The organism is Bradyrhizobium sp. 6(2017) (assembly GCF_011058295.2).
GTDB lineage: Bacteria > Pseudomonadota > Alphaproteobacteria > Rhizobiales > Xanthobacteraceae > Bradyrhizobium > Bradyrhizobium septentrionale.
On sequence record NZ_CP049289.2, the window covers coordinates 3,306,881 to 3,537,566 of the forward strand.

Sequence of the window (230,686 nt, forward strand, 5' to 3'; positions counted from 1 at the left end):
TTCGGACCATCCGGGAATCACGACAGGAGTTCGAGACTAGAGGGGGGCACTTCAAAGATGGCGTCCGGCAACAGACTGAGTCCGATCCCGCATCCGCCGACGAAGCCGGTGGTCGGCAACATGCTGTCGCTGGATTCGACCGCGCCGGTGCAGCATCTGGTGAAGCTCTCCAAGGAGCTCGGGCCGATCTTCTGGCTCGACATGATGGGTTCGCCGATCGTGATCGTCTCTGGCCACGATCTGGTCGACGAGCTCTCCGACGAGAAGCGCTTCGACAAGGCGGTGCGCGGCTCGCTGCGCCGCGTGCGCGCGGTCGGCGGCGACGGGCTGTTCACCGCCGACACCAAGGAGCCGAACTGGAGCAAGGCGCACAACATCCTGATGCAGCCGTTCGGTAACCGCGCCATGCAGTCGTACCACCCCAGCATGGTCGATATCGCCGAGCAGCTGGTCAAGAAATGGGAGCGCCTCAACGCCGACGAGGAGATCGAGGTCGTCCACGACATGACGGCGCTGACCCTCGACACGATCGGGCTCTGCGGCTTCGACTACCGCTTCAATTCGTTCTACCGCCGCGACTACCACCCTTTCGTGGAATCGCTGGTGCGCTCGCTCGAGACCATCATGATGACCCGCGGCCTGCCGCTCGAGGGTCTGTGGATGCAGAAGCGGCGCAAGACGCTCACTGACGACGTCGGCTTCATGAACAAGATGGTCGACGAGATCATTGCCGAGCGGCGCGGCAATGCCGACGTGACCAGTGACAAGAAAGACATGCTGGCCGCGATGATGACCGGCGTCGACCGGGCAACTGGCGAGCAGCTCGACGACGTCAACATCCGCTACCAGATCAACACCTTCCTGATCGCCGGCCACGAGACCACCAGCGGCCTGTTGTCGTGCACGATCTATGCGCTGATGAAGCATCCCGAGGTGCTGAAGAAGGCCTATGAGGAGGTCGACCGCGTCCTCGGTCCCGACCTCGATGCGAGGCCGACCTATCAGCAGGTCACGCAGCTCACCTACATCACGCAATGCCTGAAGGAGGCGCTGCGGCTGTGGCCGCCGGCGCCGGCCTACGGCATCGCGCCCCTCAGCGACGAGACCATCGGCGGAAAGTACAAATTAAAGAAGAACACTTTCATCACCGTGCTGGTGATGGCGCTGCATCGCGACCCCTCGGTCTGGGGAGCGAAACCCGACGTGTTCGATCCGGAGAATTTCAGCCGCGAGGCGGAGGCCAAGCGTCCGATCAACGCCTGGAAGCCGTTCGGCAACGGCCAGCGCGCCTGCATCGGCCGCGGCTTTGCCATGCACGAGGCGGCGCTCGCAATCGGCATGATCCTGCAACGCTTCAAGCTGCTCGACGTGCATCGCTACCAAATGCATCTGAAGGAGACGCTGACGGTCAAGCCCGACGGCTTCAGGATCAAGGTACGGTCACGCGACGACAAGGATCGCGGCGCGTTCGCCGGCAGCACGGGCGCGGTTGCGGCTGCGCCGAAGACGCCGCGCGCGCCGACCACGCGCCCCGGCCACAACACGCCGATGCTGGTGCTCTACGGCTCCAACCTCGGCTCGGCCGAGGAGCTGGCGACCCGCATGGCGGATCTGTCCGAGATCAATGGTTTCGCAGTGCGTCTCGGGCCGCTGGATGATTATGTCGGCAAGCTGCCGGAGGAGGGCGGCGTCCTGATCATCTGCGCCTCTTACAATGGGGCGGCGCCCGACAATGCCACGCAATTCGTCAAATGGCTCGAAAGCGATCTGCCGAAGGACGCCTTCGCGAAGGTGCGCTATGCGGTGTTCGGCTGCGGCAACAGCGATTGGGCCGCAACCTACCAGTCGGTGCCGCGCTTCATCGACGAGCAATTGACCAGGCATGGCGCGCGCGCCGTCTATCCGCGCGGCGAGGGCGATGCGCGCAGCGATCTCGATGGCCAGTTCCAGAAATGGTTCCCGGAGGCGGCGAAGGTCGCGACCAAGGAATTCGGCATCGACTGGAATTTCACCCGCACCGCCGAGGACGAGCCGCTTTATGCGATCGAGCCGGTGGCGCAGGGCGCGGTCAACACCATCGTGACGCAGGGCGGCGCGGTGCCAATGAAGGTGCTTGCCAACAACGAGCTGCAGAACAAGGAGGGCGCCCATCCGTCGGAGCGCTCGACCCGGCACATCGAGGTCGAGCTGCCGGCCAATCTCAGATATCGCGTCGGCGATCATCTCAGCGTGGTGCCGCGCAACGACCCGACCCTGGTCGATTCCGTGGCGCGCCGGTTCGGCTTCCTGCCGGCCGACCAGATCCGCCTGCAGGTGTCGGAAGGCCGCCGCGCGCAACTGCCGGTCGGCAACGCGGTGTCGGTTGGGCGGCTGCTCACCGAGTTCGTCGAGCTGCAGCAGGTCGCGACCCGCAAGCAGATCCAGATCATGACGGAGCACACCCGCTGCCCGGTGACCAAGCCGAAGCTGATGGCCTATGTCGGTGACGATGAGGCCTCGGCCGGGCGCTACCGCACCGAGGTGCTGTCCAAGCGCAAATCGGTGTTCGACCTGGTCGAGGAATATCCGGCCTGCGAGCTGCCGTTCCATCTTTACCTTGAGATGCTGTCGCTGCTGGCGCCGCGCTACTACTCGATCTCGTCGTCTCCGGCCGGCGAGGCACAGCGCTGCAGCGTCACGGTGGGCGTGGTGGAAGCCCCCGCAAGCTCAGGCCGGGGCATCTACAAGGGCGTCTGCTCGAACTACCTGGCGCGCCGCCGCGCCGGCGACACCGTCCACGCCACCATCAAGGAAACCAAAGCCGGCTTCCGCCTGCCCGATGACAACGGCGTGCCGATCATCATGATCGGGCCGGGCACGGGCTTGGCCCCGTTCCGCGGCTTCCTGCAGGAGCGCGCCGCGCGCAAGTCGCATGGCGCGACGCTGGGCCCTGCGATGCTGTTCTTCGGCTGCCGCCATCCGGAGCAGGATTTCATCTATGGAGATGAGCTGAAGGCTTTTGCAGCCGACGGCGTCGGCGAACTCTACACCGCTTTCTCGCGTGCCGATGGGCCGAAGACCTATGTGCAGCATCTCGTCGCCGCGCAGAAGGATCGGGTCTGGGAGCTGATCGAGAAGGGCGCAATCGTCTATGTCTGCGGCGACGGCAGCAAGATGGAGCCCGACGTCAAGGCGACCCTGATGTCGATCTATCGCGAGCGCGCCGGCGCCGACGCCGATGCCGCTGCGCGCTGGATCGAGGAGATGGGCACCAGGAACCGTTACGTGCTGGACGTCTGGGCCGGCGGCTAGCCTCGGCGCCGGGGACGACGGTGATGCGGTTGAGGGTGGGTTTCTTCCCCATCGTCGTCCCGGCGAAAGCCGGGACCCATAACCACGGGGTTGAGTCGTTGAAGAGGGCTGTGGCCCCAGCGGTGCGCAACAATTACCTTCGGTGGTTATGGGTCCTGCTCCCGTGCGCAATTGCGCACTAGGCAGGGACGACACCGAGTTTGTTGCGCCACTCGTGAGTCACATTCTCTGGGCGCTAGCTTCGCCCGCCCTGACGCCCATGTTACAAGCCGCCGCATGATTCCATGGGAAAAGATCGATACCGCGCGCATTCCCGGCACCGAAGGCGAATTGCGTCTGATGCGGCGCGGCCGCGAATTCTCGATCATGCTCGGCACCAACGAGCTGATGAACAGCCGCCTGTCGGGCTCGGAAGCCGCACTGGCGACGCTTGCTGCGAAGAAGATCGAGAAGACCGCGAAGCCGCATTTTCTCATCGGCGGGCTCGGCATGGGCTTTACGCTGCGGGCGGCGCTCGCCGTGCTCGGACCCGAAGCGCAGATCATGGTGGCCGAACTGGTGCCAGCAGTCGTTGCCTGGGCGAGGGGCCCGATGGCGGAGATCTTCGGCGACAGCCTGAACGATCCGCGCGTCAGCATTCAGGAGGTTGACGTTGCCGATGTGATCGAGCGCCACCCGGGCACCTTCGATGCCATTCTCCTCGATGTCGATAACGGGCCCGAGGGCCTGACCCGCGAGGCCAATGACGCGCTGTATGGTGTCTCCGGACTCAAGGTCGCGCACACCGCGTTGCGGCGCGGCGGCGTGCTCGCGGTCTGGTCATCAGGGCCGAATGCCAAATTCCCGAAATCCCTGTCCCGGGCCGGGTTCGCCGTCAACGAGATCGCCGTGCGCGCCACCGGCCGAGGCCGCGGCGTACGCCACGTGATCTGGATCGCGGTCAAGCAATAGCAGGCGTCGCTATTGCGACGCAGCAAGGCTGCCGGGGCTCCCCGTTCGGTTCGATTGTATTGAAAATCAAGGGCTGTTGGGCTTCACTCGACGGCACCGAAGCCTCGAGCCCTTGGTCTGTCGGATGCAGGCGACGTCGAATTTTGGGGTGCAGGAGACGCACGGGATCCTGAACCGCTTCCAGGCCGAATTCCGCGGCTCGAGCGAGGGGCTCGGCTGGTCGTCCGCGTATGCCTCGGTCCAGCGTGAACGGCCGTTTGACGGGCACTTCCACGCGCTATCCGACAATCTGATGGTGCTGCATCGGGGCGGCCCCGTCGACATCACCTATGTGATGGACGGCAAGTCGGTCGCCCGACAGATTCCGCGCGGCGGCGTGTTCTTCCTGCCGGCGGGACATGCCTGCAACGTCGTCCTGCGTGAAGCGCTGGAATCCACCCACATCTATCTGCGGTCCGACCTGTTCGCGGGCCGGGACGGGGCCCCCAGCCTGATCGGCGGGCTCGCGCCGATGCTCGGTGATCAGGATGCCGTGCTGGAGCATCTCGCTGCGGCGATCGGCGACACCATCACCAGCAGCCTGCCGGCCTCGTCGCTGTTCGTCGATCCGATCGCGCAGGCGATCGCCAACCGCTTTGTTGCGATCAATTTCCACAAGCCGAGCGTGGAGGCCGGCAAGCATCCGAACCTGCTCAGCAACAGGCAGATGGCGCGGATCCGCGAATTCGTCGACACCAATCTCGAGACCGATATCCGGCTCGACCAGCTGGCGGAGCTTTGCGGCCGCAGCACCGAATATTTCGTGCGCCTGTTCAAGGCGACCAGCGGCATCTCGCCCTACCAATATGTGATCAATCTGCGCATCGAGCGCGCCAGGGCGTTGCTCGCCGACGAGACGCAGACCCTGGCCGACATCGCGCTGGCCTGCGGCTTCTCCCACCAGGAGCATTTTACGCGCATGTTCCGCCGCTTCACCGGCGTGACGCCGGGACGATACCGGCGCAGCCATTAGGGCGTGTACTCATAAATCTGGTACGCGCGTGCGCGGGATAGCGAGGTCCGAGGTGCCCTCAAAAGTAGACATCGACGATGCCTAAGTGAATGTCTGCAAAGGGCCAGAAGGACACGCAGTCCTGCGTTGATCCATGTCAAAGTATGAGCGGTTGCGACGTCTGATCTTTTCTACGTGCTGCGCATATTGCGTATCAATTGATGAGGGTCCCCATGCGAAAAAAATGCGATTTTCAAAAAACCGCGACCGATGGCATCCACGCGGGACGAGACCACACCGACCCGATGCTCAGCCGTCGTGCCGTAGCTCTGGGCGGGCTCGGGCTGGCCGCTGCGCTCATTCCCTTGCCGGGCCGGGCATGGGACGGCCCGCTGACGGACGTCGTCGAGGGGACCGAGGATTTCGTCGTCGCATCGGATGCCTACATCTTCGGCTATCCGCTCGTGACCATGGAGATGACGCGGCGGGTGATCACCAACGTCGCCAAGCCCGAGGGCACGCGCGGGCCGATGGGTACCCTTATCAAGCTGCGCGAATACCCCAACGCCAGCTTCCGCGACATTACCGCCCCGAATGCCGACACGCTCTACACGACGGCGTTCTTCGATGTCGGCGACGAACCTTGGGTGCTGAGCTCCCCCGACATGAAAGGCCGCTACTTCCTGCTGCCTTTCCTGAGCGGATGGACAGATGTGTTTCAGGTTCCCGGAACCCGGACCACAGGCACGCAAGCCCAGACCTTCTTGATCACGGGTCCCGGCTGGTCGGGCACGGTCCCGGCAGGCATGTCGCAGCTCAGGTCGCCCACCGCCATCGTATGGCTCCTTGGACGCATCTATTGCACCGGCACCTCGCAAGACTATGCCGAGGTGCACGCGTTGCAGGACCAGTTCAAGTTGCAGCCGCTGAGCACTTGGGGCAAGGACTACACCCCGCCGCCCGGCAAGGTCGATCCATCCATCGACATGAAGATGGCAGTGCGCGATCAAGTCAACCGTCTCTCGGCCACTGAGTATTTCACGCTGCTGGCCGATCTGCTGAAAAGAAATCCACCTGCACCGGCAGACGCACCCGCCCTGAAACGGTTCGAGCGGATCGGCCTCGTTGCGGGGCAGAGCTTCGACCCGAAGGCTCTCGACAGCCGTTGGGATAAGCGGCTGCCGCAGCTCTCGTACGATCGGATCATGCTACACTTCCTCAGCAGGGATGGCGAAATTACGCGGCAGAACGGCTGGTCATTCACCACAAAGGCGGGCGTTTATGGCACCAACTACCTCCAGCGAGCATTGATCGCCGCCCTCGGGCTTGGTTGCAACCGGCCGCAGGACGCCATCTATCCGACCTCCATGAAGCCTTCGCTGTTGGAGGATTACGACGGAAAATACAGGTACATCCTGCGCTTCGAAAAAGGGCAGATGCCGCCGGTGAAGGGTTTTTGGTCGCTGACTATGTATGATGAAGGCATGTTCTTCATCGCCAACCCGATCAACCGCTATTCGATGAGCATGAGGACCAACCCCAAATACGAGCCCGACGGTTCGCTCTTGATCTACATCCAGAACGAAAGCCCCGGCTCGGACAAGGAGGCCAACTGGCTTCCGGCTCCGAAGGGAAAGTTTCACCTGATGTTGCGCCTGTACTGGCCGGACGAGAACAATCCCTCGATCATCGATGGGTCATGGGTGATCCCGCCGGTGACCAAGGTAATCTAAGGCTTGGGCGCGCGAGGTGCCGTCTCCTTAGCGGAGGCGGCATCTCGTTGATGGCCCCATCTCCGGCGCATGTCGGTTGTGGGTCACAAGACGACATCCTTGCGGTCGGGCCGCCCTCCGCTCTACCTCTTGAAAGCGGACATCCCGGGTTTATGAGTACGCGCCCTAGCTCCCGGCGATGGCGACTGGGTCAGGCGCGGGCGCATAGCCGGCCCCGTTTCGACGGATGATTTTTCCGGTTTTGTGCAGATTTTCTCCGGTTTCGTGCAGGCCCGCCGCGGCTGCCCGCCGCTAGCATTCTCCCAACAAGACGAGATCGCCGGTTCGCCGGCCCGGGAGGAATGCCATGAGCGTCGCAATGCCCGATGCCGGAGTCGCATCCGCCGCACCCGTTGCGGCAGCCGGTGATGCCGGCCAGGGCGCCTTTGCCTATTGCTCGCAGCAATATCGCGTGGTGTTCGGCGCCGGCACCTCGGCGCGGCTTGGCGAGGAAACCGAGCGCCTTGGCATCAAGCGGGCGCTGGTGCTCACGACCCGCGAGCAGCAGGATCTCGGACGTCAGTTGGGTGCCGGCCTCGGCGATAGACTCGCCGGCCTGTTCGCCGGCGCGCGCATGCATACGCCGGTCGAGGTCACCAACGAAGCGCTTCGCATCGTGGAATCCCACGACATCGACGGGCTGGTCGCAATCGGCGGCGGTTCGACGGTCGGGCTCGGGAAGGCGCTGTCGCTGCGCACCGGGCTGCCGCACATCGCGATGCCGACCACCTATGCCGGCTCGGAGATGACGCCGATCCTGGGTGAGACCACCAACGGCATCAAGACCACACAGCATTCCCAGGATCTGGTGCCAGACGCCGTCATCTACGACGTGGATCTCACCGTCAGCCTGCCGCCGCACATCTCCGCCGCCAGCGGCCTGAACGCGATTGCCCACGCGGTTGAGGCGCTTTATGCGCCCGACGCCAATCCGCTGACCTCGCTGATGGCGGAGGAAGGCATCGCCGCGCTCGCCCGTGCGCTGCCGCGCATCATGACTGCGCCTGCCGATCCTGGCGCGCGGCGCGATGCGCTCTATGGCGCCTGGCTGTGCGGGGTCTGCCTCGGCGCGGTCGGCATGTCGCTGCATCACAAGCTCTGCCATGTGCTGGGCGGCATGTTCGACCTGCCGCACGCCGAAACCCATGCGATCGTGCTGCCGCACGCCGCCGCCTACAACGCAGCCGCCGCGCCGGAGGCGATGAGCCGCGTCGCGCGAGCGCTGCACAGCGCCAACGCACCGCAGGGCCTGTTTGATCTTGCCCGGCAGCTCGCGCTGCCGCGCGCGCTCTCCGACATCGGGATGCCCGAGGGCGGCATCGCTCGCGCCGCGGAGATGGCGGTGCGCAACCCCTATGCCAACCCCAGACCGGTCGATCGCGCCCCGATCGAGCAATTGATCGCGGCAGCCTGGCGCGGCGACGCGCCCGTGCAGCACTGACCTTCACCAGATCAAGGAAACACGATGGCCAATTTCAACGAGCATGATCTCACCGACGAGGTGCTTCGCAGCTTCGCCAACACGCCGAACAAGCGGCTGAAGTTCATCATCGAGGAGACGGTCAAGTCGCTGCACGATCTGGTGCGCCGCACCGAACTCACCTTCGAGGAATGGAATCAGGCAATCGAGTTCCTGACCCGCACCGGCCAGACCTGCACGCCGCTGCGCCAGGAGTTCATCCTGCTCTCCGACGTGCTCGGCGTCTCGATGCTGGTGGACGCCGTCAATCACCGCGAGCGCGAAGGCGCGACCGAGACCACGGTGCTTGGCCCGTTCTATGTCGGCGAGCACCGCGTCACGCCGCACGGCGCCAACATTTCGGAAGGCATCGACGGCGAGGTGATGTTCGTGCAGAGCCGCGTCACCGACCTCGCCGGCAAACCGCTCGCCGGTGCCGAGATCGACGTCTGGCACGCCGACGACGACGGCTTCTACGATTCGCAGAAGGCGGATTATGCGACCCACGGCCCATCGTTGCGCGCACGCTTCGTCACCGATGCCGATGGCCGCTTCTCGTTCCGCACCATCCTGCCGTGCAGCTATCCGATCCCGACCGATGGCCCGGTCGGCGATCTCATCACCGCCACACAGCGTCATCCGATGCGGCCCGCGCACGTCCACTTCCTGGTCAAGGCCGAAGGCTACGAGCCGCTGATCACCCACGTCTTCCTCGATGGCGACCAATATCTGCGCAGCGACGTGGTGTTCGGCGTCAAGGACGAGCTCATCGCGCGCGTCGAGCCCCGCAGCGAACCGGCGTTGCCGAATGGCGACCGCGTGTCCGCACCGTGGCACCTGATGACCTACGACTTCCAGATGAGGCCCGGCGTCGGGCTGGTGCCGAAGCCGATGATGGCCGCGGAATGACGATCGCAACCAACACGACGACCAGGGAGAGGATGATGACCAGCAAACCGATCGAGACCGACGTGCTTGTCGTCGGCAGCGGCCCGGCCGGCGCGACGGCGGCGGCGCTGCTCGGCATGTACGGCGTCAAGCACATCATGGTGACCAAATACGGCTGGCTCGCCGACACGCCGCGTGCTCACATCACCAACCAGCGTGCGATGGAGGTGCTGCGCGATCTCGGCCTCGAGGACAAGGCGGTCGCGCAGGCGGTGCCGCAGCATCTGATGGCCAACAACGTGTTCTGCGAGAGCCTCGCCGGCGAGGAGTTCGGCCGGCTCTACTCCTGGGGCAATCATCCCTCGCGCAAGGCGGATTACGATCTCGCCAGCCCGACCCGGATCTGCGACCTGCCGCAGAATTTCCTGGAGCCGATCCTGATCGAGGCCGCCGGCCAGCGCGGTACGTCGCTGTGCTTCAACACCGAGTTCGTCGACCTGGTGCAGGATGCCGACGGTGTCGCGGCAACGGTGAAGGATCGGCTATCCGGCGAGACCTACCAGATCCGCGCCAAATATCTGATCGGCGCCGATGGCGGCCGCAGCCGCGTCGCTGAGGTGATCGGGCTGCCGATGGAGGGCCAGATGGGACGCGCCGGCAGCATGAACATCATCGTGCAGGCGGATCTGAGCAAATACGTCGCGCACCGGCCGAGCGTGCTGTACTGGGTGCTGCAGCCCGGCGCCGAGATCGGCGGCATCGGCGCCGGCCTGATCCGCATGGTACGGCCGTGGAACGAATGGCTGATCATCTGGGGCTACGATATCGAGCAGGGCGAGCGCAGGCTCAGCAATGACGAGGCGATCTCGATCGTACGCAATCTCGTCGGCGACGAGACGCTCGAGGTCAAGGTGACCTCGACCTCGACCTGGACCGTGAACGAGATGTATGCGGGCCACTACGCGTCTGGCCGCGTGTTTTGCGTCGGCGATGCCGTGCACCGGCATCCGCCGACCAACGGCCTGGGCTCCAACACCTCGATCCAGGATGCATACAATCTCTGCTGGAAGCTCAAGCTGGTGCTGGAGGGCCACGCGGCGCCGTCGCTGCTCGAGACCTATTCGGTCGAGCGCCAGCCGGTCGGCAAGCAGATCGTGACCCGCGCCAACAAGAGCATCGGCGATTTCCCGCCGATCTTCGAGGCGGTGGGGCTCGTCGCCTCGACCGATCCGGCCGAAGCGCGCAAGGCGATCGCCGCGCGCAAGGCGCCGACCGCCGAGGGCAAGGCACGCCGCAAGAAGCTCTATGAGGCCATCGCCAACAAGAGCTACGAGTTCAACTGCCACGGCGTCGAGATGAACCAGCGCTACGGCTCGACCGCCGTGGTGTCCGATGGCACGCCGATGCCGGCCTTCACCCGCGATCACGAACTCTATTATCAGGCCACCACCTGGCCGGGCGCGCACTTGCCGCATGTCTGGGTCGAGCATCAGGGCCAGCGCAAGTCGACGCTCGATCTCACCGGCAGGGGCCGCTTCACGCTGCTCACCGGGATTGGCGGCGACGGCTGGAAGATGGCCGCTGCCGCGGTCGAGAAGGCCTACGGCCTGCCGGTCGATGTGGTGACCATCGGCCCGCAAGGCTGCGATGCGCTCGACATCTATGCGGACTGGTATCGCCAGAGCGAGGTCGACGAGGACGGCTGCGTGCTGGTGCGTCCCGACACGTACGTCGCCTGGCGCACCAGGGAGGCGGCGGCTGACGCCTCCGACGTGTTGCTCGACGTGTTTGGCCAGATCCTCGGCCGCAGCGCGAAGGCGCAGACGAAGTCCATCGCCGCCGCGTGATGCGGCGCGACGCCGGTAATTTCTCAGAACGGAATGAACGGCAGCCGGTGTGAAACCGGCTTGCCTCAAGGGAGGGGAAAATGACCAAGGACCATTTGAACGCCAAGGACCACTTGAACGCATTGTCTTTCGATCGCCGCCGCGTGCTGCAGGGCATCGCCGGTGGTTTCGCGGCCGCAGGTACGACGACATTGTTTGCGCCGGCCGTGCGGGCCGCCAACAAGCCGATCAAGATCGGCTATGTCTCGCCGAAGAGCGGTCCATTGGCTGCCTTTGCCGAAGCCGACGATTTCGTGCTGGGCGAGTTCAGAAAGTTCATCAAGGATGGCGTCAAGGTCGGATCGCAGACCTATTCGGTCGAGGTGGTGACCAAGGACAGCCAGTCGAATCCGAACCGCGCCTCCGAGGTCGCCAAGGAGCTGATCACTCGCGACAATGTCAGCCTGATCGTGGTCGGCGCCACGCCCGAGACCAACAATCCGGTGGCGACGCAGTGCGAGCTCGAGCAGGTGCCGTGCATCTCTTCCGTCGCGCCGTGGCAGACCAACTTCATCGGCCGGCAGGCCAATCCGGGCGATCCGAAGAGCTGGAAGCCGTTCGAATACACCTTCCACTATTTCTGGGGGCTCGAGGACGTCATCGGCGTCTTCACCAGCATGTGGAGCCAGGTCGCGACCAACAAATCGGTCGGTGCGCTGTTTCCGAACGATGCCGACGGCAACGCCTGGGGCGACACCACGATCGGCTTCCCGCCTGTGATGGCCAAGCAGGGTTTCAAGCTCACCGATCCCGGCCGCTTCCAGAATCTGACCGACGATTTCAGCTCGCAGATCGCGGCGTTCCGCGGTGCCGATGCCGAGATCATCACCGGCGTGATCATCCCGCCCGACTTCACCACATTCTGGAACCAGGCGCGGCAGAAGGGGCTGAAGCCGAAAGTCGTGTCGGTGGCCAAGGCGTTGCTGTTCCCGGCGTCAGTGCAGGCGCTGGGCAAGGGCGGCAACAATATCTCCACCGAAGTGTGGTGGACGCCGACGCATCCCTACAAGTCGAGCCTCAGCGGCGTCAGCGCAGCCGATCTCGCCAAAGGATATGAGCAGGCGTCCGGCAAGCAATGGACCCAGCCGATCGGCTTCGTGCATTCGCTGTTCGAGGTCGCGATCGATGCCATCAAGCGCTCTAGCGACCCGGCCGATGGGGCAGCACTGGCGAAAGCGATTGGCGCCACCAAGCTCGATACGATCGTGGGCCAGATCGCGTTCGGCTCCAGCGCGGTGCCGCCGTTCGCGGCGAAGAATATCGCCAAGACGCCGCTGGTCGGCGGCCAGTGGCGGCTCAATGGCGACAAGTACAACATGGTGATCACCGACAACAAGCTGGCGCCGCAGATTCCGCTCGGTGGCGACATGCAGGCGCTGAGCTAGCGGGCGCATTCCAGAGAGTTGTCTTTCCGGAGATGCGCGGCAACCCCGCGCATATCCTCGAAGCAAATTGATGTGGTGAGCGACCATGCTCGAACTCCATGCCATCTCGAAAAGGTTCGGCGCCATCGTCGTTGCCGACGCGATCGACCTGACGCTTGTGTCCGGCGAGGCGCTGGGTGTGATCGGGCCGAACGGCGCCGGCAAGTCGTCGCTGTTCAATCTGGTCACGGGGCTGCTGCGGCCCGATGCCGGCCGCATCGTCCTCGACGGCGTCGACATCACAGGTCTCTCTTCCGAGGCACGCTGCCGCGCGGGCATCGGGCGCTCATTCCAGATCCCGCAACCGTTCGACCATCTCTCGGTGTTCGAGAACCTTGCGGTCGCCGCGCTGTTTGGCGGCGGCCTGTCGGAGGCGGATGCGGTCCAGCATTGCGGCCGCATGCTCGATCTGACCGGCCTCGAGGCCAAGGCCAACCGGCTTGCCGGGAGCCTGCCGCTGCTCGATCGCAAGCGGCTCGAACTGGCGCGGGCGCTCGCTACCCGACCGCGCACGCTGCTGCTCGACGAGATCGCCGGCGGCCTCACCGATGCCGAATGCCATGAACTGGTCGAGACCATCCGCACCATCCACGCCGAAGGCGTCGCCATCATCTGGATCGAGCACGTGGTGCACGCGCTGCTCGCGGTGGTGCAGCGGCTGGTTGTCTTGAACTTCGGCAAGGTCGTCGCCCAGGGCGCACCAGTCGAGGTGATGCGCTCGCGCGAGGTTGAGACCATCTATATGGGCGTGCCGGCATGACCGCGCTGCTCAATGTCACTGCGCTCGATGCGTTCTACGGCGATTTCCAGGCGCTGTTCGGGATCGACTTCGAACTGCAAGAGGGCGAGGCGGTCGCGGTGATCGGCGCCAACGGCGCCGGCAAGTCGACCATGCTGAAGTCGCTGGCCGGGCTCGTGAAGAGCAGCCCCGATTCGATCCGCCTGAGTGGGCGGGCGATCGGCGATGCGTCCGCCGCCAGCATCGTGCGGCTCGGCCTCGCGCTGGTGCCGGAGGGCCGACAATTGTTTCCCTCGCTCAGCGTCGAGGAGAACCTGCTGATCGGCGCCTATGGCGGCGAACGCACCGCGCCGTGGGACCTCGCCGCGGTTTACCGCATGTTCCCGGTGCTGAAGGAGCGGCGGCGCGGCGCCGTGACGGCGCTGTCGGGCGGCCAGCAGCAGATGGTGGCGATCGGCCGTGCGCTGATGTCCAACCCGTCGGTCCTGCTCTGCGACGAGATCAGCCTCGGCCTCGCGCCGATCGTGGTGGAGGACATCTACCGCATGCTGCCGGAGATCCGCTCGGGCGGCACCGCGGTCGTGCTGGTCGAGCAGGACATCGCCCGCGCATTGCGGGCGGCGGATCGCTTCTACTGCCTGCAGGAGGGACGGGTGACACTGAGCGGACGGCCAAAGGATGTGGATCAGGACACGATCCGCGCGGCCTATTTCGGAACGTGAGGGAGCGATGAGCGGGTTCGACACCATCATCGAAGGCGTGCTGCTCGGCGGCGTCTATGCGCTGTTCGCGCTTGGCTTGTCGCTGATCTTCGGCATCATGCGCCTTGTCAATCTGGCGCATGGCGATCTGATCCTGCTTGCGGCCTATCTGGTGCTCAGCGCCACCACGGCGCTCGGTCTGCCGCTTGCGGCCGCATCCCTGCTGGTCGTCGTGGCGATGTTCGCGCTCGGCTTCGTGCTGCAGCGGCTGGTGCTGGAGCGGGTGCTCGGCGACGACATCCTGCCGCCGCTGCTCGTCACCTTCGGCCTGTCGATCGTGATCCAGAACGGGCTGCTGCTCGGCTACGGCGCCGACAGCCGCCGCCTGCAGGCAGGCGCCTTCGAATCCTCATCGGTGACGCTGGCCCCGGGCCTGAGCGTCGGACTGGCGCCGCTGACCGCGCTGGTGACGGCGATCGCCGCCGTCGCGCTGCTGCAGCTGATCTTCTATCGCACCTCGCTCGGCCGCGCCTTCCGCGCCACCGCCGACAATCCCGCGATCGCGCAATTGATGGGCGTCAATGAGCGCAATGTCTACGCCATCGCGGTGGGACTATCGCTTGCGGTGTCGGTGATCGCCGCGATCGTGTTCGGCATCCGCGCCAGCTTCGATCCGTCGATCGGCCCGGCGCGGCTGCTCTACGCGTTCGAGGCCGTGATCATCGGCGGCCTCGGCAGCCTGTGGGGAACGCTGGCCGGTGGCATCGTGCTCGGGCTCGCCCAGGCGATCGGAGCGCGGATCAATCCGGAATGGCAGATCCTGGCCGGCCATCTCGCCTTCCTTGCCGTGCTGATGGTGCGGCCGCGCGGTCTGTTCCCGGCGAGGCGGACATGAGTGTCGAAAGCATCCGTATCCCGGCAAGCCGGGAGGAGCGCCCGGCGGACGCGCCGGTGTGGCAGGTTCGGGTCGGCACGCGGCTGTCGCGCATTGCGGCTGTGGCCGGCATCGCGCTGGTCGTGGTGCTGGCCGCGCTGCCTGCGATCGCATCACGCAACCTGATCCAGGACCTGATCTTCGTCTTCACCATGCTGACCTTGGCGCAGCTCTGGAACGTGCTGGCCGGCTGGGGCGGGCTGGTGTCGGTCGGGCAGCAGGCGTTTGTCGGGCTCGGCGCCTATGCGCTGTTTGCCGGCATCGTGATGGCCGGACTCGATCCTGTCGCGGCGATCCCGCTGGCTGGTCTGTTCGCGGCGCTGGTCGCGGCGGTGCTCGGGCCGCTGCTGTTCCGGCTGGAAGGGCCATATTTCGCGATCGGCAGCTGGGTCGCCGCCGAAGCGCTGCGGCTGATCTGCGCGCAGTTCAAGTCGCTCGGCGGCGGCACCGGGATGTCGATCTCGCCCAACGAGCTGTCGCAGATGGTCGGGCTGAAGGCGGTGCAGGCGCTGCTCGGCCTGCGGCCGGCGGCAGCGCGCGACGTGCTGGTCTACTGGCTTGCGCTGCTAATCGCCGTGCTGGTGACGCTCGGCATCTACGCCTTCATGCGTTCGCGGCTTGGGCTCGCGCTGGCGGCAAGCCGCGACAATGCGGCGGCGGCGCGCAGCGTCGGCGTGCGCACCGCGCGGATCCGCCACGTGCTGTGGATCGCGGTTGCCTTCGCGACCGGCATGGTCGGCGCGCTGGTCTATCTGCAGAAGGCGCGGATATCGCCCGACGCCGCGTTCAGCGTCACCGACTGGACTGCCTATGTGATCTTCATCGTGGTGATCGGCGGCGTACGCACCATCGAGGGACCGATGGTCGGTGTGCTCCTGCTCTGGGGGCTCCTGACCTATCTCGCCCAGTACGGCAGCCTGTATCTGGTGGTGCTCGGCACGCTCGCCATCCTGATCATGCTGTTCATGCCGAGGGGCGTGTGGGGCGCAGCGGCGCGCCGCTGGCAGCTCCAGCTGTTCCCGACGCAGCGCTGGCTTGGCCGCGGCCGATAGGTCCGGTTGCGCGATCCACGTCGTCACACCGTCATCCTGAGAGAGTGTGAATGTATGACTCTCGATGACGCAACATACTCGATGTCGTCCCGGCGAAAGCCGGGACCCATAACCACCGAAAGTCATTGTTGCGCTACGCTACGGCCACACCCTTGTTCAACAACTCAACCCTGTGGTTATGGGCCCCGGCTTTCGCCGGGACGACGAGGGAGAAATTCGCTGCCTCCCCGAGCACCTAAGGATGACTGGACTAACAGCGACGCGTCGTTTTGGCTTTCGCCAGGACGACGCCGGAATCGTGTCTCGCTATCGCGCGCCTCAAAACATCGTGTTGTTGTTCGCCGGATTTTCCGGAACGGGCTGCACCACGTCCCAATGCTCGACGATCTTGCCGTCCTCGAGCTTGAAGATGTCGACAATCGCATTGCCGCGGGTGCCGGGCTCGCGCACGGCATGGACGTGCAGGATCACGTAGTCGCCATCGACGAACGAACGCTTGATCTCGCTGTGCGAGTTCGGAAACTTCTCGCGCAGGAAGCCGATGAACTTGCGGAAGCCCTCTGGGCCGTCGGCCGCGCCGGGATTGTGCTGCACATAGCGGTTGCCGACATAGGCGAGCGCCGCGCCGGCGTCCTTCTGGTTCAGCCCCTTCTCGTAGAAGGCCAGCACCGCCTTGCGGTTGGCTTCCTGCTGCGCTTCGCTGGTGGCGGCCATCGCGGCGGAGGACGCGAGCGCGAGGAGGAGAGCGGCGACCGCTGTCCGCGGCCGGAGGATGGCGTTCATCTGGTAACTCCCGAGGCTGATGGCGTGCGACCCGCACGCCGCACTGCGCTCTCTACAGCCTCTACGCGGCGCCCGGAAGAACGCACCCCTGGCTCACATGGTTACCAGAAGATACCGGAGCCCCGTTCCGATTGAATCGGAACGGGGTTCTCGATTCTGGTTTTGGACGCGTTTTCTTCACGCGAACCGGTATCCACTTCGCTCGAAGACGCTCCGGCCTCACGCCGCCTTGGCGGCCGCACCATGCGCGTGCCTGTCGATGGCATCGATGATCTGCGGCCACATCGGGATCGGCAGCGCATGGCCCATGCCCTCGACCATCACGAGCTTTGCGCCCGGGATCGAGACCGCAGTGTCCTTGCCGCCTTCGGGATGCACCAGCGGATCGACGGTGCCGTGGATCACCAGCGTCGGCGCCTTGACGCCGCGCAGCCGTTCCTTGCGGCTGCCGGAGGCGAGGATGGCGCGCAGCTGGCGGCCGACGCCTTCCGGATTGAGGCCGCGCTCAAAGGTGCGCCGCGCGCGCTCGGGGTCGAGCGCCTCATCCTCGGGGAACGAGCCGTTGCGCAGCACCTTCCAGGTCTGACCGAAGCGCGCGAAATACTCCTCCTTGCTCTTCGGTGGCGGCGCCATCAGCACCGCGGTCGCCTCGCGGGTCGGCCCAGGTATCTTCGGGTTGCCCGTAGTCGACATGATCGAGGTCAGCGAGCGCACGCGCTCGGGGAAGGTGATCGCAACCTCCTGCGCGATCATGCCGCCCATCGAGGCGCCGACCAGATGCGCGGTGCGGATGCCGAGTGCGTCCATCAAGCCGACGGTGTCCCGCGCCATGTCGATCAGCCGGTACGGCGCCGCGACCGGGATCTTCAGGAAGCGCAGCTTGAGCAGCTCGAGCGCGGACAGCCGCTTGCCGCCGCTCAGGCGGGAGGACTTGCCGATATCCCTGTTGTCGAATCGGATCACGCGAAAGCCGCGCGCGGCGAGCTGGCGGCAGAATTCGTCGTCCCAATGGATCATCTGGGCGCCGAGCCCCATGATCAGCAGCAGCGGCTCGGCATTCGCATCGCCAAAAATCTCGTAGCAGATGTCGATGCCATTGGCGCGGGCGAGCTGCGGCGGCTGATGGGCGAGCGTGGTCACGGGCATCCCCTGCTGGTATCGCGGTCAGGAACCTCTATGCCACGCTTTGATGCGGCGCAGAAGGGCCTCCCCACTGCGGGCGCGCCGTGCTGTTGACCGATCCACGGCAACAGTGTCGTATGGCGGAAACAAGTGGAAGCGCGGCAAGCGCTCGGATTTGGTGTGGAGGAGCGCCGCATGGCCGACAAGGGCAACGACCCTGCCGTGATCTGGCAGACGATGATGGGTGAGATGGAGAAGGGGTTCAACTCCTTCGGCAACCAGTTAATGGCATCGCCGGAATTCTCCAAGTTGATGAATCAGGCCGGCGGTGCCGCGGCGGGCGCGCAGCGGCAGCTCGGCGAGCTGATGGAGAAGTATCTTCTGGCGATGAACCTGCCGAGCCGCGCCCAGCTCGTCGGCATGGCCGAGCGCCTGCAGTCGATGGAGAACCAGCTCAACGAGATCAAGACGCTGCTGCAGCAGGTGCACCACAATTCGCTGGCGCCGGGGGATGGCTTCGGCGCAACGCCACGGCCGCCGCGCACCAAACGCCCGCCATCCGAGGGAGAGCCCAAATGAACGCTTCCACGGGTTTTGACGTCGCCTCGATCGCGGAGCGGGTGCAGTCCGAGGTGCAGCGTGCGATCCAGCGCAGCATCAAGGGCGTCGAGTACATCTCGAGCTCCGGTCCCGCGCTCGGCTCGACGCCGAAGGACGTGCTGTATTCGCGCGGCACGATGAATCTCTATCACTACCGGCCGATGGCGAGCGAAGTCTATCGCGTGCCGATCCTGATCGTGATGGCGACCACCAACCGCGGCTACATCCTCGATCTGGTGCCGGGCCAAAGCTTCGTCGAATTCATGCTCAAGCGCGGCTACGACGTCTACATGCTGGACTGGACCGCGCCGAAGCCGGAGGAGAAAACGCTGAGCATGGAGGACTACGTCCTCGATTTCATCCCGGAGTCGGTCCGCCGCGTGCAGCAGGACTCCGGCGAGCAGGACGTCTCGGTGATCGGCTATTGCTTCGGCGGCGTGCTGTCGCTGCTCTACGGCTCGATCTTCAACGACGGGCCGATGAAGAATCTGATCTGCTTCACCACGCCGATCGATTTCCGCGAGATGAAGCTGTTTCAGAATTTCTCCGACCGGCGATATTTCGACGTCGACAAGCTGGTCGACAGCGTTGGTAACGTGCCGGGCGACATGATCATGACGTCGTTCGACATGCTGCGGCCGGCGTCGCGCGTATTCAGCCAGGTGCAGTTGTGGGACAACATCTGGAACGACGAGTACGTCAAGGGTTACCGGATGATGGATCGCTGGGGCACGGACACCCTGCCGCTGGCCGGAGAATATTTTCGCCAGACCGTCAAGAACCTGATGTGGGACAACAAGCTCTACAACGACAGCATGACGGTCGGCGGCCGCGAGGCGAAGCTTGCCAACATCAAGGTGCCGATCCTGCACGCAGTCGCCGAGCACGATCACATCGTGCCGTATGACGCGGCAAAGCACCTCATCCCCAAGATCGGCTCCGAGGACAAGGAGGAGGTGATGCTGAAAGGCGGTCACGTCTCGCTGGTCGCCGGCGCCAATGCAATCAAGCGGCTGTGGCCGAAACTGGACTCCTGGTTGGGTAAGAGATCGACATGACCGAACAACGTTCCTATCCGCGCCACGTCAAGACCGAGGCCGGCGACATCGAGTTCCGCCTGATGGCGAGGGCCGACGAGGCCGCGGTGCTGGCCTTCGCGCAAAAGCTGCCGACGCACGATCTGCTGTTTCTGCCGCGCAACATCAGCCAGCCGAAGGTGCTGTCGGCCTGGGTCAACGAGATCGATCGCGGCGACATCACGAGCCTGCTCGCGATCAAGGGCGGCAAGGTGGTCGGCTGCGGCACGCTGGTGCGCGATCCGCACTCCTGGTCGCCGCATGTCGGAGAGATCCGCATGGTGGTGTCGCTCGACGTCCGCGGGCAGGGCGTCGGCCGGGCGCTGTCGCAGGAGACCTTCGCCATTGCGCTCGGCGCCGGCTTGGAGAAGTTCTCGGTACAGATGACAGTCGACCAGCGGGCGGCGATCGCGCTGTTCGAGAGCCTCGGCTTCAAGGCGGAGGCCCTGCTGCGCGACCATGTCCGCGATGTCGAGGGCAAGACCCACGACATCGTCGTGCTTGGGCACAATGTGGCGCAGGTTCGGGCCCAGATGGAGGCTTATGGGCTGCCCGGCGCAGTTGGGGGTGGTTAAATACCATCATCTGCCGGTTCCGCAGGCAGTTTGCCCGATATTCACGCTGCTCACGTGTTCGTGATATCGCGATGCAACATCTATGTTGCGACGCACCATGGAGTGTGTCATAACACTGTTGCCCCGGGCCAATCCGGACGGGGTGAGCCCATAGCTCAAACCTGAGGATGGAGAGACCCCAATGACCACCGAAACCAATTCCGTGCTGAACAGCGTAAAGGAAGCCTTCGCGCCCGTTACCGAGGCGTTCACCAAGCTCCAGAACCTGGAAGTTCCGGAAGCCGCCCGTGAGTTCGTGAAGAAGCAGGCCGAGGTCGCCAAGACCCGCGCCGCCGATGCGTATGCCGGCTCCGAGAAGGTGACCAACGTGATCGAGACCGCTGTTGCCGGTTCGGTGACCGAAGCCGCCAAGATCAGCCGCAACATCCAGCAGGCGCTCTACCAGGACGCCGAGGCGTTCTTCGCCGGCATCGACAAGCTCGCGTCGGCCAAGTCGCTGAGCGAAGCCGCCCAGATCCAGTCGGACCTGGTCCGTGCGCGTGGCGAACTGTTCGTCTCGCGGGCGAAGGCCACGTCAGAGTATCTCGGCAAGCTCGTCACCGACGGTGCGAAGACCGCGCAGGACAACTTCGCCAAGGTCTACAGCAAGACCGCCTGATTGCGATCTTCCGACAAACTGCTCTTTCGGAGGCCCGCCATTTTGCGGGCCTTCTTTTTGGGTGCACTCGCACACATCTCCTCATGGTGAGGAGGCGCCCTTGCGCCGTCTCGAACCATGAGGCCACATACGGGCCTCATCCCTCGAGACGCGCTCCTTAAGGATGAGGTCGTCGTTCAATCGAAGGTCCCGATGACCCTTCCCGTCGCCCTCATCGCAATGCCCGTCGACGCCGAGCGCGCGGCCGAGCTGCGGCGCGTGAAGTGGCTGGCGACCGGCGTGTTGGCGGCAACCTTCATCATTTTCATCGCGTCGAAGGCGCTGTTGTCGACTCATCCGGTGTTCGGCTTCATCGCGGCATTTGCCGAGGCCGCGACCATCGGCGGGCTCGCCGACTGGTATGCCGTCGTCGCGCTGTTCAAGCGGCCACTGGGGCTGCCGATCCCGCATACTGCGATCATCCAGAGCAATCAGGAGCGCATCGCCGAGAAGCTCGGCGAATTCATCGAGAACAATTTCCTTGAATCCGGTCCGGTCGAGGCCAAGCTGCGCGAGATCGACTTCGGTTCGTTCATCGCCGACTGGCTGCGCGACCGCAAGCGATCGGAGGATCTGGCCCGCTTCGTGCTGCGGATGCTGCCCGAAGCGTTTGCGGCGACCGAGAGCTCGGGCTTGATGCAGTTCATCAGCCGCCGCATCACGACGCAGGTGCTCTCGATCGATCTCGCGCCGCTTGCCGCCGGCGCACTGCGCGGCTTCGTGCAGGAAGGCAAGCATGCCGGCCTGCTCGACGACATCCTGCGCGTGCTGCACCAGACGCTGACGCAGCAGGAGACGATGGCTGTGATCCGCGACAAGGTCCGCGCCGAGATGCCGACGCTGCTGCGGCTTTATCGCGCCGACAAATTCGTGGTGAACCGCATCATCGCCTCGGCCACGAAATTCTTCGAGGAAGTGCGCAACGATCCGCAGCATCCGTTCAGGGGCGAGTTCGACCGCATGCTGCTGTCGTTCGTCGACCGGCTCGGCAGCGACAAGGCGTTCTCCGATCGCATCGAAGGTCTCAAGCGCGACCTGTTGGCGCGGCCGGAGCTCGCCAATCTCGGCCGCACGATCTGGGCCAACGTCAAGGATTTCATCGAGCGCAGCGCCTCGGGCGAGTCGCAGGTGCTGCAACATCTGCTGGCGAGAATGTTCGTCGAGGCCGGCGAGGCACTCGATGGCGACGCCGAACTGCGCGGCGAGATCAACCAGGGTCTAGTCGCGATCCTGCGCGCGGTCGTGGCCGAGCAGAAGAGCGGCGTCTCGACCTTCATCGCCGACCAGATGAAGAGCTGGGACATGGAGCAATTGCTGCAGCTGATCGAGGTCAATGTCGGCAAGGACCTGCAATACATCCGCTTCAACGGCTCGCTGATCGGCGGACTTGCCGGGCTCGCGCTTTACACCCTGGAATATGTGCTGCGGCTGCTGTGACCGATTGGGCACGGAGGTCACTTAAGTTGTGGCAAGTGTGACCAGGACCGCTTGCATGAAAGTGATCGGTTCCCTAGCTTTTCAAGGTTGATTGTTGCGTTGCGGAACGATTCCGCCGGGTTTGCGTCAATCCTGTTGACCAATTCCTGTTGATTCCATTGCCGGCCGCCGCGACGTCAGGGGCCGTGCCGAAGAGGAGTTGAAATGTCCGTTGCTGCGCAGTCGCTACGCCCGCCGTCCAGGACGCTGATGTTTCTGGAAGGCCGCGCCATTCATGAGCTCGGTGCCTTCCTTGGTGCCTTGCCGCTGTTGAGTCTCGCGCCACGCGGCGATGGGCATCCCGTGCTGGTGCTGCCGGGGCTGATTGCCTCCGACACGTCGACCCGGCCGCTGCGCTCCTTCCTCAGGAGCAAGGGCTACGCCGTCAGCGGCTGGCGCCAGGGCCGCAATCTCGGGCTTCGTTCCGGCGTGCAGGATGGGATGGTCGAGCTGCTGCAGGAGATGAATGAAACCAGCGGCCGCAAGGTCTCGGTGATCGGCTGGAGCCTCGGCGGCCTCTATGCGCGCCAGCTCGCCAAGATGATGCCTGAGCGCGTGCGCCAGGTGATCACGCTCGGCAGCCCGTTTGCCGCCGGTCCGAAGTCGACCAATGCCTGGCGCGTCTACGAGATGGCCAGCGGCCGCCGCGCCGAGCAAGAGGACCAGCGTTTCGGCGGCTCGCTCGCCAGCACGCCGCCGGTGCCGACCACCGCGGTCTTCAGCCGCACCGACGGCGTCTGCGCCTGGCAGGGCTGCCGTGAGCAGAGTTCGTCGATGACCGAAAGCATCGAGGTCGAGAGCAGTCACTGCGGCATGGGCCATCACCCGGCCGTGGTCTACGCGGTCGCCGATCGTCTCGCGCAGAAGGAAGGCGAGTGGGCGCCGTTCGATCGCAGCGGCTGGCGCAGCGTCGTCTATCCGGATCCGAATCGGTAAAGCTTCTTTCTTGCCTCGCCCCGCTTGCGGGGAGAGGCCGGAGCGCATCGCAGATGCGATCCGGGTGAGGGGAGCCTCCGCGCACTCACGTCTATCCAATTTGTTGAGGCAGCCCCTCACCCCAACCCTCTCCCCGCGAAGAGCGGGGAGAGGGAGAAGCTAGAGCGGTTGCATTGTCGTGAATCGACAAAACGCGCTATGCGTTGACGCATGCCGCAGCCGCTTGCCCGCATCGTCGACCAGTTGAAGCGCGAGCCGTCACGCACGGGCTCGATCATCATCACCGTGTTCGGCGATTCCATCGTGCCGCGCGGCGGCTCGGTGTGGCTCGGCACGCTGCTCGAATTCTTCAAGTCGCTCGACATCGACGGCAACGTGGTGCGCACCGCGATGTCGCGGCTCGCCGCCGACGGCTGGCTCGAGCGCAACAAGGTCGGCCGCAACAGCTTCTATCGGTTGAACGCCAGGGGACGGCAGACCTTCGACACCGCGACCAGGCACATCTACGATCCGCCGCCGTCGGACTGGACCGGCCGCTTCGAGCTGTTGTTGATCGGCAATGCCGAGGACCGCGACGCCGCGCGCGAGGCGCTGAAGAATGCCGGCTTCGGCAGCCCGCTGCCCGGCGTGTGGGTCGCGCCGTCGGGGGCTCCGATCCCCGATGAAGCGTCGCGCGCGATTCGTCTCGAAGTCTCCGCGGAAGACGACAGCGGGCGCCGGCTGCTTAGCGAGAGCTGGCCGCTCGATCGCACCGCGGACGCCTATCTGAAGTTCATGAAGACGTTCGAGCCGCTGCACGGCTGGATCATCAGAGGCGAGAGGCTGAGCGACGCCGACGCCTTCACCGCACGCATCCTTCTGATCCACCACTACCGGCGGGTCGTGCTGCGCGATCCGCTGCTGCCGTATCAGCTGTTGCCGAAGGACTGGCCGGGCAGGGCCGCGCGTAAACTCTGCGGCGAGATCTATCGCGGGCTGCTTTCGCCGTCGGAACAATGGCTTGACGACCATGCCACCAACGAGGCCGGGCCGCTGCCGAAGCCCAACGGGGCCGTGGCCCGCCGTTTCGAGGGCGTCTGAACATATTACAAAAACCTCTTGCATTTGGATATTTGTGTTATATATTCCTGCCCAACAACACACTGGGAGGTCGGCCATGTACACGCAGGCGCTCAACTCATCCGACGGCGACGATCGCGGCGTCGAGGATGTCGCCCGTGCCAGTCAGTTCCAGGCCCGCATCGATGCCGACGAGCGCATCGAGCCGAACGACTGGATGCCCGCGGCGTATCGCAAGACGCTGACCCGGCAGATTTCCCAGCACGCCCATTCCGAAATCGTCGGCATGCTTCCCGAAGGCAACTGGATCACCCGCGCGCCGTCGCTGCGCCGCAAGGCCGCGCTGCTGGCCAAGGTGCAGGATGAATGCGGCCACGGGCTCTATCTCTACGCCGCCGCCGAGACGCTCGGCACCTCGCGCGAGGAGCTTGTCGACGCGATGCTGTCGGGCAAGGCGAAATATTCCTCGATCTTCAATTATCCGACGCTGACCTGGGCCGACATCGGCACCGTCGGCTGGCTGGTTGATGGCGCGGCGATCATGAACCAGATTCCGCTGTGCCGCTGTTCCTACGGGCCCTATGCGCGCGCGATGATCCGCGTCTGCAAGGAAGAGTCGTTCCATCAGCGCCAGGGCTTCGAGATCATGGTGACGTTGTGCCGCGGCACCGCGGAGCAGAAGGCAATGGCGCAGAACGCGCTCGATCGCTGGTGGTGGCCGGTGCTGATGATGTTCGGTCCGCCGGACCAGGTGAGCCAGCACAGCGACACCTCGACCAAATGGAAGATCAAGCGCTTCTCCAACGACGAGCTGCGCCAGAAATTCATCGACGCCACCGTGCCGCAAGCCGAGTTCCTCGGGCTGACGATTCCAGATCCCGGCATGAAGCAGAACGACAACGGCAATTGGGAACACAGCCCGATCGACTGGGACGAGTTCAAGCAGGTGCTGGCAGGCAACGGTCCCTGCAACCGCGATCGCCTCGCCGCGCGCCGCAAGGCGCATGACGAAGGCGCCTGGGTGCGGGAGGCCGCGATGGCCTATGCCGAGAAGCGCAAGAGCCGCCAGCTCGCGCAAGCCGCCGAATAAGGGAGCGCCGCCATGGCCACGCCGAACGTACCGCTCTGGGAAGTCTTCATCCGCAGCCGCAACGGGCTTGCGCACAAGCACGTCGGTTCGCTGCACGCGGCCGACGCGACGCTCGCCCTGCAGGCCGCGCGCGACATCTACACCCGCCGCGGCGAGGGGCTGTCGATCTGGGTGGTGCCGTCGAATGCCATCACCGCGTCCGACCCGTCCGAGAAGGGCATGATGTTCGAGCCGGCGGAATCCAAGATCTACCGTCACCCGACCTTCTACGACGTTCCCGACGAAGTCGGGCATATGTGACTCTCATCCGTCATGGTGAGGAGGCGCGTAGCGCCGTCTCGAAATGACGCCCCGATCGCAATCGCGGCCATCCTTCGAGACGCCTGCTGCGCAGGCTCCTCAGGATGACGTCGAGCAAGTGGATGCAGGTGGAATAGAGAACATGGCAACCGCCAATATCGAAGTCTCCGAAACGCCGCTGGTGCTGTACGCGCTGCGCCGTGCCGACGATACGCTGATCCTTGGCCATCGTCTCTCCGAATGGTGCGGCCATGCGCCCGCGATGGAAGAGGACATGGCGCTCGCAAATATGGGCCTCGACCTGCTCGGCCAGGCCCGGGAGCTCTACACTTACGCCGCCAAGGTCGAAGGCCGGGGCAATGATGAGGACAAGTTCGCCTATCTGCGCGACGTCAGGCAGTATCGCAATCTCCTGCTGGTCGAGCAGCCGAATGGCGACTTTGCCCGCACCATGGTGCGGCAGTTCTTCTACGCGGCGTTTGCCGATCTCTACTGGCGCGCGATGATGGCGTCCGCCGATCCGACGTTTGCCGCGATTGCGGCGAAGTCGGAGAAGGAGAGCGCCTATCACCTGCGGCATTCGTCGGAATGGATCGTCCGTCTCGGCGACGGCACCGAGGAGAGCCATCGCCGTGCGCAGGACGCGATCGATGACCTCTGGGCCTATACCGGCGAGATGTTCGCGGTCGACGACGGCGAGCGCAGCCTGATCGATGCCGGCATCGCGATCGACCCTGCGGTGCTGCAGCCGCGCTGGCTGAAGACGGTCACCGGCATCGTCAACGAGGCGACGCTGGCGCTGCCATCCGGCAACTGGATGCAGCAGGGCGGCCGCAGCGGCCGGCACAGCGAGCATCTCGGCCATCTCCTCAGCGAGCTGCAGTCGATGCAGCGGACCTTTCCGGGGGCAACATGGTGACGGCGGCACTCAGCGATGCCGATCTGCGCCGGCGCGCCTGGAGCGCCGCCGCGCAGGTGGTCGATCCCGAAATCCCGGTGCTGACCATCGCCGATCTCGGCGTGCTGCGCGACGTTGCCGTCCACGACGGTCATGTCGAGGTCGCGATCACACCGACCTATTCCGGCTGTCCGGCAATGAACATGATTGCGCTCGAGATCGAGCTGGCACTGGAGCGCGAAGGCATTCACCGGCCGAAGGTGCGCACCGTGCTGTCGCCGGCCTGGACCACCGACTGGATGAGCGAGGACGGCCGCCGCAAGCTCAGGGAATACGGCATCGCGCCGCCGCTGCCAGGCTCCTCGCGCCGCGCGCTGTTCGGCGAGCAGCAGGTGGCGTGCCCGCAATGCGGATCGGGCGATACCGAACTGCTGTCCGAATTCGGCTCGACCTCCTGCAAGGCGCTGTGGCGTTGCAAGAGCTGCCGTGAACCCTTCGACTACTTCAAGTGTCATTGACCATGTCGACTCCGCGCTTTCACCGTCTGTCCGTCAGCGATCTGCGCCGCGAGGCGTCGGACGCCATCTCGATGAGCTTTGCGATCCCCGACGATCTGCAAGGCGACTACCGCTTCACGCCGGGACAATATCTGACGCTGCGCACCACCATGGACGGCGAGGAGGTTCGCCGCTCCTACTCGATCTGCTCCGGCCCCGACGATGGCGAGCTGCGCATTGCGGTGAAGAAGGTCGATGGCGGCGCCTTCTCGAACTGGGCCGCCGACGAGTTGAAGGCCGGCGATGAGCTCGACGTGATGACGCCGACCGGCCGTTTCGGGGTCGCGCATGCACCCGGCGAGGCGCGGACCTATGTCGGCTTCGCCGCCGGCAGCGGCATCACGCCGATCCTCTCGATCGTCAAGGGCGTGCTGGCGCGCGAGCCGGACAGCCGCTTCTTCCTGTTCTACGGCAACCGCTCGACCGAAGGCGTCATGTTCCGTGAGGAGCTGGAGGAGCTGAAGGACCGCTTCATGCAGCGGCTGTCGGTGTTCCACGTCATCTCGGGCGAGGAGCAGGACATTCCGATCCTGCACGGCCGGCTCGACGGCGAGAAGGTGCGGGTGCTGCTGCGCTCACTGGTGCCGGCCGCGACCGTCGATCACGTCTTCGTCTGCGGCCCGGCCGCGATGAGCGAGATCATCGAGGCGACCTGCCGCGAGATCGGCATCGCCGACGAGCGCATCCATGTCGAACGCTTCGTCTCGGAGTTCGGCGGCAAGCCGCGTCCGAAAGTGGTCGTTCCCGCCGGCGCGCCGCCGAAGGCAATCGCCGGATTGATCATCGACGGCAAGCGCCGCGAGGTCCCGGTGGCCGACGGCGAGTCGATCCTCGACGCCGCGCTGCGGGCCGGCATGGACCTGCCGTTCGCCTGCAAGGGCGGCATGTGCTCGACCTGCCGCGCCAAGCTGGTCGAAGGCGAGGCGCCGATGGATCTGAACTATTCGCTGGAGCCGTGGGAGCTGAAGGCGGGGTTCATCCTCACCTGCCAGGCCAAGCCGTGCTCCGGCAAGGTCGTGGTCGACTACGACCACGTCTAGTTATTGATCGTCATTCCGGGGCGATGCGCAGCATCGAACCGCAGATGCGCAATGGCGCATCGGGGAATCTCGAGATTCCGGGTCTGGTCCTTCGGACCATCCCGGAATGACGGAAGTAGCGTTGACGCCTCACGCGTCGCGCCCAACACTGATGTGACACCAAGAGGCCCTTGCAACGGGCCCGCGCACAGGGAGTTCGATGTGAACGTGAAGGCCACGCTATCGCCCGAGGACGTCGCCCGCGCCTGCGCGGATGCGATGTGGAAGGAAGACGACGCCAGCAAGGGCCTCGGCATGGAGCTCGTCGAGATCAGGCCGGGACGGGCTACGATGGCGATGACGGTGCTTCCGCACATGGTCAACGGACAGCGCATCTGTCATGGCGGCTACATCTTCACGCTGGCCGACTCCGCCTTCGCCTTTGCCTGCAACAGCCGCAACGATCGCGCGGTGGCGGCGCAGGGCAACATCACCTTCATCCGGCCCGGCAAGCTCGGCGACCGTCTGGTGGCGAGCGCGCGCGAGATCTCGCGCAGCGGCCGTTCCGGGATTTATGACGTGCGCGTCACCGCCGGCGACGGCGTGATCGCCGAATTCCGCGGACATTCGCGCGTGATACAAGGCACCTGGCTGCCGGACACGGATATCAAGGCATCATGATTTCGGGAGATATGTGATGGTGACGGCAAAGCTCAACGTCAGGGATAGCGGCTATCACGCCGAGCTCGACGGTGCCGAACGCGCCTCGCGCGACGAGATCATGGCGTTGCAGACCAGGCGGCTCGCCTGGTCGCTCAAGCATGCCTATGACAATGTCGCGCACTACAAGAAAAGCTTCGACGCCGCCGGCGTGCACCCGTCCGACTTCAGGCAGCTTGCCGATCTCGCCAAGTTTCCCTTCACGGTGAAGACCGATCTGCGCGACAATTATCCCTTCAACATGTTCGCGGTGCCGCGCGAGCAGCTGGTGCGGGTCCATGCTTCATCAGGCACGACCGGCAAGCCGATCGTGGTCGGCTACACCAGGGCCGACATCGACACCTGGGCCGACGTGATGGCGCGCTCGATCCGCGCCGCCGGCGGCCGCACCGGCATGCTGATGCACAATGCCTATGGCTATGGCCTGTTCACCGGCGGTCTCGGTGCGCATTACGGCGCCGAGCGGCTCGGCTGCACGGTGATCCCGATCTCCGGTGGCATGACCGAACGGCAGGTGCAGCTGATCAACGATTTCAAGCCCGACATCATCACGGTGACGCCAAGCTACATGCTGGCGATCCTCGACGAGTTCAAACGGCAGGGGCTCGATCCGCGAAAATCATCGCTGAAGTTCGGCATCTTCGGCGCCGAGCCATGGACCAACGCGATGCGCGTCGAGATCGAGCACGCCTTCGACATGGACGCCACCGACATCTACGGGCTGTCGGAGGTGATGGGCCCCGGCGTCGCGCAGGAATGCGTGGAGACCAAGGACGGCCTGCACGTCTGGGAAGACCACTTCTACCCCGAGGTGATCGACCCCCTGACCGGCAAGGTGCTTGCTGACGGCGAGAAGGGCGAGCTGGTGTTCACCTCGCTGACCAAGGAAGGCTTTCCGATCATCCGCTACCGCACCCGCGACCTGACGCGGCTGTTGCCGGGCACGGCGCGGCCCGGCATGCGGCGGATGGAGAAGGTGACCGGCCGTTCCGACGACATGATCATCCTGCGCGGCGTCAACGTGTTCCCGACCCAGATCGAGGAGGCCCTGCTGGCGACCGACTGGTGCGGCGGCCACTTTGTAATTGAATTGACCCGCGAGGGCCGCATGGACGAGATGACGGTGCTCGCCGAAGCCCGGCCCGAGAGCTGGGACGGCGAAGGGCTGACGGCGCACGCCGAGAAACTCTCCGGCTTCATCAAGAACACGATCGGCATCTCCACCCGCATCCGCGTTGTCGCCCCCGAGACGCTGGAACGGTCGCTCGGCAAGGCGAAACGTGTTTACGACAAGCGGCCGAAAGCCTAGCCTTGCGCCCATAGCAAGAGGGCGCAGGGTTCGATGGCAAATTCGACTGAAACGACCGCCGCTGAGATCGTGGCGGCGATCCGCGACGGGAAGGTGACGGCGGTCAGCGTCGTGGAGGCGGCGCTCGATCGCGCCGAGCGGCTCAAGCAACTCAATGCCTTCATCCTGCTGAACCGGGACGGCGCACTTGCCGCGGCACGCGAGGTGGATTCCGGCGCACGGACCGGTGCGCTTGCCGGCCTGCCCATCGTCGTCAAGGACAACATCAACACATCAGATCTGCCGACATCGGGCGGCACGGCGGCGCTGCAACACGCGCGACCTGCGCGCAATGCGCCGTCGCTGCAAAAGCTGCTCGACGCGGGTGCTGTCGTCATCGGCAAGACCAATTTGCATGAGCTCGCCTTCGGCATCACCAGCACCAATCTCGCGCCGTTCGCGGGACCGGTGAGGAATCCGTACGACACCAGCCGGATCCCCGGCGGATCGTCGGGCGGAACGTCCGCGGCGATCGCCGCGCGTATCGCCACCTGTGGCCTCGGATCCGACACCGGCGGCTCGACCCGCGTGCCCGCGGCGCTGACCGGCACCGTCGGCTTGCGGCCGTCGGTCGGCAATGGCGGCGCCGAGCGGCGCTACCACGATGACAATCAGGTGGTTCCGATCAGCCATACCCGCGACACCGTCAGCCCGATGGGCCGCACGGTCGCCGATGTCGCGCTGCTCGATGCCGTGATTACAGGCACGCCGCTCGCCACTGGCATTCCGTTGCGCGGCGTGCGTCTCGGCATTCCCGCCTGCTTCTGGAGCGGCCTCGATCGCGACGTCGAGGCTGTCGCCCGCGCAGCCTGCGCACGGCTCACGGCGGCTGGCGTGGTGCTGGTCGATGTCGATATACCTGACCTGTTCGAGCAGAACGGCAAGGTGTCCTTCGTGGTCGCGCTGCATGAACCGATCGCCGATATTCCGGCCTGGCTCGCCGCCTCCGGGATCGAGGGAATCACGCTTGCCGATATCGCCGCGAAGGTCGCCAGCCCCGACGTCATCGGCGCGTTCGGGGCCATTACCACGGACGCCTTCGGCGCCGCCTATGATGATGCGATCAAGGTGCAGCGGCCGGCGCTGCAGGCGATCTATGCCGCCTATATCAGGGACAACAAACTGGATGCCATCCTGTTTCCGACCACGATCGCGCCTGCGTCGGTCATCGATGAAAAGAACGGGTCCGGCGACGTGTCGGTCAATGGCGGCGAGCCGGCGCCGACTTTCGGCACCATGATCCGCAACACCGATCCCGGCAGCAATGCCGGCCTTCCCGGCTTGTCGCTCTATGCCGGAATGACGCCGGGCGGCTTGCCACTCGGGCTCGAGATCGATGGTGCGGTCGGCAGCGATGCCAGACTGCTCGGGCTCGGCTTGTCGATTGAGGCGATCCTGGGCACGGCCCCGCCGCCGAAGCTCTGAGTCCACCGGCTCGCAACAAGCCCCTTGAATTGGTCGGTCAGTCGATTAGTCATGGTCTGAGGCCGTCTGGCCGCCACGATCCGCGTGCTTTGCGGCGCGCTTCATGACTGAGACTGGAATGCTCATGCCGCCGGCCCCGCAAGCAAATCGTCATCCTGTCGATGCTCGTTGCGTCCGCCTGCTGACGAAGGCGGAGAACGCGGCTGCGGTGGCGCCGGTGGTCGAGACGCATGCACTGTCGTGCGGGGACAACGATGTCCTGATCGAGGTGAAGGCGGCGGCGGTGAATCCGTCCGACGTGAAGGCCGCGACCGGGCTGATGCCCTATGCCGTGTTCCCGCGCACCTCCGGCCGCGACTATGCCGGCGTCGTGATTGACGGTCCGTCGGGCTTGATCGGGCGCGAGGTGTTCGGTTCATCAGGCGATCTCGGCATCCGCCGCGACGGCACCCACGCCACGCATCTCGTGGTCGAGCGCGATGCCGTGGTGGAAAAACCCGCCGGCATCTCCTGGGACGAAGCCGCCGGGATCGGCGTGCCCTTTGTCACCGCGATGGAAGGCCTGCGCCGCGCCGGACTGCCGAAGGCGGGCGAGACCGTGCTCGTGATGGGCGTCAACGGCAAGGTCGGCCAGGCCGCCGTGCAGATCGCAAGCTGGCACGGTGCGCGCGCGATCGGCGTGGTGCGCAAGAGCGAGCCCTATGAGGGCCACACGAATTCGCCGGTCGAGGTGATCGATGCCTCCACCACCGATGTCGCCGCGCGGGTGCGCGAGCTGACCAGCGGCAAGGGCGCCGACATCGTCTACAACACGGTCGGCGATCCTTATTTCCAGGCCGCGCACAAGTCGCTGGCGCTGCGCGGCCGACAGATCCTGATCGCCGCGGTCGACCGCATCGTGCAGTTCAACATCCTCGAATTCTACCGCGGACAGCACACCTATGTCGGCATCGACACGCTCGCGCTGTCGTCGGTTGCGACCGGCGAGGTGCTGCGCGAGCTCGCGCCGGGCTTTGCCAGCGGGCATCTGAAGCCGTTTCCGATCAGGCAGAACGCGATCTATCCACTGGAACAGGCCAAGGCGGCGTTCGTTGCCGTCGCCGGCTCGTCGCGCGACCGCGTGATCCTGCGACCGTAATTCACCGTCATTGCGAGGAGCGAAGCGACGAAGCAATCCATTCTCTCCCGTTGTGGTGGTATGGATTGCTTCGCTTCGCTTCGCTCGCAGTGACGAACTCTTGAGGACCCTTGCATGGACTCCGCCACGATCGTCATCCTCGCCGCCCTGATCATCGGCCTGATCTACGGCTCGGTCGGACTCGTCAGCGGCTTCTGCATGATGAGCGGCCTGCGCGGCTGGTGGGCGGAGGGCGACGGCCGGCTGGCACGTACCTACGCGTTGGCGATGGGCGTTGCGATCGCGGCCTCGCAGCTGCTGGCGGCGGCGGGCCTCGTCGATCTCGGCAAGTCGATCTATCTGCAACCGTCATTCTCGGCGCCGGTGATGTTCCTCGGCGGCCTGCTGTTCGGTTACGGCATGGTGCTGTCGAATGGCTGCGGCTCGCGCGCGCTGGTGCTGCTCGGGCGCGGCAATCTGCGTTCCCTGGTGGTCGTGATCGTGCTCGGCATCTTCGCCGAGATGACGCTGAAGGGACTGATTGCGCCTATGCGGATCGCAATGGTGCAGTCGTCTCAGGCCACGGTCGCCGCCAATTCGGTGCCGGCCCTGCTGGCAAGCGCCGGCCTCGGTGCGGTGCCGGCGCGGATGATCGCGGCCTCGGTGCTCGCGGCCGTGCTGATCATCTTCGCCTTCGCTTATGCGCCGTTCCGAAAATCGCCCGGCCAGATCGCGGCCGGCCTGATCGTCGGCCTGCTGGTGGCGGCAGGCTGGTACGCGACCGGCTATCTCGGCGCCGATGATTTCAATCCGGTGCCGGTGACGTCGCTGACCTTCATCGCGCCGATCGCCGACGCGCTGCAATATGTGATGCTGTCGACCGGCTCGACGCTCAATTTCGGCATCGTCACCGTGTTCGGCGTGTTTGCCGGCAGCCTGATTACGGCGCTTGCCACCGGACGCTTCGAGCTCGAAGGCTATCGGTCGCCGCAGCACATGCTGCGCTCGGCCGGCGGCGCCGCGCTGATGGGGGCGGGCGGCGTCATGGCCTTCGGCTGCTCGGTCGGGCAGGGGCTGACCGGGCTGTCGACGCTGTCGCTGTCATCGTTCATCGCTATCGCCGGCATCCTGCTCGGCACCGGTGCAGGTCTGCGCGGGGCCTTGCGGGTCAGGCCGCTGGCGACGGCCTAGGGCGCTTACTCATAACCGGCGGCTTCCGGTCATAAAGCGGAAGTTGCCCGGTTCGGTAGTTATCGGCGGCTTATGACCCAGAGCTGTCATTGTGCCGCCGGTGGAAAAGGATAGGCTTAGCGTCGAAACGAGGTCGGTTGTGGGCCGTATATCCGCTGCCGCATCACGAATTAGATCGGTGGGGCCATGGCAGTAAAAAAAGACACGGGAACGCCACAGGCAAAAAGTGTCGAGCTTCTGGTAGCGATGACCGGCAAGGCGAGTCCCGCGAAAGCGGCCGAAGGCGACAAGCCGGTATTTGCCTATATCGAGAGCCTTCCCGAACCGCAGAAGAGCATCGCCAAACATGTCGATGCCTTGGCCGCCAAGGCAATCCCCGACCTCAAACGCGCGGTGAAATGGGGAATGGCTTACTATGGCGTTCCCGATGGGTGGTGCTTCTCTTCCGGCGCCTTCGTCGGTCACCTGAAGCTGATGTTCATCCGAGGCAACGAACTACAACCGGAACCCCCAGTGACACCGTTCAGAATGGGCAAGGCCACCCGCGGCGTCGAGTTGACCGCCATGGACGAGTTCGACGACGACCAGGTGCTTTCGTGGATGGCTCAGGCCGCCAAGAAACCGTACGTCACGGCGGCGATGAAGAAGAAGAAATAGGCCTCCTGGCGGCTGCCGCTTCTGGCCCAAGGCCGACATGCAGCGACGTCGGTTTTGACGTCAGCTTCCGAGACCGAAGCGGACGTGACGAATCCATGAGTACAGGCCCTAATTACGCACGCGCCGGTGCATCCGCGAGCGAGCTCAGCGCGATGCCGCCGACGATCAGGGCCGCGGCAATCGCGAGCGACATATCTATCGGTTCGCCGAGCAGCAGCGCCGCGGTGACGATCCCGACGATCGGCGTCCCCGTCGTGCCGAGTGAGGTCGTGAGCGCCGGCAGGCTCTTGTTGACAACAGACATCGCCCAATAAGCCAACGCCGTGCCGATGAAGCCGGAATAGAGGAACAGCAGCACGAGGTGCGGCGACCATGTCACCGTGGGCACGCCCTCGGTGACCAGCGCCGTCGTGGTCAGTACCAGCGTCGCGACGAGCACTTGCCACAGCAACAGCTGCAGCGGCGTCGCGATCCAGCGGTGTGAGCGGATATAGATGATGTTCGCGGCCCAGCAGATCGCGGCGACGATGATCATGCCGGCGCCGGCAATGATGTGCAGATTGCTCCAGTCCAGCGACGCCGGGTTGAGGATCACGCAGAGGCCGGCGAGCCCCGACGCGACCCCGACCAGCTTCAATGTACCGAGCCGTTCGGTCCGCGCGGCACCGGCGGCAAGAGCGACCCAGAGCGGCGTGGTGTAGCCGAGCACCACGCCCTTGCTCGCCGGCAGATAGCGCAGGCCGGCGGCGGTCAGTGTCGAGAAGAACGTCATGTGCAGCAGGGCGACGCTGAGCACCACCGGGACATCGGCGATTCGCGGAATGATCAGATTGTCGCTGGCGCGCAGGATCACCAGCAGGGCGATCAGCGCGACCCAGCTCCGGATCGATGCGGTCCATAGCAGCGGCACCGCCTGGACCAGCGATTTCGTCACCGACCAGTTGATGCCCCAGGCCAGCACCACGACGACGAACAAAGCGGCGGCTTTGGCTGGCGACTGCGACTGGTTCACGGCGGCATCCTTGCAGGCGATACCGCTTGTGAATAGGATCATGCTGGCTCTCTCGAAAGGGCCAGATTGGATAGACTAGAGGAGCCAGATTGATCCTCGCCGAATTGCTCGTGCTGAAGCGGTCGGATGATGCCGGGCTAGCCGCGCAGCTGACGGGGCAGCTGCGCGCGCTGATGGCGAGTGGCCGGATCAGGAGCGGGGCCATGCTGCCGTCGAGCCGCAGCCTTTCGGCCGAGCTCGACGTGTCGCGCAACACGGTGACGCATGCCTATGAGCAGCTCGCGGCCGAGGGCTATCTGCGCGTCGCCGCGCGGCGGCGGCCGGTGGTCACCGACGATATCGAGGCACGCTTTGCCAAGGCTATGCCGGCGCCACGGCGAGACGCCGCCCGCAAGCCGCTGCTGTCGCCCTGGGCCTTGCAGCTCTCGGAGGCCGATTGGCCGCTGTCGTACCAGGCCGAATTCCGGCCGCTCCGTCTCGGGTTTGCGGACGCGCGCGATTTTCCGCACGAGATCTGGGCGCGCTGCCTGCGCCGTAGCGCGCTGCGCCGCCGCTTCAACGACCAGACCGTGGTCAACCGGCCAGCGCTGCGCGAAGCCTTGCGCGACTACCTCGAAATCAACCGCGGCGTGCACGCCGAGGCCGACCAGATCCTGATCCTGCCGACCGCGCAGGCGGCGCTGACGCTGATCGCGGCGACCACAATCGTATCAGGCGATGCGGTCTGGACCGAGGATCCCGGCTATCCCGGCGCCGCAGCGGCGTTTCGCGCGGCCGGCGCCGACGTCGTCGGCGTCAGGCTGGATCAATGGGGCATGACGCGGATGCGCGCGGCGCGTGCGCCGAAGCTGATCTTCACGACGCCCTCACATCAGCATCCGACCGGACGGGTGATGCCGGTTGCGCGCCGCACCGAGCTGCTGGCGACGGCCGAACCCGGCAAGACCTGGATCGTCGAGGACGATTACGACGGCGAGTTTCACTATGACAGCCGCCCGATGCCGGCCCTGCAAGGGCTCGATCGCGAGGGGCGCGTGCTTTATGTCGGCACGTTCGCGAAGGCGATGACCGCCGATATCCGCATCGGCTATCTGGTGGTGCCGCCATCACTGGCGCGGACGATGGAGATCGCGCAGCGGCATCTCGGGCTGATCGCCTCCGTGCACGTCCAGGAGGCGCTGGCCGGTTTCATGACCGACGGTCATTTCCTGGCGCATGTCAGACGGATGCGGCGGATCTATCGCGCGCGCCGGGATCACCTCGCCGCGGCGCTGGCGCGGCAGCTCGGCGAGGTGCTCGCGGCCGAGGTCCCGCCCGGCGGCATGCAATTGATCGCCCGCTTCAAGGACGGCGGCGCCGACCGGAGCGCCGTGACGCGGTTGGTCGCCGCCGGCGTCGAGGTGCGCGCGCTGTCGAGCCTCGCGCTGGAACGGCCGCGCGACCATGGCCTGTTGCTCGGCTTCGCCGCCTGGCGCGAGAACGAGATCGGCGCGGCGGTCCGGATCATGGCGAACTGCCTGGCCGGCAAGCGCGCGGCGCGTGGGTAGACGGCGAGAGGTGCTTTCACGATTTCGGAATATTAGAAAAATATCCCTGAGTTGCCCGACGTGTCAAGTAGCCTTGTCGAACGCCGGCGGCCGCCGGCTACTTTGCATGGGGTTGTTTTCGATATTTCAAGTGGAGAGCGGATACAGCTGACATGCTGCTTCGGCTCGGCCCATCTCGCTGCGTCGCAGGTTCTACTCCGCCGCCTTGGTGACGATCCGCACCTCCGACGTCAGCGTCTTGTGCACCGGGCATTTGTCGGCGATCTCCATCAGCCGCTTCCGTTGCTCGACGTCGAGCTCGCCCTCGATCCGGATGACACGGTCGATCTGGTCGAGCATGCCCTCGCGCGTCTCGCACTCCTCGCAATCCTTCGCGTAGATCTTGTTGTGCGTGAGCGTCACGGTGATGCGCTCGACCGGCAACTGCTTGCGGTCGGCATACATCCGCATCGTCATCGAGGTGCAGGCCCCGAGCCCGGTGAGCAGGAAATCGTAAGGGCCGGGGCCGGTATCCTGACCGCCGACGGCGGCCGGCTCGTCGGCCAGCATGCGGTGCGGCCCCGTGGTGACGATCTGCTGGAACTTGCTGGCGCGGGTCTCCTGCACCACGACGTTGCGCGGTGCGGCGCCGGTGTCTGCTGCCGGCTGCGGTGCGAGATCGACGTAGCGTTCCGCCCAGGCGCCGATCAGGTCGGCGACATAGGCGGCATCCTGCTTGCCGCTCAGGAGATGGTCCGCACCCGCAAGCGAGACGAAGCTCTTGGGGTGTTTGGCGGCGATGAAGATATTGGTGGCGTTGTCGATGCCGACCGTGTCGTCGGTCGGCGAGTGCATGACCAGCAGCGCCTTGTGCAGGCTTTTGACCTGCGCCATCAGATTTTGCTCGGCGACGTCGTCGAGGAATTCGCGCTTGATGCGGAAGGGACGGCCGGCGAGCGACACTTCGCCTTCACCCTGGGTGCGGATGTCCTCGATGCGGTCCTTGAAGAAATGCGTGACATGGGCGGGATCGGAGGGTGCGGCGATGGTGGCGACCGCCTTCGCCTCGGGGATCTGGCCCGCGGCCGCGAGGATCGCGGCGCCGCCGAGGCTGTGGCCGATCAGGATTGCGGGCGCCTTGCGCGTCTCGCGCAGATGGTCGGCGGCGCGGACGAGGTCGGCGACGTTCGACGTGAAGGTCGAGTTGGCGAAATCGCCCTCGCTGGAGCCGAGGCCGGTGAAATCGAACCGCAAGGTGGCGATGCCCTTGGCGGCGAGCGCGACCGCGATGCGCTTTGCCGCCAGCACGTCCTTGCCGCAGGTGAAGCAATGCGCGAACAGCGCATAGGCCTTGATCGGCCCGTCCGGCGTATCAAGTGCTGCGGCCAGCTGATGGCCGTCCACACCGGTGAATTGAAAGCGTTCGTGCGGCACGGGCAGGCTCCATTTTTCTTGGTGGTTGTCAGTCGCCAGAATAGCGCTGTTCGGCCCAGGGATCACCGCGATTGTGATAGCCGCGCACCTCCCAGAAGCCCGGCGCATCTTCGGTCAGGAATTCGATGCGCTGCAGCCATTTGGCGCTCTTCCAGAAATAGAGATGCGGCACCACGAGCCGCACCGGGCCGCCATGCTCCTGCTCGAGCGGCTTGCCCGACCAGCTATGGGCGAGCAGCGCGTCCTCGGCGGCAAAATCCTCGAGCGGCAGGTTTGTCGTATAACCGTCATAGGAATGCAGCGCGACGAAGCGCGCGTCCTCGCGCGGCCGGCAGGTGGCGAGCAGGTCGCGTGTGGCGAGTCCCTCCCACTGATTGTCGTAGCGCGACCAGGTCGTGACGCAGTGGATGTCGGAGACGAATTGCGTCTGCGGCTGCGCCATGAATTGCGGCCAGCTCCAGTAGATCGTCTGCTCGACCGCGCCGTAGACGTCGAGCCGCCAGCGCTCCTGCGAGACGTTGGGCATCAGTCCGAGATCGAGCACCGGCCAGTCCGCCGTCAGATGCTGGCCCGGCGGCAGGCGCTGCTCCTCCGGCCGGGTGATCTTGCCGGTGAGGAACTTGCCTTCGCGCGCCCAGCGCTGCTTGCTGCGCGTCAGCTTGCTCTCGGGCGGTTCCTGGTCGTCGGTCATTGGCGTCGTGTCATCATTCGTGGCGATGCATCGCGGATTCGTGCTTGGTGTCGCGCATCGTCGAATAGATCAAGAGCGACAGGAAGATCATGCCGCTGAGGTAATAATAGAACCAGTCCTCGTGCCCGACGCTCTTGAAATAGAGCGCGACCGCGGGCGCGGTGCCGCCGAAGATCGACACCGTGATCGCATAGGGCAGGCCGACGCCGAGGGCGCGGACATTGGTCGGGAACAGCTCGGCCTTCACGATCGCATTGATCGAGGTGTAGCCGGCGACGAAGATCCAGGCACCGCAGATCAAGAGGAAGGCGATGAACGGCGACTTGGTGTCCTTCAGCGCTGTCAGGATCGGCACTGTCGAAATCGTGCCGACGACACCGAAGAAGATCAAAAGCGGCTTGCGGCCGATGCGGTCGGAGAGGCCGCCATAGATCGGTTGCAGGATGGTCGCGAAGATGAGCGAGCCGAAGATCACGAAGGTGGTCTGGTCCTCGGTCAGCCCGACCGACAGTTTCACGAAGGTCTGCATGTAGGTGGTGAAGGTGTAGAACGCCGCGGTGCCGCCGGCGGTGAGGCCGACCACCAGCAGCAATTCGCGCGGGTAGTTCAACAGGCCGACGATCGAGCCGGTCGGCTTCGACACCTTCTTGGCCTCCTCGAACGCCTCGGTCTCGTGCAGGCCGCGCCGCATCACCGCGGCGAAGATCGCAAGCCCGGCGCCGATCACGAACGGGATCCGCCAGCCCCAGGCCTTCAGCTCGTCCGAGGTCAGGAATACCTTCTGCAGCAGCAAGAGCACGATGATCGCGGTGAGCTGGCCGCCGATCAGTGTGACGTATTGGAAGCTCGAGTAGAAGCCGCGGTGCTTGGGATCGGCGACCTCGCTGAGATAGGTGGCGCTGGCGCCGTATTCGCCGCCGAGGCTCAACCCCTCGATGATGCGGGCCAGCGCCAGGATCGCCGGCGCGGCAATGCCGATGCTGGCATAGGTCGGCGTCACCGCGATGATCAGCGAGCCGAAGCACATGCAGACCACCGACAGCGTCAGCGACAGCCGCCGGCCGTAGCGGTCGGCGATGTAGCCGAACAGCCAGCCGCCGAGCGGGCGCATCAGGAAGGTCGCGGCAAACAGCACGGCGGCATTGAGCTGCTGCACCACCGGATCGCTGTGCGGGAAGAACGCCGGTGCGAAATACAGCGCGAACGCTGTATAGGCGTAGAAATCATACCACTCGACGAGATTGCCGACCGAGCCGATGAAGATCGCCTTCACCCGCCGCTCGACATCGTGGATGTCGAGATGATCGCTCGCGGATTGAGCGGTTTGATCGGTCATAAGCTAGCCTCCCGGACTCGTCGGTTCGATTCCGGGCAAGCTACCTCATTGAATGGTGCGATGTAACTGCTGTGTCCGGCCGCTCAGGCGGTCTTGCCGAACAGAACAGGCAGTTGACGCGGCCCGCGCACCGTGCCTTCGGACCAGGTGACCTTGCCGGCCGGATCGAGCCGGAAATCCGGAATCCGCTTCAGCCATTCCTCAATCGCGACCTGCATCTCCATCCGCGCCAGATTGGAACCGACGCAGCGGTGAATGCCGAGGCCGAAGGCGGCGTGGCGATTCTCCTTGCGGTCGATCACCACCTTGTCCGCGTCGGGGAACATGGCGGGGTCGCGATTCGCCGCCGGGAAGGACAGCAGCACCATGTTGCCGGCCTTCACCGGGCAACCGGAGATCGTGGTCTCCTTCATCACCTCGCGCGCCATCGTCACCGGCGCATAGGCGCGCAGGAATTCCTCGATCGCGGTCGGGATCAGTGCCGGCTCCGCAATCAGCCGCTCGCGATCGGCCGGCGTCTTGGCGAGGTGCCAGAGCGAGGAGCCGATCGCGCTCCAGGTGGTGTCGATGCCGGCGATCAGGAGCAGCCGCAGCGAGCCGAGCACGTGCTCGTCGGTCAGCGGCTGGCCGCCGGGGCCCTTGGCCCGCAGCAGCTGCGAGATCAGGTCGTCGCCCGGCGCAAGCTTGCGCTGCTCGAGATGGGCCATGAAATAGCCGGTCATCTCGCGCACGCCGTTCATCAGCTCGTCTTCGTTTTTGATGCCGAGCTCGAGGATCTGGTGGATCCACTTGATGAAGAGGTCGCCGTCCTTCTCGGGGATGCCGAGCATGTGGGCGATGGCGCGCACCGGGATGTGCTTGGTGTAACGCGCCGCGGCGTCGCAATGGCCATCGGCGATGAATTCGTCGATCAGCTCGTTGCAGATCGCGCGCACCCGCGGCTCGAGCCGCGCCATCGCGTCCGGCGTGAACGGCGGCAGCAGCACCTGCTTGGCGGGCTTGTGCTCCGGCGGATCTGAGGTGATCGGCGGCGCGCGGGCGGTGATCTCGGGGCGGACGTCGCGCACGATGACGCGGCGCGAGGAGAAATGTTCGGTGTCGTAGGCGATTTCCTTCACCGCCTGATAGGTGGTCGGCATGTAGCAGCCGAGGAAACGCTCGGTATGCACGACCGGCGAGGCTGAGCGCAGCGTCTCCCAGATCGGGAACGGATCGTCGGTCCAGACCGGGTCGGTGTGGTCGAAATCATGGACCCAGTCGGTGACCGGGGGATGTTCGGGCAGATAGGTTGCGGACGGGGAATCGGACATCAGCTCGTTCCTTCTCGTTCGATCAAACGCTTGGGCTCAACGGGAGGCGCGCGGCCGCCCCGGCCGGCCGTCATTCCTCGGTGACTTCGATCGCGATTTCCGGGCAATTGGTCTGTGCGAGCCAAGCCTTGTCCTCGAGCCCGGCCGGAACGGTCCCGTCGCCGGCCTCATGGGCATTGCCGTATTCGTCGAGCTCAAACAGTTCGGGGGCGAGTGATTTGCAGCGGGCGTGACCCTGGCATTTGTCCTGGTCGACGCGGATTCTGAGCTTGGACATGCAAGCACTCTCCCTCGGCTCTGGCGCACCGCAGGGCGCGCCGGGTTCCTCACTTCATATTATGCAAGTTCTAGCTTGCTTGGGCGGCCGGCCTCTTAACCTGACCGCCAAGTTATAGCATATTACATTATCGTCGCGCTTGCGCGTCAAGCAAAAATTCAGCGATCATTGCCGCAATGGGACAAATCGTTCGTAAGCCGTTCAAAACCTACCACCATGGCGACCTTCGCGAAGCCCTGATTCAGGCCGCGTTGCGCGAGGTCGAGCTTGGTGGTCCCGAAGCGATCAGCATCAAGGCGCTGGCCAAGCAGCTCGGCGTCTCGCAGCCGGCGCCGTACCGGCATTTCGCCGACCGCGAGGCGCTGCTCGAGGCGGTGACCGCGGAAGCGTTCCGGCAGTTCAACGTGATCATGCGCGAGGCGATCGAGCAGCCGGGTAAGGGATCGAAACTGTCGCGGTTTGCCCAGGCCGCGCTGGCCTTCGGGCTCCAGCGCCACGGCATCTACCGGCTGATGTTCGCATCGCGCACCATGGCCTGCGCGCCTGTTGGCAGCGAGCTGCACACCGCGGCGATGGACACGCTGGCGCTGCTGATCGAGTCGTTCGAGGCGCCGGCCGTCGGGCTGTTGCGCGAGCGCCAGGCGCTGAAGATCTGGGCCGGGCTGCACGGTATCGTGATGCTCGCCGAGCAGGGCCTGCTCACCGGCGAGTCCGCCCAGATCAGCCGCGAGGAGCTGTTGGACGAGATCGTCGAGCAGACCAAGCACGCACTCACCGTCGCGCTCAAGGCGACGGAAGACAAGGCGTAGAGCATGATCCGGAAAAGTGCGAAGCGGTTTTCCGAGAAGATCATGCTCAAACAAAGAGCTAAAGCGCGATGATGATTCAACCCAATCTCATCGCGCTTTAGGCTGCTTTATCTCGGCGGCCGCGGATCGATCGGAGTGGTGCCGCGCACGCCCAGAACATCCTCCAGCACCTTCGCACCAGCCAGAAGCTGCGCCTCGGCGCGCGGTTTGGCGACCACCTGCAGGCCGACCGGCAGGCCCGACGCGGTGAAGCCGCAGGGCAGCGACAGCGCCGGGCAGCAGGCCAGCGTGATCGCATAGACGATGCCGAGCCATTCGACGTAATTATCGAACGTCTTGCCGTCGCATTCGGCGACATAGCGGTTCTCGACCGGGAATGGCGGCACGATGGTGGCCGGCGCCAGCAGCAGATCGTAGGTCTCGAAGAATTCGAGCGCACGCGCGGTCATCGCGACGCGCTGCGCCTCGGCGCGCTCGAGCTTCTCGACCGTGAGCTTGAGGCCTTCCTCGATGTTCCAGATCACCTCGGGCTTGAGCAGGTCGCGCTTGGTGCGCAGCAATTCGGCCTTGCTGATCGCGAAATCGAACGCGCGCAGCACGTGGAAGCATTCATGGGCCTCGCGCAAATCTGGATGCGCTTCCTCGACGATCGCGCCGGCTTCGGCAAAGCGCTCCGCCGCCTTGCGGGTCACCGCCTTGACCTCGGGATCAACAGGCGTGATGCCGAGATCGGGCGAATAGGCGATGCGCTTCGGCTTGCTGCCGGAGCGTGTCGCCGAGAGGAACGACGTCGGCAGCACGGGCAGCGACAACGGATCGGCGGCATGCTCGCCGCTCATTGCGTCGAGCAGCAGCGCGAGGTCTTCGACATTGCGCGCCATCGGTCCCTGCACGCCGAGCGTGCGGTCGACGCCGAATTTCGGTGTGTGCGCGACGCGGCCGATCGACGGCCGCAGGCCAACGATGCCGCAGAAGCTTGCGGGGTTGCGCAAGCTGCCGCCCATGTCGGAGCCGTGGGCGAGCCACGCAGTGCCGCTCGCCAGTGCCGCCGCGGCGCCGCCGGACGAGCCGGCGGCCGAGCGCGACGTGTCCCAGGGATTGCGCGTCGGGCCGAACACCTCGTTGAAGGTGTTGGCGCCGGCGCCGAATTCCGGCGTGTTCGACTTGGCGTAGATCACGCCGCCATTCTGTTCGAGGCGCTCGACCAGGATGTCGGACTTCGCCGGGATGTTGTCCTTGAAGATCGGCGAGCCAAGCGTGGTCAGCACGCCTGACACGGCAGTGAGATCCTTGATCGGAACGGGAAGGCCGGCGAGCAGGCCGCGCTCGCTGACCGGCTTCCGCATCAGGGCCTTGGCGTGGCTGCGGGCGCGATCGAAGCAGAGTGTGGGCAGGGCGTTGACCTTGCCGTCGACCTCGGCAATGCGCTTTTCCAGCACATCGAGCAGATCGAGCGGCGTGACGTCACCGGCCTTCAGTTTCCCGACGACGGCACACGCCGTTTCCTTCACCAAGCCCTGATCAGCCATGCACCGTTGCTCCTATGTGTTCTGTTTGCTTGTGCTGTAGAACATTTCCTGCCGTTGTGGCAATGCGACGAGAACCGAGGGGTTGGGAATGGCAGCGTTGTTTTCCGCGCTGGACTGGCGCGCGATGAGCCAGCAGGAGCGCGACGTCGGCCTGAACAACGGCGTCGCCGTCAAGGGCAGTGCCGAGATCGCCGCCGGCTGGGAGCAGCGCTCGGCGGCGCTACGGCAGCAGCATTCCAATCATCTCGATCTCAGATACGGCCCGCGTGAGCGCAACCGGATCGATTTCCTCAAGGCGCACGACGGTGCGCCGACGCTGCTGTTCATCCACGGCGGCTACTGGCAGACCCGTGCCAAGGAAGTGTTCACGATCTTCGCCGAGGGGCCGATGGCGCATGGCATCAATGTCGCGCTGATCGGCTACACGCTGGCGCCGGATGCGACGCTCGATGACATCGTCGCCGAGATTCACGCCGGGATCGATTTTCTTGCGCAGCAATTGCCGGGCCTCGGTGCCGCTGCCGATGGCATCGTGGTGTCGGGCTGGTCCGCGGGCGGGCATCTGACGTCGATGGCGCTGTCGAACCCCAACGTCCGGGCCGGCATGGCGATCTCAGGCATCTACGACCTCGAGCCGATCAGGCACTCCTATCTCAACGAGAAGCTCAAGCTCGACGAAGGCATGTCGCGGCGCAATTCGCCGATGATGCAGCAGGGCGGCACGGCAAAGCCGCTGTCGCTGGTGGGCGGCAGCGCCGAGCTGCCGCTGCTGCGCAGGCAGACCGCCGATTTCGCCGGCCATCGCGCCCGCTACGGCTTGCCGGTGACCTATGAAGAGATCCCGGGCGCCGATCATTTCTCGATCATGCACCAGATGCAGGCGCCGCAGGGCCGCATCACGACGCTAATCCGGCAATTGTTCGAGCGGACCGCGGGGTAACGCGTCATTGCGAGCGAAGCGAAGCAATCCATCGGTCCGCATATGAGGGACTATGGATTGCTTCGTCGCTGTCGCTCCTCGCAATGACGCGGAGAAGGACTAGCCCCACCCCGACGTAAACCCGCCATCTACCGTGTAAATTACGCCCGACGTATACCCGGCGCGGTCGGACGCCAAAAACGCCATCAGGTCGCCGATCTCGCGCGCATGCGCGGGACGGCCGAGCGGCATGCCTTTCTGGAATTCCTTGTAGCGGTTCTCGTCGCCGAACTGATGCTTGGCGCGGGTCTTGAGCAGGGTGACGTGGCGGTCGGTGCCGACAGGGCCGGGATTGATGCCGACCACGCGGATATTGTCTGCCAGGCTCTTGCCGCCGAGCGCGCGGGTGAACGCCATCAGTGCCGCATTGCCGGCGCTGCCGCAGATGTAGTTGGCGTCGAACTTCTCGCCGGCCGCGCCGATGTCGTTGACGATCACACCGCCGCCGCGCGCCTTCATCTGGGCATAGATCGCGCGCGTCAAATTGACATAGCCGAACACCTTGAGCTCCCATGCATGCCGCCAGGTCGCCTCGTCGATCTTGTCGATCGAGCCGCCCGGGATGTCACCGGCGTTGTTGATCAGGATGTCGATGTCGGCGGCCTCTTTTGCCAACCGCGCCAGGTCTTCCGATTTGCGCAGATCGACCACGCTGATCGCCGCATCGATCTGGTGCGCCGAGCGCAGCCGCTCGGCCAGCGCCTTGAGCTGGTCGCCGTTGCGGGCGGCGAGCAGCAGGTTGGCGCCTTCCTCGGCAAAGGCTTCGGCGGCGGCCGCGCCAATGCCCTTGGAGGCGCCGGTGATCAGGACACGTTTGCCGCGCAGATGCAGATCCATGGGATGTCTCGCTTGTTATGAGGAACGGATATCGGCGAATTTGGTGGGGCAGGGTCGCGCCGCGGTCAACACTGCACTGCAGCGTTGCGCTGGCGCGAAGTTTGGTCCATTGCAGGGCCGTCAGGATAGGCGGCATTGCCGGCCGGGCAAATCACAAGGGTGTTCTCGATGAGCAGCAAGAAGCAGTATCGGATTGCGGTCATTCCCGGCGACGGCATCGGCAAGGAAGTGATGCCGGAGGGCCTGCGCGTCATCGAGGCGGCGGCGAAAAAGCACGGCGTCGACGTGAAGTTCGACCATTTCGACTTCGCCTCCTACGACTATTACGAGAAGCACGGCGAGATGATGCCGGCCGACTGGAAGGCCAAGATCGGCAAGCATGACGCGATCTATTTCGGCGCGGTCGGCTGGCCCGCCAAGATCCCGGATCATATCTCGTTGTGGGGTTCGCTGATCAAATTCCGCCGCGAATTCGACCAGTACGTCAATCTGCGCCCGGTGCGGCTGATGCCCGGCGTGCCGTCGCCGCTGGCGAACCGCAAGCCCGGCGACATCGATTTCTGGGTGGTGCGCGAGAACACCGAGGGCGAGTATTCCTCGGTCGGCGGCCGCATGTTCCCGGACACCGACCGCGAGTTCGTGACGCAGCAGACGGTGATGACCCGCATCGGCGTCGACCGCATCCTGAAATTCGCGTTCGACCTGGCGCAGTCGCGGCCGAAGAAGCATCTGACCTCGGCGACCAAGTCGAACGGCATCTCCATCACGATGCCCTATTGGGACGAGCGCGTGGAGGCAATGGCCAAGAAGTATCCTGGTGTGAAGTGGGACAAGTACCACATCGACATCCTCACCGCGAACTTCGTGCTGCATCCGGACTGGTTCGACGTCGTGGTCGGCTCCAATCTGTTCGGGGACATCCTCTCCGATCTCGGCCCGGCCTGCACCGGCACGATCGGCATCGCGCCGTCGGGCAACATCAACCCGGAAGGCGACTTCCCGTCGGTGTTCGAGCCGGTGCACGGCTCGGCGCCGGATATTGCGGGGCAGGGCATTGCCAACCCGATCGGCATGATCTGGTCGGGTGCGATGATGCTGGAGCATCTCGGCGAGAAGCAGGCCGCTGACGCCATCGTCGGCGCGATCGAGCGCACGCTCGGCGAACGCACGCTGCGCACCCGCGATCTCGGCGGCAACGCCGACACCACGGCCTGCGGCAAGGCCGTTGCAGAGATGGTGGATTGAGCTGTGCTGTCAATCACGGGGTCGTCCTGGCGAAAGCCAGGACCCATTACCCCGAGTGCTTGTTGTCTTGATAGGTCTGACTACCGGCCTGCGCGATGACACAGGCCGGTGGTAATGGGTCCTGGATCGCGCTCGCTACGCTCGCTTGTCCAGGACGACGTCGATAATTATTACTTCACGATCCTGCGGCAATGCTCCCATGCCGCGTGGATCAGATTCTCGCTCGCCTCGGGCGTGCGGAAGGCGGAATGCGCCGACAGCGTCACGTTCGGGATTTTCGTCAGCGCATGGTCCTTCGGCAGCGGCTCGGTGTTGTAGACATCGAGGCCGGCGTGGCGGATGTGGCCCGAATTGAGCGCATCGATCATCGCCTGCTCGTCGACGATGGCGCCGCGGGCGGTGTTGATCAGCACCACGCCCTTCTTCATCTGCGCGATCTTGTCGCGCGTGATCATCCCGCGGGTCCCGTCGTTCAGCAAGAGATGGATCGAGATCACGTCGCTCTTTGCCAGCACTGTGTCGAGATCGACGAATTCGATGCCCGGATGGCTCTTGGGCGACCGGTTCCAGGCGATCACCTTCATGCCGCTGCCGAGCGCGATGCGCGCGACCTCGGCGGCGATGCCGCCGAAGCCGACCAGGCCGAGCGTCTTGCCGGTCAGCTGCATGCCGTCCTCGCGCAGCCAGTTGCCCGCGCGCATCTCGCGGTCCATCTGCGCGATCACGCGCGCCGACGACCACATCAGCGCGATCGCGGACTCCGCGACCGCCGTGTCGCCATAGCCCTTGATCAGGTGCACGGCGATGCCGAGCCCGGCGAGTTCCTCCGGGTTCATGTAGCTGCGCGCACCGGTGCCGAGGAACACGACGTGCTTCAGGCCGGCGCACTTCTTGGCAATGTCGGTCGGCAACGCGGTGTGATCGACCACCGCGATCTCGGCGCCGTCGAGCACCGCCGGATAGTCTTCCGGCTTGATGTCCGGGTTGCGGTTGATCCGCATCCTGGGATCGCCCGGTTTCTCCAGCCGCTCCGTGATCACCGCAAGCGATTCATTGGCGTCGACGAAAACTGCGCGCATGCGCACCTCCAGGTAAAGGGAATCAGAGGATCACGACGCGACGCCGGCGAGCGCCAGCACCGTGTGCATCAGGACGTTGGCGCCGGCGGCGCAATCGGTCTGCGTCGCGTCTTCCAGCTCGTTATGGCTGATGCCGTCCTTGCAGGGCACGAACACCATCGCCGCCGGCATCACCGTGTTGAGGTTGCAGGCGTCGTGGCCGGCGCCGGAGGTGATGCGGCGATGCGAATAGCCGAGCTGCTTGGCCGCGTTCTCCACGGCGTCGACCAGCTTCGGATCGAAATGCGTCGGCGCCTTGCGCCAGACCAGATCGAGCTGAACCTCGACCTTGCGCCGCGCGGCGATCTCGGCGACCGCGGCCCGCAGGTCGCGATCCAGCGCATCCATGATCGCGGCATCGGCGCTGCGGCAATCCACCGTGAAGGCGATCTCGCCGGGGATGACGTTGCGCGAGGGCGCAGCGATCACCGCCTCGCCGATGGTGCCAACCGCCTTCGGCCCATGCTTCCTGGCGATGCTTTCCATCGCCAGCACGATCTCCGACAGCGTCGCCAAGGCATCGCGGCGCAGCGGCATCGGGGTCGAGCCGGCATGGCTCTCGAAGCCGATGATCTTGCCGTCGTACCACAACACGCCCTGGCCGGAATCGACCACGCCGATGGTCTTGCCCTCGGCCTCCAGGATCGGGCCCTGCTCGATATGCAGCTCGACGAAGCTGGTGAATTTCTGGCGGCCGACTGGGGCATCGCCGCGATAACCAATCGAGTCGAGTGCTTGCCCGACAGTGACGCCTTCGGCGTCCTTGCGCGACAGGATGTCGTCGGTGGTGAAATCGCCGACATAGGCGGCCGAGGCCATCATCGCCGGCGCAAAGCGCGAGCCTTCCTCATTGGTCCAGTTGCAGATGCAGATCGGCAGCTCGGTCTCGATGCCGGCATCGTTGAGCGTGCGCACCAGTTCGAGCCCGGCCAGCGTGCCGAGTATGCCGTCATATTTGCCGCCGGTCGGCTGGGTGTCGAGATGCGAGCCGACGCCGATCGGCGGCTTCGACATGTCCCGTCCTTTCCTCAACCCGAACATCGAGCCGAGCGCATCGACCTGCACCTCGAGGCCGGCGTTCTCGCACGCCTTGCGGAACCAGTCGCGCACCTGCTTGTCCTCGGCGCTCAGGGTCAGGCGCCGCACGCCGCCCTTCTGTGTTGCACCGAACTGCGCGGTTTCGTGGATGCTGCCCCAGAGGCGGGCGGAATCGATCTGCAGGTTGGTCGCGGCTCGGCTCATGTCGTCGGTCCATTCTTATTTCGTCATTCCGGGTCCGAAGGACCAGACCCGGAATCTCGAGATTCTCAGATGTGCAATAGCACATCTTAGTTCGATGCTGACGCATCGCCCCGGAATGACGTTTGATTATCCGGCACTCGTTCAATGACGCGCCGCTTCCACCGCGTCAACCGCCACGCTCGCCTGCGCGATCTGCCTGGCGAGATGAGCGACGCGCTCGATCGCGACCGCATCGGGGGAGGCGAGCCAGCTTGCGGTGAAGGTGAGGGGCGGCAGCTTGAGGTCGGTATCGAGCAGTTGCAACCGCCCGTCGGCAAGCTCGTTCTCGACGATCGCCGATGGAATCACCGCAATGCCAAGGCCTTCATTGGCCATATGGATCACGGTCGCGAGCGAGGTCGAGGCATGCAGGCGGATCGGCGGCAGATCGGGTGCGTTGAACAGCGCGCGCACGGTCTCATAGGGCTGGGTCTTGCGCGGAAAGGTGATGATCGGAAATCGCGCCAGATCCCGCCGCGCCACGGGGCCGTCGCCGAGGCCGAGCGACGGGCTCGCCAGGAAGCCGATCGGGTAATCGCACAGCACATGGTTGTGCACGCCGGAGGCCGAGACCGGTCCGAGCACGAAGGCGAGCTCGATCTCCTGCGCCAGCAGCCGCGGGGTCAGGTTCGGCGTGATGTCGACCTCGATCTCCAGCGACAGGTTTGGGTAGATCTCGTTGACGCTTTTGACCAGCCGCGGCAGCCAGGTGTGCACGATGGTCTCCGCGACACCGAGCCGCAGCGCGCCGCGCATCGCTGAACGGTCGCCGACCTCGGCCATCATCTCCGAGCGCAGGCCGATCAGCTTCTCGGCATAGGTCATCATCAGCCGGCCGCTCGGCGTCGGCGAGGCCACGCGATGATCGCGGTTCAACAGCTTGACGCCCATCTCGCGCTCGAGCTGGGCAATGCGCTGGGAGATCGCCGGCTGGGTGGTGTTGAGCCGCTGGGCGGCGCCGCGGAAGCTGCCGAGCTTGACGACCCAGAGGAAGGTTTCGATCGAGCGGAAGTCCGTCATTGGAAGCATATCCTCGATCGATAAATTCCATTTATCGATTTTGATTAGAAAGGACGATTAGACATTATATCACGCTTGGTGTTGGTTTGTCCTTGTCGAGATTATGGGCAGGAGCCTCCCATGACTGTTTTTGCGGCAGTGCAGCGATCTCAGGGTGAAGCGGCGCTCGCGAGCGTCGAGGCGCGGCGCGCCTGCCGTGACGGCGTGGCCTCGGCCACCACAGCCGGTCTCGCCAACGGGTTCGTCCAGGGCAATCTCGCGATCCTGCCGGAGAAGCTCGCCGGCGCCTTCCACCGGTTCTGCCAGCTCAATCCGAAACCGTGCCCGATCATCGGCATGTCCGATGTCGGCGATGTCAGGATCCCTGCGCTCGGCCTCGACCTCGACATTCGCACCGACGTGCCGCGCTACCGGGTCTGGCGCGACGGCGAGGTGGCCGACGAGCCGACCGACATCACAAAATACTGGCGCGACGATCTCGTCACCTTCGTGCTCGGCTGCTCGTACTCGTTCGAAGAGGCGCTGCTCGATGAGGGACTGCCGATCCGTCACATCGAACGCAATCTGCGTGTTCCAATGTACCGCACCAACATCGCCTGCAGCCCGTCGGGGCCGTTCGCCGGACCCATGGTGGTGTCGATGCGCCCGTTCAAGCCGGCAGATGCGATCCGCGCGGTGCAGATCACCTCGCGCTTCCCGTCGGTGCATGGCGCGCCGGTCCATCTCGGCCATCCGCATGCGATCGGCATCAAGGATATCGCCAGGCCCGACTATGGCGATGCGGTGCCGGTGGCCGACGACGAGATCCCGGTGTTCTGGGCCTGCGGCGTGACCCCGCAATCGGTGATCGCAAGTGCGAAGCTGCCGTTCGCGATCACGCATTCGCCGGGCCTGATGCTGGTGACCGACCTCAGGAACAAGCAGCTCGCTGTGCTCTGAATAGGCAATTCGTGCAATTCATTGAGGCTTTACTGCGCGCTACAAGCATCACATCGATAAGAACAAAGCTGACCAAGGGGAATTTCGAATGACGATCTCTCGCCGTAACGTATTGCTTGGCGCCTCCGCCGCCGCGCTGGCACCGATCGTGGCCCGCGCGCAAACCTCCGAAGTCGTCATTGGCATCATCTATCCGTTCTCCGGCGGCAGCGCGCAGCAGGGCGTCGATGCGCAGAAGGCCTATGAGACCGCGCTCGACGTCATCAACAAGGACCATGATTTCGACCTGCCGCTCGCCAAGGGCGCGGGCCTGCCGGGCCTCGGCGGCGCCAAGATCCGTCTCGTGTTTGCCGACCACCAGGCCGATCCGCAGAAGGGCCGTGCCGAAGCCGAGCGCCTGATCACGCAGGAGAAGGTCTGCGCCGTGATCGGCACCTATCAGAGCGCGGTCGCGGTCACCGTCAGCCAGATCTGCGAACGCTACGGCGTCCCGTTCCTCTCGGCCGACAATTCCTCGCCGAGCCTGCATCGCCGCGGCTTGAAGTTCTATTTCCGTGCGGCCCCGCATGACGAGATGTACTCGGCCGCGATGTTCGATTTCTACGATGCGATGAAGAAGAAGGGCACCAAGATCGAGACGCTGTCGCTGTTCCACGAGGATACCATCTTCGGCACCGACTCCGGCAACGCCCAGACCAAGATCGCCGGCGAACGCGGCTACAAGATCGTCGCCGATATCAAGTACCGCGCCAATTCGCCGTCGCTGTCGGCCGAGGTGCAGCAGCTGAAAACCGCGAATGCAGACGTGCTGATGCCGTCGAGCTATACGACGGACGGCATCCTGCTGGTCAAGACCATGGCCGAACTCGGCTACAAGCCGAATGCGATCGTCGCGCAGGATGCGGGTTTTTCCGAGAAGGCGCTGTATGACGCGGTCGGCGACAAGCTGGAAGGCGTGATCTCGCGCGGCACCTTCTCGCTCGACCTCGCCACCAAGCGTCCGATGGTCGGCAAGCTCAACGCCATGTTCAAGGAACGTTCGGGCAAGGACTTCAACGATCTCACCTCGCGCCAGTTCATGGGCCTGATCGTGATGGCCGACGCCATCAACCGCGCCAAGTCGACCGATGGCGAGAAGATCCGCGAGGCGCTGGTCGCGACCGACATTCCGGGCGAGCAGACCATCATGCCCTGGAAGCGGGTCAAGTTCGACGACATGGGCCAGAACAACGACGCCGATCCGGTGCTGCTGCAATATGTCGGCGGCAAGTTTGTCACCATCTTCCCGCCGCAGGCCGCGATCGCCGACGCGGTCTGGCCGATGAAATAGGCCGGGATGGCGCAAGGGGCGGGGGGAGCAAGCACTGTGACAGCGAAAGAGATCATTCAGCGCACCGCGCATTTCGTCATTGCGAGGAGCGAAGCGGCGGCGCAACGCAGTCTTGCTCGCGGGGCGATGGCTTGCTCCGCTTCGCCGGGAACGGCACGTCATGGCATGGCAGGCGTCGCGAGGCTCCAGCCGTGACCGCCCAAGCCATTATCCAGAGTCTGGCGAGCGGCCTCCTGATGGGGCTGCTCTACGGACTGATCGCCGCCGGCCTCGCCTTGATCTTCGGGCTGATGGACGTCGTGAATTTCGCGCACGGCGAATTCCTGATGATCGCGATGTACGCGACCTTCTTCCTGTTCGCGTTCTTTGCGATCGACCCGTTGCTGTCGGCGCCGCTGGTTGCCGCCGCCTTGTTCGTGTTCGGCGCGGTAGTCTATCTCCTGATCGTCCGCTTCGCCGTGCGGGCAAAGGCCAATGCCGGCATGGTGCAGATCTTCTCGACCTTCGGCCTTGCCATCGTGATGCGGGGTCTGGCGCAGTTCTTCTTCACGCCCGATTATCGCAGCGTCACGCACTCCTGGCTCGGCGGCAAGACGATCTCGGTTGCCGGCATCTACCTGCCCGTGCCGCAATTGGTCGGCGCGCTGGTCTCGATCGCGGCCTTCGTTGCGCTCTACTTCTTCATCAACCGCACCGATTTCGGCCGTGCGCTGGAAGCGACGCGCGAGGATGCCGGGGCGGTGGCCCTGGTCGGCATCGACAAGAACCGCGTGTTCGCGCTGGGCTGGGGCCTTGGTGCGGCGCTGGTCGGGCTTGCCGGCGCGATCATGGCGACCTTCTTCTACATCTATCCCGACGTCGGCGCCTCCTTTGCCCTGATCGCCTATGTCACGGTGGCGCTCGGCGGCTTCGGCAGTGTATTCGGCGCCTTCGCCGGCGGCATCATCGTCGGCCTGGTGGAGGCGAGCACCGCGCTGATCCTGCCGCCGTCGCTGAAATCGGTCGGCATCTACGCCGTCTATCTTCTGGTCGTCTTCATCCGCCCGCGTGGCCTGTTCGGATCGATGTGATGGACACCCACTTCGCCCAACGCCGCAGGCGTGACCTGATCGTGGCGCTTTGCCTGGCTGTGATCGCCGCGCTGGTGCCGCTGTTCGTCAAGGACGTTTACGTCCAGAACATCATGGTGCTGACCCTGATGTATGCGGCGCTGTCGCAGAGCTGGAACATATTGTCCGGCTATTGCGGGCAGATCTCGCTCGGCCATGCGCTGTATTTCGGGCTTGGTGCCTATACCACCGCGCTGCTGTTCACCAAGTTCGGCGTGTTGCCGTGGTTCGGCATGCTGGCGGGCGGTGTGATCTCCGCCTTGATCGCGATGGCGCTCGGCTATCCCTGCTTCCGGCTGCGCGGGCATTATTTCGTGATCGCGACCATCGTGATCGCCGAGATCGCGCTGTTGTTGATCCAGAACTGGGATTGGGCAGGTGCCGCGCTCGGCATCACGATTCCGATGCGCGGCGACAGCTGGCTGAAATTCCAGTTCGCCCGATCCAAGCTGCCATATTTCTACTTCGCGCTGGCGCTTGCCTGCGTCGCCTGGCTCGTCACCTGGTGGCTGGAGGACTCCAAATGGGGCTATTGGTGGCGCGCGGTAAAGGACAATCCCGATGCCGCCGAAAGCCTCGGCGTGGTCGTGTTCAATTCCAAGATGGGCGCGGCGGCGGTCTCGGCATTCCTGGTCGCGGTCGGCGGCAGCTTCTACGCCCAGTTCGTCTCCTATATCGATCCTGAAAGCGTGATGGGCTTCCAGTTCTCGCTGCTGATGGCACTGCCCGCGGTGCTTGGCGGCATCGGCACGCTGTGGGGGCCGGTGCTCGGCGCTGTCATCCTGATCCCGCTCACCGAGTTGACGCGCTCGTTCGTCGGCGGTTCGGGGCGGGGCGTCGACCTGATCGTCTACGGCACGCTGATCGTCTTGATCTCGCTGGCGCTGCCGCGCGGTCTGGTCAGCGTGTTCGGCAAGGTCCCTTGGCGCAAGGAGGCCGCGCGATGACGGCACTGTTGGAAACCCGCGGCGTCTGGCAGCGCTTCGGCGGCCTCGTCGCCAACAGCGATGTCTCGATCTCGGTCGGGCGCGGCGAGATCGTCGGCCTGATTGGCCCAAACGGCGCCGGCAAGTCGACGCTGTTCAATCTGATCGCGGGCGTACTGCCGCCGACCCAAGGTTCGATCATCTTCGACGGCGAGGACGTCACCCGGCTGCCGGCGGCGGAACGCTGCCAGCGCGGCGTTGGACGCACCTTCCAGGTGGTCAAGAGCTTCGAGACCATGACCGTGATCGACAACGTCATCGTCGGCGCGCTGATCCGCAACACGAAGATGCGTGTTGCGCGGCAGAAAGCCTACGAGGTGCTGGAGTTCTGCGGCCTTGCGGCGCGCGCCGAAAAGCTTGCCGCCGACCTCGTGCCATCCGAGAAGCGCCGGCTCGAGGTCGCGCGTGCGCTGGCGACCGAACCGAAACTGCTGTTGCTCGACGAAGTCCTGACCGGTCTGACGCCGGTCGAGGCGCAGACTGGCGTCGAGCTCGTGCGGAAGGTGCGCGCCACCGGCGTCACTGTGCTGATGGTCGAGCATGTGATGGAAATCGTGATGCCGCTGGTCGATCGCGCCATCGTGCTCAATCTCGGCAAGGTGCTCGTCGAGGGCAAGCCCGCCGAGGTCGTCCGCAATCCAGAGGTCATTTCTGCCTATCTCGGGGGTCGTCATGCTGTCGGTGCGTGAAGTCACCACCGCCTATCAGGGCCTGGTCGCGATCTCCTCCGTGTCGATCGACGTCACCAAGGGTGAGATCGTCTGCGTCGCCGGCGCCAACGGTGCGGGCAAGTCGACGTTGCTCAAATCGATCGCCGGTGCGGAGCGGCCGCGCGCAGGGACCGTCACCTTCGACGGCAAGCGCATCGACGGCCAGCCGCAGCACGTCATCACGTCGAGCGGCATCGCCTTCGTGCCGGAAAACCGCCGGCTGTTTCCGCGGCTCTCGGTGCACGACAATCTGCGGCTCGGCAGCTACCTCTATCGCAGCGAGGCCAATCGCGACGCGCCGCTCGATCTGGTGTTCCAGCTGTTCCCGCGGCTCGCCGAGCGGCTCGACCAGCGCGCCGAGACTTTGTCCGGCGGCGAGCAGCAGATGCTCGCGATCGGCCGGGCGCTGATGACGCGGCCGCGGCTTCTGATGCTCGACGAGCCGTCGCAGGGCATCATGCCGAAGCTGGTCGACGAGATCTTCCAGGCCGTGAAGCGCATCCGCGACGCCGGCATGACGGTTCTGATCGTCGAGCAGCGGATGGCCGAGTGTCTGGAGATCGCCGACCGCGCCTACATCCTGCAGACCGGCCGCGTGCTGATGGAGGGCACCGCCGCCGAGATCAGCGGCAATCCCGACGTGCGCAAGGCGTATCTGGGGCTGTAGCGGCAGTGTGCGCGGCGAGAAGCCGCCCCGAATGAGCGACTTGTCCGCCGTAGCTCGAAAAGCAAAGGCGGAGGCGACATCCGGGAAATGTCCCGCATATCGCTGCGCTTATGCGGGCCACGATCGAGCTAGCCCGTGCAGGCCTACAACCTACTTGAGGACCTCGACCTTGGCCGCGAGGTCCGGCACACGGGTGACGCGGTAGGTTGCGTTGCTGCAGGTCAGGGTCCAGGCCTCGTTGTCGGGCTTGGAGAGCTTGTCGTCCCGTTCGGCCTTGAGCGGCTTGTCGCAGGCATAGCCCTGCGCGCGCAGCTGGACCGCAAGCAGGTCCTCCAAGGTCTCCTCGGCCTGCGCAGTGGATCCCACCAAGCCGCCGACGAACAGAGCCGCGAATGCCAAGCCTGTGAACTTCGTCATGACTGTCCTCCGCATGTCTCACCTCTGCTATGTCTAGTCCGTAAATCCTACAGCTGTTGCAGTGACGCGCCTCTATCCATGAGGGTGAGGGGCGTTCCATTGTATTCGATCCGTTCGAAGCTCTTCCAGCCCAGCCGCGCGTACATCGCTTCGCTGTGCGGGGTGAACAAGTACAGCCGGTCGAATCCCAGTTTGGCGCATTCATCGATGGCGCGCAGACTCAATGCGGACGCAATTCCCTGTCCGCGATGTTCGCTGGGGACGTATACCGAGGACAGCCACGGCGTCAGATGCTTGTGGGTGATGCTCGCCGCTAGGATGCCGGCCGATCCCAACGGCGTTCCGTCCTCGCTCAATGCAACAATCGCCATCGGCAGCGCGTCTTTCTGGAGCGATCGACGGAGCCTCTCGGTTCGATCTTCGAGCGTGGCCGCCGGCGTGAGGTAGCCGAATTGCGTGTGCTGCCATGCCGCGATCGTTGGCACGAGTGCGGGATGGTCAGCCAGATATTTGATCGTTGCTTTCGGTTGTCCGATCAATTGTTCAATCATGCCCATGTTCCGGCAGCGTCAGCCCGAACACTTTGGTCAAATCCTTGACCTGTTCCGGTGACAGATACCGCGGGTTCAGCCCGCGCAGCAGCAGATAGAGCTTTGCGGTTTCTTCCAGCTCCTCGGTTGCGAACACCGCCGCTTCCAGCGTGTCGCCCGACACGACCGGGCCGTGATTGGCGAGCAGCACCGATGAATATTTCCCGGCCAGCCCCCTGATCGCGTCGGCAACGGCGGGATCGCCGGGGCGATAATAGGGCACCAGCGCGGTCTGGCCGCATTTCATCACGTAATAGGCCGTCATCGCCGGCAGCGCGGCGCGCGGGTCGATCTCGGGCAGCATCGAGAGTGCGACCGAATGGGTCGAGTGCAGGTGCACCACGGCGCCGGCGCTCGCGCGGGTCTGGTAGAGCGCGGTGTGCAGCGGCACTTCCTTGGTCGGGGCATCGCCGGAGACCAGCCGGCCGTTGCCGTCGAGCCGCGACATTTTCGCCGGATCGAGGAAGCCGAGCGAGGCGTTGGTCGGTGTGACCAGCCAGCCGCCGTCGTCGAGCCGGACGCTGATATTGCCCGAGGAGCCCGGCGTCAGCCCGCGCTCGAACAGCGAGCGGCCGAAGCGGCAAATGTCCTCACGAAGCTTTGTCTCGCTCATCCGGTTTCGCCCGTTCCGGCTCGCTCATGGCGCCATCCGTTTTCCGCTTTGTCTCATGCTTTGGCAGCGCGGCCAAGCCGTGATAGCAAGCAGCAACGAGCATGATCCGGAAAACCGCAATCATGCTCAAACAAGTAAAAATTTGAGGATCGCCGCATGTCCAGTTCCGCAACACCACGTGTCGCCGTCATCGGGCTGGGGTCGATGGGATACGGCATGGCGACCTCGCTCAGGCGGGCCGGTCTCGCCGTGACCGGCTGCGACGTCTCGGCCGATGCCGTCGCGCGCTTCGTGGCCGATGGCGGCAAGGGCGCCGGCTCGCCGGCCGAGGCGGCCAAGGATGCCGATATCGTCGTCAGCGTCGTCGTCAATGCGGCGCAGACCGAGGCCATCCTGTTCGGCAAGGGCGGCGCTGCCGAGACCATGGTCAGGGATGCGGTCTTCATCTCCTCGGCGACCATGGACCCCGATATCGCGCGTCGGCTGGCAAAACAGCTCGAGGCGACCGGCCGGCACTATCTCGATGCCCCGATCTCCGGCGGCGCGCAGCGCGCGGCGCAGGGCGAGCTCACAATTCTGGCCTCGGGCAGCGCGGCCGCGTTCGCGAAGGCGCGACCGGCGCTGGATGCGATGGCGGCAAAGCTCTACGAGCTCGGCGATGCGGCTGGCCAGGGCGCCGCGTTCAAGATGATCAACCAGCTGCTGGCCGGCGTGCATATCGCGGCCGCCTCGGAGGCGATCGCCTTTGCCGCCAAGCAGGGCCTCGACATCCGCAAGGTCTATGAAGTGATCACGGCCTCCGCCGGCAATTCCTGGATGTTCGAGAACCGCATCCCGCATGTGCTCGACGGCGATTATGCGCCGCGCAGCGCGGTGGAGATTTTTGTCAAAGACCTCGGCATCATCCAGGACATGGCGCGCACTGCGCGCTTCCCGGTGCCGGTCTCGGCCGCGGCCTTGCAGATGTTTTTGATGACATCGGCCGCCGGCATGGGCCGCGACGACGATGCGTCGGTGGCGCGGATGTATGCGCAAGTCACCGGTACCAAGCTTCCCGGCGCGAAATAACAGGAGTTTGCAATGCCCCGTTTTGCCGCCAACCTCACCATGATGTTCAACGAGGTCCCGTTCCTCGACCGCTTCGAGGCGGCGGCGAAAGCGGGCTTCACCGCGGTCGAGTTCCTGTTTCCTTATGACCATCCGGCCGAGGAGGTCGGCAAACGGCTGAAGGCCGCCGGGCTGACGCAGGCGCTGTTCAACCTGCCGCCGGGCGACTGGGCCGCCGGCGAAAAGGGATTTGCCGCGCTGCCGGATCGCTTCGCCGATCTGCAGCAGAGCCTGAAGACCGCGCTGCCCTATGCAGCGGCGACCGGCGTCAAGCGGGTGCATCTGATGGCCGGCATCGCCGACCGCAGCGATGCCAGGGCGGTCGCGGCGTTCCGCAAATCGGTCGCATACGCGGCCGAGTTCTTCGCGCCGCACGGCCTCGACGTCGTGATCGAACCGATCAATCCGCGCAACGTGCCCGGCTACTTCCTCAACGATTTCATCTTCGCGCGCGACCTGATCAACGAGCTTGGTCTTGCGAACCTGAAGCTGCAGTTCGATATCTATCACTGCCAGATCATCCATGGCGACGTCACGATGCGGCTGCGCGAGATGATGCCTGTCATCGGCCACATCCAGATCGCCTCGATCCCCTCGCGCAACGAGCCCGACGGCGAGGAGCTGAACTATCCGTTCCTGTTCGACGAGCTCGACCGGCTCGGCTATGGCGGCTTCGTCGGCTGCGAATACAATCCGCGGGGCAAGACCACCAACGGCCTCGCCTGGTTCAAGCCCTACGCCGGAGTGAAGCCGTGACATCAGCAACGAAACTGTCGCTTGGCTGTGTCGCCGACGACTACACCGGCGCCTCCGACCTCGCCAACACGCTGACCCGTGCGGGTCTCCGCACGGTGCAGACCATCGGTGTGCCCGCCGACGATCTGGCGCTGCCCGAGGTCGACGCCGTCGTGGTGTCGCTGAAGAGCCGCTCGATCGAGGCCGGCCTCGCCGTGACGCGCTCGCGCGCGGCGGAGAGCTGGCTGCGCGGCCGCGGCGCTTCCCACATCCTGTTCAAGATCTGCTCGACCTTCGATTCCACCGATGCAGGAAATATCGGCCCGGTGATGGACGCGCTGCGCGCCGATTCCTCTGACAGCATCGTGCTGGTGACGCCGGCGTTCCCGGAGACCGGCCGCACCGTCTACCAGGGCAATCTGTTCGTAGGCTCCGTGCCGCTGAACGAGAGCCCGCTGAAGGATCACCCGCTCAACCCGATGCATGATTCCAATCTGGTGCGTGTGCTGGCGCGGCAGAGCAAGATCAAGGTCGGCCTGGTCGATCTGGCGACGCTGAGCCGCGGCACCGACGCCGTGCGCGGCAGGCTGGCCGAGCTCGCGCGCGGCGGCATCGGCGCTGCCATCGTCGACGCGGTGTTCGATCGCGACCTCGAGACCATCGGGCAGGTGGCGCTTGATCACCGCCTGTCGGTCGGCGCCTCCGGCATCGGGCTTGGCCTGGCGCGGGCGCTGGTCGCGGCGGGCAAGGCCAAATCGGACGCCGCGACTGCGATGCCTGAGAGCGCGATCGGCGGCCCGGCCGCCTGTCTCGCCGGCAGCTGCTCGCAGGCGACCCTGCGCCAGATCGCCAACGCCGAGAAGGTGATGCCGGTGCTGCACCTCGACCCCGAGCGGGTGATCGCTGGACGGGAGGAGGCGCAGCGCGCGCTCGCCTGGGCGAGAGACCGGTTCGGGCCCGGGCCGATCCTGATTGCCAGCAGCTCGACCCCGGAGGAGGTGGCAGCTCTGCAATCCCGTCATGGCCGCGATGCAGCCGGACATGCCATCGAGCAGGCGATGGCCGATATCGCGGAGGGGTTGGTGCAGTCGGGTGTGCGCAGGCTGGTGGTCGCCGGTGGTGAAACTTCGGGCGCCGTGGTCGACCGGCTGCGCATCCCGGGATTCCTGGTCGGTGCGGAAATCGCTGCAGGCGTGCCGGTTCTGCGCGCCGTCGGCGCCGGAAATGGCGAGATGGTGCTTGCCTTGAAATCGGGCAATTTCGGCGGGCCGGAGTTCTTCTCGGATGCGCTGGCATTGATGCCCTGAGGCGCGGAACGCGCGGCGCATCAATGCGGTGGCGGGCGTCTCCGTAGTTCAACGGGGAACCAAATTAACCCTGCCGAAGGAGGGGGGCTGGCTTTGATATCCGCGGCGTCCCGCAGCGCCCCCAGCCATTCGATCGGGCCTCGCGAGCCCGATATCCAAGAGACCTCACGATGTTCGCCAAATTCTCGATCCGCGCCAAGATCATTGCCGTGGTTGCGTTCCTGCTTGTCGCGATAACGGGAATGGGCTTGCTCGCGGTCAAGAACATGCGGGCGATCAATGCCAACACCGTCGACATCATGACGAGCTGGCTGCCGAGCGTACGGGCGCTCGGTGACCTGCGCGCCGGCGTCATCACCTACCGCAACGTGATCCGCGAGCACATGCTGGCCGAGACGCTGGAGGAGAAGCTGGTTGCGGAAAAGACCCTGGCAACCGTGGTCGAAGCCAACACGAAGGTCCGTGCGGTCTATGAACCGCTGATCACGTCCCCCGAGGAGCGGGCGCTTTACAATCAGTGGGTCGATAGCTGGACGCGCTACAAGAAGGGCACCGAGCAGGTGATGGAATTGTCGCGCAAGGAAGCCGGCAAGATCCCGCACGAGGCCCATGAGCTGAATGCCAAGACGGTGAACAAGATCGGCCTCGAGGCGGACGAGATCCTGCGCAAGGACATCGACCTCAACAACACCGGTGCCGACAAGGCGGCGCAGGACGCGGCCAGCAGCTACGATTGGGGCTTCACGCTGCTTGCAATGATCCTCGGTGCCGCCATCATCGTCGGCGTCGGCGTCAGCTTCCTGATGATCCGCGACGTGTCGGCCGGCATCGCCTCGATCGTGAGTCCGATGCAGACGCTGGGCCGCGGCGACCTCACCGCCGTCGTGCCGCATCAGGGCGAGAAGACCGAGATCGGCGCCATGGCCGATACGCTGCAGGTGTTCAAGGAAGCCCTGGTCGCCAAGAAGGCGGCCGATGAAGCCGCTTCTGCCGATGCCGAAGCCAAGATCGAGCGCGGCCGCCGGGTCGACACCATCACCCGCAATTTCGAACAGATGATCGGCGAGATCGTGCAGACCGTGTCGTCGGCTTCGACCCAGCTCGAAGCCTCGGCGGGCACGCTGTCGTCGACCGCGCGGCGTTCGCAGGAATTGACCACCTCGGTTGCCGCGGCATCCGAGGAGGCCTCGACCAATGTGCAGTCGGTGGCATCCGCAACCGAAGAGCTGTCGTCGTCGGTGACCGAGATCAGCCGTCAGGTGCAGGAATCGGCGCGGATGGCCGGTGACGCCGTCGGTCAGGCGCGCACCACCAATGATCGCGTCAGCGAGCTGTCGAAGGCCGCCGCGCGCATCGGCGACGTCGTCGAACTGATCAACACCATCGCCGGCCAGACCAACCTCCTTGCGCTGAACGCCACCATCGAGGCGGCGCGCGCCGGCGATGCCGGCCGCGGCTTCGCGGTGGTGGCTTCCGAAGTGAAGGCGCTGGCCGAGCAGACCGCAAAGGCGACTGGCGAGATCGGCCAGCAGATCGCCGGCATCCAGGCCGCGACCCAGGAGTCGGTCGGCGCGATCAAGGAAATTTCGTCGACGATCGAGCGGCTGTCGGAGATCTCGTCCACCATTGCCGCCGCAGTCGAACAGCAGGGCGCGGCGACGCAGGAGATTTCCCGCAACGTGCAGCAGGCGGCGCAGGGCACCCAGCAGGTCTCGGCCAACATCACCGACGTGCAGCACGGCGCCGGCGAAACCGGCTCGGCCTCAAGTCAGGTGCTGTCGGCGGCGCAATCGCTGTCCGGCGACAGCAGCCGTCTCAAGCTCGAGGTCGGCAAGTTCCTCGACGCCGTCCGCGCGGCCTGACGTCGACCGAAACCTCTGACCATCGGAAAATGCCCGGCTCCCAGGCCGCGCATTTTTCTTTGCGTATGCAGCGCTCCGTAGTTCCACTGAAGCGTGATTAACGAACCGTAGTTTCACGCGCGGTAACTTGCCACAGCGCGACGCGGCCACCCGCACAGAATCGCGAAATCCATTCCAAACGAGGCACCGGATGATGTTCCTGGCGAGATTCCGCATTCTCACGAAGATACTGGCGATTGTGTGCGGTCTCTCCATCATCGCCGGTACGCTCGCCTATCTCGGCATTGCTTCGCTGAAGTCGCTCAGTGAGCGCGGCGTGGTCACGGCGCGCGCCGCGAACCGTGCGTTGCTTTCGGCGCACGCCAACCAGAGCGTGCTTACGATCAATCGCGCCGAATTCCGCAGCGCGCTCGATCCGCGCGACGAGAACCGGGTCGCGGCGCGATCCGTGATCGACGAGCAGCTCAAATTGCTCGAGGAGCGCCTGGTCGAGATCAGCAAGACGCAGGATCCGCAGACCATCGCGCTGCTGCCCGGCGTGCGTTCGGCGCAGTCGGCCTACCAGGCCCAGCTGAAGCAGACGCTCGATGCGGTCGATAGTGCCAGGGCTTCCGACCTGACGCAGTCCGCCGAGAAGCTGCGTGACGCCGCGATGAAGAGCCGCGCGGCCGCGGAGGAGCTGCAGGCCAGGGTCCGGGCGGTGGCCGACCGCCAGGATCAGCGCGTCAGGGAAAACATGAAGGCCAACGAGCAGGAATATACCTCGACCTCGGAGCTGCTGATCCTGCTTGCCGCTTCAGGCGTCCTGTTCGGCCTGCTGTTCGGCTTCATCGTCGGGCAATACGGTGTCGCGAAGCCGATCCGTGCTGTCGTCGAGACATTGCAGCGGCTTGCGAGCGGCAATTACGACATTCCGGTGCACGGCACCGACCGCCGCGACGAGGTCGGCGACGTCGCCAAGACCGCGCTCGTCTTCAAGGACAACGGCCTTGCCAAGGTCCGGATGGAGCGCGAGCAGAAGGACATGGAGGCGCGCGCCGCCGCGCAGCGCCGTAGCGACATGCTCCAGCTGGCCGACGGCTTTGAGCGCACGGTCGGCGAGATCGTCGAGACCGTCGCATCCGCCTCGACCGAGCTCGAGGCGTCGGCGACCACGCTGACCTCGACCGCCGAACGCTCGCAAAATCTCGCGACGTCCGTCGCCGCTGCCTCGGAGGAGGCGACCACCAACGTCCAGTCGGTGGCGTCGGCAACCGAAGAGCTGTCATCCTCGGTCCACGAGATCAGCCGGCAGGTGCAGGAGTCTGCCCGGATGGCGGGCGATGCGGTCGGCCAGGCCCGTGCGACCAATGACCGGGTCGGGGAGTTGTCGAAGGCTGCCGCCCGGATCGGGGACGTGGTCGAGCTGATCAACACCATCGCCGGCCAGACCAACCTTCTGGCGCTGAATGCGACCATCGAGGCGGCGCGCGCCGGCGAGGCCGGACGTGGTTTCGCGGTGGTGGCTTCCGAAGTGAAGGCGCTGGCCGAGCAAACCGCGAAGGCGACCGGCGAGATCGGCCAGCAGATTTCCGGCATTCAGGCCGCGACCGAGGACTCCGTGAACGCGATCCGCGCGATCGGCTCGACCATCGAACGGCTGTCGGAAATCTCGTCCGCCATCGCCGCAGCTGTCGAGGAGCAGGGCGCGGCGACCCAGGAAATCTCCCGCAACGTGCAGCAGGCGGCGCAGGGCACCCAGCAGGTCTCGGCCAACATCACCGACGTGCAGCACGGCGCCAACGAAACCGGCTCGGCGTCGACCCAGGTGCTGTCGGCGGCGCAGACGCTGTCGGGCGACAGCAGCCGTCTCAAGCTCGAGGTCGGCAAGTTCCTCGACGCCGTCCGCGCCGCCTGATCCGGCGCCGCCCGTCGGGCCGGGCTTGCCGGCATCGTCTCCGGGCAACCGACACCAGCGTGGTGGACTGACCGGCTCACCACGCTTTGCATTTTCGCAGAGCAGCGATGCGTTAGCATCCGACGGCCGAAACGGCGTGCTCGGCCGGCTCGCATTTGCAGCAGAGCCGTCTCTTTTTGGCGATGATCGCGCGTGCGACCGGCGGCACTGCGTCCGGCATGGTCGATCGGAGGACGCGGCTTCACGCGCTATGCCGAGGAAGTGAAAGCCGCTGCGGCTCCGCGGGTTGGCGTTTTGCCCGCCATCGGGTAAATCGGCCGCTATCGGAACGGCTTTTGCAATGCCGATTCCTCTGCCTGGGCGGGCTCTATTTCGGGAATATCTCTTTTATGATCGCATTGGTCCGTATCGCGCTGAGCCGGCCATATACTTTCGTCGTGCTCGCGATCCTGCTGCTGATTATCGGACCGCTGGCGGCGCTGCGCACGCCGACCGACATTTTTCCGGATATCCGCATCCCCGTGATCGGCGTGGTGTGGCAGTACACCGGCCTGCCGCCCGACCAGATGTCCGGCCGCATCACCACGCCGTTTCAGCGCGCGCTGACCACGACCGTCAACGACATCGAGCACATCGTCGCCAATTCCTACAACGGCGTCGGCATCATCAAGATCTTCTTCCAGCCCAATGTCGACATCCGCACCGCCAACGCGCAGGTCACCGCGATCTCGCAGACCCTGCTCAAGCAGATGCCGCCCGGCGCGACGCCGCCGCTGATCCTGAACTACAGCGCCTCGACGGTTCCGATCATCCAGGTCGCGCTGTCGGGCGAAGGCCTGACTGAGCAGAACCTCGCCGATATCGGCATCAACCAGCTGCGCACGCCGCTGGTCACTGTGCCCGGCGCCGCGATCCCGTATCCGTTCGGCGGCAAGCAGCGCCAGGTCCAGATCGATCTCAATTCGACGGCGCTGCAGGCCCGCGGCCTGTCGGGCCAGGACGTCGCCAACGCGCTCGCCGCGCAGAACCTGATCACGCCGGTCGGCACCCAGAAGATCGGCAATTTCGAATACACCATCAACCTCAACAACTCGCCGCTGCGGCTCGAGGAGCTGGGCGACCTGCCGGTCAAGCAGGTCAACGGCGCGATGGTTTATGTGCGTGACGTCGCCTCGGTCCGCGACGGAAACCCGCCGCAGACCAACATCGTCCATGTCGACGGCAACCGCTCGGTCCTGATGATGGTGCTGAAGGCCGGCGCCACGTCGACGCTCGATATCATCTCCGGCATCAAGCAGAAGGTGATCGAGGTCAAGGACCAGATGCCCGACGCGCTCAAGATCGGATTCATCGGCGATCAGTCGGTGTTCGTCCGCGGTGCGATTACCGGCGTCGCCTTCGAGGGCGTGATCGCAGCGCTCTTGACCAGCGTGATGATCCTGCTGTTCCTCGGCAGCTGGCGCTCGACCGTCATCATCGCGGTGTCGATCCCGTTGTCGGTGCTGGGCGCCATCATCATGCTGTCCCTGATCGGCGAGACGCTGAACATCATGACGCTCGGCGGCCTCGCGCTCGCGGTCGGCATCCTGGTCGACGACGCCACGGTGACGATCGAGAACATCAACTACCACCTCGAGCAGGGCAAGCCGGTCGAGCAGTCGATCCTCGACGGCGCCAACCAGATCGTGACGCCGGCCTTCGTCTCGCTGCTCTGCATCTGCATCGTGTTCGTGCCGATGTTCTTTCTGTCCGGCGTGGCGCGCTTCCTGTTCGTGCCGATGGCCGAAGCAGTGATGTTCGCGATGATCTGGTCGTTCATCCTGTCGCGCACTCTGGTGCCGACGATGGCGAACTATCTCTTGCAGCCGCATGTGCATCACGAGGGCGCGCCGCCGAAATCGCGCAATCCGTTGGTCTGGTTCCAGCGCGGCTTCGAGGCGCGGTTCGAGCGCATCCGCAGCGGCTATCGCGGCCTGCTCGTAATGGCGCTCGGTCATCGCACGGTGTTCGTGACCGGCTTCCTCGCGGTCGTCGCCGCATCGTTCCTGCTGGTGCCGTTCCTCGGGCGCAATTTCTTCCCGTCGGTCGACGCCGGCAACATCCTGATGCATGTCCGCACCCAGGTCGGCACCCGCGTCGAGGAGACCGCCAACCAGCTCGCCGACATCCAGAAGGCGATCCGCAAGCTGGTCCCCGGCGAGATCGAGACCATGACCGACAACATCGGCATGCCGATCTCCGGCATCAACATGACCTACAACAACACCGGCGTGATCGGTCCGCAGGACGGCGACATCCAGATCCGCCTGAAGGAAGGCCACAAGCCGACCGAGGAGCATGTCCGCGCGCTGCGTGAGCAATTGCCGCGGCTGTTCCCGGGCACCAGCTTCGCGTTCCTGCCGGCCGACATCGTCAGCCAGATCCTCAACTTCGGCGCGCCGGCGCCGATCGATTTGCAGATCCGCGGCGCCAATCTCGACGCCAACTTCGCCTATGCCAACAAGCTGCTCGCCAGGATCAAGCGCATGCCCGGCATCGCCGACGCCCGCATCCAGCAGTCGCCGAACAACCCGACCTTCAACATCGATGTCGACCGCACCCGCGCGCAATATGTCGGCCTGACCGAACGCGACGTCACCAACTCGCTGGTGGTGAACCTCGCCGGCTCCTCGCAGATCGCGCCGACCTATTACCTAAACCCGGACAACGGCGTGTCGTATTCGATCGTGATGCAGACGCCGCAATACCAGATCGACTCGCTGAGCGCGCTGCAGACGCTGCCGATCACCGCGACCGGCAACACCCAGGCGCCGATCCTCGGCGGCATCGCCGACATCAAGCGCGCGACCTCGAGCGCGGTGGTCTCGCAATATGACATCCAGTCGCTGGTGCAGATCTACGCGACGACGCAAGGCCGCGATCTCGGCGGCGTCGCCACCGACGTGCGCCAGCTGATCGCTGACACCGCCAAGGAAGTGCCGAAGGGCTCCTCCGTGGTGCTGCTCGGCCAGGTGCAGACCATGAACTCGGCCTTCACCGGCCTGTTGTTCGGCCTGCTCGGTGCGGTCGTACTGATCTACTTCCTGATCGTGGTGAACTTCCAGTCCTGGTCGGACCCGTTCGTGATCATCACGGCGCTGCCCGCAGCACTTGCCGGCATCGTCTGGATGCTGTTCACGACGCAGACCACGCTGTCGGTTCCGGCGCTGACCGGAGCCATCATGTGCATGGGCGTCGCGACCGCCAACAGCGTGCTGGTGATCAGCTTTGCGCGCGAGCGCTATGAGGAGCTCGGCGATCCCGTCGCGGCGGCGCTGGAGGCCGGATTCGTCCGGTTCCGCCCGGTGCTGATGACGGCGCTGGCCATGGTCATCGGCATGGCGCCGATGGCGCTGGGGCTGGGCGAGGGCGGCGAGCAGAACGCGCCGCTCGGCCGGGCCGTGATCGGCGGCCTGATCTTTGCAACCTTCGCGACGCTGATGTTTGTTCCCGTGGTATTCAGTATGGTACACAAGAAGCAAGGCGCCAAAGCCGCCGCCTCATCGGAGATTCCGCATGCCGCCCACTGAACAGCGCCCGCCGGTTTCGCGCCGGAAACTGGGCATCTTCGGCGTGGTGGCGCTGGTCGGCGCCGGCCTGATCGTCGGTACCGGGATCCGTGCCCGCGAGGAGCAGGACACGCGGCTGAAGGAATGGACCGACGACCAGGCCGTTCCGACCGTCGCCGTGGCACTGCCGACCGCCAAGGCGCTCACCCCCACCATCGACCTGCCAGGCCGGCTCGAGGCCTATTCCCGCGCGCCGATCTTCGCCCGGGTCTCCGGCTACCTGAAGACCTGGGACGTCGACATCGGAGCCCGCGTCAAGGCCGGCCAGGTGATCGCCGAAATCGAGGCGCCCGACCTCGACCAGCAATTGCTGCAGGCGCGCGCCGATCTCGCCAGCGCCCAGGCATCAGCCAAGCTCTCCGAGGCGACGCTGAACCGGCGCAAGACGCTGGTCGCCTCGAACTTCGTCTCGGCCCAGGAGATCGACGAGCGCACCGCCGACCTCTCCAACAAGAACGGTGCGGTCAAAGCCGGCCAGGCCAATGTCGAGCGGCTCGAAGCGCTCGCCGGTTACAAGAAGATCACGGCGCCGTTCGACGGCGTGGTGACCTCGCGCGACACCGACGTCGGCGCGCTGATCAATGCCGGCGGCAACTCGGGCCCCGCGATGTTCACGGTCTCCGACATCACCAAGCTTCGCGTTTACGTCAACGTGCCGCAGAATTACGTCCCGGCGATCAAGATGGGCGCCAAGGCCGCGCTGGTGTTGCCGGATTACCCGAACCGCACCTTCCAGGCGACGGTGGAGGCTTCCTCGCAGGCGGTCGATGTCGCCTCCGGCACGACGCGGATGCAGCTCGGGCTCGACAACTCGTCCGGCGAGCTGATGCCGGGCAGCTACGCCAGCGTGAAGCTCAATCTGCAGCGCGACTCCACGCCGCTCAGCATTCCTGCCAGCGCGCTGATCTTCAACAGCAACGGCCTGCGGGTCGCGACCGTCGGCCCTGACGACAAGGTGCTGTTCAAGACCGTGAAGATCGGCCGCGACCTCGGCAAGGACATCGAGCTCGCCTCGGGCCTCGCGCCCGACGACCGCATCATCACCGCCCCGCCGGACGGTCTCGCCGACGGCGACCACGTGCGCGTGACCGGCCCCGGCGCCAAGGGCAAGCCGACCACGGCGTCCGAGAAGCAGGACGTGAAGGGGTAGGGGAGGACGCAGCAGCGTTCTCTCCGTCATGCCCGGGCTTGTCCCGGGCATTTTCGTTTTCAGGTGATGCTTTGGGAGGGCACCTCTTACCTCTCCCCGCAAGAGCGGGGCGAGGGAGCCTTACACCGCGCCTGGGGCGAGAGTTCTTATCCCGCCCGCCATTCCAGCACGCCGTCGCCGGCGGTGACGATGTCGCCGAGCGTGCCGACCGGCGTGCGGTCCATGTCCTGCAGATACGCCAGCGTCGCCGTATCGCTGGCCGGGATGCGGCCGAGCGTGCGGCGGCCGTCCTCGGTGCGCAGCATGGTGACGCCATGCTCGACCTCGCCATTGGCGCGGTAAATCACGGTGAAGGCTTCGACCTTGCTCTTGCCCGCGGCCTCCGCGGTGAAATCGGGCACGTCACGCCTGTTGCGGTCCGCTTCCGCCTGCACGGAGGTGTCCTGCTTGAGCGCCGTCGTCGGCGCCGCGCGCGACAGCACGAGGCCATGATGCTTGGTGACGAAGCCGCCCTGGCCGTAGAGCAGGCCGAGCGTGCCGCCGCTGCGGAGCTTGCGCACCATCGCGCAGGCCGAATGCGTCATGTAGGTGTTGAGCGGCGCGCCGAAGAACGTAAGACCACCCGTCACGGTCGGCTGCACGTCGGCACCGAGGCCGAGTGTGCGGCGCGCCATCTTCGGCACGCAGGGGAAGCAGCTATACAGCTCGATCGCATCGAACTTCCTGCCGTCGCCGCCGACGAGGTCCATCACCGCCTTCAGCACCGCATTCTGCGCGTGGCTCTCGACGAACTGATCGCGGATCAGATAGTCGCGCGGCTCTTCCGCCGAGGCGCCGCCGAGCGGATAGATCAGCTTGTCCTCCGGCACGCCGGCAGCGCGCGCCTTGGCAAGGCTGGTCAGGATCAGCGCGCCACCCATGTTCACCGTCGGGTTCGCCACCATCAGTTTTGTATACGGCCAGGCGATCATCCGGTTATCGGGCGTTGCGGTGGTGATCTCGTCGCCGGTGAAGCGCTTCTTCAGCCACGAGTTCGGATTGTCGGCCGCAACGCGCGCATAGGTCGACCACAGATCGCCGGATTCCTTCAGCGCCTCGCGCGGGGTCTGGCCCCAATGCGCCGAGGTTGCGGACTCATAGAGCGGATAGACCGTGATTGGCCTGAAGACGCCGAGCGACACCGCCAGCGGCTTCTGGAACGCGGCGCCGCGCTTCGGCTCCTCGACGTCGTGTGCGAACGGCGTCCACGGCAGTTCGACGCCGGCGCGCTGCGCCTTGGTCGCGGTCGACTGCGCCTCCGCGCCGCACACCGCGGCGACACTGCATTCGCCGCGCGCAATGCGCTGCGCTGCCTCATGCAGATAGCGGATCGGGCTCTCGCCGCCGACCGGGCCGTAATAGAGATGCGAAGGCTGAACGCCGAGCCGCTGCGCCAGCTGCTTCTCGGGATCGCGGTAACGCCAGCTCAGGAAGTTGACGACGTCGAGCGACTGCACGTCAGAGAGCAGCTTGGCCCCGCTGTCGGCCTCGGCGCGCTTCAGCGCCTCCTCGAGCAAGGTGAGCGGCTCGAGGCCGGCGGCGATGTCCTTCGGACGATCGACGATCTCGCCGACGCCGACGATGACGGGAATGCGGTCTTCGGGGATGCTGTTCGACATTCTTGTTGGTTCACTCTGCGGTATTGGACTCGATCGTTGTTCTGGGCGTCATTGCGAGCGAAGCGAAGCAATCCACATCTCCACACGGGGATAGGTTGGATTGCTTCGTCGCTTCGCACCTCGCAATGACGAGGAGGGGCCGCGTGCACTCACTCCGCCACCAGCGCGTTCATGTGCTCGACGGCTTCGACAAAGTCTTCCTTGAACTCCTGCACCACGGCGCCGGCCGACTTCACGCTGTCGATCAGGCCGACGCCCTGGCCGACGAAGTAGGTGACGAGATCGCGCGCCTTCTCGTTGCCGGCCGCAGCCGAGCGGTCGATGGCATTGAAGGCGTCGCGGCTGATGATGCTTTGCAGCGGCATCGGCAGCGCACCGGGGCTGTCCGGCGAGCGGTCCCAGGCATCGGTCCAGACCGAGCGGAGCTGGCGCGCCGGCTTGCCGGTGCGGCCCTTGGAGCGGATCGCGTCGCGCGAGGACGCCGCGATCATCTTCTCGCGGAAAATCTCCGAGGTCTCCGACTCCACGGTGGCAAGCCACACCGAGCCGGTCCAGGCGCCGGCCGCGCCCATCGCCATGCAGGCCGCCATCTGGCTGCCGGTCATGATGCCGCCGGCGGCGAGCACCGGCACGTCGCGGATCTTCCTGACCGCCTTGATCACCTCGGGCACCAGCACCATGGTCGAGACCTCGCCGCAATGGCCGCCGGCCTCGGTGCCCTGTGCGACCAGGATGTCGACGCCCGCCGCGACCTGGCGCAGCGCGTGCTCCTTGGAGCCGACCAATGCCGCCACCGGCACGCCGTGCTTGCGGCCCATCTCGATCATCGCCTTCGGCGGCACGCCGAGCGCATTGGCGATCAGCCGGATCGGATGCCGGAACGAGACCTCGAGCAGTTGCAGCGCGGTCTCGGCATCGAAAGGCTGTGGCTGGTTGTCGGCGACGTTTCGGCTCGTCAGCTCGATGTCGTATTTCTTCAGCAGATTGCGGGTGAAGTCGCGATGCTCCTGCGAGACGCGCGCCTCCAGGCTCTTCCAGGTGACGTTCTTCTCACCCGCGGTCGAGATGTTTTCCGGGATCAGCACGTCGATGCCATAGGGCTTGCCGTCGACATGCGCATCGATCCACTTCAGCTCCTGCTCCAGCGTGTCCGGCGTGTGCGCGGTCGCGCCGAACACGCCAAAGCCGCCGGCGCGGCTGACCGCCGCCACCACGTCGCGGCAGTGGCTGAAAGCGAGCAGGGGGAAATCGATTCCCAGCATGTCGCAGATCGGTGATTTCATGGAGCGGTTCTCCCGGCAGCCGTTTTTTGTGCTTGTTGGCATCAGGCTTCCGCGACGCTAGCGCATCATGGATGGCTAAGCCAAGCCGGTTTCGGCTACCGCGATCTTGCGTGCAAGCGCTGCTCTGGCTGCATCCCTCGCGGCGCATTCCGCAAGGTAGAAAATGCGGGAGAACGGGGTGGGCAAAGCCAGCTGTGCCCACCATCTAGTGCGGACATGCACGGCGGTCGCCGCGCCACCTTGGAAAAACGTAAATCGGGAGCCAATGACGTGACTGACACCCCTGCCTACGAGCCGCCAAAAGTCTGGACCTGGAACAAGGAGAGCGGCGGGCGTTTCGCCAGCATCAACCGGCCGATCGCCGGCCCGACCCATGACAAGGAACTGCCGGTCGGCCGTCACCCGCTGCAACTCTACTCGCTGGCGACGCCGAACGGCGTGAAGGTCACGGTGATGCTGGAAGAGCTGCTCGCCGCGGGGCACAAGGGTGCGGAATACGACGCCTGGCTGATCAAGATCGACGGCAACCAGTTCGGCAGCGGCTTTGTCGCGGTCAATCCGAACTCGAAGATCCCGGCGCTGATGGACCGCAGCGGATCGGAGCCGATCCGAGTGTTCGAGTCCGGCTCGATCCTGGTTTATCTGGCGGAAAAATTCGGCGCATTCCTGCCGACCGACGCCAAGACGCGCGCCGAAACCTTCTCCTGGCTGTTCTGGCAGATGGGTGCCGCGCCCTATCTCGGCGGCGGCTTCGGGCATTTCTATGCCTACGCCCCGACCAAGATCGAATACGCCATCGATCGCTTTGCGATGGAGGTGAAGCGCCAGCTCGACGTGCTCGACCGCCGTCTCGCCGATAGCGAATATCTCGCGGGCGACGTCTATACCATCGCCGACATGGCGGTGTGGCCCTGGTACGGCAGCCTGGCCAAGGGCCTGCTTTACGGTGGCGGCGAATTCCTCTCGGTGCAGGACTACAAGAACGTGCAGCGCTGGACCGACGCGATCGCGGCACGGCCTGCGGTGAGGCGCGGCCGCATGGTCAACCGCACCTGGGGCGAGCCGTCGAGCCAGCTCCACGAGCGGCATGAGGCCAGCGATTTCGAGACCAGGACGCAGGACAAGATCGGCGAGCAAGCGGCGTCGTAGCGTCGCCAGCAAGCTTCGGCCTCTCGGTGAAACTCGTCATGCCCGGCCTTGTGCCGGGCATCCACGTCTTTGCTTCAATGCGGCCTGAAAGACGTGGATGGCCGGGACAAGCCCGGCCATGACGACGAATTAGCGAATCGCAATCCGCCCTCGTGCGCGGAAGACATCGGCGGGTTACGCCTTCGGCCAACCCGCCCTACGCATCATTGAAGCAAATCGTCGTACTCCGGATGCTTCTTCATGAAGCCCTGGATGAACTCGCACTTCACGACGAGCTTGCGGCCCTGCGCGCGCACCGCCTCCAGCGTGGCGCGGGCGAGCTTTGAGCCGATGCCGCGGCCGCCGAGCTCCGGCGGCACCTCGGTATGCACCAGCGTGATCGCATCCGGCGTCTTGCGGTAGACCACGAAGGCGGTGGCGCCGTCGACTTTGAGCTCGAACCGGCTCTGCGCCTCGTTGTCCTGGAATGCTTCGCTCATTTATCTTCCTCGGTTATTTCTTCTGCGCGCCCTCGGCTGCGGGAAACACCACGCGGTCGTCGGTGCGGCAATAGCGGTCGGCGAACATGCGGCCGATCGGGTGGTAGCGCTCCATGTGCACGCGCATCGCCTCGCGATCCCACAATTCGTCGCGGATGTGGAAGTGGATGCCTTCGCCCATGATCAGCTGGCGGTCGCCGTTGACGTCGATCAGCTTCCAGGTCTTGCACTCCATCGCGAAAGGGGCGTCGGCAAGCCGGGGTACCGCGATCCTGCGCGAGGGCGCGAGCTTGAGGCCGAGATAGTCGGGCTCGCCGATCTCGGGCGGGAAGTCGCCCGAGCTCTCGTGCATCGCGCGCGCCAACGGTTCGTCGGTGAGGTTGACCACGAACTCACCTGTGCGCTGGATGTTGATGAAGGTGTCCTTCTCGCGGCCGTCGGGCCGACGGTTGACCGCGAACATGCAGAGCGGTGGGTCCTCGCAGAACACGTTGAAGAAGGAAAACGGCGCCGCATTGACCACGCCATCCGGCCCGATGCTGGTCACCCAGGCGATCGGCCGCGGCAGCACGAAGGAAGTCAGCACCTTGTAGCATTCGCGCTGGGTGAGGTCGCTTGGGGCGTATTCCATGGGATGATCCGGAAGAGCGTAGGGCGGGTTAGCGAAGCGTAACCCGCCGCGGGCGCACAGCAAAGTAAAAGGCGGGTTACGCTTGCGCTAACCCGCCCTACCAAACTTGCTTACCTCGCCCCGCGAAGAGCGGGGAAGAGAAAAAAGCCTACGGCATGCTCAGCTCGTGGCGGCCGACCACCATCCAGTGCACCTCGTCCGGACCGTCGGCGAAGCGCAGATGGCGGACGTCCTGGTACATCTCGCCGAGCGGGCTCCATTGCGAAATGCCGGTGGCGCCGTGCATCTGGATCGCCTGGTCGATGATCTTGCAGGTGCGCTCCGGCACCATGGCCTTGACCATGCTGACCCAGATCCGCGCTTCCTTGTTGCCGAGCACGTCCATCGCCTTGGCAGCCTTGAGCACCATCAGCCGCATCGCTTCGATCTCGCAGCGCGCCTGCGCGATGATCTGCAAATTGCCGCCAAGATGGGCGATCTTCTTGCCGAAGGCTTCGCGGGTCAGGCCACGCGACACCATCAGGTCGAGCGCCTTCTCGGCCTTCCCGATCGTGCGCATGCAGTGATGGATGCGGCCCGGGCCGAGACGGACCTGCGAAATCTCGAAGCCGCGGCCCTCGCCGAGCAGCATGTTCGCCTTCGGCACCCGGCAATTGTTGAAGCGCAGATGCATGTGGCCGCGCGGCGCGTGGTCGTGGCCGAACACATGCATCGGGCCGAGGATCTCGACGCCGGGGGTGTCGATCGGGACCAGGATCTGCGATTGCTGCTTGCTTGGCGCAGCGTCCGGATTGGTCTTCACCATCACGATCATGATCTTGCAGCGCGGATCGCCGGCGCCGGAGATGTAGTACTTCTCGCCGTTGATCACCCACTCGTCGCCGACGAGCTTTGCGGTGGTCGAGATGTTCTTGGCGTCGGAGGAGGCGACGTTCGGCTCGGTCATCGCATAGGCCGAGCGGATCTCGCCGTTGAGCAGCGGCTTCAGCCATTTCTCCTTCTGCTCCTTGGTGCCGACGCGCTCCAGCACTTCCATGTTGCCGGTGTCGGGCGCGGAGCAATTCATGGTCTCCGACGCCAGCGGATTCTTCGCAAGCTCGACGGCGATATAGGCATAGTCGAGGTTCTTCAGGCCCTGGCCGGTCTCGTCATCGGGCAGGAAGAAGTTCCACAGCCCTTCCTCCTTGGCCTTGTCCTTGGCCTTCTGCAATACCGCGAGCTGCTCCGGCGTGAAGCTCCAACGGTCCTTCTTGCCCTCGGCGAGTCGCATGAACTCGACCGACATCGGATCGACGGTCTCACGGATGAACTTCTTGACGTGCTCGTAAAGCGGACGAACCTCGTCCGACATCCTGAGATCGTTGAGTTCTTCGCCAGGATTGAGATTGTAGGTCGTGGTTCGCGGGATATAGGCGTGTTTCATTCTTGGTCCTCCCATCAGCGAGATTTCGCGTTGCGGCCGACAATAGACTTAGGATTTGCGAAGCGCGAGCATGCTTTTCGGCGTGATCCCTGCCGCATCGCGGAATATCGCGACAGCGTTTAAAACGTTGTTTAAACGCCGTCGGTCTCAAGATCGAATTTGGCGGCAGGCGCTCAGACCATCCGGTGCATCGCGCAGATCTTGTTGCCGTCGAGATCGCGCAGATAGGCGAGGTAGAGCTTGACGCCAGAACCTTCCCGCACGCCGGGCGGGTTCTCACAGGGCTTGCCGCCGTTAGCGACGCCGGCCGCATGCCAGGGCTCGACCTGCTCCGGCGAATTGCAGGCAAAGCCGATCGTGCCGCCATTGGCGTGCGTCGCCGGTTCGCCGTTGATCGGTTTGGAAACCATGAAAATGCCGGCCTTGGTGAGGTACATAATGCGGTGACCGTCGACCCGGGCCGGCCGGACATCGAGCGTGGCCAGCAACGCGTCATAGAACGCCTTGGCCTTGTCCAGGTCGTTGGTGCCGATCATCACGTGTGAAAACATCTGAAATATCCTCCCTGCTTGTCTTGGCGCGTTGTTTTGGCGCGTTGTCTTGGCGCGCCGCAATGCCGCGCAATGTCCCGCATGCCGCGCGCGCCGGTCAAACGCTAGCAGCAGATTTGCCGCGGCGGAAGCGGCCTCGAGGCGTGCGGTGTTCGGAAGCGACGTTGTTTCCATGGTCATTCCCCGGTGCGCAATTGCGCACCTGAGGGCTCGCGAAGCGAGAACCCGGAATGACGGTGAGGTGAGCACGCCGCTTAGGCTCCCTCTCCCCTTGCGGGAGAGGGTGGGGAGAGGGGTGGCCCCGGGCGAGCTGATCGATGAGTGCATCGGTCTCGCAACGTGTTCGCTTGCCGCTGTGACAAATTCGGAGAGAGTTCGCCGTATGGCACCCTCTCCCTCACCCTCTCCCGCAAGGGGAGAGGGAACCCTTCCGCTAGTGCTTCCCTCACGCGCTCAATCACTGAGTTGCCCGACGTGGCAAGACCCTCCGCCAAAGGCAATTCGGTTTATCGGAATAGCAACTCGGTGTATGGTGCACCCGTCTCACCCGATCGAGGGCGCTTCGCGGTCGTCACGAACGCGGTGTGGGATGCGGTGGACGCCGAATGCGCAACTGACGAGTGCGCATGAGGCGGACGGCGAAGTCGTGTGGGCTCTATTTTGATCTCAGGCGAGCCCCACTGGCCTCCATCGAGCCTATGAAAACCCTTTAAAACTAGGCTCTTTTGGTAATACGCTTTTCCATCAAGGCCGCTGGGGGCTTCGCTGAACCGTCGCTGCTGGGGCAAGGCCCCAGCGCGGTATCCGCCCCGATCCGCCTGAGAGCACCCCATGCCCAACATCACCGAGAAAAACTGCCGCGCGCAGGTCAAGCAGCGCCGCAAGATCTATGACGCCTCTTGCGCTGGCTTCTACGTCAGCCTGAGCCCGACAGCGCCGCCGACCTTCTCCCTGAAATATACCTGCCCGATCACCAAGAGGCGCGGCACGCATCGCCTGGGCGTCTACCAAATGCCCGAGCATGACCTTGCGTTCTGGCGGAAGGAAGCGTGGAAGCTGAAGCTAAGGATCGCCAATGGCGAGGATGTAGCGCAGACAGCCCGGCAGGTCCGCAGTCGGCAAGCCAAGCAGGCAGGCATCACGGTTGGCGAGATCATCGACAAGCGCATCGCTTGGATCAGCGAGGAGGTCCAGACGCGCCGCCACACTGAGCATGGCGTGGTCATCAAAAAAGCCCCGCGCATGAAGAGCTGACATCGCGCAGCTGCAGGCCGACATCCTCGCAGGCAAGCTGATCCTATACGGCAAGCCGCTGAAAGCATCGGTCTCCAGCGCCCGGCATATGCGCAAGGCTGTATCGGGGCTCTTCAACTGGGCGGCTGAAGCTGGCCGCGACTATGTCTGCGCATCGCCCTGCGTGAACCTGCCCCTGTTGCCCCCCGAGGAGCCGCGCAAGCGCAAGCTGAGCCCTGACGAGATCAAGGTGCTCTGGCATGGGCTAGACCGGCCCGACATCACCACGGATCGCCGCATCTGCCTCGCGATCAAGTTCGCGCTGGTCAGCATGCTGCGGTCGGTCGAGCTGCTGCACATCCATCGCGATGAACTGCAGGGCGATCTGAACAGCGCCGCGCCGCTGGTGGTGATCTCCGAGGAGCGCGTCAAGGCGGGCCGGGAAATTCATCAGCCGCTGTCCGATCTGGCGGTCGAGATCGCCAAGGAAGCCATGGGCAATTATCCGTGGCTGTTCGCGGGCCGCTGGCAGGACGAGCCTTTGAACCGCAAGGCGATGGCCTGCGCGCTGCGGGGCAACAAGACCAAGCGGAACGGCAAGGTGGTCGTGCGGTCCATCGGGCTTTGCGAACTGCTCGGCATCAAACCTTTCACGCCCCATGATCTGCGCCGCACCGCCGCCAGCCTGATGGGCAGCATCGGAATCCCGCGCTCGATCATCTCGCTATGCCTCGACCATACCGTCGCGAAGGACGAGCACGGGGATGTCTCGGCGATCACCGGCAAGGTCTACGATCAGGACCCGCGCATCGGCGAAAAGCGCGAGGCCCTTCAGAAACTGGCTAATGAGATCAGGCGCATTGTCGCCGAACCCATGGAAGCCGCTGATGCTGGGCCGCGGCTGGCAGCATGACGCAAGGAAATAATTGCCAAGAGAGGAGCAACTACTATGGCGACCACCGACGAAGCCGTCACTGGCGTTCGAGCACTGCATCATAGCCTGATCGCGCGCGGCGAAACCTATCGCAAGCTCATTTGCGCAACCCCGGACTCCAACGTCGAGGGGGCCGTCGCTTACGACGAGTTCATGGCCATGCATATCATGCGTGAAATCGCCGCCGTGACTGGCTTCTCCAGCATCGCTGTGCTGAAGCTGGCCGACCTTCAAGAGGCGCTGCATACCGTCTTGCTGTCCGATGGCTTAGACGGTTCGATTGAAGCGGCGCAGCGCCATGTCGCAACCGTCAAAGAACAGTCCCAGCGAGACGAATACGAGAGCACTGCCTCCCGCCGTGCCTTTAACAAGCTGCCACCACTCAACTCGTAAGCCGCCGCTAAGTGCCTGATCTTAGCAGCAGAGAGCCCGCTCCAGATCGAGGCGGGCTCTTTGGCGTCGTACATTCTCGCCTTGCGGGAAAGTCAATAGCGGGAATTGTCGAATAAAATCAATCGGCAATCGCCCGAGTGTTAGGTCAGTGTATAAACGTGCCATTTTTGCTTGCGCCATAGTAGATTTCCCTTGGCGCGGATATGTTTCACTCCGTCAATTGTTGAAACTCGAGGGGGTCGACATGGTTGTAGCCGAAACTCTCGGCGGCTTAAGCGCACTCAAAGCTGCGCTTGATATGACAAAAGCGCTCAAGGACATCAACGACGCCACCATCCGAAATGCGGCGGTCATTGAACTTCAAGAAAAGATACTGGCCGCGCGAGAGGAACAGACAGCGCTCTTGGAAAAAGTCGGTCAACTCGAAAAGACGGTGGCTGATTTTGACAGATGGGACGTTGAAAAGGAAAACTACCAACTTGTGACCATCAGCGCCGACACCTTCGCCTATTTGCGCAAGCCCCCCGCTGCCGGCAACCTCCCGTCCCATTACATCTGTCCGAATTGCTACGAAGATCGCAAAAAGAAAATCTTGCAACGCTCCGATGCAGCACATCTAATGTGTCCCGATTGCAAGACGAGACTGCGCTTCGATTCAGACGAAGCGAGGAAGTTTAATAGGCAGCTTCCGCCTCGTTCTGGCGGCTGGACTTAGTTCGGTCGCCGATGCGAACAACAATCGCCGACCTTCCCCGTGGCGTCTACGACGCGGGTCATCCCAATCTGTCTGACCGCCAGGCCCGCCGTTATCATCCTTTTTCATTCGACTTCGATTCGACCCCAATGAGCCTCGATGATCCCGGAGAGCACTGGGACGAGCAAGTAAAGCAGCAGCATTCGGAGAGCCGCGAGCGGGCGATTGAGCATTTGAAGCTACGGTACGGCACCTTGCGCATCGCGGAAGTCGTAAGGAATACGGTCGATCTGGGACCGAAGTCGATGTCTATGCTGTCGTATCATAATCCGCTGCACGAACAGGCGCGTCGAGCCTTTGTAGCTGAGGCGTACTATCCCGCCCTCGTTGCTGCCTGCGCATTAGGTGAGCGCATCTTGAACCATCTGGTGCTCGACCTGCGTGATTTCTTCAAGTCATCCGAACACTACAAGAAGGTCTACCGCAAGGATTCGTTTGATAACTGGGAGTTCGCGACTTCGGTCTTATCGGACTGGCGCGCATTGGCGGATGGTGTCAGACCGGACTTTCTTGCTCTCGGCGAACTTCGCAATCGCTCTATTCATTTCAGTCCGGAGACTTATCAGACCTTGCGCGCAGACGCCCTCTCAGCCTTGCAGCGGCTCAATGCCATCATCTCCAAACAGTTCGGGTACTTCGGCAATCAGCCATGGTTCATCGAAGGCACGCCGGGCGCTCAATTTATAAAGAAGGCGCATGAGCACAATCCGTTCGTCCGCGCGTACATTGTGCCGCGCAGCGGGTTTGTAGGATACCTGTACGGAATGGAGCGGCTGCCCGACGGGAGCTGGACTCATCTCGACTACGTCGATTACGGCGATGTGGAAATGACGGACGAGGACTTCGCAAAGCAGTACCGAGAGCGTGACCCGGCGAAAGTTGTCTCCCGCCAGCTTATTGAAAATCACAACCCCTCTAAATCATAGCTTCGCCCGCGTGTTTATAGCCCGCAACCGAGCGCTGGCACCGGCCACGCCTGTGAATAACCGGGACAAGCGTCCTAATCGCCTCAACGCTACCCTGCATTGTGCCACCGTGTAGGCTCCCGATTCGCAACGGGCATTGCGGTAGTAAAACCAATGCTGACAGATATTTTTGCAGAGCGTTACAAGCTGACGACGCTTTGGACCATGTTCACAGACACCGAGCGACGGCTGTTGGTTCAGGCGTACCGATTGTTCTCGGAACAGCTATGTCCGTTCAACGACGGCAACAAGACCCTCTGGTCGGACGTTCAAAGCAGGCTGTCAATGGAATTGGGGCGAACGTCCCTTTCGCCACTGACCTACAACTTCATGGGGACATGGAACGGCCAACCGCACCACTATCATGGATCGTGGGGGATGAATGATGTTTGCAAAACGTGGTTCTTGGCCGATTTCGATGGAGGCGAATCCGCAGACAGATTTTTTAAGGAGCGAATGAGTTTCATTGAACTTGCTTTTCGACTTATTGAGGAGCGCGTCGCCACCCATAACGCCAACTTACCATCCGCTATTAGGCAAGTGGACATTTTCTACGACTCGCGCGCCTCACGTAGCGGAAAGCCTCGCGTTCCAGGGAGCCGTGTTGATGGTCTTTGAGCGGCAAACGACAAAATCAACAAGGACTTTGGCGAGGCCGTGGCGGAGCTAAATTCCCGGCTTCGCCAGGCTGAATGCAAATTGCATTACCACAATGGCTTTATCCAAATCTCTCAGGACGATACGGTTGCGCAAGAGATTGAAAATCCGTTCTGGAGACTAGTGGCGGACCCGAAGTGGCACAACGTCGATCACGACATGAAAGAGGCGATTGATTTGCGCGATACTGGCGGTTGTGACCCGGCCTTTTATGCAGCCCGTTCGTTGGAGAGCACAATTAAGATAATCTCAGGCGAAAAGCAGCTTACCACGGGCAAAGAGAAAGGCGCAGCCAACTACATCAACAATCTTAGAGGCGCGGAGCTGATCGAGGTGTGGGAATTGGAGGCGCTCCACCATTTCTTTGCGAAAGTCCGCAATCCATTTGGACACGGTCCCGGCGCGGCACCTATGCCGAGCCTCACTGAGCATCAGACGAATTGGGCCATCGAAAATGCGATGATCTGGATCAAAAGCCTTGTTCGTAGGATGTAATCAGCAAGTCACCACTTGCTGCAGACGTTGTGCGCCGGCGCAGAAGGCAAGACTCCTTAGCGCAACGACTAAGGCGCGACGTATGCAACTGTTTCCTCGCGGGGCACGACGTTAAAGGAAAGGTCGGCGAGCCGTGCCCTGATTACGCTTGCATCAGGATGATGCTTTTTGACGACCGCGCGGACCTGCTCCCATGGTATGCTGCAGGTGTCGCCGATGATCACTTCGGCGAGACGAATAAGTTTTCCAACTGGATAAAACCGAAGACTTTTCTCTTCGATAGTATCTTGAAGAGACAAGATCACTCGCCACTCCCGCTCGTAGCTCCAACTGCTGAATTTTGTTGTCATGAGCAATCCTGCCAATTCTTGATCTATTTCCACTGGCAAGGGGCTTTCCGCTGGCAATGAGCCTACTCGGCGGCCTAGGCGTTCGGTTCTGTAGCTAACCTTTCTAAGTACTAGGCTTCGATCAATATCAAAACCAAGACACATACCACTGTGTTTGGCTGCGTAGTGGCTCCATAAGACGGGGTCGGTCCAATCTTCACTGAAACAAAGCAGTCCCGATGAATGGTCAAATTCCTTCCGGTAGTCGAGGAAGGTCTGATGCTTTCCTCCCTTCTGGTATGCAAGCAGCTCGAACGGATCATTCAGATCAGAAATTTGTCCGACCTTAAGCCTGCTGAAAACGATGTTGCTGATCGCGTACTCGGACGGGCAAAGGTGGTAAGCGCGAAACCACTCGGCGCTCGGTGGTCGGACAACTGCAGCACTCCCGTACTTTCGGCCAGGATGTTCTTTATTTCCATAGCCTGCATTGTCCCAGAGGGCTCGAAAATGGCGGTTCATCGTCTTACGCCAAAGGAACTCCTCGTCGCCTAGTTTACGACTGTAGATCATCAATGCCCCCATGGTCTCCCCCTTAAGGTCTACCATGAGCGGCAACAAAGCGCGATTTAGCCCTTGGCGCGTTCTGCGTCGATGCCGTCGCACTCACCCCGACGGGCCTGGATGTCACTGGGAGTGATGCGGCTGGCGCTGCAGGCGGAGAGCCATCCCATCAGCGACGTTTATCGGTGAGTCGCAAGGCGGATGCGCGCATGTCACCGGCCTCACAGGGTGTTGATGGAAAATTGTTCTTGAGGCAAATTGACAATGTGCAGCCGTTCATTCGGCAGCGCCGCCAGCGCTCGGGAACGGTGCCCGTCTACAAACGGCGACCATCCCCCCCGCCCAAATGTCCCGCCCGGCTGGCCGGAGCCGCGCTACATGCGTCAAACCGAGTTGCCCCCACCACATAGCGGAGATAGCCTCAAACCGCTGCAGCCATCCGCGCACTTTTGAGAGCCTGATGATAAAAAGTGCGCTCAGCAGGCGCGCACTTTGTTAAGGAAACCAACAAGAGGCCGATGTCCGCTGATGCGGGCACAAGTAGTTCATCGCACGAGGTCTGCTACAGAAGCTGTCTTCGCTCCGGCGGCGCGGTTGACCGGATCGTCATTCCTCATAGCCTGAATAGTCCGGGCCAATGTCACCAAAGTCCAGTTCAACGGGGGCGTTGACCAATTCAACATCGGCCAACGTGCAGTCATCGACGGCGTCCCCTCGTATGCTTACGAGAACATCGGCGCGAAACTCCGCCGCAATGCTCTCACGGCTCTCACCGATCTTGCGGTCATGAGCTGCGTCAGCAAAGTAATTGAACTCCGCGTTCACTCGAGCGGTAGTCTCGACGGTTATCTGAGCAACAAAACCATCCTTTTGTGTTTGTATGATTTTGAAGGAGTCGGCAGACGTAAGGGGGCTGATGTCCTTCAGTCGGACATCAAAATCAACGACGCTCCAGTAAAAGTCGTCCGAATATGCCTCGATCTCCGGTTCGATTTCTGCGATTTCTCTACCCAGCCGTTGGTCCAATTCGTTTTTAAAGTCTTGTCGACCGCCCGCAGCTATTGAGCTAAGCAGGGATGCAACTAACCGGCGGGCGCTTTCCGTGTGGGCCTGGAAGCGCTGCAGCGCACTTGAAACATCTTGCTCTGCGTCAATCCATTCGGACTTTCCACAAAAGGAAATCCAGCCCTTGTCGCGCGTAATCGCGAGCAGCTTTTTGCCGTTGGTCTTCGCCCAATCTTCAAGTGTGATAAGCGCGATTGCGTCCGGAAATTCGTGCTTTCTGCCCGCCTCAAAAGGCACCTCTGGAGCAAAGTACATTTCGATTAAGCGTTCGATGTTCGCGCCTGACGCGCGAACGATCTCGCAGCCGGTGAGCCCAGTCCAGTTCCTGAGACTACGGTTCGCCGCGTCGGATGCGTCGAGGCCACCGCCGACGAGCGTTTTTAGCGACGCTAGCGTTTTCGCGTCGAAAAGCCGTGCAAGTGCACTTTGACGTATAGCGGTTTCTAGCTGTTGTTTCGCGAGATCGGCGTCAGATTGCAGGTGTCGGAAAACTTCCCTCAGCACAACTTCAGACAGAACGAATGTTGCAGAGCCTTCGGCGAATTGTTTAAACTGCGCAAGAATGCCGCGCTCAAGATTCAAGTGCTTCTGGTCAAATATGTTGGTGTCTAATGTGACGGCATCGTATTTCACTTTGCATCTTCTCCAGACAAGCGTACTGCGTGCGCATCTTTACGCAGTCGAGGCGGCAGGTTAGGCCGAGGGTGCCGGGCTGGATGCAGCTGGAGGTCCCGGTTCTTCGCTTCTGCCGGGCGGCGCATCCGAAGCCGGTGAGACAATGTAAAACTGTTTGAAGTCATCGTGTTCACGAAGTGCTTCCGGGCGGTATTCGCCGACTTTGTCGCTTGCGCAATCAATAATCGTTTCCAGCGCAAACCGCTCCTTCACCGTCGGATGAATCTTCGCTTGAGGTAGAATGGATCGCTTGATAATCTCATAGTTGGCGTTAGCCAGAAGGCCTCGAAGGATGCGGGGCAACCGCTCTCTAAATGCATCAATTGCGTCTCTCGTACCCGCAATCTCGCTGTGCTGCATGCTCGTTGCATCAGGGTAGAGATGCAGAGGTGTGCCTGTTGTGCTTGTACCGGCCACGGCTTCATCGTTGACCGTTACCGGTCCGAACTTGATCGGATGTTCTAGCGCAAGGATCTCTTCCAGCATCCACTGCAGCGAAATATCAGAAAGCCGAGACTCCGTCTCCGGATAGCTGCCACCGACGTCGGAGTGGTTGCCCGCAAACCACGCTTGCGACAAGTGCGTGCTGTCTGCTTGGCCCCAAGTGACGCGGTCAAAATCCTTCCGCCTCTCGTCGATGGCGTTGGCGGAACGGGCCGTGCCGACATACCTCGACAGGAGGCGGTCGAAGTTCCCCGACTTCCATTCGGCTTGATGGGAGCGGTTTTCGCCCTTCTTGGGGTAATCGTAGATTGTCTTCGTGTATTGCGCGCGCTGCCTGTGCAGAAACCAAAGAACCAACAGCACGACCAGAGCAGCACTTATCGCAAGTTCTGACCACCAGAAGCCGAAGCCAAGATAGTAGTCTGCGATTAGCGACGGCACGACCGCGAGTACAGCAGACGCTACGGTGGCGACGCCGGTGAAGAGAAGTGTCAGGCCCGCTTGAATCAAGAACCTGCGCATGCCGCTGGCGCCGAGCGCGGCGACAGTGTCAAAGACGCCAACAAAGTACGCCGCCGCATTTGACCGATCCTTGTCGGTATCCTCACCGACAAAATTCGAGCCATACTTCGCGCGAAATCTTCGGGCCTGTTCGTCACGCTCGGTCTCATAGTCGGCACGCGCATGTCCAGCGCCATGCTCATAGACGGTTTCAACTGCTTCCCTAGCGATATCGTGAACCTGCTTGCGGTAGCGCAGCAGCGGTCCGTTCTCCGCCTTTGTCGGAATGCCACACAGCATGAGCGTGTTGGCAAGGCAGCGGACAGTGTACGCGCCACGACTAAAGCCGATCAGGTAAACCCTGTCACCTTCCTGGTAGTGATTAATGATGAACTCGTAGCAGTCGGCCATGTTCTTGGTGATGCCGCGACCGGTCACCGACTGCAGCAGCTTGTCAATTTTGCGCATGATGCCGGTAAGCCCGCCTGCGCCGCTATCCGTTCCTAGACCAGGGTCATAAAAGCAAACCTGTTCGATAGGGTTGATCGGGTTGTCCGGATGCACGCGGGACGACCTATACAGCTTGTAAACGTTGCTGATGCGTTGCTCAGGGCGAACGCCCCCGTCCTGACCCGTGCCGTCGGAATAGACGACAATGTTCTTCTGCATGAAATGTAGCTCCGCCGCGCAAGCAGCAAACGTCATAAAAGCGACCACACGCTACAGTAGTTGAGTCTGACCAAATATCCTACCCCTCGGGAACCGCGCCTATTGGAGAGCTGCGGGCGCAGCGCTCCAGCGACCGTTATCCGGCTGGCTCAAAATTGTCGCGCGTTGGACCGAAAAGGAGGATCGTGCAGCAGCGTATTATGATCGTCGTTCGGACCATCAGAGGACCAAAAACTGCAGGTAAAGTTCGCGTGCATAGTGCAGCTCAAAGCGCTCTAACATTGCGGGCGTCGGAGGTCTCCCACCTGATCCCGATCCGACTTATGCGGCATTTTCCACCCAATCTGCGAGATCCATAACGGCGCAATCCATCCCATCGTAAGCAGCGAGGTTGTTCGCGGATGTAAGGACGGTGTATCCTTTGTTCAACGCTACCGATGCGGTGTGGAGTTCAACGTGATTGTCGTACGCTCCTCGCGAAAACCCCAAGTTCAACTCTTCCGTAATGCGCGCGGCCCGCACTTCCACATGCGTGCTCAACTGGATTTTTTTAACAATGTACGGGGCGAGTTCGTCTGCATCGTCCTCGTAAAGGTCCCTGAGTTCTTGCAAAGCCCAGCTAGGCACACCAATCGTGCCGTCCTCGAGACGTGCAATCAGCGCTGCCTTCAGATTGCCGGTGGCATTCGCCAGTTCGTGCAGCCCGCTTGTGTCAATCACACATGAACAATCGGAGTCCGGCTTCTTAGCCATCATCCAGCTCCAAATTACGGAGCTCGTTAGCGGATAGCGAGTTCACGTACTCAAAGTAGGATTTTTGGTATTTCGGCTTCAGTCCAGAGGCGCGATAGAGATCAATTTCGCTAATGATCCCATGCTCCAAAAATTGCCTGAAGGCTCTGGCAAACGTGAACCCATATTTTGCCAGCTTTACCTTCTCTTGGGCAGGCGGTTGTTTGCCTCCGCCTCCCTTTTCGGAATAGTCCGGATTGTCGTTGTGGACCAATGCGAGCCACTTACTGTGGCTGCCATTTTTATAAATCTTGAGCTGCTCTAAACGCAGGACGGTTGCTTCTTGACTCACCTTAAGCTTGCGAGCCGCCCACCTCACATCATCCAAGTCAGGATCACGTGTGACAGGCACGCCAAGTAGACTGGGGACGTAAGCCTGCGGAACTAGAAAGCTGCCAGCGAAACGATTGCAGCGCCGCTCTATCGCATTTCTTCTGACAAACGGGTCAGAGATGCCGGACATTCCCATAAGTACGTGAGCAAGTTCGTGCGCGAGCGTGAATAGTCGGCGCGCCCGGGTCTGCTGCTTGGTATTTATCAGGATTAGAGGGTGAGTACGGTGCGCCAGACAGAACCCGCTGCCATCCTCGCGCGGAAACGAGTCCTGCAGAACCACGACACCCTTTTCTTCGATCTTCCTGCGCACTAGGACGTAGAATGTCCTCGCGTCTCGGGTTTCCTGCTGATCCTCAAGCGTTATGGAAAAGTGAGCGCGGGCCTTGAGCGCAAAACGGTCGATGTCTTCGTCCGTTTCGGCCGTGAACGCGGGCAGACCAGTTACGGCGGAAGCTTCAAACTGGATTAGCGACTTCTGAATGCCTTCAGCGAGTTTGATTGCTTCAACCGTTTCCCGCGATTTCGGACCTGGCTCGGGGATGAGCGAGCGAAAATCCGGAATGGACTCCTCTAGGGCGGGGAGCCGCTGCATGTAGAACGCGAATGCTGGTAAAACCAGTTCGCGCGCAACCGACCGAAGGAGGTCTCGCTTCGGCTCTGGGTCACGACGCAGCTCCCGAGCCAGCTCGGTGGGGTCCATGCCCAGCCGCTCCGACAGCTTGGCGGGAGTCAGCCGCCGCGCACGAAGAGCTTCTTGGAGAATATTAGGGTTATATGCCACGAATCGCGCGTTACGGGGTAAAGTCAATTTATGAAGTATGGCGACCTTTCCAGTATTGTGCAACTAGGGGTTGGCTTGCACGTCGGGACTGCCGTTCTTCAGCTTTACGGAGAGCTGGGCGTTGCTCCGCTTGAACGCCGTATCGCTCGAATAAAGAGGTTATTCAGCTTACCAGAAGCAGAACGGCCCTGCCGCGACCTTGAAGAGGAGCTGAACTGGGTTGAAAGTAGATATGGACTCTTCAAGATTGAATTTTTCCGGGAATACCGATGGTGCGTCGCACTCAACTCAGCCGTAGCGGTCATATTGGCCGCATTCCTCATTGTCATTGCATTCAAAGCCGATGATCAAATATTGGATGGCTTCGAGTGGTTTGCCGTTTTCGCAATAGCGGGCTCCTTTCTGCCAGCGCCGCTGATACTTGGCTCCCTTTGGTTTGACGCGCGGAAACGAGTGAAGGCATTGAAATCCAAAGCAGACAGTATCGAGAAGCGGGCGCTAGAAGTCGCCCTCAATTCACCGGCCGGAACGGATCTGGCGGGCGGATAAGCGGTGCCGCCGCCGCATAAACACCCCCGGTGTCTCGTGACGCTACAGCGTTTTTTAGTTCAGCCCGGGCCGCTGCACCGCGTCCGGCAGGTCGATCACCTTGGCCTGCTCTGCATTTGCCAAGCGGCGCAGTTCGGCAATCGCGATTTGGTGTTCTGCCAGCCTGACGCTGGTTTCATGGTCCTCAGCTGACCGCACGTCGTTCGCGCCCACCAATTCCACCAGTTTGAGTTCAAGGCTGCGAATGTTCTCGGCTTGTCTATTCAACTTCTCGTCTTGATCCTGGATCATGGCCTTCAATTCGGCGATCAATTCGACGAGCACTGCGCGATCAAAGCTGCGTCTGGCGTCGATCCGTGAGTCGCACCAGTTGTTCCAGGCAGACCAGTCGGTCTCGCGGTGTTTGTCGGTCATGACGTTCACCAATTAACGTTGTTGATGACCTGCGCTCCGCCCGGCGTGACGGCCCATGCCGCGCGGGCGCGCACTCGGATCGAGATCAGATCGGTCTGGAAGGCGGTCTTGGTTGGCAGCGCTACTGCACCGCCTGATCCAACAATGTCCACTGGGCTGTCATCTTCAAAGTGAACGGTCGCGGTCCTGCTGGTCTCGATCTGGGGTGCGTCCTGATAGCCTGATGCGACCGCAGGGAGCGCGAAACAGGCAACGGTCTTTGCTGGCAGCCCCAGCGTCGAGAGAACCGGATGATCGAACTTCGGGCCAACCTTGGTCTTGAAGACCGTCGCCTCACGCGGCGAGCAGACGAATACGGCTCCGAAGGAATCGATCCCCGACGTGCCGATAGCGCCGATCAGACCGCCGAGGTCTTCAGCCATTGCATCCGGACCGGCGGCGACGGCTGCAAGCGGTGCAACGCCATGCAACAATCCTGCTGGTTGCGCGTCATCAGCCGCCGCTGTGCCAAAGGCGACTGTATCGATGGACTTGTTCGATGCGTCGGCGAGAAGCCGACCAATGATGGCGGATGCCGCCTCGGGAGTGGCATTTTCCAGTTCGGCGGTCGTCGCTGCCATGATTAATATTTTTCGGGTCGGTCCAACGGTGGTGCTGCCCAGCCCCCACTGCACGTTCGGTCCTGCTCCTCCCTCAGTAACGAAGATCGGTTGCGGCTCCCAGGTGGCGATATTCGGGATGCTGATGGTGTTGACGCCCCTCAAGTCCAGCTTCAGCCCGCGCTCGAACAACGCGACCGCCGCGCTTGATGGGCTGAGACTTTGGAATAGGCCCGTTTTGTCGAAGGCAGGGAAGTCCTCTGTGCTGGTTGGGCTCTGTGCGGCGCGCAGGATCAGGGCTGCTTGATCATCTCTGGGCCAGGCAGCTCTTAGGATGTCAGCAGGATCGGAGCGTTGCAAAGTCGCGAGCGCGCTGGCGGTGATGGCGCGATGCCAGCTGCGGCGCTCATGATGTGAGTTCTGCAAATCCTCTGGAACAAGTGCTCTTGTGGTCTGCATGTGACAACTATAAGCCCGCAACTAGGCTCTGGATCGTCACGCGCACGGTTTCTTTCCGAGCCAGCGGTCACAGAAACTGGACAGCACTTCACTGGCTGCCGTCTCGATGTCTTTGGTTGGGGCAGCGCTTTCCAACTGATCTCTCGCGCGCAGGGCCGCAGCGAACCGGCGCTCGTCCACCAAGACATGCAGCATTTTGTATCCGGCGCGCTGCCGAGCCCGAAAGTTGCGGGCGCGTGCGGCACCCGGAGAACTGCTACGACCCGGTGGTGTGCGCTTGTGCATCTTCAGTCGGCTTCAAAATGTGCGGCACCCTCCGCCTCGTTGCCCCATGCATCCCATCCAGCTCGCTCAGGGCCGCGCCGGTTCAGCTCGATCTTCGGCAGCGTCGGGAAATAGCTTTCGATCATGCTCGGGCTTCGCCGAATGGTCGCTGACCGGAGCCTCGATCACCGAATTCCCATTGCATCCCCGGTGCCGGCGCCGGGATGTCGCCCTTTCTGCCGACGAGCAGCAGCTCGTGCTGATTCCGATTCCAGTAGCCAGTGCCCGCCTTGTCCTTCATCCAGGCGAAGTTGCTTACATACGCGAAGCCCCCACGCCGCCATGACCTCCAGCGTCCGCGGCAGCATTGGCACCGTGGCCGAGAGGAAAAGCACGCTATCGTCCGCCGCAATGCTCGGCACATCGCGCGCCTTGATCGCGGCGAGCGGCGATGTCGGATAATGGTTGTCCGGCGAAGAGTTGAGCGAGCCGCGCGGCGAATAGAACTCGAATTGCCATTCCGGGGCAGCGACGATCCCGCCATAGTTTTTGTCAGGCAGCGCCAGCTGCTTCGATCCGAGCGCGGCCTCGCGCTGCACGCGCGCTTCCAGCTTCTCGGCCTGCCGCTCTTCTTTGCTTTCCTTGGCCTCGACGGTTCGCGCAGCTGCCGCGCCGGTCAGGACAGGTGGCGCATTTGCGCCAGCTCGCGTCTGGCCGCCGTTGATATTGCTGGCCTTCCTTGTAGTCGGTGGCGCATTTGCGCCAGTGTCGCGATCCACTGTGCTGCGGTTAACGCCCAGAGACTTGGCGATGGCGCGGTTCGAGACCTTCGGCTGCAGCTGCTTGATCCGCAGCGCGACTCGCTTGCGCTGCTCGGCGACCGCTTTCAAATTGTCGAGCCTGACAGAAGCCATGAAGGCGTTGACGTCATCGAAGCCATTCCCGACGCCGCGCCAGCGATCCTGCTCCAGCAGCCATTCCAGCTTGCCGCAGGCGCGCTCGAAGGTGAAGCCCGCGATATGGACGCCTTCGATCAAACCGCCATAGGCCTCAAGGGCGCGGGGATCGGCCCGGTTCATGACCGGCCCCCTGCGGTCGGCATCGACCCCCCAGTACCGCGTGCAGCCCGTGCGCCATGATACCGGCTCCGTTGGCGCGATTCCTTGGGTTCCGTCCTAGCGTGGTTTTGGCCGATGCTGCGCCATTGGAGCGCCGTTAGAAAAACCATAATGGCGCACCCAATGCGCCATTGGTTTTTACTATAGGCGCTCCGGTAACAACGGCGCAGACCGCTTGCGCCCTTGATGCGCCATTGAAACCGGGTCAACGGCGCAGCCCTCATGACGGCCTCTTTACGGCATCCACCCGAAGACCTTTGACGGGCTTCCGGGTGGTCGGGTTTTCATACGAATGTTGGATCAAAAGGCCGGAGCCGACCCACATCTTGATGATCTGCCGGGCTGGACCTTCACCCTTGCCGCAGTGCCTATCGATCACGCGCCAGGCGGCGCGGTCGGTGACATTGGGTGCATCGCTATATCGGTTCCCGTCTGGCAGGCCCGCCTCGATGTCGTCGAGGATGGCGTTCAGGACCGGGACGCTGATGTCGGCGAACAGCCCCGGTGGCGACCACGCCTCGACCGTCTGGACGTTGTCGCCGCTCGGATAGCCGTCCGTCTCGTTGCCGATCTCGACACCAACCAGTCGGAACCATTTTGCCGCTGTCATCGGTGGCATGATGTTGACCTTGGCGCTGTCGAGTCTGATCAGGCTGCGGCGCTCGGCCTCGCTCACCCCGAGGGCCTGCGCCTCTTCAGGCGTCATCGGCGTCAGGGTGTAAACCAGCCTGCCAGCGTCCCGCATCGAAGACGCGCCACGACCACGATCCGGGTTGCCGGGATCGGCCTGCCCCTTTGCGGTGTGGTGCGGCAGATCGATGGCGCAGTTAAGGGCCCCTGCCATGTCGGAAAGTATCTGCACCACCTTGTCGATCATCGAATTGGAATTTTCTTCGACGCTGTGGCTCTTCACGAACGGATCGATGCAGCAGATATCGATCTTGCGATCCATGATTGTGGCGGCCAGCTTTCCCGCCAGCGCGCCGACCACGGGCCTGCCGTGCTGATCGGGCACCATCAACTTACCGCCATCGGCTCCGGGTGATGCCAGAAACAGCCAGCCCTCCAGTTCGGGCTGTGCCACACCATGATGCAGACAGGCTGCGCGCAACCTGCGGCGCAACTCATCGGCATCGTCCTCTAAACTGACGATCAACACGCGGCAGCGCTGGAAGACATGCTCGCCTGTAAGCGGGCGACCGATGGCGAGCGAGATCAACTGTGCGAGGCGCAGCGCGCTCTTGCCGACGCCCCCGGGTGCGACGATGGATGAAATGAATTTGCGACAGAAGGCGGTGCCCAGCAGCCAGCCGCGCGGCGGCGGGAGATATTGCTTATCGGTGCCCGCATCCCACTCGCCAAGTACCTTGGCCTGCCGATGATCCTCGGCCTGATCGAGCAGTCTGTCGAGGTCTTCGCGCGAATGCCCGAGCGCCAGCCAATCGCTGATGTCGGCTTTCGGCGGGATATCGGGCCAATGTTTGGAAAGATCCAGCACGCGGACCCGCGCTACTCCTGACAGCGCGCGCGCCACCGCCTGCGCATGATCCTGTCCGGCGAAGATCGCCGAGCCGTCCTCATGAAACATCAGGTCGCCGGTCTTCTGGTGTCGCTTCTGCGGATCGTGATCGCCAACGACGACGACATGAGCACCCACAAAAAACGCGGTCAGGTCATCGTGCCACTTGCCAGCGCCACCGGCATTGCATGTGGCCGGGACGCCGAGGCCCCAGAGCCGATCAGCATCTTTCTCGCCCTCGACAATGACGACCCTGCGCCCTAGCTCGATCTGCTCGTTAAGTTCGGGCAGGCGGTAGGGCACACGCGGCACGCCCTCGACATCCCATATCCACTTGCCGGGGCTGTTCCGATCGGGACGACGCTGGCGAAAATTTTTAGGCGAATAGCGCAGCACCTCGAACAGCAGCTCGCCGTTGGCGTCACGGTACGGATAGGTAGCGACGATCTTACCGAGCGGCGCTCGCTGCCTTCCGTTCGCCTTGCGCGGCGCGGCACGCTCAGCCTCAAAGCCGTTGCGCTCGATCCAGGTGCGGCCATCGACGCCAGTGACATCCTTGATTAGGGCGAGCACGCCGCCGCCGACACCGCGCTCGTGATCGAACCAGCAGCCTGTTTGCAAATTGATAGCCATCGATCCGTGGTTGCCAAACCGCAGTTCGCCTTCCGACGACAGCGCTTCGTTTGGCTCGCCGAGCAGCCTGCGCGCGATGGGCTCCATCTGTCGGGCGATGTCGTCGCGCGGATCGGTCATCGGCGTGCGCCTGTCCCACTTGAAATTTTCAGGGGCGCGGCATAGACGGAGGGTTCTGGCTTGCTCGGTCTGACCGCGCCAACGGTCAGAACAGTTCAGGGCCCCGGATTCCCCTCCGGGGCCTTTTGTTTGGATATGTGGAAAAAGGGATGATGTTGGGCATGGGAGCAACGCCGCTGTTCAGCGCTTCAAGCCGTCGCAATAGACGCAAGGGGCGAAAGCGTTGGCAGTACCTGTTCGGTGTCTCCCGTTGACAGGACCGCGCGTTGATCTCCGGCATGCCCGCCGATGAAGTAGTTCTGCCCCAAGGGGCCGTGGCCTCTGGGGTCTCCCGTTTGTTCAGGCAGCGTCCGGCCTGCTCATGCCCTCGCGCTCGATGATCCACTGCGCGGCGGCCTCCTTGCTGATCCGCACGGCCTTGCCGATCCGCATCTCGCGCGGATTCCAACCGGCTCGCTTCATTTTTTCGTACAAGGACCGGCTGATGTTCATCGCGGTGCAAAATTCATCAACGCTGTAACTGAGCCTCGGCACAGCTGCGTACTTCTTGCTGTTTGCTTCGCGGGAGCGTGCCATCGTCGTTATCCTCTGGCATCATGCGGCGTACTGCACCGCCTCACGCAAGCATCTCGCTGCGGCCAATTTTGTGCAAGCAAACAGATAAGGCCAAGCGAGGCCAGTTGGGCTCGATGGAAGTTGTTTTCAGATAAGAGAACGAGCAGCGCGTTTTTAGCGCCTCGTGCGTCAGCGAGATCGGCGCTTCGCTTGTTCGTTCCGCTGCTAAGACGCACAACATCGAAGCGGAGCGATAGGCCTGCGAGATACGCCTGCGCGCGGAGTGTGCCGATCGGAGAAGAGATCGGCAAGGTGCCGAAGGCACCGCGCGGCGCTCCAGCGGCTAGAATTACCGCGCAAGGTAAATTTAGGAAGGGTGGCCGCACCGAGGCGATGCCGTCAGGCACGTTAGCGCGCTCGCTTTCAGAAGCTGGCGGTGCTGATTCCAGCTGAACAGGGCGGCGCATCGCGGCGGCGGAGGCCAAGGCGCCCCAGATCGGCTCAGCCTTCAAACTGATCTGTGCTGGGGCCTAAACGGGGCCTGAGCCACCCGCTCGGTCCCTGCTGTTTTCCAAGGTATTGAAAAGCCCACATTTTTCATGCGGTGAAGGGGCTGGACATCAGGCCGTGTGGTCCTGACGCCCCAGTGGCCGGTGTCCTCTTGTGAGACGCAATTGCGTCTTGTGAAGGGCGGTGACAAAAAGCCAAATCTCGCCGGGGAGAGCACGAAGTAAGCCGTAAACCATCGCGCAGGGAAAGCCGGCGTTTCCGGTTACACCTGTGGTCCTACCTCCCGTGCTTTCCGTTTGCACGGGGCCCATGGGAGCGATCGGCACCCGGCTTTCCCTGCGCCCTCTGCGAGAGGAGGGAGCAAGTTAACGCAAGACTCGGACGCTTCTGCGCCGCGAGAATGCGCATGTATGACTCACAAGCCGCGCAACACATTCGCTGTCGTCCTGGCGAAAGCCAGGACCCATTACCCCAAATCTCAATTGTCGCGCGTCGCTGGGACCGCGATCCCGTTCATCGCCAAATGCGGTGGTTATGGGTCTTGGCTTTCGCCAGGACGACAGTTGTGGACGTGGCGGCAGCAGCGCCCTCAGAACGCCGTGTACCCGCCGTCGATCACAAAGCAATCCGCCGTATGATAGGACGATGCTTTGCTCATGATGTAGACGGCGATGCCGCCGAAATCGCTCGGCTCGCCGAAGCGGCGCAGCGGGATGCGCGGCATCACGTTGGCGACGAACTTGTCGTTGGCCATGATGCCGGCGGTCATGTCGCTCTTGATCCAGCCGGGCAGGATCGCGTTCGCGGTGACGCCGTGGCGGGCGAGTTCGACGCCGAGCGCACGGCACAGCGCGTTCAGCGCAGCCTTGGTGCCGGCATAGTGCTCGTTGCGCGCGGTGCCGAACAGCGAGGCGAGGCTCGAGGTCGCCACCAGCCGGCCGAATCTGTCGCCGGCCTCGGCGCGCTCGGTCATGTGGCGCGCCGCGGCCTGGAACACATGAAACACGCCGTCGAGATTGGTCGCGAACATTTTTCGCCATTCTTCCTCGGTGCGGTCGATGAAGGAGCGGCGTCCGCCGCCGCCGATGCCGGCATTGGCGAAGCAGCCGTCGACGCGGCCGAACGTGTCGAGCGTCGCCTTCATCGCGGTCTTGACCGAGCCGGGATCGGTGACGTCGCAGAATTGCGTTGCGACCTTGCCGGGCCCGGCCTTCATCGAAGCCGCCGCGTTGGCATTCTTCTCGGCGTTGCGGCCCCAGATCGCGACGTTGCAGCCGGCGGCGTTCAGCGCCTGCGCGATGCCGAGGCCGATGCCGCCATTGCCGCCGGTGATGACAGCGACGCGGCCGGTGAGATCGAAGATGCCACTCATTGGGGTTTCCATTTGGTTTGGTGCGCGCTAATCACGCGTTCACGGATGGGCTTGCTGCCGACCATGGACAAGCCCGGCACAAAAATCAAATATGGGTCGAAACATCGACCTACCGCGGTACCAACCGCCGAAGCAACGTAAAGAGGAAACCATGCAGTTCAAACACGTCACGCTCGACTTCGACGGATCGGTCGCGATCCTCAAGCTCGACCATCAGGAAGTCATGAACGCGGTCTCGCTCGACATGCTGGGCGGGCTTGCCGAGGCGATGGATGCGATCGACGACAAGCGCGACGAGGTGCGCTGCCTGGTGATCACGGGGGCCGGCCGCGCCTTCTGCACCGGCGCCAATCTGCAGGGCCGCAACACGCAAGCGAAGCCGGGCAAGAGCAATGCCGGCGCGGCGCTGGAGACTGCATTCCATCCGTTCCTGCGCCGATTGCGTAAGCTGCACTGTCCGATCGTCACCGCGGTGAACGGTCCGGCCGCCGGCGCCGGGATGAGTTTTGCATTGATGGGCGACCTCGTCCTGTGCGCGCGCTCGTCGTATTTCCTGCAGGCGTTCCGCCGCATCGGCCTGGTGCCGGATTGCGGCTCGACCTGGCTGCTGCCGCGGCTGATCGGCAAGGCGCGCTCGGTCGAATTGTCGCTGCTCGGCGAGCGGCTGCCGGCCGAGAAGGCGCTGGAATGGGGCCTCGTCAACCGCGTCTATGACGACGTTGCGCTGATGGAGGAGACCATGAAGCTCGCGCATGAGCTCGCCAACGGCCCGACGGTCGCGCTGTCGCTGATCCGCAAGCTTTACTGGGACAGCCCGGAGAATTCGTTCGAGGAGCAGCTCAATCTGGAATTCGAGTCGCAGCGCATCGCGGGCAGCGCCGAGGATTTCAAGGAAGGCGTCACCGCATTCCTCGAGAAGCGTCCGGCGAAGTTCAAAGGCAAATGATCGAGACCGAGCTCACCCGCTGCGTCGCCTCCTTTCATCCCGGCGCGACCGGCGTCAGTGGCGCCGCAAAACTCTCCGGCGGCGCCAGCCAGGAGACCTGGACGTTCGACATCGTCCACCCGAGCGGCACGATCGGCGCGATTCTGCGCCGCGCGCCGCCGGGCTACGGTGCGGCGCCGGGCCGCGCCGCCGGCCTCGATGCCGAGGCTACGCTGATGCAGCTCGCGCATGACGCGGGCCTGCCGTCGCCCAAGGTGATGCATGTGCTGACGCCGGAGGACGGCCTCGGCCGCGGCTTCATCATGGCGCGCGTCGAAGGCGAGACCATCGCGCGGAAAATTTTGCGCGACGAGGAATTTGCCAATGCGCGGCCGATCCTGGCGCGCCAGCTCGGCCGCGTCATCGCCGGCATCCACGGCCTGCCGCAGGCAAAACTGCCGCAGCTGCGCAGCCTGACCGCGACCAGGGAGATCGAGGATCTCGGCCGTGAATATCACAGCTTCAATTGGCCGCGGCCGGTGTTCGAGCTGGCGCTGCGCTGGCTGCGCGATCACGATCCCGGTCCGTCGTCTGATGTGACGCTGGTGCATGGCGATTTCCGCCACGGCAATCTGATCATCGGTCCCGACGGGGTGCGCGCGGTGCTCGACTGGGAGCTCGCGCATACTGGCGATCCCATGGAGGATCTCGGTTGGATCTGCGTCAACTCATGGCGCTTCGGCGAGATCGACAAGCCGGTCGGCGGTTTTGGCACACGCGAAGACCTGTTCGCAGGCTATGAAGAAGCCGGCCGCAAGGCCGACCCCGATCGCGTGATGTTCTGGGAAGTGATGGGCACGCTGCGCTGGGGCGTGATGTGCTGCGGCATGATGCAGCGCTTCCGCTCCGGCCCCGATCATTCGATGGAGCGCGCGATGATTGGCCGGCGCGCGTCCGAGACCGAGATCGATCTGCTTAGGCTGCTGGCACCGAGAGGTCGTTGAGATGCAGGACGAACCGACCCCCACCGAACTGATCAAGGCCGTCGCCGATTTCCTGCGCACCGAGATCGCGCCCGCGATCAAGGGGCACAACAGCTTCAAGCTCCGCGTCGGCATCAACGCGCTCGACCTGGTGACGCGGCAGCTCGCGCTTGCCGAGGCGGGCGATACGACCGAGGCCGCGCGGCTGAAGCAGCTCCTCGGCGCGCACGGGACGCTGATTGAGCTGAACCGGGCGCTGTCGGCGAAGATCGCAAGCGGCGAGCTCGATCTGAAGACGCCGGGCCTGCCGGAGCATCTCTGGCAGACCACGATGGACAAGCTCGCCGTCGATCAGCCGAACTACGCGTCGTACAAGAGGGAGTTGGGGAATAAGTAACTTTCGGTACGTTCCCCGGATGCTGCGCAGCGCGAAGCGGTGCGCTGCTGATCCGGGGTCCATCAGCCGCAGGTCCCGGCTCTGCGGCGCAGCGTTGCACGCTGCACCGCGTCCGGGACACGAGAGTCTTTTACCGCCCCAGCCATTTCGGCGGCCGCTTCTCCGAAAACGCCTTCGGTCCCTCGATGTAATCCTGCGAGGCGGCCATCGCCTTCACCGCCGGATACTCGCGCTGCTCGGCGATCGCTTGTTCCAGCGATACTTCGAGACCGCGCTGGATTGCCTGCTTGGAGGCGCGGATCGACATCGGCGAGTTTTTGGCGATGGTCTCGGCCCAGCGCTCGGCGGCAGAAAGCGCCTCGCCCTGCGGCACCACCTCGTTGATGAAGCCGAGCTCGAGGCCTTCCTTGGCGCTGACATGGCGCGCGGTCAGGATCATGCCCATGGCGCGCTTCAGTCCGATCTGGCGCGGCAGCCGGTGCACGCCGCCGGCGAGCGCGGCAAGGCCGACACGCGGCTCGGGCAGGGCGAAGGTCGCATTCTCCGAGGCGATGATCAGGTCGCAGGCCAGCGCGATCTCGAACCCGCCGCCCATCGCGACGCCGTTGACGGCGGCGATGATCGGCTTGTCGCAGTCAAAGCGGCTGGTCAGGCCGGCGAAGCCGCCCTTGTCCCAGCCGCGCTTGCCGCCGGCGGCCTGCCATTTCAAATCGTTGCCGGCGCAGAACGCCTTGTCGCCGGCGCCGGTGACGATCGCGACCCACTGCTCGGGATCGGCGGCGAAGTCGTCGAACACCTTGTTGAGCTCGAAATGCGCGTCGATATGCAGCGCGTTGTAAACCTCGGGCCGCGACAGCGTCACGATTGTGATGGGACCCTTGCGCGTCACCTTGGAGAATTTCAGATCCATGTTGGCTCCCGTCGATTTTCTGTGGCGAAGAATATGGCCGATATCCTAGCGCCTGCGCGCCGTCCCGTGCCATCCAATTACGCAACGCGACCGCGCGCGCAGGCGTCACCGGCCTGCTTGACTTGGCCCGTCGCTTCTCAGCTTAATCGAACCGAACGCGTGTTTGCGCTAGCGCCTAGACGCAAAACGAAAATCAACGAATTTTCCGGGAGAGACGACCTTGGATTTCAATCTGCCGGCTGACCTGACAGCCTATCTCGCCGAGCTCGACCGTTTCATCGAACGCGAGATCAAGCCGCTGGAAGCGGCTGACGACAACATCCGCTTCTTCGATCATCGCCGCGAATGGGCGCGCACCGATTTCGACAAGGGCGGCCTGCCGCGCCATGAATGGGAGCTGTTGCTGCGCAAGGTCAAGAACCTGGCCGACGCCGCGGGCCATCTGCGTTTCGCGATCCCCAAGCGCTATGGCGGCAAGGACGGCTCCAATCTCTGGATGGCCGTGATCCGCGAACATTTTGCCTCAAAAGGTCTCGGCCTGCACAACGACCTACAGAACGAGCACTCGATCGTCGGCAATCTGCCGATCGTGACCATGCTCGACCGCTATGGAACCGATGAGCAGAAGGCGATGATCGACGGCTCGATCACCGGCAAGTACCGCATCACGTTCGGCCTGACCGAGCCCGAGCACGGCTCCGATGCCACGCATATGGAAACCAGGGCGGTGCAGGCGACGCGTGACAACGTCAAGGGCTGGATCATCAACGGCGAGAAGATGTGGACCACCGGCATGCATGTCGCGACGCATTGCGCGCTGTTTGCCCGTACCTCGGGCAATGACGGCGATGCGCGCGGCATCACCTGCTTCCTGGTGCCAGCGAAATCGGCCGGCGTGAAGGTCGAGGAGTATATGTGGACCTTCAACATGCCGACCGATCATCCCCGCGTCAGCTTCACCGACGTGTTCGTGCCTGAGGATGCGCAGTTCGGCGAGGTCGGCCGGGGCCTGTCGCTGGCGCAATGCTTCGTGCACGAGAATCGCATCCGCCAGGCGGCCAGTTCGCTCGGCGCCGCCGTGTATTGCATCAACGAAAGCGTGAAATATGCCCGCGAGCGAAAACCGTTCGGCAAGGCGCTGGCCGAGAACCAGGCGATCCAGTGGCCGCTGGTGGAACTGGCGACCCAGGCCGAGATGCTGCGGCTGCTGATCCGCAAGACCGCCTGGGAGATGGATCAGCTGACTCAGGCGCAGGTCGAGCACACGCTGTCGGACCGGGTCTCGATGTGCAATTTCTGGGCAAACCGGCTGTGCTGCGAGGCCGCCGACCGCGCGATGCAGGTGCATGGCGGCATGGGTTATTCGCGCCACAAGCCGTTCGAGCACATCTATCGCCACCACCGCCGTTATCGCATCACCGAAGGCAGCGAGGAGATCCAGAAGCGCAAGGTGGCGGGCTTCCTGTTCGGCTACATGGGAGCCGGCAAGCACTAAGGCATGAACGAGAGAGCGGGTCGACATGGAAGGTGGATGCACCTGCAGAAACGTCCGCTACCGCCTAACCGGCAGGCCGCTGATCGTGCACGCCTGCCACTGCACCTGGTGCCAGCGCGAGACCTGTACCGTGCATGCGCTCAACGCGATGTACGAGGCCGAGCGGGTCGAGCACATCGCGGCCGAGCCGGAGATCGTGGACACGCCGTCGGCGAGCGGAAAGGGGCAGAAGATCGCGCGCTGCCCGCGCTGCAAGGTCGCGGTCTGGAGCAATTATCCGGGCTCGGGACCCGTGGTACGCTTCGTCCGCGTCGGCACGCTTGATGATCCCAATCAGTGCCCGCCCGACGCCCACATCTTCACATCGTCCAAGCAGCCCTGGGTGACGTTCCCGCCAGGCGCAAAGGTGTTCGCCGAGTATTACGATCGGAAAGCGGTCTGGCCGGAGGAGGCGCAAGTGCGCTGGCGCGTCTTGCGGGAGAAGATGAAGAAGGCGTGATGTCAGCCACTCTCTCCATCGTCGTCCCGGCCTAGTGCGCGATTGCGCACGGGGGCCGGGACCCATAGCCACGAGGCCGTTGATGGAGCGAGATGTGGCCCCAGCGTGTTACCACCACGAACAATGGTGGTTATGGGTCCCGGCCTTCGCCGGGACGACAGGGGAAGGCTAGTTCACCTGCCGATCCTTGCCTGCCCAATACGGATCACGCAAATTCCGCCGCAGGATCTTGCCCGACGGGTTGCGCGGCAGCGCGGCGATGAAGTCGACAGATTTAGGCGTCTTGTAGCCCGCGATCCGCTCGCGGGTGAAGTTGATGATGTCGGTTGCATCAGCACTCTTGCCCGGCTTCATCACCACCACCGCCTTCACCGCCTCGCCCCATTTGTCGTCGGGGATGCCGATGACGGCGGCTTCGGCCACGTCAGGGTGGTCGCACAGCGCGCTCTCGACTTCGGCCGGATAGATGTTTTCGCCGCCGGAGATGATCATGTCCTTGATGCGGTCGTGGATGTAGAGATAGCCGTCACCGTCCATGTACCCGGCATCGCCGGTGCGCAGCCAGCCGTCGCCGTCGATGGTGCGCGCGGTGGCCTCGGGCAGATTCCAGTAGCCGATCATGTTGGAGCCGGAACGGGTGGCGATCTCGCCGACTTCGCCCGGCGGCAGCGGCTTGCCGTCAGGGTCGAGGATCGCAAGCTCGATACCGGGCAGCGCCTTGCCGGCCGAGCGCATCCGCTCGAGCCCCTCGATGTGGTCCTCCGGCGGCAGTGCCACGATGGTGCCGGTGGTCTCGGTCATGCCGTACATCTGCACGAAGCCGCATTTGAAGACCTCGATGCACTCCTTGAGCAGCGCCGCCGGAATCGGCGAGGCGCCATACAGCATGTACTTCAAACGGGAAAAGTCGACCTGCCGCGCGCGCGGCTGCCGCACCACGAACTGCATCGCGGCCGGCACCATGAACAATTTGGTGATGCCGGACTGCTCGAAGAAATCGAGCACCTTGGTCGGGTCGAACTCGCGCGCGATCACCCCGCGTGCGCCGTGATAGAGCCCCATGACGCCCCAGCCGGAGCCGCCGATGTGGAAGATCGGCATTGCCACCAGCGAGACGTCGTCGGTGGTCCAGCGGTTCCATTCCGGCTTTTCGGCCTCGTTGCCGCTCTGCACGAGGTTGAGGAAGTTGGCGTGCGACAGCATCGCGCCCTTCGGCTTGCCTGTGGTGCCCGAGGTGTAGAGCTGGATCGCGATGTCCTTTGGCTCGATCGGGACGCGCGGATCATTGCCGCTCTGCGCGTCGCGCCAGGCGAGATAGTCGGGCCATTCCGGCGCGCCGCCCTCGGTCGTGATGACGGTGCGAACGCTGGGCAGCTTGTCCCTGATGTTGCGCGCTTGCGTGATGAATTCGGGGCCGACAAACAGGATCGGTGCCTTGCAGTCGTCGACGATGAAGGCGACCTCGGGGCCCGCCAGCCGCCAGTTCACCGGCGCCATCACCACGCCGGCCTTCATCGCGCCCATCAACAGCTCGAAATAGAAGTCGCTGTTCTTGCCGAGATAGGCGATGCGCTCGCCTTTTTTGACGCCCATCGCGATCAGCGCGTTGGCGACACGGTTGGTCTTGATGTCGAATTCGGTGAAGCTGGTTTGCCGTCCCTCGAACTCATAGGCCAGCGCATCGCCGAGACTGCTCGCGCGGTCGCGCACCATGTCGGCAAGGTTGGTCAGTTTCGGCGCAGCGGACATGTTTCCCCCGTGACGTCTTGTTCTGGTTGCGCGGAGTGTGGCGGCATCGCGCGGGAAAAACAATACGGGGAACGTGCGCACGCCAGTTCAGCATCGTCGTCCCGGCGCAGGCCGGGACCCATAACCACGAATCTGGATGTGGCGCGACGCTGGGGCCACAGCGAGTTCAACGACGCGCAGCGGTGGTTATGGGTCCTGGCTTTCGCCAGGACGACAGTGCTGGTTGAGGCGCGAGCTGTCGCGTCAGCCGCGCGCTGCGCGGTCCTTCTCGTTCTGCGCCTTGATCGACTCGCGCGCCTTGGTCCAGTCGTCGTCGCTCCAGTCGCGCAGTTGGTAGAAATTGCCGCCCATCGCGAGCGCCTGGGCTCCGTCCATGGCGATGGTCTCGCCGTTGATCCAGTCGCAGCCGCCGGAGATCAGGAACACGGCGAGGTTCTGCAATTCCTCCATGGTGCCGACGCGGCCCATCGGGTTCACCGCCTTGGTGCGCGCGCCGGCCTCGTCGCCGGGCTTGATGCGCTTGCTCATGCCTTCGGTCGGGATCTCGCCGGGCGCGATGGTGTTGAGGCGGATGCCGTGGCGGCCCCATTCGATCGCGAGCGACATCGTCATGGCGTGGATCGCCGACTTGCTCATCGCCGACGGCACCACATAGGGCGAGCCGTTGCGCACCCAGGTCACCGTGATCGACACCACGTTGCCGCGATGGCCGCCGGCGATCCAGCGTCGGCCCACCGCGTGCGTGACGTAGAAGGTGCCGTGCATCACGATGTTGGCCACTGCATCAAATCCTCGCGCGGAGAGCTCTTCCGAGCGCGAGATGAAATTGCCGGCGGCGTTGTTGATCAGATCGGTGAGCGGACCGCTGGTGGTCCAGATCGCCTCGATCATTTCGTCGACCGCCATCGCGTTGCGGATGTCGACGCCATGGCTCACCACGCGTCCGCCATGCTCGGCCATCAATTCGGTGGCGGTTTCGTCGCAGACGCTCTTGCGGCGGCCGCAGATGTGCACCTCGGCCCCGAGCTGCAGGAACCGCGAGGCCATGGCCTTGCCGAGGCCGGTGCCGCCGCCGGTGACCAGGATGCGCCGCCCGGTAAGAAGCTGATCAGAGAACATCGTTTCCTCCACGGGGGTTGTCAGTTAATTGGTCGATTGACTAAAAGCGGACAACGGCCTTTGTGTAAAGCGCCATCAAGGAACAGCGGAGGAGATTTCAATGGAAGATCGCGTTTCGATATCGATTTCGGACGGTATCGCCGATGTCCGGCTGGTGCGGGCGGACAAGATGAACGCGCTCGATGCCGCGATGTTCGAGGCATTGGTCGCCGCAACCGACCGGCTTTCCAAGGAAAAAGCCGTTCGGGTGGTGGTGTTATCAGGCGAGGGCCGGGCGTTTTGCGCCGGGCTCGACATGGGGCGGTTCGCTGCCATGAAGGACGGCGGTAACGGGGTGCCCGGTGGCGAGAGCCGTGACCTGACGATCCGCACCCACGGCAAGGCCAATTTCGCGCAGCAGGCGGTCTGGGGCTGGCGCCAGCTTCCGGTGCCCGTGATCGCCGCGGTCCATGGCGTCGCATTCGGCGGCGGCTTCCAGCTCGCGCTCGGCGCCGACATGCGCTTCCTCTCGACTGATGCGCGCATGTCGATCATGGAGATCAAATGGGGCCTGGTACCCGACATGGCGGGCACGCCGATCCTCGCGAGCCTGGTGCGCGACGACATCCTGCGTGAGCTCACCTACACTGGTCGCATCTTCTCGGCGCAGGAAGCGCAGAGCTACGGCCTCGCCACTCGCGTCTGCGACGACCCGCGCGCCGCGGCGCTGGAAGTCGCGCGCGAGATCGCCGGCAAGAGCCCGGATGCCATCCGCGCCGCCAAGCGCATGTTGAACAATCTGTCGGTCGATCCGGCCGCTGCACTGCTGGCGGAATCCGTCGAGCAGCAGAAGCTGCTCGGCAGCCCGAACCAGACTGAATCCGTGCGCGCCAATCTGGAGAAGCGCGCGCCAAGGTTTGCGGATGCGTGAATCTCTCCGCCGTCATGGCCGGGCAAAAGCGCGAAGCGCGTCTTCGCGCAGATGTCCCGGCCATCCACGTCTTCGTTGCGGCGGTGAATACGTGGATCACCGGGACAAGCCCGGTGATGACGACAACTTCCGGCGTCGCTAACCAACAACGAAGAACAAGAACAAAATGAGCGAAACGTCCCAACCCTTCCTCGGCATTATCAGCGGCGAGCGCCGGCGCGATCACGCAGGGGTGGCCGAGCGCACTGAGCGTATCGCCAGCGGCCTGAACAAGCTCGGCGTCAAGCCGGGCGACAGCGTCTGCATGCTGATGCGCAACGACATTGTCTTCATCGAGGCTGCCTATGCGGCGATGCGGCTTGGCGCCTATGGCGTGCCGATCAACTGGCACTTCAAGCCGGAGGAGATCAACTACGTGCTGACGGATTCCGGCACGCGCGTCCTGATCGGCCATGCCGACATGTTGCATCCGCTGCGCGGCGCGATCCCGCCCGACGTCACCGTGCTCGGCGTGCCGACGCCGCCGGAGATCCTCGCCAACTACAAGATCAATCCCGATCATCTGGCGACGCCGGATTTCGCGATCGATTTCGAATCCTGGCTCGCCCAGTTCCCGCGCTATGACGGCCCGGTGGTGCCGCAGCCGCAGAACATGATCTACACCTCGGGGACGACAGGCCACCCGAAGGGCGTGCGCCGCTTCGCGCCGACGCCCGAGCAGACCGCCAATGCGGAAGCGATGCGGGGGATGATCTATGGCCTGAAGCCGGGGGCACGCGCGATTCTGCCGGGGCCGTTGTATCATTCCGCGCCGAATTCCTTCGGGCTGCGTTCGGGCAAGCTCGGCGGCGCGCTGGTGCTGATGCCGCGCTTCGACGCGGAGGAATTTTTGGCGCTGATCGAGCGCGAGCGGATCGACACCATCTTCATGGTGCCGACCATGTTCATCCGCCTGATGAAGCTGCCCGAGGAGGTGCGCAGCAAGTACGACATGTCGTCGCTGCGCCATATCATCCACGCCGCGGCGCCGTGTCCTGCCGACGTCAAGCGCGCCATGATCGACTGGTGGGGACCGGTGATCTACGAATTCTACGGTTCGACCGAGTCGGGCGCGGTGACGTTCGCAACCTCGGAGGACGCGCTGAACAAGCCCGGCACGGTCGGAAAGATTTCGCCCGGCGCCGAGCTGCGCTTCGTCGGCGACGATGGCAAGGAGGTGGCGCAGGGGCAGATCGGCGAGATCTATTCGCGGATCAAGGGCAATCCCGATTTCACCTATCACAACAAATCCGAGAAGCGCGCCGAGATCGATCGGCAGGGCTTCATCACTTCCGGCGATGTCGGCTATATCGACGCCGACGGCTATGTCTTTATCTGCGACCGCAAGCGCGACATGGTGATCTCAGGCGGCGTCAACATCTACCCGGCGGAGATCGAGGCGGTGCTGCACGCGGTCCCCGGCGTGCATGACTGCGCGGTGTTCGGCATCCCCGACGCCGAGTTCGGCGAGGCGCTGATGGCGGTGGTCGAGCCGCAGCTGGGCGTCACGCTCGACATCGCCGGGGTCCGCGCCCAGCTGAAGACCGCGCTGGCCGACTACAAGGTGCCGAAACACATCGAGATCCAGACCAACCTGCCGCGGGAGGATTCCGGAAAAATCTTCAAACGCCGGCTGCGCGATCCATATTGGGAGCGGGCGGGGCGGAGGATTTAGGAGCACAAACTCGCTGTCGTCCCGGCGAAGGCCGGGACCTATAACCACGGATGCCTCTGCTTGCGCGAGTCGTGCCCCCATCGGATGCCAACCTCGGGCATCGGTGGTTATGGGTCCCCGCTTTCGCAGGGACGACGGGCAGTGGTGCACCGCCCCCAAGTTCATCTTGCGCTGCGGCAAAAAATGCGCACATTTGGAGCGAGCCCGGGCAGCCTCTGGAGTAGCCAGCCATGTCTCCCCAGATCTTGCCACCCCAGACCATGCCTTCCGAGACCGATATCCAGGCCAGGCGCGCGGCAGAAGTGCAGGCGCAGGAGGAGGATGCACGGCTCCGGAACGACATCCGCCTCCTCGGCCGCGTCCTCGGCGACACCGTGCGCGACCAGGAGGGGGCCGACGTGTTCGACCTGGTCGAACGCATCCGCCAGACCTCGGTCCGGTTCCATCGCGACGAGGACAAGCTGGCGCGGCGGGAGCTGGAGGGCATCCTCGACGGCATGTCGATCGCCGAGACGCTGCAGATCGTCCGCGCCTTCAGCTATTTCTCCCACCTCGCCAACATCGCCGAGGACCAGAACAACATCCGCCAGATGCGCAGCCGCGGCCCGAGCGGGGCGCCGCGCCCGAGCACGCTGGAGCAGACGCTGGTCCACGCCCGGCAGGCCGGCATCAGCCCGGCCGACCTGCGCGATTTCTTCAGGAGCGCGCTGGTCAGTCCGGTGCTGACCGCGCACCCGACCGAGGTCCGCCGCAAGAGCACGATGGACCGCGAGATGGAGATCGCTGACCTGCTCGACCGCCGCGAGCGGCTGCAGATGACCCCGGAGGAAAGCGAGGCCAGCGACGAGCAGCTCCGCCGCGCGGTCGTGACGCTGTGGCAGACCAATCTCTTGCGCCGGACCAAGCTGACCGTGCTTGACGAGGTCGCCAACGGCCTGTCGTTCTACGACTACACCTTCCTGCAGGAGGTCCCGCGCGTGCATTGCGCGCTGGAGGACCGGCTGAACAAGGAGGGCGGCGAAGCCGACGAGCTCGCCTCGTTCCTCAGGATGGGTAGCTGGATCGGCGGCGATCGCGACGGCAATCCGTTCGTCACCGCCGAGGTGATGCGCGGCACGCTGCGGCTGCAGTCGAGCCGGGTGCTCAGCTTCTATCTCGAGGAGCTGCACGCGCTCGGTGCCGAGCTGTCGCTGGCGGCGTTTCTCGCCGACGTGTCGGACGAACTACGGACCCTTGCCGAGCGTTCGCCCGACACCTCACCGCATCGCAGCGGCGAGCCCTATCGGCTGGCCGTCTCGGGCATCTACGCACGGCTCGCGGCGACCGCCAGGAGGCTCGAGGTCGAGACCACGCGGCCGCCGGTCGGCAAGGCCGAGCCCTATGCCAGCGTCAAGGAATTCCAGGCCGATCTCGACGTGCTCAATCGCTCGCTGATCGCGAACAATTCCGGCGTGATCGCGCGCGGCCGGCTGCGGCTGTTGCGGCGCGCGGTGGATTGCTTCGGCTTCCATCTGGCGCGGCTCGACATCCGCCAGAACTCGGCGGTGCATGAGCGCACCATCGCCGAGCTGCTCGATACCGCGAATTCCGGCATGTCTTATCTGGCGCTCGGCGAGGACGCCCGCGTCAGCCTGCTGCTCGGCGAGTTGCGCAGCGCGCGGCCGCTCGTCTCACCCTTCGTCAAATATTCCGAAGAGACCCAAAGCGAGCTCGCCGTGTTCCGTGCCGCGGCGGAGGCCCATGCCAAGTTCGGGCCCGAGGTGATCCCCCAGTGCATCATCTCGATGTGCAAGGGCATGTCCGACATGCTCGAGGTCGCGGTGCTTCTGAAGGAGGTCGGGCTGGTCAATCCATCCGGCCGCAGCGCGATTAACGTCGTGCCGCTGTTCGAGACCATCGAGGATCTGCAGGCCTCCAGCGGCATCATGGACCGCATGCTGGTGCTGCACGACTATCGCAAGCTGGTCGACAGCCTCGGCAGCGTGCAGGAGGTGATGCTCGGCTATTCCGACAGCAATAAGGATGGCGGCTTCGTCACCTCGGGCTGGGAGCTCTACAAGGCCGAGATCGGACTCGTCGAGGTGTTCGAGCGCCACGGCGTGCGGCTGCGCCTGTTCCACGGCCGCGGCGGCTCGGTCGGCCGCGGCGGCGGCCCGAGCTATGACGCGATCATCGCGCAGCCCGGCGGCGCGGTGAACGGCCAGATCCGCATCACCGAACAGGGCGAGATCATCTCCTCGAAATACTCCAATGCCGAGGTCGGCCGCAGCAATCTGGAAATCCTCGCAGCGGCGACGCTGGAAACCAGCCTGCTGCAGCCGCGGCAGAGCGCGCCGCGTCCCGAATATCTCAAGGCGATGGAGCAGCTCTCCGCGCTCGCCTTCAAGGCTTATCGTGGCCTCGTCTATGAAACCGAAGGCTTTGCCGACTATTTCTGGGGCTCGACCGTCATCAACGAGATCGCGACCTTGAACATCGGCAGCCGCCCGGCGTCGCGCAAGAAGACCCGCGAGATCGAGGACCTGCGTGCCATCCCCTGGGTGTTCTCCTGGGCGCAATGCCGGCTGATGCTGCCGGGCTGGTACGGTTTTGGCGCGGCAGTGGAAACCTGGATCGCCGAGCATCCGGAGCAGGGCATGCCGTTCCTGCAGGAGCTCTACCGGGAATGGCCGTTCTTCCGCACGCTGCTGTCCAACATGGACATGGTGCTGGCGAAGAGCTCGATCGCGATCGCCTCGCGCTATGCCGAACTCGTGCCCGACGTCGCGTTGCGCGAGAAGATCTTCGGCCAGATCCGGCGCGAGTGGCATCTGTCGATCGACACGCTGCTCGACATCATGGGCCACGACCGGCTGCTGCAAGGCAACCCGCTGCTGGACCGCGGTATCCGCAACCGCTTCCCTTATCTCGACCCGCTCAATCACGTGCAGGTGGAGCTGCTGAAGGAGCATCGCGCGCAGAACCCGGACGAGCAGGTGCTGCGCGGGATTCAGATCACGATCAACGGAATCTCGGCGGGGTTGCGGAACAGCGGTTAGCCACGTGTCGTCCCGGCGAACGCCGGGACCCATAACCACGACCGGCTGTGTTGCGAGAAGCTGGAGCCCCAGCCTTTCAAACAATCGGCACTGGTGGTTATGGGTCCCTGCTTTCGCAGGAACGACGGCGTCTTAACAGTTATGCGCGCCCCTGGTCTCGACATAGACCGCGTAGAGCGACTGGCTTGCCGTCATGAACAGGCGGTTGCGCTTCTTGCCGCCGAAGGTGAGGTTGGCGCAGGTCTCCGGCAGCAGGATCTGGCCGATGCGCTGACCGTCGGGAGCGAACACCTGCACGCCGTCATAGCCCGGTCCGACCCAGCCGGCGCCGACCCAGATGTTGCCGTCGATGTCGACGCGCATGCCGTCCGGGAAGCCTGACTTGCCGTCCAGCGTCATGTCGATCAGCGTGCGTGGGTTGGAGAGCTTGTCGCCGCTGAGGTCGTACTGCCAGACAATGTTCTTGGCGTTCGGATAATGCGTGATGCCGGTGTCGCAGACATAGACCTTCTTGTAGTCGTGGCTGAAGGCGATGCCGTTCGGCTTGAACGGTTCGTCGGCGACCTTGGTGACCTGGCCGGTCGATGCGTCCAAGCGATAGACCGCTTCCTTCTGGTAGGGCTGCTTCGATCCGGTGTTGGCCAGTTGGCCTTCATAGATCGAGATCGCGCCATAGCCGGGATCGGTGAACCAGATCGACTTGTCGTTGGGATGCACGACCATGTCGTTCGGCCCGTTGAGCTGCTTGCCGTTGGCCTGCTCGGCGAGTGACGTGACGGTTCCATCGTGCTCGTAGCGTACCAGCCGCGTGCGCTCGGCCGTGATCTGCCGGCCCTCGAAATCGAAGGTCGAGCCATTGGCCTCGTTGGACGGCTTGTGGAACTGCTCGGAGATGTGGCCGTCATCGTCGAGATAGCGCAACTGCCGGTTGGCCGGGATGTCGCTCCACACCAGATACTGGCCCTGCGCGTTCCAGGCCGGGCCTTCCGCCCACAGACAGCCGGTGTAGAGCCGCTTGATCGCGGTGTTGCCAACCTTGGCCTTGAAGCGCTTGTCGTCGATCACGACGATATCGGGGTCGGGATAACGCTGCGGCTCCGCGTTGCGGCCGAAGTCGCGCGCTGCAGCATCGGATGCAGCCATCGCGGTTGCAGCAAGCGCGGTTGCGCCGCGCAAGATTGTTCGACGGTCGAACGCCTTCGCGCCGTCGCCCTCGTGTTTCTGTATGTTGCTTGGATTTGTCACGAAAGTCCTCCCAGTCATTGTTGTTATTGGGGAGGGCGATCATGCACCCGCAATTCTGGCACAATGCGGGCACGCGATGATGAAACAACCAAAGAGTGTGTCGCCCCGGCCTCGTGCGCGATTGCGCGCAGAGTTCACCGGGGCGACTTTTTCATAAAACTGTCAGATCGGATCCCAAGATCAGTTCAGTTCAGATCGGATCCCAGGTGAAGACGTCGGCCGAGCGGTCGAGCTTGGCGAACGATCCCTTCAGCGCCGGCATGCCGTGTTCGGCAATGGTCTCGGGCGTCCAGCCTTCGCCGCGATGAACCGAGCGCACCGGACGATGCTGGCCGAACAGGAAGATCTCGTTCATGCGCACGCCAAAAATTTGTCCGGTGACGTCCTTGGCGGCGTCCGACAGCAGGTAGGCGCAGACCGGCGCGATCTTCTCCGGGCCCATCTGCTTGATCTTCTCGACCCGCGCCTTCTCGGCATCGGTCTCGGTCGGGATGGTGCCGATCATGCGGGTCCAGGCGAACGGCGAAACGCAGTTCGAGCGCACGTTGAAGCGGCCCATGTCGAGCGCGATCGACTTCGACAGGCCGACGATGCCGAGCTTGGCGGCGGCGTAGTTGGCCTGGCCGTAATTGCCGATCAGGCCGGAGGTCGAGGTGAAGTGCACGAACGAGCCCGACTCCTGCTCGCGGTAGATCCGCGCCGCGGCGTGGCTGACATAGAACGAGCCCATCAGATGCACCTTGATGACGGCCTCGAAGGCTTCCACGCTCATCTTGTGGAAGATCATGTCGCGCAGGATGCCGGCATTGTTGACGACGCCGTCGAGCCGGCCGAAGTGGTCGGTCGCGGTCTTCACGATCTTGCTGGCGGGGATCGCTTCCGCCACCGACTCGAAATTGGCAACCGCCGTTCCGCCGCGCTTCTTGATCTCCTCGACCACTTCCTCGGCGGGCGCCGCGTTCGAGCCGGCGCCGTCGGCGGCGCCACCGGGATCGTTGACCACGACCTTGGCGCCCTCAGCTGCGCAGAGCAGCGCGATCTCGCGGCCGATGCCGCGGCCCGCGCCGGTGACGATGATGACTTTATCCTGCAGTGATTTTGCCATGTGGGTTCTCCTTGTTGCTGTATGTTCGCAGGCCGATGCGGAGCCCCACTTGTCATGCGCGGGCTTGACCCGCGCATCCATCCTTCTTCAGAAGATGGATCGCCGGGTCAAGCCCGGCAATGACAGATCGGGCGCTGCGCTTGCGCCGGCCATTGCTATCGTTCGTTCGTAAAGATGATCGTGCCACTGGCGGCGAACATGCCGCCGACGCCGTGGCAGACCGAGATCTTCGCGTTCGGCACCTGCGCCGGCGCGATGCCGCGCATCTGCCGCACGCTCTCCTGCAACGCGTACATGCCGTACATGCCGGAGTGCATGTAACTCAGCCCGCCGCCATTCGTGTTAAGTGGCAGCTTGCCGCCGGGGCGGGTGTTGCCGTCGGCGATGAACTTGCCGGTTTCCTCATGGGGCATGAAGCCGAGATCGCCGAGGCCGTAGAGCGGCAGATGCGCGAAGGCGTCGTAGATCATCAGATGATCGACGTCCTTGTGGGCGATGCCGGCCTCCTTGAAGGCGAGCGGACCCGCCACCTTGAAGGCGCGCGATGAGTCAAACGTCTTCATCTGGCTGACCATCGGCGTTTCCACGCTCTCGCCGGTGCCAAGGATGTAGACCGGCTTCTGCGGGAAGTCCTTGGCGCGATCGGCCGAGGTGAGGATCAAGGCGCCGCCGCCGTCGGTGACGAGGCAGCATTGCAGCAGCCGGAACGGATAGGCGATCATCCGCGAGTTCAGCACGTCGGCGACCGTGATTGGCCCCTTCATGGTCGCGCGCGGATTCTTCGCCGCCCATTCGCGCTGCACGACCGCGACCATCGCAAGCTGCTCATGGGTGATGCCGTGGGTCTTCATGAAGCGCAGCACGGGAATCGGGAACATGCTCGGCGGTCCGTACACGCCGAACGGAGACTCAAACTGGCCGTTGAGGCTGTCGGGTGCGGTGAAGCGCGGCTGCTTGCCGATCATCGACTTGCCGCTCTCGGCATGGGTGATCAGCACGGTCTTGCAGAGGCCGGCCTCTATCGCCGCCGCGGCGTGGCGGACATGCAGCATGAAGGAGCAGCCGCCGACCGAGGTGCCGTCGACCCAGGTCGGCGTGATGCCGAGATAGTGGGCCATCTGCTGCGGGGTCTCGACCGCGGTGGCAAAGCCATCGATGTCGGACAGTTTCAGGCCGGCATCCGCGATCGCATTCAGCGCCGCATCCGCGTGCAGCTGGATCTGCGACATGTTCGGGATGACGCCGAGCTCGGTGGTCTCTGCCGCACCGACGACGGCAACCTGGTTTCTGCGCATCGCGTTACCCCTTCGCCGGACGGAACAAGGGAAGGGTGATCTTGTCGTCGAGCGCCTCGAAGGCGACCTCGAGCGGCATGTCGAGCTCGAGCGCTTCCGGCGTCTGGGGACAATCGATGATGTTGCTCATCAGGCGCGGGCCCTCGTCGAGCTCGACGATGGCGATCGCATAAGGCGGCGTGAAGCCGGGCGCGGCGGGACGATGGTTGATGACGTAGCTGTAAAGCTTGCCCTTGCCGCTGGCCTTGAAGACCGAGACCTTGCGCGAGGCGCAGGAGGGGCAGAACGGCCGCGGCGGAAAGTAGACATTGGCGCAGGCGTCGCAGCGCTGCAGGCGCAGCTCGCCGGCCTTGGTGCCGTCCCAGAAATGCTGGGTCTCAGGCGTCGGTTTTGGTTTTGCGCGCGCGGGCTCGGCCATGTCTGATGTTTCCTCCCGAAATCGTTACAGACTTGATGCGCCATTGGACCGAGCCCCGTCAACGGTCCATCCGTGCCCCGCGCAGCGGCCTGTGTTTCGCGCATGCCGCATATTCCGCCCCTCGCACAATTGCTAAGGCCGCGATGCTTGTGTCGCTCCGATCCGGCGCGTAGAAGGGCCGCGGTCCAAGATACGTCAAGGGCACGTTCAAGATACCCGGGAGGAATAATATGATGCTGAGGATCATCGGCGCGGCACTCGCTGCCAGCCTCGCATTCGCCACACAGGCCACTGCGGCGGACGCACCGTCGGAAATCAAGATCGGCACGCTCTACGCGTCGTCGGGGCGCTACGCCTCGATCTCGATGCCGGTCTACAGCTCGCTGAAATTGTGGGTCGAGCAGAAGAACGCCGAGGGCGGCGTCTTCGTGAAGGCGTTCGACAAGAAGATCCCGATCAAGCTCGTCTCCTATGACGACCAGAGCAACACCGCGACTGCGTCTACGCTTTATAACCAGCTCGTCACCCAGGATAAGGTCGACCTTCTGGTCGCCGATTCCGGATCGGTGCTGACGGCGCCCGCGGTTGCGATCGCGCGCGATCACAAGATGTTCCTGTTCGACCAGACCGGCACCGGCGCGAGCTTCTTCTCCAAGGACAATCCCTACATCGCGCTGATGGCCGATCCGGTGTCGACCGTCTGGCCGAAGCCGGTGGCCGACTTCATCAGCCAGGACGGCCCTGGCCTCGGCATCAAGAAGGTCGCGATACTCTACGCGACCAACGAGTTCACCGGCACCCAGGCCAATGCTTTCAGAAAGTTCGTCAAGGACTCCGGCGCGCCGATCGAGATCGTCTACGACCAGGGCGTTCCGACCGAGACCACCAACTACAACGTCATCATCAACAACATCAGCAAGACCAATCCCGACGCGGTGATCCATTTCGGCTATGCGCCGAACGACATCGCCTTCCTGCGCAACGTCCAGGACGTCGGCACCAAGTTCAAGATGCTGTTCGCGATCTATGCCGGTCTCGAGACCGAGCTGCTCGAGAAGAACGTCGGCGCCAAGGGCCTCGAGCACGTCTGGACCTATGTGCCGCCGTCCGAGCTCGATTATCCCGTCAATTTCGGGATGAACATGAAGGATTTCCGCGCCGCCTGGCTGAAGAAGTACAACGACGGCAAGATGGAGTTCGGCTTCAACGCGGTTGCCGGCTACACCACCGCGCTGGTGGTCGAGAAGACGCTGTCGGTTGCGTCCAGCCTCGACCAGATGGAGCTGCGTCGCGCCGTGTTCTCGCTCAGCGGCCAGCTCAAGACGCTGGACGGCACCTTCGCGCTGGATGAGACCGGCGGCCAGATCGGCGAACTGACGCCGCTCGGGCAGCTCACGGTCGACGAGCACGATCACATCAAGTTCGTCTCGATCTATCCGCACGAGACCGCCACCGGCAAGCCGATCTATCCGGCGCCGTGATGCGATTTTCGGCTGCAGGCGTCACCTTCGGCGGCGAGCGGTAGCATGACCTATGCGCTCGTTGCCGGCGTGCTGTTCGGGCTGTATTTCAGTCTGGTCGGCATCGGTCTCAATCTCGTGTTCGGCGTCATGCGCATCGTCAACCTTGCGCATGGCGACATCCTGATGCTGGGCGCCTTCATCGCGCTCGGCGTGGTCGGCGTCGCCGGCATCGACCCGCTGTTCGCAATTCCGCTGGCCTTCGTGGTTTTCGTGCTGGCGGGTATGCTGCTGTACTGGGTGCTGGTGCCGCGGCTGCAGGGCTCGGCCAATCCGGAAATGCTGTCGATCATCCTGTTCTTCGGCCTCTCGCAGGTGATCGAGGCCGTGACCACGATCTTCGCCGGCACCAGCGAGCGGTCGATCCAGAGCCGGCTGCTCGGCACCGTGTTCACGACCATCAAGGTGAAATGGTTCGGCGGCAAGGCCGGCGGGGCAGGGCCGATCCAGATTTTCGGCCAGGGATTTCCCGCGCCCTGGGTGATCGCGGCGTGCACCAGCCTGATCGCGATCGCGCTGGTCTACCTTTATCTCTATCACACGAGGCTCGGCACCTTGACCCGCGCGGTGATGTCGCGCCGCGACGAGGCCTTCGCGACCGGCATCGATGTCGATCGCGTCTCGGCGGCGGCGTTCGGCATCGGGCTTGGCATCGCGGCCGTCGCCGGCGTGTTCGCGCCGTTCATGTTCGGCTCGGTGACGCCGGCCTTCGGCGCCGATGCGACGGTGACGTCGTTTGCGATCGTCGTGCTCGGCTCGCTCGGCAATCCGCTGGGCACCGCACTCGGCGGCGTCGTCTATGGCCTCTGCTACATGCTGGTGCAGACCTATCTCAGTTCCTGGGCCGACCTCTTGCCCTATGTGTTGCTGATCGTGATCCTGTTGTTGCGCCCGAGCGGTCTGCTCGGAAGGCGGGTGCGCGTTGCATAATGCATCGAAGCATCTGCTGTTCATCCTCGCGCCGCTGGTGGTGGTGTTCGCACTGCTGCCGGGCGTTTATCAAAACCATCTGCTGCTGTTCAACTTCGTGATCTTCCTGATCCTCGCGCAGGGCGTGAACATCATCTATGGCTTCACCGGCTATCTGCCGTTCGGCTATGTCGGCTTCTTCGGCGCCGGCGCCTACGGCTTTGCCATCATGGTGATGCACCTGCAGACGCCGGCGCCGTTGGCGGTGCTGGTCGGCGGCCTCGTTGCGGTGGCGCTCGGCCTGCTGCTGACGCCGCTGCTGCGGTTGTCGGGCGCGTATTTCGCGATCGCCAATCTCGCGGCCTCGCTCGCGGTGCTGCACTTCGTCGCCAACCCGGCGCTGGAGGGGATCACCAAGGGTCCGTATGGCGTGTCGCTGACCGGCACGTTCAACCCGACCCACGCCTACTATGCCGCCGTCGTCGTGATGGCGCTGACCGTCGGTGCCGTCATCTATCTGAAGAACTCGCCGTTCGGGCTTGCGCTGCAGGCCGTGCGCGAGGATGCGGTGTCGGCCTCGATGGCCGGCGTCAACATCATCAAGATGCGGGTGATCGCCTGGCTTGCCTCGGCGCTGGTCGCCGGCCTCGCCGGCGGCATCTACGCCTGGTACGTCTCGGTGTTCTATCCCGACAACGTATTCTCCGGCGAGTTCAGCATCTTCGCGATCGTGTTCGCGCTGTTCGGCGGCGTCGCCACCATCACCGGACCGATCGTCGGCGTGCTGATCCTGTACGGCATCTACAATCTGATCGGCTTCACCACGCCGCAATATTTCCAGTTGATCTATGGCCTTTTGATCATGGGGCTGGTGCTGTTCCTGCCCGCAGGGCTGGTGTCGCTGGCAACGCGCAGGGGGTGGCATGTCCCCTGAGAAAACCGCCATCCTCAAGGTCTCCAAGCTCGTCAAGCGCTTCGGCGGCTTCCACGCGCTCGACGGCTTGAGCTTTCATGTCGTGCCGGGCGAGATCCTCGGGCTGGTCGGCCCGAACGGCTCCGGCAAGACTACGGCGATCAACGTCATCTCCGGCCTCTATGCGCCCGACGGCGGCGAGGTCGTGTTCGACGGCACGTCCTCTGGCGGCGTCGCCTCGCACAAGCTCGTTCACCGCGGCATCAACCGCACCTTCCAGGTGCCAAAACCGTTCCTGTCGCTCACTGTGCGCGAGAACATCCAGGTGGCGCTGGCCTATGGCGGTGCGACCGGCGCGCCGTCGATCCCCGAACTGCTCGAGGATTTCAGGCTCAAGGAGGTCGCCGACCGCCCCGCCGCCGATCTCAACAGCGCGCAGCAGAAGATGCTGGATCTGACCCGCGCGCTCGCCACGCGGCCCCGGCTATTGCTGCTCGACGAACTCGCGGCCGGTCTCAACCCGGCCGAGCTCGACTGGATCGCCGGCCGCATCAAGGCGCTGGCCGCAACCGGCATGGCGATCATCGTGGTCGAGCACCTGATGGGCTTCATCGAGCAGATCACCGACCGCGTCATCGTGCTCAATGCGGGCAAGGAGATCTTCGAAGGCACGCTTGCGACCGCGGTGCGCGAGCCGCAGGTGATCGAGGTATTTTTGGGAGGCGAGCATGCCCACTGATGCAGCGCCGCTTCTGGACGCCAAAGGCGTCGATGCCGGCTACGGCACCATGCAGGTCTTGTGGGGCGTCGATCTCGACGTCCGCCCCGGCGAGACCGTGCTGCTGCTCGGCGCCAATGGCGCGGGCAAGACCACCTTCCTGAAATCGCTGGTCGGCCTGATCGAGGCCCGCAGCGGCCACATCAGGCTCGGCGGCGAGGACATCACCAAAATGCGATCTTCGGACCGCATGAAGCGCGGCATGACCTACATGTCGGAGCTTGCGGTGTTTCCCGATCTGTCGATCGAGGAGAACATCCGGGTCGGCGCGCAGGCGCTCGGCCATGCCAATCCGGGCGCGCGGGTCGACGAATTGTACGGCCTGTTCCCGGTGCTGCGCGACAAGCGCCGCGACCCGGCCTCCAGCCTGTCCGGGGGCCAGCGCAAGATGCTCGGCATCGCCAAGGCGCTGTCGGCCGAGCCGAAGCTGCTCGTGATGGACGAGCCCTCGGCCGGGCTGTCGCCTCTGTTCGTCAAGGAGGTGCTCCGCGCTTTGTCGAGCCTGCAGGGTCGCGGATTGGCGCTCTTGATCGCCGAGCAAAATATCGGTTTCCTTGAGATTGCCACCCGCGTATTCGTGCTGGAAGGCGGGCGCATCCGTTTCTCCGGCACGGTTGCCGAGATGAGCGGCAATGAAGAGCTGCACCGCGCCTATTTCGGGTTGAAGTGATCCGGATCGGCGCGGACTATTCGGGCGACAACAAGGTCCAACTGTGAAGTGAAAACCATGCCCAAAAATCCGACACTCGCCTCCCTTGCCGCCGATCTCGAAAGCGGCGCGACCTCCGCCCGCAAGCTGGTCGAGCAATGCATCGCCAGGATCGCCGATCCGGCCGGCGAGGGCCAGCGAACCTTCATCCATGTCGACCGCGACGCGGCGCTGGAGGCCGCCGACGCCATGGACCGGCTGCGCAAGGCCAACGCCGCGCCGTCGCCGTTCGCCGGCATTCCGGTCTCGATCAAGGACCTGTTCGACATCAAGGGGCAGGTGACGCGCGCCGGCTCCCGGGCGCTGGAGGATTCGGCGCCGGCGGATGCCGATGCGCCCGTCGTGGCGCGGCTCAAGCGCGCCGGCTTCATCGTGATCGGCCGCACCAACATGACCGAGTTCGCCTATTCCGGCATCGGCATCAATCCGCATTACGGCACGCCGAAAAGCGCCTGGAACCGCAGCGTCGGCCACGTGCCCGGCGGCTCATCCTCGGGGGCGGCGGTCTCGATTGCCGACGGCATGGCATTCGGCGCGCTCGGCACCGATACCGGCGGCTCCTGCCGAATCCCGGCGGCCTTCAACGGCATCGTCGGCTACAAGCCGACGCAGCGCCGAATTCCGCTCGATGGCGGCGTGCCGCTGTCGTTCACGCTCGACAGCTACGGCCCGCTGGCCAATTCAGTCGCCTGCTGTGCGGCGCTTGACGCGGTGTTGGCCGATCAGCCGTTGGCGCCGCTGACGCCGCGCCCGGTGAAGGGCATGCGGCTCGCGGTGCCGACCACGGTTGCACTCGACGATCTCGATGATGCCGTTGCGAAAACCTTCGAGCGTGCGCTCGCCGCGCTGTCGCGCGCCGGCGCGCTGATCGAGCGGATCGAGGTCCCTGAACTGCTCGACGTCGGCGTCATGAACGCCAAGGGCGGCTTTGCTGCTGCCGAGAGCTATGCCTGGCACCGCTTCCTGCTCGCCAGCAAGGGCGACATCTACGATCCCCGCGTCGCCGTGCGCATCCAGCGCGGCGAGGGCTTTCCGGCTGCCGACTATATCGATCTGCTCAATGCGCGGCGCTCTTTCATCGCCCGCACCGAACAGCGCATCGCGCCCTATGACGCGATGGTGCTGCCGACCACGGCGAACCTGCCGCCGACGATTGCAAGCCTCGCCGATGACAAGGCATTCGGCACCGAGAACCTGCGCGCGCTGCGCAACTGCACGCTGATCAATGTGCTCGACGGCTGCGCTATCTCGCTGCCGGCGCATCGCGAGGGCGAGGCGCCGGTCGGCCTGATGCTCGCGGCCGCGGGCGGTTTGGATCGCCGCATCTTCGAGCTTGCGGCCGGAATGGAGACCGTCATCCGTGTTTGATCTCACCTTCAATGTCGACGACAAGGGCGTTGCCACGCCGCTGACGCTGGAAATCAAACAGGCCGTGATCGCCGGCTGGACCGGCCGCGATCCGGTGGCGCGCGACAAGCACATCGCGGAGCTCGAGGCGATCGGCATCGCGCGGCCCGCGACCACGCCGATCTATTACCGCTGCTCGGCGCGCCGGCTCACCTTCGCGGACGCCATTGAGGTCTGCGGCGAGGACTCCAGCGGCGAGGTCGAGTTCGTGCTGATCGGCTGGCAGGGCCGCATCTTCGTCGGCTGCGGCTCCGACCATACCGATCGCAAGGTCGAGAGCTACAGCGTCACCGTGTCGAAGCAGATGTGCGACAAGCCAATGGCCTCCGAACTCTGGGAGCTCGAGGACGTCATTGGCCATTGGGACCAATTGGTTCTGCGCGCCTGGGCCACAATCGGCGGCCAGCGCGTGCTCTACCAGGAGGGCACGCTCGATCACATGCTGCCGGTGAAGGACCTGATCGCGGGCGGCTTCGACAAGGGCGCGCTGCCCGACGGCTGCGCCATGTTTGGCGGCACCTTCGCGGCCAAGGGCGGCATCCGCCCGGCCAGCCGCTTCGAGTTCGAGCTGGAAGACCCGGTGCTGAAGCGGAAGATCAGCCACGGCTACGACGTCGTGACGCTGCCGGTGCGGGGCTGATCTCGCCGTAAGTCGTGCCAGAAAAACTCGGCTGACACTCTCTCCACGCGTCGTCCCGGCGAAAGCCGGGACCCATAACCACAGGGCATCGTGGTTGGCACGCTGTGGCCCCGGCGATCTCAACCACTGACGACGGTGGTTATGGGTCCCGGCTTTCGCCGGGACGACACCGAGAATGGGTGGCGTCCTGCGGCACATTTCGATCGGAAATCGGGTGGCGCCGGCCGCGCTTATGAGCCAGATTCCGCCGCATGACAGCGACAGCCAAAGCCATCACCCGCCCAGCCACGGACATTCCCGCCCGCATCGACGCACTCGACTGGAACTGGATCACGGCCGATCTCGACGGGCAGGGATGCGCCGTCCTCAACGGCCTGCTGACGCCTCGGGAATGCGATGCCATCGCCGCGCTCTATCCCGACGACGGCCGGTTCCGCAGCCGGGTCGTGATGGGCCGCCACGGCTTTGGCCGCGGCGAATACAAATACTTTTCCTATCCGCTGCCGGACCTGATCGCGGAGCTGCGGCCGGCGCTGTATGCGCGGCTGACCGCCACGGCCAACCGCTGGAACGAGACAATGGGGATCGACATCAGCTATCCCCCATCGCACGCGGCGTTCCTGAAGCGCTGCCACGATGCCGGGCAGACCCGGCCGACGCCGCTGCTGCTGCAATATGGCGAGGGCGACTACAATTGCCTGCACCAGGATCTCTATGGCGAGCACGTGTTCCCGATCCAGGTCGCGATCCTGCTGTCCGAGCCGGGGCGCGATTTCACCGGCGGCGAATTCGTGCTGACCGAGCAGCGGCCGCGGATGCAGTCGCGGCCCGAGGTGGTGCCGCTGACCAAGGGCGATGCGGTGGCGTTTGCCGTGCATCATCGTCCGGTGCAGGGGACGCGGGGGCCGTATCGTGTCAATCTGCGCCATGGCGTCAGCCGTATCAGGTCCGGCCATCGCCATACCGTTGGCGTGATCTTCCACGACGCAAAGTGAGTGCGCAGAAGCTTGGCTGCTGATCTGTTCGAGACCACTGGTGATGCACGACCGCCGCGCGAGGCGATCGCGGACGGCGCGGTGCTGTTGCGCGGTTTTGCCAAGCCGTTCGAGGCCGAACTGATCCCGGCATTGCGCGTGATCGTGAAGCAGGCGCCGTTCCGCCATCTGATCACGCCGGGCGGCCACCGGATGTCGGTCGCGATGACCAATTGCGGCAACCTCGGCTGGGTCTCCGATCCGAGCGGCTATCGCTATGATCCGATCGATCCCAATACGGGGCAGCCGTGGCCGGCGATGCCGGAGGTGTTGCGCAAGCTCGCTGCCGACGCTGCTGATGAGGCCGGCTTCACCGGCTTTGCGCCGGAGGCATGTCTGATCAATCGCTACGTCCCCGGCGCAAAGCTGTCGCTGCACCAGGACAAGGACGAGCTCGACTACGCGGCACCGATCGTCTCGATCTCGCTCGGGCTGCCGGCGATCTTCCTGTTCGCCGGCCTGAAGCGCAATGACACGCCGCGCCGCTACCGGCTCGAGCACGGCGATGTTGCGGTGTGGGGCGGGCCGTCACGGTTATTTTATCACGGCGTCGCGGCGCTCGCCGATGGCGAGCACGGTTTGCTCGGCCGCCAGCGCATCAATTTGACCTTCCGCAAGGTGCGCTGACGCCCCTCCCGCAGAACGCGGAGGTGGTCTAAACTTGGCGCATGACCACCAAGGCCGACCGCGCCGTCAACCGCACCGGCGTCTATCTCGCCGTGTTGCAGCTCGTCTTCACGCTGGGCTGGACCACATACCTGATCTATCTGCCAAAGCTGTGCGCCGAAGTCGGCATCGCGCCTTCGACCGTCATCCTGATCCTGATGATGGACCAGGGCATCTTCACCATCACCGACACGGCGATGGGCATGGCTGCCGACAGGATTTCCAGGCTGGTCGGCCGCCTCGGCGTGTTCGTCGGCATCCTCGCCGCGATCTCCTGCGCCGCCTTCATCGCGCTGCCTTACCTGGCGGGCACCGGGCCGGGCGCCAAGATCTGGCTGATCGCGCTGATCGTGATCTGGGCGGTGACGTCATCGGCGTTGCGCGCCCCGCCGCTGACGCTGCTCGGCAAGTATCGGGCCGAGCCGTCGGTGCCGTTCCTCGCCGCGCTGGCGATGCTGGGCTACGGCATCGCCGGTGCGCTCTCGCCCTATCTCGCCGTTGTGCTGCGCAACCAGGATGCGCGGCTGCCGTTCGTGCTGTCCGGCGCGGTGCTGCTGCTGACCGCGCTCGCGTTTTCAGGGATCGAGCGCCGCATCGCCGAGGAGGCGCAGCCGGCGCGGCTGGCGCCACCGGCCAAGCGGCTCGGGGCGGTGCCGATGTTCCTGATCGCGTCGATGGTGCTGCTTTCGCTCGGCTATCAGCTGCACTTCAATATCAACAGCGCCCCGTTCTATCTGCGCTTCGCCACGGCGGATAATCTGCAATGGCTGATGCCGGTGTTCTGGATCGGCTTCAACATCGCGATGTTTCCGGCGAGCATCGTCGTCAGGCATCGCGGCGGCCTGATCGTGATGGGCGCGGCGGGGCTGCTCGGCGCATTCGCCATCATTGCCGCGGAGATTGCCGGAAGCCTAAACGCCCTGATCGTGGCGCAGTTCCTGGCGGGGGCTGCCTGGGGCTGCATGCTGATGAGCGCGGTGTCCGCAGCCCTTGCGATCGGGGAGACCGGCGCGGAAGGCAAGGTCACCGGCCTCGTGTTCTCGGCGCTGGCGCTTGCGACCTTTGCGCGGATGGCGGCAGTCGCCGGCGGCCTGCAGAAGATACCGGACTATGCGCCGCTGGTGCACTGGGCGCCGGTCGCCTGCTGGTCGGTCGCCGGCGCCGGCCTGCTCGTGATCGCCGCGTCGCGGCTGCAACGGGGTGTGAAGAGCGCCTAGTTATTTCTCGCTGGGTGGATAAACGCCCAGGGGCTGACTTCCGAATCCGTCGGCACCTCCACCGAGATCACGTAAGGCCCGCCGTCGGCGAGCGCCGTCTCCAGCACCGGGCGGAAGTGATCGGGCGAGGTGACGCGCGCGGCGCCGACGCCGAATGACTCCGCGAGCTTGACGAAATCAGGATTGACCAGATCGGAGGCGACGACGCGGCCGTCGAAGCGCTCGCGCTGGTCGCGGCGGACATTGCCATAGGCGTTGTTGTTGAAGACCAGCGTCACCACGCCGATCCTGAACTGGACGGCGGTGGCGAGCTCCTGCACGCCGAACATGAAGCCGCCGTCGCCGGTGATCGCGACCACCGGCTTGTTCGGGTTGGCGACCTTGGCGCCGAGCGCGGTCGGGAAGCCCGAGCCGAGCGTGCCCTGATAGCCCGAGGTGACGAAAGTGCGCGGCTCGTAGATCGGAAAGCCGTACCAGGAGGCGAAGCCGACCTGCGACAGCTCGTCGGTGACGATGGCGTTCGCCGGCAGCACCTCGCGCAGGATCTTCAGATAGGCCATCTGCGGCTGGATACGCTGGATCTCATGCTCGGTCGCAGCGGTGGCCTCGCGGATCGCCGTGCGGCGGCCTGAGGTCTTGCTGTAGCCGGCCTTGCGGACGGCGGCGACGAGATCGGCGGTGCCGGCCCTGGCGTCCGCGATCACGCCGGCGTCAGCGGGCCAGCGGCGCAACTCGACCGGATCGATATCGATGCGCACGCATTTCAGGCCGGCCGGCTGATAGGGCCAGCGCGACATCGTCGGTAGCTCCAGGCGGGTGCCGATGCCGATCATCAGGTCGGTCTTCGGCCACAGTCTGTAGGCCGAAGCCATCGTGAGCCCGAGCTCATGCGCGTTGGAGACGATGCCGCGGCCGCTGCGGAATGCCACGACAGGCGCGTCGATCATCTCGGCCAGCTCGAGGATTTCCTCGCGCGCCTCGATGGCGCCGCTGCCGACGAAGATCATCGGCGTCTTGCTCCCGGCGATCAGATCGGCAGCCGCCTTGATGCGGTCCGGATCGGGCTGCGGCGCCGGCAGCCGGTCGAACGGCTTGACGGCCGCGACCTGCGTGCGCTGGGTGAACACGTCCCACGGCATCTCCAGCGAAGCCGGGCCGCGCCGGCCCGACAGCATCTCCTGGAACGCGCGCGACACCATCGCGGGTGCATTATCGGGGTATTCGATGCGGTCGGCCCATTTCACGAAGCTGCGCAGCGTCGCGAGCTGGTCCGGCATCTCGTGCAGATGGCCGCGGCCTTTGCCGAGAAACTGCGTCGGCACCTGACCGGTCAGGCACAGCACCGGTTCGTTGCAGCCGAAGGCGGTGAGCAGCGCCGCCGAGGCGTTGAGCACGCCGGGGCCGGGGACCACGCTGAACACGCCTGTTTTGCCAGAGGAGCGGGCGTAGCCGAACGCCATGTAGCCGCAGGCCTGCTCGTGGCGAGCGCCGATCACCTTGAGCTGCGCCTGGTGGAACGCATCGAACAGACCATAGATCTGCGCGCCGGGGAGGCCGAACACGGTGTCGACGCCGTGGGCGACGAGGCCGTTGACGATCGCTTCGCCGCCGGATGTTGAGGTCATGGTGCCGTCCACTTGCTTCTCGGGTTAGATCGCTTCGTCGACAACGCCGTTGCGCAAAATGCCGACGCCTTCGGCCTCGACCTCGACGACGTCGCCGGGCTTCAGATAGCGCGGCGGATCGAACCGCGCACCTGCGCCGGTTGGCGTCCCCGTGACGATGATGTCGCCGGGAACCAGCGTCGTGAAGGTCGAGATGTAGCTGATGAGGTAGCGGAAGCCGAAGATCACGCGCGAGGTGCGGTCGTCCTGCCTGACTTCGCCGTTGACCCGCGTGGTCAAGCGGATATCGGCGATCTGGGCTTCGCTGGTGTAGGGCACGATCCATGGGCCGAGGCTGCCGGTGGAATCGAAGTTCTTGCCCTGGGTGACGTTGAACTTGGCGTGGCGCACCCAGTCGCGGATGGTGCCTTCATTGCACAGCGTGATCGCGGCGATGTGATCGAGCGCGGCGCTTTCCGGAATGTGCCGGCCGGCCTTGCCGATCACCAGCACCAGCTCGCCTTCATAGTCGAGCTGTGGCGAGATGCGGGGGCGCACCACCGGCATGTTGTGGCCGACGAAGGAGCGCGGCACCCGCAGGAACATGCTGGGATATTTCGGCGCGTCCGAGCCGTCCTTGTACTCGGCATTGCGGTCCGGATAGTTGACGCCGATGCAGATGATCTTTTCCGGCGCCGGGATCGGCGGCTGCCAGGCGACCGCGTCCAGCGCGTGGTCGGGCGTGCGCTTGGCGGCATCCTCCACGAGCCTCGTCAGCGCGCCGGCGGCGATCGCCTCACGCAGCGTTGGATACTCTTTGGCGAAGCGCGACGAGAGGTCGACGATGCCGGTGTCGGTGACGGCGCCATATTTCGTGGCGCCGTTGATGGAGTAGGTGGCGAGGCGAGGGGCGGGCATCGGCAATCCATTCATTGGTGTCGTCCCGGCGAAGGCCGGGACCCATACGCCGCGGCCATCGGAATGGGTACGCGGCTAGACGTTCTTTCGGCAACCCTATTCGGTGATTATGGGCCCCGGCCTTCGCCGGGACGACGTGGATGGTGTTCGTTGCATTCTTCTTTAATCCGCAACCAGCACGTCGGCGACGAAGCGCGGCTCGCGCACCGTTTGCCCTGCGAAGGTCGAGCCCTCCTCGAACCAGGAGCGCGGCGCCGGCGCGCCCCACAGCGTCTGGCGGCGCGGATCGCGGAGCGACCAGCGCAGCGGCTCATGGTCGTGATCGCCGGTGAAATAATCGCTGGTGTAGAGCTCGATGCGGTGGCCGTCGGGATCGCGGATGTAGAGGAAGAAGGCGTTGGAGATGCCGTGCCGGCCGGGGCCGCGCTCGATGTTCTTGAGGAAGCCGGAGGAAGCCATCACGTCGCAGAGATGCACGATATTCATCGCGGTCGGTACCCAGTAGGCGATGTGGTGCAGGCGCGGCCCCTTGCCGTTGGTGATGGCGAAGTCGTGGACGTTGCCCTTGCGGTGCATCCAGGCCGCGGCGATGCGGCCGTTGTCGCCGTCCTCCTCGGCATATTCGGTGAGGCGGAAGCCGAGCCGCGCGTAGAAATCGACGGTGTCCTGCACTTCGGCGGCGAACACGTTGAAATGGTCGAGCCGCTGCGGATGGCAGCCCTTGTAGAGGTCGTAGCGCCGCAGCAGATGCGGACGCTTCTCCATCGTGGCGTAGAGCTCGATCTGGAAGCCGAACGGATCGGTGAATTGCAGCGTGCGGCCCTGGAACGGCTGATCGACGAAGGCGTAGGCAACGCCGTTCTCCGAAAAGAAGGCGGCCGCCTTGTCGAGGTCGCCGTCATTGCCGACCTTGAAGCCGAGCCGGTTGCAGGCGGCCTTCGGCGCCTTGCGCAGCACCACCGAGTGATGCTGGTGCTCTTCGCTGGCGCGCAGATAGACCGCCTTGTCGTCGCGATCCTCGATGTGGAGGCCGACTGTCTTTTCGTAGAACGCGGCGCTCTTCTCCAGGTCCGTGACGTCGAGCACGGCATGGCTGCAGCGGATGATGTTGAAGGGCGGATCGAAGACGTGTGTCGGAACGGGCATGGTGTTTCCTCAATTTTGTTCGTCATTCCGGGCTCGCGAAGCGTGAACCCTGAATCTCGAGATTCCCTGGTGCGCAAGGCATCTGTGGTTCGATGCTGCGCATCGCCCCGGAACGACGGCTGGTTAAATTCCCAGTTTCTGAATCTTGTGCGTCCCGCGCGCGAGCGAGACGTGCTTGGTTTCCATGTAGAAATCGAACGAGTAGTCGCCGCCGTCGCGGCCGATGCCCGATGATTTCATGCCGCCGAACGGGGTCGGCAGATGGCGGACGTTTTCCGAGTTGAGCCAGATCATGCCGGCTTCCAGCGCATCCGCCACGCGCAACCCGCGGCCCATGTCGCCGGTCCAGACATAGCCGGTGAGGCCGTATTGGACGCCGTTGGCGATTTCGATGGCGTCAGCCTCGTCCTTGAACGGGATCACGGTCAGGAACGGGCCGAACACTTCTTCCTGCGCGACGCGCATCTTAGAGTTCGCGCCCGTGACCAGCGTCGGCTGCACATAGTGTCCGCCGCCGGGGCCGTCATGCGGCTTGCCGCCGACCGCGATCGTGGCGCCGTCCTTCTTTGCGACGTCGAAATAGCTGCAGACCTTGGCCAGATGCCGCTCATGGATCAGCGGCCCGATCTCGGTGGCGGGATCGAGGGGATGGCCGACCCTGAGCGCCTTCACGCGCGCGGTCAGCTTCTCGATGAACTTGTCGGCGATGCTCTGCTGCACGAGGAGCCGGCTCGACGAGGTGCAGCGCTCGCCATTGAGCGAGTAGATCATGAACACGACGGCATCGAGCGCGCGATCGAGATCGGCATCGTCGAACACGATCACCGGATTCTTGCCGCCGAGCTCAAAATGCACCCGCTTCAGGGTCGGCGCGCCCTGCGCCATGATCGCCGAGCCCGTCGTGCTCTCGCCGACGAAGCCGATCGCCTTGATGGCGGGATGTTCGGTCAGCGCCTTGCCGGCCTCTTCGCCGAAACCGTGCACGGTGTTGAGCACGCCATCGGGCAGGCCGGCCTGCTTTGCGAGCTTGACCAGGAGATCGGCGGTGACCGGCGACCATTCGGCCGGCTTGTGCACCACGGTGCAGCCGGCGGCGAGGGCCGGTGCGATCTTCCAGGTCGAGAGCATGAACGGCGTGTTCCACGGCGTGATCACGCCGACCGGGCCGATCGGCACGCGGGTCGAGATGTTCCAGTGCTCATCCGAGGGCGTGTTGAGGCCGTCGCGCGCCTCAGTGCATTTGTCGGCGAAGAAGCGGAAATTCTCCGCCGCGCGGATCGCGGCCTTGGCCATGAAGCGGTGTGCCTGGCCGGTGTCGATGCATTCGAGCACGGCGATGTCGTCGGCGCGCTCCTCGATTGCGTTGGCGACACGATGCAAGAGCTTGCGGCGCTGCGTCGCCGGCATGTCGCGCCAGGCCTTGAAGGCCTTGGAAGCGGCGGTTGCCGCGCGGTCGATATCCTCGGCATTGCCACGCGCGACGGTTGCCAGCACGGTGCCGTCGATCGGCGATTTTGTCTCGAAGGTCTGGCCGGAGGCCGCCGGGACGACCTTGCCGTCGATCAAATTGCCAATGCCGTCTGCCTTCAACTTGGCGAGCAGGGGGCCGGCGCGATCGCGATTGGCCTGGAACACGTCGGCCGATGATTTCGGAGTGGCTTTATCCATTGACCGTCTCCACCTTCAGTGCGTCGTGGATGTTGTTGCGCTTCCAGCTGGTTTCCTTGTCGTTGATCTGCATGTCGAACGACAAGGCGAATTTGCTCTTTGCAAATACCGGATCAAGATGCGCCGACAGCGCCTTGAAGATGTGCTCGCCGGCTTTCTTGCGGGTGGCGAGATCGCGGCCCTCGCCAAGCCGCAGCACCGTGTCGAGGAAGCCGTAATTCGCGCGACCGTCGGCGATCGCGTAATGCTCGCATCTGATGGCGCGGACGCGGATGCCGCCGAGCGGGAAGATCCCGGTCTCGACTGCGGCCTTGCGTACCAGTTCGACGGTTGCGCCGATGTCGACGAGGCCGTCGAGATTGGCGGAATATTCAAGCGTGAAATGCGGCATGCAGCGCTCCTGCTGAGTGCGGTCAGGCGAAGTAGCAGCTCACGGAACCGTACGGTCCGTAATCGGCCTGAATGGTGTCGCCCTTGCGGGTCTCGATCGGACGGATGAAGGAGCCTGCCAGCACGACCTGTCCGGCCTCCAGCGCCAGCCCGTTCGGGGCGATCTTGTTGGCGAGCCACGCCACCGCGGTCGCCGGATGATTCAACACGCCGGCGGCGAGTCCAGTTTCCTCGAGCCGGCCGTTGCGGAAGCACAGCGCGCCGATCCAGCGCAGATCGGCATCGAGCGGACGGATCGGCCGGCCGCCGAGCACGATGCCGGCATTGGCGGCATTGTCGGCGATGGTGTCGAAGATTTTTCGCGTTGCCTTGGTCTCGGGGTCGACGCGCTCGACCCGGGTATCCAGGATTTCCAGTGCCGGCACCACGAAGTCGGTGGCGTTGAGCACGTCGAACAGCGTGCAGTCCGGTCCAGCCAGACGATGCTTCATCACGAAGGCGAGCTCGGCCTCGACGCGGGTTGCGATGAAGCGGTCGGTCGGCACCAGGCCGCCATCGGCAAAGAACATGTCGTCGAGCAGGATGCCGGAATCGGGCTCGTCGATATTGAGCGCGCTTTGCATCGCCTTCGAGGTCAGGCCGATCTTGTGGCCCTTGACGACGCGGTCCTGCGCCACCTTCATCTCGACCCAGGCCTTCTGAATCGCGTAGGCGTCTTCGAGGGTGATACGGGGGTATTCCAGCGACAGCTGGCGGATTTGCTTGCGGGTCTTTTCCGCAGTGTCGAGCCGTTCGGCGGCAGCGCGGATATCGTCCTTGGAGAGGGCCATGCGTGATACACAAAAGTGGGTGTTGGGGAGATGATTAACATGTTAAATGAATTCCCGCAAACTGAATCGGGGCATGCTGCAACGCAAAAGATCGTTGTGGTGGATTGAGCGATGGCGCGAAAAAATAACGACACGCGGTCAGGGCAGGGTGACGAAGGATCGCCGCGCCGCACGCCGATGCGCGAGTTCTCGCGCTCGCTGCCGATGTCGCTGCTCCGCGCCCGCGAAGCGGTGATGCGGCAATTCCGTCCGTCGCTGCGCAATCACGGGCTGACCGAGCAGCAGTGGCGGATCCTGCGGGCGCTCACCGCGGTCGACGAGATCGAGGTCACCGAGCTCGCCCGCATGGCGTTTCTGCTCGGCCCGAGCCTGTCGCGCATCCTGCGCGATCTCGAGGCCCGCCAGTTGATCGAGCGCAAGGCGGCGGAGACCGACGCAAGGCGCGCGGTCGTCTCGATCTCCGCCAAGGGGTTGAAGCTGATCGAGGCGGTGGCGCCGACCTCGGAGGTGATATACGCCGCCATCACCAGGCGCTATGGCGCGCGCAAGCTTGCGGAATTGCAGGAGATGCTGGGCGCGCTGGAGGCAAGCCTTGCCGGAATGAGCTCCACGGATGACGTCGAGGCCGAGGCTGACGAGTAGCCGGCAATTTGCGCGATGGCGTGCGGCAGTGCCGGTCAGGCCATGTAGGGAACGCGCGAAATCACGTTGATGGCGCGGAATTCGGCGATCCAGCCCGCAACCTTCGAGTGGGACCACTCGATATGCCGGCGCAAGGTCGCGGCCGCCGTGTCGCCGTCGCGCGCGCGCAAGGCTTCAATGATCACCAGATGCTCGTCCATGAAGGAATCGATCTGCGGCGCGGTCAGGGCGACCTGAATGTGCTTGCCGATCACGAAAGCGCAGTGGGTGCGCTTGAGGGCTTCGAGCATCTCGCGATTGACGCCGTAACCCAGGCACTGGATATGGAGATCACCCTCGATCTCGTCGAGCTCGCCGACACCGACGCGGTCGCGGTATTGGATCCCCTCGCGCAGCCGCTCGGCCATGCGGTCGAGCAGCGCCGCCGGTATCTTCGCAGCAGCGGATTTCAGCAGCAGCGGCTCCAGCGTCGCGCGCATCTCGAAGATGTCGCGGACGCGATCCTCATCCAACGGCACCACGTACCAGTGGGCCTTGGCGCCTTTCTCCAGGATTCCGATCGCCTGCGCTCGCAGCAGCAAATTGCGCGCAACGGTGCGCCCGACCCGGAAATGCCGCGCCAGTGCGAGCTCGCTGACGCGGAAGCGTCCGAACAGCGAGCGGTAGATGATCTCGCGTTCGAGCTTGTAATAGAGTGCGTCCCAGGCGTCGCTGCGCACCGCCTCGACCGGCCCGTCGGTCAGCCCCAGCATCTCCGGCGTGATCGGGACGCGCCGTGGTTCGACCTGGCGCTTGCCGGCGATGACGCCGCGGCCGTCGAACCGGCGCACCAGGCCGATCAGCTCGAGCTGCTCGAAGGCCTGCCGCACCGGGGAGCGGCTGGAGCCGAACAAGGTAGCGATCGCCGATTCGGACATGACGGTGCCGGGTGGAACGTCACCGGTCCGGATGCGCTTGGCCAATGCGGCCTTGATCAGCGCATAGGCCGGCTGTTTCCGTCTGGTCTGCGATTTCGCTCTTGGCATCGACATGGATGGGTGCTCGGCCGCCACACTAACACGTGATCGCGTCGCGGTCGCTCGCAACAGGCATTTACGCACCGCCTGTGCCGAACTTTTGACCATTGCGTGCAATGTACAATCATGGTTAGCTGGCCCATACGCTTGGATTTGATGATCGCCGTTGCACGTCGAGTGCGCTGCAGCGGCGCTGATGTTTGTTCGTCACGCTGCGAGTGCTGTGGACAGGGCAACGAGTCTACGCGTCCAGCTCGTCTCAACGCAGCCGACATTAAAGTTCGGCGCAATACAGGGAGGATTGAATGAAACTGACGAGGCGTGAGTTTTCCGCCGGTTTGGCGGCAGGTCTCGCTGCTCCCGCGCTGATGCGGAGCGCTTGGGCGCAGGGCGCGACCATCAAGATCGGCATGTGCGTGCCGGTGACCGGACCGGCCGCGGAGCAGGGGCTGTGGGCGCAGAACGGCGCCAAGCTGGCGCTGGCCGCGGTCAACAAGGCCGGCGGCGTGCTCGGCAAGCAGGTCGAACTCGTCATCGAGGATGATCAGACCACCAATCCGGGCATTGTGCTGGCCTTCTCCAAGCTTGCCGCGCAATCCGACATCGTCGCCTTCCTCGGCTCGATCCGCTCGACCCAGGTGCAGGCGATGGCGCCCGACGTGATCAAGGTCGGCAAGCCGGTGATGATCGGGGGCACCAATCCCGACCTCACCCATTCCGGCAATCCGTGGCTGTTCCGCTTCCGTCCGAACGACAATTATTCCGGCCGCGTGATCGCCGATTTCGGCGTCAACACGCTGGGCAAGAAGAAATGGGCGATCGTCCATTCCACCGATGCCTTCGGTACTGCGGGCGGCAAGGCGCTGTCAGAAGCGCTGAGCAAGCTCGGCTCGCCGCCGGTGCTCGACCAGGGCTATGCCAACCAGAGCCAGGACTTCACCCCTGTGGTGCTGGCGGTGAAGCAGTCCGGCGCCGATGTGCTCGGCACCTACTTCACCTTCGAGAACGACCTCGGCATCTTTGCCCGGCAGCTGCGCCAGCTCGGCGTCAATATCCCCTGGGTCGGCTCGCCCTCGGTGGTGGCGGTCTCCTCGACCAAGCTCGCCGGCCCCGCGCTGTTCGGTACCTTCGGGGTCGCCGACTTCGCCGAAGACTCAAGCGACGCCGCAAAGACGTTCGGCAAGGCCTATCGCGATGCCTACAAGACCGCGCCCGACAACCAGAGCGCCTGGCCTTACGACGCGATCACCATCCTGTCGGCCGCGATCAACAAGGCCGGCTCGACCGATCCGAACAAGGTCCGCGATGCCATCCTGGCGACGCAGAAATTCGCCGGTGCCGAAGGCGAATATAATTTCGACAAGAACGGCGACGGTCTGCACGGCTACAACGTCGTGAAGAACGAGAAGGGCGCGATCGTCTACGACAAGCACATCGACTTCAACGATTGATTGCGGATCGGCCTCTCCGGTGAACCCGGCGAGGCCGTTCTCCCGCGCACTCTGTTCTGATCGGGCGCTGTCATGGATCTGGTCCTACAACTTCTGTTCACGGGCATCGGCATCGGCGCGGTCTACGCGCTGGTTGCGCTCGGCTTCGTGCTGATCTTCCGCGCCACCAATGTGGTGAACTTCGCGCAAGGCGAATTTTCGATGGTCGCCGCCTATCTGATGGTGGTGTTCTCGGTCGATCTCGGCTGGCCTTACTGGTTGTCGTTCCTGATCGCGCTCGCCGGCATGGCGCTGTTCGGCGTGATCTTCAACCTCGGCGTCTATTATCCGCTGCGCCACCGCACCTATCTGCCTGTCATCATCGCCACCATCGGCGCCTCGATCCTGCTTTCGAACTCGGTGCTCGCGATCTACGGCCCGCAGCCGCAGGTGCTGCAGGGCTGGTTCGATACGCCCGGCATCCAGCTCGGCCCGGTCTATCTCGACAGCCAGTACCTGTTGATTATCGGCGTCACGATCCTGCTGGTGCTGTTCAATTTCTGGTTCTTCGAGAAGACGCTGCTCGGCAAGAAGCTGCAGGCGACCTCGCAGGACAAGGAGATGGCCTCGCTGCTCGGCATTTCCGTCTCCACCATGATCATGATTACCTTCATCTATTCGGCCGTGCTCGGCGGTCTCGCCGGCATCCTGGTGGCGCCGGTGCTGTTCGTCTCGATCCAGATGGGTTCGACGATTGCGCTGAAGGCGTTTGCCGCGACCATCATCGGCGGCTTCGGCGATGTCGCCGGCGCCATCGTCGGTGGGCTGGCGCTCGGCGTGATCGAGACGTTCGGCGCCGCCTACATCTCGGTGCCGTACAAGGACGGCTTTGCCTTCCTGGTGCTGATCGCCTTCCTGGTGTTCCGGCCGCAGGGCATCTTCGGCGAACGTGTCGCGGAGAAAGCATGAGCGCCAGCGACAACATGATCCCGGCGCCGGCCGTGCGCTCGAAGCCACTGATCGTCCGTCATCTGCCGTATTTCATCGGCGCCGCCGTGCTGGTGGCGCTCGCGGCCAGCATGCGGTTCGACGGTTACATCCTCAACATCCTGCTGCAGGCCACGACCTTCTCGATCGCGGTGTTCGGGCTTTCGGTCGTGCTCGGCCTGTGCGGCCAGATCAACCTGGCGCAGGCCGCATTCTTCGGCTTCGGCGCTTATGCGGTCGGTCTCGGGACCGCCGACCTGCACCTGAACTTCTGGCTCTGCCTGGTTGCGGCCTGCATCATCACGCCGGTCGCCGGCGCGTTCCTCGGCATGTCGACGCTGAGGCTGGGCGGGCACTACCTTGCCATGGTGACGATCTCGTTCCAGCAGATCGTCACGCTGGTGATGATCAATGCCATCGGCCTGACCCACGGGCCGGACGGCGTCGCCAATATTCGCCGGCCCGAGTTGTTCCAGTCGTCGCAGAGCTATCTCGCCTTCTGCGTCGCGATGCTCGCGATCGTCGGCTATCTGGTCTGGCATCTGCCTGACACCAAGCTCGGCCGCGCCATGCGCGCGGTGCGCGACAATGAGCTCGCGGCCGGCGTCAACGGCATCGACGTGTTCCGCACCAAGATCTACGCCTTCGGTCTCTGCGCGCTGCTCGGCGGCCTGGCCGGCGGCCTGTTCGCCGGCGGCTTCGCCTATGTCAGCCCGGACCAGTTCTCGTTCGCGGAATCGATCGTGTTCCTGACCATGTCGCTGCTCGGCGGCGTGGCCTCGCCGATCGGCTCGGTGATCGGCACCGGGCTGTTGATCCTGATCCCGGAATGGCTGCGCTTTCTGAAGAGCGTGCCCGGACTTTATCTGGCGATCTACGGCCTGTCGGTGATCCTGATCATCCGCTTCATGCCCGACGGCATCTGGGGCTTTGTGTCCGATGCCTTCACGCGCTTGCGGGCGCACGCCAAGGCGCCGCCGGCTGCGGCTGCCTTGCAGCTGAGGCCCGCGACCACGGGTGGTGACATCGTGCTCGAGGTGACCGGGCTCTCGAAGCATTTCGGCGGCCTCAAGGCGGTCGATGGCGTCGACATCGCGGTGAAGCGCGGCGGCGTGCATGCGCTGATCGGGCCCAACGGCTCCGGCAAGACCACGACGCTGAACGTGCTGTCCGGCCTCTACAAGGCGACCGCGGGCAAGATCGTGCTCGACGGCACCGACATCACCAATATGGCGCCGCATCAGCGCACGGCGGCGGGGCTCGGACGCACCTTCCAGAACATCCGCCTGTTCCGCTCGATGACGGCGCTGGAGAATGTCGAGATCGGCGCCGAGCGTCCCGGCAACACCATGATCGGGAAGGGCGAGGACGCGCTGACCGAGCGGGCGATGGAAGCATTGACCTTCGTCGGCCTCGGCAATCGCGCCAACGAGCTGATCTCGAGCTTCTCCTACGGCCACCAGCGCCTGATCGAGATCGCGCGGGCGCTGGCGTCGAACCCGACGCTGCTGCTGCTCGACGAGCCGGCCGCTGGCCTCAACTCGACCGAGAAGCTCGAGCTGCACGAGCTGCTGAAGCGCATCGCAGCGCAAGGCCTCACCATCCTGATCATCGATCATGACATGACGCTGGTCTCGGAAGCCGCCCAGCACATCACCGTGCTGAACTTCGGACGCCGCATCGCGGACGGCGAGTCGATGGCGGTGCTGCGCCATCCCGACGTCGTCTCCGCCTATCTCGGGAGCGAATGATGCCGCTGCTCGAAATCCGCAATCTCGTGGTCCGCTACGGCGAGATCGAGGCGCTGCGCGGCGTCACCATCGCCGTGGAGCAGGGGCAGGTGGTCACGCTGCTGGGCGCCAACGGCGCCGGCAAGTCGACCACGCTGCGTGCGATCTCAGGTCTCGCCAAGCCCGCCTCCGGCGACATCATGTTCGACGGTCACTCGATCGCCGGCCTCGGGCCGGAAGCGATCGTGCGGCTCGGCATCTCGCATGTGCCGGAAGGCCGCCGCGTATTCCCGGGCCTCACCGTGAAAGAGAACATCATGCTCGGCGCGTCGAACCGGAAGGTATCGGCGTCGCAGATCTCGCGCGAGGCCGACGCGATGTTCGACCTGTTTCCGGACATCCGCGCCTTTTCCAACGCGCTCGGCTGGACATTGTCCGGCGGCCAGCTGCAGATGGTCGCGGTGGCGCGCGGCCTGATGGCCAAGCCGCGATTGTTGCTACTGGACGAGCCCTCGCTCGGGCTGGCGCCTGTCATCGTGCAGGCGGTGTTCCGCATCATTTCGCAGATCAGGAAGGACACCACGGTCTTGCTCGTCGAGCAAAATGCGCGCATGGGACTTTCAGTCGCCGATCACGGTTTTGTCCTCGAGACCGGGCGGATCGTGCTGGGCGGCAAGCCCGACGAATTGTGGGGCAACGAAGCCATCGCCGCGGCCTATCTCGGCGGCCACGCCAAAACCCACGCCTAATCCAGCGAGCTATTCCTTCATGGTCACCATCAAGGTCGATAACCTCATCAACTTCGTCTCCGAGGTGTTTTCGCATTCGGAGTCCGCTCCGGACGAGGCGAAGCGCATCGCGACTTACCTGACGACGGCAAACCTCACCGGCCACGACAGCCATGGCGTGATCCGTGTGCCGGTCTATGTCAGGTGGAAGAAGATGGGCTCGATCGTGCCGAACCAGACCCCCGAGGTCGTGGTCGACACGGCCTCGCTTGCGGTGGTCGACGGCAAGTTCGGCTATGGCCAGACCGTCACGCCGATCGCGGTCAAGCTCGGCATCGAGAAATGCAAGACGGCAGGCCTCGCCGCGGTCGCGCTGCGCAACTCCGGCCATCTCGGCCGCGTCGGCGACTGGGCCGAAATGGCCGCCGCCGAAGGTCTCGTCTCGATCCATTTCGTGACTGCGGCCGGCTCGCTGCTGGTCGCGCCTTACGGTGGCGTCGAGAAGCGGCTGTCGACCGCGCCATATTGCGTCGGCATTCCGCGCCAGGGCCAGGATCCGATCGTGCTCGATTTCGCCACCTCCGTTGTCGCGGAAGGCAAGGTGCTGGTGGCGAGCCGCGGCGGCAAGAAGCTGCCGTATGGCGCGCTGGTCGATGCCGACGGCACGCTGAGCGAGGACCCGCACGTGCTGTATGGTCCGTTCACGCCCGATGGACCGCGCGACCACACCAAGGGAACCGGTGCGATCCGCGCCTTCGGCGATCACAAGGGCTCAGGCCTTGCCTTCATCTGCGAGCTGCTCGGCGGCGCGCTGACCGGCACCGGCGCGACGTCGTCGGACCGGCGCTTCGCCAACGGCATGATGGCGTTCTACATCGATCCCAAGGTGATTGACACCAGCAACTTCTTTGATGGCGAGATCACCCGCTACACCGATTTCATCCGCGCCACCAAGCCGATCGCGGGTACAGAGTCTGTGCTGGTTCCGGGCGATCCCGAGCGGAAAACCCGCGCCGACCGCACCAAAAACGGCATCCCCTTGCCTGACGACACCTGGGCGGCGATAGTGAACACCGCGCGCGAAGTCGGCGTCAGCGAAGTCTCGATCCAGCGGGCGACCAGCTGAGGTCCGCCCTCCAAGAAACCTGAAGAAACACAAAGGAAACGTGATCAATGGCAAACAAGGTCAAGCAGGTCTGGGCATCGGGCAAGGCCGTGGTGAACGCGTGGCTCGCGATCCCCTCCGGGTTTTCCGCCGAAGTTATCGCGCAGTGCGGCTTCGACAGCGTCACCGTCGACATGCAGCACGGCGTGCAGGATTATCTCTCGATGGTGCAGTGCTTCCAGTCGATGCATGCCCATCCGGTGACGCCGATGGTCCGCGTGCCCTGGAATGAGCCGGGCATCATCGGCAAGGTGCTGGATGGCGGCGCTTATGGCGTGATCTGTCCGATGGTCAACACGCCGCAGGAAGCCAAGAACCTCGTCTCCTATGCGAAGTATCCGCCGAAGGGCGTGCGCTCCAATGGCCCGATCCGCGCCGGCATGTATGGCTCGGCCGGCACCTATCAGCAGACCGCCAACGACGAGATCGTGCTGCTGCCCATGATGGAGACCAAGACCGCGGTCGAGAACATGGAGGCGATCCTCGATGTCGAGGGCATCGACGGCGTCTATATCGGCCCGTCCGATCTCGGCTTCTCCTATGGTCTGGTGCCGAAGCTCGATCGCGACGAGCCCGAGATCCTCAAGATCTACGAGAAGATCATCAAGGAATGCGGCAAGCGCGGCCTCAACCCGGGCATCCATTGCTCCGGCGCCGAGGGCGCGGTGCGCGCGATCAACATGGGCTTCAAGCTCGTGACGCTGTCGAACGAAGTCGGGTTGATGCAGACCTACGCCAAGATGCAGGTCAACGCGACCCGCGAGAAGTCCGGCGGCAAGGCGTAACTCGATCCTCGCCCTCTCCCCGTTCTTCACGGGGAGAGGGTTGGGGTGAGGGGCTTCTATCCGGGTTGGAATTGACATTGTGCCTTGCCCCTCACCCGGATCGCTGACGCGATCCGACCTCTCCGCGCAAAAGGGCGGGGAGAGGTGAAGAACTCCGAAGGAGAACTCCCATGGCCTCGGCACAAGTGATCCGCCTGCACGCCGACGACAGCGTCCTGATCGCACGCGCGAGCCTGCCGCCGGGGCTCGAGGTGGCCGACGGTGTCACCACGGTCGACCGCATTCCGGCCGGCCACAAGGTCGCGATCAAGCCGATCGCGACAGGCGAGCCGATCAGGCGCTACGGCCAGATCATCGGCTTTGCGACGCAACCGATTGCGCCCGGCCAGCACGTGCATACGCAGAACTGCGGCATGGGCGATTTCGCCAAGGACTATGCCTATGGCGTCGACGTCAAGCCGGTGCCGAATTTCGATCTGCCGGCGACCTTCGAGGGTATCCGCCGCGCTGACGGCCGCGTCGCCACGCGCAACTATATCGGCATCCTCACCTCGGTGAACTGCAGCGCCCATGTCGCCGGCATCGTCGCCGACATGTTCAAGAAGAATCCGTTCACCGGCGACAACCCACTCGCCGAGTTCCCGAATGTCGATGGCGTCGTCGCACTGACCCACAAGACCGGCTGCGGCATGACGCAGGACGAGCCCTTGGCGCTGCTCCGCCGCACGCTCGGCGGCTATGCGCGGCACGTCAACTTCTCCAACGTCATCGTGCTCGGCCTCGGCTGCGAGGTGAACCAGATCGGCGGGTTGATGCAGGAGCAGAAGCTCGCCGGCCGGCTGCGCGCGATGGACATCCAGGAGGTCGGCGGTACGCGCAAGACGGTGGAAGCCGGCGTTGCCTTCGTCAAGGAGGCGCTCACCGATGCCAACAAGGTCAAGCGCGAGGCGGTGCCGGCGAGCGAGTTGACCGTGGCGCTGCAATGCGGCGGCTCGGATGGTTACTCCGGCGTGTCGGCCAATCCGGCGCTCGGCGCCGCGAGCGACCTGCTGGTCCGTCACGGCGGCACGGTGATCCTGTCTGAGACACCCGAGACCTATGGAGCCGAGCATCTGTTGACCCGCCGCGCCGTCAGCCGCGAGGTCGGCGAGAAGCTGGTCGGCCTGATGCGCTGGTGGGAGGAATACACCCAGCGCGAGGGTGCCGAAATGAACGCCAATCCGAGCCCAGGCAACAAGGCCGGCGGCCTCACCACCATCCTGGAGAAGTCGCTCGGTGCGATGGCCAAGGCCGGCAGCACCAACCTCGTCGACGTCCTGCACTATGCCGAGCCCGTTACCAAGAAGGGCTTTGTGTTCATGGACACGCCCGGTTACGACCCGGTCGCCGCGACCGGACAGGTCGCCGGCGGCGCCAACCTCGTCTGCTTCACCACCGGCCGCGGCAGCGTGTTCGGCTGCAAGCCGGCACCGTCGATCAAGCTTGCGACCAACACGCCGATGTACAAGCGGATGGAAGACGACATGGACGTCAATTGCGGCACCATCCTCGACGGCGAGGAGAGCGTGCAGGAATGCGGCCAGCGCATCTTCGACTTGATCCTCAAGACCGCCTCGGGCCAGCCGACCAAGAGCGAGAGTTTTGATTTCGGCGGCGCCGAGTTCGCGCCCTGGGTACTCGGCGCGACGATGTAGGAGCGGAGCAAGCATGCGCGGGCGTCGGTTCGGAACGATTGGATGCCTCGCATTTCTGGCGGCCTTGAGTGTTGGCGTCGGTTCGGCTGACGCCGCAAACATTGTGGCGCTTGGCGCGAGCAATACCTACGGCAAGGGCGTGGCGCGCAACCTGGCCTATCCCGCGCAGCTCGAGGCGATCTTGCGGGCGAAGGGATTGAACGTCCGTGTCGTGAACGCCGGCATCAATGGCGACACCACGGAAGGAATGCTGCAACGCCTGGACCGGGCTGTGCCGAACGGCACCAGTGCGGTTATCTTGCAGCCGGGCGGCAATGATCGGCGCAAGGGCAGCCCTGACCGGACAGCCGATATTCAAAGTCGCCTCAGCGCCCGTGGCATCGCGGTGATCATGCTCCCCAACGGGATGTTGAGCGGACTCCCCCATCAGCCCGATGGCCAGCATTTGACCCCCGAGGGCTATCATATGCTCGCCCAGTCGCTCGCCTCGCAGGCGTCTGGGGCGATCGGCCGTTAGCCATTGAGGGTCAGCAGCCGCGCCAAATTGCTGACGTCGGGACAACGCGCGGGTATTTCCTGGGCAATCGCTGCCCGTTGTTAGTGCTTGATGTCGACCGGAACCAGTGTTCTGCTCAAAAAAGCTGCTGGAGTCCTCGGTCCGTGTCGATCTTCGTCGCACTGCATCACGTCACGCACTACAAATACGATCGGCCGATCGATCTCGGGCCTCAGACCATTCGGCTCCGGCCCGCGCCGCATACCCGCACGCCGATCCTGAGCTACTCACTCAAGGTTTCGCCCGCCAACCACTTCGTGAACTGGCAGCAGGATCCGCAGGGCAACTGGCTGGCGCGCTACGTCTTTCCGGAGAAGACGACCGAGCTCAAGGTCGAGGTCGACTTCACCGCGCAGATGACGGTGGTCAATCCGTTCGACTTCTTCGTCGAGCCCTATGCCAGCAGCTTTCCGTTCGAATACGACGGCGATCTCAAGATCGAGCTCGCGCCCTATCTGGAAACGGACGAGCCCGGGCCGTTGCTCGCCGCTTACCTGAAGGACATTCCGCGCAACGCCGACAGCACCGTCAATTTCCTGGTCGAGCTGAACGCGCAGCTGCAGAAGAAAATCAGCTACGTGATCCGGATGGAGGCCGGCATCCAGACGCCGGAGGAGACGCTTGCCGCCGGCTCCGGCTCCTGCCGCGACTCGGCATGGCTCTTCATCCAGGCGCTGCGCCATCTCGGGCTCGCTGCGCGTTTCGTCTCCGGCTATCTCATCCAGATCCGGCCGGACATCGATCCGATCGAAGGGCCGCGCGAGGTCGAGAGCGATTTCACCGACCTGCACGCTTGGGCCGAGGTCTATCTGCCGGGCGCGGGCTGGATCGGCTTCGACGTCACCTCCGGTATGCTGACCGGCGAGGGACATATTCCGGTCTGCGCCACGCCGCATTACCGCTCGGCCGCGCCGGTGACCGGCACCGCGGGTATTGCCAATACCGAGTTCGGCTTCGAGATGACCGTCAAGCGGATCCGCGAGGCGCCACGGATCACGAGGCCGTTTTCGGATGAGTCCTGGGCGCGGCTCGACAGGCTCGGCGAGCAGGTCGATGCCGACCTGACGAAGGACGATGTGCGGCTAACCATGGGCGGCGAGCCGACATTTGTTTCGGTCGACGATCCGGAAGCGCCGGAGTGGAATGTCGCCGCGGTCGGCCCGACCAAGCGCGCGCTCGCCGACGAATTGATCCGCAAGCTGCGCACCCGCTTCGCGCCCGGTGGCCTGCTGCATTACGGCCAGGGCAAATGGTATCCCGGCGAGAGCCTGCCGCGCTGGGCGTTCGGCCTTTACTGGCGCAAGGACGGCAAGCCGATCTGGAACAATGCCGATCTGATTTTTTCAGTCGAGAATCCGCGCAAGGCTGAGATCGCCGACGCGGAGCGCTTCGCAATCGGCATCGCCGCGCGGCTTGGCCTGAAGGCGGACTACGTCATGCCGGCCTTTGAGGACACTGCGTTCTGGCTCGAGCGCGAGGCAGGCCTGCCGGCCAATGTGAGCCCGGCCAACTCCAAATTGGCCGATCCGGAAGAGCGCGCACGGATCGCGCGGGTGTTTGACGAGGGGCTGACGTCACCGAAGGGCTTTGCGCTGCCGATCCAGCGCTGGTCTCCGCTCGGCGATCGCGTGCCGGCGCGCTGGCGCAGCGAGCGCTGGAAGATCCGGCGCAGCCACCTGTTCCTCTTTCCGGGCGATTCCCCGCTGGGCTTGCGCCTTCCCATCGGCTCGCTGGAACACGTCCCGCCCGAGGATTTTCCCTATGTCGTCGAGCAGGACCCGATGGCACCACGCGATGCACTGGGGGAGATCGATCCGGAGCTGAAGCAGGCGCTCAAAGACATTGAAGAGCCGCTGCCGGTGCGCACCGCGATGTCGATCGAGGTGCGCGACGGCGTGCTGTGCGCCTTCATGCCGCCGGTCGAGAAGGTCGACGACTATCTCGAGCTGATCGCCGCGATCGAAGCCGCCGCCGAGGAACTGCAACTCCAAGTCCACGTCGAGGGCTACGCGCCGCCGTTCGATCCGCGCATCGAGGTGATCAAGGTGACGCCCGACCCCGGCGTGATCGAGATCAACGTGCAGCCGGCGCAAAGCTGGCGCGAGGCCGTCGATATCACCCTCGGCCTTTATGAAGACTCCGCGAAGACGCGGCTCGGGGCCAACCGTTTCCTGATCGATGGCCGCCACACCGGCACCGGCGGCGGCAACCACATCGTGGTCGGCGGCAGCAAGCCTGAGGACTCGCCGTTCCTGCGCCGGCCGGATCTGCTGAAGAGCCTCGTGCTGTACTGGCAGCGGCATCCGTCGCTGTCCTATTTGTTCTCCGGCATGTTCATCGGCCCGACCAGCCAGGCGCCGCGCATCGACGAGGCGCGGCATGATGGGCTCTATGAGCTCGAGATCGCGCTGTCGCACGTGCCGCCCGCGGGCATGGACGCGCCGCTGTGGCTGGTCGACCGCCTGTTCCGGCACATCCTGGTCGACATCACCGGCAACACCCATCGCGCGGAAATCTGCATCGACAAGCTCTATTCGCCCGATGGTCCGACCGGCCGGCTCGGCCTGGTCGAATTCCGCGCGCTCGAAATGCCGCCCGATCCGCGGATGTCGCTGGCGCAGCAGCTTCTGATCCGCGCGCTGATCGCCAAGCTGTGGCGCGAGCCGCAGCAAGGCAAATTCGTGCGCTGGGGCACCGCGCTGCATGACCGCTTCATGCTGCCGCATTTTCTCTGGGAGGATTTCCTCGGCGTGCTCGCCGAGCTCAAGCAGTCAGGCTACGACGTCGAGCCGGAATGGTATCAGGCGCAGCTTGAATTCCGTTTCCCCGTCTTCGGCCGCGTCCATCACGGCGGCGTCGGCCTGGAGTTACGGCAGGCGCTCGAGCCCTGGCACGTGCTCGGCGAGGAGGGCACTGCGGGCGGCACCGTGCGCTACGTCGATTCCTCGGTCGAGCGTCTGCAGGTGAAGGCGACCGGATTCGTCGAGGGCCGCCACGTCATCACCTGCAACGGCAGGCGGATGCCGATGACCGAGACCGGCCGCGCCGGCGAGGCGGTCGCCGGCGTCCGCTTCAAGGCCTGGCAGCCGGCCTCCGGGCTGCATCCGACCATTCCGGTGCACGCGCCGCTGACGTTTGATCTGATCGATACCTGGAACGGCCGCTCGCTCGGCGGCTGCGTCTATCACGTCGCCCATCCCGGCGGCCGCAACTACGAGACCAAGCCGGTCAATTCATACGAGGCCGAGGCGCGGCGGCTGGCGCGCTTCCAGGATCATGGCCATACCCCCGGCAGGATCGAGACACCGCCGGAGGAACGCACAATTGAGTTTCCCTTGACCCTCGACTTGCGGTCGCTGCTCCTGCACTAATTGTGTCAAGGGGAAGTGGAATGACCGCATCGGGTGGGCAAGGCAGCAGTCAGGAGAGCAGGGCCCGTCCCGGTCAGCGCCGGATGGCGCAGTGGACCCGTGACTATGTCCGGCTGCCCGGCATTCCCGACGAATATATTGCCGAGAACGGCGCACCGCGGCCGGTCTGGGCCCGCTTCTTCGATGCCTTTGCCGCGCTGTCGCCGGCCGATATCGAGCGCCGCTTTGCCTCCGCCGATCGTCATCTGCGCGAGGCTGGCGTCACCTATCGCGCGCCCGGCGACACTTCCGACCGGATCTGGCCACTCAGCCATCTGCCGCTGATCATCGACGCGGCCGACTGGCGGCAGCTCGCCGCCGGCGTCGCACAGCGCGCACAGCTTCTGGAAATGGTGCTGCGGGATCTCTACGGCGAAGGCCGCCTCGTCGCCGATGGCGCGATTCCTGCGGCGGCGATCGCCGGCAGCAGCGAATATCTGCGCGCGGTCAGCGGTATCAAGCCGCCCGGTGGCCGCTATCTGCATCTCTATGCCGCCGACATCGGCCGCGGGCCTGATGGCCGCTGGTGGGTGCTCGGCGATCGCACCCAGGCGCCGTCGGGCGCCGGCTATGCGCTGGAAAACCGCCTGGTGCTGTCGCGCGCGTTTTCCAATCTCTACAAGTCGATGAATGTCGAGCGCGTCGCGCCGTTCTTCGAGGCCTTCCGCGATTCGCTTCGCGCCAGCGCCGACCGCGACGAACCGCGGATCGGCCTGCTGACGCCGGGCGCCTTCAGCGAGACCTATTTCGAGCATGCCACGCTCGCGCGCTATCTCGGCTTCCTGCTGGTCGAGGGTGACGATCTCGCGGTCTCCGGCGACCGCATCCACATCCGCACCGTCGCCGGGCTGAAGCGGCTCGACGTGCTGCTGCGCCGGGTCGATTCCAACATGCTCGATCCGCTCGAGCTCGACGCGTCCTCCTATCTCGGCGTGCCCGGCCTCGTCGAGGTCCTGCGCAAGGGCGGTGTCGTGGTCGCCAACACGCCGGGCTCGGGCGTGCTGGAGGCGCGGGCGCTGCTCGGCTTCCTGCCCAATCTCTGCCGCCGTCTGCTCTCCGAAGACCTGATGATGCCGCACATCGCGACCTGGTGGTGCGGCCAGAAGTCCGCCCGCGAAGAGGTGCTGTCGCGGCTCGACGAATTCGCGATCGAGGGCGCCTATGGCCGTGGCGTTCCGGATTTTCCCGGCCACGGGCCGGTGCTCCCCGGCGAATTGTCGGCGGCGGACCGCGATCGCCTGAAGGACGCGATCAGCCATCGCGGCATCGACTATGCCGGCCAGGAACTGGTGCGGCTGTCGACCACGCCGGTGTGGGAAAACGGCCGCATCGCGCCGCGCCCGTTCGTGCTGCGGGTGTTCGCGGCGGCGACGCCGAACGGCTGGACCGTGTTGCCCGGCGGCTTCTGCCGGATTGCCGATCGGGCGGATGCGCGCGCGGTGTCGATGGGCGATGGCGCGGTGTCCGCCGACGTCTGGGTGGTCTCCGACAAGGCGGTCGCGACCTCGACCTTGCTGCCGGCGGTCGACACCGTGCGTATCCGCCGCATTGCCGGCGTGCTGCCGAGCCGCGCCGCCGACAATCTGTTCTGGCTCGGCCGCTATCTGGAGCGTGCCGAGGCCACCATCCGGCTGATCCGCGCGCTGTGCACGCCGCTGCGCGATCCGGCGCGGGCGAACTCGACCGGCACCGCACCGGCGATGCATTCGACCGAGCGCATCCAGCGCATGCTGGTCGCCTGGGGCGCGGCCTCGCAGACCGCGCGCGCCAATCCCGCCAAGGTCGCGCTCGAGGCGTTGCAGAACGAGGAGAAGTTCGGCTCGGCGCTGTCGCTGGTGCGATCGGCGCAACGTACTGCGACCTCGCTCCGCGAGCGGCTGTCGCCGGATGCCTGGCAGGTCATCACCGAGATGGCCGAGCGGCTCGCGATCGAGGTGCATGACGACGACGGCGTCGTCAGCGCCGCTGAGCTGACGTTGCAGGAGCTCGCAAGCTTCGCCGGCCTCGCGCAGGAGAACATGAACCGCGCCGCCGGCTGGCGCTTCCTCGAGATGGGCCGGCGCGCCGAGCGCGCCATCAACACCACGCGCTTCGCCCGCCAGTTCGCCTATGACGAAGCCGGCGACGAGGATCTCGACGTCCTGCTCACGCTGGTCGACTGCCAGATCACCTACCGCTCGCGCTATCTGGTGCAGCCGCTGCTCACGCCGGTGCGGGATCTCGCGGTGCTCGACCCCTACAATCCGCGCTCGGTTGCATTCCAGGTCGCCGCGCTGAACGAGCATATCGCGGCGCTGCCGAGCCTCAAGGAGCACGGCCTGATCGAGCGGCCGCAGCGGCTCGCGGTCACGGTCGAAGCGATGTTGACGACGGCCGAAGCGGCCAGCCTCGACGTCAAGACGCTGTTCGCGCTGGAGCAGGATCTGCTCAGCATCGCCGATGCGGTCGGGCTGCATTATTTCCCGCATGGACCGAACGCCAGCCGGCCGGAGAAGCTCACGGGGCTGGCGTGATCTACGACATCCGTCACGTCACGACATACAGCTACGAGACCCAGGTCAGCTTCGCGCGCTGCTCGCTGCGGCTGGAGCCGATCAGCGGCGACGGGCAACAGCTGATCTCGCATTCGGTCGATATCCGCCCCAAGCCCGCGGAGCGCACCGCGCGGCGCGACTTCTTCGGCACGCTGACCGAAAGCGTCCTGATCGAGGCCGCGCATCGCAGCCTTCGCATCGATTCCCGCTCGCGGGTCTCGGTGGCGCGGCAGCCGCCAGCGCGTGACGCCGCGAGCCCGCCCTGGGAGAGCGTGCGCGATCACGCGTTCGAAGGGTTGAGCCTCGATGCGGCCTCGCCGGTCGGCTACGTCTTTGCCAGCGCGCTGGTGCCGGTGCTGCGGCCGGTGACGGCATATGCATCGGCGAGCTTCTTGCCTGGTGGCGGCATCCTTGCCGGGGCGGCCGACCTGATGCGCCGCATCCGCAGCGATTTCAAATACGATCCCAAGGCGACCGTGATCTCGACGCCGCTGCGCGACGTGTTCGAGAAGCGCCACGGCGTCTGCCAGGATTTTGCCCATGTGATGATCGCGGGCCTGCGCGGTCTCGGCCTGCCCGCGGCATATGTCTCAGGCTATCTGCGCACCATTCCGCCGCCGGGCCAGCCGCGGCTGCAGGGCGCGGACGCAACCCATGCCTGGGCGTCGGTCTGGTGCGGCGGCGAACTCGGCTGGCTCGGGTTCGATCCGACCAACGATCTCATGGTCGCCAACGACCACATCATTCTTGCCATCGGCCGCGACTTCGCCGACGTCTCCCCGGTTGACGGCGTCATCGTCGGCGCGCGCAAGCAAAAGCTCAGCGTCGCGGTCGACGTGCTGCCGGTGGAGTGAGCGGCGGCGGGGGCGCGTTCGACCGCGCTAGAGCCTTTTCCGTTCCGATGGAATCGGAACGGGGATTCTTGTTTTGACGCGTTTTCTTTACGCGAACCGGTATCCACTTTGCTCGAAAACGCTCTAGCGTGATCTCGATCAGGCGACGTGCCGCTTGCCCGATTTATCCCACCCGATTGGGCTGACGACGACGCGGTCGCGGCCTTCATGCTTGGCTTGATAGAGCGCGAGGTCCGCGGCCTTGAGTAGATCGCGCGATGTGCGCTCGTGATCAGGGACGAGGCAAGACAATCCAATGCTGACGGTCGGTAACTCATGCTCGGATTCGCGCGCAGCCGTCAGCTTCGCGCGAATCTTTTCGGCAACTTCCAATGCGCCCGCCTTGCCGATGCCAGGCAGCAGCACCGAGAACTCCTCACCGCCATAACGCGCGCCGAGATCGGTTGCGCGCTTGGTGCTGGCTGCGATGCAGCGCCCCACGGTGGCGAGCACTGCGTCGCCGGCCTGATGTCCATAGGTGTCGTTGAACGCCTTGAAATGATCGACGTCGATCATCAGAAGCGATACCGGCGCCTTTGCGCGCATGCCGCGACGCCATTCGACGTCAAGGGTATCGTCGAGGCGGCGGCGGTTGGCGAGGCCGGTCAGCGCATCGGTGCTCGCGAGGTGTGCGAGCCGGTCTTCCGCGGCGGCGCGTCGTTTGAGCGCGGCCAGCAGATAGAACATCAGGATGATCGCGAAGCCGCTGAGCGCGGCCACCACGCCCCCGATCAGCCACAGCTGCTGCCACCAGTCGGCATAGATGCCGTCGAGTGAGAGACCCTCGGCGATGATCAGGCGGCGATGTCCGACCTCCTGAAAGACATAGAGCCGGCTGACATGATCGACGATCGATTTCGTCATGTAGGAGCCGGATTGCCGGGCCGGATACTGCTTGAAGACCAGAGAGTCCTTGATGCTTTGCCCGATCTTGCTGATGTCGAACGGTGCTCGCATCAGTATGGCGCCGTCGGCGTTGAACAGCGCCATGCTGTCACCGGAGCCGAAATTCAGCTTGCGAAACAGATTGTGGAAGTAGCTGAGCCGCATGCTGCCGGCGACCACACCAGCAAAGGACCCGTCGTCATTGCTGATGCGGCGGCTCAGGCTGATCAAATATTCGCCGTCCGAAGTGACCCACGGAGAACTGATGAACAATCCGCTATCCGCTCGCGTCCGATGTGCCTGGAAGAAGTCCCGATCGGCGAAATTTGCGGTCCGCGGCGCCAATGTTCTGGAATCGCGCGTGACGTCTCCTGCTGCGTTCAGCACGAGGATCGAGCCGAGATCCTTGGCCGTGGAGGCGCGGTCGAACAACACGACCTGGCGAAGCTCGGGACTGATCTTTCCGAGGTCCGGCAGCTTGACGCCATCGGCGACTGCCTGCAGCGAGAGGTCATAAAGCTCGATGGTGCGGTCGATCTCGCTGGCGATGGAGGCGATGAGGTTGGTCGCGCCTTCCTTCGCATGCTGGTAGTCCTTGTCCGCCATCTCCCAGAGAATGGCGGCGCAGATCGCCGAAAAGCACAGGATGAGGCCTATTCCGAGCGCGAGCAGCCGTTTGGTCGGCACCGCCTTCGGCTTTTGTACAAGCCCGTTCATTGCTCGCTTCCAATTCCCCGCGCCCCCCGCGCTCCGGGACTTTTTATAGGGGGATCAAATTGAGAAAGCCGACCTGAAGCGCGTGCAATTTTGGCCCGTGCGTTGGGAGAATCTTTACTAGAGCGTTTTCGAGCGAAGTGGACGCCGGTTCGCGTGAAGAAAACGCGTCAAAACAGGAATCTAGAGCTTCAGTTCTGATTCAATCAGAACTGAAAATGCTCTAGCCGGGATCTCGCGCAGGGTTCCGGCGCGTCGCGTGATCCGTTCAGGTTCCCGTCCGCCGCAGGTCCTACGCGGCGTCGCTGCGCAGGCTGCGGAAGAACTGCTCGACCTCGCGCGACAGCGTCTCGGCGGTTGCGGTCAGATCGTTCGAGGCTGCGAGCACCGATTCCGCCGCCTTGCTGGTCTGGTCCATATCGTCGCGGAGCGAGCCGACATTGGTCACCAGGGTTTCATTGCCCTGGGCGGCCATGTGCGCATTGGCGGAGATTTCGCGCGTGGCGGCGTCCTGCTGGCCGATCGCGCTTGCGATGTTGGCGGTGACGTTGCTGATCTCGCGCACCGCCTGGCCGATCTCGCGCACGGCGGCCACCGAGTTGCGGGTCGAAGCCTGGATCAGGCCGACATTCTCGCTGATCTCGGCCGTTGCCTTCGCGGTCTGCCCGGCCAGCGCCTTGACCTCGTGCGCGACGACGGCGAAGCCGCGGCCGGCATCGCCGGCGCGGGCGGCCTCGATGGTAGCGTTCAGCGCCAGCAGGTTGGTCTGCTCGGCGATCGCCTGGATCAGGTTCAGCACTCCGTCGATGCGCTGGGTGGTGGCGGCAAGCCCCTCGATCTCGGTGATCGAGCGGTCGGTGCGCGCACCGGCCTGATCGACCGCGCCGGACGACTGCTTGACCTGGCGGCCGATCTCCTCGACCGAGGCGGAGAGTTCTTCGGCCGCGCCCGCCACCGCGGCAACGTTGCTTGAGGCCTGTTCGGTCGCGCCTGCCGCCGCCACCGCGCGGCCGCTGGCGCCTGCCGCGACGTTTGCGATGGTCTGGGCGGTGTCGCGCATCGTGGTCGCGTTGTCGTGCACCGCGCGGAGCACCGATCCGATGGTGCTGCGGAATGTCTCGAGCGACGTCTCGATAAGCCGGCCGCGTGCATCGCGCGCCTCAGAGTCCTGCGCGACCTGAGCGTTCAGGCTGCGGTTGCGGTCCATCGCCTCCTGGAAGACCTTGATGGCGCCGGCCAGCGCACCGATCTCGTCGCTGCGGCCGACATGCGGCACTTCAACATGGTCGGCGCCCTCGGCGACGCGCTTGATGGTCGTGGTGATCTGCGACAGCGGGCGGGCCACCGAGCGGGCGATGATCAGCACGCCCAGCACCACCACGATCAGGGCGGCCGCGCCGAGCCCGGTCAGCAGCAGCGCCATTGCGCGGCTGGTGTCGGTCTGCCGCGCCAGCTTCTTGCTGCGCTCGGCGTAGACCTTGGAAAGTGCCTCGAGATCCTTGTTCAGCGCTGTGCGCACGTTGCGGTTGGCGTCGTTGTCGCCCCATTCACGCCCGGCTGCGGCCCCGATCTCGATGCCGCGGCGAACCAGCTCCTTGCGGAACTCGACGAACTGCTCGATGCGCTGCTTGAACACCCCGAACTGGCTGGCGTCGTCGGCCTGCACCAGGGTTTCCCAGTTCTTCACCACGCCGAGAATGCGCTCGTTGAACGCCAGCAGCCCGTCGCCGTATTTCTTCACCGCCGCCGGATCGGTCGACATGTAGATGCCGCGGGATTCCATCACCACGGCATAGACCAGCGAATTGACCCGCTCGACATTGAGTGCGGCACGGCTGGCGAGGTCGACGGCCTCGGTCAGCTCGGCGTTGCGCCGCGCGTTGTAGTCGGACAGCACGGTGATGGCCGCGGTCAGCGCCGCGATCAGCGCAAACGTCGAGTACAGCCTGGCAGCAAGCGAGAATCGGGATGCCATTGGAGGCCCGGATGTGGAGACGGGAGATGTGATGGGGGCGGGCATTGCGGGCACTCCAAGAGGCCGGGGAGCACCTTCGGCCGACTAAAGCTTATGCAAAACCTTCATGGACAATTTCTTAACGCGTGCGTTTTCTGTGGCCGCAACCCATAAAATCTCTAAATAATACCAATGTCTTATAAGACGTTCTGAGTCCGCCGGGGGTCGGCGGCTTGCCGCGGCGACGATGATGCGCCGCCAAAACCATCAACACCTCCGGCGCGGAGGGCGAAGCTGGTGGCACGACTTTCGCAAAGAGGTGCTAAGCTATGCCGTCCCCGGCCCGCGACGCGAATTCCCCATGCTCTATCGTCACACCATCGATGCCACCAACTATGCATTCGACGATCTGCGCATCCTGCTTGCCAAGGCCTCGCCGCCGCGTTCCGGCGACCGATTGGCCGGCATTGCGGCCGACAGTGCGGAGGAGATGATCGCCGGGAGGCTTGCGCTTGCCAACGTTCCGCTCAAGCAATTCCTCGATGAGCCTGTGATCCCCTATGAGGACGACGAAGTCACCCGGTTGATCCTCGACAGCCACGACGTTGCCGGCTTCCTGCCGGTGTCGTCGCTCACCGTCGGCGGCTTCCGCGACTGGCTGCTGTCGGATGCCGCCACCCGTGATGTGATCAAGAAGATCTCGCGCGGCATCACGCCCGAGATGGTGGCGGCGGTGTCGAAGCTGATGCGCAACCAGGACCTGATCCTGGTCGCGAAGAAATGCGAGGTGACGACCCGCTTCCGCAACACCATCGGTTTGCGCGGGCGAATGAGCACGCGGCTGCAGCCGAACCATCCGTTCGACGACGCCAGGGGCATCACGGCCTCGATCCTGGACGGCCTGCTGCTGGGATCGGGCGATGCCTGCATCGGCATCAATCCGGCGAGCGACGATCCGAACGTCATCGGCACCCTGCTGCGGCTCTTGGACGACATCATCACGCGGCTGGAGATTCCGACGCAGGGTTGCGTGCTGACCCATGTCACGACCACGCTCGGATTGATCGGGCAGGGGCTGCCGGTCGATCTCGTGTTCCAGTCGATTGCCGGCACCGAGGCAGCCAACCGCAGCTTCGGCGTCGACCTGTCATTGCTGCGGGAGGCCCGCGAAGCCGGGCTGTCGCTGCGCCGCGGCACGGTCGGCGATAATGTGATGTATTTCGAGACCGGGCAGGGCTCTGCGCTGTCGGCCAACGCCCATCATCAGGTCGACCAGCAGACCTGCGAGGCGCGGGCCTATGCGGTAGCGCGCGCGTTCGATCCGCTGCTCGTCAACAGCGTGGTCGGCTTCATCGGTCCTGAATACCTCTACGACGGCAAGGAAATCATCCGCGCCGGGCTTGAGGATCATTTCTGCGGCAAGCTGCTCGGCCTGCCGCTCGGCATCGACGTCTGCTACACCAACCACGCCGAGGCCGATCAGGACGACATGGACAATCTCCTGACGCTGCTGGCGGCCGCCGGCGTGAACTTCATCATGGGCGTGCCGGGCGCAGATGACGTTATGCTGAACTATCAGTCGACATCGTTTCACGATGCGCTCTACGTCCGCGACCTGTTCGGCCTGGGGCGGGCGCCCGAATTCGACGATTGGCTGCTGCGCGCAGGCCTTGCCGGGCCGGACTTTCGCCTCGTTGCCGATGCGGAGCGGCTGCCCGATCTCGCTGCCAGGCTCTTGACCTGAGGGGATAGCGTAATTCTGCAGAGCAACTATCTCGGCAGTGTGACGTTGGTAAGTGCCACAATGTTGAAGAATTTCTGGCCCAGCGTTCCGCGCTATGGTTAGATTTGCGGGTGCTTCGGGGTCATTCGATGAGAGCTGAGGGCATAAAGACGGCACGGCGTATCCTCTGCGTCTTTCCGCGCTATACGTCGTCGTTTGGGACCTTCGAGCATTCCTATGCCCTCACGGACGGCGTCAAGGCGTTCATGCCGCCGCAGGGACTGCTGCTGATCGCGGCATACCTCCCCGAGAACTGGCTGGTCCGTTTCGTCGACGAGAACCTGCGTCCGGCGACGACGGAGGATTTCGAGTGGGCAGAAGCCGTGTTCGTCAGCGGTATGCACATCCAGCGCCAGCAGATGAACGACATCTGCCATCGCGCGCATGACTATGACCTGGCGGTTGCGATCGGTGGACCGTCGGTCAGTGCCTGTCCGGACTACTATCCCTCATTCGACTACCTTCATGTCGGCGAACTCGGGGACGCGACCAACGAACTGATCAAGCGCCTCGCGGAGGACACCAGCCGTCCTCCCGAGCAGGTGGTGCTCAAGACCCTCGATCGCCTGCCGATGACGGAATTCCCGCTGCCGGCCTACGAGCTCGCCGAGACCAAGAAGTATTTTCTCGGCAGCATCCAGTTCTCCTCGGGCTGTCCCTATCAGTGCGAGTTCTGCGACATCCCCGGGCTCTATGGCCGCAATCCGCGCCTGAAATCGCCGCAGCAGATCATCGCCGAGCTCGACAAGCTGCGCGCCTGCGGCGCGACTGACACCGTCTATTTCGTCGACGACAATTTCATCGGCAACCGCAAGGCTGCGAGCGAATTGCTGCCGCATCTGATCGAGTGGCAGAAGCGGACCGGCTATGTCACCCGGCTGGCCTGCGAGGCGACACTCAACATCGCCAAGCGGCCCGAGATCCTGGAGAAGATGCGCGAAGCCTTCTTCGTTACGATCTTCGTCGGCATCGAAACGCCGGATCCCGACGCGCTGAAGGCGATGCACAAGGATCAGAACATGATGGTTCCGATCCTGGAGGGCGTGCGCACCATCAATTCCTTCGGCATGGAGGTCGTCTCCGGCATCATCATGGGGCTCGATACCGACAAGCCCCAGACCGGTGATGCGCTGCTCTCCTTCGTCGAGGAGTCGCAGATTCCGCTTCTCACGATCAACCTGCTGCAGGCGCTGCCGAAGACGCCGCTGTGGGATCGCCTCGAAAAGGCGGGACGGCTGATCGACGACGAGAGCCGCGACTCCAACGTGCAATTCCTGCTGCCGTACGAGGACGTGGTCAGTTCCTGGCGCAAATGCATGGAGCTCGCCTACGAGCCCGAGACGCTGTTCAAGCGCTACCAGCATCAATGCGACTACACCTATGCCAACCGCATCAAGGTGCCGGTCAGCCCGGAGATGAAGAGCTGGGCTAATATCCGGCGCGGCCTGATCATGCTGCGCAACATCTTCTGGAAGGTTGGCGTGCTCGGCGACTACAAGCGCGTGTTCTGGAAGTTTGCGCTCGGCCGGCTCAAGCGCGGCGACATCGAGGGGCTGATCTCGGCGACCCTGGTGGCGCATCATCTGATCACGTTTGCGCGTGCAGCCTCCAGCGGTCGGCAGAACGCCTCAAACTACTCGCTCCGGCTGCGCGAGGCTTCCGTTCCCGCCGAATAGCAGCATGACAACACCGCCGGCGCCATCGTCCCCTTCGCCCATGTCCCCTTCGCCAGTGTCCGCTTCGCTTGCCGATCTGCGCGAGCTCACGCCGGCGCGCGTCGGTCTCGGCCGGTCCGGGGCCAGCCTGCCGACCAGTGCGCTGCTCGCATTCACGCTCGATCACGCCCGCGCCCGCGATGCCGTCCACGCGGCGTTCGATCTCGGCGGGATTACCGCCGGTCTTGCCGGTCTCGGCGTCACGCCGCTCGAAGTGTCGAGCCAGGCCCACAGCCGCCGCGATTATCTGCGCCGGCCCGATCTCGGACGTATGCTGGATTCCGCGTCGAGGCGGTCGCTGGAGAGGTGCGGCGTCACCGCATGCTCCTGCGCCATCGTGATCGGCGATGGCCTGTCGCCGACCGCGGTCAACGTGCACGCCGTCGAATTGATCCGGCATCTCCTGCCGCGGCTTAAGGCCGACGGGATCGACGCCGGCGCGGTGATCGCAGCATCGGGCGCGCGGGTCGCGCTGGGTGACGAGATCGGCACCATCATCGGCGCGCGCATGCTGGTGATGCTGATCGGCGAACGACCCGGCCTGTCCGCGCCGGACAGTCTGGGCGCTTATCTTACCTTCGCGCCGCGAATCGGCCTCACCGATGCCGACCGCAACTGCATCTCCAATATCCACCGCGCCGGGCTGAGCTATGCGGAAGCCGCATTCAGAATCTCCTGGCTTGTGCGCGAGGGCCTGGCACGCCAGATCACGGGGATCGCGTTGAAAGATGAAAGCGGGGCAGGATCGTCCAAGAATGCGCTACCGGGGTGTGGCAAATCAGATACTTGACGGCGGTTTTCGGCAGTTCCCGGCCACTTTAACGTGTCTCTCGCGCTTGCGAGCAAGGGGGCGGACCTGTAAAACCGCGCCGGTCAATATTTGCGTGTTTTCAAGGGCTAGCGCCGATCCGTCGCGCTCACGAGCCTCATTCGTGCCCCATAAGCCAAGCTAGACAGATCGCGCCGCTTCAGAACTGGACAGGGCATGCTCGAAAAGAATTCCGAAAGTCAGGTCCACGTCGAGAAGATCGAGGAGCCGCGGCCGGGCACTAGCATTGCATTCGGGTTGGAGCGTATCGGCCTGATCGCGATCAAGGCGCCGGTCCTGTCTGTCATCATTCTGCTCGCGCTGATGGTCGCGGCCGTTTTCGGCATCGAGCGCATCAAGATCGACGACTCCCTCAGCCAGTTGTTCCGTTCCAATTCCAAGGACTACAAGCAGTACGAAGCGGTCACCAAACGCTTCCCGGCAACCGAGTTCGACGTGCTCGTAGTGGTCGAGGGCAAGACGCTCCTTGCGCGCGAGAACCTCGAAAAGATCCGCGACATGGTCACCGACCTGCAACTGGTCGAGGGCGTGCGCGGCCTGGTCTCCCTTTTTTCGGCGCGCCAGGCGCCCGAGCCCGGCAAATTGCCGGCCGCCCTGTTCCCGTCCGAGCTTCCGCAAGGCGCCGCCTACGACAAATTCGTCGAGACCGTCAAATCCAACGAGATCATTCGCGGCAAGCTGCTGTCCGAGGATGGAACGCTCGCGCTGATCGTGTTGTCGCTCGAGCCCGAGGTTGTCGGCAGCAACAAGCTCTCCAAGGTCGTCGCGGACATGAGAAAGATCATGGCCGATGATCTCAGCGGTAGCGGGCTCAACGCCCAGCTCTCCGGCGTTCCGGTCATGCAGCTCGAAATCCGCAACGCGGTCAAGCGCGACGGGCTGACCTACAATATCCTCGGCATTCTGGCTGGCTGCATCATCGCCATCATCTTCTTCCGCAAGATATCGTTCATGGTGATCGCTGCGTTCCCGCCGATCATTGCGATCCTGCTCGCGCTCGGCGGCCTCGGCTGGGCCGGCTTCAATCTCAACATGTTCCTGAACGTGATGACGCCGCTCATCATGGTGATCAGCTTCTCCGACTCGATGCAGCTGACGTTTGCGGCACGCGACCGCCTGATCGCCGGCCAGGACAAATACACTGCGTTCAAGAACGCGGTGATGGTGGTCGGTCCGGCTTGCGTGCTTACTCATGGCACCGCCGGCATCTCGTTCATCGCGCTGCAATTCTCGAATTCCGAACTGATCCGCAAATTCGGCGAGGCCGGGCTCGCAGCTACCATCATCGCGCTGATCGCGGTGCTCTCGCTGGTGCCTGCGTTCGGAGTGCTTCTGGTACGCAACGAAAAAGTGTTCGCGGTCAAATTCCAGGGCGCCGACGCCGGTGTCCAGGCGCTGCGCAATTTCTGCTACTGGATCGCGGTGCGCATGGTGGGACGTCCCGGGCTGTTCAGCCTGCTCGCGCTGATCGTGGTCGGCGGCCTCGGCATCATCTACGCCAATCTCGAGCCGCGCTACCGGCTCGCAGATCAGGTGCCGGACAAGCGGCAGGCGGTGGCAGCCTCAAGCCGGCTCGACGCCAAGCTGACCGGCGCCAATCCGGTCGATGTGCTGATCGAATTCCCCAAGGGCCAATCGCTGTACTCGCCGGAGACCTTGAAGACGATAGCCGACGTCCACGCGATGGTCGAAACTGCGGCGGGCGTCGGCAACGTCTGGTCGCTGGAAACCTTGCGGCGCTGGCTCGCCGAAAAGGCCGGCAGCAATGACGTCGCGACGCTGAAGGAATATGTCGGCGTGATTCCCGAGCATCTGGTGCGCCGCTTCATCTCGGCGGATCAGGATGCGGTCGTGGTGTCGGGCCGGGTCCCGGATCTTGACTCGAGCGAGCTGCTTCCGGTGGTGAACAAGCTTGATAGCTCGCTGGACAAGGTGCGCGCCGAGCATCCCGGTTACGAGATCGCAGTCACCGGCCTGTCGGTGATCGCCGCGCGCAACAGCGCCAACATGATCGAAAAATTGAACCGTGGCCTGACCGTCGAATTTCTGCTGGTGGCGGTTTTCATCGGACTGGCGTTCCGCTCGGTCGTGGTGATGTTCTCCTGCATCCTGCCCGGCATCTTCCCGGTGGTGCTGTCAGGCACCGTGCTGTGGCTGCTCGGGGAGGGGCTGCAATTCGCCAGCGTGGTGGCATTGACGGTGTCGTTCGGCCTCGGGCTGAGCGCCACCATCCACTTCCTCAACCGGTTGCGGCTCGAGACCAAGCCGGGGGTCTCGCCGGAGCTTGCGGTGGAGCGCGCCACTGTGCTTGTCGGCCCCGCACTGATCCTCACTACGGTAGTGCTGGCCTGCGGCCTCGTCGTCACCGTGTTCTCCGACCTGCCGTCGCTCCGCCTGTTCGGCTGGCTCAGCGCGTTCTCGATGGTCGCAGCGCTGGTCGCGGACCTCTTCATCCTGCGGCCGACCTCGATGTTCCTGATCAACCTGTCGCAGAAGCTCCGCGGCAAGGGCGGGCAACCGGCGCCGATCGAAAAGGCTTGATCGGCGGACAATAAAAGGCCGCAACAAAAGGCCCGGTTCCGAGTGTTCGGAACCGGGCCATTTTTGTTCGCCGGAGAAATCGGTCGGGGAGCGTCAGCTCTTCGTCATCGTGATCGAGACGCCGCGGATCTCACCCTTGGAGTCGATCTGTACGACCTGCTTGGAGCCGTTGGTCTGCAGGTTCAGGTTTGCGGCAAAGCCGGACGCCTCGACGAACACGTCGATCCGCCCGCCGCCGGCGGTGCCCTGCAAATTGCCGAAGATATTGCGGCTGGCCTCGCTCCAATTGCCGGAGATCCGGTCGCCCTGGCTGGTGACGTCGCTGGAAAGGTCGAACTTGTAGCTGTCGCTCGCGCAATGCAGGCTCTGCTTCAGGCTCAGACCCGAGGGCGCGACCTTGTAATCCGCCTTGCAACGAATGCGTTCGGTGGTGCCGTTGGACAACGCCACCGTGCCGGTTCCGCTCCAGGAGCCGGCAAAACCGGCGAACGGGCCGCTGGCCTGGGCATGGACTGCGGAGGCGGACAGCATGAGTGCGGCGCCGACGCCCACAGCCCTGAGAGCCTGCCCAGAAAGGCTGGAACCAAACAGTGTCATTGTGAATTTTCCCATCAAAATCAACGCTTCCTTCGTAAGAAAGCGTCTCGCCGCATCGAAAGTTTAGTGTCACCGAAGAATGTTAGGTTCAAACGACAGAACGGCGTGCGCAACGCCGATATTGTCATCGAACAGAATCAGAAGCCTCCGGCTCGTGTGGCATCTAGCTACGCGCAAGCGCGATCCGCAATTGCCAAACGCGACAAAGTGATGGCACAAATCGTCGTTTGGAATCAATAGTTTATGCGGGGGTTTACAGCGCCGCAAATTTAGCCGCATTTAACAGTGCTTGTCGTCAATCCGTTGCCGCGTTACGTGGCGTCTGCAATCCCCAAAATCCGTCCCGGCCATGCCGAACCGCTTTTCGGGAACAGATTTTCTGCTGTCGGAAATGAAGGAATACGATGCGTAAATTTCTCCTGGCACTTGCCCTGTTGTCGATCCCGCTCTCATCCGGCGCCTCCGCCCAGCAGCAGCAGCGCGGTACGCCCGACGAGCAGAAGGCCTGCACGCGCGACGTGCAGCGTCACTGCCGCTCCGTGATCGATCAGGGCGATTTCACCATTCTCGCGTGCCTGCAGCAGAACCGCACCAAGATCAGCGCGGCCTGCGACCAGGTGCTGAAGATCCACGGCCAATAAGGTCCTCAAGGCCGCTTCAGGTCTCTTGGACCGCCGCAAGGCCCGTGAACGGCATTCCTGCCGGCCACGGGCCGGATATGCTGGCGGTCACAGATAGCATTGGTTTTGGTGGCGTATTCCCCTATATGGGGCTCGCAAATCCCCGCATGCGCCTGACCATTCGCGCCTGCGTCGTGCCATGACCAGTGTAGCCCAAATTTCCCATGACCACCGCGAGCGACCTGCGATCCGGAAAGACCCACCGCGACGAGAATTTCCCGGTCGCGTCGTGGATCATTCATCCGCGGCATCGCGCCCTGATTCTGGCCTTCTATAACTTCGTCCGCACCGCCGACGATATCGCCGATCACGCGACGCTGCCGGCCGAGGAGAAGCTGCGCTACCTCGACCTCATGGAGGCCGAGCTGCTCGGCAATGGCGATACCCAGAAGGAGGCGGTCAATCTGCGCCGGGCGCTTGCCGAGCGCGGCATGCCGCCGCGGCATGCGCTCGACGTGCTGGTGGCGTTCCGCCTCGATGTCACCAAGCTGCGCTACGAAAACTGGGATGATGTGATCGACTATTGCCGCTACTCGGCGATGCCGGTCGGGCGGTTCATGCTCGACGTGCACGGCGAGGACATTTCGACCTGGGCGGCGTCGGACGCGCTCTGCGCCGGTCTGCAGATCAACAATCATCTGCAGGACTGCGGCAAGGACTACAGGAATCTGAACCGCGTCTATCTGCCGCGCGACGCGCTGGCCGCGGCGGACGCGACCGTCGAGATGCTCGGCGAGGCGAAATCACCGCCGGCCTTGCTCGGATGCCTGCAGGCGCTCGCGGTGCGCACCGCGGCGCTGCTCGACGAGAGCAAGTCGCTCGCCGCCGAGGTGAAGGACTTCAGGCTCGGGCTCGAGATCTCGGTGATCCAGGCCTTCGCCGACAAGATCGTCAACATGCTGAAGGTGCGCGATCCGCTCAGCGAGCGGGTGCATCTCGGCCCGGTCGAACTGCTGCTGCAGAGCCTTGGCGGCGTCGCTGGCGAGACCACCCGGCGCGCGATCGGACGGCGTGCGGTCTCAAGGACGGCGGCAGGCGCATGAGTGTCGAGGCGGCGGCCAACGCAAATTACGGAAGCACCGCATCGGGCAGCTCGTTCTATGCCGCGATGCGCGTCCTGCCGCGCGCGCAGCGCGAGGCGATGTTCCAGATCTACAGCTTCTGCCGGCAGGTCGACGACATCGCCGATTCCGATGGCCCGCGGCCGGAGCGGCTGGCCGCGCTGCAGCAGTGGCGCGACGACATCGACGCGCTCTATGCGGGGCATCCCCCGGAGCGGCTGAAGGATTACGTGGCCTCGGTGAAGACCTTCGGGCTCAAGCGCGAGGATTTCGTCGCGATCGTCGACGGCATGGAGATGGACGTGCCGCAGGATATCCGCGCGCCGGATCTCGCGATGCTCGACCTGTATTGCGATCGCGTCGCGAGCGCGGTCGGCCGGCTGTCGGTGCGCGTGTTCGGCCTGCCCGAGGACGACGGCATCGAACTCGCTTATCACCTCGGCCGCGCGCTGCAGCTCACCAACATCCTGCGCGACATCGACGAGGACGCCGGCCTCGGCCGCCTCTATCTGCCGCGCGAATGGCTCTGGCACGCCGGCATCACCAATAACGACCCGGCCCGCGTCACCGCCGACCGCGCGCTGCCGAAAGTGTGCGCGCCGCTCGCCGAGCGCGCCAAGATGCATTTCCAGAAGTCTGACGAGATCATGAAGCGCAATTCGCGGCGCGCCGTGCGCGCGCCGCGAATCATGTCGAAATACTACCGCGCGATCCTCGATCTCCTGATCGCGCGCGGCTTCACTGCCCCGCGTGCGCCGGTGCGTGTGTCCAAGGCGGCCAAGATCGGCATTCTTCTTCGTTACGCGATCATCTGATGCAAAAGACCGTTCATATCATCGGTGCCGGCATTTCCGGCCTCTCCGCGGCCATGCGGCTTGCCAATGGCGGCTACAAAGTGTGCGTCCACGAGGCGACGCAGCAGGCCGGTGGCCGCTGCCGTTCCTATTTCGACGCCGCTACCAATCTGACTATCGACAACGGCAACCATCTCTTGCTGTCGGGCAACCGCCATGCGTTGAGCTACGCACGCTCGATCGGGACCGAGGCCGGTCTCGTGGGACCCGCGCGCGCGCAGTTTCCGTTCGTCGATCTTGCCGGCGGCCAGCGCTGGCAGCTCGACCTTGGCGACTCCCGCTTGCCGCTGTGGGTGTTCGACGAGGCGCGCCGCGTCCCGGACACTACCCTGCGCGATTATCTCGCATTGGCGCCGCTGGCCTGGGCCGGCACCGGGGCGCTGGTCGGCAACACCATTCCCTGCAAGGGCACGCTGTATGACCGCCTGGTGCAGCCGCTGCTGCTGGCTGCGCTGAACGTCGATCCGCCGGAGGGCTCGGCCGGGCTTGCCGGCGCCATCGTGCGCGAGACGCTGCTCGCGGGCGGGCAGGCCTGCCGTCCGCTGATCGCGCGCGACGGCCTGAGCTCGGTCCTGATCGAGCCGGCCGTGAAGCTGCTGCAGGAGCGGGGCAACAGCGTCCAGTTCAGTCACGAATTGCGTGCACTCGTCATGTCGGGTGATCGCGTCGGCGAGCTCGACTTCGGCGGCGGCGACAAGATCGCGCTGGCGGCCGGCGATGCCGTCGTGCTGGCGGTGCCGCCGCGCGCTGCTGCCACGCTGCTGCCCGGCCTGAAAACGCCGACCAAATTCCGCGCCATCGTGAACGCGCACTTCCGCATCGATCCGCCGCGCGATGCCGCGCCCATTCTTGGCGTGGTCGGCGGGCTCGTGGAATGGCTGTTCGCCTTCCCGCAACGGCTGTCGGTGACGATCAGCAATGGCGATCGCCTGGTCGACATGCCGCGCGAGGAGCTCGCGCAGGCGATCTGGCGGGATATCTGCAAGGCATCGGGCGTGTCCGGTGACCTGCCGCCCTGGCAGATCGTGCGCGAGCGCCGCGCTACATTCGAGGCGACGCCGGAGCAGAATGCCCTGCGTCCGGGGCCCGCGACGGCGCAAAAAAACCTGTTCCTTGCCGGTGACTGGACTGCTACCGGGTTGCCGGCAACCATCGAGGGATCGGTGCGATCGGGGGATCGCGCCGCCGATCTGGTTTTGGCCAGGCGCTAGATTCGACCTATTGGAGCGACGCCGGCCAGCGTGGGCCGGCCCGCGATGAAGAGGATATCGAGCGAAATGCTTTCGAGAGATCACAGCGTCGCAGTCGATCCGGTCGCGCTGGAGAAGAGTATCTCCAAGGCAACCGAAGCGCTGCTCGGCTATCGCCAGTCCGACGGACACTGGGTGTTCGAGCTCGAGGCCGACAGCACCATTCCGGCCGAGTACGTTCTGCTGCGTCACTACCTTGCCGAGCCGGTCGACGCCGGGCTCGAGGCCAAGATCGCCAACTATCTGCGCCGCACCCAGGGTGCGCATGGCGGCTGGCCGCTGGTGCATGACGGCCCGTTCGACATGAGCGCCAGCGTGAAATCGTACTTCGCGCTGAAGATGATCGGCGATTCCGTCGACGCGCCGCATATGGTGCGTGCGCGCGAGGCGATCCGTTCGCGCGGCGGGGCGTCGGGCAGCAACGTGTTCACGCGCTTCCTGCTCGCGCTCTATGGCGTCGTGACCTGGCGCGCAACGCCGGTGCTGCCGATCGAGATCATGCTGCTGCCGATGTGGTCGCCGTTCCACATCAACAAGATCTCCTACTGGGCGCGCACCACCATGGTGCCGCTGATGGTGCTCGCTGCGTTGAAGCCGCGTGCGAAGAATCCGAAGGGCGTCGGCATCGACGAACTGTTCCTGGAAGATCCGAAGTCGGTCCGGATGGCGCCGAAGGCGCCGCATCAGAGCGCGGGCTGGTTCTATCTGTTCCGCTCGCTCGACGCCGTGCTGCGCGCGATCGAGCCGATGTTTCCGAAGCGCCTGCGCCGGCGCGCCATCGACGCCGCGCTCGCCTTCACCGAAGAGCGGTTGAACGGCGAAGACGGCATGGGCGCGATCTATCCGCCGATGGCCAACATCGTCATGATGTATGAGGCGCTCGGCATGGACGAGAATTTCCCGCCGCGCGCCATCACCCGCCGTGGCATCGACAAGCTGCTCGTGATCGGCGACGACGAGGCCTATTGCCAGCCCTGCGTCTCGCCGGTGTGGGACACCGCGCTGGCCTGCCACGCGCTGCAGGAGGCCGGCGGCGACGACACCCTTGCCAAGGCCAAGCAGGGCCTCGACTGGCTGAAGCCGCGCCAGGTGCTGGAGCTGAAGGGCGATTGGGCGGTCAAGGCGCCGGACGTCCGTCCCGGCGGCTGGGCGTTCCAGTACAACAACGACCACTATCCCGATCTCGACGATACCGCCGTGGTCGTGATGGCGATGGATCGCGTGCGACGGCAGAGCGGGACCAGGGAATATGACGAGGCGATCGCGCGCGGCCGCGAGTGGATCGAAGGGCTGCAGAGCCGCGACGGCGGCTGGGCCGCGTTCGATGCCAACAACCTCGAATATTACCTCAACAACATCCCGTTCTCCGATCACGGCGCGTTGCTCGATCCGCCGACCGAAGATGTCACCGCGCGCTGCATCTCGATGCTGGGCCAGCTCGGCGAGACCGCCAAGAACAGCAAGGCGATGGCCGACGGCATCGCCTATCTGCGCCGCACCCAGCTGCCTGAGGGCTCCTGGTACGGCCGCTGGGGCCTGAATTACGTCTACGGCACCTGGTCGGTGCTCTCAGCGCTAAATGTCGCAGGGATCGATCGCAACGACCCGATGATTCGCAACGCGGTCGACTGGCTGGCGTCGGTCCAGAATCAGGACGGCGGCTGGGGCGAGGACGCCGTCAGTTACCGGCTGGATTACAAGGGTTATGAAGCTGCGCCATCGACTTCCTCGCAAACGGCATGGGCTTTGCTTGGATTGATGGCAGCCGGAGAGGTCGAAAATCCCGCAATTGCGCGGGGGGTGGAGTACCTAAAGGCAACACAGACGGAAAAAGGGCTGTGGGACGAGCAGCGATACACCGCTACGGGGTTTCCGCGGGTATTTTACTTGCGATATCATGGCTACTCGAAGTTCTTTCCGCTCTGGGCGCTGGCGCGGTATCGGAATTTGAGAAGCACCAATAGCAGGGTGGTAGGGGTCGGGATGTGATTGTTGAGGCGGGGGCCGCCGAGACCGTGGGCAATAGAATTGATCCTCGGCCGGTATTGATCGTGACTGGATTGGTGCAGGAGGCCCGCATCGCGGCGGGGCCCGGCATGATCGTGATCTGCAGTTCGAGCGATCCGCAGCAGCTGCGTGCATTGCTGGCGACGCTGGATCCCATGACGTTCCGCGGCGTGATCTCGTTCGGCGTGGCCGGCGGGCTCGATCCGTCGCTCAAATCCGGCGATGTGGTGGTCGCGACCGAGGTGATGGCCGGCGATACCCGTTTCCTGGCGGCATCCGCGCTGAACGAGGAGATGATCGCCAGCGCCGCGCTGAAGCGCCGCAGGATCGTCCGTGGCGGCCTCGCTGGTGTGGAAGAGGTGATTGCGGCGAAGGCCTGCAAGGCCGCCCTGCGCTCGATTACGGGTGCGGCTGCGGTCGATATGGAGAGCCATATCGCGGCAGCCTATGCCGCAAAGGCAGGCATTCCGTTCGCCGCGCTGCGCGTGATCAGCGATCCCGCGCACCGGGCGCTGCCAGAGCTTGCGAAATCCGCGGTGAAGCCGAACGGCGACATCGACCTGCGCAAGGTGCTGAGGGGCATTGCGCGCAATCCGCGGACGCTGCGGGCGCTGGTGTCGACCGGTATCGACTTCAACCGCGCGCTGCGCTCGCTGCGCAGCTGCCGCGGCTTCCTGCTCGGCAGCGACGTGCTGGTGCCGGTGGAGGCCTGACAAGCCCCGGCAAGGCCTCGCCAGACACGGCGGGCCGCACTGGACCAATGCTGACAACAAAGAGGCCCAGTCGCATCGCGATCGGGCCTTTTGTTTTGGGTGCGCCTGATGACCGGCTTGGTGCCGGGCCGGTCCCGTGCAGTCAGCGCCGGGATTTGCCAGCCACATAGTTGTGAGCTGTGGGTGGTGCCCCCCGCGCGTCCGAGTTCCTGCCGGTCGCGTGCGGCGCTGGCCTCCGACGACGCGGCATGTGCAGCGTCCGGGCGGCCGAGGCCCTGCTGCGGCGCAGGGCGCCCTCGTGGACGCTTGACAGTCAGGGCCATTCAACCGAATATGAATTATGATCCTGTATTCATGAATTAAGGTTCACTATGGCAATCGCTGCGGTTCGCCTCAATCAGCTCGTCGAAACCAAGGCGCGCATCCTGGACGCTGCCAGGGAGGCGGTGGCGCTGAGTGGCTGGAAGGATGCCCAGATCGCCCTGATCGCCTCACGGGCCGGCGTGGCCACGGGCAGCGTGTACCGCTACTTCGACTCGAAGGCGGACCTCTACGCGCAGGTGCTTGGGCTCGTTTCCGAGCGCGAAGTGGCCGTGGTCGCCGCGATCGTCGAGGCCGAAGGATCTGCGTCGCAGTGTCTGGTGGACGCGATCTACACCTTCTCGGTCCGGGCGATGCGCGGCCGCCGTCTGGCCTACGCGCTGATCGCCGAACCCTGCGAACCCGAGATCGACGCGGCGCGCCTGAAATACCGCGCGGCGCTGGCCGACCAGATCGCACGGCTGGTCCGGCGCGGCATCGCCAGCGGTGAGTTCGTCGAGATCGACGCCAACGTCGCAGCTTCCTGCGTAACCGGCGCTTTCATGGAGGCGCTGGTTGGTCCTCTGGCGCCCGAAGCGGCCGCGGATTCCGACGCGGCCAAGGCGATCGCGCAATCGATCGCCGGGCTTTCCGCGCGCATGCTGTTTCGCCACGCCACGCCTGAATTGACCCCTGTATCGCGAGTCTCCGCATGAATGCGCGTGTCCAGCCGGTTGCCGTCGCGGCAACGAAAGCCAGTTCGTTTGCGACCCACGAAGTCCGCAATCAGGCGCGGCCGGCGACAGGCTTCAACGCGTTCGACGATGATCGCGCGTTGAGCGGCCTCATCGCAACGTTCACGCCGTGGGCAAAGGATAAGCTCTCTGCGCTCGGAGCCCATGCCGGCTGCGAAGCCGTGCAGGAGGCGGCGAGGCTTGCCAACGAGCACGAACCAAAACTCTTGACCCATGACCGGTATGGCAACCGGAACGACTGGGTCGAATTTCATCCGGCGTGGCATCAGTTGATGGCGCTGGCGTTCCAGAGCGAGGTCCACAGCCTGGCCTGGTCGACCAGTGAACCGCACGGACATCTTGCGCGCGCGGCGCTGAGCTATCTCTGGAATCAGATCGAGAACGGCGTCGGTTGCCCCACGGGAATGGCTTACGCCGCGATCGCGGGGTTTACCGGCAAGCCGCAATTCAGCCTGTGGCGGGAACGCACGCTGGCCGCCGACTACGATCCGCGGCGGCTCCCGATCGAGGACAAGCGAGCGGCTGTCATCGGCTATGCGATGACCGAGAAGCAGGGCGGCTCCGATCTGCGCGAAACCCAGACCACCGCGCGCCTCGTCGAGCGCGGCGCGCATGGCGAGATCTATGCGATCACCGGCCACAAATGGTTCTTCTCGGTGCCGGTCGCCGATGGGTTCTACACGCTGGCGCAAACCCAATCCGGTGTCAGCTGCCTGTTCGTACCGCGCCTGCTGCCGGATGGGAGCGCCAACCGCCTCCACATCCAGCGCCTGAAGGACAAATGCGGCAACCGTTCCAACGCCTCGAGCGAGATCGAATATCACGACACCTGGTCGATCCTGGTCGGTGAAGAAGGACGCGGCATCCGGGAAATTCTTTCGCATGCGCATCTGACCAGGCTGGATTTCGCGGTCGGCTCCGCCGGCCTGATGCGGCAGGCGTTGAGCCTGGCCTTGAACCACGCGCAAACGCGAACGGCGTTCGGCAAGCCGATGGCCGAGCTTCCGATGCAGCGCAACGTGCTCGCCGACCTCGCGCTCGAGAGCGAGGCGGCGATGCTCGGCGCATTCCGGGTCGCGCGTGCGACCGACGGCCTGCAAACAAGCGACCACGAACGGCTGCTGGCGCGGGTTGCCACTCCGGTGGTGAAGTTCTGGAATTGCCAGCGCGCCCCTTCTTTCACCTACGAGTGCCTGCAGGTGCATGGCGGCAACGGCTTTATCATGGAGAACCCGATGGCGCGGCTCTATCGCGAGGCGCCGCTGAACTCGATCTGGGAAGGCACCTCGAACATGATGTGCATGGACGTGCTGCGGGCCATGCAACGCGATGCAAACTGCCGCGACGCATTCGTCGACGAACTGCGCGCGAGCAGGGGCCTCAACCCGATCTATGACAAGAGCACGGACGATCTCGCCGATCGACTGCGCGCGCGATATCCTGACGACGGGCATGCGCGGGCACTGGTCACCCGCATGGCGCATGCGTTGCAGGCTGCCGAAATGTTGCAGCATGGCGACGCCGCTGCCGCCGATCTGTTCGTGCAATCCAGGCTTGGCGCAGACGGCGCGCACGTGTTCGGCGCGCTGCCATCGTCGGAAGCCCTCAGCCGTATCGTCGCGCGCGCCTCCGTCATCCATCACTAGGGAAGCCCAGTCACATGCGTCAGAGCGAAGTTTGTGCCGTCAACGACATCAGGGCCGTTGTGGGCGAAGAGGAATGGGCGACCCGGGTCGATCTCGCCGCGTGCTACCGCCTGGTCGCGCTCTATGGAATGACCGACCTGATCTACAACCACATCAGCGCGCAAATCCCGGGGCATGACGATCAGTACCTGATCAATCCGTATGGCATGCTGTATGAGGAGATCACGGCGTCGAGCCTCGTCAAGATCGACATCGAGGGCCGCACCCTGTTGCAGCCCGATCACGGCTACAATGTCAACGTCGCCGGTTTCTATCTGCATGCTCCGATCCATCGCGCGCGGCCCGACGTGAAGTGCGTTCTGCATACCCACACCAGGGCGGGCACGGCGGTCAGCACGCTGGCCGAGGGGCTGCTTCCACTGTCGCAGACGGCGATGCGGTTTCACGGGCGGATCGGCTATCACGATTTTGAGGGGCCGGCGATCGATCGTGACGAATGCGATCGGGTCGTCGCCGATCTCGGCCGCAACAACGTGCTGGTGTTGCGCAATCATGGCCTCTTGGTCTGCGGCAACACGATTCAGCAGGCGTTCAACGCGATCTACTGGCTGGAGCAGGCCTGCCGGATCCAGGTCGATGCGCTCGGTTGCGGCCGGCCGCTGCACACGCCCACCGAACTTGCGATCGATAACACGGTGACCTGCTTTGCCGGCACCGAGATCACGCTCGACAATGAGCGCGACACCAATCCGGTGCTGAATGAAACAGCGCAAAATCTGCAAGCCGGTTACGGCCTGCTGGAATGGCCGGCGCTGCGGCGCAGGCTCGACCGCATCGACGGGAGCTATGCGCAATGAGCACGTCGCTAACGGCGCTGCGGATCGGCTTCATCGGTGCCGGCCGCGTCGCGCAAACGCTCGCGCCGGCGTTCGCCCGCGCGGATCTGAACGTTGCGGCCTTCTACAACCGCGGCGGTGATGCCGCGCAGCAGCTCGGATCCCGCGTGCCGTCGGCACGGCCGATGACGCACGCGCAACAGGTCGTGGACAGCTGCGATATGGTTTTCCTGACGGTGAGCGACGACGCGATCCTGCCGGTCTGCCGCGATTTGCGCTGGGAGCCGCGTCACCGCGTGGTCCATTGCAGCGGCGCGACCGAGCTTTCGGCACTCGATCATGCGAAAGCCGCGGGCGCAGCAACCGGCGGATTTCATCCGATGCAGATGTTTGCCAATCCCGACGTCGCGCTCGAGGGGTTGCGCGGATGCACCGTCGGCATTGAGGCAGAGCCCGATTTCAGGCGCGACCTCGAACAACTCGCTGTCAGCATCGGCTGCGAACCGCTGGCGCTGCCGGCCGGCGCGCGGGCGCTCTATCATGCCTCGGCCTATTATGTCGGTCCGTTCCTGATCGCGCTGCTCAAGGAGGGCGTCGAGCTCTGGAAGAGTTTTGACGCCAGCGAGGCCGACGCACTGCGTGCGATGATGCCGCTGCTGCGCGGGACGGTCGCGGCCGTTCTCGACGGTGGCCTCGCCAACGGCATGGGCGGCTGCGTGGCGCGCGGCGACGTTGGAACGATCCTCAAGCACCTCAAGGCCCTGGACGAGCGTTTTCCTCCCTCGGGCGCGTTGTATCGCGAGCTCGCCCTGCGCAATGTCCCGCTCGGGATCGAGCGCGGCACACTCAGCGCACCGCGCGCGGCAGAGATCGAGAAGGTGCTTCGACGGAGTAGCCGGGAAGAGCAGGCGGTCCCCTGATCGAAAAAAGGCCCCGGTTCGCTGAACCGAGGCCTTTCATCATTCTGCTCACACAAAGCCTTAGGCCGCAGTGGAAGCCTTCTGCTGCTTCTTGGCGGCGGCAGCGTCCGCCTCGTCGCGGCGGATCTCCGAGAGCTTCTTCTGGACCTGCTCGGCGAAGATGTACTGCGCTGGACGCTGCTTCGACATGTCGATCTCCGGCGCCATCGGGCCGGTCGTCCTGATGCCGCGCAATGCCACCCACATCGCCTTCAGCGGATTGTTGATCGCAGCGGTCGCTGCGGTCGGCTCGTAGCCGCAATGCGCCATGCAGTCGGCGCACTTCTCATACTTGCCGGTGCCGTAGGTCTCCCAATCGGTGGTGTCCATCAGCTCCTTGAAGGTCTTGGCGTAGCCTTCACCGAGCAGATAGCAGGGCTTCTGCCAGCCGAAGATGTTGCGTGCCGGCATGCCCCAGGGCGTGCACTCGTATTCCTGGTTGCCGGCGAGGAAGTCGAGGAACAGGCCGGAATGCATGAAGTTCCACTTCTTGCCCTTGCCGAGCGCAAAGACGTCGCGGAACAGCTTCTTGGTCTTGGTGCGGTTGAGGAAGTGCTCCTGGTCGGGCGCACGCTCATAGGCGTAACCCGGCGACATCGAGACGCCGACGCCGAGCTCGGTGGTGAAGTCGAGGAACTTTGCGATCTCCTCGGCCGGATGGCCGTCGAAGATGGTGGCGTTGACGTTGACCGTGAAGCCGCGGGCCTTCGCCGCCTTGATCGCGGAGACGGCGCGATCGAACACGCCCTTCTGCGACACTGCCTTGTCGTGATGATCCTTCAGGCCGTCGAGATGCACCGAGAAGAACAGGTAGGGCGACGGCTCGAACAGATCGAGCTTCTTCTCGAGCAGCAGCGCGTTGGTGCACAGCGAGACGAACTTCTTGCGCGCGACGAGGCCGCGCACGATCTCGCCGATCTCCTTGTGGATCAGCGGCTCGCCGCCGGGAATTGCCACCATCGGCGCGCCGCATTCATCGGCTGCGTCCCAGCATTCCTGCGCAGTCATGCGGCGATTGAGGATCGCATCCGGATAGTCGATCTTGCCACAGCCGACGCAGGCGAGGTTGCAACGGAACAACGGTTCCAGCATCAGCACGAGCGGATAGCGTTTGCGGCCAAGCAGCTTCTGCTTGATCAGATAACCGCCGATACGCATTTCCTTGAAGAACGGTATAGCCATTAGACGATTTTCTTTCTGCACTTATCAAAGGGAAGTGGGTTCAGATCAGCCCGCAGTCAGTTCGGCCGGCAGCCGGAATTCGATATTCTCTTCGCGGCCCGGAACGACCGAGACCGACACCGGTCCGATGCGCCGCAGGGCCTCGATCACATCGTCGACCAAAACCTCGGGCGCTGAAGCGCCCGCGGTGATGCCGACGGCCTTCGCATCCTTCAGCCAATCCGGGTTGAGCTCGCTCCCATCGGCAATCAGATAACTCGCGACGCCGACCTCGGTGCCGATTTCGCGAAGTCTGTTCGAGTTGGAACTATTGGCGGCCCCCACCACCAAAATGACGTCCACCAGCTTGCTTAGGTCCCTTACCGCAGATTGGCGGTTCTGTGTCGCATAGCAGATATCCCTGATGTCCGGGCCTTGAATATCTGTAAATTTTGCCTGAAGAGCCGCGATTATGTCCCTGGTGTCGTCCACGGACAACGTGGTCTGGGTGATGTAGGCAACCGGGGCGTCGGTCGGCAGCCTCAGTTCCGCCACATCCTGAACGCTCTGGACCAGCAGGACCGGCCCCGGAACCTGCCCCATGGTGCCCTCGACCTCGGGGTGGCCGGCATGCCCGATCAGGATCAGGGCGCGGCCCTTCGCGATATAGCGTTTGCCCTGGTTGTGGACCTTGGTGACAAGCGGGCAGGTGGCATTGAGCACGGGCAAGTCGCGCTCGGCAGCCTCCTGCTCGACGCTCCTCGCCACGCCATGGGCGCTGAAGACGGTCACCGCCTTGGCCGGCACTTCCGACAGGTCCTCGACGAAGATCGCGCCCTTCTTCTTCAGGCTTTCGACCACGTATTTGTTGTGAACGATCTCGTGGCGGACATAGACCGGCGGGCCATACTTCTGCAACGCGCGTTCGACGATCTCGATCGCGCGTACAACGCCCGCACAAAAGCCGCGCGGCTGAGCAAGAAAAACTTCCATCGGACTTTCGCTACGCAAATTGCACCAATCTCATTCAATGCCCTGCGGCCGTTTCGGCAACGCACTCCACACGTCGGACGCCGCAACGTCAGTTGCAATGTCCGCACCATCACAGGTCCTGCACGGGATCCGTGCCCCAAACGCATGGAAATACAGGCTTTTGTGGCAAAAAGGTAGCGCCTCGCGCGGGTGGGCGGTCAACCAGGAGGGGTGTATGAGGTAATATGGTGTGGATTTCGGGCCCTGCGACCCTCAGTCCCCCTCACTTGTTCGTCACTTTATCGCCCTCTGATGCGGTTTATACCGGCCACTCGTGGCCGTTTCCTGTCGTTTGGAACCTCCTCGCCATCGCGTCGAGGAAGGTAACCAAAACAACATTAGATCGGTCCCGGGAACTCCGCTACAGAGCGGGCGTTTTCGGCCATGCTTCCCCGAGATTAGAAAGAAACGAAGTGCTGACAAATATTGTCGTCTCCGTTGTTCGAACCTGTACGCGTTTTGCCCTTCCGGTTGTGATTTTCGCTGTGCTGCTGTCGATCGGCGCCGGCTTCTATACGGCCCGCAACTTCTCGATCAACACCGACATCAACAAGCTGATCTCGCCCGATCTGGATTGGCGCAAGCGCGACAACCAGTTCGAGGAGGCGTTTGATCGCGAGCGGCTGATCCTGGCCGTGGTCGAGGCCGCGACGCCGGAGCTGACCAGCTCGGCCGCGAAGGCGCTCACCGCGAAGCTGCAGGCCGACAAGAAGAACTTCGAGGCGATCACCGCGCTCGGCTCCGGCGAGTTCTTCGAGAAGAACGGCTTGCTGTTCCTGCCCACCGAAGAGGTCGGCAAGGTCACGGGCCAGCTCGGATCGGCCGCGCCGCTGATCGAGATCATGGCGGGCGATCCTTCGATTCGCGGGCTGACCGGCGCGCTCGAGACCGGCCTTGCCGGCGTCAAGCGCGGGCAGGTCAAGCTCGACAATGCCGCTCCGCCCTTCAACCTGATCTCCCAGACCGTCGAGACCATCCTCGCCAAGGGCAACGCGACCTTCTCCTGGCGCGAGCTCACCAGCGACACGCCGCTGACTGATTCGGACAAGCGCGCCTTCATCGAGGTCAAGCCGATCATCGACTATTCGGCGCTGGAGCCGGGCAAGGCCGCAACCGACGCGATCCGGCAGGCGGCCGCCGATCTGAAATTCCCGACCGAGTATCACGCGCGCGTCCGCCTGACCGGACCCGTGCCGATCGCCAACGAGGAATACGCCACCGTGCAGGACGGCGCGATCACCAACGGCATCGGCACCGTGGTGATCGTGCTGGTCATCCTCTGGCTGGCGCTGCATTCCGGCAAGATCATCTTCGCCGTGTTCGTGAACCTGTTCATCGGCCTTGCGCTCACCACGGCGGTCGGTCTGATGATGGTCGGATCGCTGAACCTGCTCTCGATTGCCTTCGCGGTCCTGTTCATCGGTCTCGGCGTCGACTTCGGCATCCAGTTCAGCGTCCGCTACCGCTCCGAGCGCTTCAAGAACGATAATCTCACGCTGGCACTTGAGAACGCGGCGCGCCGCTCGGCGGTGCCGCTGTCGCTTGCGGCGATGGCGACCGCCGCCGGCTTCCTGTGCTTCCTGCCGACCGACTACAGGGGCATCTCCGAGCTCGGCAAGATCGCCGGCGCCGGTATGCTGATCGCATTCCTCACCAGCATCACGGTGCTGCCGGCGCTGCTCGATCTGCTCAACCCGCCGGGCGAGAAGGAGCCGGTCGGCTATGCCTTCCTGGCGCCCCTCGACCATTTCCTTGAAAAGCACCGCATCCCGATCATCGTCGGCACGATCTTGATCTCCGTCGCTGGTCTGCCGCTGCTCCACTGGATGAAGTTCGACTTCAATCCGATCAACCTGCGCAGTGCGAAGGTGGAATCGATCGCGACGTTCCTCGACCTGCGCAAGGACCCGAACACCGGCGCCAACGCCATCAATGTGATGACGCGCTCGGAAGCCGACGCCAAGAAGATCGAGGCCAAGCTCGAGAAGCTGCCGGAAGTGTCGCGCGTGATGTCGCTCGACAGCTTCGTGCCGGACGACCAGCCGGCCAAGCTGAAGCTGATCGCGCAGGCGGCCAAGACGCTCAATCCGGCGCTCAATCCGGATTCGGTCGATCCTGCGCCGTCCGACCAGGAGAACATTGAGTCGCTGAAGAGCTCGGTCGACAGCCTGCGCAGGACCGCCGGCGACAACAAGGGGCCGGGTGCGGTTGCGGCGCGCCGGCTGGCCGACGCGCTGCAGAAGCTTGCCGATTCGAACCAGGCGACCCGCGACAAGGCGCAGGAGGTGTTCGTCGCGCCGATGAAGATCGTGTTCGACCAGCTCAAGAACACGCTGCAGGCCCAGACCGTCACGCTGCAGAACCTGCCGCCGGAACTGGTCGCGAGCTGGAAGACCAAGGATGGCCTGATGCGCGTCGAGGCGGAGCCGAAGGGCGATCCGAACGACAACGACAATCTGCGCCGCTTTGCCGACGCTGTGCTCGTTGCCGAGCCGACCGCGATCGGTGGACCGATTTCAATTCTGAAATCTGGCGATGTCGTCGTGGACGCCTTCATTCACGCCGGCATTCTGGCGCTTGTGGCGATCAGTGTGCTGCTGTGGCTGGCATTGCGCCGTGTCGTCGACGTGCTGCTGACGCTGGTGCCGCTCCTGGTCGCCGGCATCGTCACGCTGGAGATCTGCGTGCTGATCGGGCTGCCGCTCAACTTCGCCAACATCGTCGCGCTGCCGCTGCTGCTCGGCGTCGGCGTGGCGTTCAAGATTTACTATGTCACGGCGTGGCGCCAGGGCAGAACGAATCTGCTGCAGTCGAGCCTGACGCGTGCGATCTTTTTCAGCGCGCTGACCACGGCGACCGCGTTCGGCAGCCTGTGGCTGTCCAGCCATCCCGGCACTGCGAGCATGGGCAAGCTGCTGGCGCTGTCGCTGGTCACCACGCTCGCCGCGGTGTTGCTGTTCCAGCCGGCGCTGATGGGCAAGCCGCGCGAGGTCGGCAAGGAGGAAGATATCGCCAACGACGTCACCTGACGTCTTCGGCGCCTGACGCCCTGGCGGTCTGCTTTCGATCAGGCTCCGGCGGCAGCGCCGCCGAGCCCGTGATTTCGGCGCTAAGCGCGCCAGTCAATCCTGGCGCGCTCGAGCATTGGAGTGCTCTCGCGCGCGACCACACCGCTTGACGGTGTGGCCGGCTCGCTGCCGCTAACGCGTCGGCTTTGCGATGTCCGGGAGCAGGCAGATATCGCCCACGAGATCGGCCGACGCATTGGCGTTGGCTGGCGGGTTGACCGCCTGCTTTTGAGCCGGCTTGGTGGCAGGCGCCACGACGCCGGTGGTTTTTGGCGCTTGAGGCGCTGCCGATTTGGGCAGGGCGCCCTTCGCAGCAGGGTTGCCGGCGACGCTGACCGGGATCGGCGGACTGACGCGGGTCCAGGTCTCGCCGCCGCACAGGAAGCCGAGCACGCAGCCCTGGATCTCGAGCTGATCGGTGCCGACGGGCTTGATGGTCGAGCTGTAGAGCTGGCCATCCTTGGCGTTGTAGACCTGACCTTCCCACGCATCGACGCCGGCCTTCTTCTTCATGTCGATCAGGATCGGCATGCCGAGCGTCGGCCGGCTCTGCTTCGCGGGATCAGGATTGTTCTTATCCTTGCCGCCGGGGGTTTTTTCCCAGGACACCGCACCCCACATGCTGCCATTACACTGGGCGAGGCGGATGGTTGCGACACCGTCTGCGACCTTCCAGTCGCCGGTGGGGTCCGCAGCAAGTGCCGGTGATAATACGGTGGCCAAAAATAAACCTGAAAAGGCTATTGTACGCGCGAAAGTTCTTGGGCAGTGCAACATGGTCCAAACCTGTGCTTAACTGGACGATCCGAGCGGGGGTCAAAACGCCGCGAGCGAGCGTTTTAAGTTGACGAGATGGCCATCAACCGACGTATGTAACGAATGGTAAGTTCCAATTTAGACGTTTCCGAGATTTTTGTGGAGCGGGAGGGGCAGCGCGGTGCCATGCACACGCGTCACCTCAACGAGCAGCTCGTTCGCGTCCTCAAGACCATCGGCTACGACGTCGGCTTCCAGAAGGGGCAAGGCCAATACCTCTTCGATCGTCAGGGGGCTCGTTACCTCGATCTATTGAGCGGATTTGGCGTTTTTGCGATCGGCCGTAATCATCCGGACCTGCGCAAGGCGCTGAAGAGCGTGCTCGACGCCGATCTGCCGAATCTGGTGCAGCTCGACGTCTCCACGCTCGCCGGCGTCCTCGCGGAACGGCTTCTGGAATATGTTCCATATCTGGACAAGGTGTTTTTCGCCAATTCCGGCGCCGAAACCGTCGAAGCCGCGATCAAGTTCGCGCGCGGCGCCACCGGCCGTCCCGGCATCGTCTATTGCGGGCATTCGTTCCATGGCCTGTCCTACGGCGCGCTGTCGCTGACCGATGATTCGAATTTCCGCAGCGGCTTCGAGCCGCTGCTGCCGGGCTGCACCCCGATACCCTACAACGATCTCGAGGCGCTGGAGAAGGCGCTGTCGTCGCGCCAGGTTGGCGCGTTCATCGTCGAGCCGATCCAGGGCAAGGGCGTCAACATGCCCACCGACGAGTTCCTGCCCGGCGCGCTGGCGCTGTGCCGCAAATACGGCACGCTGTTCATCGCCGACGAGATCCAGACCGGCATCGGCCGCACCGGAAAGTTCCTCGCAGTCGAGCACTGGGGCATCGAGCCCGACATGGTGCTGCTGGCGAAGGCGCTCTCCGGTGGTCACGTGCCGATCGGCGCGCTGCTGACGCGCAAGAACATCTTCGACAAGATCTTCAACCAGATGGACCGCGCGGTCGTGCATGGCTCGACCTTTGCGAAGAACGATCTGGCGATGGCCGCCGGCATCGCCACGCTCGACGTCATCAAGGCCGAGAAGCTCGTCGAGAACGCCGCCAAGCGCGGCGCCGAGCTCCGCCTTGCGCTGACCCGCATGGTGCCGGGCTACGAATTGATGAAGGAAGTCCGCGGCAAGGGCCTGATGATCGGCGTCGAGTTCGGGCCGCCGAAATCGCTGCGCCTGAAGGCATCGTGGAATCTGCTGGAGACCGCCAACAAGGGTCTGTTCTGCCAGCTCATCACGGTGCCGCTGTTCAAGGATCACAAGATCCTGACCCAGGTCGCCGGCCACGGCCTCCACACCATCAAGCTGCTGCCGCCGCTCGTCATCACCGAACAGGACTGCGCCTGGATCGAGAAGTCGTTCGACGAGGTGATCGCCGGCAGCCACAAGGTGCCCGGCGCGATCTGGTCGCTCGGCAAGACGCTGGTCGACAACGCGGTGCGCAAGTCGGCGTAAGCCTGAAGCTGACTCATCCGACATTGCGAGCTGGGTAAGGCGGATTAGCCGAAGGCGCAATCCGCCGACGGTTGCAACCGACGAGGGACTGACGGCGGGTTACGCTGCGCTAACCCGCCCTACGTATCTCACCCCTCCTTGTTGGCGCGCATCGCGCTCTCGAACTTGTCGCCGAATTCGGTCAGCTCGTCGGCGCCGAGATCGCTGACGGCCCAGTAATTCAGGCCGCGGTCGCTCCAGCGGCGGATGTTGAAGCCCTGCAAGGTCGAGATCTTCGCCGGGTGCCGTTCGGTGTTCGCCGTCTGCGCCACGAACAGGTTGATGACGTGCTGGCGCCGCTTGTAGACCACGGCGCCGATCTCGCGGGTGTTGACGTAGTCGAGCCGGCCGCCGATCAGGGTGAAGCCCTGCGCGGTGAGGTCGATCACCGGTGGCGAGACGTCGAGCTTGCCGTTGAACCAGGGCTTGACCGTGTGCTGATCGGTCGAGATCACGTCGGTGAGGTGGCCGGCCTGCAGCGAACGCAGATGCGCCGACACCACCTCGCTCTCGATGCGCTGCTCGTCGTCATTGCGCAGCACGACCGCGACAAGGCCGGTCGCGGCCATCGCCGATACCGCGGAGCCGAGAGCGAAACCACGCAGCACCGAGCGCCGGCTCGGCGCCGCCTGCACCTGCACCTGCGGCAATGCCTTCTCGATCTTGCGGCGCAGCTCGAGCGGCGCCTTGTAGCGCACGTCGCTCTCGGCGATCGCCTGGCGGATCTCCTGATACTCCTTCATCAGGGCGGCGCAATGCGCGCAACCCTCGATGTGGGCTTCCACTTCGCGTGCATGGCCGGCGTCGAGTTCACCGTCGATCAGCGCGTGGACCAGCACTTCGGCTTCCTCGCAGGTCATTTCACTTGCTCCTGTTCCGCAAGCCAGGCCGATCGCAGCATGGCGCGGGCGCGCGCGAGGCGGGACATCACGGTGCCGACCGGCACCGCGGCGACATCGGCGATCTCGCGGTATGAAAGATTCTGGATTTCCCTGAGCACGAAAGTCTCGCGGAACGGTTCGGCGAGCGCCGCGACCAGCTTGCGCACGGTGTCGCCGTCGAAACGGCGCAGCAGCTGCTTTTCCGGTGTCTCCGGGGCTTCGTTCCAGAGCGGGGTCTGCTCGCCGCCTTCGGGCAGCTCCTCGACCGCGGTGGGGGCGGTCTTGCGCCTTGCATATTCGGCGCGGCAGACATTGCGCAGGATCGCGAACAGCCACGGCTTCATGGCAGGTCCCCGGTAACTGTCGAAATGCTTGTAGGCGCGCAGATAGCATTCCTGCACCGCATCTTCGGCGTCGGCGGCATCGCGCAGCAGGTAGCGCGCCAGCGTGTAGGCGTCGTCGAGATACGGCAGCGCGGCCTCGCGGAAGCGCCGCGCCTTCTCGGGATCGTCTTGCGACGCTTTGACAACCATCGTGTCCTGTCCGGCTGGTCGAGAGACGGCTTGTGCCCGGCCGGGGGCGGAGGGCCACCGGCCAGGTATGGCTGTGATTGTACGGGTGGTCACGTTACCCAACCTTGATATTGCCTGTCATGTGCGGATGCAGCGAGCAGAAATACTTGTACTCGCCGGCTTCCGTGAAGGTGAACGAGAAGGTGCCGTCAGTATCCATGGTCTTGGAGCGGAATTTGCCCGCACACACCACGGTGTGCGGGATGTCGTCTCGATTGGTCCAGGTCACGGTGGTGCCGACCTTCACGTCGAGCGGGTTCGGCGTGAACGAAAAGTTGTCGATATGGACCGCGGTGTCTTCGGCGCGGGCCGCCGTGACCGGCAGCAGCATGGTCGCGACCACGGCTATACCGAAGTCGCGTCGATTGATCGAACTCATCGGTCTCTTCCTCAACCCTGCAGCGGCGTGTCGATGATCGCCAGCGGCTGGCTGTTCTGCTTGAAGTTGATGCTGGCGACGCCGAGCATGCTGCGCAGCTTGGCATCCTCGACCTTCATCGGGCCGGGCGAGGGCGCGGAACCGGGCGCCGGCTGCGGGAAGGCGGTCGAACGCGCGGTGTGGAAGGTGACGTTGCCCTCGACCTTCTGCATCACCTGGTGGATGTGGCCGTTGAGCACGGTGACCGAGCCGAAGCCCTTGACGTATTCGAGCGCGCGGGCGCCGTCCTCGGTGCCCCAGCCCCATTGCGGATAGACCGTCCACAGCGGGATGTGGGCGAACAGCACGATCGGCGTCGACTTCGAACGGCCCTTGAGGTCGTTCTCCAGCCATTCCAGCTGCTCGTTGCCGAGATTGCCGAGGCCGCCGCCCTTGAGGTCGACGACGTTGACGAGGCCGATGAAATGCACGCCGCCGGCATCGAACGAATAGTAGCCCGGACCCTTGGTGCCGCGGCCGTAACGTTCCTTGTAGAGCTTGACCTCCTCGTCGATGAAGTCGTGCTCGCCCGGCACGTAGTGCACGTCGAGCTTGGCCTGCGAGATGATGCGATCGGCGTCATCGAATTCGGACGCCTTCGACAGATGCGTGATGTCGCCGGTGTGGATCATGAAGGACGGCTTGACCTGCATCGCGCGGACCTTGTTGATTGCCTCTTCCAAGGTGCCGATAGCGTTCGGGTTGGCCGGCTTGTCGAAGCCGACATGGCTGTCGCTGATCTGCATGAAGGTCATGCCGGTGGGCTCTGCAGCCTGGGCCGAGCCGATGATGCCGAGCGAATGCGGCACGCCGCCGGTGACGGTCCACAGCACGCCGGTTCCGGCCCAGGTCATGCATTCCAGTACCTTGCGTCGGCTGACGCCTTTTTCCTCATCGTGGTGGTCGTGATCGTGTCCGCTCATGGCAAGTCTCCCGTGGGCCCCAGGGATTGGGTTTCCGGGTAGGTGATCAGGGGTGCCGGGGCTTTATTCCCGGGGCTGCGGCGGTGCGTCGGGACGCGATGACGATTTCGTGAGGGCCCGCGCGACAGGTGGACGCAAGGGCAAGATGCGTCATTGCCGCCCAACGGCTTGCGGCGCTATCGACCCATCAAACCACTGATCGGCCGGAGGAAACCATGGGCGACGTGACCGGCGGCTGTCACTGCGGCGCGATTCGTTATGAGGTGACCGGGGAACCGATCGTCCATGCGCTGTGTCATTGCAGCGATTGCCGGCGTCATGCCGGCGCGCCGATGGTCGGCTGGGTGATGGTCGCCGAGGACATGGTCAAGCTGACCAAGGGGCAGCCCAGGATCTACCAATCCTCGGAGCACGGCCGGCGGCACTTCTGCGCGGATTGCGGCACCGGGCTTTTCTACACCAATGGCAACATGTTGCCCGGGTTCATCGACATTCAGAGCGGCACCTATGACGACCCCGGCGGGGTGCCGGCCGTCGTGCATATCCAGGTCGCCGAGCGGCTGCGCTGGATGGAAGATGCGCATGAGCTGCCGACCTTCGACCGCTTTCCGCCGCCGGCATGACCGGCGATCGGCGATGATGCGTGCCGCAACATGGAAACGCTGCGCAACATAGATGAACGGCCGCAACAAAGCTGTCTTGCAGCCGTCAGCATAATGTCAGCGCTGCTGCGTAATGATGCCGGACTTCATTCGCCACACCGGGAGATCACCATGAGCGACCACGCAGGCGTTGAGCATCACCACAAGGCAGCTGAACATCACGAGCACGCGGCGCGTCATCACCGCGAAGCCGCCAAGCACCACGAAGCCGGCGACCATCACAAGGCGGCGCATCACGCCCACAGCGCCCATGGTCACGCCAGCCATGCCCAGCATCACCACACCGAGGCGAGCCGGCATCACGCCGAGCACCACGGCAAGCACTAATAACCGTTCCAGTACTGCGTGCGTGGCTTCCGCCGTCCCCGCCAGGGGACGGCGCTTTTCTTTTTGATCTACTCCGCGCGTCTTGCAAACGTCCTGACCGCGGCAACCTTCAGCTCCGGCGCCTCCTGCGCGACGCAATGCCCGACGCCGTCGAACGTCCAGCGGCTCGCGTGCGGGATCAGCGCCGCGGCTCGGTCGGCCATCAGCTTGTAGACCGATCCTGACTGCTCGGTGGTGGCGATGCAGACCGGGCAGGTGATCTCGGAGAGCCACGGGAATGGATTGCCGCGGGCATCGCCGGTGTAAATCTGTTCCATCGCCTGGACGATCGGCAGCAGCAGCGCGGACTCGATCTCCGGCGTGCAGCGCAGCCGCACGCGGCCGTCGTCGAGCTTAGCAAACCCGTGATGGACATAGGCCCAAAGCGATCGCTCGGTCCATGGCGCGAACGCGGGCGCGGTGCGCAGCCGCTGGAACAGCGCATCCGCGCTGTCGAACTCGGCCCGGCGGCGCAGCGCGCCCTGCACGGACGCGCTCGACATCTCGCTCAAGCCGGCGGTCCGCGGCGCGTGCGGGTCCATCACGGTCGGCTCCGTCACGAACAGGCGTGCGAAGCGGTCCGGCATCAACTTCGTGGCAAGCAGCAGGTCGGTCGCGCCGGCGCTGTGGCCTATGCCGTAGATGTTATGCAGGTCGAGGCGTTCGGCCACCATGCAGATATCTTCGGCGAAATCCTGGAAGTGATAGCGATCGGCTGATGGCTTGTGGCTCAGGCCGTGGCCGCGACGGTCGAGCGCATAGACCGTATAGTCGGCGGCGAACGCCTCGGCCACTTCGGTCCAGACCTCGGCGACGAAGCCGGTGCCGTGCAGCAGCAGCGCGGGCGGCTTGCCGGAAGCGGGCTCGCCCCATCGCGCCACCGCGATCGCGGTGCCGGCATCGCCAACGAGAATTCGCTGCGGCTGCGTCATCGTCGCTCTATCGCGCATCCTGCAAAATCATCGTGGCGGCCTTCTCGGCGATCATCGCGGTCGGCGTGTTGGTATTGCCCGAGGTGATGGTCGGCATCACGGAAGCATCCGCGATGCGCAGGCCGTTGAGGCCGTAGAAGCGCAGGCGCTCGTCGACCACGGCCATCGGATCGCTGGCCATGCCCATCTTCGCGGTGCCGACGGGGTGGAAGATCGTGGTGCCGATGTCGCCGGCGGCCTTGGCCAGCGAGGCGTCGTCGTCGCCGACCGCCGGACCGGGCAGGAATTCCTCGGGCTGATATTTCGCAAGCGCCGCCTGCTTCATCAATTTGCGCGTGGTGCGGATCGCATCGGCTGCGACCTGGCGGTCATCTTCGGTCGACAGATAGTTCGGCGCGATCGACGGCTTGTCGTCGGGCGCGGTCGATTTGATCCGCACGGTGCCGCGCGAGGTCGGCTGCAGATTGCAGGCGCTCACCGTGATCGCCGGGAAGCGGTGCAGCGGATCGCCGAACTTGTCGAGCGACAGCGGCTGCACATGGAACTGGATGTTGGCGCGCGAGCGCGTCGCGTCCGAGCGGGTGAAGATGCCGAGCTGCGACGGCGCCATGGTCAGCGGCCCGCGGCGGCGGAACGCATAGTCGAGGCCCATCAGGCCGCGGCGGACCAGGTTGTAATAGGTCTCGTTCAGCGTGCGCACGCCCGACACCTTGTAGATCGCGCGCTGCTGCAGATGGTCCTGCAGATTATGGCCGATGCCCTGCACATCGGCTACGATGTCGACGCCGAGCGGCGACAGCCATTCGGCCGGGCCGATGCCGGAGCGCTGCAGCACCTGCGTGGTTCCGATCGAGCCGGCGCAGAGAATCACTTCGCCCTTGGTGCGGGCCTCCACCACCTCGTTGCCTTGCTCACTTCCCTGGCGGAACAGCACGCCGGCGGCGCGGCCGCTCTCGATGATCAGGCGGTCGACCAGCACGTCAGTCTCGAGCCGCAGATTGCTGCGGTTCAGCACCGGCTTGAGGAAGCCGCGCGCCGACGACCAGCGCCGGCCGCGCTTCTGGTTGACGTGGAAATAGCTGGTGCCCTCATTGTCGCCGGTGTTGAAATCGGGAATGCGCTTGATGCCCATCTCTTCCGCGGCATCGCCGACGGCGTCGAGGATCTGCCATGACAGCCGCGGCGCCTCGATGCGCCAGCCGCCGCCGACACCGTGATGCTCGCTTTCCCCGAGAAAATGATCCTCGAGCCGCTTGAACGCCGGCAGCACGTCGCTGTAGCTCCACCCCGTGAGGCCGAGCTGCCGCCAGTGATCGTAATCCGCGGCCTGGCCGCGCATCGAGATCATGGCGTTGATCGCCGACGAGCCGCCGATCACCTTGCCGCGCGGATAGGCGAGCGCGCGGCCGTTGAGGCCGGGCTCCGCCTCGGTCTTGAACATCCAGTCCGAGCGCGGATTGCCGATCGCAAAGAGATAGCCGACCGGGATGTGAAACCAGATCCAGTTGTCCTTGCCGCCGGCTTCCAGCAGCAGCACGCGCTTCTTCGGATCGGCCGACAGGCGGTTGGCCATGATGCAGCCCGCCGTGCCTGCGCCGACGATAATGTAGTCGTAATCACCCTCGAGCCTTCGCGGCATGTCCTCGTTCCCGGCAAGCGTCTCTTGTTGGTCCCTATTAGTCAGACGCAGCCGGTCGAGACAAGCCCGGCGAATGACGCCGGGCATGCGCTGGATTGATCAGGGACGGGTGGGTTCGGCGAGTGTGACCTCGGGGCCGGGCCGCGGCACACAGAGGATGAGGGTCAGCATACCGATCGCGAGCAGCGCGCCGACGAGCGCGAGCGGTGCGTAGATGCTCCCGGTTGCCCACTGACCGACGCGCTCCGGATAGGCCATTGTTTCCGGTCGCCTTGCCTGCTTAGATCGTGCAGCCGAGCCCGGCCGGGCGATGCAGCAAGTTCCTCGGGATGCCGTATCCGGATTTCGGCTGGAGCGATTGCCATGAACAAAATTGTTCTAACGCTGCTTGCCTCCGCGGCGCTCTGCGCTTCGCTGCCGCACAGCGCGCATGCTGAACTTGATGTCGTGAAGCTGAAGGGCGCGATCGAGAAGTCGGTCGAGACCGACTATCCGAAGCTCGACGCGCTTTACAAGGACATTCACGCCCACCCGGAGATCGCTTTTCAGGAGGAGAAGACCGCGGCCAAACTGGCTGCCGAAATGCGGGCGCTGGGCTTCGACGTGACCGAACACGTCGGCAAGACCGGGCTGGTCGCGATCTACAAGAACGGCGAGGGCCCCGTCATCATGGTGCGCACCGAGCTCGATGCGCTGCCGATGGAAGAAAAGACCGGCCTTCCCTATGCCAGCCACGACAAGACGATCTGGCAGGGACGGGAAACCTTCGTGGCCCATAGTTGCGGCCACGACATTCACATGGCGAGCTGGGTAGGGACGGCCAAGGCGCTGATCGGCCTGAAGGACCAGTGGCGCGGTACGCTGATGTTCATCGCCCAGCCGGCTGAAGAGATCGTGGCGGGCGCCAAGGCCATGCTGGCGGATGGCCTCTTCACGCGATTTCCAAAGCCCAATTTCGGCTTCGCCTTGCACGATGGCCCGTTCGCATATGGAAACGTGCGCTATCGCGTCGGGATCGGCTCATCGGCTGCCGATGGCCTCTATGTCAAATTCCGTGGCCGCGGCGGGCACGGCGCGGTGCCGCAGGCGACCATTGATCCCGTGATGATGGCCGCGCGCTTCGTCGTCGATGTTCAGAGTGTGATCAGCCGCGAAAAGGACCCGACCGAATTCGGCGTGGTCAGCATCGGCTCAATTCACGGCGGCACCGCGGCAAACATCATCCCCGACGATGTGGTGCTGTTCGGCACCATTCGTACCTTCAAGCCCGAGGTGCGCGCCAAGATGCTTGCAGGCATCGAGCGGACGGCAAAGGCGGTCGCCACCATGTCGAATGCGCCGGAGCCCGAGATTACGATCAGCGAAGGGACCAAGGCCGTAATGAATGATCCCAACGTGGTCGGCATGGCCGAAAAGGTGCTGAAGGCGGCGTTTGGCGACAAATTCGCAACTTCACCGCCGGGCACGCCCAGCGAGGACTATTCGGAATTCGTCAATGCCGGGGTGCCCTCGATGTTTTTCAACATCGGAATCTACGAGCCGGAACGCGTCGCCGCGGCCCGCGAAGGCAACGGCCCACCATTGCCGTCCAACCACTCGCCCTTGTTCGCGCCGGTGCCGGAGCCGACGATCAAGACCGGCGTGACGGCCATGACGCTGGCCGTGCTGAGCGCGTTCGACCAGCAGGCGCGGGGACAATAGCCGTCAGCGGCGGCCCGATGCGCGCTGGAAATTCCTGTTGCCGCGGCGCTGCACCGCGCAGGTGAACTGCAGCCAGATGCTCACATCGGGCCAGGGCACGGCCGTCATCGACGCCTTTTCAGCCGATTCGGACCTGGATGGCTTTTCACGCCGATGCCGAATGAATAGGCTTTCTTTATTGGCCGGCTGAATTGCCAGGAAATATTCCGGCCGCGTCAAACGTTGCTCAACTTGCTGGAGGATTCCCGTGGCAGACCCGGTCCGCGCCCCTTTCTACCACGACGGAATGCGTGAGTTGCAGGACCGCTTCGACGGTCGTCGTGTTGCCGACGGCCTCGAGAAGCATCGCCTCCACTTCGAGTTCTGGGAACAGGACCGCAAGCTCATCGAAGAGGCGCGGTTCTTTTTCATTGCGACGAGCTATCAGGATAACGTCGATTGTTCGATGCGTTCCGGCGATCCCGGCTTCGTGAAGATCACTGGGCCCGACACGCTGGAGTTCCCTGAGTACGACGGCAACAACATGTACCGCACGCTCGGCAATATCCACCGCAACCCGAACATCGGGTTGCTGTTTGTACGCCTCGACGGCAAGACGTTTCGTACGCGCATCCGGGGCAAAGCAACGATCCATGACAGCGCGGAAGCGCTTGCCGGGCATCATGGCGCGAAGGTTGTCGTGCGCGTCACATGCGAAATCTTTCCAAATTGCCCGCGCTACGTTCCGGACCTGATGGGTGCTTCAGCTGATGTGCCCGCGAATCTGTTCGTTCCCCGGCCAGGCTACGAGCCGCCCGCACCGGAATGGAAAAGCCGGGATTATCTCAAAGACGTCCTTTCGAAATACGACCCGCACCGGAGACGTGAATAGGGGAGAAAACCCGCGATCAGGGCAGCGGCGCCATGTAGGGAATGCTGGCGACCAGCGCGAACACCTGAACCGCGTTGCACAGCATGCCGCCCCAATGCAGCCGGCGCAGCCGCCGCACCGCGGTGGGATCACCTGAGTCCCGCGCGTTCGCCTCGGCGTCGAGCCGCTGCAGAAACCAGCGGCGCGCCAGCACCGCAAATCCCGCGATCAACGCGATGCCGAGCGCGACGGCTGGCCGGCCGGCCGCGGCAAAAGCCAGTGTCCCGATCACACCCGAGACCGTGAGCACGAGGAAGTAGGCATTGAACATGCCGCGCATCAGGCGGGTGACGGGCGGGACGTCGAGCTTCACAAGCAGGAACGCCGGCGCCGCCAGCAGGAAATAGCCCATCGGCACCAGCAGGATGATGGTGGAGAACAAGACCGCCTGATCCGGCGTCATGCAGCCGCCCCTTTTTTGAAGGCCTGAGGATTCTCGGTGCGGAAACCTGAGGTAGTATCCGCGCGGGATATCTCCGGCACTATTAGGCTTTGGTCGGATGCGATCGTATCAGGCCTGACGTCCGCGCAAAGTGCCGCGAGAAGCATTCTGCCTCCCATTTGCGAATGCTGGCCCCAGCCGCAGGCATGCCACATCTGTTGGGTGGACCGGCTCTTGCATGCTAAACAGGCACAAGTCGTGCAACCTTCGAGGCCAGAATTCTCATGCCCATCGTCAACCGCGTCGCCGATCTGCAACCCGATATTCAGGCCTGGCGCCGCAACATCCATGAAAACCCCGAGCTGCTCTATGATGTGCATCGCACCGCATCATTCGTGGCCGATCGTCTCAGGGAGTTCGGCTGCGACGAGGTCGCCACCGGCCTCGGCAAGACCGGCGTGGTCGGGGTCATCAAGGGCAAGAAGGGGCCGGCCAAGGGCGACGTCAAGGTGATCGGCTTGCGCGCCGATATGGACGCGCTGCCGATCCATGAACAGACCAACCTGCCTTACGCCTCAAAGACTCCGGGCAAGATGCACGCCTGCGGCCATGACGGCCACACCGCGATGCTGCTCGGCGCGGCGCGCTATCTCGCCGAGACGCGCAATTTCGCCGGCGATGCGGTCGTGATCTTCCAGCCCGCCGAGGAGGGCGGCGCCGGTGCCGCCGCGATGATCAAGGACGGCCTGATGGATCGCTTCGGGGTCGAGCAGGTCTACGGCATGCACAATGGCCCGGGGATTCCGATCGGCTCGTTCGCGATCCGCTCCGGCCCGATCATGGCCGCAACCAACGCGATCGACATCAAGATCGAGGGCCTTGGCGGGCATGCCGCCCGGCCGCACAAATGCATCGATACCGTGCTGGTCGGTGCGCAGCTGATCACGGCGCTGCAGCAGATCGTCTCGCGCACCGTCGATCCGCTGGATTCCGCTGTCATCTCGATATGCGAATTCCACGCCGGAAACGCCCACAATGTGATCCCGCAGACCGCAGAATTGCGCGGCACCGTGCGCACGCTGACCAATGAGGTTCGCCAGCTCGTCGAGAAGCGCGTGCGCGAAGTCGTGGATGGCGTCGCCAAGATGACCGGCGCCAGGATCGAGCTCAACTATGAGCACGGCTATCCCGTCACCGTCAATCACGGGCCGCAGACCGAGTTTGCCACCCGCGTTGCGCGCGAGGTCGCCGGCGCGGCCAATGTGCACGAGATGCCGCCGTTGATGGGCGCCGAGGATTTTTCCTACATGCTGGAAGCGCGGCCTGGCGCCTTCATCTTCTGCGGCAACGGCGACAGCGCCGGCCTGCATCACCCCGCCTACAATTTCAACGACGAGGCAATCGTCTACGGCACCTCGTATTTCGTGAAGATCGTGGAGAACGCGCTGGCGGCGTGATGCCGCCGTCCGCGTCACCTTGGTTCAACGAACGCGTCATGGCCGGGCGAAAGCGCGAAGCGCGTCTTCGCGCTGGATGTCCCGGCCATCCACGGGTTTCCTTACATCGAACCGAAGAGGTGGATGCGAAGCGCACACGTGTGCGGTTCTAGTCCGTCGGGAGCCGCGAGAATCGGAAATTGCAGTGGCTCGCGCCGCTAGCCAGCGTTTGGGTCCTTTGCAGGTGGATGCCTCGGGTTGCATAGGCGTCGAAATCAAGCCCGCAAATGTTCGGCAGGATGTCTTTATCGCCATGGCGAGCCGCGAATTTGCAAAAGCCGCAAGCCTTGTAGTCGATGCCGAATTCGAAGCTGTCACCCGGGCCCGGCTCGACGAAATCGTAGACGAAATCTTCCGGAAATTCCTTCTGATGGCTTTTTGTTGCGCTTTGTGTCGCCTGCTCGCGCAGCAAAGCCTGATTCTCAGATGACATGAATTGACGCCCCGAGGCGAGACGTTCTGCTTCGGGCACCGTGAGCAGTTGCGCCTTGTAGGTTTCTCGCTCGATTTCGCCGATCACCGAGAGCGACACGCCGTGTCGCCGAAGCACGCGGCTGATAGCCATGAATCCGATCAGACGCATGAAGAAATCGCTCATGCGACTTGCGGCGCCTCCGACATAAGGCATTTGGGTGAGCACGATTTCGAATTCGTCCATCACCTCCTGCCTGATCCCGGCAATTCCGGATAGATGCGCGCGCTCGCGCAACATCGCCTCCGCAAGGTCGAGGCGATGGCGCATGGCGACCTCCATTGCACCGCGATGCGACTCGTAAAACGGATGGATGATCTCAGGCATTGGACATCCTCTCTCATCAAACCCTCGGCATCCGCGCTTCACTCGGCAGCGATCGCCTCGATCTCCAGCAACCATTTGCCGTCGACGGTTTCGGCGATCATGACCGTCGATGCGGGTTCGTTTCCATCGAGCATCTTGCGGCGAATGGCGCGGTTGGGGACCAGCTGGCTCTTGTCAGTCAGGAACGTGTTGATCTTGACCAAATGCTCGACGCCGAGGCCGGCGGAGGTGAGCACTTCGATGACATTGCGCCAGGACTGCTCGCATTGCGCCTCGAACCCTTCGGGCACGCTGCCGTCGGAATTCTCCGGCACCTGGCCGCTGATGAACAGCAGCCGGCGGTGCTGGCCAACTTCCAGCCCCATGCTGTACCCGCTGGAGGGAGCGTGGACGGCAGCGGGATTGTGACGGACGAGATGAGCCATGTCAGATTTCCTCATGTTCGACGAATTCCAGAGCCAGGCCATGCGACGCGGCGGGTGCAATCAGTAACGCATTGTCGATCAGCTGGAACGCGACGCCGTTATTCTTCAAGAGCCGCCTGGTCGCATCCAGATCGGTGACCGCCACGCGCGCCGCGCAAAAGCGCGGCGAGCCATCGGCGACGACGTCAGGTAGCCGGCGCGCGATCTCAGACGGACCGAGCACGGTGATCCGATTGCCCCTCTCGCCGACCGTCAGTTGTCCGGGCGCGTGCTCGGCCGCACTCTCCGTCAGGCTTTCGAGGAACGCGCGATGTTGCTCAGGCTCCGGCGCCGACATGACGACCTCGATCACGCGCAAGGCGCCGTTGGGATGGTGCTGGTATTCCGCCTTCCAGAACAGTTCTGGCGGATGGCGTTGCTGGCAGGTAAAGAAGGCGATCCCGGGCATCGCGGCATCGGTGGCAAAGGCCAGTGAGAATGCGACACGGGCAGTGCCGCCGCCCGGCAGCACCGCGTCACGGCCGAAATCGAATGGTGCATAAGCGCCGATGCGCATCGCGCGGAAGCGTGCTGCGTCGGCGTGTGCGTCGGTGCTGTGCAAGGCCAGCATCGACATCCCTTCAGCGTTCCTGAGAAAATCCTGCTGATGTGCGGCAAAGTTGAAGTGGCCGCTCTCGGCCGGTGGTATCGCTGCGACATTGGTGACGGCCAGCAATTCCAGAAAATTGTTCCCGAACATCGCCAGGCGGTTGCTGGTTCCGAAGGGATGGACACCAGTTGGCGTCAGGTTGAAGCCGAGCGTCTGCCAGTCCAGCGCGGCCTGCGCCAAATCGTGGACACAGATAACCAGATGATCGAGGCGGTGAGGCATGGGATCTCCGCAAATGCTGCAACCCAACCGTAGCTGCGGCCACCAAGCCGGCGCAAACCATGTTTCCTTCGGTCCAGCACAAGAAAATCTATTGCAAGGTCACGGCCCATCGGTGTCAAACTGCAGTGCGATGACCTACGCCCTTCCACCACTCAACGCGCTCCGCGCATTCGAAGCCGCCGCGCGGCATCTCAGCTTCAAGCTGGCCGCGCACGAGCTGCACGTGACGCCCGCCGCCGTGGGGCAGCAGGTGAAAGCGCTGGAGGCGCGCCTCGGCGTGCACCTGTTCGAGCGGCTGCATAAGCAACTCATCCTGACGGCGGCCGGCCAGGCCTACCTGCCCGGGATATCCGATGGTTTCCGTCGCATTGCGGAAGCGACCTCGCAAATGAAACCGGCAGGTGCAGTGCTGCTGCAGTTGGGGGTCCATGGCAGCTTCGACCTGCGTCGCCTCGAACTGGCGGAGTTTCGCAGCGCGCATGCGGAAATCGGTTTGCGGGTGCTGCAGCCCGCCGGCTTGCACGAGTTGGTCGAGGGCAAGGTCGACCTGCTGATAGCCCGCGGTCTTGGCCACCATCCGGGCTATCGCTGCGACCGGGTCAATGAGGGATCCGGTTTGGGTGATTGGCTGATTGCGCCCGAAGGCACCGCGGATTGTCCCGAGGTCATCAGCTTCCGCCAGTGGCTGCGCGCCCTGGCGGCCGAGAAGGGGCTCGCAAACCACCGCCGCCCTCGTCTGGTCGGCAGCATCGGGAGTTGAGGCGACCGCAAGAGCGCGTTCGCAGCGCTACGCTGACGCAGACGCGTTCGTCACGAATCCCACCGCACTGGCAACGACACCGGACCGCGGAACACCCAGCCGCGGACAACCGGCGGAGCCTCCTCGCGGAGGCGCAGATTGCGCAGGCGTTCGAACAGCATCGGCGCCACGATCTTGCCGACGGTGAGCCGCGACACCCAGGTGCCGGCGCAGAAATGCGGTCCGGCGCCGAACGCCAGATGCGATTGCTTTGGCCGCGTCACGTCGAAACGATCGGGATCGGCGAAGCGGCTGCCGTCGCGGTTCGCTGCGCCGACGCACAGGCCGATCTGAAGGCCCTCGGGCAGCGCGGCGCCGGAGAGATCGACGCTGCGGGTGACGCGGCGCGGATACATGCCGATCGGCGAGATCCAGCGCACCGCCTCCTCGAGCGCTGACGGCCATAGCTCCGGCTTCGCCAGCACGCTGTCCTTCTGCACGGGATTTTCCAGCAGGCCGAGCACGAGGGTCAGGATCGCGTCGCGCGGCTCGTTCAGTCCGCCGCCGATGATCACCTTGATGTTGGCGCGGATGGCTTCGATCGGCATCTGCGGATCGGCATTGACCATCGAGGACAGGATCGAGGGATTTGGATTGCTGCGGTGAAGTTCGAGCGCCGCGTCGATCGCGGTATCGACATCGGCGCTCGCCTGCATCGCCTTGCGCTCGATCTCGGCATCTGCGGCATAATTGCCCGCGCCGTCGATCAGCGCCTGCGACCACTCGGCCAGGATCTGCACGGCATCTCGCGAAAGCCGATCATCGCCAGCAGGCTGAGCGAGGCCATCGGCGCCGCAAGCGCGGCGAACAGATCGGCCTCGTCGGCCGCGGAGAGGTCGCCGATCAGTGTCTCCGCGATTGCGGTGAATTTGGGCGCCCAATACTCCTTGATGGTGGCAGGACGAAACGAGGGCTCGATCGCCTTGCGGCCGATCGCGTGCTCGGCACCGTCCTTGCGCATGAAGGTCGGCCCCATCACTCTGTTGACCAGCGAGGCGGGATTGTCGGCCGAGTAGGTCGCGGGGTCACGCTCGATCCGCGTGATGTCATCGAAGCGCGTCACCAGCGTCAGGCGGGCGGATTCGACGAAGACCGCCGGCGCCATCTCGCGCAGGCGGCGGAAGACCGGGTAGGGGTCGTCGAGCAGGTCCTGATACGCGATGTCGGTGACGACAGGCACGGTGCTGGTCATTGGTCTTCCCGGGAACGCCTCTTCGCCAAGGCTAGCGTCGGGTGCGCAATCGCTCAATTCGATGGGGTCGATCAGGCCAATCGAAATCTTGCATGACCTCGTGATAGGCTTGGCCGCCAGCAATACGGGAGGTGCAGCGTGGTGGCCAATTCCTCGATCGATCCGATCGACATCGGGACCTTGCGGACGCTGGTGCTGGTGTACGATTTGCAGTCGTTCTCTGCGGCAGCCAAGCGGCTCGACGTCAACCAGTCCACGATCAGTTACGCGATCGAGCGGCTGCGTGGCGCGCTCCGTGACCCGCTGTTCGTCCGCAACGGCAACGGCGTGACCGCCACGGAGCGCTGCGCGGCACTGGTCGGCTCGGCGCGGGACATGATCGGCGAGATCGACGGGCTCGCCGCACCGGCGGAATTCGATCCGGCGACGGCCGAGGGGAGCGTGACGATCTCCTGCAACTACCACGAACGCCAAACCTTGATCCCGCAATTCAGCGCGCGGCTGCGGGCCGGCGCGCCGCTCGTTCGTCTTGTCCTGCTCGACGCCGCCGGCCACGGCGACGTCCATCTCAAGCAGAACCAGTGCGACATCGTGCTCGGCCCGGTCGGGATCGTCGGCGAGAGCTTCTTTAGGCGCCACATCCTCACCGATCACTATGTCTGCGTGATGGATCCGGCCAATCCGCTGGCGCGCGGCCGGATCGCGCTGTCGGCCTATGCGAAGGCCGAGCATGTCTTCATCACCCACAGCGGCGAGTGGCAGCCGCTTTATCTCGAGGCACTGAAGGCGAAGCAGATCGAGATCGAGCCGTTGGTCAGCCTTCCGAACCATGACAGCCTGGAGCGCATCATCGCCGGCACAAAGCTGGTCGCGACCACCCCGCATCATCTGGCGCGGGCGATGCGCGGCGGCCTGCATGTCGCTGCGCTGCAGTTCCGCGTGCCGATCTCGATCGACATGTACTGGAGCGCCAGGACGGCCAAATCCGGCCTGCACAAATGGGCGCGCGGCCTGCTCGCCGAGGACGCCCGGGCTTGTGCTGCCTGAGCCGCAGTCTTTGAAGACGGCCGTCGCGAAACGTCCTCCATCACGCAGCAAGGCCCGCGCTGGCGGCGCGGGCCTTGCGTGTTTCTTGCGTGTCTTGCCAGAGCCGCCGCGGCTCTCGCGGGTCAGAACACCCGCGAGAAGATCACGTAGAGGCAGCCCGACAGCAGGATCGCGGCGGGGAGCGTCAGCACCCAGGCCATCACCATGTTTCTGATGGTGGCGACCTGGAGGCCGGAGCCGTTGGCCGCCATCGCGCCGGCGACGCCTGACGACAGCACGTGTGTGGTCGAGACCGGCAGGCCGAACATGTCGGCGGCGCCGATGGTGGCGGCGGCAACGAGTTCGGCCGATGCACCCTGTGCGTAGGTGAGATGGGTCTTGCCGATCTTCTCGCCGACCGTGATGACGATGCGCTTCCAGCCGATCATGGTGCCGAGGCCGAGCGCGATCGCGACCGCAACCTTCACCCAGGTTGGGATGAATTTGGTGGCGCTGTCGAGCGAGGCCTTGTAGGCGTTCAGGGTCGCGACCTCTTCCTTGCTGAGGTCGTTTTCCTTGTCCTTCATCAGGAAGCGGATCGCCTCCGAGGTCAGGTACATGTCGTTACGGGTGTTGCCGACGACTTCCGCCGGCACCTTGTTCAGCGAACCGTACTTCTGCACCTGGTCGCCGACGTCCTTCACCAGCACCGACAGCGAGGGATAGGTGCCTTCGCTGATGTGGTGCGACGAGACGTATTGGGTCACCGCCGGGCGGGGATCGCCGATGATGCTGTGGCCGGCGCCCTTGGCCGCGACCACCTTGGAGGCGGCCTCCGAGGTCTTCTGGAACTGGGCCACCTGGCTCTCCGGCAGCGCGCGGTTCAGCGCGTAGGCGGTCGGCACGGTGCCGATCAGGATCAGCATGATCAGGCCCATGCCCTTCTGGCCGTCGTTGGAGCCGTGGGCGAAGCTAACGCCGGTGCAGGTCAGGATCAGCAGGCCGCGGATCCAGAGCGGGGGCGCCTTGTTGCCTTCCGGCGCGGCGTAGAGCGCCGGGTTCCTGATGATCATCTTCAGCAGCAGCAGCAGCCCGGCGGCGCAGATAAAGCCGACCAGCGGCGACAGCAGAAGCGCGTAGCCGATCTCGGTGGCCTTGCCCCAATCCACGCCCGAGGTGCCGTCACGGCCGCGCAACAGCGCGTTGGCGACGCCGACGCCGATGATCGAGCCGATCAGCGTGTGCGAGGAGGAGGCGGGCAGGCCGAAATACCAGGTGCCGAGATTCCACAGGATCGCGGCGATCAACAGCGCGAACACCATGGCAAAGCCGGCGCCGGAGCCAACCTGCAGGATCAATTCCACCGGCAGCAGCGAGACGATGCCGAACGCCACCGCGCCGGTCGAGGTCAAGACGCCGAGGAAGTTGAACAGGCCGGACCACATCACCGCAGCTTCCGCCGGCAGCGAGTGGGTGTAGATCACGGTGGCCACCGCATTGGCGGTGTCGTGGAAGCCATTCACGAACTCGAAGCCGAGCGCGATCAACAGCGCGACCAGCAGCAGCAAGTAGGGCAGGTAGGAGGTGACCCTGGTGCCGGTGGCGTCGACGTCCGAATAGATGCTGTAGGCAACGTACAAAAGTCCCGCGGCAAGGATGCCGAAGAAGATGATCATCGTGAGCGGGTTAAAACCCTTGTCGAGATTGGGCCGCGACGCCGGCTGTATCGGCGCTCCATCGGCCAGCGATGAATTGAGTGTAATGTCGGTCATTTTGACGCCCCTCGTAGTTGGAGGGGCATTTTTGACTGATGGAGTTGAAGGTTAGATGACAAGCTCAACGTTGTTTTGCGCAGCGCAAGCAGGTGCTTGAATCCGCGCCATGCGTCATGCGCTGAATCTTGCTGCTTCTCTTTGAAATCGTTTGAACAGTCCCGCGAATACGGACACGACGGGACTGGCGCGCGCGGTGGATATCGCACGATCATTCGTGCGCATCGTCGGTCCAGGACGGCTGTTTCGGGAGTGAGGATGAGGTGGCGCGCCGCACGATCGGGGCTAGCAAACCGCGCAGCGCGCCCGCCTCAGGGTACGTCATGGCGTGAACATGACGCCCGATGCCCGTAGACACGTGAGGGTATCACGGATCAATTCAAGGTTGTAGGGATTTATCAGCGTTTTGAACAATTTCACGTTGAAGTGTGATCCTGCAGTTCCCCCGGAACTCAAGCCGCGTGGGCTGAATTGCGCAGCTGATTTGCGGCGATTTTCAGATCGTCGATAAAGCGTTGATATTCCAGCGCCTTGGCTTTCTCGTCGGGCAGCCGCAATAGATAGGACGGGTGTACGGTGACCAGCACCCTGGTTCCGTCATGCTCGATCAGCTGGCCGCGGTTCCTGTGGATAGGTGTGATCTTGCCGAGCACGCTCTGCGCGGCCGTGGCGCCGAGCGCCACCACCAGTTCCGGCTTGATGGCGGCGAGCTCGCGCTCATACCACTGCCGGCAGGCGCGGATTTCCGGCGTGCCCGGCTTCTGGTGCAGGCGGATCTTGCCGCGCGGCACGAACTTGAAGTGTTTCACCGCATTGGTGATGTAGACCTTGGCGCGCGCGATGCCGGCTTCCTCAAGCGCGCGATCGAGCATCTGCCCGGCGGGACCGACGAAAGGATGGCCGGCGAGATCTTCCTTGTCGCCGGGCTGTTCGCCGACCAGCATCAGCGTCGCGCCTTGCGGTCCTTCGCCGAACACGGTTTGCGTCGCGTCCTTCCATAGCGGGCAGGCGCGGCAAGCGGCGGCCTCGTCGCGCAAGGCTGCGATCGCGTCGTGAGTTTGCTCGTCTTGAGTTTGCTTGTCTTGGGTATGCGCGTCGCGAGTTTGCTTGCGGGGCATCGGCGTATCCTGCCGCTGCTGCGGCGCGGCCGCCTTGCGGGCGATGAAGGGGCCGCTGGTCATGCGCATGGCGTCTTCGATCAGAGGTTTAATGATCGAGTCCTCGGGCAGGTTCCTCCAATAGGCTTGCGGGATCTCCATCACTTTCAGCCGCGCGGGATTGAAGCGGCCGTTGTCATGCCGCCGCCAGGCCTCCTCGAGCCGGTCCTCGCTCGGCACCTCGGATTTGGCGACGCCCGGCGTGATCGAGATCGCGTGCCCGTCCCAATGTGCGCAGAGGTCGGGGGTCAGGATCGACCACGGCATGTCGGCGAAGCGGCCGGCGAAGAACGGTGCGGCATGCTCGACGATGCGATGCTCCGGCTCGAACCAGGCGACGTAATGCGCCTTCTGCTCGCGGCCGATCTCGCGGAAGCGCAGATGCGCGTGCATCCTGTCGATATCGCGATAGACCGCGCGCGCCATCGCGTGGACCTCGGCGACATCAGGATCATCAGTCGCGCTGAGCAGATCGTGATGGCTGCGCAGCCGCCACAGCAGGCGATAGAGCAGGGCGATGCGCTCGTCATTGCGATGCAGGATCGCGGTCCTTGCCAGCTCGACGAATTTCGCTGTGACGTTGAACTGCGTCTGCGGCGTGTCGGGCAATTCATTCACGCAGGATGCCGACAACAGTTCGTCGTCGCTGCGTACCGTCCACGTGACATCCGACGGCTTCACATCATTCAGCGCCAATCGCCGCGCGGCCTTGCGCCAGCCTTCGAAATCGGTGTCGTTGTCGAGCACGATGATACGCATGCGATTGCTCCGTTTCCGTCACGCCGCCATTTTCCGGGCCGGCGCGCCCGAGGCTGCGGGCGAACCGGCTAACGTTCGGGTTGGACGCTACTGAATCTCATTGATTCTACTGGTGAATCACGAAACTCACCAATCCGATTGACTCCGCCGGCCCTGTTAGCTTTATATTAGAACATACCATGAACAATTGAGCCAGTCTCTGGTTCGTTGTTCAGGCAGTGACGGCCTCAAATTTTCAAGTTGAAGGAGCGGCGCATATGAACGGCGCACGCACGGGTACGCTTGCGTCTCTGCGCGGCAGCATCGCGCGCATCGAGGCGCCATCGGAGGCGGCGATGCCGAACCGCATCGCGCTCGGTCACGCCAGCGCGGACGCCATGCTGCGCGGCGGGCTTGCGGCGGCAACGTTGCACGAGGTGTTCGCCGCCGGCCATCAAAGCGGGGCGGCGACCGGCTTCATCGCGGGGCTTGCCGGACGGCTCTCAGCGCGCAAGCCGCTGGTCTGGGTGCGGCAGGATTTTTCCGATCGCGAAAACGGCGCGCTGTCGATGCGCGGGCTCGCCGAGCTCGGTCTCGATCCGCGCCTGCTCGTTACGGTGCGCGCCGCCGATGTCGACAACGGCTTGCGCACGGCGGCTGATGCGCTCGCCTGCGATGCGCTCGGCGCCGTCGTGCTCGAGATCTGGGGCCATGCGCGCCAGCTCGACCTCGTCGCCAGCCGCAAATTGACCCTGGCCGCGCAAGCCTCCGGCGTCACCGCGCTGGTGCTGCGGATCGCGGCAACGGCGATCCCCTCGACCGCGGAGACGCGCTGGATCGTGCGCGCGGCGCATTCGCCGCCCGGCAATGCCGCAAGCGTCTGGGGCGCGCCGCGCTTCGACGCCGAACTCGTGCGCAATCGTCATGGCCCGGTCGGGCGATGGATCATGGAATGGAAATGTGATGAGTGCCAATTCAGTGAACCGTCGGCGTATCCTCAGCCTGTGGCTGCCACGCCTGCCCATCGACCGCATCAAGCGCAAGCTCGCGCAGGACATCGCCTCGCAAGCTGATGCTCGGGACATTCGGCAGGTGGCAGGGCTCCCTCTCCCGCTTGCGGGGGAGGGTTGGGGTGGGGGTGTTTCCACGAGTCCCACTCTTCGTCGGAAGGAAGTTTCCACACAGGAGATGGCAGGGCTCTCTCCCCACTTGCGGGGGAGAGTTGGAGAGAGGGGTACCACGGATGCCGGCGTATGCGGCTTACCCCTCTCCCTAACTCTCCCCCGCAAGGGGGGAGGGAACCCGTCCGCTCATGCGTCCCTTACGAATGAAGTAAGCAACTGCCTCCCCAGCGTCGTCGTCGCAAAGGACCACAACGCCATCCTGCTGCATGCCATCGACGAGGCGGCGGTGCGCGCCGGGCTGTCGATCGGGCTGCCGCTCGCCAATGCGCGCGCGATCTGTCCGGAGCTCACGGTCTACGACGCCGATCCCGCCGCCGATCTGAAGACGCTGAACGACATCGCCGACTGGTGCGACCGCTTCACGCCGCTGGTGGCGCTCGATCCGCCCTACGGGCTGTTCCTCGACATCACCGGCTGCGCGCATCTGTTCGGCGGCGAGCGCGCGCTGCTGCAGATCGTGACCAATGCGCTGAGCCGGCGCGGCTTCGCCGTCAGCGCTGCGATATCAGGCACCTCGATCGCGGCGCGCACGCTGACGCGTTACACTTCCGGGCAGATCGTCGCCAGCGGCGCGGAAGCAGAGGCGGTCGGCCCGCTGCCGGTGTCGGCGCTCGGCGCCGATCCTGCCATCACCACCGGCCTGCGCCGCGCCGGCTTGAAGACCATCGGCGATGTTGCCTCACGCGCGCCGCACGAGATTTCCGCGCGGTTCGGCGCAGCCTTCACGACCCTGCTCAGCCACGCGCTTGGGCAGGGCGATGCCCCGATCAGCCCGCGCAAGCCGCTGCCCGATTACATCGTCGAGAAGCGTTTCCCCGAACCGGTCGCGACCGACACCGTGATCGCGCTGACGTTACAAAGCCTCGCCAGGATGCTTGTTGCGGCGATGGACAAGCAGGGCAAGGGCGCCCGGCAGCTGGAGGCGAGCTTCTTCCGCACCGACGGCGCGGTGCGCGCGATCATGGTCGAGACCGGGCGTCCGGTGACGCGGACCGAGATGATCGACCGCCTGTTCCGCGAGCGGCTCGATGCGCTCAATGATCCGCTCGATCCCGGCTTCGGCTTCGATCTCATTCGCCTTGCTGCCGGCCGCACCGAGATCGTGGTGCAGCAGCAGCGCGATCTCGACACGTCAGTGCACGACAATGACGAGATCTCGGCGCTGATCGACCGCATCGCCGCCCGCATCGGGGGCAAGCGCGTCGTCGTGCATCTGCCGCTGGAGAGCCACATCCCGGAGCGCGCTGCGCTCGCGCTGCCGGCGCAGCATCATCTGACTGCTGCCAGCGCCGCCGCCTGGCCGGAACGCGCCGCCGGCGAGCCGCCGCTGCGACCTTTAAGGCTGTTCGAGCGGCCCGAACCCATCAAGGTGCCATTCGCGACCGTGCCCGACGGTCCGCCGCATCAATTCACCTGGCGGCGCGCGCAGCACGATGTGGTGCGGGTCGAGGGCCCCGAACGCATCGCGATGGAATGGTGGAAGCAGGATGGTGCGTCGCTGACCCGCGATTACTTCCGCGTCGAGGACGCCGAGGGCCAGCGCTTCTGGATATTCCGCGACGGTCTCTATGAGAGCGAGCTGCGGGACGAGCAAGGCAAGCCGCTGCCCGCCAACTGGTATGTGCACGGGCTGTTCGCATGACGACGCCAACGCCCGATTATGCCGAGATCGGCATCACCAGCAATTTCTCCTTCCTGCGCGGCGGCTCCGATCCGCGCGCCTATGTGCATCAGGCGAGCGAGCTCGGTATCCCCGTGATCGGGCTCGCCGATCACAACACGCTGGCCGGCGTGGTGCGCGCCTGGAAGGAGCTCGACAGCGAGAAGGTCGCCCATCCGCCAAAACTTTTGATCGGCGCCCGCATCGTCTTCATCGACGGCACGCCCGACATCCTGGTCTATCCGCGCGACCGCGCCGCCTATGGCCAGCTGTGCCAGTTGCTGACCCGCGGCAAGCGCGGTGGCGGCATCGAGCGCATCGAGAAGGGGGATTGCCGGCTCACCCTGTCCGATCTGCTCGATTTCGCCGAAGGCCAGCTCTTGGTGCTGGCGCTGCCGCATCGTTTCGAGGAAGCGACAGCGCTCGATATTATCAGCCGATTAAAGGTGAGCCGCGCCGATGGCGTCTGGCTTGCCGCAAGCCTGCTCTATCGCGGTGACGACAAGCGCCGCCTCGCGCGGCTGCATGGTCTCGCCACTGATGCCGGCGTGCCGCTGCTCGCCACCAACGAGGTGCTCTATCACCATCCCGCGCGCCGCCCGCTGCAGGACGTGCTGACCTGCATCCGCGAAAAGACCACGATCGAGGCTGTTGGCCGCAGGCTCGAGGCCAATGCCGAGCGGCATCTCAAGCCGGCGCATGAAATGATCAGGCTGTTTCGCGATCTCCCTGATGCGATCGCGGAAACCATGCGCTTCGCTGCGCGCATCTCCTTCGCGCTCGACCAGCTCAAATACCAGTATCCCGACGAGCCGGTGCCGCCGGGCAAGACCGCGCAGCAGCATCTGGAGGACCTGACCTGGGCCGGCGTCGACAAATATTTCGGCGGCAACATCGATGAAAAGCTCCGCAGCACCCTGAACAAGGAGCTCGCGCTGATCGCCGAGCTGAAATACGCGCATTACTTTCTCACCGTGCATGACATCGTGCACTATGCGCGCAGCCAGAACATCCTGTGCCAGGGGCGGGGCTCGGCGGCGAATTCGGCGGTCTGCTACGTGCTTGGCGTCACCTCGGTCGATCCGACCAAGGTCGATCTGCTGTTCGAGCGCTTCATCTCCAAGGAGCGGCTGGAGCCGCCCGACATCGACGTCGATTTCGAGCATTCGCGGCGCGAGGAGGTGATGCAATATGTCTATCGCCGCTACGGCCGGCACCGCGCCGCCATCATCGCCACCATCATCCATTATCGTCCGCGCAGCGCGATCCGTGACGTCGGCAAGGCGCTCGGGCTGACCGAGGACGTCACCGCGGCGCTCGCCGACACCGTCTGGGGCAGCTGGGGCAAGGGCCTCAACGACATGCAGGTGCGCCAGGCCGGGCTCGACCCGAAAAATGCGATGATCAACCTCGCGGTCGAGCTCGCCACCGAGCTGATCGAGTTTCCGCGCCATCTCTCGCAGCATGTCGGCGGCTATGTGCTGACCCAGGACCGGCTCGACACCTATGTGCCGATCGGCAACGCCGCGATGGACGACCGCACCTTCATCGAGTGGGACAAGGACGACGTCGACGCGCTTCACATGATGAAGGTCGACGTGCTGGCGCTGGGCATGCTGACCTGTATCCGCAAATGTTTCGACCTGATCGATGACCACAAGGGCAAGCGCTGGGAGCTCGCCTCGGTCCCGCAGGACGACAAGAGGGTCTACGACATGCTGTGTTGCGGCGAGTCGCTCGGCGTGTTCCAGGTCGAGAGCCGCGCCCAGATGAACATGCTGCCGCGCCTGAGGCCGCGGACCTTCTACGACCTCGTCATCGAGGTCGCGATCGTGCGCCCCGGTCCGATCCAGGGAGACATGGTGCATCCTTATTTGCGGCGGAGAAACAAGCAGGAGCGGGTGACCTATCCATCGCCGGCGCCGGACCAGGGCGACAAGAACGAGCTTTACAATGTGCTGCACAAGACGCTCGGCGTGCCGCTGTTCCAGGAGCAGGCGATGCGGATCGCGATCGAGGCGGCAAAGTTCACCTCCGAGGAGGCCAACGGCCTGCGCCGCTCGATGGCGACCTTCCGCAACCTCGGCACCATCGGCAGCTATGAGGAGAAGCTGGTCGGCAACATGGTGGCGCGCGGCTACGATCCGGACTTCGCCCGCAGCTGCTTCGACCAGATCAAGGGCTTTGGCAGTTACGGCTTCCCGGAAAGCCATGCCGCGAGTTTCGCCCAGCTGGTCTACATCTCGTCATGGCTGAAACACCATCATCCCGATGCGTTCTGCTGCGGCCTGCTCAACTCGCAGCCGATGGGCTTCTATGCCCCGGCGCAGATCGTCGGCGACGCCCGCAAGAACGGCGTCACGGTGCGCGAGGTCGATGTCTCCTTCAGCTTTGCGCAGAACACGCTGGAGGAGCGCGACGGGGACTATTGCGCGGTGCGGCTCGGCTTCCGCCAGATCGACGGGTTTCATTGGCTCGATGAGGATGAGGAGAGGTTGAAGGCCCAGCAGTCGCTGCGGAGTGCGCAAAGCGTAAACGTGCATGAGTCAGGGAGGCACGAATGGATGGGCTCTCTCCCCCACAAGGGGGGAGGGAACCCGCCCACCTCCTGCGCGGCCTTGGACGGGGAGAAAGACTGGGCCGACCGCATCGTCGCCGCGCGCAACCGCCGGCCCTTCACGTCGCTGGAAGATTTTGCCCGCGACACCGCTCTGCCCAAGCGCGCGCTGATCCTGCTCGCCGACGCCGATGCGTTCCGCTCGCTCGGGCTCGACCGCCGCGAGGCGCTGTGGGCAGTGCGGCGGCTGCCCGACGACGTGCCGCTGCCGCTGTTCGAGGCCGCCACCGCGCGCGAGCAGCCGGATGAGGGCGCAAAACCGCTGCCGGAGATGCCGCGCCCGGAGCAGGTGGTCGCCGACTACCAGACCATCCGCCTGTCGCTGAAGGGCCATCCGATGGAATTCTTGCGCGAGATGTTCACCAGGGAGCGCGTGGTCGCCTGCCACGCCATCAACCAAAGCAACGACCGGCGCCGCGTCAGCTGTGCCGGCGTCGTCCTGGTGCGGCAGCGGCCGGGCAGCGCCAAGGGCGTCGTGTTCATGACGCTGGAGGACGAGAGTGGCATCGCCAACATCGTGGTGTGGCCGAAGGTGATGGAGCAGTATCGCAAGGAAGTGATGGGCGCGCGCCTGATCCTGGTCGAGGGCTATATCCAAAGCAGCCCCGAGGGCGTCACGCATCTGGTGGCGCAGCGCATGACCGACCGCTCCCACGATCTGATCGGCCTCGCCAATGAATCCCTTAGTCGCAAGCATCCGGTGCCGGCGGGACCCGCATTGATCGAGCCGCTGAACGACGACCGCCGCGATCACGGCGACAACACGCCGCAAAAGATCCGCCACCCCCGCAACGTCCGCATCCTGCCGCCGTCACGCGATTTCCATTAGCCATTGCGCGATGACGGCAGCCGTTGAGCCTGCCATCTCCCCAACGTCGTCCTGGCGAAAGCCAGGACCCATAACCACCGGCTTTGTTGTTTCAGGGAGCATGGCCCCAGCGTCGCGCAACAATTTGCAGTTGGGGTAATGGGTCCTGGCTTTCGCCAGGACGACATCAAATGGGCGGCGAAGCGCCCGCTCGCGTGCCCCTAAAAATTCACCCGGTTCGAGATCGCGCCGTCGACGACGAGGTTCGAGCCTGTTGTGAACGAGGAGATCGGGCTCGCCAGGAACACCGCTGCGCTCGCAATCTCCTGCGGCGTCGCCATGCGGCCGGTCGGATTGCGGGCCAGTGCGTCCTGGTACATCTTGGGCGCGTTCTGCTCGACCATGTTCCAGACGCCGCCCTTGAAATACACGGTGCCCGGCGACACCACGTTGACGCGGACTTTCTTCGCCGCGTATTGCCGCGCCAATCCCTTCGCCATATGCACCAGTGCCGCCTTGATCGGGCCGTAGGAGCCGGCGCGATCGGCTTGCGCAGCCGAGATCGACGAGATGATGACGAAGGCCGCATCGCCGGTCTTTTCGCCGCTCGCCTCGAGGAACGGACGCGCCGCCTCGAAGGCGTTCACCGCGCCGAGCACGTCGAGCCGGAAATTCTGCTCCCACGATGCCGGATCGCCGCCCTGCGCCATGGCGCCGGCATTGGAGAACAGCATGTCGATGCCGCCCAGCTCCGCCGCGACGTCAGTGATCCACGATTTCAGCGCCACGCCGTCGGTGATATCGACGGCGGTGCCGGTGGCGCGCACGCCCGCTGCCTTCAATTCGGCAACGCTGGCCGCAACCTGCTCGGCATTGCGGGCACACACCGCCACGCCTGCGCCTTCGCCAGCCAGCGTCGCCGCGATCGCCCGCCCGATGCCGCGCGTGCCGCCGAGCACAACGGCGTTTCGTCCCTTCAAACCCAGATCCATTTGTATGTCCCTTGCTGATGCGCGCGGACTGTAGCCTCCATCGCAGCACGGCGCGACCTCGATTATTCCCTCGCGTCACGCGATTTTCATTGTAGCCAGGCGAATATCGCGGTGCACCCAATCCGATCCCGCCTTGTACGCCACAACTCAATTGCTATCGTCCCGCCGCCCGGACGATCGATCCGGGATCTGAATAACAACCATTCGGGAGCACTCCATGCGTTATTTCACTGCGCTCATCGGCGCGGCCTGCGTCGCGTTCGCTACCGCCACCGGCGCGTTTGCCCAGGTGGCGCCCAATCCCGACAATCCGAACGACGTCGTCGCCGATGCGCTCGCGCCGCCGCCCTATGGCGAGCCGATCAGCCTCGAAACCGCCAAGAAGGTTGCCGCCGCGGCGGTGGCCGAGACCCAGAAGCGACACTGGAATGCGTTCTGCATTGCGATCGTCAATCCGGCCGGCGAGTTGGTCTATTTCGAGAAGCAGGACAACTGCCAATTTGCCTCGATCGGTGTCTCGCAGCATAAGGCGCGCACCACGACGCGCTATCGCCGGCCCACGCTGGCGTTCGAAAACCTGATGGGCAAGGGAGCATACTTCTCCTATCTCGCGACGCTCGACGACGTGGTCGCCTCGCGCGGCGGCAATCTTCTGATCGTCGGCGGCAAGGTCGTCGGCGCCATCGGCGTCAGCGGCGGTTCGGGCTCGCAGGACAATGTGATCTCGCTCGCCGGCCAGGCCACGCTGGAGTGAGAGCAACGACGTGATGCTTCTGCCGGGCTTCGGTCTGGCAGAAGTCCTCCAGCGTATGAATTGAGCGGGAATGTAGGATGGGTAGAGCGAAGCGAAACCCATCGACTTATGCCCGCGGCGCAAATGATGGGTATCGCTTCGCTCCACCCATCCTACAAGGCCGTCGATTATTTTGTTCGGCTTTTCAGAATTTAACTTGACGCCTGACCCAATTCAGATGTTCAATGCGTCCGTCTCACCCGGCACGAGGGGCGCTTCGCGGTCGTCACGAACGTGGGTCGAGATGCGGTGGACGCGGATTGCGCAACTGACGAGTGCGTATTAGGCGGACGGTGAAGTCGTGTGGTCCTGACGCCCTAGTGGCAGGTGTCCCCAAGCAGAACGCGAAAGCGTTCTTGCGGAGGCGGTGACAAACAAGCCCAGTCTCGCCGGGGAGAGCACGAAATAAGCCGTAAAACCATCGCGCAGGGAAAGCCGGATTGCTCCGGTTACACCTGTGGTCCTACCTCCCGTGCTTTTTGTTGCACGGGGCCCATGGGTGCGATCGGCACCCGGCTTTCCCTGCGCCCTCTGTTCGAGAAGAGGGCACGACAAGACGCAACGCTCGGACAGATCATGTCGCGAGAATGCTGACGCCTGCCTTACACAAGAATGCTGACGTGAAACTTACAAGCCGTCCGAAATAGCTACTCGACCGGCGGTCCGCCCGGCGGACGGTGCAGGAAGGTGATCGAGGCATAGGCGCCGATCCACGAGCCCGCTGCAGCGAAGGCGACATACACCCAGTTTTCGGTGTAACTGATCACCGCATAGGAGGAGAGCAGATACCAGATGCTGCTCCAGGTCGCCGCCGGCACGCGCTTGCGTGCCACGACCGCCGAGGTGAACATGACATAGACCGCGTCGGTGGCCGCGGTCGCGATGAAGACCGCGCCGGCGGTGAGGGGATCGATGGCAGCCATTGCAACTCCTGTTTGGGTCGGGCAGAGCTAAGGCATGATCCGGAAAAGTGTGAAGCGGTTTTCCGAAAAGATCATGCCCAAACAAGGTGACGGTCGGGATCGGGCACCGCCTTATTGTCATCATGCGCAGGCATAGAATAATCGCAAAGAGGAATGCGCATGCAGGGCATCCGTGAAATCCTCGCCGATATCTGGACCGGCGCCGGCGGCGCGCCGTCCGCGCTTGACGCGGTCCGGCTTACCGGAAGCGAGCCGCAGCTGCCGTCGTCGTTTCGGGTCGCAGCCGCGGCGCAGGCGCCGATCGCCGCAGCCGGGCTTGCCGCGGCCGAGATCTGGCAGGCGCGCAGCGGCGAGCGGCAGGAGGTCGCGGTCGACATGCGCCACGCCGTCGTCGAATGCCGCAGCGAGCGTTATCTGCGCGTCGACGACACGCCGCCGCCACCGGCCTGGGACAAGATCGCCGGCGTCTATCGCGTCAGAGACGGGCGCTTCGTCCGTCTCCACACCAATTTCCCGCATCACCGCGGCGCCGTCTGCAAGGTGCTGGGCTGCAACGCCGAGCGTGACGACGTCCAGGCCGCGCTGATGCAGTGGGATGGCGAGGCGTTCGAGACCGCGGCCTATGCCGCCGGCGGCGTCGTTGCCCTGATGCGCTCGCACGACGAATGGTCGGCGACGCCGCATGCAAAAGAACTCGAAAAACTGCCGCTGATCTCGATCGAGAAGATCGGCGAGGCCGCGCCAAAGCCGTGGCCCGCCGGCGACCGCCCGCTGGCCGGCATCCGTGTGCTCGATCTGTCGCGCGTGATCGCAGGTCCCGTCGCCGGCCGCACGCTCGCGGCGCATGGCGCCGACGTGCTGCTGATTTCCGGCCCCGATCTGCCTGATATCCCCTGGCTCACCATCGACACCGGCCGCGGCAAGCTCACGAGCTTCGTCGAGCTGAAGAGCGAGGAGGGACGGCGGGTGATGCGCGGTCTGGTGGCGCAGGCCGATATTCTGTCCCAGGGCTATCGTCCGCTGGCGATTTCGCGTCTCGGCTTCTCGCCGGAGGACGCCGCGCGCATCAACCCCGGGATCGTCTATGTGACACTCTCGGCTTATGGCCATGCCGGACCGTGGGCCGAGCGCCGCGGCTTCGATTCGCTGGTGCAGACTACGACCGGCTTCAATCATGCCGAGGGACAGGCGGTCGGCATCGAGGGCCCGAAGGAATTGCCGGCCCAGATGCTCGATCACGCCACCGGATATTTCATGGCGTTTGGCGCCATGATGGCCAGGGCACGCCAGGCGCGCGAGGGCGGCAGCTGGCACGTTCGGGTGTCGCTGGCGCAGACCGGGCGCTGGCTGTGGAATCTCGGCCGCCTCGAAGCGGGCCTTGCGACCGCGGACCTGAAGGTGGATGCGGTGCAGCCCTTCATCGAGCAGCTGCCGTCCGGCTTTGGCACGCTGAGTTCGGTCCGGCACGCGGCCGTCCTGTCGAGGACCCCGGCCCATTGGTCCCGTCCGGCCATGCCGCTCGGCAGCCATCCTCCGGAGTTTCCTGCCCCGGAGTTTCCCGGATGAGACATTCAGCAGCCGTTCAGGGTATCCAAACTTTAACGACAGGCACCGCCGAAGTGCGATTTTTAGGTTGTTTGAAACGCCAATTCGGCACTATTAGCGCACCGCTGGGGCTGTCCCGCCGGAAGCTGCAACGATCGACCCCGCGGACCGCATGCTGAGAGAGTTTACCAAGAGAATGCAGAGCTTTAGCCGTCCGCGCCTGCTCGTGGCCGCGGCGGTGCTGGCGGCCGCCTGCGCCGGCGCCTATGGCTACACGCATTTAGGCTCGGAAAAGCAGTCGTCGTCGGAAGTCTCCAGCCAGTCCCGCAAGGGGGGGACGCGTTATGCGCCGTCGCCGGCCGAGTGGGCCAGCCTGACCTTCCAGAACGTGACCGAGCACACCTTCCGCTCCGAACTGGTGACCGAGGGCAAGATCGGGATCGATGAGGACCGCTCCACCCCGGTCTACTCGCCCTACACCGGGCGCGTCACCCGCCTGCTGGTGCGGCCGGGCGATGCCGTGGTGAAGGGGCAGCCGCTGTTCGTGATCGAGGCGGCCGACACCGTGCAGGCGCAGAACGATTACGTCGCGGCGATGACCGGCCTCAACAAGGCGCAGTCGGCGCTCGACCTCGCGCAGATCCAGGAGAAGCGCGCCAAGGACCTGTCCGAAGGCAAGGCGATCCCGCTGAAGGATTATCAGCAAGCGCAGACGGCGCTGGTGCAGGCGCAGAACGATGCGCGCTCGGCGCAGACACTGCTGGAAGCGGCGGAAAACAAGCTCCACATCCTCGGCTTCGCCGATGACGCCATCACGACGCTGCGGCAGAAGGGGCGCCTCAATCCGGAGACGACGGTGTTTGCGCCGATCGGCGGCACCGTGGTCCAGCGCAAGGCCGGCCCCGGCCAGTATGTCTCGACCGGCGCGAGCGACCCGGTCTACGTGATCGGCGACCTCTCGACGGTCTGGCTGATCGCCTTTGTCCGCGAATCCGATGCCGACAATGTCGCGGTCGGGCAGGATCTCAATTTTAGCGTGATGGCGCTGCCGGGCAAGGTACTGAACGCCCGGGTCAACTATGTCGCCACCGCGATCGACGCGACCTCGCGCCGGCTCCTGGTCCGCGCCACCATCGACAACGCCGACAATCGGCTGAAGCCCGAGATGTTCGCCAATGTGACGCTGTATTCGAAGGGCGACCATCCGGCGATCGGCGTGCCGAAGCAGGCGCTGATCTACGAGGGCGACCAGGTGCGGGTCTGGGTCGCGAGAGCCGACGACAAGACGATCGAGCTGCGCCAGATCAAGCCCGGGCTCATCAATGGCGACCTCGTCGAGGTGGCCGGCAATCTCAAGCCGGGCGAGCAGATCGTGACGAAGGGAAGCCTCTTCATCGACCGCGCCGCGTCCGGCACTTAGAGCATGATCCGGAAAAGTGTGTAGCGGTTTTCCGAACAGATCATGCTCAATCGAAAAAGTCCCTTCCAGTTGAAAGCGCCGATCTGAATGGATCGCCTCGTCGCCCTTGCCGTCAATCGCCGCTACTTGATGGTGGCCATGTTCGTCGCCGTCTTCATCGGCGGCATAATTGCGTTCAAGCAGCTCAACATCGAGGCCTATCCCGATCCGACCCCGCCGATGGTCGACATCGTGACGCAGAGCCCGGGCCTCTCGGCCGAGGAGATCGAGCGCTACATCACGATCCCGATCGAGACCCAGGTCGCAGGCCTCAAGAACCTCAAGACCATCCGCACCATCTCGCTGTACGGCCTCTCCGACGTTAAGCTGCAGTTCTCCTTCGACTTCACCTATGACGAGGCGCAGCAGCAGGTGCTCAACCGCCTGTCGCAGCTCGCGCCGCTGCCCGGCAACGTGCAGCCCGGCATCTCGCCGCTCAGCCCGATCGGCGAAATCTTCCGCTACCGGCTGAAGGGGCCGCCGAACTACAGCGTGCTCGACCTCAAGACGCTGCAGGACTGGGTATTGCAGCGCCGCTTCCGCGCGGTGCCCGGCGTGATCGACGTCACCGGATGGGGCGGCAAGACCAAGACCTATGAGATCCAGGTCGACTTCAACAAGCTGGTCGCCAACGGCCTGACGCTGCCGCAGGTGCTGCAGGCGGTTTCCAACGCCAACATCAATGTCGGCGGCAACACCGTGAATATCGGCTCGCAATCGGCCGTGGTGCGCGGCGTCGGCCTGATCCGCTCGATCGACGACCTCGCCAACACCATGGTCTCGCAGTCCGGCGGCAATCCGGTGCTGGTCCGCGACATCGCCCATGTCACGATCGGCGAGAAGCCGCGGCTCGGCATTGCCGGCCTCGACAATGACGACGACATCGTGCAGGGCATCGTGCTGATGCGCCGCGGCGAGCAGAGTTCGCCGACCATCACCCGCGTCGAGCAGCTCGTTCACCAGATCAACAATTCCTCGATCCTGCCGCCGGGCGTGAAGATCGAGCGCATCTACGACCGCAAGGACCTGATCGAGCTCACCACCCACACCGTGCTGCACAACATGGTGGTCGGCATCCTGCTGATCGTGCTGTTGCAGTGGATCTTCCTCGGCGATCTGCGCAGCGCGCTGATCGTCGGAGCCACGATCCCGTTCGCGCTGTTCTTTGCCGTGATCATCCTGGTGTTGCGCGGCGAGTCCGCCAATCTGCTGTCGGTGGGCGCGATCGATTTCGGCCTGATCGTCGACGCCACCGTGATCATGGTGGAGGCGATCTTCCGCCGGTTGTCGCAGACCACTGCGCTGTCGGAAGCCGAGCAGGCGCACATCTCCGAAGACACGGTAATGGGGATGAAGAGCCACGCAATCCTGTCGGCGGGGGCCGACGTGTCGCGCTCGATCTTCTTTGCCGCGGCGATCATCATTGCCGCGTTCCTGCCGTTGTTCACGCTGAGCGGCGTCGAGGGCAACATCTTCGGCCCAATGGCGCGGACCTACGCCTATGCGCTGGCTGGCGGACTCCTGGCGACTTTCACAGTAACTCCGGCGCTGAGCGCGATCATCCTGCCGGCGCATATCCACGAGACCGAAACCTGGATCGTCAAGAAGCTCGACGCGATCTACCTGCCGGTGCTCAACTGGGCGATCGCCAACCGCAAGATGGTGATGGCCGGTGCGGCCGGCCTCGTGGTCATGACCATCATCTTCGCGCGCTTCCTCGGCCTCGAATTCCTGCCCAAGCTGGAAGAGGGCAATCTGTGGATCCGCGCCACGCTGCCGCCGACGATCTCGCTGCAGGAAGGCAATGCCTACGTCAACGAGATGCGGAAACTGATCAGCAGCCGTCCCGAGGTGGTGGCGGTGGTGTCGCAGCACGGCCGTCCCGACGACGGCACCGACGCGGCCGGCCTGTTCAACGCCGAATTCTTCGCGCCGCTGAAGCCGGCCGGCGAATGGCCCGGCACCCACGACAAGGAAGTGCTCACCGCGCAATTGCTGGCGCAGCTGCAGGACAAATTCCCCGGCGTCGAATTCAACTTCTCGCAATATCTGCAGGACAACGTCTCGGAAGCGGTGTCCGGCGTGAAGGGCGAGAACTCGATCAAGCTCTACGGCAACGATCTGCAGGCGCTGACCGACACCGCCAACAAGATCAAGTCGGTGCTTTCGACCGTGCAGGGCGTCACCGACCTTGCGGTGTTTACCTCGCTCGGGCAGCCGACGATCCAGATCGACGTCGATCGGGCGCGCGCCGCCCGCTATGGCCTGTCGCCGGGCGACATCAACGCCACGATCAGGGTCGCGGTCGGTGGCGACACCGCCGGCGATCTCTATGAGCCCGGCAGCGACCGGCACTTCCCGATCATCGTCCGGCTTGCGCCGGAATATCGCAAGAGCGCGGAGGCGATCCAGAACCTGCGGATCGGGGTGGCGAACGCCAATGGCGGCATCACCCAGATCCCCCTCTCCGAGGTGGCCTCGATCAAGCTGATCTCCGGCGCGGCCTACATCTATCGCGAACAGCAGGAGCGTTACCTGCCGATCAAGTTCTCGGTGCGCGAGCGCGACCTCGGCAGCGCGATCCGGGAGGCGCAGCAGAAAGTCGACGAGCAGGTGCAGCTGCCACCCGGCTCGCATCTCGAGTGGGTCGGCGAGTTCGGCAATCTGCAGGACGCGATCAGGCGGCTGTCGATCGTGGTGCCGATCAGCCTGGCGCTGATCGCGGTCTTGCTGTTCTTCAACTTCGGCTCGATGGTCGACACCCTGCTGGCGATGAGCGTGATCCCGATGGCGATCTTCGGCGGCGTGCTCGGGCTTCTGATCACGGGCATTCCGTTCAGCGTCTCGGCAGCGATCGGCTTCATCGCGCTGTTCGGCATCGCCGTGATGGACGGCATCATCATCCTGTCGCAGTTCAACCAGCTGATCGACGAAGGCTATGACCGGATGCGCGCGGTGATCCGCACCGGCGAGCTGCAGCTGCGGCCGGTGCTGATGACCTGCGTCGTGGCCGGCGTCGGCCTGCTGCCGGCGGCGGTGTCGGAGGGCATCGGCTCCCAGGTGCAGAAGCCGCTCGCCATCGTCGTCGTCACCGGCATGATGCTGGCGCCGCTCGTCATCCTGATCACGCTGCCGGTGCTGATCTCCTATTTCTCGCGCCGGCCGAAGGACAACGTCAGGTGAAGCCGTAGAGCCGGGCCGGATTGTCGACCAGGATGGTCTTGCGGACCGCGGCGTCCGGCGCCCAGACCGGCAGCTGGTTGAGGAGACGGCCGTCGTCGATCTGGTACAGCGGCGTCACCTCGGTGACCTTCTTGCCTTGCGGCGTCACCGAATCCGGGTGCGGCCAGTCGGTGCCCCAGACGATGCGCTCGGCGTTGGCCGCGATCAGCGCCTGCGCCAGCGGCGTGGCGTCGGCATAGTCCGGCGCGAGCTTGGAGGCGCGGTAGGCGCCGGAAATCTTGACGTAGGCCTTGCCCGACTTGACGAGCTCGAGCAGGTCGGCAAATCCCGGCTGGCCGGTGCCGAGCGCGGCCTCGGCGCCGCCGAAATGGTCGAACACGACCGGCACCGGGGCTGTCGCGACCAGGTCCTTGATCGCGGTGATCATGGCGAGGCTGGTGAACAGCTGCACGTGCCAGCCGCGCGCCTTCATCCGCTCGATCGCGGCCGTGAAGCGCTGCCGGCCGACATTGGGATCGTTGACGCCGCCGGTCGCGAGGTTGAGGCGGATACCGCGGAAGCCGGCCTTGTTCATGGCGTCGAGATCGCCCTCGCTGATCTTGTCGTCGATCACCGCGACGCCGCGCGCCGTCGGCCCGCGGGCGGTCATGCCGAACAGCGACGACGAATTGTCGGGGCCGTAGACGCTCGGCGTCACGATCACCACCCGCTCGATATGCAGCGCCTTGTGCAGCGCGCTCATCTCCTCCGGCGAGGCCAGCTCCGGCGTATAGACGCGGCCGGCGAAGAACGGGAACTTGTCGGGATCGCCATGGATGTGGGTGTGGCAGTCGCACGCACCGGCAGGCACGTCGAAGTTGACCGGGGTCGATGGTTGCGATGGCTTGGAAAATGCGTTGCTGCTGGTCATGGTCACTCCGGCGCGATGGAAGCCAGCATCATATCGCGTCGCGTCAGCATTGGACGTCTCCCTGCGTGCTCGGCTGTTATGCGCGTGATCCGCGCGACGGCATTATCGGTTGCCGGCGGGGGCGGAGGTTATCGGCGGAGAGCGCGGGCGGGAAGGGCTGGCTCGCCGTGCGAACGGTTCCGCAACGCCTATTGTCCCGACGGCGTGCGCAGGCCGTGCCAGGCGTCGCGGACCTGGTGGTAGTGCACCTCGGGCAGATAGTCCGGCGTCTTGAGATTGAGCGTCTTGACGTCGAGCCGTCCGGTCGCGCTGAGCAACGTGTAGGAGGCGATCACCCGGTCGCGCTGCGCGCCGATCAGGCGGGCCCTGGCAGTGATCAAATCCTGCTGGGCGTTGAGCACATCGACCGTGGTGCGCTGGCCGCCGGCGGCTTCCTTCTGCACGCCGGCCAGCGCAACCTCCGCAGCCTTCACCTCGGATTCGGAGGCCGACACCGCGATCTTGGCGCCTTCATTGGCGACCCACGCGCTGACCACGGCGGTCTTGGCCTGATTGCGGACCTGATCCAGCACGAGGCGGCTCTGCGCCGCCACTTCCTTGGCCTGCCGGGTCTGCGACGCCGCGGTGCCGCCGTCGTAGATCGGTTGCGTGAGCTGGCCGATCACCGAGGCCTGATCGGTGCCGAAGGTGCTGAGCGAGCTGTCGGAGTCGCGGTTCTTGCTGACGCTGCCCTGCACGGTGACACTCGGCATCAGGCTGCTCTCGGCGACCCGGATCGAGGTCGAGGCGACGTCGACGTCGAAACCGGCCGCGGTCACGGCGGGATGCTCGCGCAGCGCAAGCGCGATCGCATCCTCGCGGCTGCGCGGCAGCAGCCGGTCAGTGGTCTCGGCCGGCCGCAATTGCGATGGCGGGTTGCCGACCACCTGGGCATAGGTGGCCTGGCTGATCGCGAAGTTGACCTCGGCAGCATTGAGGTCGGCGAGACCGCGGTTGAGGCGGGCCTCGGCCTGGGCCGTATCGGTCGGCGTGACGTCGCCGGCATTGAGGCGGCGCTGCGTGATCGCCTGGGTCTCCTTCAGGAAGGCGACGTTGGCGCGCTGCGCCTCGACCAGCGTCTGGTTGGCCAGCACATTTGTATAGGTGGTGACGGCGTCGAGCAGCACGCCCTGGCCGACATTGCGCAGGGCCTCGCGGCCGGACTGCACCTGCAGCTCGGCGACGCGGACGCTGTTGGCGGTCTTGAAGCCGTTGAACAGGGTCTGGGTCACCGTGACCCCGATCTGCCACGGCTTCAGCGTCGCAGTCTGGATGACGTTGCCGGGCAGCTGGTCGCGAACCGCCTGGAGGCCGACCGAGAGGCCGGCGATGATCTGCGGGCGGTAGGCGGCCAGCGCCTGCGGCACGTTCTCGTCGGTCGCACGCTGCCGCGCCCGCTCGGCATTGAGCTGCGGATTGGTCTGATATGCCTTGACCAGGGCTTCGGGCAGGCTCTCGGCACGGGCAGCGGGGCCAGCCAGCAGCGCACACGCCAGGGCGCCGAGGCCGATGCCCGACAAAAGCACGTGCCTCGCTACATCGCCAACCCTCGCGGCACGCTCAACCATGTGATCCCGCAAACCAAAACCGCGGCAGTCCGCCTCCGCCGACGCCGCCGACACATCTACCTGTTTAGGGGGGCGTGCCGCCACAGGCAAACCGCCACGCGACATCTGCACATCATTTCAGTTCTTGTCTGTTGCCGGTTCGTCACAGGCGAACGCAACGGTCATATGAAGTATAAGCTCGAACCGTCCGCCGCCGATTCTGTGGCGCCGGTTATCCGCTGCCTGCTCCGGTTTCATTGCTGATGCCCATATTCTTCTCCGACCCCGAGGCGATCGCGGAGCACATCGTTCGTGATGTCGGAACCGAGCTGGTGGTCGGGCTGCCGCTCGGCCTCGGCAAGGCCAACCACATCGTCAACGCGCTGTACGCGCGCGCGGTGGCCGACCGTTCCATCAATCTGACGCTGTTCTCCGCGCTGACGCTGGAAAAGCCGAAGCCGAAGAGCCTGCTCGAGCAGCGCTTCATCGGCCCGGTGATCGATCGCCTGTTCGGCGGTTATCCGGATCTCGCCTATGCGGAGGCGCTGCATCGTGGCGCGCTGCCGCCCAACATCAAGGTGATCGAGTTCTTCTTCCTGGCGGGGCAGTGGCTGCACCAACCGTATGCGCAGCAGAACTACATCTCCGCAAACTACACCCATGCGGCGTCGTACCTGCTGTCGCGCGGAGTGAATGTCGTGCCCCAGCTGGTCGCCAAGCGCGTGGTCGACGGCGTGCCGCGCTACAGTTTGAGCTGCAACACCGATACAACGCTCGATGTGCTGCGTGCGCGCGCGCAGGGGCGGGCGTCATTCAAGCTGATCGGCCAGGTCAATCCCGAGCTGCCGTTCATGCCTGGGCCCGGCGATCTGCCGGCGGATGAGTTTGCGGCGGTGCTCGACGGTCCTGACACAGACTTCCCGCTGTTCGCGCCGCCGTCCGAGCCGATCAGCGACACCAAATACGCGATCGGGTTGCATGCTGCGGGCCTGGTCCGGGACGGGGGCACGTTGCAGATCGGGATCGGGCAGGTCGGCGATGCGCTGGCGCAGGGGCTCGTGGTCCGCCACCGCGACAACGCGCAATTCCAGGGCATCATGCGGCGCCTTGCGCCCGGTCGCGCACAGCTCGGGGCGGCCGAGACCGCGCCGTTCGATAAGGGCCTCTATGGTGTCAGCGAGATGCTGTTCGAGGCGTTCCTCGGGCTGATCGACGCCGGCATCCTCAAGCGCGACATTGGCGGCGTGATCCTGCACGGCGCATTCTTCCTCGGACCGCAATCGTTCTACCGGGCGTTGCGCGAGATGCCACCGGAGCAATTGGCGCGCATCCAGATGATGCCGGTGTCCTTCACCAACGAGATCTTCGGCGACGAGGACGGCAAGCGCCGCGCCCGCGTCGATGCGCGCTTCGTCAACAACGCGATGATGGCGACGCTTCTCGGCGCTGCGATCTCGGATGGTGTGGAGAATGGCCAGGTCGTCAGCGGCGTCGGTGGTCAGTACAATTTCGTCGCGCAGGCGTTCGCGCTGGAAGGCGCGCGCTCCGTGCTGGCGCTGGAGGCGACGCGCCAGTCCGGCAAGCAAGCGCAGTCGAACATCCGCTGGTCCTACGGCCACGAGACCATTCCACGGCACCTGCGCGATATCTTCGTCACCGAATACGGCGTCGCCGATGTCAGAGGCAAGTCCGACGCCGACGTGATTGCCGCGATGCTGCAGGTGACGGATTCCCGCTTCCAAAGCGAGCTGATGCGGCAGGCCAAGGATGCCGGCAAGCTGCCGCGCAATCACGAGATCCCGGCCGCGCATCGCGAAAACTATCCCGAGCGCATCAGCGACGCGCTGAAACCCGCGCGCGACGCCGGGCTTCTGCCGTCATTCCCGTTCGGCAGCGATTTCACCGACGTCGAGCAGCGGCTGATTCCGGCCTTGCAGATATTGCAGCAGGCGCAGCGCACGCCGCTGCAACTCGCGGGCCTGCTGTGGCAGGGCATGCGGCACCCGCCCAATGCTGCCGACCGCGAATGCCTGGCGCGGCTCGGTCTCGACAAGCCGACGCATTTTGCCGAGCGCGCCTATCGCGCGCTCGTCAACGCAGCATTGCAACGGAGCAGAACGGGTTAGCGGTTCTTGTTGACCGGCTTGCGCTTCTCGATGAAGGCCGCCATGCCCTCGGAACGATCCTCGAGCGCGAAGGTCGAGTGAAACAGGTTGCGCTCGACATTCATGCCTTCCGCGAGCGGCGTCTCGAACGCGCGGTTGATGGCTTCCTTGGCCATCGCGACGGCCGGACGCGACATCGAGGCGATCTTCTCCGCTGCGGCGAGCGCCTCTTCCACCAGCTTGTCGGCCGGAACGATCCGCGACACGAGGCCCGAGCGCTCGGCTTCCGCGGCATCCATCATCCGCCCGGTGAGGCAGAGATCCATCGCCTTCGACTTGCCGATCGCGCGGGTCAGGCGCTGCGTACCGCCGATGCCGGGAATGGTGCCGAGGGTGATTTCCGGCTGGCCGAACTTGGCGGTGTCGGCGGCGATGATGATGTCGCACATCATCGCCAACTCGCAGCCGCCGCCCAGCGCATAGCCCGCGACCGCCGCAATGGTCGGCTTGCGGCAACGGGCGACGCGGTCGCCGCCGATCGCGGTGAAGTCGCTGTTGAACATGTCGATGAAGCCCTTCGGCTGCATCTCCTTGATGTCGGCGCCGGCCGCGAAGGCCTTCTCGCTGCCGGTGATCAGGATGCAGCCGATCTTGTCGTCGGCCTCGAGATCGTCGACCGCCGCGGCGATCTCGCGGAACACGCCGAACGACAGCGCATTCAACATTTTCGGCCGGTTCAGCGTGATGACGCCGACCGGTCCCTTGCTTTCGACGATGATGAATTCGAACGTAGCCATAGACGCAAACCCCGTGCTGATTTGGCGGGCAATGTGCCCGCTGGCGGGATGCGCTTCAAGTGGCTGAAACGAGGCACCGGGCCGCGGTGCGGCGCACCCCGCGCCGCAGCCGCAAGCACCCTGGCTAGGCCATGAACATGCGCGCGGCGGAGGCCACCGTGAGCAGGGCGCCGAAGCCGATGAAGATCTTCCCGATCAGCGACGTCTGGTCCAGGCTCGAGCTGTCGCTGCTCGCGAGAACGGGCGCGGGCTTGGGTGCTGCTGCCACAGTCGGCGGCTGCGCCGGGGGCGGCTCCTGCTGGGCGGCCTGCGGTTGAGCCGGTTGCGGCTGTTCCGCCGGCTGCTCCTGCTGCAGGGCCCGGTCGACATCGTTGAGTTGGTCGGATGCCACCACGTTGCTGTCAGGCTGCGCGTCGGCGGGCTTGTCGGCCGCGGCAATCAACGCGTTGGCCTTCACTGTCGTCGCGGCCGCGTTGTCGTCGCCCGAGGTCAGCTCCGCATTGGCATTGGCGACCGTGGCAGGCATGCCTGTCGCGGTGACGCTGCCGGCGTCGTTACCGGCGGTCTTCTTGCTCTCGGATTTGTCGGAAGACTGGTGACGCGCATGGCGCCGGCCATGCCGCGAACTCTGCTGCGTGGACTTGTCGGTGGTCGTGGTGTCGGATTTCGTCACCGATGCGTCCGAACCGGCCGCATGCGCCGGCAACGGACCGGCAAGACCCACGAAAAGCCCGGTAAGCCCTGTCGCTACCATCAAGGCCAAGCGCCCGCTGGCTTTGATCTTCATTTGATGATCTCCCCATTTCGCCCGCCCGAGGGCGAAAAAAGACCCCGCTGCGTGTCCACACCGGGGCAGAAAAAGGGAATCTTCGGGCTTCCGGGGGCAAAAGCTGGGCAATTTCGTCCCGGTGCGTGATCGACGGCAGCAGCACCGATGCTTGTCGAAGCGATCAATGTTATGAGCCGTGACGTCTGGAAACCCGCCGGAGCGATTCTTTGGAGCCGATCCTCGGCGCGGTCTTGTCGGAGGATGATGATCACGAACTCGTGATCTCTTGGCTTGCCGCGTAACGAACTGAAAGATCGGCCGAATTGCAATTCAGGAGCCTGCGTGCGCGAACGTGAGGATGAATGGACCGACCTGATGCGGTCGGCCATTTCAGGCGATGACGCGGCGTATCATCGCCTGCTCAAGGCCATCACGCCGGTACTCCGTGCCGCGACGCGCCGTGGCTTGGCGCGCGCGGGACAACCGGTCGATCAGTCCGAGGACATCGTGCAGGACATCTTGCTGGCGGTACATTTGAAGCGGCAGACTTGGGACACCAACGCGCCGTTCGCGCCGTGGCTGTTCGCGATCGCGCGCAACAAGCTGATCGACGCACTGCGCCGCCGCGGCAGGCGCATCTTCGTCAACATCGACGATTTCGCCGAGACGCTGCCCGGAGAAACGCCGGAGCCGACGGCGTCGCCGAGCGAGGTGACCGCCCAGCTGCAGGCGTTGCCGGCACGGCAGCGCGACGTGCTGCAGTCGATTGCGGTCGACAGTGCCTCGATCAAGGATACCGCGGCGAAATTCTCGATGAGCGAGGGCGCGGTGCGGGTCGCGCTGCACCGCGGGCTTGCGAGCCTGACCGCGAAACTACGGGACCGATGAGCATGGACACGGATCAACTCATTCGAACCCTTGCCGCCGACAATACCTATCGTGCGCGGCCGGTCGGTCTTGCGCTGATGCTGGCGCTGCTGGCGGCGGCGCCGGTCTCGCTCCTGATCTTCTTCGCCGAGCTCGGCGTGCGGCCCGACGTGATGACCGCTATGCATAATCCGTTCTTCGACCTGAAGTTCGCGGTCACGCTGGCGCTCGCCGCTTCGGCGATTGCGGTCAGCCTGCATCTGTCACGGCCGGAAGCCTCGCTGCGCGGCTTCGGCTGGTGGCTGCTGATTCCGGCCGGCATCCTCGTTGCCGCGATCAGCGGCGAGATGATGATGCCGCAGCGTACGCCGATGATGACGCGGCTGATCGGCAGGAACTCGATGGCGTGCATGACCGCGATCCCGGCGATGTCGCTGCCACTCTTGGTCGGCGCGCTGTACGGGCTCCGGCAGGGCGCCCCGGCGCGGCCCGCGGTCTCCGGTGCAATCGCAGGCCTGCTCTCGGCCGGACTGGCGGCGACGATCTATGCGTCGCATTGCACCGATGACTCGCCGCTGTTCGTCGCCACTTGGTACACGCTGGCGACCGCGATCGTCGCGAGCGTCGGCGCCCTGATGGGACAGCGGGCGCTGCGATATTAGAGCGTTTCGAGCGAAGTGGGCACCGGTTCGCGTGAAGAAAACGCGTCAAGACAGAATCTAGAGCCCCGTTACGATTCAATCGGAACGGAAAAGGCTCTAGGCCGCGGGCGCGGACTGCTGCATGCGATGGAAGCGGAGCACCTGCTGCGCGGTGGATGGCCGCAGCCGCTCATAGGTGTCCTTGCAGGCCTGCAGGTCGGTCGGCTCGCCGCCCGAGATTTCGTCGCGCAGATTGATGATCGCCCGCACCGTCGACCATGACAGGCTCGAGACCTTGGCCAGGATCATCACGCCCTCGGCGCGGGTTTCGATCATCATGTTCTCGGCGACGCTGACCGAAACATTGGCGAGCGCGGCAAGCGAAGCATTGGTTTCGTCGAACTTGCCGGCCTCGGCGAAGGCTGCGAGCTGGAATTCGTCGAGCCGGCCGTCCTGATAAAGCGACTTGACCAGCGCATGCGCGATCGCGGTGTCGGGCGTCACGGCTGCCGACGCCGAGCGCGCGCGTCGCGTGGCTTCCTTCACCGCGATCGGAATCTCCTTGGCCTGCTGCGGGATGGCAGCTTCGAGCCGCTGCCTGACCGCGTCCGAGGCCTTGGCGACCAGCTTGAGATAGAGATGCCGCGGGATGTTCGGGCGCAGGCCGACGCAGGTCGACAGATTGTCGTCGCCCTCGGCGCGGCTGACCAGGCGGGTGAAGCCGCGCTCGGTGAATTCGGCGCCAGGATTGTTGACCGCGCTCTGGATCACCTCGTCATTGCCGCGCAGCACCAGCACATCGGTGACGGCGCCGCTCAGCGACTTGCGGTTCGAGATCGCGAGCAGATGCGCCTGGCTCTTGCTGCGCGCGGTCTCGATCAGGGTGTCGTCGTCAAGCCGCGGCGACAGCGTCAGCACCGGGCCGGCGACCTCGATCAGGTCATCGAAGGCGAGGGTGCGGATGGTCTGCGGCGGCGCGGTGTCGATCGGGGCGAGGCGGTTGGAAAGCAGCGCCTTGGCCGAGTTCTCGATGTGCTCGAGCAGGCATTGGAAGACGTCGTCGAACAGCACGATCTGCTCGTCCGAACAGTTCACGGAGCCGTTGATGAAGAGGTCGGTGACGCGACGCAGCGTCTCGACACGGCGTGCGACGGTGCCGTGGGCGAGGGTTGTCTGCAGCTCATCGAGCAGACTTTCGGGGGCGGTCGCGGGCTTCGAACTCATGACTCTGTCCTGGAGCGGTGGCGACGGCTTCTCCGGCGCCGAATAGGGAAATGAAAGGGTTCAGGCGCTGGCGATGCGGTTGCGTCCCCGGGCCTTGGCTGCGTAAAGCGCGCCATCGGCGCGGGCGAGTAATGTGTCGGAGTTTTCGCGCGGCTTCAGCGTCGTGACGCCGGCGGAGATCGTCACCTGCATGCCCGGCGAGAACGCGCTCCAGTCGAGATCGGCGATGATCTTGCGCAGCCGTTCGAGCGCGCGCATCGCCTGATCCTGCGACAGGTCGGGCAGCACGAGCAGGAATTCCTCGCCGCCGTAACGGCCGAAGCGATCGATGCTGCGGAGATTGGCGAACATGCCGATGGCGAAGGTGCGCAGCGCCTCGTCGCCGATCGGATGGCCGTAGACGTCGTTGATCCGCTTGAAATGGTCGAGGTCGATCAGCGCGACCGCGCAGGAGCTGCCGTTGCGGGCGCAGCGCGCGATCTCCTCTTCGAGCGTGCGCATGATGCTGCGGCGATTGGAGGTGCCGGTCAATTCGTCAAGCTCGGCAAGCTCCTCGATGCGGCGGTAGGCCTCCTTCAGCTTCAGTCCACTCTGATACAACGATTGCTGCATCGAGCTGGAGAAGATGCCGAGATACATGCAGCGCCCGATCGTCAGCGCGAACACCAGCATGGTGGCGAGGCGGTCGATCCGGGTGCCGGTCGGCATCCCGATCGCCTTGTCGGTTCCGAGGAAGAGTGCGGCGAGGCCCAGCACCATGATGGTCCAGACGATCGCGGTCTGCCGTGCCGAGGTGCGCAGCGCGCCGAAGCCGAACACCACGAACAGGTTGCAGAGGAACAGCACGCCGACTTCCGGCGCGATGTAGGTGAATACCAGCAGGTTCACCATGTTGATCGCCGATTGCGGCGCGACCAGATAGTGGTCGCGGAAGCGCTCGTGGAAGCCGCGCTCCGACAGCAGCACATAGACGGCGACCAGCGAGAGGCCGGTCAAGGCGTAACTGGTCGCGACCAAAACGGATGTGGTGCCGGCATGCGCGTAGATCAGCAGCACCACGGCATCGAGCACGAAGCAGGCGGCGATCATCGATTGGATCTGGCGGCGCTGCCTGGCGCGGCGCGCGAGGCGGTCGACCGTCAGCCTGGGACGGCCGCTTTCCGATGCGCCCGTGATCGGGCCGGGAAGTGACGACGCAGCGCTGCCCATGGTCTCGCCGTTGGTGAAATCCGGCGAAAATCTAAGTGGGAAAGCCTTTAGGTTTGGTATCTTTGGGAACCGAATCTGCTCCGGTGAAATGCTCCCACCACCCTTGTTTCGTAAGGGGAATCCGTGTCCCGGGGCTGGCTGCGAGCGATCCTGCGGGTGGCCGGCGCCGGTGCTGACGTCGCGAGGGCGCTGGCTTGCGGGCAAAGCCTTGATATGGTCGCGCCGGACGGTGGGCGTCCGCGAGAGTTCTAAGTATTATGATACCTCTTCCTGAGTCTCGGGCGATTTTTCCTTATTGTGATCGCCGACTGTGTCATAGATCACACATGCGGTCTGGACATTGCCGTATTGTGAAGAATCTTGCCTCTCGCGTCGAACCACGCACCATCCCCCTCAGACCAACTTTGCGAGACGGCCATTGAGCGCGACACAGGCGGCTTCAGACGAGGTTCTGATCGCTCGGATCGCTCAAGGCGACCGGCTCGCCATGCAGGTGCTGTACGGACGGCATCATGTCAGGGTGTACCGCTTCGGGCTTCGGCTCGTGCGGGACGAACAGGTGGCGGAGGACCTCATCAGCGAGGTCTTTCTGGACGTGTGGCGTCAGGCGGGCAAATTCGAGGGACGATCCGCCGTTTCGACCTGGCTGTTGGCGATTACCCGGTTCAAGGCTTTGTCTTCGCTACGGCGGAGGAAAGACGCCGAACTGGACGATGAGGCCGCGAACGCGATCGAGGACACGTCCGACGATCCGGAAACGGTAGTGCAGAAGAAGGACACCGGCGATACGCTGCGTAAATGCCTGAGGGGGCTATCGGCGGAACACCGGGAGATCGTCGATCTTGTCTACTATCACGAGAAATCCGTGGAAGATGTCGCTGAGATCGTGGGGATTCCGGAGAATACCGTGAAGACGCGCCTGTTCTATGCGCGCAAGAAACTTGCCGAGTTGCTGAAGGCAGCCGGTGTCGAGCGAGGTTGGCCATGATGGCTGCGAGCAAGAAGATGCTGGGTCAAGAACCCGATGATGTCGAGATGCTGCTGCCCTGGCACGCGGCCGGCACGCTGAACGCGCGCGATGCGCGTCGCGTCGAGGACGCGCTGGCGTCCGATCCGGAGCTGGCGCGGCAGTATGCCGTCATCCGCGAGGAATATGCCGAGACCATCGGCCTCAACGAGAGCCTCGGTGCGCCCTCGGCGCGCGCCATGCAGAAGCTGTTTGCCGCGATCGATGCCGAGCCGGAGCGCAAGCCGTCGGTGGGGGCGCGGATGTCGTCCGGGGTCTCCGAGTTCTTCGCAAAATTGTCGCCGCGGACGCTGGCCTGGTCGTCCAGCCTCGGTGCGGTCGTGGTGTTGCTGCAGGCGGGCGTGATCGGCGCGGTGCTGATGCGCGACCAGCCGGCCTCGATCCAGACCGCGTCGCTGGATGTCGCCGAGCGCAGCGCGGTGGCACCGAGTGCGCCCAGTGCGGCGGCACCGATCACCCGTGACCTCGGCGCCGGCGTCTTGGCGGCGCCGACGCGGCTCTTGGTGCGCTTTGCGCCCGATGCCAGGATCGCCGACATCTCGACGCTGCTCGAGAATTACCAGGCCTCGATCGTCGACGGTAAGGGCGGCATGTTCCGCCTGCAATTCCGTGCAATGGACAAGAGCGGCGTCGCCGCGCTGATTGCCCGTTTGCAGAAAGAGAAGATCGTCAACCTCGCGGTCGAAACGCCGTAGCCGGCGTCGGGCCGCTCTGCGCCTGGTTGAGCTCACCACGACCGCCGCGCCGGCGGGACGTTGCCATCACCGCCGACGACTGGACCAGGGCGCTTCGTTGCAGCACCCGTGGACAAACAGCCGCAGCCCTCGCAGACGCCTGCCGGCAATAACACTTCCGTGAGCCGCGCGTTGCATGCACCCGCGCCGTCGATCGCAGCGATGATTCCGCTGTAAATCACAGTGATTTTCGACGTCGAAGGCCTGCAATGGTGCGATGGAACCACGTCGCCAAAGGTTAAAAAAAACGCGGAGGATTTGAACGTCCGCCATCCTGTCACGACTTATATGTGTGGGAGCGGTTTATCCCTCCCCGGCTATATCAGGCGCGAGCGCCCATCCACCCCAAGCGCCCATATGGCTTTGACCCGTCCGGTTGTCCCCCCGGACGGGTCTTTGCTTTTGGGGCACCCCTGCATGACGGGCTCGACGAACGCGGCCGATCATTCGACGGCGCGCAGCGCGGTCGCGACGCGATGTCTGCCGCGGGCGACCGCATGCGACGGATTGCTGTGGATCATTCGTCCGGACGCGCTTTGCATCACCACGATGCAAGTCGATGACTTGACGGGGGTTCGCGCGAGAAACTCCGTAGTCGAGCGGACTTCTCTCATCGCCCGTTCGCGATTAAGAATTTAGTTAGACTTTATTTACCTTTTCCACAGAATATCAGCGTCGCGTCCAGTTGATTCGGTTCGGTTGCGTCTGCGTCCGTTTCTTTCCCTACGGGCAAGTTGAATGACACATCGGACCGACGTGGCCAGGGGCCAAGAGATCGTTGCGCGCTGGTGCAACCTGGCCGAGCAAAGGCTGGAACACCTTACCGAACTATTCGAAACCGGACGCTGGCGCCGCTATCACAGCGAGCGGGCCTTCCTCGAGAACATCAGGGAAGCACGGGCCGCGGTCGAGATCTGGCGGGAATTGCTGTCGCGCGAGGCCTCGCTCGACAATTCGCCGATTGATCTGTCCTGGCTCGGCCGCGGCAAGTCGATATTGCCGCCGCCTTACATCTCATCGGCGCCCTACGTCTCGCCCGCGCCGGAGCGCCGGTCGGAGGCTGCGACATTGGCGGAGGCCGCGATGAATGCGGTGGCGGCCGCCCTGGAGACGGCGACGGAAGTCCTGGAGGAGCCGCCCACCATGGCTGACGCACCGCCGCTGGAGATGCCGCAGCCGGTGCTGCGGCCGCCGGTGCTCGACCTCGACACCATCCAGCGGCGCTATCCCTTGCTGCGCAACGCGCTGTAGCCGAACGGTCGGCCAATTCGCTCGAAACGCTCTAGCGCCGCACCGCGTTCGCGCCGACCACGAGCTGCGCAAATTGCTGGGCGCCACCTACTGACAGGTCGGTGGTAACCGGGCGGGCGTGGTCGAGCCCGACCACCGCGCCGCGCGGGGTTTCCGAGATCATGTTATTGTTGATCAGCGCGGTGCCGGCGCCCGGCACCACCGAGACGCCGATGCCGACAAAGGCGTTGCGGACGACATTGCCTGAAATCGCGACGTCGCGCAGATATTTGCCCCAGCCGGCGACGATGCCGAAGGTGGGCACGTTCTCGATCACGTTGCCGGTGACGGCGCTGTCCGCCTCGACATAGATGCCGATGCCGGCGCCGTCGTTCGGGTCGGTGCCGACAGGGCGCTTCGGCAACAGATTGCGGATGATGTTGCCCTGGACCACCGCGATGCGGCCGCCCTCGTTGAAATTGCACACGGAGACACCGATCGCGGCGCCGTCGACCGTGTTGTTGGCGATGACAGCGGCCTCGAACGCGAACTCCGAGTAGAGTGCGACCTCGCGGACATTGCTGACGCTGTTGTCCGTGATGTGGATGTTGGAGGCGGAGTTGCCGCGCACCGCCGAGAAGTCGCAGTTTTTGATGCGATTGCCGCGCACGATCACATTGCCGGCGCGGAACGCGTTGATGGCGTTGCCGTACTGTCCGGAGCCGCCGGGGCCGGCCTTGATGTCTTCGATCCGGTTGTCGGCGACGATCGAGCCGTCATCGCCGATCGCGGTGCGCAGGATCTCGATGCCGTTGTCGTTGGTGCCCTTGATGGTGTTGCGCGAGACCATCAGGCCGAGCGCGTCGAACGACACCAGCGCGGTGGTCGCGATGTCGGTGAAGATGTTGTTGCTGACGTCGCCCGACATCTGCTCGAACCAGATGCCGTTGCCGCCGCTGCCGATGAACTGGCAATCGGTGATGCGGATGTCGCGGCCGGACAGGCAATGCACGAGGCCGCGCCGTGTCGGCAGCGGGACGTTGCCGCCGTCGAAGCTGAGGCCCATCAGGACGATGCCGCCGGCGCCTTCGCCTTCCAGCAGCGAGGCGCCGCCGTTGAACACCAGGCGACTGGCGCCGCGCACGCCGATCAGCTGGCTGCCGGGCGCAAGCCGCAACAGCCCGGTGCGGTAGACGCCGGGCGGGAAAGCCAGCGGCACCTGCGCGCGCGCCGCATCATCGATCGCGCGTTGCAAATTGCGGGTCTGGTCGTCGGGGCTGCCGGGGCGGACGCCATATTGCGTGACGTCGCGGCCGAGCGAGCCGGTAGATGCCGCGGCGCGCGCAGCGTCCGGCGACATCGCAAGCGCACCGGCTGCGCCGGCAGCAGTTGCTCCGATCAGATGGCGGCGGTTGACGTCCATGGTGCATGCCCTCGCAAGAAGACGCGAGCAGTGGCGTTCGCGCCTGTTAGGTAACGCGAAATGCGGCGCCGCATGGTGAACACGCCGACGCAGCGGGGCGATTGTTGCCGGTAGGGTTAACCCCCGGTGCAGCCGATTCACATTGTCAAACAGCGATTTCACGGCGTCATCACCCGCGCAGGCGGGTGATCCAGTATTCCAGAGACGCCTGTCGTTGAGCCTCGCGGCCGCGGCGTACTGGATCGTCCGCTTTCTCTGGCCTGACACCGGGGAGAATGAGAGCCCACGGCTCCTTCCCCGCGTCGTCCTGGCGAAGGCCAGGACCCATAACCACCGCATTGGGTGATGAGCCGGATCGTGGCCTCGGCGTCGCGCAGCAATTGAGATTTGGGGTAGTGGGTCCTGGCTTTCGCCAGGACGACACCGAGTGTGTGGCGTGGCCCGTGAATCATCGTTCCACGTTCTCGCGACATAATCTGCCCGAGCTTTGCTCTTCGTTCCGCCCTCTCTCTTCACAGAGGGCGCAGGGAAAGCCGGGTGCCGATCGCACCCATGGGCCCCGAGCAAAAGGTAGAAAGCTCGGGGGTAGGACCACAGGTGTAACCGGGAACTCCGGCTTTCCCTGCGCGATGGTTGTGCGGCTTATACGTGCTCTCCCGGCGAGACTGGGCTTGTTTGTCACCGCCGCCGCGAAGATGCTTCGCATCTCGCGGGGGACACCGGCCGCTAGGGCGTCAGGACCACACGACTTCACCGTCCGCTTCACGTGCTCTCGTCAGTATCACGCACAGCGTCCACCGCATCCCGCCGCACGTTCGTGACGATCGCGATACGCCCCTCATGCCGGGCGGGACGGGGATTCATAGCCGTGAGTTGGGGTGCGCGTCAAGATTATTTCTGATAATCGGAAGTAGATCAAGGGCGTGTACTCAGAGCCGCAATGCTCGATCAACCTGCATCACCGGCGGCTCACGCTTATGTGTCCGGCGACGCCACACGCTGCAGCAATGTCTGTTGAATTACGACCGTAATGTTATATTATGATCGTAATTCAATCGAGCTGCACCTGCCGTTCGCGGCAGTGCGATGCCGCGTCTCAGCTCTTTTGCGAGGATTTCATGGACGACACGATCGGCACCTCACGTCACGCCGCATCGCGAGAAACCGCGGAGCTTACTTCGCTTGGGCTCGCAGCCGCCGCAGCCGCAGTTCGTAACGGCGACATCACGTCGGAGACCTACACCACGGCGCTTCTGCAGCGCGCCGGAGCGCTCGCGGAGCTCAATGCCTTCATCAATATCGACGAGGCGGCCGTGCTCGCAGCCGCGAGGAATGCGGACAAAGCGCGCGCGACCGGGGCGGCAGCCCCTCTCCTGGGCGTGCCGCTCGGAGTTAAGGACAGCTATTTGACGAAAGGGCTGTCTACCAGCCTGGGTCTTGGCAGTCTCGCTGACTTCGTGCCGCTGGAAGATGCGGACGCTGTCCGCGCCATCAAGGGGGCGGGCGCTCTGGTCTTCGGCAAGAACAACCTCGTCGAGATGTCTTACGGCCTGACCGGGCACAATGCCCGCTTTGGTCAAGTGAAGAATCCGCTCGCCATCGATCGCGTGTCAGGTGGCTCATCGAGCGGATCCGCCGCGTCCGTAGCAGCCGGCATCGTTCCCGCGTCTTTAGGGGGTGATTCCGTCGGGTCGATCCGGGTGCCCGCTTCACTCTGCGGCGTGGTGGGATTCAAACCCACGACCGGGCGATGGCCGCGCAATGGCGTTGCGCCGATCTCGCATACCCTCGACACAACGGGCGTGTTCGCCCGCAGCGTTGAGGATTGCGCTCTTGTGGATCAGGTGGTGACCGGTGAAATTGCCGTGGACCCATCCGGGCGCGGATACGACGTGAGGCGGAGGCGGCTGGCCTACGCGCCGCGTCAATTTCTCGACTTGGTCGATCCGGAAGTCGAAGCACGCTTCCGCGAGGTGGTGCGTCGACTGCGGGACGCGGGCGCCGAGGTCATTGAGGTGGACCTTGGCGATGACTTCGGCGCCCTTACGCAGACGGCGACATGGAGCATCTTCTTCCATGAGACGATGGGCGCAATCTCGGGGTTCCTTCACCGCCACGATATCCCAACCACGTTTGAGGCGATCATCGAGGGGCTTAAGCCCGAGCTTCGCGACACGTGGAGACACGTTGTCCTGCCAGCAGGTGCAGGAGCTATCTCTGCAGAGGCCTATCAGACCGCGCTGGCGGTGAGCCGCCCGGAAATCCAGCGCCGGCTCGACGAGGCGTTCGTCGCCCGAGGGGTACAGGCCATGCTCCAACCGACCACGCCTTGCACGGCGCCTTTGATCGAACAGCAGACGAACTTCCAAATCGCAGGGCGGCAGGTTAGCCACCTCGCCCTGGCGAACCACACCGTGGTGGCGAGCAGCGTGGGCCTGCCGGGTATTAGCCTTCCGGTTGGCCTGTCGCGCGACGGCCTCCCCATCGGCCTTGAACTGGACGCTCCCTTGGGGAGTGACCGGACGCTTTTGGACCTTGCACGCCAGATCGAGAGCGTCCTGGGCACCTAGTCGGCTTTGGCCGATTCAGCGACGATGAAGTTGATGCCGTCGTGCAGCGGCTTCATCGCGACCTATACGCGGCTGCTGGGGCGGCTGCGACCTAACGACAACGGGAAGGCACGATGCGTTTCGAGAAAGGTCATAAGGCGGCGACACGACGGCACATAGTCGATGTAGCATCGAAGTGCATCCGCCGAGACGGCGTCTCCGCAGCCGGGATCGCTGGAATAATGGGCGAGGCTGGCCTGACCAACGGGGCATTCTATCCGCACTTCAAGTCCAAGGAAGCGCTCGTTCGCGAGGCGCTGGCGAGCGCGCTCGCCGACCAGCAGCATCGCCTCGATGAAGATCAGCGGACAGGGCTGGACC

203 protein-coding genes and 1 pseudogene (1 of these 204 only partly in view) are annotated in these 230,686 nt (G+C 64.3%); 123 read left to right on the forward strand and 81 right to left on the reverse strand.

Annotation, left to right across the window (positions count from 1 at the left end):
• The first annotated feature begins 57 nt into the window (after positions 1-57).
• The 12 genes from G6P99_RS15440 to G6P99_RS15495 all read left to right on the forward strand — a co-directional run bounded on the left by G6P99_RS15440 (position 58) and on the right by G6P99_RS15495 (position 16,088).
• Positions 58-3,291, forward strand: coding sequence for a bifunctional cytochrome P450/NADPH--P450 reductase (locus G6P99_RS15440; protein ID WP_029078080.1), 3,234 nt, complete (start codon positions 58-60; stop codon positions 3,289-3,291).
• Between the two features lie 276 nt (positions 3,292-3,567).
• A complete protein-coding gene (locus tag G6P99_RS15445) occupies positions 3,568-4,242 on the forward strand; it encodes a spermidine synthase (RefSeq protein ID WP_029078079.1) in 675 nt (224 codons plus the stop codon).
• Between the two features lie 124 nt (positions 4,243-4,366).
• Positions 4,367-5,254, forward strand: coding sequence for a helix-turn-helix domain-containing protein (locus G6P99_RS15450; protein WP_165128679.1), 888 nt, complete (start codon positions 4,367-4,369; stop codon positions 5,252-5,254).
• 284 nt (positions 5,255-5,538) lie between these two features.
• Positions 5,539-6,966, forward strand: a complete 1,428-nt coding sequence (locus G6P99_RS15455) for a DUF1254 domain-containing protein (protein WP_035976079.1) — start codon at positions 5,539-5,541, stop codon at positions 6,964-6,966.
• Positions 6,967-7,324: 358 nt separating this feature from the next.
• Complete coding sequence (locus tag G6P99_RS15460) at positions 7,325-8,446, forward strand: maleylacetate reductase (protein ID WP_051345995.1); 1,122 nt, start codon at positions 7,325-7,327, stop codon at positions 8,444-8,446.
• A 24-nt stretch (positions 8,447-8,470) separates the two neighbouring features.
• Positions 8,471-9,373, forward strand: coding sequence for an intradiol ring-cleavage dioxygenase (locus G6P99_RS15465; RefSeq protein ID WP_029078076.1), 903 nt, complete (start codon positions 8,471-8,473; stop codon positions 9,371-9,373).
• 35 nt (positions 9,374-9,408) lie between these two features.
• Positions 9,409-11,199, forward strand: coding sequence for an FAD-dependent oxidoreductase (locus tag G6P99_RS15470; RefSeq protein ID WP_051345994.1), 1,791 nt, complete (start codon positions 9,409-9,411; stop codon positions 11,197-11,199).
• A gap of 80 nt (positions 11,200-11,279) precedes the next feature.
• Positions 11,280-12,623, forward strand: coding sequence for an ABC transporter substrate-binding protein (locus G6P99_RS15475; protein ID WP_084518252.1), 1,344 nt, complete (start codon positions 11,280-11,282; stop codon positions 12,621-12,623).
• Positions 12,624-12,708: 85 nt separating this feature from the next.
• Positions 12,709-13,422 (forward strand): ABC transporter ATP-binding protein, encoded by a 714-nt coding sequence (locus G6P99_RS15480; protein WP_029078074.1) that lies wholly within the window; start codon positions 12,709-12,711, stop codon positions 13,420-13,422.
• Positions 13,419-14,123, forward strand: coding sequence for an ABC transporter ATP-binding protein (locus G6P99_RS15485; RefSeq protein ID WP_165128681.1), 705 nt, complete (start codon positions 13,419-13,421; stop codon positions 14,121-14,123). Before G6P99_RS15480 ends, G6P99_RS15485 begins: the two co-directional genes overlap by 4 nt.
• A gap of 7 nt (positions 14,124-14,130) precedes the next feature.
• Positions 14,131-14,997: a branched-chain amino acid ABC transporter permease gene (locus G6P99_RS15490; protein ID WP_029078072.1), complete on the forward strand. Its 867-nt coding sequence runs from the start codon at positions 14,131-14,133 to the stop codon at positions 14,995-14,997.
• Positions 14,994-16,088 (forward strand): branched-chain amino acid ABC transporter permease, encoded by a 1,095-nt coding sequence (locus G6P99_RS15495; protein WP_156928337.1) that lies wholly within the window; start codon positions 14,994-14,996, stop codon positions 16,086-16,088. Before G6P99_RS15490 ends, G6P99_RS15495 begins: the two co-directional genes overlap by 4 nt.
• Positions 16,089-16,406: 318 nt before the next feature.
• Here G6P99_RS15495 and G6P99_RS15500 read toward each other — a convergent pair whose 3' ends face one another.
• Together G6P99_RS15500 and G6P99_RS15505 are read right to left on the reverse strand one after the other, a co-directional pair.
• Positions 16,407-16,802, reverse strand: coding sequence for a nuclear transport factor 2 family protein (locus G6P99_RS15500; RefSeq protein ID WP_371261125.1), 396 nt, complete (start codon positions 16,800-16,802; stop codon positions 16,407-16,409).
• 288 nt (positions 16,803-17,090) lie between these two features.
• A complete protein-coding gene (locus G6P99_RS15505; protein WP_156928336.1) occupies positions 17,091-18,017 on the reverse strand; it encodes an alpha/beta fold hydrolase in 927 nt (308 codons plus the stop codon).
• Positions 18,018-18,188: 171 nt separating this feature from the next.
• On the opposite strand from G6P99_RS15505, the gene G6P99_RS15510 reads away from it, so the two are divergent.
• The 18 genes from G6P99_RS15510 to G6P99_RS15595 all read left to right on the forward strand — a co-directional run bounded on the left by G6P99_RS15510 (position 18,189) and on the right by G6P99_RS15595 (position 34,734).
• A complete protein-coding gene (locus G6P99_RS15510; protein ID WP_029078068.1) occupies positions 18,189-18,572 on the forward strand; it encodes a hypothetical protein in 384 nt (127 codons plus the stop codon).
• Complete coding sequence (locus G6P99_RS15515; protein WP_029078067.1) at positions 18,569-19,651, forward strand: PHA/PHB synthase family protein; 1,083 nt, start codon at positions 18,569-18,571, stop codon at positions 19,649-19,651. Before G6P99_RS15510 ends, G6P99_RS15515 begins: the two co-directional genes overlap by 4 nt.
• Positions 19,648-20,244 (forward strand): GNAT family N-acetyltransferase, encoded by a 597-nt coding sequence (locus tag G6P99_RS15520; protein ID WP_029078066.1) that lies wholly within the window; start codon positions 19,648-19,650, stop codon positions 20,242-20,244. The genes G6P99_RS15515 and G6P99_RS15520 overlap by 4 nt, the downstream gene beginning before the upstream one ends.
• A gap of 181 nt (positions 20,245-20,425) precedes the next feature.
• Complete coding sequence (locus G6P99_RS15525; protein WP_029078065.1) at positions 20,426-20,902, forward strand: phasin; 477 nt, start codon at positions 20,426-20,428, stop codon at positions 20,900-20,902.
• Between the two features lie 192 nt (positions 20,903-21,094).
• The gene (locus G6P99_RS15530; RefSeq protein WP_029078064.1) at positions 21,095-22,378 is read left to right on the forward strand and encodes a DUF445 domain-containing protein; all 1,284 of its coding nucleotides are present in this window, start codon (positions 21,095-21,097) and stop codon (positions 22,376-22,378) included.
• A 204-nt stretch (positions 22,379-22,582) separates the two neighbouring features.
• Entirely contained in the window at positions 22,583-23,353 is a 771-nt protein-coding gene (locus G6P99_RS15535; protein ID WP_029078063.1) for an esterase/lipase family protein, read from the forward strand.
• A gap of 210 nt (positions 23,354-23,563) precedes the next feature.
• Complete coding sequence (paaX, locus tag G6P99_RS15540; protein ID WP_029078062.1) at positions 23,564-24,433, forward strand: phenylacetic acid degradation operon negative regulatory protein PaaX; 870 nt, start codon at positions 23,564-23,566, stop codon at positions 24,431-24,433.
• Between the two features lie 76 nt (positions 24,434-24,509).
• Entirely contained in the window at positions 24,510-25,502 is a 993-nt protein-coding gene (paaA, locus tag G6P99_RS15545; protein WP_029078061.1) for a 1,2-phenylacetyl-CoA epoxidase subunit PaaA, read from the forward strand.
• 12 nt (positions 25,503-25,514) lie between these two features.
• Positions 25,515-25,802, forward strand: coding sequence for a 1,2-phenylacetyl-CoA epoxidase subunit PaaB (gene paaB, locus G6P99_RS15550; RefSeq protein ID WP_016842890.1), 288 nt, complete (start codon positions 25,515-25,517; stop codon positions 25,800-25,802).
• A gap of 142 nt (positions 25,803-25,944) precedes the next feature.
• Entirely contained in the window at positions 25,945-26,721 is a 777-nt protein-coding gene (gene paaC, locus G6P99_RS15555; protein WP_029078060.1) for a 1,2-phenylacetyl-CoA epoxidase subunit PaaC, read from the forward strand.
• Positions 26,715-27,218 (forward strand): 1,2-phenylacetyl-CoA epoxidase subunit PaaD, encoded by a 504-nt coding sequence (gene paaD / locus G6P99_RS15560; protein ID WP_029078059.1) that lies wholly within the window; start codon positions 26,715-26,717, stop codon positions 27,216-27,218. Before paaC ends, paaD begins: the two co-directional genes overlap by 7 nt.
• Before the next feature lie 2 nt (positions 27,219-27,220).
• Positions 27,221-28,297 (forward strand): 1,2-phenylacetyl-CoA epoxidase subunit PaaE, encoded by a 1,077-nt coding sequence (gene paaE / locus G6P99_RS15565; RefSeq protein ID WP_035975974.1) that lies wholly within the window; start codon positions 27,221-27,223, stop codon positions 28,295-28,297.
• A 201-nt stretch (positions 28,298-28,498) separates the two neighbouring features.
• On the forward strand, positions 28,499-28,957 hold the full coding sequence (paaI, locus tag G6P99_RS15570; RefSeq protein ID WP_165128683.1) for a hydroxyphenylacetyl-CoA thioesterase PaaI: 459 nt from the start codon (positions 28,499-28,501) through the stop codon (positions 28,955-28,957).
• Between the two features lie 16 nt (positions 28,958-28,973).
• Complete coding sequence (gene paaK / locus G6P99_RS15575) at positions 28,974-30,305, forward strand: phenylacetate--CoA ligase PaaK (RefSeq protein ID WP_165128685.1); 1,332 nt, start codon at positions 28,974-28,976, stop codon at positions 30,303-30,305.
• Positions 30,306-30,338: 33 nt separating this feature from the next.
• Positions 30,339-31,769 carry an indoleacetamide hydrolase gene (gene iaaH, locus G6P99_RS15580; protein WP_165128687.1) on the forward strand — a complete coding sequence of 477 codons (1,431 nt, stop codon included), beginning with the start codon at positions 30,339-30,341 and terminating at the stop codon, positions 31,767-31,769.
• Positions 31,770-31,872: 103 nt separating this feature from the next.
• On the forward strand, positions 31,873-32,907 hold the full coding sequence (locus G6P99_RS15585) for a quinone oxidoreductase family protein (protein WP_371261119.1): 1,035 nt from the start codon (positions 31,873-31,875) through the stop codon (positions 32,905-32,907).
• 114 nt (positions 32,908-33,021) lie between these two features.
• A complete protein-coding gene (locus G6P99_RS15590) occupies positions 33,022-34,077 on the forward strand; it encodes a YeeE/YedE family protein (RefSeq protein ID WP_029078053.1) in 1,056 nt (351 codons plus the stop codon).
• Between the two features lie 186 nt (positions 34,078-34,263).
• Positions 34,264-34,734, forward strand: coding sequence for a DUF1801 domain-containing protein (locus G6P99_RS15595; protein WP_029078052.1), 471 nt, complete (start codon positions 34,264-34,266; stop codon positions 34,732-34,734).
• Between the two features lie 112 nt (positions 34,735-34,846).
• Here the strand turns inward: G6P99_RS15595 and G6P99_RS15600 are convergent, their stop codons facing one another.
• Positions 34,847-35,788 (reverse strand): DMT family transporter, encoded by a 942-nt coding sequence (locus G6P99_RS15600; protein ID WP_051345957.1) that lies wholly within the window; start codon positions 35,786-35,788, stop codon positions 34,847-34,849.
• Between the two features lie 47 nt (positions 35,789-35,835).
• On the opposite strand from G6P99_RS15600, the gene G6P99_RS15605 reads away from it, so the two are divergent.
• Complete coding sequence (locus tag G6P99_RS15605; RefSeq protein ID WP_084518250.1) at positions 35,836-37,293, forward strand: PLP-dependent aminotransferase family protein; 1,458 nt, start codon at positions 35,836-35,838, stop codon at positions 37,291-37,293.
• Between the two features lie 192 nt (positions 37,294-37,485).
• On the opposite strand, the gene G6P99_RS15610 is transcribed toward G6P99_RS15605, so the two are convergent.
• The 5 genes from G6P99_RS15610 to G6P99_RS15630 form a co-directional block, all read right to left on the reverse strand.
• Positions 37,486-38,706 (reverse strand): bifunctional alpha/beta hydrolase/OsmC family protein, encoded by a 1,221-nt coding sequence (locus tag G6P99_RS15610; protein WP_029078049.1) that lies wholly within the window; start codon positions 38,704-38,706, stop codon positions 37,486-37,488.
• 28 nt (positions 38,707-38,734) lie between these two features.
• Complete coding sequence (locus G6P99_RS15615; RefSeq protein ID WP_029078048.1) at positions 38,735-39,397, reverse strand: sulfite oxidase-like oxidoreductase; 663 nt, start codon at positions 39,395-39,397, stop codon at positions 38,735-38,737.
• Positions 39,398-39,410: 13 nt separating this feature from the next.
• Positions 39,411-40,733, reverse strand: a complete 1,323-nt coding sequence (locus G6P99_RS15620; RefSeq protein ID WP_029078047.1) for an MFS transporter — start codon at positions 40,731-40,733, stop codon at positions 39,411-39,413.
• 83 nt (positions 40,734-40,816) lie between these two features.
• A complete protein-coding gene (locus G6P99_RS15625; protein ID WP_029078046.1) occupies positions 40,817-42,043 on the reverse strand; it encodes a cytochrome P450 in 1,227 nt (408 codons plus the stop codon).
• A 70-nt stretch (positions 42,044-42,113) separates the two neighbouring features.
• Positions 42,114-42,320 (reverse strand): ferredoxin, encoded by a 207-nt coding sequence (locus G6P99_RS15630; RefSeq protein WP_029078045.1) that lies wholly within the window; start codon positions 42,318-42,320, stop codon positions 42,114-42,116.
• Positions 42,321-42,496: 176 nt separating this feature from the next.
• Between G6P99_RS15630 and G6P99_RS15635 the strand changes: the two genes are divergently transcribed.
• A complete protein-coding gene (locus tag G6P99_RS15635) occupies positions 42,497-43,129 on the forward strand; it encodes a TetR/AcrR family transcriptional regulator (protein WP_029078044.1) in 633 nt (210 codons plus the stop codon).
• A gap of 107 nt (positions 43,130-43,236) precedes the next feature.
• Here G6P99_RS15635 and G6P99_RS15640 read toward each other — a convergent pair whose 3' ends face one another.
• Positions 43,237-44,658, reverse strand: a complete 1,422-nt coding sequence (locus G6P99_RS15640) for an amidase (protein WP_029078043.1) — start codon at positions 44,656-44,658, stop codon at positions 43,237-43,239.
• Between the two features lie 88 nt (positions 44,659-44,746).
• Here G6P99_RS15640 and G6P99_RS15645 point away from each other — a divergent pair, with 88 nt between their 5' ends.
• Entirely contained in the window at positions 44,747-45,598 is an 852-nt protein-coding gene (locus tag G6P99_RS15645; protein WP_029078042.1) for an alpha/beta hydrolase, read from the forward strand.
• A gap of 99 nt (positions 45,599-45,697) precedes the next feature.
• On the opposite strand, the gene G6P99_RS15650 is transcribed toward G6P99_RS15645, so the two are convergent.
• On the reverse strand, positions 45,698-46,474 hold the full coding sequence (locus G6P99_RS15650; protein WP_029078041.1) for an SDR family oxidoreductase: 777 nt from the start codon (positions 46,472-46,474) through the stop codon (positions 45,698-45,700).
• A 168-nt stretch (positions 46,475-46,642) separates the two neighbouring features.
• Between G6P99_RS15650 and G6P99_RS15655 the strand changes: the two genes are divergently transcribed.
• Positions 46,643-47,719 carry a tartrate dehydrogenase gene (locus G6P99_RS15655; RefSeq protein ID WP_029078040.1) on the forward strand — a complete coding sequence of 359 codons (1,077 nt, stop codon included), beginning with the start codon at positions 46,643-46,645 and terminating at the stop codon, positions 47,717-47,719.
• Positions 47,720-47,889: 170 nt separating this feature from the next.
• On the opposite strand, the gene G6P99_RS15660 is transcribed toward G6P99_RS15655, so the two are convergent.
• The 3 genes from G6P99_RS15660 to G6P99_RS15670 all read right to left on the reverse strand — a co-directional run bounded on the left by G6P99_RS15660 (position 47,890) and on the right by G6P99_RS15670 (position 51,138).
• A complete protein-coding gene (locus G6P99_RS15660; protein ID WP_029078039.1) occupies positions 47,890-48,798 on the reverse strand; it encodes an NAD(P)-dependent oxidoreductase in 909 nt (302 codons plus the stop codon).
• Positions 48,799-48,828: 30 nt separating this feature from the next.
• Positions 48,829-50,079 (reverse strand): Zn-dependent hydrolase, encoded by a 1,251-nt coding sequence (locus G6P99_RS15665; RefSeq protein WP_029078038.1) that lies wholly within the window; start codon positions 50,077-50,079, stop codon positions 48,829-48,831.
• A 141-nt stretch (positions 50,080-50,220) separates the two neighbouring features.
• On the reverse strand, positions 50,221-51,138 hold the full coding sequence (locus G6P99_RS15670; RefSeq protein ID WP_029078037.1) for a LysR family transcriptional regulator: 918 nt from the start codon (positions 51,136-51,138) through the stop codon (positions 50,221-50,223).
• Between the two features lie 120 nt (positions 51,139-51,258).
• Between G6P99_RS15670 and G6P99_RS15675 the strand changes: the two genes are divergently transcribed.
• The 6 genes from G6P99_RS15675 (at position 51,259) to G6P99_RS15700 (ending at position 56,879) form a co-directional block, all read left to right on the forward strand.
• The gene (locus tag G6P99_RS15675) at positions 51,259-52,077 is read left to right on the forward strand and encodes a putative hydro-lyase (RefSeq protein WP_029078036.1); all 819 of its coding nucleotides are present in this window, start codon (positions 51,259-51,261) and stop codon (positions 52,075-52,077) included.
• An 88-nt stretch (positions 52,078-52,165) separates the two neighbouring features.
• Entirely contained in the window at positions 52,166-53,407 is a 1,242-nt protein-coding gene (locus G6P99_RS15680; RefSeq protein ID WP_029078035.1) for an ABC transporter substrate-binding protein, read from the forward strand.
• A 236-nt stretch (positions 53,408-53,643) separates the two neighbouring features.
• The gene (locus tag G6P99_RS15685) at positions 53,644-54,477 is read left to right on the forward strand and encodes a branched-chain amino acid ABC transporter permease (protein ID WP_234584006.1); all 834 of its coding nucleotides are present in this window, start codon (positions 53,644-53,646) and stop codon (positions 54,475-54,477) included.
• Complete coding sequence (locus G6P99_RS15690) at positions 54,477-55,463, forward strand: branched-chain amino acid ABC transporter permease (RefSeq protein ID WP_029078032.1); 987 nt, start codon at positions 54,477-54,479, stop codon at positions 55,461-55,463. The genes G6P99_RS15685 and G6P99_RS15690 overlap by 1 nt, the downstream gene beginning before the upstream one ends.
• Positions 55,460-56,191, forward strand: coding sequence for an ABC transporter ATP-binding protein (locus tag G6P99_RS15695; protein WP_029078031.1), 732 nt, complete (start codon positions 55,460-55,462; stop codon positions 56,189-56,191). Before G6P99_RS15690 ends, G6P99_RS15695 begins: the two co-directional genes overlap by 4 nt.
• Positions 56,175-56,879, forward strand: a complete 705-nt coding sequence (locus tag G6P99_RS15700) for an ABC transporter ATP-binding protein (RefSeq protein ID WP_029078030.1) — start codon at positions 56,175-56,177, stop codon at positions 56,877-56,879. The genes G6P99_RS15695 and G6P99_RS15700 overlap by 17 nt, the downstream gene beginning before the upstream one ends.
• 150 nt (positions 56,880-57,029) lie before the next feature.
• Here the strand turns inward: G6P99_RS15700 and G6P99_RS15705 are convergent, their stop codons facing one another.
• Genes G6P99_RS15705 through G6P99_RS15715 form a run of 3 tightly spaced genes read right to left on the reverse strand, consistent with a single transcriptional unit; the run spans position 57,030 to position 58,499 of the window.
• A complete protein-coding gene (locus tag G6P99_RS15705; RefSeq protein WP_029078029.1) occupies positions 57,030-57,296 on the reverse strand; it encodes a hypothetical protein in 267 nt (88 codons plus the stop codon).
• A gap of 47 nt (positions 57,297-57,343) precedes the next feature.
• Positions 57,344-57,847, reverse strand: a complete 504-nt coding sequence (locus G6P99_RS15710) for a GNAT family N-acetyltransferase (protein WP_051345956.1) — start codon at positions 57,845-57,847, stop codon at positions 57,344-57,346.
• Complete coding sequence (locus G6P99_RS15715) at positions 57,840-58,499, reverse strand: aldolase (protein ID WP_029078027.1); 660 nt, start codon at positions 58,497-58,499, stop codon at positions 57,840-57,842. Before G6P99_RS15715 ends, G6P99_RS15710 begins: the two co-directional genes overlap by 8 nt.
• Before the next feature lie 156 nt (positions 58,500-58,655).
• On the opposite strand from G6P99_RS15715, the gene ltnD reads away from it, so the two are divergent.
• From ltnD to G6P99_RS15750, 7 genes are all read left to right on the forward strand, one after another.
• Positions 58,656-59,567, forward strand: a complete 912-nt coding sequence (gene ltnD / locus G6P99_RS15720) for an L-threonate dehydrogenase (protein ID WP_029078026.1) — start codon at positions 58,656-58,658, stop codon at positions 59,565-59,567.
• A gap of 12 nt (positions 59,568-59,579) precedes the next feature.
• Positions 59,580-60,362 (forward strand): 2-oxo-tetronate isomerase, encoded by a 783-nt coding sequence (otnI, locus tag G6P99_RS15725; protein ID WP_029078025.1) that lies wholly within the window; start codon positions 59,580-59,582, stop codon positions 60,360-60,362.
• Positions 60,359-61,648, forward strand: a complete 1,290-nt coding sequence (gene otnK / locus G6P99_RS15730; RefSeq protein ID WP_165128689.1) for a 3-oxo-tetronate kinase — start codon at positions 60,359-60,361, stop codon at positions 61,646-61,648. The genes otnI and otnK overlap by 4 nt, the downstream gene beginning before the upstream one ends.
• Positions 61,649-61,818: 170 nt before the next feature.
• Positions 61,819-63,510: a methyl-accepting chemotaxis protein gene (locus G6P99_RS15735; protein WP_029078023.1), complete on the forward strand. Its 1,692-nt coding sequence runs from the start codon at positions 61,819-61,821 to the stop codon at positions 63,508-63,510.
• A 190-nt stretch (positions 63,511-63,700) separates the two neighbouring features.
• The gene (locus tag G6P99_RS15740) at positions 63,701-65,407 is read left to right on the forward strand and encodes a methyl-accepting chemotaxis protein (RefSeq protein ID WP_165128691.1); all 1,707 of its coding nucleotides are present in this window, start codon (positions 63,701-63,703) and stop codon (positions 65,405-65,407) included.
• Between the two features lie 389 nt (positions 65,408-65,796).
• Positions 65,797-68,976 (forward strand): efflux RND transporter permease subunit, encoded by a 3,180-nt coding sequence (locus tag G6P99_RS15745; protein WP_165128693.1) that lies wholly within the window; start codon positions 65,797-65,799, stop codon positions 68,974-68,976.
• Positions 68,963-70,165: an efflux RND transporter periplasmic adaptor subunit gene (locus G6P99_RS15750; RefSeq protein ID WP_029078020.1), complete on the forward strand. Its 1,203-nt coding sequence runs from the start codon at positions 68,963-68,965 to the stop codon at positions 70,163-70,165. Before G6P99_RS15745 ends, G6P99_RS15750 begins: the two co-directional genes overlap by 14 nt.
• A gap of 146 nt (positions 70,166-70,311) precedes the next feature.
• Here the strand turns inward: G6P99_RS15750 and G6P99_RS15755 are convergent, their stop codons facing one another.
• Positions 70,312-71,823, reverse strand: coding sequence for an acetyl-CoA acetyltransferase (locus G6P99_RS15755; RefSeq protein WP_029078019.1), 1,512 nt, complete (start codon positions 71,821-71,823; stop codon positions 70,312-70,314).
• Between the two features lie 149 nt (positions 71,824-71,972).
• Positions 71,973-73,106: a nitronate monooxygenase gene (locus G6P99_RS15760; protein ID WP_029078018.1), complete on the reverse strand. Its 1,134-nt coding sequence runs from the start codon at positions 73,104-73,106 to the stop codon at positions 71,973-71,975.
• 270 nt (positions 73,107-73,376) lie between these two features.
• Here G6P99_RS15760 and yghU point away from each other — a divergent pair, with 270 nt between their 5' ends.
• Positions 73,377-74,255: a glutathione-dependent disulfide-bond oxidoreductase gene (yghU, locus tag G6P99_RS15765; RefSeq protein WP_029078017.1), complete on the forward strand. Its 879-nt coding sequence runs from the start codon at positions 73,377-73,379 to the stop codon at positions 74,253-74,255.
• A 203-nt stretch (positions 74,256-74,458) separates the two neighbouring features.
• Here the strand turns inward: yghU and G6P99_RS15770 are convergent, their stop codons facing one another.
• From G6P99_RS15770 to G6P99_RS15785, 4 genes are all read right to left on the reverse strand, one after another.
• Positions 74,459-74,734: a GNAT family N-acetyltransferase gene (locus G6P99_RS15770; protein ID WP_029078016.1), complete on the reverse strand. Its 276-nt coding sequence runs from the start codon at positions 74,732-74,734 to the stop codon at positions 74,459-74,461.
• A 13-nt stretch (positions 74,735-74,747) separates the two neighbouring features.
• The gene (locus tag G6P99_RS15775) at positions 74,748-75,365 is read right to left on the reverse strand and encodes a flavin reductase family protein (protein WP_029078015.1); all 618 of its coding nucleotides are present in this window, start codon (positions 75,363-75,365) and stop codon (positions 74,748-74,750) included.
• Positions 75,366-75,513: 148 nt separating this feature from the next.
• A complete protein-coding gene (locus G6P99_RS15780; RefSeq protein ID WP_029078014.1) occupies positions 75,514-76,788 on the reverse strand; it encodes an acyl-CoA dehydrogenase family protein in 1,275 nt (424 codons plus the stop codon).
• Between the two features lie 173 nt (positions 76,789-76,961).
• Positions 76,962-77,339 carry a VOC family protein gene (locus tag G6P99_RS15785; RefSeq protein WP_029078013.1) on the reverse strand — a complete coding sequence of 126 codons (378 nt, stop codon included), beginning with the start codon at positions 77,337-77,339 and terminating at the stop codon, positions 76,962-76,964.
• A gap of 831 nt (positions 77,340-78,170) precedes the next feature.
• Between G6P99_RS15785 and G6P99_RS15790 the strand changes: the two genes are divergently transcribed.
• From G6P99_RS15790 to G6P99_RS15820, 7 genes are all read left to right on the forward strand, one after another.
• Positions 78,171-78,593, forward strand: a complete 423-nt coding sequence (locus G6P99_RS15790) for an integrase arm-type DNA-binding domain-containing protein (RefSeq protein ID WP_165128695.1) — start codon at positions 78,171-78,173, stop codon at positions 78,591-78,593.
• 88 nt (positions 78,594-78,681) lie between these two features.
• A complete protein-coding gene (locus G6P99_RS15795; protein ID WP_165128697.1) occupies positions 78,682-79,485 on the forward strand; it encodes a tyrosine-type recombinase/integrase in 804 nt (267 codons plus the stop codon).
• Between the two features lie 36 nt (positions 79,486-79,521).
• On the forward strand, positions 79,522-79,899 hold the full coding sequence (locus G6P99_RS15800) for a hypothetical protein (RefSeq protein WP_029084099.1): 378 nt from the start codon (positions 79,522-79,524) through the stop codon (positions 79,897-79,899).
• A gap of 244 nt (positions 79,900-80,143) precedes the next feature.
• Positions 80,144-80,614 (forward strand): hypothetical protein, encoded by a 471-nt coding sequence (locus tag G6P99_RS15805; RefSeq protein WP_156928903.1) that lies wholly within the window; start codon positions 80,144-80,146, stop codon positions 80,612-80,614.
• 11 nt (positions 80,615-80,625) lie between these two features.
• On the forward strand, positions 80,626-81,579 hold the full coding sequence (locus G6P99_RS15810; protein WP_156928904.1) for a hypothetical protein: 954 nt from the start codon (positions 80,626-80,628) through the stop codon (positions 81,577-81,579).
• 153 nt (positions 81,580-81,732) lie between these two features.
• A complete protein-coding gene (locus G6P99_RS15815) occupies positions 81,733-82,236 on the forward strand; it encodes a hypothetical protein (RefSeq protein WP_334262044.1) in 504 nt (167 codons plus the stop codon).
• Between the two features lie 39 nt (positions 82,237-82,275).
• Entirely contained in the window at positions 82,276-82,770 is a 495-nt protein-coding gene (locus tag G6P99_RS15820) for a hypothetical protein (RefSeq protein WP_334262045.1), read from the forward strand.
• Positions 82,771-82,838: 68 nt separating this feature from the next.
• Here the strand turns inward: G6P99_RS15820 and G6P99_RS15825 are convergent, their stop codons facing one another.
• The 5 genes from G6P99_RS15825 to G6P99_RS15845 all read right to left on the reverse strand — a co-directional run bounded on the left by G6P99_RS15825 (position 82,839) and on the right by G6P99_RS15845 (position 88,845).
• Positions 82,839-83,672, reverse strand: coding sequence for a DUF2971 domain-containing protein (locus G6P99_RS15825; protein ID WP_165128699.1), 834 nt, complete (start codon positions 83,670-83,672; stop codon positions 82,839-82,841).
• Between the two features lie 597 nt (positions 83,673-84,269).
• Entirely contained in the window at positions 84,270-85,361 is a 1,092-nt protein-coding gene (locus G6P99_RS15830) for a PIN domain-containing protein (RefSeq protein WP_029084101.1), read from the reverse strand.
• A 60-nt stretch (positions 85,362-85,421) separates the two neighbouring features.
• Positions 85,422-87,017: a DUF2235 domain-containing protein gene (locus G6P99_RS15835; protein ID WP_029084102.1), complete on the reverse strand. Its 1,596-nt coding sequence runs from the start codon at positions 87,015-87,017 to the stop codon at positions 85,422-85,424.
• Positions 87,018-87,338: 321 nt separating this feature from the next.
• Complete coding sequence (locus G6P99_RS15840) at positions 87,339-87,770, reverse strand: hypothetical protein (RefSeq protein WP_156928905.1); 432 nt, start codon at positions 87,768-87,770, stop codon at positions 87,339-87,341.
• Complete coding sequence (locus G6P99_RS15845) at positions 87,763-88,845, reverse strand: ImmA/IrrE family metallo-endopeptidase (RefSeq protein ID WP_156928906.1); 1,083 nt, start codon at positions 88,843-88,845, stop codon at positions 87,763-87,765. Before G6P99_RS15845 ends, G6P99_RS15840 begins: the two co-directional genes overlap by 8 nt.
• A gap of 111 nt (positions 88,846-88,956) precedes the next feature.
• Here G6P99_RS15845 and G6P99_RS15850 point away from each other — a divergent pair, with 111 nt between their 5' ends.
• Positions 88,957-89,475, forward strand: coding sequence for a hypothetical protein (locus G6P99_RS15850; protein ID WP_029084105.1), 519 nt, complete (start codon positions 88,957-88,959; stop codon positions 89,473-89,475).
• A gap of 54 nt (positions 89,476-89,529) precedes the next feature.
• Here G6P99_RS15850 and G6P99_RS15855 read toward each other — a convergent pair whose 3' ends face one another.
• The 8 genes from G6P99_RS15855 to G6P99_RS15890 all read right to left on the reverse strand — a co-directional run bounded on the left by G6P99_RS15855 (position 89,530) and on the right by G6P99_RS15890 (position 97,038).
• The gene (locus G6P99_RS15855; protein ID WP_029084106.1) at positions 89,530-89,889 is read right to left on the reverse strand and encodes a hypothetical protein; all 360 of its coding nucleotides are present in this window, start codon (positions 89,887-89,889) and stop codon (positions 89,530-89,532) included.
• 5 nt (positions 89,890-89,894) lie between these two features.
• A complete protein-coding gene (locus tag G6P99_RS15860; protein ID WP_165128701.1) occupies positions 89,895-90,947 on the reverse strand; it encodes a hypothetical protein in 1,053 nt (350 codons plus the stop codon).
• Positions 90,948-90,983: 36 nt separating this feature from the next.
• Positions 90,984-91,142: a hypothetical protein gene (locus tag G6P99_RS15865; protein WP_156928908.1), complete on the reverse strand. Its 159-nt coding sequence runs from the start codon at positions 91,140-91,142 to the stop codon at positions 90,984-90,986.
• Positions 91,143-91,234: 92 nt separating this feature from the next.
• Positions 91,235-91,357 (reverse strand): hypothetical protein, encoded by a 123-nt coding sequence (locus G6P99_RS15870; protein ID WP_256375199.1) that lies wholly within the window; start codon positions 91,355-91,357, stop codon positions 91,235-91,237.
• A 39-nt stretch (positions 91,358-91,396) separates the two neighbouring features.
• A complete protein-coding gene (locus tag G6P99_RS15875) occupies positions 91,397-92,290 on the reverse strand; it encodes a hypothetical protein (RefSeq protein WP_165128703.1) in 894 nt (297 codons plus the stop codon).
• A gap of 259 nt (positions 92,291-92,549) precedes the next feature.
• Positions 92,550-94,601: an AAA family ATPase gene (locus G6P99_RS15880; protein WP_165128705.1), complete on the reverse strand. Its 2,052-nt coding sequence runs from the start codon at positions 94,599-94,601 to the stop codon at positions 92,550-92,552.
• Between the two features lie 339 nt (positions 94,602-94,940).
• Entirely contained in the window at positions 94,941-95,177 is a 237-nt protein-coding gene (locus G6P99_RS15885) for a hypothetical protein (RefSeq protein ID WP_165128707.1), read from the reverse strand.
• Positions 95,178-96,255: 1,078 nt separating this feature from the next.
• Positions 96,256-97,038 carry an SDR family NAD(P)-dependent oxidoreductase gene (locus tag G6P99_RS15890; RefSeq protein ID WP_029083964.1) on the reverse strand — a complete coding sequence of 261 codons (783 nt, stop codon included), beginning with the start codon at positions 97,036-97,038 and terminating at the stop codon, positions 96,256-96,258.
• Positions 97,039-97,189: 151 nt separating this feature from the next.
• Between G6P99_RS15890 and G6P99_RS15895 the strand changes: the two genes are divergently transcribed.
• Genes G6P99_RS15895 through G6P99_RS15905 form a run of 3 tightly spaced genes read left to right on the forward strand, consistent with a single transcriptional unit; the run spans position 97,190 to position 99,343 of the window.
• Positions 97,190-97,984 carry an enoyl-CoA hydratase/isomerase gene (locus G6P99_RS15895; RefSeq protein ID WP_029083965.1) on the forward strand — a complete coding sequence of 265 codons (795 nt, stop codon included), beginning with the start codon at positions 97,190-97,192 and terminating at the stop codon, positions 97,982-97,984.
• Complete coding sequence (locus G6P99_RS15900) at positions 97,981-98,967, forward strand: phosphotransferase family protein (protein ID WP_029083966.1); 987 nt, start codon at positions 97,981-97,983, stop codon at positions 98,965-98,967. Before G6P99_RS15895 ends, G6P99_RS15900 begins: the two co-directional genes overlap by 4 nt.
• Position 98,968: 1 nt before the next feature.
• Positions 98,969-99,343: a DUF6285 domain-containing protein gene (locus G6P99_RS15905; protein ID WP_029083967.1), complete on the forward strand. Its 375-nt coding sequence runs from the start codon at positions 98,969-98,971 to the stop codon at positions 99,341-99,343.
• Between the two features lie 130 nt (positions 99,344-99,473).
• On the opposite strand, the gene G6P99_RS15910 is transcribed toward G6P99_RS15905, so the two are convergent.
• Positions 99,474-100,253 carry an enoyl-CoA hydratase-related protein gene (locus G6P99_RS15910; RefSeq protein ID WP_029083968.1) on the reverse strand — a complete coding sequence of 260 codons (780 nt, stop codon included), beginning with the start codon at positions 100,251-100,253 and terminating at the stop codon, positions 99,474-99,476.
• Positions 100,254-100,473: 220 nt separating this feature from the next.
• Between G6P99_RS15910 and G6P99_RS15915 the strand changes: the two genes are divergently transcribed.
• A complete protein-coding gene (locus tag G6P99_RS15915) occupies positions 100,474-101,748 on the forward strand; it encodes an acyl-CoA dehydrogenase family protein (RefSeq protein ID WP_029083969.1) in 1,275 nt (424 codons plus the stop codon).
• Positions 101,749-101,773: 25 nt separating this feature from the next.
• Entirely contained in the window at positions 101,774-102,247 is a 474-nt protein-coding gene (locus tag G6P99_RS15920; protein ID WP_029083970.1) for a GFA family protein, read from the forward strand.
• Positions 102,248-102,415: 168 nt separating this feature from the next.
• Here the strand turns inward: G6P99_RS15920 and G6P99_RS15925 are convergent, their stop codons facing one another.
• Positions 102,416-103,996, reverse strand: coding sequence for a fatty acid--CoA ligase (locus G6P99_RS15925; protein ID WP_029083971.1), 1,581 nt, complete (start codon positions 103,994-103,996; stop codon positions 102,416-102,418).
• Positions 103,997-104,239: 243 nt separating this feature from the next.
• On the reverse strand, positions 104,240-105,115 hold the full coding sequence (locus G6P99_RS15930) for an SDR family oxidoreductase (RefSeq protein ID WP_029083972.1): 876 nt from the start codon (positions 105,113-105,115) through the stop codon (positions 104,240-104,242).
• Between the two features lie 100 nt (positions 105,116-105,215).
• Between G6P99_RS15930 and G6P99_RS15935 the strand changes: the two genes are divergently transcribed.
• The 3 genes from G6P99_RS15935 (at position 105,216) to ppc (ending at position 110,777) form a co-directional block, all read left to right on the forward strand.
• Positions 105,216-106,025 (forward strand): crotonase/enoyl-CoA hydratase family protein, encoded by an 810-nt coding sequence (locus G6P99_RS15935; RefSeq protein WP_029083973.1) that lies wholly within the window; start codon positions 105,216-105,218, stop codon positions 106,023-106,025.
• Between the two features lie 166 nt (positions 106,026-106,191).
• The gene (locus G6P99_RS15940) at positions 106,192-107,739 is read left to right on the forward strand and encodes an acyl-CoA synthetase (RefSeq protein ID WP_029083974.1); all 1,548 of its coding nucleotides are present in this window, start codon (positions 106,192-106,194) and stop codon (positions 107,737-107,739) included.
• A gap of 245 nt (positions 107,740-107,984) precedes the next feature.
• Entirely contained in the window at positions 107,985-110,777 is a 2,793-nt protein-coding gene (gene ppc / locus G6P99_RS15945; protein WP_156928890.1) for a phosphoenolpyruvate carboxylase, read from the forward strand.
• Positions 110,778-110,909: 132 nt separating this feature from the next.
• Here the strand turns inward: ppc and G6P99_RS15950 are convergent, their stop codons facing one another.
• The 4 genes from G6P99_RS15950 to G6P99_RS15965 form a co-directional block, all read right to left on the reverse strand.
• Entirely contained in the window at positions 110,910-112,022 is a 1,113-nt protein-coding gene (locus tag G6P99_RS15950; protein ID WP_156928889.1) for an SMP-30/gluconolactonase/LRE family protein, read from the reverse strand.
• 190 nt (positions 112,023-112,212) lie between these two features.
• A complete protein-coding gene (locus G6P99_RS15955; RefSeq protein ID WP_029083977.1) occupies positions 112,213-113,127 on the reverse strand; it encodes an SDR family oxidoreductase in 915 nt (304 codons plus the stop codon).
• A gap of 155 nt (positions 113,128-113,282) precedes the next feature.
• A complete protein-coding gene (locus tag G6P99_RS15960; protein ID WP_029083978.1) occupies positions 113,283-114,422 on the reverse strand; it encodes a thiolase C-terminal domain-containing protein in 1,140 nt (379 codons plus the stop codon).
• Positions 114,423-114,426: 4 nt separating this feature from the next.
• On the reverse strand, positions 114,427-114,840 hold the full coding sequence (locus G6P99_RS15965) for a Zn-ribbon domain-containing OB-fold protein (protein ID WP_029083979.1): 414 nt from the start codon (positions 114,838-114,840) through the stop codon (positions 114,427-114,429).
• A gap of 230 nt (positions 114,841-115,070) precedes the next feature.
• Here G6P99_RS15965 and G6P99_RS15970 point away from each other — a divergent pair, with 230 nt between their 5' ends.
• From G6P99_RS15970 to G6P99_RS16015, 10 genes are all read left to right on the forward strand, one after another.
• Complete coding sequence (locus G6P99_RS15970) at positions 115,071-116,321, forward strand: amino acid ABC transporter substrate-binding protein (RefSeq protein ID WP_246709548.1); 1,251 nt, start codon at positions 115,071-115,073, stop codon at positions 116,319-116,321.
• Positions 116,322-116,366: 45 nt separating this feature from the next.
• Complete coding sequence (locus G6P99_RS15975) at positions 116,367-117,290, forward strand: branched-chain amino acid ABC transporter permease (RefSeq protein WP_029083981.1); 924 nt, start codon at positions 116,367-116,369, stop codon at positions 117,288-117,290.
• Positions 117,283-118,203, forward strand: coding sequence for a branched-chain amino acid ABC transporter permease (locus G6P99_RS15980; RefSeq protein WP_029083982.1), 921 nt, complete (start codon positions 117,283-117,285; stop codon positions 118,201-118,203). The genes G6P99_RS15975 and G6P99_RS15980 overlap by 8 nt, the downstream gene beginning before the upstream one ends.
• Complete coding sequence (locus G6P99_RS15985) at positions 118,193-118,921, forward strand: ABC transporter ATP-binding protein (protein WP_029083983.1); 729 nt, start codon at positions 118,193-118,195, stop codon at positions 118,919-118,921. The genes G6P99_RS15980 and G6P99_RS15985 overlap by 11 nt, the downstream gene beginning before the upstream one ends.
• A complete protein-coding gene (locus G6P99_RS15990) occupies positions 118,911-119,630 on the forward strand; it encodes an ABC transporter ATP-binding protein (protein WP_165128709.1) in 720 nt (239 codons plus the stop codon). Before G6P99_RS15985 ends, G6P99_RS15990 begins: the two co-directional genes overlap by 11 nt.
• 57 nt (positions 119,631-119,687) lie before the next feature.
• A complete protein-coding gene (locus G6P99_RS15995) occupies positions 119,688-121,037 on the forward strand; it encodes an amidase (protein ID WP_029083984.1) in 1,350 nt (449 codons plus the stop codon).
• Positions 121,030-121,716, forward strand: coding sequence for a DUF2848 domain-containing protein (locus tag G6P99_RS16000; RefSeq protein WP_029083985.1), 687 nt, complete (start codon positions 121,030-121,032; stop codon positions 121,714-121,716). The genes G6P99_RS15995 and G6P99_RS16000 overlap by 8 nt, the downstream gene beginning before the upstream one ends.
• A gap of 251 nt (positions 121,717-121,967) precedes the next feature.
• On the forward strand, positions 121,968-122,711 hold the full coding sequence (locus G6P99_RS16005; protein WP_165128711.1) for a 2OG-Fe(II) oxygenase: 744 nt from the start codon (positions 121,968-121,970) through the stop codon (positions 122,709-122,711).
• Between the two features lie 12 nt (positions 122,712-122,723).
• Entirely contained in the window at positions 122,724-123,377 is a 654-nt protein-coding gene (gene alkB / locus G6P99_RS16010; protein ID WP_165128713.1) for a DNA oxidative demethylase AlkB, read from the forward strand.
• 41 nt (positions 123,378-123,418) lie between these two features.
• Positions 123,419-124,633 (forward strand): MFS transporter, encoded by a 1,215-nt coding sequence (locus G6P99_RS16015; RefSeq protein WP_029083988.1) that lies wholly within the window; start codon positions 123,419-123,421, stop codon positions 124,631-124,633.
• Here the strand turns inward: G6P99_RS16015 and G6P99_RS16020 are convergent.
• The 6 genes from G6P99_RS16020 to hpaH all read right to left on the reverse strand — a co-directional run bounded on the left by G6P99_RS16020 (position 124,630) and on the right by hpaH (position 131,189).
• Positions 124,630-126,258, reverse strand: a complete 1,629-nt coding sequence (locus G6P99_RS16020) for a thiamine pyrophosphate-dependent enzyme (protein WP_165128715.1) — start codon at positions 126,256-126,258, stop codon at positions 124,630-124,632. The genes G6P99_RS16015 and G6P99_RS16020 overlap by 4 nt on opposite strands.
• A gap of 24 nt (positions 126,259-126,282) precedes the next feature.
• Positions 126,283-127,155 carry a fumarylacetoacetate hydrolase family protein gene (locus G6P99_RS16025; protein WP_029082165.1) on the reverse strand — a complete coding sequence of 291 codons (873 nt, stop codon included), beginning with the start codon at positions 127,153-127,155 and terminating at the stop codon, positions 126,283-126,285.
• 162 nt (positions 127,156-127,317) lie between these two features.
• Positions 127,318-128,301 carry a 3,4-dihydroxyphenylacetate 2,3-dioxygenase gene (gene hpaD, locus G6P99_RS16030; protein ID WP_029082164.1) on the reverse strand — a complete coding sequence of 328 codons (984 nt, stop codon included), beginning with the start codon at positions 128,299-128,301 and terminating at the stop codon, positions 127,318-127,320.
• Between the two features lie 123 nt (positions 128,302-128,424).
• A complete protein-coding gene (hpaE, locus tag G6P99_RS16035; RefSeq protein ID WP_029082163.1) occupies positions 128,425-129,969 on the reverse strand; it encodes a 5-carboxymethyl-2-hydroxymuconate semialdehyde dehydrogenase in 1,545 nt (514 codons plus the stop codon).
• Positions 129,962-130,360, reverse strand: a complete 399-nt coding sequence (locus G6P99_RS16040) for a 5-carboxymethyl-2-hydroxymuconate Delta-isomerase (RefSeq protein WP_029082162.1) — start codon at positions 130,358-130,360, stop codon at positions 129,962-129,964. Before G6P99_RS16040 ends, hpaE begins: the two co-directional genes overlap by 8 nt.
• Positions 130,361-130,382: 22 nt before the next feature.
• Positions 130,383-131,189, reverse strand: a complete 807-nt coding sequence (hpaH, locus tag G6P99_RS16045) for a 2-oxo-hept-4-ene-1,7-dioate hydratase (RefSeq protein WP_029082161.1) — start codon at positions 131,187-131,189, stop codon at positions 130,383-130,385.
• A gap of 111 nt (positions 131,190-131,300) precedes the next feature.
• On the opposite strand from hpaH, the gene hpaR reads away from it, so the two are divergent.
• Complete coding sequence (hpaR, locus tag G6P99_RS16050; RefSeq protein WP_029082160.1) at positions 131,301-131,831, forward strand: homoprotocatechuate degradation operon regulator HpaR; 531 nt, start codon at positions 131,301-131,303, stop codon at positions 131,829-131,831.
• A 35-nt stretch (positions 131,832-131,866) separates the two neighbouring features.
• On the opposite strand, the gene G6P99_RS16055 is transcribed toward hpaR, so the two are convergent.
• Positions 131,867-132,862 carry a GntR family transcriptional regulator gene (locus G6P99_RS16055; protein WP_029082159.1) on the reverse strand — a complete coding sequence of 332 codons (996 nt, stop codon included), beginning with the start codon at positions 132,860-132,862 and terminating at the stop codon, positions 131,867-131,869.
• Positions 132,863-133,152: 290 nt separating this feature from the next.
• On the opposite strand from G6P99_RS16055, the gene G6P99_RS16060 reads away from it, so the two are divergent.
• The 11 genes from G6P99_RS16060 to G6P99_RS16110 all read left to right on the forward strand — a co-directional run bounded on the left by G6P99_RS16060 (position 133,153) and on the right by G6P99_RS16110 (position 148,720).
• Entirely contained in the window at positions 133,153-134,298 is a 1,146-nt protein-coding gene (locus G6P99_RS16060) for an ABC transporter substrate-binding protein (protein WP_029082158.1), read from the forward strand.
• A gap of 72 nt (positions 134,299-134,370) precedes the next feature.
• Complete coding sequence (locus tag G6P99_RS16065) at positions 134,371-135,246, forward strand: branched-chain amino acid ABC transporter permease (protein ID WP_029082157.1); 876 nt, start codon at positions 134,371-134,373, stop codon at positions 135,244-135,246.
• Positions 135,243-137,015, forward strand: coding sequence for an ABC transporter permease subunit (locus G6P99_RS16070; RefSeq protein ID WP_165128717.1), 1,773 nt, complete (start codon positions 135,243-135,245; stop codon positions 137,013-137,015). The genes G6P99_RS16065 and G6P99_RS16070 overlap by 4 nt, the downstream gene beginning before the upstream one ends.
• Positions 137,015-137,743, forward strand: coding sequence for an ABC transporter ATP-binding protein (locus G6P99_RS16075; protein ID WP_026192494.1), 729 nt, complete (start codon positions 137,015-137,017; stop codon positions 137,741-137,743). The genes G6P99_RS16070 and G6P99_RS16075 overlap by 1 nt, the downstream gene beginning before the upstream one ends.
• 19 nt (positions 137,744-137,762) lie before the next feature.
• Positions 137,763-138,848, forward strand: a complete 1,086-nt coding sequence (locus tag G6P99_RS16080) for a malate/lactate/ureidoglycolate dehydrogenase (protein ID WP_165128719.1) — start codon at positions 137,763-137,765, stop codon at positions 138,846-138,848.
• 47 nt (positions 138,849-138,895) lie between these two features.
• Positions 138,896-139,672 carry an HpcH/HpaI aldolase family protein gene (locus G6P99_RS16085; RefSeq protein ID WP_029082154.1) on the forward strand — a complete coding sequence of 259 codons (777 nt, stop codon included), beginning with the start codon at positions 138,896-138,898 and terminating at the stop codon, positions 139,670-139,672.
• 170 nt (positions 139,673-139,842) lie between these two features.
• A complete protein-coding gene (locus tag G6P99_RS16090; protein WP_029082153.1) occupies positions 139,843-141,366 on the forward strand; it encodes a UxaA family hydrolase in 1,524 nt (507 codons plus the stop codon).
• Between the two features lie 13 nt (positions 141,367-141,379).
• A complete protein-coding gene (locus G6P99_RS16095; RefSeq protein WP_245284728.1) occupies positions 141,380-141,883 on the forward strand; it encodes a GDSL-type esterase/lipase family protein in 504 nt (167 codons plus the stop codon).
• Positions 141,884-142,026: 143 nt separating this feature from the next.
• Positions 142,027-145,293, forward strand: coding sequence for a DUF2126 domain-containing protein (locus G6P99_RS16100; RefSeq protein WP_029082151.1), 3,267 nt, complete (start codon positions 142,027-142,029; stop codon positions 145,291-145,293).
• 20 nt (positions 145,294-145,313) lie between these two features.
• A complete protein-coding gene (locus tag G6P99_RS16105; RefSeq protein WP_029082150.1) occupies positions 145,314-147,845 on the forward strand; it encodes a circularly permuted type 2 ATP-grasp protein in 2,532 nt (843 codons plus the stop codon).
• The gene (locus tag G6P99_RS16110) at positions 147,842-148,720 is read left to right on the forward strand and encodes a transglutaminase family protein (RefSeq protein WP_029082149.1); all 879 of its coding nucleotides are present in this window, start codon (positions 147,842-147,844) and stop codon (positions 148,718-148,720) included. The genes G6P99_RS16105 and G6P99_RS16110 overlap by 4 nt, the downstream gene beginning before the upstream one ends.
• A gap of 138 nt (positions 148,721-148,858) precedes the next feature.
• On the opposite strand, the gene G6P99_RS16115 is transcribed toward G6P99_RS16110, so the two are convergent.
• Together G6P99_RS16115 and G6P99_RS16120 are read right to left on the reverse strand one after the other, a co-directional pair.
• Positions 148,859-150,361, reverse strand: coding sequence for a sensor domain-containing diguanylate cyclase (locus G6P99_RS16115; protein WP_029082148.1), 1,503 nt, complete (start codon positions 150,359-150,361; stop codon positions 148,859-148,861).
• A gap of 289 nt (positions 150,362-150,650) precedes the next feature.
• Positions 150,651-152,333, reverse strand: a complete 1,683-nt coding sequence (locus tag G6P99_RS16120; RefSeq protein WP_165128721.1) for a methyl-accepting chemotaxis protein — start codon at positions 152,331-152,333, stop codon at positions 150,651-150,653.
• Positions 152,334-152,673: 340 nt separating this feature from the next.
• On the opposite strand from G6P99_RS16120, the gene G6P99_RS16125 reads away from it, so the two are divergent.
• From G6P99_RS16125 to G6P99_RS16140, 4 genes are all read left to right on the forward strand, one after another.
• The gene (locus tag G6P99_RS16125; RefSeq protein WP_029082146.1) at positions 152,674-154,056 is read left to right on the forward strand and encodes an ethanolamine ammonia-lyase subunit EutB; all 1,383 of its coding nucleotides are present in this window, start codon (positions 152,674-152,676) and stop codon (positions 154,054-154,056) included.
• Between the two features lie 128 nt (positions 154,057-154,184).
• Complete coding sequence (locus G6P99_RS16130) at positions 154,185-155,771, forward strand: B12-binding domain-containing radical SAM protein (RefSeq protein ID WP_029082145.1); 1,587 nt, start codon at positions 154,185-154,187, stop codon at positions 155,769-155,771.
• A 40-nt stretch (positions 155,772-155,811) separates the two neighbouring features.
• Positions 155,812-156,600 (forward strand): ethanolamine ammonia-lyase subunit EutC, encoded by a 789-nt coding sequence (eutC, locus tag G6P99_RS16135; RefSeq protein WP_035977204.1) that lies wholly within the window; start codon positions 155,812-155,814, stop codon positions 156,598-156,600.
• Between the two features lie 195 nt (positions 156,601-156,795).
• The gene (locus tag G6P99_RS16140) at positions 156,796-159,180 is read left to right on the forward strand and encodes an efflux RND transporter permease subunit (RefSeq protein WP_029082144.1); all 2,385 of its coding nucleotides are present in this window, start codon (positions 156,796-156,798) and stop codon (positions 159,178-159,180) included.
• A gap of 93 nt (positions 159,181-159,273) precedes the next feature.
• Here the strand turns inward: G6P99_RS16140 and G6P99_RS16145 are convergent, their stop codons facing one another.
• Positions 159,274-159,777, reverse strand: a complete 504-nt coding sequence (locus tag G6P99_RS16145) for a hypothetical protein (protein ID WP_029082143.1) — start codon at positions 159,775-159,777, stop codon at positions 159,274-159,276.
• Positions 159,778-160,181: 404 nt separating this feature from the next.
• Between G6P99_RS16145 and G6P99_RS16150 the strand changes: the two genes are divergently transcribed.
• From G6P99_RS16150 to G6P99_RS16195, 10 genes are all read left to right on the forward strand, one after another.
• Positions 160,182-160,418, forward strand: a complete 237-nt coding sequence (locus G6P99_RS16150; protein ID WP_029082142.1) for a hypothetical protein — start codon at positions 160,182-160,184, stop codon at positions 160,416-160,418.
• A gap of 203 nt (positions 160,419-160,621) precedes the next feature.
• Entirely contained in the window at positions 160,622-161,500 is an 879-nt protein-coding gene (gene hpnC, locus G6P99_RS16155; RefSeq protein ID WP_029082141.1) for a squalene synthase HpnC, read from the forward strand.
• Positions 161,497-162,333, forward strand: a complete 837-nt coding sequence (gene hpnD / locus G6P99_RS16160; protein ID WP_029082140.1) for a presqualene diphosphate synthase HpnD — start codon at positions 161,497-161,499, stop codon at positions 162,331-162,333. Before hpnC ends, hpnD begins: the two co-directional genes overlap by 4 nt.
• A complete protein-coding gene (hpnE, locus tag G6P99_RS16165) occupies positions 162,333-163,583 on the forward strand; it encodes a hydroxysqualene dehydroxylase HpnE (protein ID WP_029082139.1) in 1,251 nt (416 codons plus the stop codon). Before hpnD ends, hpnE begins: the two co-directional genes overlap by 1 nt.
• 66 nt (positions 163,584-163,649) lie before the next feature.
• Positions 163,650-165,611, forward strand: a complete 1,962-nt coding sequence (gene shc, locus G6P99_RS16170) for a squalene--hopene cyclase (protein WP_165128723.1) — start codon at positions 163,650-163,652, stop codon at positions 165,609-165,611.
• Positions 165,612-165,682: 71 nt separating this feature from the next.
• Positions 165,683-166,342: a phosphorylase gene (locus G6P99_RS16175; RefSeq protein ID WP_245284730.1), complete on the forward strand. Its 660-nt coding sequence runs from the start codon at positions 165,683-165,685 to the stop codon at positions 166,340-166,342.
• A 371-nt stretch (positions 166,343-166,713) separates the two neighbouring features.
• Positions 166,714-167,358 (forward strand): TetR/AcrR family transcriptional regulator, encoded by a 645-nt coding sequence (locus G6P99_RS16180; protein ID WP_029082136.1) that lies wholly within the window; start codon positions 166,714-166,716, stop codon positions 167,356-167,358.
• Entirely contained in the window at positions 167,355-169,043 is a 1,689-nt protein-coding gene (locus G6P99_RS16185; RefSeq protein WP_029082135.1) for an acyl-CoA dehydrogenase family protein, read from the forward strand. The genes G6P99_RS16180 and G6P99_RS16185 overlap by 4 nt, the downstream gene beginning before the upstream one ends.
• A gap of 14 nt (positions 169,044-169,057) precedes the next feature.
• Positions 169,058-169,900 (forward strand): class II aldolase/adducin family protein, encoded by an 843-nt coding sequence (locus tag G6P99_RS16190; protein ID WP_165128725.1) that lies wholly within the window; start codon positions 169,058-169,060, stop codon positions 169,898-169,900.
• Entirely contained in the window at positions 169,897-170,799 is a 903-nt protein-coding gene (locus G6P99_RS16195; RefSeq protein WP_029082134.1) for a Rossmann-like and DUF2520 domain-containing protein, read from the forward strand. Before G6P99_RS16190 ends, G6P99_RS16195 begins: the two co-directional genes overlap by 4 nt.
• 60 nt (positions 170,800-170,859) lie before the next feature.
• Here G6P99_RS16195 and hpnH read toward each other — a convergent pair whose 3' ends face one another.
• Both hpnH and ispH read right to left on the reverse strand, forming a co-directional pair.
• Positions 170,860-172,020, reverse strand: a complete 1,161-nt coding sequence (gene hpnH, locus G6P99_RS16200) for an adenosyl-hopene transferase HpnH (protein WP_029082133.1) — start codon at positions 172,018-172,020, stop codon at positions 170,860-170,862.
• 45 nt (positions 172,021-172,065) lie between these two features.
• Positions 172,066-172,992 carry a 4-hydroxy-3-methylbut-2-enyl diphosphate reductase gene (ispH, locus tag G6P99_RS16205; RefSeq protein WP_029082132.1) on the reverse strand — a complete coding sequence of 309 codons (927 nt, stop codon included), beginning with the start codon at positions 172,990-172,992 and terminating at the stop codon, positions 172,066-172,068.
• A gap of 452 nt (positions 172,993-173,444) precedes the next feature.
• Here ispH and G6P99_RS16210 point away from each other — a divergent pair, with 452 nt between their 5' ends.
• A complete protein-coding gene (locus tag G6P99_RS16210; protein WP_165128727.1) occupies positions 173,445-176,060 on the forward strand; it encodes an MMPL family transporter in 2,616 nt (871 codons plus the stop codon).
• A gap of 171 nt (positions 176,061-176,231) precedes the next feature.
• Here G6P99_RS16210 and G6P99_RS16215 read toward each other — a convergent pair whose 3' ends face one another.
• Positions 176,232-176,876 (reverse strand): DUF2147 domain-containing protein, encoded by a 645-nt coding sequence (locus G6P99_RS16215; protein WP_165128729.1) that lies wholly within the window; start codon positions 176,874-176,876, stop codon positions 176,232-176,234.
• Between the two features lie 102 nt (positions 176,877-176,978).
• On the opposite strand from G6P99_RS16215, the gene hpnO reads away from it, so the two are divergent.
• Positions 176,979-178,370: an aminobacteriohopanetriol synthase HpnO gene (gene hpnO / locus G6P99_RS16220; RefSeq protein ID WP_029082129.1), complete on the forward strand. Its 1,392-nt coding sequence runs from the start codon at positions 176,979-176,981 to the stop codon at positions 178,368-178,370.
• Between the two features lie 128 nt (positions 178,371-178,498).
• Here hpnO and G6P99_RS16225 read toward each other — a convergent pair whose 3' ends face one another.
• The 4 genes from G6P99_RS16225 to G6P99_RS16240 form a co-directional block, all read right to left on the reverse strand.
• Complete coding sequence (locus G6P99_RS16225; RefSeq protein WP_029082128.1) at positions 178,499-179,269, reverse strand: anti-sigma factor family protein; 771 nt, start codon at positions 179,267-179,269, stop codon at positions 178,499-178,501.
• Positions 179,266-179,823, reverse strand: a complete 558-nt coding sequence (locus tag G6P99_RS16230) for a sigma-70 family RNA polymerase sigma factor (RefSeq protein ID WP_029082127.1) — start codon at positions 179,821-179,823, stop codon at positions 179,266-179,268. The genes G6P99_RS16225 and G6P99_RS16230 overlap by 4 nt, the downstream gene beginning before the upstream one ends.
• Positions 179,824-179,917: 94 nt before the next feature.
• On the reverse strand, positions 179,918-180,241 hold the full coding sequence (locus G6P99_RS16235) for a cupredoxin domain-containing protein (RefSeq protein WP_029082126.1): 324 nt from the start codon (positions 180,239-180,241) through the stop codon (positions 179,918-179,920).
• Positions 180,242-180,252: 11 nt separating this feature from the next.
• Positions 180,253-181,203 (reverse strand): metallophosphoesterase family protein, encoded by a 951-nt coding sequence (locus G6P99_RS16240; RefSeq protein ID WP_029082125.1) that lies wholly within the window; start codon positions 181,201-181,203, stop codon positions 180,253-180,255.
• Positions 181,204-181,418: 215 nt separating this feature from the next.
• Here G6P99_RS16240 and G6P99_RS16245 point away from each other — a divergent pair, with 215 nt between their 5' ends.
• Positions 181,419-181,826 carry a GFA family protein gene (locus G6P99_RS16245; protein ID WP_165128731.1) on the forward strand — a complete coding sequence of 136 codons (408 nt, stop codon included), beginning with the start codon at positions 181,419-181,421 and terminating at the stop codon, positions 181,824-181,826.
• A 96-nt stretch (positions 181,827-181,922) separates the two neighbouring features.
• Here G6P99_RS16245 and G6P99_RS16250 read toward each other — a convergent pair whose 3' ends face one another.
• The 4 genes from G6P99_RS16250 to G6P99_RS16265 form a co-directional block, all read right to left on the reverse strand.
• Complete coding sequence (locus tag G6P99_RS16250) at positions 181,923-182,189, reverse strand: hypothetical protein (RefSeq protein WP_029082123.1); 267 nt, start codon at positions 182,187-182,189, stop codon at positions 181,923-181,925.
• Positions 182,190-182,260: 71 nt separating this feature from the next.
• Positions 182,261-183,163 carry an alpha/beta fold hydrolase gene (locus tag G6P99_RS16255; protein ID WP_029082122.1) on the reverse strand — a complete coding sequence of 301 codons (903 nt, stop codon included), beginning with the start codon at positions 183,161-183,163 and terminating at the stop codon, positions 182,261-182,263.
• Positions 183,164-183,170: 7 nt separating this feature from the next.
• Complete coding sequence (locus G6P99_RS16260) at positions 183,171-184,802, reverse strand: GMC family oxidoreductase (RefSeq protein WP_029082121.1); 1,632 nt, start codon at positions 184,800-184,802, stop codon at positions 183,171-183,173.
• A gap of 99 nt (positions 184,803-184,901) precedes the next feature.
• A complete protein-coding gene (locus G6P99_RS16265; RefSeq protein ID WP_156928687.1) occupies positions 184,902-185,060 on the reverse strand; it encodes a hypothetical protein in 159 nt (52 codons plus the stop codon).
• Positions 185,061-185,165: 105 nt separating this feature from the next.
• On the opposite strand from G6P99_RS16265, the gene G6P99_RS16270 reads away from it, so the two are divergent.
• Positions 185,166-186,503: an amidohydrolase gene (locus G6P99_RS16270; RefSeq protein ID WP_165128733.1), complete on the forward strand. Its 1,338-nt coding sequence runs from the start codon at positions 185,166-185,168 to the stop codon at positions 186,501-186,503.
• Between the two features lie 3 nt (positions 186,504-186,506).
• On the opposite strand, the gene G6P99_RS16275 is transcribed toward G6P99_RS16270, so the two are convergent.
• Positions 186,507-186,722, reverse strand: a complete 216-nt coding sequence (locus G6P99_RS16275) for a hypothetical protein (protein ID WP_156928686.1) — start codon at positions 186,720-186,722, stop codon at positions 186,507-186,509.
• 28 nt (positions 186,723-186,750) lie between these two features.
• Here G6P99_RS16275 and G6P99_RS16280 point away from each other — a divergent pair, with 28 nt between their 5' ends.
• On the forward strand, positions 186,751-187,374 hold the full coding sequence (locus G6P99_RS16280; protein WP_156928685.1) for a pyridoxamine 5'-phosphate oxidase family protein: 624 nt from the start codon (positions 186,751-186,753) through the stop codon (positions 187,372-187,374).
• A 16-nt stretch (positions 187,375-187,390) separates the two neighbouring features.
• On the opposite strand, the gene G6P99_RS16285 is transcribed toward G6P99_RS16280, so the two are convergent.
• Positions 187,391-187,816 carry a hypothetical protein gene (locus tag G6P99_RS16285; protein ID WP_029082118.1) on the reverse strand — a complete coding sequence of 142 codons (426 nt, stop codon included), beginning with the start codon at positions 187,814-187,816 and terminating at the stop codon, positions 187,391-187,393.
• Positions 187,817-188,079: 263 nt separating this feature from the next.
• Here G6P99_RS16285 and G6P99_RS16290 point away from each other — a divergent pair, with 263 nt between their 5' ends.
• Positions 188,080-189,252: a M20 aminoacylase family protein gene (locus G6P99_RS16290; RefSeq protein ID WP_029082117.1), complete on the forward strand. Its 1,173-nt coding sequence runs from the start codon at positions 188,080-188,082 to the stop codon at positions 189,250-189,252.
• A gap of 148 nt (positions 189,253-189,400) precedes the next feature.
• Here the strand turns inward: G6P99_RS16290 and G6P99_RS16295 are convergent, their stop codons facing one another.
• From G6P99_RS16295 to G6P99_RS16305, 3 genes are read right to left on the reverse strand one after another with little or no spacing between them, the layout of a single operon-like run.
• Positions 189,401-190,090 (reverse strand): L-2-amino-thiazoline-4-carboxylic acid hydrolase, encoded by a 690-nt coding sequence (locus G6P99_RS16295; RefSeq protein WP_029082116.1) that lies wholly within the window; start codon positions 190,088-190,090, stop codon positions 189,401-189,403.
• A 38-nt stretch (positions 190,091-190,128) separates the two neighbouring features.
• Complete coding sequence (locus G6P99_RS16300) at positions 190,129-190,515, reverse strand: RidA family protein (RefSeq protein ID WP_029082115.1); 387 nt, start codon at positions 190,513-190,515, stop codon at positions 190,129-190,131.
• A gap of 1 nt (position 190,516) precedes the next feature.
• A complete protein-coding gene (locus tag G6P99_RS16305) occupies positions 190,517-191,344 on the reverse strand; it encodes a VOC family protein (protein WP_245284725.1) in 828 nt (275 codons plus the stop codon).
• Between the two features lie 172 nt (positions 191,345-191,516).
• Here G6P99_RS16305 and G6P99_RS16310 point away from each other — a divergent pair, with 172 nt between their 5' ends.
• Complete coding sequence (locus G6P99_RS16310; protein ID WP_029082113.1) at positions 191,517-192,146, forward strand: LysR family transcriptional regulator; 630 nt, start codon at positions 191,517-191,519, stop codon at positions 192,144-192,146.
• 50 nt (positions 192,147-192,196) lie between these two features.
• On the opposite strand, the gene G6P99_RS16315 is transcribed toward G6P99_RS16310, so the two are convergent.
• Together G6P99_RS16315 and G6P99_RS16320 are read right to left on the reverse strand one after the other, a co-directional pair.
• Entirely contained in the window at positions 192,197-192,925 is a 729-nt protein-coding gene (locus G6P99_RS16315) for a cytochrome P450 (protein ID WP_246709549.1), read from the reverse strand.
• The gene (locus G6P99_RS16320) at positions 192,892-193,377 is read right to left on the reverse strand and encodes a hypothetical protein (protein ID WP_246709550.1); all 486 of its coding nucleotides are present in this window, start codon (positions 193,375-193,377) and stop codon (positions 192,892-192,894) included. The genes G6P99_RS16315 and G6P99_RS16320 overlap by 34 nt, the downstream gene beginning before the upstream one ends.
• A 138-nt stretch (positions 193,378-193,515) precedes the next feature.
• Here G6P99_RS16320 and G6P99_RS16325 point away from each other — a divergent pair, with 138 nt between their 5' ends.
• Positions 193,516-194,424, forward strand: a complete 909-nt coding sequence (locus G6P99_RS16325; protein WP_029082111.1) for a LysR family transcriptional regulator — start codon at positions 193,516-193,518, stop codon at positions 194,422-194,424.
• 122 nt (positions 194,425-194,546) lie between these two features.
• On the opposite strand, the gene G6P99_RS16330 is transcribed toward G6P99_RS16325, so the two are convergent.
• Both G6P99_RS16330 and G6P99_RS16335 read right to left on the reverse strand, forming a co-directional pair.
• A complete protein-coding gene (locus G6P99_RS16330; protein WP_029082110.1) occupies positions 194,547-196,175 on the reverse strand; it encodes an inorganic phosphate transporter in 1,629 nt (542 codons plus the stop codon).
• A 452-nt stretch (positions 196,176-196,627) separates the two neighbouring features.
• Positions 196,628-198,091 carry a UdgX family uracil-DNA binding protein gene (locus tag G6P99_RS16335; protein ID WP_029082109.1) on the reverse strand — a complete coding sequence of 488 codons (1,464 nt, stop codon included), beginning with the start codon at positions 198,089-198,091 and terminating at the stop codon, positions 196,628-196,630.
• Positions 198,092-198,348: 257 nt separating this feature from the next.
• Here G6P99_RS16335 and G6P99_RS16340 point away from each other — a divergent pair, with 257 nt between their 5' ends.
• The 3 genes from G6P99_RS16340 to G6P99_RS16350 all read left to right on the forward strand — a co-directional run bounded on the left by G6P99_RS16340 (position 198,349) and on the right by G6P99_RS16350 (position 204,360).
• The gene (locus tag G6P99_RS16340; protein WP_029082108.1) at positions 198,349-199,143 is read left to right on the forward strand and encodes an ImuA family protein; all 795 of its coding nucleotides are present in this window, start codon (positions 198,349-198,351) and stop codon (positions 199,141-199,143) included.
• Between the two features lie 136 nt (positions 199,144-199,279).
• On the forward strand, positions 199,280-200,896 hold the full coding sequence (locus tag G6P99_RS16345) for a Y-family DNA polymerase (protein ID WP_371261189.1): 1,617 nt from the start codon (positions 199,280-199,282) through the stop codon (positions 200,894-200,896).
• Entirely contained in the window at positions 200,893-204,360 is a 3,468-nt protein-coding gene (locus G6P99_RS16350; protein WP_029082106.1) for an error-prone DNA polymerase, read from the forward strand. The genes G6P99_RS16345 and G6P99_RS16350 overlap by 4 nt, the downstream gene beginning before the upstream one ends.
• A gap of 200 nt (positions 204,361-204,560) precedes the next feature.
• Here the strand turns inward: G6P99_RS16350 and G6P99_RS16355 are convergent, their stop codons facing one another.
• The gene (locus G6P99_RS16355) at positions 204,561-205,331 is read right to left on the reverse strand and encodes an SDR family NAD(P)-dependent oxidoreductase (protein ID WP_029082105.1); all 771 of its coding nucleotides are present in this window, start codon (positions 205,329-205,331) and stop codon (positions 204,561-204,563) included.
• A 217-nt stretch (positions 205,332-205,548) separates the two neighbouring features.
• On the opposite strand from G6P99_RS16355, the gene G6P99_RS16360 reads away from it, so the two are divergent.
• Positions 205,549-206,085: a GlcG/HbpS family heme-binding protein gene (locus G6P99_RS16360; RefSeq protein WP_051346436.1), complete on the forward strand. Its 537-nt coding sequence runs from the start codon at positions 205,549-205,551 to the stop codon at positions 206,083-206,085.
• 686 nt (positions 206,086-206,771) lie between these two features.
• On the opposite strand, the gene G6P99_RS16365 is transcribed toward G6P99_RS16360, so the two are convergent.
• A complete protein-coding gene (locus G6P99_RS16365) occupies positions 206,772-207,047 on the reverse strand; it encodes a hypothetical protein (RefSeq protein ID WP_165128735.1) in 276 nt (91 codons plus the stop codon).
• Positions 207,048-207,206: 159 nt separating this feature from the next.
• Here G6P99_RS16365 and G6P99_RS16370 point away from each other — a divergent pair, with 159 nt between their 5' ends.
• The 3 genes from G6P99_RS16370 (at position 207,207) to G6P99_RS16380 (ending at position 213,234) form a co-directional block, all read left to right on the forward strand.
• Positions 207,207-208,613, forward strand: a complete 1,407-nt coding sequence (locus tag G6P99_RS16370) for a CoA transferase (RefSeq protein WP_029082103.1) — start codon at positions 207,207-207,209, stop codon at positions 208,611-208,613.
• A 151-nt stretch (positions 208,614-208,764) separates the two neighbouring features.
• Positions 208,765-210,012: an efflux RND transporter periplasmic adaptor subunit gene (locus G6P99_RS16375; RefSeq protein WP_029082102.1), complete on the forward strand. Its 1,248-nt coding sequence runs from the start codon at positions 208,765-208,767 to the stop codon at positions 210,010-210,012.
• Positions 210,013-210,099: 87 nt separating this feature from the next.
• The gene (locus G6P99_RS16380; protein WP_029082101.1) at positions 210,100-213,234 is read left to right on the forward strand and encodes an efflux RND transporter permease subunit; all 3,135 of its coding nucleotides are present in this window, start codon (positions 210,100-210,102) and stop codon (positions 213,232-213,234) included.
• Here G6P99_RS16380 and G6P99_RS16385 read toward each other — a convergent pair.
• Both G6P99_RS16385 and G6P99_RS16390 read right to left on the reverse strand, forming a co-directional pair.
• Positions 213,227-214,194: pseudogene (locus G6P99_RS16385) on the reverse strand (amidohydrolase family protein). The gene G6P99_RS16380 and the pseudogene G6P99_RS16385 sit on opposite strands and share 8 nt — an antisense overlap.
• Positions 214,195-214,332: 138 nt before the next feature.
• Positions 214,333-215,751 carry a TolC family outer membrane protein gene (locus G6P99_RS16390; RefSeq protein WP_029082099.1) on the reverse strand — a complete coding sequence of 473 codons (1,419 nt, stop codon included), beginning with the start codon at positions 215,749-215,751 and terminating at the stop codon, positions 214,333-214,335.
• Positions 215,752-215,993: 242 nt separating this feature from the next.
• Between G6P99_RS16390 and G6P99_RS16395 the strand changes: the two genes are divergently transcribed.
• The gene (locus tag G6P99_RS16395) at positions 215,994-217,856 is read left to right on the forward strand and encodes an acetyl-CoA hydrolase/transferase C-terminal domain-containing protein (RefSeq protein WP_165128737.1); all 1,863 of its coding nucleotides are present in this window, start codon (positions 215,994-215,996) and stop codon (positions 217,854-217,856) included.
• Here the strand turns inward: G6P99_RS16395 and G6P99_RS16400 are convergent.
• Together G6P99_RS16400 and G6P99_RS16405 are read right to left on the reverse strand one after the other, a co-directional pair.
• Positions 217,853-218,632 carry an enoyl-CoA hydratase gene (locus tag G6P99_RS16400; protein ID WP_029082097.1) on the reverse strand — a complete coding sequence of 260 codons (780 nt, stop codon included), beginning with the start codon at positions 218,630-218,632 and terminating at the stop codon, positions 217,853-217,855. The genes G6P99_RS16395 and G6P99_RS16400 overlap by 4 nt on opposite strands.
• A 124-nt stretch (positions 218,633-218,756) precedes the next feature.
• Positions 218,757-219,419, reverse strand: a complete 663-nt coding sequence (locus tag G6P99_RS16405) for a hypothetical protein (protein ID WP_029082096.1) — start codon at positions 219,417-219,419, stop codon at positions 218,757-218,759.
• Positions 219,420-219,743: 324 nt separating this feature from the next.
• Between G6P99_RS16405 and G6P99_RS16410 the strand changes: the two genes are divergently transcribed.
• Both G6P99_RS16410 and G6P99_RS16415 read left to right on the forward strand, forming a co-directional pair.
• Complete coding sequence (locus tag G6P99_RS16410; protein ID WP_029082095.1) at positions 219,744-220,289, forward strand: sigma-70 family RNA polymerase sigma factor; 546 nt, start codon at positions 219,744-219,746, stop codon at positions 220,287-220,289.
• A gap of 2 nt (positions 220,290-220,291) precedes the next feature.
• Positions 220,292-220,930, forward strand: coding sequence for an NrsF family protein (locus tag G6P99_RS16415; protein ID WP_029082094.1), 639 nt, complete (start codon positions 220,292-220,294; stop codon positions 220,928-220,930).
• 96 nt (positions 220,931-221,026) lie between these two features.
• Here G6P99_RS16415 and G6P99_RS16420 read toward each other — a convergent pair whose 3' ends face one another.
• Positions 221,027-222,133 (reverse strand): DUF2336 domain-containing protein, encoded by a 1,107-nt coding sequence (locus tag G6P99_RS16420; RefSeq protein ID WP_029082093.1) that lies wholly within the window; start codon positions 222,131-222,133, stop codon positions 221,027-221,029.
• Between the two features lie 60 nt (positions 222,134-222,193).
• Positions 222,194-223,342 (reverse strand): GGDEF domain-containing protein, encoded by a 1,149-nt coding sequence (locus G6P99_RS16425; RefSeq protein WP_029082092.1) that lies wholly within the window; start codon positions 223,340-223,342, stop codon positions 222,194-222,196.
• Positions 223,343-223,760: 418 nt separating this feature from the next.
• Between G6P99_RS16425 and G6P99_RS16430 the strand changes: the two genes are divergently transcribed.
• The 3 genes from G6P99_RS16430 (at position 223,761) to G6P99_RS16440 (ending at position 226,354) form a co-directional block, all read left to right on the forward strand.
• Positions 223,761-224,330, forward strand: coding sequence for a sigma-70 family RNA polymerase sigma factor (locus tag G6P99_RS16430; protein WP_029082091.1), 570 nt, complete (start codon positions 223,761-223,763; stop codon positions 224,328-224,330).
• Positions 224,327-225,064, forward strand: coding sequence for a hypothetical protein (locus G6P99_RS16435; protein ID WP_029082090.1), 738 nt, complete (start codon positions 224,327-224,329; stop codon positions 225,062-225,064). The genes G6P99_RS16430 and G6P99_RS16435 overlap by 4 nt, the downstream gene beginning before the upstream one ends.
• Before the next feature lie 777 nt (positions 225,065-225,841).
• Complete coding sequence (locus tag G6P99_RS16440) at positions 225,842-226,354, forward strand: TIGR03809 family protein (RefSeq protein ID WP_029082089.1); 513 nt, start codon at positions 225,842-225,844, stop codon at positions 226,352-226,354.
• Positions 226,355-226,385: 31 nt separating this feature from the next.
• Here the strand turns inward: G6P99_RS16440 and G6P99_RS16445 are convergent, their stop codons facing one another.
• The gene (locus G6P99_RS16445; protein WP_165128739.1) at positions 226,386-227,756 is read right to left on the reverse strand and encodes a TIGR03808 family TAT-translocated repetitive protein; all 1,371 of its coding nucleotides are present in this window, start codon (positions 227,754-227,756) and stop codon (positions 226,386-226,388) included.
• Between the two features lie 1,118 nt (positions 227,757-228,874).
• Here G6P99_RS16445 and G6P99_RS16450 point away from each other — a divergent pair.
• Both G6P99_RS16450 and G6P99_RS16455 read left to right on the forward strand, forming a co-directional pair.
• Positions 228,875-230,326 carry an amidase family protein gene (locus G6P99_RS16450; RefSeq protein WP_029082087.1) on the forward strand — a complete coding sequence of 484 codons (1,452 nt, stop codon included), beginning with the start codon at positions 228,875-228,877 and terminating at the stop codon, positions 230,324-230,326.
• Between the two features lie 113 nt (positions 230,327-230,439).
• Positions 230,440-230,686, forward strand: the 5' portion of a protein-coding gene (locus G6P99_RS16455) for a TetR/AcrR family transcriptional regulator (protein WP_029082086.1). It continues 335 nt past the right edge of the window; only the first 247 of its 582 coding nucleotides appear in the window; the start codon lies at positions 230,440-230,442; its stop codon lies off the right edge, out of view.

Bases quoted from the DNA above. Each gene is read 5' to 3' on its own strand.
- G6P99_RS15440 (WP_029078080.1), top strand. From the start codon at position 58: ATGGCGTCCGGCAACAGACTGAGTCCGATCCCGCATCCGCCGACGAAG.
- G6P99_RS15445 (WP_029078079.1), top strand. From the start codon at position 3,568: ATGATTCCATGGGAAAAGATCGATACCGCGCGCATTCCCGGCACCGAA.
- G6P99_RS15450 (WP_165128679.1), top strand. From the start codon at position 4,367: ATGCAGGCGACGTCGAATTTTGGGGTGCAGGAGACGCACGGGATCCTG.
- G6P99_RS15455 (WP_035976079.1), top strand. From the start codon at position 5,539: ATGCTCAGCCGTCGTGCCGTAGCTCTGGGCGGGCTCGGGCTGGCCGCT.
- G6P99_RS15460 (WP_051345995.1), top strand. From the start codon at position 7,325: ATGCCCGATGCCGGAGTCGCATCCGCCGCACCCGTTGCGGCAGCCGGT.
- G6P99_RS15465 (WP_029078076.1), top strand. From the start codon at position 8,471: ATGGCCAATTTCAACGAGCATGATCTCACCGACGAGGTGCTTCGCAGC.
- G6P99_RS15470 (WP_051345994.1), top strand. From the start codon at position 9,409: ATGACCAGCAAACCGATCGAGACCGACGTGCTTGTCGTCGGCAGCGGC.
- G6P99_RS15475 (WP_084518252.1), top strand. From the start codon at position 11,280: ATGACCAAGGACCATTTGAACGCCAAGGACCACTTGAACGCATTGTCT.
- G6P99_RS15480 (WP_029078074.1), top strand. From the start codon at position 12,709: ATGCTCGAACTCCATGCCATCTCGAAAAGGTTCGGCGCCATCGTCGTT.
- G6P99_RS15485 (WP_165128681.1), top strand. From the start codon at position 13,419: ATGACCGCGCTGCTCAATGTCACTGCGCTCGATGCGTTCTACGGCGAT.
- G6P99_RS15490 (WP_029078072.1), top strand. From the start codon at position 14,131: ATGAGCGGGTTCGACACCATCATCGAAGGCGTGCTGCTCGGCGGCGTC.
- G6P99_RS15495 (WP_156928337.1), top strand. From the start codon at position 14,994: ATGAGTGTCGAAAGCATCCGTATCCCGGCAAGCCGGGAGGAGCGCCCG.
- G6P99_RS15500 (WP_371261125.1), bottom strand. From the start codon at position 16,802: ATGGCCGCCACCAGCGAAGCGCAGCAGGAAGCCAACCGCAAGGCGGTG.
- G6P99_RS15505 (WP_156928336.1), bottom strand. From the start codon at position 18,017: ATGCCCGTGACCACGCTCGCCCATCAGCCGCCGCAGCTCGCCCGCGCC.
- G6P99_RS15510 (WP_029078068.1), top strand. From the start codon at position 18,189: ATGGCCGACAAGGGCAACGACCCTGCCGTGATCTGGCAGACGATGATG.
- G6P99_RS15515 (WP_029078067.1), top strand. From the start codon at position 18,569: ATGAACGCTTCCACGGGTTTTGACGTCGCCTCGATCGCGGAGCGGGTG.
- G6P99_RS15520 (WP_029078066.1), top strand. From the start codon at position 19,648: ATGACCGAACAACGTTCCTATCCGCGCCACGTCAAGACCGAGGCCGGC.
- G6P99_RS15525 (WP_029078065.1), top strand. From the start codon at position 20,426: ATGACCACCGAAACCAATTCCGTGCTGAACAGCGTAAAGGAAGCCTTC.
- G6P99_RS15530 (WP_029078064.1), top strand. From the start codon at position 21,095: ATGACCCTTCCCGTCGCCCTCATCGCAATGCCCGTCGACGCCGAGCGC.
- G6P99_RS15535 (WP_029078063.1), top strand. From the start codon at position 22,583: ATGTCCGTTGCTGCGCAGTCGCTACGCCCGCCGTCCAGGACGCTGATG.
- paaX (WP_029078062.1), top strand. From the start codon at position 23,564: ATGCCGCAGCCGCTTGCCCGCATCGTCGACCAGTTGAAGCGCGAGCCG.
- paaA (WP_029078061.1), top strand. From the start codon at position 24,510: ATGTACACGCAGGCGCTCAACTCATCCGACGGCGACGATCGCGGCGTC.
- paaB (WP_016842890.1), top strand. From the start codon at position 25,515: ATGGCCACGCCGAACGTACCGCTCTGGGAAGTCTTCATCCGCAGCCGC.
- paaC (WP_029078060.1), top strand. From the start codon at position 25,945: ATGGCAACCGCCAATATCGAAGTCTCCGAAACGCCGCTGGTGCTGTAC.
- paaD (WP_029078059.1), top strand. From the start codon at position 26,715: ATGGTGACGGCGGCACTCAGCGATGCCGATCTGCGCCGGCGCGCCTGG.
- paaE (WP_035975974.1), top strand. From the start codon at position 27,221: ATGTCGACTCCGCGCTTTCACCGTCTGTCCGTCAGCGATCTGCGCCGC.
- paaK (WP_165128685.1), top strand. From the start codon at position 28,974: ATGGTGACGGCAAAGCTCAACGTCAGGGATAGCGGCTATCACGCCGAG.
- iaaH (WP_165128687.1), top strand. From the start codon at position 30,339: ATGGCAAATTCGACTGAAACGACCGCCGCTGAGATCGTGGCGGCGATC.
- G6P99_RS15585 (WP_371261119.1), top strand. From the start codon at position 31,873: ATGACTGAGACTGGAATGCTCATGCCGCCGGCCCCGCAAGCAAATCGT.
- G6P99_RS15590 (WP_029078053.1), top strand. From the start codon at position 33,022: ATGGACTCCGCCACGATCGTCATCCTCGCCGCCCTGATCATCGGCCTG.
- G6P99_RS15595 (WP_029078052.1), top strand. From the start codon at position 34,264: ATGGCAGTAAAAAAAGACACGGGAACGCCACAGGCAAAAAGTGTCGAG.
- G6P99_RS15600 (WP_051345957.1), bottom strand. From the start codon at position 35,788: ATGATCCTATTCACAAGCGGTATCGCCTGCAAGGATGCCGCCGTGAAC.
- G6P99_RS15615 (WP_029078048.1), bottom strand. From the start codon at position 39,397: ATGACCGACGACCAGGAACCGCCCGAGAGCAAGCTGACGCGCAGCAAG.
- G6P99_RS15620 (WP_029078047.1), bottom strand. From the start codon at position 40,733: ATGACCGATCAAACCGCTCAATCCGCGAGCGATCATCTCGACATCCAC.
- G6P99_RS15625 (WP_029078046.1), bottom strand. From the start codon at position 42,043: ATGTCCGATTCCCCGTCCGCAACCTATCTGCCCGAACATCCCCCGGTC.
- G6P99_RS15630 (WP_029078045.1), bottom strand. From the start codon at position 42,320: ATGTCCAAGCTCAGAATCCGCGTCGACCAGGACAAATGCCAGGGTCAC.
- G6P99_RS15635 (WP_029078044.1), top strand. From the start codon at position 42,497: ATGGGACAAATCGTTCGTAAGCCGTTCAAAACCTACCACCATGGCGAC.
- G6P99_RS15640 (WP_029078043.1), bottom strand. From the start codon at position 44,658: ATGGCTGATCAGGGCTTGGTGAAGGAAACGGCGTGTGCCGTCGTCGGG.
- G6P99_RS15645 (WP_029078042.1), top strand. From the start codon at position 44,747: ATGGCAGCGTTGTTTTCCGCGCTGGACTGGCGCGCGATGAGCCAGCAG.
- G6P99_RS15650 (WP_029078041.1), bottom strand. From the start codon at position 46,474: ATGGATCTGCATCTGCGCGGCAAACGTGTCCTGATCACCGGCGCCTCC.
- G6P99_RS15655 (WP_029078040.1), top strand. From the start codon at position 46,643: ATGAGCAGCAAGAAGCAGTATCGGATTGCGGTCATTCCCGGCGACGGC.
- G6P99_RS15660 (WP_029078039.1), bottom strand. From the start codon at position 48,798: ATGCGCGCAGTTTTCGTCGACGCCAATGAATCGCTTGCGGTGATCACG.
- G6P99_RS15665 (WP_029078038.1), bottom strand. From the start codon at position 50,079: ATGAGCCGAGCCGCGACCAACCTGCAGATCGATTCCGCCCGCCTCTGG.
- G6P99_RS15670 (WP_029078037.1), bottom strand. From the start codon at position 51,138: ATGACGGACTTCCGCTCGATCGAAACCTTCCTCTGGGTCGTCAAGCTC.
- G6P99_RS15675 (WP_029078036.1), top strand. From the start codon at position 51,259: ATGACTGTTTTTGCGGCAGTGCAGCGATCTCAGGGTGAAGCGGCGCTC.
- G6P99_RS15680 (WP_029078035.1), top strand. From the start codon at position 52,166: ATGACGATCTCTCGCCGTAACGTATTGCTTGGCGCCTCCGCCGCCGCG.
- G6P99_RS15685 (WP_234584006.1), top strand. From the start codon at position 53,644: ATGGGGCTGCTCTACGGACTGATCGCCGCCGGCCTCGCCTTGATCTTC.
- G6P99_RS15690 (WP_029078032.1), top strand. From the start codon at position 54,477: ATGGACACCCACTTCGCCCAACGCCGCAGGCGTGACCTGATCGTGGCG.
- G6P99_RS15695 (WP_029078031.1), top strand. From the start codon at position 55,460: ATGACGGCACTGTTGGAAACCCGCGGCGTCTGGCAGCGCTTCGGCGGC.
- G6P99_RS15700 (WP_029078030.1), top strand. From the start codon at position 56,175: ATGCTGTCGGTGCGTGAAGTCACCACCGCCTATCAGGGCCTGGTCGCG.
- G6P99_RS15705 (WP_029078029.1), bottom strand. From the start codon at position 57,296: ATGACGAAGTTCACAGGCTTGGCATTCGCGGCTCTGTTCGTCGGCGGC.
- G6P99_RS15710 (WP_051345956.1), bottom strand. From the start codon at position 57,847: ATGATTGAACAATTGATCGGACAACCGAAAGCAACGATCAAATATCTG.
- G6P99_RS15715 (WP_029078027.1), bottom strand. From the start codon at position 58,499: ATGAGCGAGACAAAGCTTCGTGAGGACATTTGCCGCTTCGGCCGCTCG.
- ltnD (WP_029078026.1), top strand. From the start codon at position 58,656: ATGTCCAGTTCCGCAACACCACGTGTCGCCGTCATCGGGCTGGGGTCG.
- otnI (WP_029078025.1), top strand. From the start codon at position 59,580: ATGCCCCGTTTTGCCGCCAACCTCACCATGATGTTCAACGAGGTCCCG.
- G6P99_RS15735 (WP_029078023.1), top strand. From the start codon at position 61,819: ATGTTCGCCAAATTCTCGATCCGCGCCAAGATCATTGCCGTGGTTGCG.
- G6P99_RS15740 (WP_165128691.1), top strand. From the start codon at position 63,701: ATGATGTTCCTGGCGAGATTCCGCATTCTCACGAAGATACTGGCGATT.
- G6P99_RS15745 (WP_165128693.1), top strand. From the start codon at position 65,797: ATGATCGCATTGGTCCGTATCGCGCTGAGCCGGCCATATACTTTCGTC.
- G6P99_RS15750 (WP_029078020.1), top strand. From the start codon at position 68,963: ATGCCGCCCACTGAACAGCGCCCGCCGGTTTCGCGCCGGAAACTGGGC.
- G6P99_RS15755 (WP_029078019.1), bottom strand. From the start codon at position 71,823: ATGTCGAACAGCATCCCCGAAGACCGCATTCCCGTCATCGTCGGCGTC.
- G6P99_RS15760 (WP_029078018.1), bottom strand. From the start codon at position 73,106: ATGAAATCACCGATCTGCGACATGCTGGGAATCGATTTCCCCCTGCTC.
- G6P99_RS15770 (WP_029078016.1), bottom strand. From the start codon at position 74,734: ATGAGCGAAGCATTCCAGGACAACGAGGCGCAGAGCCGGTTCGAGCTC.
- G6P99_RS15775 (WP_029078015.1), bottom strand. From the start codon at position 75,365: ATGGAATACGCCCCAAGCGACCTCACCCAGCGCGAATGCTACAAGGTG.
- G6P99_RS15780 (WP_029078014.1), bottom strand. From the start codon at position 76,788: ATGAAACACGCCTATATCCCGCGAACCACGACCTACAATCTCAATCCT.
- G6P99_RS15785 (WP_029078013.1), bottom strand. From the start codon at position 77,339: ATGTTTTCACACGTGATGATCGGCACCAACGACCTGGACAAGGCCAAG.
- G6P99_RS15790 (WP_165128695.1), top strand. From the start codon at position 78,171: ATGCCCAACATCACCGAGAAAAACTGCCGCGCGCAGGTCAAGCAGCGC.
- G6P99_RS15795 (WP_165128697.1), top strand. From the start codon at position 78,682: ATGCGCAAGGCTGTATCGGGGCTCTTCAACTGGGCGGCTGAAGCTGGC.
- G6P99_RS15800 (WP_029084099.1), top strand. From the start codon at position 79,522: ATGGCGACCACCGACGAAGCCGTCACTGGCGTTCGAGCACTGCATCAT.
- G6P99_RS15805 (WP_156928903.1), top strand. From the start codon at position 80,144: ATGGTTGTAGCCGAAACTCTCGGCGGCTTAAGCGCACTCAAAGCTGCG.
- G6P99_RS15810 (WP_156928904.1), top strand. From the start codon at position 80,626: ATGCGAACAACAATCGCCGACCTTCCCCGTGGCGTCTACGACGCGGGT.
- G6P99_RS15815 (WP_334262044.1), top strand. From the start codon at position 81,733: ATGCTGACAGATATTTTTGCAGAGCGTTACAAGCTGACGACGCTTTGG.
- G6P99_RS15825 (WP_165128699.1), bottom strand. From the start codon at position 83,672: ATGATCTACAGTCGTAAACTAGGCGACGAGGAGTTCCTTTGGCGTAAG.
- G6P99_RS15835 (WP_029084102.1), bottom strand. From the start codon at position 87,017: ATGCAGAAGAACATTGTCGTCTATTCCGACGGCACGGGTCAGGACGGG.
- G6P99_RS15840 (WP_156928905.1), bottom strand. From the start codon at position 87,770: ATGGCTAAGAAGCCGGACTCCGATTGTTCATGTGTGATTGACACAAGC.
- G6P99_RS15845 (WP_156928906.1), bottom strand. From the start codon at position 88,845: ATGGACCCCACCGAGCTGGCTCGGGAGCTGCGTCGTGACCCAGAGCCG.
- G6P99_RS15850 (WP_029084105.1), top strand. From the start codon at position 88,957: ATGAAGTATGGCGACCTTTCCAGTATTGTGCAACTAGGGGTTGGCTTG.
- G6P99_RS15855 (WP_029084106.1), bottom strand. From the start codon at position 89,889: ATGACCGACAAACACCGCGAGACCGACTGGTCTGCCTGGAACAACTGG.
- G6P99_RS15860 (WP_165128701.1), bottom strand. From the start codon at position 90,947: ATGCAGACCACAAGAGCACTTGTTCCAGAGGATTTGCAGAACTCACAT.
- G6P99_RS15865 (WP_156928908.1), bottom strand. From the start codon at position 91,142: ATGCTGCATGTCTTGGTGGACGAGCGCCGGTTCGCTGCGGCCCTGCGC.
- G6P99_RS15870 (WP_256375199.1), bottom strand. From the start codon at position 91,357: ATGATCGAAAGCTATTTCCCGACGCTGCCGAAGATCGAGCTGAACCGG.
- G6P99_RS15875 (WP_165128703.1), bottom strand. From the start codon at position 92,290: ATGAACCGGGCCGATCCCCGCGCCCTTGAGGCCTATGGCGGTTTGATC.
- G6P99_RS15880 (WP_165128705.1), bottom strand. From the start codon at position 94,601: ATGACCGATCCGCGCGACGACATCGCCCGACAGATGGAGCCCATCGCG.
- G6P99_RS15885 (WP_165128707.1), bottom strand. From the start codon at position 95,177: ATGGCACGCTCCCGCGAAGCAAACAGCAAGAAGTACGCAGCTGTGCCG.
- G6P99_RS15890 (WP_029083964.1), bottom strand. From the start codon at position 97,038: ATGAGTGGCATCTTCGATCTCACCGGCCGCGTCGCTGTCATCACCGGC.
- G6P99_RS15895 (WP_029083965.1), top strand. From the start codon at position 97,190: ATGCAGTTCAAACACGTCACGCTCGACTTCGACGGATCGGTCGCGATC.
- G6P99_RS15900 (WP_029083966.1), top strand. From the start codon at position 97,981: ATGATCGAGACCGAGCTCACCCGCTGCGTCGCCTCCTTTCATCCCGGC.
- G6P99_RS15905 (WP_029083967.1), top strand. From the start codon at position 98,969: ATGCAGGACGAACCGACCCCCACCGAACTGATCAAGGCCGTCGCCGAT.
- G6P99_RS15910 (WP_029083968.1), bottom strand. From the start codon at position 100,253: ATGGATCTGAAATTCTCCAAGGTGACGCGCAAGGGTCCCATCACAATC.
- G6P99_RS15920 (WP_029083970.1), top strand. From the start codon at position 101,774: ATGGAAGGTGGATGCACCTGCAGAAACGTCCGCTACCGCCTAACCGGC.
- G6P99_RS15925 (WP_029083971.1), bottom strand. From the start codon at position 103,996: ATGTCCGCTGCGCCGAAACTGACCAACCTTGCCGACATGGTGCGCGAC.
- G6P99_RS15930 (WP_029083972.1), bottom strand. From the start codon at position 105,115: ATGTTCTCTGATCAGCTTCTTACCGGGCGGCGCATCCTGGTCACCGGC.
- G6P99_RS15935 (WP_029083973.1), top strand. From the start codon at position 105,216: ATGGAAGATCGCGTTTCGATATCGATTTCGGACGGTATCGCCGATGTC.
- G6P99_RS15940 (WP_029083974.1), top strand. From the start codon at position 106,192: ATGAGCGAAACGTCCCAACCCTTCCTCGGCATTATCAGCGGCGAGCGC.
- G6P99_RS15955 (WP_029083977.1), bottom strand. From the start codon at position 113,127: ATGGCAAAATCACTGCAGGATAAAGTCATCATCGTCACCGGCGCGGGC.
- G6P99_RS15960 (WP_029083978.1), bottom strand. From the start codon at position 114,422: ATGCGCAGAAACCAGGTTGCCGTCGTCGGTGCGGCAGAGACCACCGAG.
- G6P99_RS15965 (WP_029083979.1), bottom strand. From the start codon at position 114,840: ATGGCCGAGCCCGCGCGCGCAAAACCAAAACCGACGCCTGAGACCCAG.
- G6P99_RS15970 (WP_246709548.1), top strand. From the start codon at position 115,071: ATGATGCTGAGGATCATCGGCGCGGCACTCGCTGCCAGCCTCGCATTC.
- G6P99_RS15975 (WP_029083981.1), top strand. From the start codon at position 116,367: ATGACCTATGCGCTCGTTGCCGGCGTGCTGTTCGGGCTGTATTTCAGT.
- G6P99_RS15985 (WP_029083983.1), top strand. From the start codon at position 118,193: ATGTCCCCTGAGAAAACCGCCATCCTCAAGGTCTCCAAGCTCGTCAAG.
- G6P99_RS15990 (WP_165128709.1), top strand. From the start codon at position 118,911: ATGCCCACTGATGCAGCGCCGCTTCTGGACGCCAAAGGCGTCGATGCC.
- G6P99_RS15995 (WP_029083984.1), top strand. From the start codon at position 119,688: ATGCCCAAAAATCCGACACTCGCCTCCCTTGCCGCCGATCTCGAAAGC.
- G6P99_RS16005 (WP_165128711.1), top strand. From the start codon at position 121,968: ATGACAGCGACAGCCAAAGCCATCACCCGCCCAGCCACGGACATTCCC.
- G6P99_RS16015 (WP_029083988.1), top strand. From the start codon at position 123,419: ATGACCACCAAGGCCGACCGCGCCGTCAACCGCACCGGCGTCTATCTC.
- G6P99_RS16020 (WP_165128715.1), bottom strand. From the start codon at position 126,258: ATGACCTCAACATCCGGCGGCGAAGCGATCGTCAACGGCCTCGTCGCC.
- G6P99_RS16025 (WP_029082165.1), bottom strand. From the start codon at position 127,155: ATGCCCGCCCCTCGCCTCGCCACCTACTCCATCAACGGCGCCACGAAA.
- hpaD (WP_029082164.1), bottom strand. From the start codon at position 128,301: ATGCCCGTTCCGACACACGTCTTCGATCCGCCCTTCAACATCATCCGC.
- hpaE (WP_029082163.1), bottom strand. From the start codon at position 129,969: ATGGATAAAGCCACTCCGAAATCATCGGCCGACGTGTTCCAGGCCAAT.
- G6P99_RS16040 (WP_029082162.1), bottom strand. From the start codon at position 130,360: ATGCCGCATTTCACGCTTGAATATTCCGCCAATCTCGACGGCCTCGTC.
- hpaH (WP_029082161.1), bottom strand. From the start codon at position 131,189: ATGGCCCTCTCCAAGGACGATATCCGCGCTGCCGCCGAACGGCTCGAC.
- hpaR (WP_029082160.1), top strand. From the start codon at position 131,301: ATGGCGCGAAAAAATAACGACACGCGGTCAGGGCAGGGTGACGAAGGA.
- G6P99_RS16055 (WP_029082159.1), bottom strand. From the start codon at position 132,862: ATGTCGATGCCAAGAGCGAAATCGCAGACCAGACGGAAACAGCCGGCC.
- G6P99_RS16060 (WP_029082158.1), top strand. From the start codon at position 133,153: ATGAAACTGACGAGGCGTGAGTTTTCCGCCGGTTTGGCGGCAGGTCTC.
- G6P99_RS16065 (WP_029082157.1), top strand. From the start codon at position 134,371: ATGGATCTGGTCCTACAACTTCTGTTCACGGGCATCGGCATCGGCGCG.
- G6P99_RS16070 (WP_165128717.1), top strand. From the start codon at position 135,243: ATGAGCGCCAGCGACAACATGATCCCGGCGCCGGCCGTGCGCTCGAAG.
- G6P99_RS16075 (WP_026192494.1), top strand. From the start codon at position 137,015: ATGCCGCTGCTCGAAATCCGCAATCTCGTGGTCCGCTACGGCGAGATC.
- G6P99_RS16080 (WP_165128719.1), top strand. From the start codon at position 137,763: ATGGTCACCATCAAGGTCGATAACCTCATCAACTTCGTCTCCGAGGTG.
- G6P99_RS16085 (WP_029082154.1), top strand. From the start codon at position 138,896: ATGGCAAACAAGGTCAAGCAGGTCTGGGCATCGGGCAAGGCCGTGGTG.
- G6P99_RS16090 (WP_029082153.1), top strand. From the start codon at position 139,843: ATGGCCTCGGCACAAGTGATCCGCCTGCACGCCGACGACAGCGTCCTG.
- G6P99_RS16095 (WP_245284728.1), top strand. From the start codon at position 141,380: ATGCGCGGGCGTCGGTTCGGAACGATTGGATGCCTCGCATTTCTGGCG.
- G6P99_RS16105 (WP_029082150.1), top strand. From the start codon at position 145,314: ATGACCGCATCGGGTGGGCAAGGCAGCAGTCAGGAGAGCAGGGCCCGT.
- G6P99_RS16115 (WP_029082148.1), bottom strand. From the start codon at position 150,361: ATGAACGGGCTTGTACAAAAGCCGAAGGCGGTGCCGACCAAACGGCTG.
- G6P99_RS16120 (WP_165128721.1), bottom strand. From the start codon at position 152,333: ATGGCATCCCGATTCTCGCTTGCTGCCAGGCTGTACTCGACGTTTGCG.
- G6P99_RS16125 (WP_029082146.1), top strand. From the start codon at position 152,674: ATGCTCTATCGTCACACCATCGATGCCACCAACTATGCATTCGACGAT.
- G6P99_RS16130 (WP_029082145.1), top strand. From the start codon at position 154,185: ATGAGAGCTGAGGGCATAAAGACGGCACGGCGTATCCTCTGCGTCTTT.
- eutC (WP_035977204.1), top strand. From the start codon at position 155,812: ATGTCCCCTTCGCCAGTGTCCGCTTCGCTTGCCGATCTGCGCGAGCTC.
- G6P99_RS16140 (WP_029082144.1), top strand. From the start codon at position 156,796: ATGCTCGAAAAGAATTCCGAAAGTCAGGTCCACGTCGAGAAGATCGAG.
- G6P99_RS16145 (WP_029082143.1), bottom strand. From the start codon at position 159,777: ATGACACTGTTTGGTTCCAGCCTTTCTGGGCAGGCTCTCAGGGCTGTG.
- G6P99_RS16150 (WP_029082142.1), top strand. From the start codon at position 160,182: ATGCGTAAATTTCTCCTGGCACTTGCCCTGTTGTCGATCCCGCTCTCA.
- hpnC (WP_029082141.1), top strand. From the start codon at position 160,622: ATGACCACCGCGAGCGACCTGCGATCCGGAAAGACCCACCGCGACGAG.
- hpnD (WP_029082140.1), top strand. From the start codon at position 161,497: ATGAGTGTCGAGGCGGCGGCCAACGCAAATTACGGAAGCACCGCATCG.
- hpnE (WP_029082139.1), top strand. From the start codon at position 162,333: ATGCAAAAGACCGTTCATATCATCGGTGCCGGCATTTCCGGCCTCTCC.
- shc (WP_165128723.1), top strand. From the start codon at position 163,650: ATGCTTTCGAGAGATCACAGCGTCGCAGTCGATCCGGTCGCGCTGGAG.
- G6P99_RS16180 (WP_029082136.1), top strand. From the start codon at position 166,714: ATGGCAATCGCTGCGGTTCGCCTCAATCAGCTCGTCGAAACCAAGGCG.
- G6P99_RS16185 (WP_029082135.1), top strand. From the start codon at position 167,355: ATGAATGCGCGTGTCCAGCCGGTTGCCGTCGCGGCAACGAAAGCCAGT.
- G6P99_RS16190 (WP_165128725.1), top strand. From the start codon at position 169,058: ATGCGTCAGAGCGAAGTTTGTGCCGTCAACGACATCAGGGCCGTTGTG.
- G6P99_RS16195 (WP_029082134.1), top strand. From the start codon at position 169,897: ATGAGCACGTCGCTAACGGCGCTGCGGATCGGCTTCATCGGTGCCGGC.
- hpnH (WP_029082133.1), bottom strand. From the start codon at position 172,020: ATGGCTATACCGTTCTTCAAGGAAATGCGTATCGGCGGTTATCTGATC.
- ispH (WP_029082132.1), bottom strand. From the start codon at position 172,992: ATGGAAGTTTTTCTTGCTCAGCCGCGCGGCTTTTGTGCGGGCGTTGTA.
- G6P99_RS16215 (WP_165128729.1), bottom strand. From the start codon at position 176,876: ATGTTGCACTGCCCAAGAACTTTCGCGCGTACAATAGCCTTTTCAGGT.
- hpnO (WP_029082129.1), top strand. From the start codon at position 176,979: ATGGTAAGTTCCAATTTAGACGTTTCCGAGATTTTTGTGGAGCGGGAG.
- G6P99_RS16225 (WP_029082128.1), bottom strand. From the start codon at position 179,269: ATGACCTGCGAGGAAGCCGAAGTGCTGGTCCACGCGCTGATCGACGGT.
- G6P99_RS16230 (WP_029082127.1), bottom strand. From the start codon at position 179,823: ATGGTTGTCAAAGCGTCGCAAGACGATCCCGAGAAGGCGCGGCGCTTC.
- G6P99_RS16235 (WP_029082126.1), bottom strand. From the start codon at position 180,241: ATGAGTTCGATCAATCGACGCGACTTCGGTATAGCCGTGGTCGCGACC.
- G6P99_RS16240 (WP_029082125.1), bottom strand. From the start codon at position 181,203: ATGAGCGGACACGATCACGACCACCACGATGAGGAAAAAGGCGTCAGC.
- G6P99_RS16245 (WP_165128731.1), top strand. From the start codon at position 181,419: ATGGGCGACGTGACCGGCGGCTGTCACTGCGGCGCGATTCGTTATGAG.
- G6P99_RS16255 (WP_029082122.1), bottom strand. From the start codon at position 183,163: ATGACGCAGCCGCAGCGAATTCTCGTTGGCGATGCCGGCACCGCGATC.
- G6P99_RS16260 (WP_029082121.1), bottom strand. From the start codon at position 184,802: ATGCCGCGAAGGCTCGAGGGTGATTACGACTACATTATCGTCGGCGCA.
- G6P99_RS16265 (WP_156928687.1), bottom strand. From the start codon at position 185,060: ATGGCCTATCCGGAGCGCGTCGGTCAGTGGGCAACCGGGAGCATCTAC.
- G6P99_RS16270 (WP_165128733.1), top strand. From the start codon at position 185,166: ATGAACAAAATTGTTCTAACGCTGCTTGCCTCCGCGGCGCTCTGCGCT.
- G6P99_RS16285 (WP_029082118.1), bottom strand. From the start codon at position 187,816: ATGACGCCGGATCAGGCGGTCTTGTTCTCCACCATCATCCTGCTGGTG.
- G6P99_RS16290 (WP_029082117.1), top strand. From the start codon at position 188,080: ATGCCCATCGTCAACCGCGTCGCCGATCTGCAACCCGATATTCAGGCC.
- G6P99_RS16295 (WP_029082116.1), bottom strand. From the start codon at position 190,090: ATGCCTGAGATCATCCATCCGTTTTACGAGTCGCATCGCGGTGCAATG.
- G6P99_RS16300 (WP_029082115.1), bottom strand. From the start codon at position 190,515: ATGGCTCATCTCGTCCGTCACAATCCCGCTGCCGTCCACGCTCCCTCC.
- G6P99_RS16310 (WP_029082113.1), top strand. From the start codon at position 191,517: ATGACCTACGCCCTTCCACCACTCAACGCGCTCCGCGCATTCGAAGCC.
- G6P99_RS16320 (WP_246709550.1), bottom strand. From the start codon at position 193,377: ATGACCAGCACCGTGCCTGTCGTCACCGACATCGCGTATCAGGACCTG.
- G6P99_RS16330 (WP_029082110.1), bottom strand. From the start codon at position 196,175: ATGACCGACATTACACTCAATTCATCGCTGGCCGATGGAGCGCCGATA.
- G6P99_RS16335 (WP_029082109.1), bottom strand. From the start codon at position 198,091: ATGCGTATCATCGTGCTCGACAACGACACCGATTTCGAAGGCTGGCGC.
- G6P99_RS16340 (WP_029082108.1), top strand. From the start codon at position 198,349: ATGAACGGCGCACGCACGGGTACGCTTGCGTCTCTGCGCGGCAGCATC.
- G6P99_RS16350 (WP_029082106.1), top strand. From the start codon at position 200,893: ATGACGACGCCAACGCCCGATTATGCCGAGATCGGCATCACCAGCAAT.
- G6P99_RS16355 (WP_029082105.1), bottom strand. From the start codon at position 205,331: ATGGATCTGGGTTTGAAGGGACGAAACGCCGTTGTGCTCGGCGGCACG.
- G6P99_RS16360 (WP_051346436.1), top strand. From the start codon at position 205,549: ATGCGTTATTTCACTGCGCTCATCGGCGCGGCCTGCGTCGCGTTCGCT.
- G6P99_RS16365 (WP_165128735.1), bottom strand. From the start codon at position 207,047: ATGGCTGCCATCGATCCCCTCACCGCCGGCGCGGTCTTCATCGCGACC.
- G6P99_RS16370 (WP_029082103.1), top strand. From the start codon at position 207,207: ATGCAGGGCATCCGTGAAATCCTCGCCGATATCTGGACCGGCGCCGGC.
- G6P99_RS16375 (WP_029082102.1), top strand. From the start codon at position 208,765: ATGCTGAGAGAGTTTACCAAGAGAATGCAGAGCTTTAGCCGTCCGCGC.
- G6P99_RS16380 (WP_029082101.1), top strand. From the start codon at position 210,100: ATGGATCGCCTCGTCGCCCTTGCCGTCAATCGCCGCTACTTGATGGTG.
- G6P99_RS16390 (WP_029082099.1), bottom strand. From the start codon at position 215,751: ATGGTTGAGCGTGCCGCGAGGGTTGGCGATGTAGCGAGGCACGTGCTT.
- G6P99_RS16395 (WP_165128737.1), top strand. From the start codon at position 215,994: ATGCCCATATTCTTCTCCGACCCCGAGGCGATCGCGGAGCACATCGTT.
- G6P99_RS16400 (WP_029082097.1), bottom strand. From the start codon at position 218,632: ATGGCTACGTTCGAATTCATCATCGTCGAAAGCAAGGGACCGGTCGGC.
- G6P99_RS16405 (WP_029082096.1), bottom strand. From the start codon at position 219,419: ATGAAGATCAAAGCCAGCGGGCGCTTGGCCTTGATGGTAGCGACAGGG.
- G6P99_RS16415 (WP_029082094.1), top strand. From the start codon at position 220,292: ATGGACACGGATCAACTCATTCGAACCCTTGCCGCCGACAATACCTAT.
- G6P99_RS16420 (WP_029082093.1), bottom strand. From the start codon at position 222,133: ATGAGTTCGAAGCCCGCGACCGCCCCCGAAAGTCTGCTCGATGAGCTG.
- G6P99_RS16425 (WP_029082092.1), bottom strand. From the start codon at position 223,342: ATGGGCAGCGCTGCGTCGTCACTTCCCGGCCCGATCACGGGCGCATCG.
- G6P99_RS16435 (WP_029082090.1), top strand. From the start codon at position 224,327: ATGATGGCTGCGAGCAAGAAGATGCTGGGTCAAGAACCCGATGATGTC.
- G6P99_RS16440 (WP_029082089.1), top strand. From the start codon at position 225,842: ATGACACATCGGACCGACGTGGCCAGGGGCCAAGAGATCGTTGCGCGC.
- G6P99_RS16445 (WP_165128739.1), bottom strand. From the start codon at position 227,756: ATGGACGTCAACCGCCGCCATCTGATCGGAGCAACTGCTGCCGGCGCA.
- G6P99_RS16450 (WP_029082087.1), top strand. From the start codon at position 228,875: ATGGACGACACGATCGGCACCTCACGTCACGCCGCATCGCGAGAAACC.